General features: G+C 70.6%; 208 protein-coding genes, 2 tRNA genes, 3 pseudogenes and 2 riboswitches (2 of these 215 only partly in view). Of the genes and pseudogenes, 89 read left to right on the top strand and 124 right to left on the bottom strand.

Annotated elements, in window-relative coordinates; genetic code table 11:
- Positions 1 to 320: the start of an ATP-binding protein gene (locus VQH23_RS20110; protein WP_099095834.1), read on the bottom strand. Its footprint begins 901 nt before the window's first position; only the first 320 of its 1,221 coding nucleotides appear in the window; it begins with the start codon at positions 318 to 320; its stop codon lies beyond the left edge, outside the window.
- Between the two features lie 255 nt (positions 321 to 575).
- Between VQH23_RS20110 and VQH23_RS20105 the strand changes: the two genes are divergently transcribed.
- From VQH23_RS20105 to VQH23_RS20075, 7 genes are all read left to right on the top strand, one after another.
- A complete protein-coding gene (locus VQH23_RS20105) occupies positions 576 to 1,544 on the top strand; it encodes an ArdC family protein (RefSeq protein ID WP_099095833.1) in 969 nt (322 codons plus the stop codon).
- A gap of 160 nt (positions 1,545 to 1,704) precedes the next feature.
- On the top strand, positions 1,705 to 3,849 hold the full coding sequence (locus VQH23_RS20100; RefSeq protein ID WP_099095832.1) for a ParB/RepB/Spo0J family partition protein: 2,145 nt from the start codon (positions 1,705 to 1,707) through the stop codon (positions 3,847 to 3,849).
- Positions 3,850 to 3,954: 105 nt separating this feature from the next.
- Positions 3,955 to 4,371, top strand: coding sequence for a hypothetical protein (locus VQH23_RS20095; protein WP_099095831.1), 417 nt, complete (start codon positions 3,955 to 3,957; stop codon positions 4,369 to 4,371).
- On the top strand, positions 4,364 to 5,008 hold the full coding sequence (locus tag VQH23_RS20090) for an antitoxin of toxin-antitoxin stability system (protein WP_099095830.1): 645 nt from the start codon (positions 4,364 to 4,366) through the stop codon (positions 5,006 to 5,008). The genes VQH23_RS20095 and VQH23_RS20090 overlap by 8 nt, the downstream gene beginning before the upstream one ends.
- A gap of 187 nt (positions 5,009 to 5,195) precedes the next feature.
- The gene (locus VQH23_RS20085) at positions 5,196 to 9,461 is read left to right on the top strand and encodes a strawberry notch-like NTP hydrolase domain-containing protein (protein WP_338662462.1); all 4,266 of its coding nucleotides are present in this window, start codon (positions 5,196 to 5,198) and stop codon (positions 9,459 to 9,461) included.
- Complete coding sequence (locus VQH23_RS20080; RefSeq protein ID WP_099095828.1) at positions 9,461 to 10,522, top strand: toprim domain-containing protein; 1,062 nt, start codon at positions 9,461 to 9,463, stop codon at positions 10,520 to 10,522. Before VQH23_RS20085 ends, VQH23_RS20080 begins: the two co-directional genes overlap by 1 nt.
- A 354-nt stretch (positions 10,523 to 10,876) precedes the next feature.
- The gene (locus tag VQH23_RS20075; protein ID WP_099095864.1) at positions 10,877 to 11,806 is read left to right on the top strand and encodes a DUF2493 domain-containing protein; all 930 of its coding nucleotides are present in this window, start codon (positions 10,877 to 10,879) and stop codon (positions 11,804 to 11,806) included.
- Between the two features lie 15 nt (positions 11,807 to 11,821).
- Here the strand turns inward: VQH23_RS20075 and VQH23_RS20070 are convergent, their stop codons facing one another.
- Positions 11,822 to 12,490 (bottom strand): plasmid pRiA4b ORF-3 family protein, encoded by a 669-nt coding sequence (locus tag VQH23_RS20070; protein ID WP_338662461.1) that lies wholly within the window; start codon positions 12,488 to 12,490, stop codon positions 11,822 to 11,824.
- 256 nt (positions 12,491 to 12,746) lie between these two features.
- Here VQH23_RS20070 and VQH23_RS20065 point away from each other — a divergent pair, with 256 nt between their 5' ends.
- From VQH23_RS20065 to VQH23_RS19980, 18 genes and pseudogenes are all read left to right on the top strand, one after another.
- A complete protein-coding gene (locus tag VQH23_RS20065) occupies positions 12,747 to 12,911 on the top strand; it encodes a hypothetical protein (RefSeq protein WP_011579877.1) in 165 nt (54 codons plus the stop codon).
- A 141-nt stretch (positions 12,912 to 13,052) separates the two neighbouring features.
- Positions 13,053 to 13,493, top strand: a complete 441-nt coding sequence (locus VQH23_RS20060) for a hypothetical protein (RefSeq protein ID WP_099095826.1) — start codon at positions 13,053 to 13,055, stop codon at positions 13,491 to 13,493.
- 610 nt (positions 13,494 to 14,103) lie between these two features.
- On the top strand, positions 14,104 to 14,430 hold the full coding sequence (locus tag VQH23_RS20055) for a DUF736 domain-containing protein (RefSeq protein WP_011579875.1): 327 nt from the start codon (positions 14,104 to 14,106) through the stop codon (positions 14,428 to 14,430).
- Between the two features lie 189 nt (positions 14,431 to 14,619).
- Positions 14,620 to 14,883, top strand: a complete 264-nt coding sequence (locus VQH23_RS20050) for a helix-turn-helix transcriptional regulator (protein ID WP_011579874.1) — start codon at positions 14,620 to 14,622, stop codon at positions 14,881 to 14,883.
- Between the two features lie 120 nt (positions 14,884 to 15,003).
- Complete coding sequence (locus VQH23_RS20045) at positions 15,004 to 15,270, top strand: DNA -binding domain-containing protein (RefSeq protein WP_073135215.1); 267 nt, start codon at positions 15,004 to 15,006, stop codon at positions 15,268 to 15,270.
- 10 nt (positions 15,271 to 15,280) lie between these two features.
- Positions 15,281 to 15,571: pseudogene (locus VQH23_RS20040) on the top strand (transcriptional regulator domain-containing protein); the annotation flags it as partial.
- Between the two features lie 13 nt (positions 15,572 to 15,584).
- Positions 15,585 to 16,160, top strand: coding sequence for a DUF2285 domain-containing protein (locus tag VQH23_RS20035; RefSeq protein WP_338662460.1), 576 nt, complete (start codon positions 15,585 to 15,587; stop codon positions 16,158 to 16,160).
- Positions 16,161 to 16,285: 125 nt separating this feature from the next.
- Entirely contained in the window at positions 16,286 to 16,567 is a 282-nt protein-coding gene (locus tag VQH23_RS20030) for an AlpA family transcriptional regulator (protein WP_011579870.1), read from the top strand.
- A gap of 10 nt (positions 16,568 to 16,577) precedes the next feature.
- Positions 16,578 to 17,639 (top strand): replication initiator protein A, encoded by a 1,062-nt coding sequence (locus VQH23_RS20025; RefSeq protein WP_099095825.1) that lies wholly within the window; start codon positions 16,578 to 16,580, stop codon positions 17,637 to 17,639.
- Positions 17,636 to 18,274 carry a ParA family partition ATPase gene (gene parA, locus VQH23_RS20020; RefSeq protein WP_099095824.1) on the top strand — a complete coding sequence of 213 codons (639 nt, stop codon included), beginning with the start codon at positions 17,636 to 17,638 and terminating at the stop codon, positions 18,272 to 18,274. Before VQH23_RS20025 ends, parA begins: the two co-directional genes overlap by 4 nt.
- Positions 18,271 to 18,510, top strand: coding sequence for a hypothetical protein (locus tag VQH23_RS20015; protein WP_099095823.1), 240 nt, complete (start codon positions 18,271 to 18,273; stop codon positions 18,508 to 18,510). Before parA ends, VQH23_RS20015 begins: the two co-directional genes overlap by 4 nt.
- Positions 18,507 to 19,022: a DUF2840 domain-containing protein gene (locus VQH23_RS20010; RefSeq protein WP_099095822.1), complete on the top strand. Its 516-nt coding sequence runs from the start codon at positions 18,507 to 18,509 to the stop codon at positions 19,020 to 19,022. The genes VQH23_RS20015 and VQH23_RS20010 overlap by 4 nt, the downstream gene beginning before the upstream one ends.
- A complete protein-coding gene (locus tag VQH23_RS20005) occupies positions 19,019 to 19,564 on the top strand; it encodes a S26 family signal peptidase (protein WP_099095821.1) in 546 nt (181 codons plus the stop codon). The genes VQH23_RS20010 and VQH23_RS20005 overlap by 4 nt, the downstream gene beginning before the upstream one ends.
- A 45-nt stretch (positions 19,565 to 19,609) precedes the next feature.
- Positions 19,610 to 19,948: a DUF736 domain-containing protein gene (locus VQH23_RS20000; protein WP_099095820.1), complete on the top strand. Its 339-nt coding sequence runs from the start codon at positions 19,610 to 19,612 to the stop codon at positions 19,946 to 19,948.
- A 3-nt stretch (positions 19,949 to 19,951) separates the two neighbouring features.
- Complete coding sequence (locus tag VQH23_RS19995; protein ID WP_099095819.1) at positions 19,952 to 20,716, top strand: lytic transglycosylase domain-containing protein; 765 nt, start codon at positions 19,952 to 19,954, stop codon at positions 20,714 to 20,716.
- 247 nt (positions 20,717 to 20,963) lie between these two features.
- Complete coding sequence (locus tag VQH23_RS19990; RefSeq protein ID WP_099095818.1) at positions 20,964 to 22,727, top strand: DUF3363 domain-containing protein; 1,764 nt, start codon at positions 20,964 to 20,966, stop codon at positions 22,725 to 22,727.
- Positions 22,728 to 22,754: 27 nt separating this feature from the next.
- On the top strand, positions 22,755 to 24,743 hold the full coding sequence (locus VQH23_RS19985) for a conjugal transfer protein TraG (RefSeq protein ID WP_099095817.1): 1,989 nt from the start codon (positions 22,755 to 22,757) through the stop codon (positions 24,741 to 24,743).
- Between the two features lie 7 nt (positions 24,744 to 24,750).
- Complete coding sequence (locus VQH23_RS19980) at positions 24,751 to 25,173, top strand: CopG family transcriptional regulator (protein WP_099095816.1); 423 nt, start codon at positions 24,751 to 24,753, stop codon at positions 25,171 to 25,173.
- 42 nt (positions 25,174 to 25,215) lie between these two features.
- Here VQH23_RS19980 and VQH23_RS19975 read toward each other — a convergent pair whose 3' ends face one another.
- From VQH23_RS19975 to VQH23_RS19965, 3 genes are read right to left on the bottom strand one after another with little or no spacing between them, the layout of a single operon-like run.
- Positions 25,216 to 25,911 (bottom strand): hypothetical protein, encoded by a 696-nt coding sequence (locus tag VQH23_RS19975; protein WP_099095815.1) that lies wholly within the window; start codon positions 25,909 to 25,911, stop codon positions 25,216 to 25,218.
- Between the two features lie 40 nt (positions 25,912 to 25,951).
- A complete protein-coding gene (locus VQH23_RS19970) occupies positions 25,952 to 27,220 on the bottom strand; it encodes a type II toxin-antitoxin system HipA family toxin (RefSeq protein ID WP_099095814.1) in 1,269 nt (422 codons plus the stop codon).
- Entirely contained in the window at positions 27,217 to 27,501 is a 285-nt protein-coding gene (locus VQH23_RS19965; protein WP_338662458.1) for a helix-turn-helix transcriptional regulator, read from the bottom strand. The genes VQH23_RS19970 and VQH23_RS19965 overlap by 4 nt, the downstream gene beginning before the upstream one ends.
- Before the next feature lie 323 nt (positions 27,502 to 27,824).
- Here VQH23_RS19965 and trbB point away from each other — a divergent pair, with 323 nt between their 5' ends.
- The 11 genes from trbB to VQH23_RS19910 are packed head-to-tail and all read left to right on the top strand — an operon-like array spanning position 27,825 to position 37,340.
- Positions 27,825 to 28,766: a P-type conjugative transfer ATPase TrbB gene (gene trbB / locus VQH23_RS19960; protein ID WP_218014889.1), complete on the top strand. Its 942-nt coding sequence runs from the start codon at positions 27,825 to 27,827 to the stop codon at positions 28,764 to 28,766.
- Positions 28,763 to 29,095 (top strand): TrbC/VirB2 family protein, encoded by a 333-nt coding sequence (locus VQH23_RS19955; RefSeq protein WP_035599872.1) that lies wholly within the window; start codon positions 28,763 to 28,765, stop codon positions 29,093 to 29,095. The genes trbB and VQH23_RS19955 overlap by 4 nt, the downstream gene beginning before the upstream one ends.
- Positions 29,095 to 29,376 (top strand): VirB3 family type IV secretion system protein, encoded by a 282-nt coding sequence (locus VQH23_RS19950; RefSeq protein WP_099095811.1) that lies wholly within the window; start codon positions 29,095 to 29,097, stop codon positions 29,374 to 29,376. The genes VQH23_RS19955 and VQH23_RS19950 overlap by 1 nt, the downstream gene beginning before the upstream one ends.
- A gap of 9 nt (positions 29,377 to 29,385) precedes the next feature.
- Positions 29,386 to 31,824 (top strand): conjugal transfer protein TrbE, encoded by a 2,439-nt coding sequence (gene trbE / locus VQH23_RS19945; protein WP_099095810.1) that lies wholly within the window; start codon positions 29,386 to 29,388, stop codon positions 31,822 to 31,824.
- Positions 31,821 to 32,582 carry a P-type conjugative transfer protein TrbJ gene (trbJ, locus tag VQH23_RS19940; RefSeq protein ID WP_099095809.1) on the top strand — a complete coding sequence of 254 codons (762 nt, stop codon included), beginning with the start codon at positions 31,821 to 31,823 and terminating at the stop codon, positions 32,580 to 32,582. The genes trbE and trbJ overlap by 4 nt, the downstream gene beginning before the upstream one ends.
- 10 nt (positions 32,583 to 32,592) lie before the next feature.
- Positions 32,593 to 32,874 carry a putative entry exclusion protein TrbK-alt gene (trbK-alt, locus tag VQH23_RS19935; protein ID WP_099095808.1) on the top strand — a complete coding sequence of 94 codons (282 nt, stop codon included), beginning with the start codon at positions 32,593 to 32,595 and terminating at the stop codon, positions 32,872 to 32,874.
- 3 nt (positions 32,875 to 32,877) lie between these two features.
- On the top strand, positions 32,878 to 34,227 hold the full coding sequence (trbL, locus tag VQH23_RS19930; protein WP_099095807.1) for a P-type conjugative transfer protein TrbL: 1,350 nt from the start codon (positions 32,878 to 32,880) through the stop codon (positions 34,225 to 34,227).
- On the top strand, positions 34,224 to 34,913 hold the full coding sequence (trbF, locus tag VQH23_RS19925; RefSeq protein ID WP_066662412.1) for a conjugal transfer protein TrbF: 690 nt from the start codon (positions 34,224 to 34,226) through the stop codon (positions 34,911 to 34,913). The genes trbL and trbF overlap by 4 nt, the downstream gene beginning before the upstream one ends.
- Positions 34,910 to 35,890 (top strand): P-type conjugative transfer protein TrbG, encoded by a 981-nt coding sequence (gene trbG, locus VQH23_RS19920; protein WP_099095806.1) that lies wholly within the window; start codon positions 34,910 to 34,912, stop codon positions 35,888 to 35,890. Before trbF ends, trbG begins: the two co-directional genes overlap by 4 nt.
- Positions 35,887 to 37,086, top strand: a complete 1,200-nt coding sequence (locus tag VQH23_RS19915; protein ID WP_099095805.1) for a TrbI/VirB10 family protein — start codon at positions 35,887 to 35,889, stop codon at positions 37,084 to 37,086. Before trbG ends, VQH23_RS19915 begins: the two co-directional genes overlap by 4 nt.
- Positions 37,086 to 37,340: a DUF2274 domain-containing protein gene (locus VQH23_RS19910; RefSeq protein WP_011579845.1), complete on the top strand. Its 255-nt coding sequence runs from the start codon at positions 37,086 to 37,088 to the stop codon at positions 37,338 to 37,340. Before VQH23_RS19915 ends, VQH23_RS19910 begins: the two co-directional genes overlap by 1 nt.
- On the opposite strand, the gene VQH23_RS19905 is transcribed toward VQH23_RS19910, so the two are convergent.
- Positions 37,258 to 38,256, bottom strand: coding sequence for a LysR family transcriptional regulator (locus tag VQH23_RS19905; protein ID WP_099095804.1), 999 nt, complete (start codon positions 38,254 to 38,256; stop codon positions 37,258 to 37,260). The genes VQH23_RS19910 and VQH23_RS19905 overlap by 83 nt on opposite strands.
- 412 nt (positions 38,257 to 38,668) lie before the next feature.
- Between VQH23_RS19905 and VQH23_RS19900 the strand changes: the two genes are divergently transcribed.
- Positions 38,669 to 38,944 (top strand): AlpA family transcriptional regulator, encoded by a 276-nt coding sequence (locus VQH23_RS19900; protein ID WP_099095803.1) that lies wholly within the window; start codon positions 38,669 to 38,671, stop codon positions 38,942 to 38,944.
- A 104-nt stretch (positions 38,945 to 39,048) separates the two neighbouring features.
- Here the strand turns inward: VQH23_RS19900 and VQH23_RS19895 are convergent, their stop codons facing one another.
- The 11 genes from VQH23_RS19895 to VQH23_RS19845 form a co-directional block, all read right to left on the bottom strand.
- A complete protein-coding gene (locus VQH23_RS19895) occupies positions 39,049 to 39,201 on the bottom strand; it encodes a hypothetical protein (protein ID WP_218014888.1) in 153 nt (50 codons plus the stop codon).
- On the bottom strand, positions 39,198 to 41,735 hold the full coding sequence (locus VQH23_RS19890; protein ID WP_099095802.1) for a heavy metal translocating P-type ATPase: 2,538 nt from the start codon (positions 41,733 to 41,735) through the stop codon (positions 39,198 to 39,200). Before VQH23_RS19890 ends, VQH23_RS19895 begins: the two co-directional genes overlap by 4 nt.
- Before the next feature lie 217 nt (positions 41,736 to 41,952).
- Positions 41,953 to 42,099 (bottom strand): hypothetical protein, encoded by a 147-nt coding sequence (locus VQH23_RS19885; RefSeq protein WP_245870310.1) that lies wholly within the window; start codon positions 42,097 to 42,099, stop codon positions 41,953 to 41,955.
- Positions 42,096 to 42,635: a transporter gene (locus VQH23_RS19880; protein ID WP_245870308.1), complete on the bottom strand. Its 540-nt coding sequence runs from the start codon at positions 42,633 to 42,635 to the stop codon at positions 42,096 to 42,098. The genes VQH23_RS19885 and VQH23_RS19880 overlap by 4 nt, the downstream gene beginning before the upstream one ends.
- Before the next feature lie 358 nt (positions 42,636 to 42,993).
- Positions 42,994 to 44,250 (bottom strand): site-specific integrase, encoded by a 1,257-nt coding sequence (locus VQH23_RS19875; RefSeq protein ID WP_099095801.1) that lies wholly within the window; start codon positions 44,248 to 44,250, stop codon positions 42,994 to 42,996.
- Positions 44,251 to 44,544: 294 nt separating this feature from the next.
- Positions 44,545 to 46,140, bottom strand: coding sequence for a glutamine-hydrolyzing GMP synthase (gene guaA / locus VQH23_RS19870; RefSeq protein ID WP_338662457.1), 1,596 nt, complete (start codon positions 46,138 to 46,140; stop codon positions 44,545 to 44,547).
- Between the two features lie 30 nt (positions 46,141 to 46,170).
- Positions 46,171 to 46,737, bottom strand: a complete 567-nt coding sequence (locus VQH23_RS19865) for a GNAT family N-acetyltransferase (protein ID WP_338662456.1) — start codon at positions 46,735 to 46,737, stop codon at positions 46,171 to 46,173.
- 11 nt (positions 46,738 to 46,748) lie between these two features.
- The gene (locus VQH23_RS19860; protein WP_338662455.1) at positions 46,749 to 48,056 is read right to left on the bottom strand and encodes an RsmB/NOP family class I SAM-dependent RNA methyltransferase; all 1,308 of its coding nucleotides are present in this window, start codon (positions 48,054 to 48,056) and stop codon (positions 46,749 to 46,751) included.
- 61 nt (positions 48,057 to 48,117) lie between these two features.
- The gene (gene guaB, locus VQH23_RS19855; protein ID WP_338662454.1) at positions 48,118 to 49,614 is read right to left on the bottom strand and encodes an IMP dehydrogenase; all 1,497 of its coding nucleotides are present in this window, start codon (positions 49,612 to 49,614) and stop codon (positions 48,118 to 48,120) included.
- 144 nt (positions 49,615 to 49,758) lie between these two features.
- Entirely contained in the window at positions 49,759 to 50,463 is a 705-nt protein-coding gene (locus VQH23_RS19850) for an RlmE family RNA methyltransferase (RefSeq protein WP_338662453.1), read from the bottom strand.
- Between the two features lie 22 nt (positions 50,464 to 50,485).
- The gene (locus VQH23_RS19845) at positions 50,486 to 51,565 is read right to left on the bottom strand and encodes a Ppx/GppA phosphatase family protein (protein WP_338662452.1); all 1,080 of its coding nucleotides are present in this window, start codon (positions 51,563 to 51,565) and stop codon (positions 50,486 to 50,488) included.
- Between the two features lie 122 nt (positions 51,566 to 51,687).
- On the opposite strand from VQH23_RS19845, the gene VQH23_RS19840 reads away from it, so the two are divergent.
- Positions 51,688 to 51,761: transfer RNA gene (locus VQH23_RS19840), tRNA-Gln, on the top strand.
- A 296-nt stretch (positions 51,762 to 52,057) separates the two neighbouring features.
- Entirely contained in the window at positions 52,058 to 53,977 is a 1,920-nt protein-coding gene (locus VQH23_RS19835) for a tyrosine-type recombinase/integrase (protein ID WP_338662451.1), read from the top strand.
- A gap of 187 nt (positions 53,978 to 54,164) precedes the next feature.
- Here the strand turns inward: VQH23_RS19835 and VQH23_RS19830 are convergent, their stop codons facing one another.
- The 7 genes from VQH23_RS19830 to VQH23_RS19800 form a co-directional block, all read right to left on the bottom strand.
- Positions 54,165 to 54,851, bottom strand: coding sequence for a cupin domain-containing protein (locus VQH23_RS19830; protein WP_338662450.1), 687 nt, complete (start codon positions 54,849 to 54,851; stop codon positions 54,165 to 54,167).
- Positions 54,835 to 55,878 (bottom strand): alcohol dehydrogenase, encoded by a 1,044-nt coding sequence (locus tag VQH23_RS19825; protein ID WP_338662449.1) that lies wholly within the window; start codon positions 55,876 to 55,878, stop codon positions 54,835 to 54,837. Before VQH23_RS19825 ends, VQH23_RS19830 begins: the two co-directional genes overlap by 17 nt.
- A 61-nt stretch (positions 55,879 to 55,939) precedes the next feature.
- On the bottom strand, positions 55,940 to 57,124 hold the full coding sequence (locus VQH23_RS19820; protein WP_338662448.1) for a MalY/PatB family protein: 1,185 nt from the start codon (positions 57,122 to 57,124) through the stop codon (positions 55,940 to 55,942).
- 179 nt (positions 57,125 to 57,303) lie between these two features.
- Complete coding sequence (locus VQH23_RS19815) at positions 57,304 to 58,311, bottom strand: tripartite tricarboxylate transporter substrate binding protein (protein ID WP_338662447.1); 1,008 nt, start codon at positions 58,309 to 58,311, stop codon at positions 57,304 to 57,306.
- Between the two features lie 139 nt (positions 58,312 to 58,450).
- The gene (locus VQH23_RS19810) at positions 58,451 to 59,593 is read right to left on the bottom strand and encodes an FAD-dependent oxidoreductase (protein WP_338662446.1); all 1,143 of its coding nucleotides are present in this window, start codon (positions 59,591 to 59,593) and stop codon (positions 58,451 to 58,453) included.
- A 56-nt stretch (positions 59,594 to 59,649) separates the two neighbouring features.
- Positions 59,650 to 60,876: an MFS transporter gene (locus tag VQH23_RS19805; RefSeq protein ID WP_338662445.1), complete on the bottom strand. Its 1,227-nt coding sequence runs from the start codon at positions 60,874 to 60,876 to the stop codon at positions 59,650 to 59,652.
- 8 nt (positions 60,877 to 60,884) lie between these two features.
- The gene (locus VQH23_RS19800; protein WP_338662444.1) at positions 60,885 to 62,204 is read right to left on the bottom strand and encodes a tetratricopeptide repeat protein; all 1,320 of its coding nucleotides are present in this window, start codon (positions 62,202 to 62,204) and stop codon (positions 60,885 to 60,887) included.
- Positions 62,205 to 62,377: 173 nt separating this feature from the next.
- On the opposite strand from VQH23_RS19800, the gene VQH23_RS19795 reads away from it, so the two are divergent.
- Both VQH23_RS19795 and VQH23_RS19790 read left to right on the top strand, forming a co-directional pair.
- Positions 62,378 to 63,205, top strand: a complete 828-nt coding sequence (locus tag VQH23_RS19795; protein WP_338662443.1) for a helix-turn-helix transcriptional regulator — start codon at positions 62,378 to 62,380, stop codon at positions 63,203 to 63,205.
- 226 nt (positions 63,206 to 63,431) lie between these two features.
- Entirely contained in the window at positions 63,432 to 64,397 is a 966-nt protein-coding gene (locus tag VQH23_RS19790; protein ID WP_338662442.1) for a tripartite tricarboxylate transporter substrate binding protein, read from the top strand.
- Here VQH23_RS19790 and VQH23_RS19785 read toward each other — a convergent pair.
- The 7 genes from VQH23_RS19785 to VQH23_RS19755 all read right to left on the bottom strand — a co-directional run bounded on the left by VQH23_RS19785 (position 64,372) and on the right by VQH23_RS19755 (position 75,384).
- Complete coding sequence (locus tag VQH23_RS19785) at positions 64,372 to 65,340, bottom strand: GntR family transcriptional regulator (protein WP_338662441.1); 969 nt, start codon at positions 65,338 to 65,340, stop codon at positions 64,372 to 64,374. The genes VQH23_RS19790 and VQH23_RS19785 overlap by 26 nt on opposite strands.
- 35 nt (positions 65,341 to 65,375) lie before the next feature.
- Positions 65,376 to 66,560 carry a M20 family metallopeptidase gene (locus VQH23_RS19780; protein WP_338662440.1) on the bottom strand — a complete coding sequence of 395 codons (1,185 nt, stop codon included), beginning with the start codon at positions 66,558 to 66,560 and terminating at the stop codon, positions 65,376 to 65,378.
- Between the two features lie 61 nt (positions 66,561 to 66,621).
- On the bottom strand, positions 66,622 to 67,704 hold the full coding sequence (locus VQH23_RS19775) for a lactonase family protein (protein WP_338662439.1): 1,083 nt from the start codon (positions 67,702 to 67,704) through the stop codon (positions 66,622 to 66,624).
- A 31-nt stretch (positions 67,705 to 67,735) separates the two neighbouring features.
- Positions 67,736 to 68,728 (bottom strand): tripartite tricarboxylate transporter substrate binding protein, encoded by a 993-nt coding sequence (locus VQH23_RS19770; protein ID WP_338662438.1) that lies wholly within the window; start codon positions 68,726 to 68,728, stop codon positions 67,736 to 67,738.
- Between the two features lie 67 nt (positions 68,729 to 68,795).
- The gene (gene acnA, locus VQH23_RS19765; protein ID WP_338662437.1) at positions 68,796 to 71,450 is read right to left on the bottom strand and encodes an aconitate hydratase AcnA; all 2,655 of its coding nucleotides are present in this window, start codon (positions 71,448 to 71,450) and stop codon (positions 68,796 to 68,798) included.
- A 389-nt stretch (positions 71,451 to 71,839) separates the two neighbouring features.
- On the bottom strand, positions 71,840 to 75,181 hold the full coding sequence (locus tag VQH23_RS19760; RefSeq protein WP_338662436.1) for a PAS domain-containing protein: 3,342 nt from the start codon (positions 75,179 to 75,181) through the stop codon (positions 71,840 to 71,842).
- Positions 75,182 to 75,186: 5 nt separating this feature from the next.
- Entirely contained in the window at positions 75,187 to 75,384 is a 198-nt protein-coding gene (locus VQH23_RS19755; RefSeq protein WP_338662435.1) for a type II toxin-antitoxin system ParD family antitoxin, read from the bottom strand.
- A gap of 157 nt (positions 75,385 to 75,541) precedes the next feature.
- Here VQH23_RS19755 and VQH23_RS19750 point away from each other — a divergent pair, with 157 nt between their 5' ends.
- From VQH23_RS19750 to VQH23_RS19735, 4 genes are all read left to right on the top strand, one after another.
- Positions 75,542 to 75,994, top strand: a complete 453-nt coding sequence (locus VQH23_RS19750) for a DoxX family protein (RefSeq protein ID WP_338662434.1) — start codon at positions 75,542 to 75,544, stop codon at positions 75,992 to 75,994.
- A gap of 155 nt (positions 75,995 to 76,149) precedes the next feature.
- Positions 76,150 to 77,202, top strand: a complete 1,053-nt coding sequence (locus VQH23_RS19745; protein WP_338662433.1) for an AraC family transcriptional regulator — start codon at positions 76,150 to 76,152, stop codon at positions 77,200 to 77,202.
- Between the two features lie 72 nt (positions 77,203 to 77,274).
- The gene (locus VQH23_RS19740) at positions 77,275 to 78,783 is read left to right on the top strand and encodes an alpha/beta hydrolase fold domain-containing protein (RefSeq protein WP_338662432.1); all 1,509 of its coding nucleotides are present in this window, start codon (positions 77,275 to 77,277) and stop codon (positions 78,781 to 78,783) included.
- A 459-nt stretch (positions 78,784 to 79,242) separates the two neighbouring features.
- On the top strand, positions 79,243 to 79,524 hold the full coding sequence (locus VQH23_RS19735) for a hypothetical protein (protein ID WP_338662431.1): 282 nt from the start codon (positions 79,243 to 79,245) through the stop codon (positions 79,522 to 79,524).
- Between the two features lie 196 nt (positions 79,525 to 79,720).
- On the opposite strand, the gene VQH23_RS19730 is transcribed toward VQH23_RS19735, so the two are convergent.
- The gene (locus VQH23_RS19730) at positions 79,721 to 80,638 is read right to left on the bottom strand and encodes a LysR family transcriptional regulator (protein ID WP_338662430.1); all 918 of its coding nucleotides are present in this window, start codon (positions 80,636 to 80,638) and stop codon (positions 79,721 to 79,723) included.
- 131 nt (positions 80,639 to 80,769) lie between these two features.
- On the opposite strand from VQH23_RS19730, the gene VQH23_RS19725 reads away from it, so the two are divergent.
- Positions 80,770 to 81,744: a tripartite tricarboxylate transporter substrate binding protein gene (locus VQH23_RS19725; RefSeq protein WP_338662429.1), complete on the top strand. Its 975-nt coding sequence runs from the start codon at positions 80,770 to 80,772 to the stop codon at positions 81,742 to 81,744.
- A gap of 29 nt (positions 81,745 to 81,773) precedes the next feature.
- Positions 81,774 to 82,691 carry a dihydrodipicolinate synthase family protein gene (locus VQH23_RS19720; RefSeq protein WP_338662428.1) on the top strand — a complete coding sequence of 306 codons (918 nt, stop codon included), beginning with the start codon at positions 81,774 to 81,776 and terminating at the stop codon, positions 82,689 to 82,691.
- Between the two features lie 968 nt (positions 82,692 to 83,659).
- On the opposite strand, the gene VQH23_RS19715 is transcribed toward VQH23_RS19720, so the two are convergent.
- Both VQH23_RS19715 and VQH23_RS19710 read right to left on the bottom strand, forming a co-directional pair.
- Entirely contained in the window at positions 83,660 to 84,163 is a 504-nt protein-coding gene (locus tag VQH23_RS19715) for an antitoxin Xre/MbcA/ParS toxin-binding domain-containing protein (protein ID WP_338662427.1), read from the bottom strand.
- A 65-nt stretch (positions 84,164 to 84,228) separates the two neighbouring features.
- Positions 84,229 to 84,681, bottom strand: coding sequence for a very short patch repair endonuclease (locus VQH23_RS19710; protein WP_338662426.1), 453 nt, complete (start codon positions 84,679 to 84,681; stop codon positions 84,229 to 84,231).
- A 102-nt stretch (positions 84,682 to 84,783) separates the two neighbouring features.
- Between VQH23_RS19710 and VQH23_RS19705 the strand changes: the two genes are divergently transcribed.
- The 3 genes from VQH23_RS19705 to VQH23_RS19695 all read left to right on the top strand — a co-directional run bounded on the left by VQH23_RS19705 (position 84,784) and on the right by VQH23_RS19695 (position 86,868).
- Positions 84,784 to 85,083, top strand: coding sequence for a helix-turn-helix domain-containing protein (locus tag VQH23_RS19705; protein ID WP_338662425.1), 300 nt, complete (start codon positions 84,784 to 84,786; stop codon positions 85,081 to 85,083).
- Between the two features lie 308 nt (positions 85,084 to 85,391).
- Positions 85,392 to 85,886 (top strand): hypothetical protein, encoded by a 495-nt coding sequence (locus VQH23_RS19700; RefSeq protein WP_338662424.1) that lies wholly within the window; start codon positions 85,392 to 85,394, stop codon positions 85,884 to 85,886.
- Positions 85,887 to 85,941: 55 nt separating this feature from the next.
- Entirely contained in the window at positions 85,942 to 86,868 is a 927-nt protein-coding gene (locus tag VQH23_RS19695) for a DNA-primase RepB domain-containing protein (RefSeq protein ID WP_338662423.1), read from the top strand.
- 957 nt (positions 86,869 to 87,825) lie between these two features.
- Here VQH23_RS19695 and VQH23_RS19690 read toward each other — a convergent pair.
- Positions 87,826 to 88,521 (bottom strand): hypothetical protein, encoded by a 696-nt coding sequence (locus VQH23_RS19690; RefSeq protein WP_338662422.1) that lies wholly within the window; start codon positions 88,519 to 88,521, stop codon positions 87,826 to 87,828.
- A 732-nt stretch (positions 88,522 to 89,253) separates the two neighbouring features.
- On the opposite strand from VQH23_RS19690, the gene VQH23_RS19685 reads away from it, so the two are divergent.
- Positions 89,254 to 92,418 carry a MobA/MobL family protein gene (locus VQH23_RS19685; protein WP_338662421.1) on the top strand — a complete coding sequence of 1,055 codons (3,165 nt, stop codon included), beginning with the start codon at positions 89,254 to 89,256 and terminating at the stop codon, positions 92,416 to 92,418.
- Positions 92,419 to 92,445: 27 nt separating this feature from the next.
- On the opposite strand, the gene VQH23_RS19680 is transcribed toward VQH23_RS19685, so the two are convergent.
- The 6 genes and pseudogenes from VQH23_RS19680 to VQH23_RS19655 all read right to left on the bottom strand — a co-directional run.
- The gene (locus VQH23_RS19680; RefSeq protein WP_338662420.1) at positions 92,446 to 93,258 is read right to left on the bottom strand and encodes a hypothetical protein; all 813 of its coding nucleotides are present in this window, start codon (positions 93,256 to 93,258) and stop codon (positions 92,446 to 92,448) included.
- A 604-nt stretch (positions 93,259 to 93,862) separates the two neighbouring features.
- Entirely contained in the window at positions 93,863 to 95,116 is a 1,254-nt protein-coding gene (locus VQH23_RS19675) for an ATP-binding protein (protein ID WP_338662419.1), read from the bottom strand.
- Between the two features lie 900 nt (positions 95,117 to 96,016).
- Positions 96,017 to 96,298 (bottom strand): annotated as a pseudogene (locus VQH23_RS19670) (CHC2 zinc finger domain-containing protein); the annotation flags it as partial.
- Positions 96,299 to 96,768: 470 nt separating this feature from the next.
- Positions 96,769 to 97,722 carry an amino acid ABC transporter substrate-binding protein gene (locus VQH23_RS19665; protein ID WP_338662418.1) on the bottom strand — a complete coding sequence of 318 codons (954 nt, stop codon included), beginning with the start codon at positions 97,720 to 97,722 and terminating at the stop codon, positions 96,769 to 96,771.
- Positions 97,723 to 97,935: 213 nt separating this feature from the next.
- On the bottom strand, positions 97,936 to 98,502 hold the full coding sequence (locus VQH23_RS19660) for a LysR substrate-binding domain-containing protein (protein ID WP_338662417.1): 567 nt from the start codon (positions 98,500 to 98,502) through the stop codon (positions 97,936 to 97,938).
- Positions 98,503 to 98,692: 190 nt separating this feature from the next.
- Positions 98,693 to 98,788 (bottom strand): annotated as a pseudogene (locus tag VQH23_RS19655) (LysR family transcriptional regulator); the annotation flags it as partial.
- Positions 98,789 to 98,966: 178 nt separating this feature from the next.
- Here VQH23_RS19655 and VQH23_RS19650 point away from each other — a divergent pair.
- Together VQH23_RS19650 and VQH23_RS19645 are read left to right on the top strand one after the other, a co-directional pair.
- Positions 98,967 to 99,365 (top strand): cupin domain-containing protein, encoded by a 399-nt coding sequence (locus tag VQH23_RS19650; RefSeq protein ID WP_338662416.1) that lies wholly within the window; start codon positions 98,967 to 98,969, stop codon positions 99,363 to 99,365.
- Positions 99,366 to 99,379: 14 nt separating this feature from the next.
- Positions 99,380 to 99,634 (top strand): tautomerase family protein, encoded by a 255-nt coding sequence (locus tag VQH23_RS19645; protein WP_338662415.1) that lies wholly within the window; start codon positions 99,380 to 99,382, stop codon positions 99,632 to 99,634.
- Positions 99,635 to 99,803: 169 nt separating this feature from the next.
- On the opposite strand, the gene VQH23_RS19640 is transcribed toward VQH23_RS19645, so the two are convergent.
- From VQH23_RS19640 to VQH23_RS19620, 5 genes are all read right to left on the bottom strand, one after another.
- The gene (locus VQH23_RS19640; protein ID WP_338662414.1) at positions 99,804 to 100,334 is read right to left on the bottom strand and encodes a gamma carbonic anhydrase family protein; all 531 of its coding nucleotides are present in this window, start codon (positions 100,332 to 100,334) and stop codon (positions 99,804 to 99,806) included.
- Between the two features lie 27 nt (positions 100,335 to 100,361).
- A complete protein-coding gene (locus tag VQH23_RS19635) occupies positions 100,362 to 101,345 on the bottom strand; it encodes a tripartite tricarboxylate transporter substrate-binding protein (protein WP_338662413.1) in 984 nt (327 codons plus the stop codon).
- A 56-nt stretch (positions 101,346 to 101,401) separates the two neighbouring features.
- On the bottom strand, positions 101,402 to 103,594 hold the full coding sequence (locus VQH23_RS19630; RefSeq protein WP_338662412.1) for a hydroxymethylglutaryl-CoA lyase: 2,193 nt from the start codon (positions 103,592 to 103,594) through the stop codon (positions 101,402 to 101,404).
- Positions 103,595 to 103,656: 62 nt separating this feature from the next.
- Positions 103,657 to 104,610, bottom strand: coding sequence for a LysR substrate-binding domain-containing protein (locus VQH23_RS19625; RefSeq protein ID WP_338662411.1), 954 nt, complete (start codon positions 104,608 to 104,610; stop codon positions 103,657 to 103,659).
- A 76-nt stretch (positions 104,611 to 104,686) separates the two neighbouring features.
- A complete protein-coding gene (locus VQH23_RS19620) occupies positions 104,687 to 105,595 on the bottom strand; it encodes a LysR substrate-binding domain-containing protein (protein ID WP_338662410.1) in 909 nt (302 codons plus the stop codon).
- A gap of 310 nt (positions 105,596 to 105,905) precedes the next feature.
- Here VQH23_RS19620 and VQH23_RS19615 point away from each other — a divergent pair, with 310 nt between their 5' ends.
- From VQH23_RS19615 to VQH23_RS19600, 4 genes are all read left to right on the top strand, one after another.
- Positions 105,906 to 106,424, top strand: coding sequence for a DUF2721 domain-containing protein (locus VQH23_RS19615; RefSeq protein ID WP_338662409.1), 519 nt, complete (start codon positions 105,906 to 105,908; stop codon positions 106,422 to 106,424).
- Positions 106,425 to 106,587: 163 nt separating this feature from the next.
- Positions 106,588 to 107,340, top strand: a complete 753-nt coding sequence (locus VQH23_RS19610; protein ID WP_338662408.1) for an SDR family oxidoreductase — start codon at positions 106,588 to 106,590, stop codon at positions 107,338 to 107,340.
- Between the two features lie 43 nt (positions 107,341 to 107,383).
- Positions 107,384 to 108,079 carry a type 1 glutamine amidotransferase domain-containing protein gene (locus tag VQH23_RS19605; protein WP_338662407.1) on the top strand — a complete coding sequence of 232 codons (696 nt, stop codon included), beginning with the start codon at positions 107,384 to 107,386 and terminating at the stop codon, positions 108,077 to 108,079.
- Between the two features lie 88 nt (positions 108,080 to 108,167).
- Entirely contained in the window at positions 108,168 to 109,196 is a 1,029-nt protein-coding gene (locus VQH23_RS19600; RefSeq protein WP_338662406.1) for an MBL fold metallo-hydrolase, read from the top strand.
- 79 nt (positions 109,197 to 109,275) lie between these two features.
- Here VQH23_RS19600 and VQH23_RS19595 read toward each other — a convergent pair whose 3' ends face one another.
- From VQH23_RS19595 to VQH23_RS19580, 4 genes are read right to left on the bottom strand one after another with little or no spacing between them, the layout of a single operon-like run.
- Positions 109,276 to 110,145, bottom strand: a complete 870-nt coding sequence (locus tag VQH23_RS19595; RefSeq protein WP_338662405.1) for an iron chelate uptake ABC transporter family permease subunit — start codon at positions 110,143 to 110,145, stop codon at positions 109,276 to 109,278.
- On the bottom strand, positions 110,142 to 111,008 hold the full coding sequence (locus VQH23_RS19590) for a metal ABC transporter permease (RefSeq protein WP_338662404.1): 867 nt from the start codon (positions 111,006 to 111,008) through the stop codon (positions 110,142 to 110,144). Before VQH23_RS19590 ends, VQH23_RS19595 begins: the two co-directional genes overlap by 4 nt.
- 10 nt (positions 111,009 to 111,018) lie before the next feature.
- A complete protein-coding gene (locus VQH23_RS19585; protein ID WP_338662403.1) occupies positions 111,019 to 111,996 on the bottom strand; it encodes a metal ABC transporter ATP-binding protein in 978 nt (325 codons plus the stop codon).
- Positions 111,997 to 112,006: 10 nt separating this feature from the next.
- Entirely contained in the window at positions 112,007 to 112,936 is a 930-nt protein-coding gene (locus tag VQH23_RS19580; protein WP_338662402.1) for a metal ABC transporter substrate-binding protein, read from the bottom strand.
- A 178-nt stretch (positions 112,937 to 113,114) separates the two neighbouring features.
- Between VQH23_RS19580 and mntR the strand changes: the two genes are divergently transcribed.
- Positions 113,115 to 113,600 (top strand): manganese-binding transcriptional regulator MntR, encoded by a 486-nt coding sequence (gene mntR, locus VQH23_RS19575; RefSeq protein WP_338662401.1) that lies wholly within the window; start codon positions 113,115 to 113,117, stop codon positions 113,598 to 113,600.
- A gap of 153 nt (positions 113,601 to 113,753) precedes the next feature.
- On the opposite strand, the gene VQH23_RS19570 is transcribed toward mntR, so the two are convergent.
- Complete coding sequence (locus tag VQH23_RS19570; RefSeq protein ID WP_338662400.1) at positions 113,754 to 114,227, bottom strand: copper chaperone PCu(A)C; 474 nt, start codon at positions 114,225 to 114,227, stop codon at positions 113,754 to 113,756.
- Positions 114,228 to 114,576: 349 nt separating this feature from the next.
- A riboswitch (cobalamin riboswitch) is annotated at positions 114,577 to 114,755 on the top strand.
- Between the two features lie 67 nt (positions 114,756 to 114,822).
- On the opposite strand from VQH23_RS19570, the gene VQH23_RS19565 reads away from it, so the two are divergent.
- Positions 114,823 to 115,956, top strand: a complete 1,134-nt coding sequence (locus VQH23_RS19565; protein ID WP_338662399.1) for a 5-methyltetrahydropteroyltriglutamate--homocysteine S-methyltransferase — start codon at positions 114,823 to 114,825, stop codon at positions 115,954 to 115,956.
- Between the two features lie 54 nt (positions 115,957 to 116,010).
- Here VQH23_RS19565 and VQH23_RS19560 read toward each other — a convergent pair whose 3' ends face one another.
- The 7 genes from VQH23_RS19560 to metE form a co-directional block, all read right to left on the bottom strand.
- On the bottom strand, positions 116,011 to 116,721 hold the full coding sequence (locus tag VQH23_RS19560) for an ABC transporter ATP-binding protein (protein WP_338662398.1): 711 nt from the start codon (positions 116,719 to 116,721) through the stop codon (positions 116,011 to 116,013).
- Positions 116,714 to 117,478, bottom strand: a complete 765-nt coding sequence (locus VQH23_RS19555) for an ABC transporter ATP-binding protein (RefSeq protein WP_338662397.1) — start codon at positions 117,476 to 117,478, stop codon at positions 116,714 to 116,716. The genes VQH23_RS19560 and VQH23_RS19555 overlap by 8 nt, the downstream gene beginning before the upstream one ends.
- Positions 117,475 to 118,467, bottom strand: coding sequence for a branched-chain amino acid ABC transporter permease (locus VQH23_RS19550; protein WP_338662396.1), 993 nt, complete (start codon positions 118,465 to 118,467; stop codon positions 117,475 to 117,477). Before VQH23_RS19550 ends, VQH23_RS19555 begins: the two co-directional genes overlap by 4 nt.
- Positions 118,464 to 119,324, bottom strand: coding sequence for a branched-chain amino acid ABC transporter permease (locus VQH23_RS19545; RefSeq protein WP_338662395.1), 861 nt, complete (start codon positions 119,322 to 119,324; stop codon positions 118,464 to 118,466). The genes VQH23_RS19550 and VQH23_RS19545 overlap by 4 nt, the downstream gene beginning before the upstream one ends.
- A 10-nt stretch (positions 119,325 to 119,334) precedes the next feature.
- Entirely contained in the window at positions 119,335 to 120,510 is a 1,176-nt protein-coding gene (locus VQH23_RS19540) for an ABC transporter substrate-binding protein (protein ID WP_338662394.1), read from the bottom strand.
- A 122-nt stretch (positions 120,511 to 120,632) separates the two neighbouring features.
- Entirely contained in the window at positions 120,633 to 121,598 is a 966-nt protein-coding gene (gene metF / locus VQH23_RS19535; protein ID WP_338662393.1) for a methylenetetrahydrofolate reductase [NAD(P)H], read from the bottom strand.
- An 88-nt stretch (positions 121,599 to 121,686) separates the two neighbouring features.
- Entirely contained in the window at positions 121,687 to 124,017 is a 2,331-nt protein-coding gene (gene metE / locus VQH23_RS19530) for a 5-methyltetrahydropteroyltriglutamate--homocysteine S-methyltransferase (RefSeq protein ID WP_338662392.1), read from the bottom strand.
- A gap of 117 nt (positions 124,018 to 124,134) precedes the next feature.
- Positions 124,135 to 124,366, bottom strand: a riboswitch (cobalamin riboswitch).
- Positions 124,367 to 124,509: 143 nt separating this feature from the next.
- Between metE and VQH23_RS19525 the strand changes: the two genes are divergently transcribed.
- Entirely contained in the window at positions 124,510 to 124,851 is a 342-nt protein-coding gene (locus VQH23_RS19525; protein WP_338662391.1) for a hypothetical protein, read from the top strand.
- A 62-nt stretch (positions 124,852 to 124,913) separates the two neighbouring features.
- Entirely contained in the window at positions 124,914 to 125,969 is a 1,056-nt protein-coding gene (locus VQH23_RS19520; RefSeq protein WP_338662390.1) for an LLM class flavin-dependent oxidoreductase, read from the top strand.
- 12 nt (positions 125,970 to 125,981) lie between these two features.
- On the opposite strand, the gene VQH23_RS19515 is transcribed toward VQH23_RS19520, so the two are convergent.
- From VQH23_RS19515 to msrA, 6 genes are all read right to left on the bottom strand, one after another.
- Positions 125,982 to 126,623, bottom strand: coding sequence for a hypothetical protein (locus VQH23_RS19515; protein WP_338662389.1), 642 nt, complete (start codon positions 126,621 to 126,623; stop codon positions 125,982 to 125,984).
- A gap of 41 nt (positions 126,624 to 126,664) precedes the next feature.
- Entirely contained in the window at positions 126,665 to 127,654 is a 990-nt protein-coding gene (locus tag VQH23_RS19510; RefSeq protein ID WP_338662388.1) for a sterol desaturase family protein, read from the bottom strand.
- Entirely contained in the window at positions 127,654 to 128,442 is a 789-nt protein-coding gene (locus VQH23_RS19505; RefSeq protein ID WP_338662387.1) for a polysaccharide deacetylase family protein, read from the bottom strand. Before VQH23_RS19505 ends, VQH23_RS19510 begins: the two co-directional genes overlap by 1 nt.
- 2 nt (positions 128,443 to 128,444) lie before the next feature.
- Positions 128,445 to 129,437 carry a beta-propeller fold lactonase family protein gene (locus VQH23_RS19500; protein WP_338662386.1) on the bottom strand — a complete coding sequence of 331 codons (993 nt, stop codon included), beginning with the start codon at positions 129,435 to 129,437 and terminating at the stop codon, positions 128,445 to 128,447.
- 231 nt (positions 129,438 to 129,668) lie between these two features.
- Positions 129,669 to 130,088 carry a peptide-methionine (R)-S-oxide reductase MsrB gene (gene msrB, locus VQH23_RS19495; RefSeq protein ID WP_338662385.1) on the bottom strand — a complete coding sequence of 140 codons (420 nt, stop codon included), beginning with the start codon at positions 130,086 to 130,088 and terminating at the stop codon, positions 129,669 to 129,671.
- Entirely contained in the window at positions 130,085 to 130,657 is a 573-nt protein-coding gene (msrA, locus tag VQH23_RS19490; RefSeq protein ID WP_338662384.1) for a peptide-methionine (S)-S-oxide reductase MsrA, read from the bottom strand. Before msrA ends, msrB begins: the two co-directional genes overlap by 4 nt.
- 98 nt (positions 130,658 to 130,755) lie before the next feature.
- Here msrA and VQH23_RS19485 point away from each other — a divergent pair, with 98 nt between their 5' ends.
- Together VQH23_RS19485 and VQH23_RS19480 are read left to right on the top strand one after the other, a co-directional pair.
- Positions 130,756 to 131,856 carry a serine hydrolase gene (locus VQH23_RS19485; protein ID WP_338662383.1) on the top strand — a complete coding sequence of 367 codons (1,101 nt, stop codon included), beginning with the start codon at positions 130,756 to 130,758 and terminating at the stop codon, positions 131,854 to 131,856.
- A gap of 13 nt (positions 131,857 to 131,869) precedes the next feature.
- A complete protein-coding gene (locus VQH23_RS19480; RefSeq protein WP_338662382.1) occupies positions 131,870 to 132,886 on the top strand; it encodes a dipeptidase in 1,017 nt (338 codons plus the stop codon).
- A 78-nt stretch (positions 132,887 to 132,964) separates the two neighbouring features.
- On the opposite strand, the gene VQH23_RS19475 is transcribed toward VQH23_RS19480, so the two are convergent.
- From VQH23_RS19475 to VQH23_RS19465, 3 genes are all read right to left on the bottom strand, one after another.
- Positions 132,965 to 135,556, bottom strand: coding sequence for an ATP-binding protein (locus tag VQH23_RS19475; protein WP_338662381.1), 2,592 nt, complete (start codon positions 135,554 to 135,556; stop codon positions 132,965 to 132,967).
- Between the two features lie 13 nt (positions 135,557 to 135,569).
- Positions 135,570 to 136,691, bottom strand: coding sequence for a TRAP transporter substrate-binding protein (locus tag VQH23_RS19470; protein ID WP_338662380.1), 1,122 nt, complete (start codon positions 136,689 to 136,691; stop codon positions 135,570 to 135,572).
- A gap of 166 nt (positions 136,692 to 136,857) precedes the next feature.
- Positions 136,858 to 138,000, bottom strand: a complete 1,143-nt coding sequence (locus VQH23_RS19465) for an endo-1,4-beta-xylanase (RefSeq protein WP_338662379.1) — start codon at positions 137,998 to 138,000, stop codon at positions 136,858 to 136,860.
- Here VQH23_RS19465 and VQH23_RS19460 point away from each other — a divergent pair.
- A complete protein-coding gene (locus VQH23_RS19460) occupies positions 137,999 to 139,291 on the top strand; it encodes a hypothetical protein (RefSeq protein WP_338662378.1) in 1,293 nt (430 codons plus the stop codon). The two genes, VQH23_RS19465 and VQH23_RS19460, sit on opposite strands and share 2 nt — an antisense overlap.
- On the opposite strand, the gene VQH23_RS19455 is transcribed toward VQH23_RS19460, so the two are convergent.
- From VQH23_RS19455 to VQH23_RS19435, 5 genes are all read right to left on the bottom strand, one after another.
- Positions 139,278 to 140,177, bottom strand: a complete 900-nt coding sequence (locus tag VQH23_RS19455; protein ID WP_338662377.1) for an FkbM family methyltransferase — start codon at positions 140,175 to 140,177, stop codon at positions 139,278 to 139,280. The two genes, VQH23_RS19460 and VQH23_RS19455, sit on opposite strands and share 14 nt — an antisense overlap.
- A 51-nt stretch (positions 140,178 to 140,228) precedes the next feature.
- Positions 140,229 to 141,335: a hypothetical protein gene (locus VQH23_RS19450; RefSeq protein WP_338662376.1), complete on the bottom strand. Its 1,107-nt coding sequence runs from the start codon at positions 141,333 to 141,335 to the stop codon at positions 140,229 to 140,231.
- Positions 141,336 to 141,496: 161 nt separating this feature from the next.
- A complete protein-coding gene (locus VQH23_RS19445) occupies positions 141,497 to 142,243 on the bottom strand; it encodes a WecB/TagA/CpsF family glycosyltransferase (RefSeq protein ID WP_338662375.1) in 747 nt (248 codons plus the stop codon).
- 16 nt (positions 142,244 to 142,259) lie between these two features.
- Positions 142,260 to 142,991, bottom strand: a complete 732-nt coding sequence (locus tag VQH23_RS19440; RefSeq protein ID WP_338662374.1) for a polysaccharide biosynthesis/export family protein — start codon at positions 142,989 to 142,991, stop codon at positions 142,260 to 142,262.
- Entirely contained in the window at positions 142,991 to 145,153 is a 2,163-nt protein-coding gene (locus tag VQH23_RS19435) for a hypothetical protein (protein WP_338662373.1), read from the bottom strand. The genes VQH23_RS19440 and VQH23_RS19435 overlap by 1 nt, the downstream gene beginning before the upstream one ends.
- Before the next feature lie 205 nt (positions 145,154 to 145,358).
- On the opposite strand from VQH23_RS19435, the gene VQH23_RS19430 reads away from it, so the two are divergent.
- Positions 145,359 to 146,330 (top strand): NAD-dependent epimerase/dehydratase family protein, encoded by a 972-nt coding sequence (locus tag VQH23_RS19430; protein ID WP_338662372.1) that lies wholly within the window; start codon positions 145,359 to 145,361, stop codon positions 146,328 to 146,330.
- A gap of 3 nt (positions 146,331 to 146,333) precedes the next feature.
- On the opposite strand, the gene VQH23_RS19425 is transcribed toward VQH23_RS19430, so the two are convergent.
- Positions 146,334 to 148,007 carry a GMC family oxidoreductase gene (locus VQH23_RS19425; protein WP_338662371.1) on the bottom strand — a complete coding sequence of 558 codons (1,674 nt, stop codon included), beginning with the start codon at positions 148,005 to 148,007 and terminating at the stop codon, positions 146,334 to 146,336.
- A gap of 230 nt (positions 148,008 to 148,237) precedes the next feature.
- Between VQH23_RS19425 and VQH23_RS19420 the strand changes: the two genes are divergently transcribed.
- A complete protein-coding gene (locus VQH23_RS19420; protein WP_338662370.1) occupies positions 148,238 to 149,203 on the top strand; it encodes a hypothetical protein in 966 nt (321 codons plus the stop codon).
- A gap of 40 nt (positions 149,204 to 149,243) precedes the next feature.
- Complete coding sequence (locus tag VQH23_RS19415) at positions 149,244 to 150,722, top strand: exopolysaccharide biosynthesis polyprenyl glycosylphosphotransferase (protein WP_338662369.1); 1,479 nt, start codon at positions 149,244 to 149,246, stop codon at positions 150,720 to 150,722.
- A gap of 16 nt (positions 150,723 to 150,738) precedes the next feature.
- Here VQH23_RS19415 and VQH23_RS19410 read toward each other — a convergent pair whose 3' ends face one another.
- The 5 genes from VQH23_RS19410 to kdpF all read right to left on the bottom strand — a co-directional run bounded on the left by VQH23_RS19410 (position 150,739) and on the right by kdpF (position 156,386).
- Entirely contained in the window at positions 150,739 to 151,707 is a 969-nt protein-coding gene (locus tag VQH23_RS19410; protein WP_338662368.1) for a LysR substrate-binding domain-containing protein, read from the bottom strand.
- 221 nt (positions 151,708 to 151,928) lie between these two features.
- Positions 151,929 to 152,513, bottom strand: coding sequence for a potassium-transporting ATPase subunit KdpC (kdpC, locus tag VQH23_RS19405; RefSeq protein WP_338662367.1), 585 nt, complete (start codon positions 152,511 to 152,513; stop codon positions 151,929 to 151,931).
- A 3-nt stretch (positions 152,514 to 152,516) separates the two neighbouring features.
- The gene (gene kdpB, locus VQH23_RS19400; RefSeq protein WP_408904230.1) at positions 152,517 to 154,577 is read right to left on the bottom strand and encodes a potassium-transporting ATPase subunit KdpB; all 2,061 of its coding nucleotides are present in this window, start codon (positions 154,575 to 154,577) and stop codon (positions 152,517 to 152,519) included.
- A gap of 8 nt (positions 154,578 to 154,585) precedes the next feature.
- On the bottom strand, positions 154,586 to 156,283 hold the full coding sequence (gene kdpA, locus VQH23_RS19395; protein WP_338662366.1) for a potassium-transporting ATPase subunit KdpA: 1,698 nt from the start codon (positions 156,281 to 156,283) through the stop codon (positions 154,586 to 154,588).
- Between the two features lie 16 nt (positions 156,284 to 156,299).
- The gene (kdpF, locus tag VQH23_RS26640) at positions 156,300 to 156,386 is read right to left on the bottom strand and encodes a K(+)-transporting ATPase subunit F (protein WP_209372964.1); all 87 of its coding nucleotides are present in this window, start codon (positions 156,384 to 156,386) and stop codon (positions 156,300 to 156,302) included.
- Between the two features lie 312 nt (positions 156,387 to 156,698).
- Between kdpF and VQH23_RS19390 the strand changes: the two genes are divergently transcribed.
- The 3 genes from VQH23_RS19390 to VQH23_RS19380 are packed head-to-tail and all read left to right on the top strand — an operon-like array spanning position 156,699 to position 160,438.
- Positions 156,699 to 156,974: a hypothetical protein gene (locus tag VQH23_RS19390; RefSeq protein WP_338662365.1), complete on the top strand. Its 276-nt coding sequence runs from the start codon at positions 156,699 to 156,701 to the stop codon at positions 156,972 to 156,974.
- 48 nt (positions 156,975 to 157,022) lie between these two features.
- The gene (locus VQH23_RS19385; protein ID WP_338662364.1) at positions 157,023 to 159,737 is read left to right on the top strand and encodes a sensor histidine kinase KdpD; all 2,715 of its coding nucleotides are present in this window, start codon (positions 157,023 to 157,025) and stop codon (positions 159,735 to 159,737) included.
- On the top strand, positions 159,734 to 160,438 hold the full coding sequence (locus VQH23_RS19380) for a response regulator (RefSeq protein WP_338662363.1): 705 nt from the start codon (positions 159,734 to 159,736) through the stop codon (positions 160,436 to 160,438). Before VQH23_RS19385 ends, VQH23_RS19380 begins: the two co-directional genes overlap by 4 nt.
- A gap of 114 nt (positions 160,439 to 160,552) precedes the next feature.
- Here VQH23_RS19380 and VQH23_RS19375 read toward each other — a convergent pair.
- From VQH23_RS19375 to VQH23_RS19350, 6 genes are all read right to left on the bottom strand, one after another.
- A tRNA-Lys gene (locus tag VQH23_RS19375) sits at positions 160,553 to 160,628 on the bottom strand.
- A gap of 133 nt (positions 160,629 to 160,761) precedes the next feature.
- Positions 160,762 to 161,925, bottom strand: coding sequence for a rod shape-determining protein RodA (gene rodA / locus VQH23_RS19370; protein WP_338662362.1), 1,164 nt, complete (start codon positions 161,923 to 161,925; stop codon positions 160,762 to 160,764).
- A 16-nt stretch (positions 161,926 to 161,941) separates the two neighbouring features.
- Positions 161,942 to 163,762, bottom strand: a complete 1,821-nt coding sequence (mrdA, locus tag VQH23_RS19365) for a penicillin-binding protein 2 (RefSeq protein ID WP_408904348.1) — start codon at positions 163,760 to 163,762, stop codon at positions 161,942 to 161,944.
- Positions 163,763 to 163,818: 56 nt separating this feature from the next.
- Entirely contained in the window at positions 163,819 to 164,358 is a 540-nt protein-coding gene (gene mreD / locus VQH23_RS19360) for a rod shape-determining protein MreD (protein WP_338662360.1), read from the bottom strand.
- Between the two features lie 18 nt (positions 164,359 to 164,376).
- Positions 164,377 to 165,246, bottom strand: coding sequence for a rod shape-determining protein MreC (mreC, locus tag VQH23_RS19355; protein ID WP_338662359.1), 870 nt, complete (start codon positions 165,244 to 165,246; stop codon positions 164,377 to 164,379).
- 139 nt (positions 165,247 to 165,385) lie between these two features.
- Positions 165,386 to 166,429: a rod shape-determining protein gene (locus VQH23_RS19350; RefSeq protein ID WP_338662358.1), complete on the bottom strand. Its 1,044-nt coding sequence runs from the start codon at positions 166,427 to 166,429 to the stop codon at positions 165,386 to 165,388.
- A 219-nt stretch (positions 166,430 to 166,648) separates the two neighbouring features.
- On the opposite strand from VQH23_RS19350, the gene VQH23_RS19345 reads away from it, so the two are divergent.
- From VQH23_RS19345 to VQH23_RS19335, 3 genes are all read left to right on the top strand, one after another.
- Complete coding sequence (locus VQH23_RS19345; protein ID WP_338662357.1) at positions 166,649 to 166,891, top strand: hypothetical protein; 243 nt, start codon at positions 166,649 to 166,651, stop codon at positions 166,889 to 166,891.
- A gap of 169 nt (positions 166,892 to 167,060) precedes the next feature.
- On the top strand, positions 167,061 to 168,146 hold the full coding sequence (locus VQH23_RS19340) for an amidohydrolase family protein (protein WP_338662356.1): 1,086 nt from the start codon (positions 167,061 to 167,063) through the stop codon (positions 168,144 to 168,146).
- A gap of 104 nt (positions 168,147 to 168,250) precedes the next feature.
- Positions 168,251 to 169,078 (top strand): nucleotidyltransferase domain-containing protein, encoded by an 828-nt coding sequence (locus VQH23_RS19335; protein ID WP_338662355.1) that lies wholly within the window; start codon positions 168,251 to 168,253, stop codon positions 169,076 to 169,078.
- A gap of 37 nt (positions 169,079 to 169,115) precedes the next feature.
- Here VQH23_RS19335 and VQH23_RS19330 read toward each other — a convergent pair whose 3' ends face one another.
- Complete coding sequence (locus tag VQH23_RS19330; RefSeq protein ID WP_338662354.1) at positions 169,116 to 170,702, bottom strand: 2-isopropylmalate synthase; 1,587 nt, start codon at positions 170,700 to 170,702, stop codon at positions 169,116 to 169,118.
- Between the two features lie 341 nt (positions 170,703 to 171,043).
- Between VQH23_RS19330 and VQH23_RS19325 the strand changes: the two genes are divergently transcribed.
- Positions 171,044 to 172,021 (top strand): CHAD domain-containing protein, encoded by a 978-nt coding sequence (locus VQH23_RS19325; protein WP_338662353.1) that lies wholly within the window; start codon positions 171,044 to 171,046, stop codon positions 172,019 to 172,021.
- A 41-nt stretch (positions 172,022 to 172,062) separates the two neighbouring features.
- Here VQH23_RS19325 and ilvC read toward each other — a convergent pair whose 3' ends face one another.
- The 4 genes from ilvC to miaA are packed head-to-tail and all read right to left on the bottom strand — an operon-like array spanning position 172,063 to position 176,486.
- Complete coding sequence (ilvC, locus tag VQH23_RS19320; RefSeq protein ID WP_209372311.1) at positions 172,063 to 173,079, bottom strand: ketol-acid reductoisomerase; 1,017 nt, start codon at positions 173,077 to 173,079, stop codon at positions 172,063 to 172,065.
- Positions 173,080 to 173,139: 60 nt separating this feature from the next.
- Positions 173,140 to 173,667 (bottom strand): acetolactate synthase small subunit, encoded by a 528-nt coding sequence (gene ilvN / locus VQH23_RS19315; protein WP_338662352.1) that lies wholly within the window; start codon positions 173,665 to 173,667, stop codon positions 173,140 to 173,142.
- A 2-nt stretch (positions 173,668 to 173,669) separates the two neighbouring features.
- A complete protein-coding gene (locus VQH23_RS19310; protein WP_338662351.1) occupies positions 173,670 to 175,463 on the bottom strand; it encodes an acetolactate synthase 3 large subunit in 1,794 nt (597 codons plus the stop codon).
- 60 nt (positions 175,464 to 175,523) lie between these two features.
- Positions 175,524 to 176,486: a tRNA (adenosine(37)-N6)-dimethylallyltransferase MiaA gene (miaA, locus tag VQH23_RS19305; protein WP_338662350.1), complete on the bottom strand. Its 963-nt coding sequence runs from the start codon at positions 176,484 to 176,486 to the stop codon at positions 175,524 to 175,526.
- A 28-nt stretch (positions 176,487 to 176,514) separates the two neighbouring features.
- Between miaA and serB the strand changes: the two genes are divergently transcribed.
- The gene (gene serB / locus VQH23_RS19300) at positions 176,515 to 177,408 is read left to right on the top strand and encodes a phosphoserine phosphatase SerB (protein ID WP_338662349.1); all 894 of its coding nucleotides are present in this window, start codon (positions 176,515 to 176,517) and stop codon (positions 177,406 to 177,408) included.
- Here the strand turns inward: serB and VQH23_RS19295 are convergent.
- Positions 177,378 to 178,097: a helix-turn-helix transcriptional regulator gene (locus VQH23_RS19295; protein WP_338662348.1), complete on the bottom strand. Its 720-nt coding sequence runs from the start codon at positions 178,095 to 178,097 to the stop codon at positions 177,378 to 177,380. The genes serB and VQH23_RS19295 overlap by 31 nt on opposite strands.
- Positions 178,098 to 178,219: 122 nt before the next feature.
- Between VQH23_RS19295 and VQH23_RS19290 the strand changes: the two genes are divergently transcribed.
- Positions 178,220 to 178,963 (top strand): sulfite exporter TauE/SafE family protein, encoded by a 744-nt coding sequence (locus tag VQH23_RS19290; protein ID WP_338662347.1) that lies wholly within the window; start codon positions 178,220 to 178,222, stop codon positions 178,961 to 178,963.
- 4 nt (positions 178,964 to 178,967) lie between these two features.
- Here VQH23_RS19290 and VQH23_RS19285 read toward each other — a convergent pair whose 3' ends face one another.
- The 5 genes from VQH23_RS19285 to VQH23_RS19265 form a co-directional block, all read right to left on the bottom strand.
- The gene (locus tag VQH23_RS19285) at positions 178,968 to 180,116 is read right to left on the bottom strand and encodes a DegT/DnrJ/EryC1/StrS family aminotransferase (RefSeq protein WP_338662346.1); all 1,149 of its coding nucleotides are present in this window, start codon (positions 180,114 to 180,116) and stop codon (positions 178,968 to 178,970) included.
- A 10-nt stretch (positions 180,117 to 180,126) separates the two neighbouring features.
- The gene (locus VQH23_RS19280; RefSeq protein ID WP_338662345.1) at positions 180,127 to 181,128 is read right to left on the bottom strand and encodes an NAD-dependent epimerase/dehydratase family protein; all 1,002 of its coding nucleotides are present in this window, start codon (positions 181,126 to 181,128) and stop codon (positions 180,127 to 180,129) included.
- 99 nt (positions 181,129 to 181,227) lie between these two features.
- On the bottom strand, positions 181,228 to 182,172 hold the full coding sequence (locus VQH23_RS19275) for a potassium channel family protein (RefSeq protein ID WP_338662344.1): 945 nt from the start codon (positions 182,170 to 182,172) through the stop codon (positions 181,228 to 181,230).
- A 24-nt stretch (positions 182,173 to 182,196) separates the two neighbouring features.
- Entirely contained in the window at positions 182,197 to 182,547 is a 351-nt protein-coding gene (locus VQH23_RS19270) for a RidA family protein (protein ID WP_338662343.1), read from the bottom strand.
- A 42-nt stretch (positions 182,548 to 182,589) separates the two neighbouring features.
- On the bottom strand, positions 182,590 to 182,808 hold the full coding sequence (locus VQH23_RS19265) for a hypothetical protein (protein ID WP_338662342.1): 219 nt from the start codon (positions 182,806 to 182,808) through the stop codon (positions 182,590 to 182,592).
- 110 nt (positions 182,809 to 182,918) lie between these two features.
- On the opposite strand from VQH23_RS19265, the gene VQH23_RS19260 reads away from it, so the two are divergent.
- Positions 182,919 to 183,515: a YqhA family protein gene (locus VQH23_RS19260; protein ID WP_338662341.1), complete on the top strand. Its 597-nt coding sequence runs from the start codon at positions 182,919 to 182,921 to the stop codon at positions 183,513 to 183,515.
- Between the two features lie 7 nt (positions 183,516 to 183,522).
- On the opposite strand, the gene VQH23_RS19255 is transcribed toward VQH23_RS19260, so the two are convergent.
- The 3 genes from VQH23_RS19255 to VQH23_RS19245 are packed head-to-tail and all read right to left on the bottom strand — an operon-like array spanning position 183,523 to position 185,247.
- Complete coding sequence (locus VQH23_RS19255; RefSeq protein ID WP_338662340.1) at positions 183,523 to 184,392, bottom strand: metal ABC transporter permease; 870 nt, start codon at positions 184,390 to 184,392, stop codon at positions 183,523 to 183,525.
- Positions 184,393 to 184,396: 4 nt separating this feature from the next.
- On the bottom strand, positions 184,397 to 185,125 hold the full coding sequence (locus VQH23_RS19250) for an ABC transporter ATP-binding protein (protein WP_338662339.1): 729 nt from the start codon (positions 185,123 to 185,125) through the stop codon (positions 184,397 to 184,399).
- Positions 185,122 to 185,247, bottom strand: coding sequence for a hypothetical protein (locus VQH23_RS19245; protein ID WP_338662338.1), 126 nt, complete (start codon positions 185,245 to 185,247; stop codon positions 185,122 to 185,124). The genes VQH23_RS19250 and VQH23_RS19245 overlap by 4 nt, the downstream gene beginning before the upstream one ends.
- Before the next feature lie 92 nt (positions 185,248 to 185,339).
- On the opposite strand from VQH23_RS19245, the gene VQH23_RS19240 reads away from it, so the two are divergent.
- On the top strand, positions 185,340 to 186,638 hold the full coding sequence (locus tag VQH23_RS19240) for a DUF445 domain-containing protein (RefSeq protein WP_338662337.1): 1,299 nt from the start codon (positions 185,340 to 185,342) through the stop codon (positions 186,636 to 186,638).
- A 16-nt stretch (positions 186,639 to 186,654) separates the two neighbouring features.
- Here VQH23_RS19240 and mscL read toward each other — a convergent pair whose 3' ends face one another.
- Together mscL and VQH23_RS19230 are read right to left on the bottom strand one after the other, a co-directional pair.
- Positions 186,655 to 187,119, bottom strand: coding sequence for a large conductance mechanosensitive channel protein MscL (mscL, locus tag VQH23_RS19235; RefSeq protein WP_338662336.1), 465 nt, complete (start codon positions 187,117 to 187,119; stop codon positions 186,655 to 186,657).
- A 3-nt stretch (positions 187,120 to 187,122) separates the two neighbouring features.
- Positions 187,123 to 188,394, bottom strand: coding sequence for a TAXI family TRAP transporter solute-binding subunit (locus VQH23_RS19230; RefSeq protein WP_338662335.1), 1,272 nt, complete (start codon positions 188,392 to 188,394; stop codon positions 187,123 to 187,125).
- Positions 188,395 to 188,538: 144 nt separating this feature from the next.
- Between VQH23_RS19230 and VQH23_RS19225 the strand changes: the two genes are divergently transcribed.
- Complete coding sequence (locus VQH23_RS19225; RefSeq protein ID WP_338662334.1) at positions 188,539 to 188,910, top strand: hypothetical protein; 372 nt, start codon at positions 188,539 to 188,541, stop codon at positions 188,908 to 188,910.
- A gap of 40 nt (positions 188,911 to 188,950) precedes the next feature.
- On the opposite strand, the gene VQH23_RS19220 is transcribed toward VQH23_RS19225, so the two are convergent.
- From VQH23_RS19220 to VQH23_RS19200, 5 genes are all read right to left on the bottom strand, one after another.
- Positions 188,951 to 190,252, bottom strand: coding sequence for a TRAP transporter large permease subunit (locus VQH23_RS19220; RefSeq protein ID WP_338662333.1), 1,302 nt, complete (start codon positions 190,250 to 190,252; stop codon positions 188,951 to 188,953).
- Between the two features lie 4 nt (positions 190,253 to 190,256).
- Entirely contained in the window at positions 190,257 to 190,793 is a 537-nt protein-coding gene (locus VQH23_RS19215) for a TRAP transporter small permease (protein WP_338662332.1), read from the bottom strand.
- A gap of 10 nt (positions 190,794 to 190,803) precedes the next feature.
- On the bottom strand, positions 190,804 to 191,787 hold the full coding sequence (locus VQH23_RS19210; RefSeq protein ID WP_338662331.1) for a TRAP transporter substrate-binding protein: 984 nt from the start codon (positions 191,785 to 191,787) through the stop codon (positions 190,804 to 190,806).
- Between the two features lie 129 nt (positions 191,788 to 191,916).
- Positions 191,917 to 192,834 carry a glycosyltransferase family 9 protein gene (locus tag VQH23_RS19205; protein WP_338662330.1) on the bottom strand — a complete coding sequence of 306 codons (918 nt, stop codon included), beginning with the start codon at positions 192,832 to 192,834 and terminating at the stop codon, positions 191,917 to 191,919.
- Positions 192,831 to 193,958, bottom strand: coding sequence for a glycosyltransferase family 4 protein (locus tag VQH23_RS19200; RefSeq protein WP_338662329.1), 1,128 nt, complete (start codon positions 193,956 to 193,958; stop codon positions 192,831 to 192,833). The genes VQH23_RS19205 and VQH23_RS19200 overlap by 4 nt, the downstream gene beginning before the upstream one ends.
- A 125-nt stretch (positions 193,959 to 194,083) precedes the next feature.
- On the opposite strand from VQH23_RS19200, the gene VQH23_RS19195 reads away from it, so the two are divergent.
- Positions 194,084 to 194,833, top strand: coding sequence for an alpha/beta hydrolase (locus VQH23_RS19195; protein ID WP_338662328.1), 750 nt, complete (start codon positions 194,084 to 194,086; stop codon positions 194,831 to 194,833).
- 16 nt (positions 194,834 to 194,849) lie between these two features.
- Here the strand turns inward: VQH23_RS19195 and VQH23_RS19190 are convergent, their stop codons facing one another.
- The 3 genes from VQH23_RS19190 to VQH23_RS19180 all read right to left on the bottom strand — a co-directional run bounded on the left by VQH23_RS19190 (position 194,850) and on the right by VQH23_RS19180 (position 197,372).
- On the bottom strand, positions 194,850 to 195,845 hold the full coding sequence (locus VQH23_RS19190) for an SDR family oxidoreductase (protein WP_338662327.1): 996 nt from the start codon (positions 195,843 to 195,845) through the stop codon (positions 194,850 to 194,852).
- A gap of 70 nt (positions 195,846 to 195,915) precedes the next feature.
- A complete protein-coding gene (locus VQH23_RS19185) occupies positions 195,916 to 196,650 on the bottom strand; it encodes an aspartate/glutamate racemase family protein (RefSeq protein ID WP_338662326.1) in 735 nt (244 codons plus the stop codon).
- A 5-nt stretch (positions 196,651 to 196,655) separates the two neighbouring features.
- Positions 196,656 to 197,372, bottom strand: a complete 717-nt coding sequence (locus tag VQH23_RS19180; protein ID WP_338662325.1) for a hypothetical protein — start codon at positions 197,370 to 197,372, stop codon at positions 196,656 to 196,658.
- Between the two features lie 124 nt (positions 197,373 to 197,496).
- Between VQH23_RS19180 and VQH23_RS19175 the strand changes: the two genes are divergently transcribed.
- From VQH23_RS19175 to VQH23_RS19165, 3 genes are all read left to right on the top strand, one after another.
- Positions 197,497 to 198,672 (top strand): M20/M25/M40 family metallo-hydrolase, encoded by a 1,176-nt coding sequence (locus tag VQH23_RS19175; protein ID WP_338662324.1) that lies wholly within the window; start codon positions 197,497 to 197,499, stop codon positions 198,670 to 198,672.
- 47 nt (positions 198,673 to 198,719) lie between these two features.
- On the top strand, positions 198,720 to 199,019 hold the full coding sequence (locus VQH23_RS19170) for a hypothetical protein (RefSeq protein WP_338662323.1): 300 nt from the start codon (positions 198,720 to 198,722) through the stop codon (positions 199,017 to 199,019).
- 89 nt (positions 199,020 to 199,108) lie between these two features.
- Positions 199,109 to 199,354: a hypothetical protein gene (locus VQH23_RS19165; RefSeq protein WP_338662322.1), complete on the top strand. Its 246-nt coding sequence runs from the start codon at positions 199,109 to 199,111 to the stop codon at positions 199,352 to 199,354.
- 6 nt (positions 199,355 to 199,360) lie between these two features.
- Here the strand turns inward: VQH23_RS19165 and VQH23_RS19160 are convergent, their stop codons facing one another.
- From VQH23_RS19160 to VQH23_RS19150, 3 genes are read right to left on the bottom strand one after another with little or no spacing between them, the layout of a single operon-like run.
- The gene (locus VQH23_RS19160; RefSeq protein ID WP_338662321.1) at positions 199,361 to 199,870 is read right to left on the bottom strand and encodes a 2'-5' RNA ligase family protein; all 510 of its coding nucleotides are present in this window, start codon (positions 199,868 to 199,870) and stop codon (positions 199,361 to 199,363) included.
- Positions 199,870 to 202,068: a glucans biosynthesis glucosyltransferase MdoH gene (mdoH, locus tag VQH23_RS19155; RefSeq protein WP_338662320.1), complete on the bottom strand. Its 2,199-nt coding sequence runs from the start codon at positions 202,066 to 202,068 to the stop codon at positions 199,870 to 199,872. Before mdoH ends, VQH23_RS19160 begins: the two co-directional genes overlap by 1 nt.
- Positions 202,044 to 203,594 carry a glucan biosynthesis protein G gene (locus VQH23_RS19150; protein WP_338662319.1) on the bottom strand — a complete coding sequence of 517 codons (1,551 nt, stop codon included), beginning with the start codon at positions 203,592 to 203,594 and terminating at the stop codon, positions 202,044 to 202,046. The genes mdoH and VQH23_RS19150 overlap by 25 nt, the downstream gene beginning before the upstream one ends.
- 181 nt (positions 203,595 to 203,775) lie before the next feature.
- Between VQH23_RS19150 and VQH23_RS19145 the strand changes: the two genes are divergently transcribed.
- Positions 203,776 to 205,179 carry a hypothetical protein gene (locus VQH23_RS19145; RefSeq protein ID WP_338662318.1) on the top strand — a complete coding sequence of 468 codons (1,404 nt, stop codon included), beginning with the start codon at positions 203,776 to 203,778 and terminating at the stop codon, positions 205,177 to 205,179.
- A 9-nt stretch (positions 205,180 to 205,188) separates the two neighbouring features.
- Positions 205,189 to 205,833, top strand: coding sequence for a DNA-3-methyladenine glycosylase 2 family protein (locus VQH23_RS19140; RefSeq protein ID WP_338662317.1), 645 nt, complete (start codon positions 205,189 to 205,191; stop codon positions 205,831 to 205,833).
- Between the two features lie 13 nt (positions 205,834 to 205,846).
- On the opposite strand, the gene VQH23_RS19135 is transcribed toward VQH23_RS19140, so the two are convergent.
- Genes VQH23_RS19135 through VQH23_RS19125 form a run of 3 tightly spaced genes read right to left on the bottom strand, consistent with a single transcriptional unit; the run spans position 205,847 to position 208,497 of the window.
- On the bottom strand, positions 205,847 to 206,602 hold the full coding sequence (locus tag VQH23_RS19135) for an alpha/beta fold hydrolase (protein ID WP_338662316.1): 756 nt from the start codon (positions 206,600 to 206,602) through the stop codon (positions 205,847 to 205,849).
- Between the two features lie 10 nt (positions 206,603 to 206,612).
- Positions 206,613 to 207,473: a DMT family transporter gene (locus VQH23_RS19130; RefSeq protein ID WP_338662315.1), complete on the bottom strand. Its 861-nt coding sequence runs from the start codon at positions 207,471 to 207,473 to the stop codon at positions 206,613 to 206,615.
- A 19-nt stretch (positions 207,474 to 207,492) separates the two neighbouring features.
- The gene (locus VQH23_RS19125; protein WP_338662314.1) at positions 207,493 to 208,497 is read right to left on the bottom strand and encodes an NAD(P)H-quinone oxidoreductase; all 1,005 of its coding nucleotides are present in this window, start codon (positions 208,495 to 208,497) and stop codon (positions 207,493 to 207,495) included.
- 168 nt (positions 208,498 to 208,665) lie between these two features.
- Here VQH23_RS19125 and VQH23_RS19120 point away from each other — a divergent pair, with 168 nt between their 5' ends.
- Complete coding sequence (locus VQH23_RS19120; protein ID WP_338662313.1) at positions 208,666 to 209,964, top strand: ABC transporter substrate-binding protein; 1,299 nt, start codon at positions 208,666 to 208,668, stop codon at positions 209,962 to 209,964.
- Positions 209,961 to 211,391 carry a M20 family metallopeptidase gene (locus VQH23_RS19115; protein ID WP_338662312.1) on the top strand — a complete coding sequence of 477 codons (1,431 nt, stop codon included), beginning with the start codon at positions 209,961 to 209,963 and terminating at the stop codon, positions 211,389 to 211,391. The genes VQH23_RS19120 and VQH23_RS19115 overlap by 4 nt, the downstream gene beginning before the upstream one ends.
- A 41-nt stretch (positions 211,392 to 211,432) precedes the next feature.
- Here the strand turns inward: VQH23_RS19115 and VQH23_RS19110 are convergent, their stop codons facing one another.
- From VQH23_RS19110 to VQH23_RS19075, 8 genes are all read right to left on the bottom strand, one after another.
- A complete protein-coding gene (locus VQH23_RS19110) occupies positions 211,433 to 212,422 on the bottom strand; it encodes a tripartite tricarboxylate transporter substrate binding protein (protein WP_338662311.1) in 990 nt (329 codons plus the stop codon).
- Complete coding sequence (locus VQH23_RS19105; RefSeq protein WP_338662310.1) at positions 212,419 to 213,645, bottom strand: diaminopropionate ammonia-lyase; 1,227 nt, start codon at positions 213,643 to 213,645, stop codon at positions 212,419 to 212,421. Before VQH23_RS19105 ends, VQH23_RS19110 begins: the two co-directional genes overlap by 4 nt.
- A 4-nt stretch (positions 213,646 to 213,649) precedes the next feature.
- Entirely contained in the window at positions 213,650 to 213,949 is a 300-nt protein-coding gene (locus tag VQH23_RS19100) for a hypothetical protein (RefSeq protein WP_338662309.1), read from the bottom strand.
- Positions 213,950 to 214,031: 82 nt separating this feature from the next.
- Positions 214,032 to 215,222 (bottom strand): M20 family metallopeptidase, encoded by a 1,191-nt coding sequence (locus VQH23_RS19095; protein ID WP_338662308.1) that lies wholly within the window; start codon positions 215,220 to 215,222, stop codon positions 214,032 to 214,034.
- A 105-nt stretch (positions 215,223 to 215,327) separates the two neighbouring features.
- The gene (locus tag VQH23_RS19090) at positions 215,328 to 216,728 is read right to left on the bottom strand and encodes an amidase family protein (RefSeq protein WP_338662307.1); all 1,401 of its coding nucleotides are present in this window, start codon (positions 216,726 to 216,728) and stop codon (positions 215,328 to 215,330) included.
- 67 nt (positions 216,729 to 216,795) lie between these two features.
- Complete coding sequence (locus VQH23_RS19085; protein WP_338662306.1) at positions 216,796 to 217,425, bottom strand: GPP34 family phosphoprotein; 630 nt, start codon at positions 217,423 to 217,425, stop codon at positions 216,796 to 216,798.
- Between the two features lie 36 nt (positions 217,426 to 217,461).
- Positions 217,462 to 218,436, bottom strand: a complete 975-nt coding sequence (locus VQH23_RS19080; RefSeq protein WP_338662305.1) for a tripartite tricarboxylate transporter substrate binding protein — start codon at positions 218,434 to 218,436, stop codon at positions 217,462 to 217,464.
- Between the two features lie 74 nt (positions 218,437 to 218,510).
- Positions 218,511 to 220,130 carry a gamma-glutamyltransferase gene (locus tag VQH23_RS19075; RefSeq protein WP_338662304.1) on the bottom strand — a complete coding sequence of 540 codons (1,620 nt, stop codon included), beginning with the start codon at positions 220,128 to 220,130 and terminating at the stop codon, positions 218,511 to 218,513.
- A 273-nt stretch (positions 220,131 to 220,403) separates the two neighbouring features.
- Here VQH23_RS19075 and VQH23_RS19070 point away from each other — a divergent pair, with 273 nt between their 5' ends.
- Both VQH23_RS19070 and VQH23_RS19065 read left to right on the top strand, forming a co-directional pair.
- Complete coding sequence (locus VQH23_RS19070) at positions 220,404 to 222,551, top strand: malate synthase G (protein ID WP_338662303.1); 2,148 nt, start codon at positions 220,404 to 220,406, stop codon at positions 222,549 to 222,551.
- Between the two features lie 358 nt (positions 222,552 to 222,909).
- Positions 222,910 to 223,998 carry an OmpA family protein gene (locus VQH23_RS19065; protein WP_338666131.1) on the top strand — a complete coding sequence of 363 codons (1,089 nt, stop codon included), beginning with the start codon at positions 222,910 to 222,912 and terminating at the stop codon, positions 223,996 to 223,998.
- A 97-nt stretch (positions 223,999 to 224,095) separates the two neighbouring features.
- On the opposite strand, the gene cysE is transcribed toward VQH23_RS19065, so the two are convergent.
- Both cysE and VQH23_RS19055 read right to left on the bottom strand, forming a co-directional pair.
- A complete protein-coding gene (cysE, locus tag VQH23_RS19060; RefSeq protein WP_338662302.1) occupies positions 224,096 to 224,731 on the bottom strand; it encodes a serine O-acetyltransferase in 636 nt (211 codons plus the stop codon).
- Between the two features lie 10 nt (positions 224,732 to 224,741).
- Positions 224,742 to 225,031, bottom strand: partial view of a cysteine synthase A gene (locus tag VQH23_RS19055; protein WP_338662301.1) — the 3' portion only. It continues 706 nt past the right edge of the window; the window shows 290 of its 996 coding nt (coding positions 707–996); its start codon lies off the right edge, out of view; it ends in the stop codon at positions 224,742 to 224,744.

Genomic DNA, 225,031 nt, shown 5'->3' with positions numbered 1-225,031 from the left:
AGCACATTGGCCGAGCCGGTCAGCAGGAAACGGCCCGGGCGATAATCTTCGTCGACCGTCTTCTTGATCGCCAGCAACAGATTGGGCGCGCGCTGGATCTCGTCGATGATGGCGCGATCCAGACCTCGGATGAACCCGGCCGGGTCGGACTGGGCGGCCTCGAGGACGGTCTGGTCGTCGAGTGTGCTATAGGTCCAGCCGGTTTCTCCCATCTTTCGCACCAGCGTCGTCTTGCCGGCCCGGCGCGGTCCGACGATGAGGACGACCGGCGTGTCTGCAAGCGCCTCCTCCGCCCTCCGCTCAACGAATCGCTGGAACATGACATCTCCGACTACCGGCTGATTGGCATCATCAGCCTCGGCAGATTTGTAGTCAATGGTCCGCTGATTGGTATCGTGAGCATTCCCAGGATCTGAGGGGAAAGCCTTCCCCTGCGGCTGAACTTTGTCTCTGCCGACCCGTGTCTAGCGGGGAGCCCCCGCAACGCCCCCCGAGAGTGAGAGTGCAGGCCGGCTGTGCCGTGACGGGTTGAAGGCTGGGAGAGAGGCTTCCGGCACCCGTCGCGGAGACCCGCGATGTCGAAACTTGATCCACGCGGCCGGCCGAGCGCCGACCGGAAGAGCCTGTATGACGAAATCACCGGCAAGATTCTGGCCGAACTGGAGGCCGGACGGTTGCCCTGGGTCCAGCCCTGGGGGACGGCCGCGGCCAAGGCGCCGCTCGCCATGCCGACCAACGCCGCAACCGGGCGCGGCTACTCGGGGGTCAATGTGCTGATCCTCTGGGGCGCGGTGATCTCGCACGGCTTCCCGAGCCAAGGCTGGCTGACCTTCCGCCAGGCCCTGTCGCTTGGCGGCAATGTCCGCAAGGGCGAGCGCGGCACCACCGTCGTCTATGCCGACCGCTTCGTGCCGGACGATGAACGCCGTCGTGCGCGAGAGACCGGCGACGAGGCACAGGCGATCCCGTTCCTGAAGCGCTTCACGGTCTTCAACGTCGCTCAGTGTGACGGCCTGCCCGAGGACCTCGTGGCCGCTGTGCCGGCGCCCGAACCCGGGCTGATCGAGCCCACGGTCGACGCGCTGATCCGGGCGAGCGGAATCGACTTTCGCATCGGCGGCGACCGGGCTTACTACGCGCCGGCACCTGACTATGTGATGGTGCCGCCGCCCCAGGCCTTCTTCGAGCCCATCAACTGGCATCGCACGGCGCTGCATGAATGCGCCCATGCCAGCGGCGCAGCCCATCGGCTCGGACGCGATCTCACAGGATCGTTCGGCTCCAAGAAATACGCGTTCGAGGAACTGGTGGCCGAAATCGCCTCGGCCTTCTGCTGCGCCGCCCTCGGCATCGCCCCGACCGTCCGCCACGCCGACTACATCGGATCCTGGGCCGAGGTCCTGCGCGAGGACAATCGCGCCATCGTCCGTGCAGCCAGTCAGGCGAGCAAGGCAGCGGACTGGTTGCTGGCCTTCGCCCCACATGCGGGCGAACCGGGTCAGGCAATTGCCACCACTCCCGAGGCCGAACGCCAGGCAGCCTGACCCACTCGCTTCCACTCCAAGCATCGGCGCAGTCCCGTCTTTCCGGCTCTACGGCGTTCCGGCTTTCCGGAAGCAATGAGAGGAAGAGGGCTGCGCCGATTTTCGTGACGGGTTGGAGGTCGGGAGAGAGGCTCCCGGCCGCCCGTCGCGGAGACCTGTCATGGCCACTGCCATTCAGAAGATCATCCTCTCGCCATCGCGCGACATCCCCTTCAACAAGCTCACGCTCTCGCAGGCGAACGTCCGGCGCATCAAAGCCGGCATTTCGATCGAGGAACTCGCCGAGGACATCGCCCGCCGCGGTCTCCTGCAGAGCCTCAACGTCCGTCCTATCATCGATGCCGATGGCGCAGAGACCGGCCTGTACGAGATCCCGGCCGGTGGGCGTCGCTACCGGGCGCTCGAGCGTCTGGTGAAGCAGAAGCGCCTCGCCAAGACAGCCGCAGTGCCGTGCGTGGTGCGCGATCCCGCCACGCCGATTCTGGCCGAAGACGACTCCCTGGCAGAGAACCTTCAGCGTGCCCCGCTCCACCCGCTCGATCAGTTCCGGGCGTTCCAGGCGCTGCGCGACAAGGGCCAGTCCGAGGAAGAAATTGCCGCGGCCTTCTTCACCTCCGCTCATGTGGTGAAGCAGCGTCTGCGTCTTGCCGGCGTCTCGCCGAAGCTTCTCGACATCTATGCCGAGGACGGCATGACGCTGGAGCAGCTGATGGCCTTCACGGTCAGCGCCGACCATCCGAGGCAGGAACAGGTCTGGGAGACGATCGCAAGCTCCTGGTCCAAGGAGCCCTATCAGATCCGCCGCATGCTGACCGAGAAGACGGTGCGCGCGTCGGACCGCCGCGCCATGTTCGTCGGGCTCGATGCCTATGAAGCCGCTGGCGGCACGGTCCTGCGCGATCTCTTCCAACAGGACGATGGCGGCTGGCTCGCCGATGTCGCCCTGCTCGATACCCTGGTTGCCGCCAAGCTGAAGACAGAGGCTGAGGCCATCGCGGCCGAAGGTTGGAAGTGGATCGAGGTCGCTGCCGACTTCCCCTACGGTCACACCCACGGTCTGCGCCAGATCGACGGTGTCGCCGCCGAACGATCGGCTGACGAACAGGCGACGATCGACGCGCTCAACGCTGAGTATCAGCGGCTCGAAGCAGAGTGTGAAGGTGCGGACGAATTGCCAGACGAGGTCGATGCGCGGCTCGGCGAAATCGAGGCCCAGCTGGATGAGCTCGACACCCGGTCGGTGATCTTTGATCCCTGTGATATCACGCGTGCTGGCGTCTTCGTGAGCATCGGCGCGGACGGCAGGCTCGTGGCCGACCGCGGCTATGTTCGCCCGGACGACGAGGCGCCCCTCGTTCTGCCCGACGACGAGACCGGTGGCGCTACGGCGGCGACCGGCGCTCAAGCCGGCGAACCCGGACCGAGCGGCACGTCCCGCACCGTCATCACGGTCGGCGGGCAGCCGATCGAAAGCGAGGACGACGAGGACGACGTTATCAAGCCGTTGCCCGAGCGCCTGGTGATCGAACTGACCGCCCATCGCACGCTCGCGCTGCGCGACGCCGTGGCGAGTAACCCACAGATCGCGCTGACGGCGCTGCTGCACAAGCTCGTCATCGACACATTCCAGCGCACCAGCACCGGCGGCGGATGCCTCGAAGCGTCCGTGCGACACGTCTTCTTCCCCGCGCAGGCCGCCGACCTCAAGGACAGCCCCTCCGCATGCGCGATCGCGGAGCGTCAGGACGCCTGGAAGGCCGATCTTCCGCAGGACGATGAGGCGCTCTGGGACTGGCTGTCGGCACTCGACGATGCGAGCCGACTCGCGCTGCTCGCTCATTGCGTGAGCTTCGGCGTCAACGCGCTTTACGAGAAGCCGAACCCCTACGGCGGGAACGGCGTGTCCCAGGACGGGCTCGAACGCCGTCTCACCCAGGCCGACCGGCTCGCGCGGGCGACTGGTCTCGACATGGTGGAGGCCGGATGGCGTCCTTCGGTCGACAATTATCTCGGCCGGGTGCCGAAGCGACGCATCGTCGAGGCCGTGCGTGAGGGCGCGGGAGATCGGGCGGCGCAGCTCATAGAGCATCTGAAGAAAGCTGAAATGGCCAAGGAAGCCGAACGACTTCTCGCCGACGCCCGGTGGCTGCCCGAGCCGCTGCGGCTCGCCGACACGGACACATCCTCCGAAACGGCCGAACCCGAAGCTGAGGCAAGCTCCGTGGATCTGCCGGCGTTCCTATCAGCCGACGAGGAAGCTTCGGACGAAGATACCGAGCCGCTCCCGGCCATCGCAGCCGAGTAGCCGATCCAGGCGGGACCGCTCCGGTGGTCCCGCATCTTTCCTCACACGCCCCTTCCATCAGCCCGGTCGCCACGCCGGGCCTTTTTATTTTCGTGGGAGACTGTCATGGCAGACTTTTTCACGCACTTCTCGTGCCTGCTCGACGTCGGCACACCTCAGAACGCCGCGCGCGCACTCGATCTCTACAATGCCCTGTCCGAAGCCGGCGCGTCGGAAGAACCGCCGTCGGAGGGCTTCCTTGTCTCCATCCAGCCGGAGCACGGCGGCTCGCAGCTCTGGCTACGGGATGACGTCTCCGGCGATCCAGAACGGCTGATCCAGTTCGTGAAACTCTGCGCGACGGAGTTTAGCCTCAAGGGCCGTTGGGGCTTCCAATACGCCAATACCTGCTCGCGGCCCCGGCTCAATGCGTTCGGTGGCGGTGCGCACGTCCTCGACCTCGGCACGGGTGAGACCCTCGGATGGATCGACACCGATGGCTGGCTCGCCGCCGCGGTGGATGGAGGTAATCCCGATGCCTGAGATCATCGAAACCATCGTCTATCGCCTCGACGAACTCTCCACTGCGGCGAAGGACGCCGCGCGCGGATGGTACCGCGAGGGTGGCTTCGATTATGACTGGTTCGAGTTCGTCTATGACGACTTCGAACGCATTTGCATGATCCTGGGCATCAGTCTCAGGAGGCGCCCTGTCCGACTGTTCGGCGGTAGCACCCGCTTGAAACCCTGCATCTGGTTTTCGGGCTTCTGGAGCCAGGGCGACGGAGCCTGCTTCGAGGGCGACTACCGACACGCGAGATCCGCCGCCGGCCGCATCCGGGCCTATGCACCGACGGATACCGCGCTTCACCGGATCGCCGATACCCTCCAGGCCGTTCAGCGGCGCAACTTCTACCAGCTCCGAGCCACGATGACTCAGCGGGGGCGCTACTATCACGAGCAGTGCATGGCCATCATGGTTGATCGCGACAGTCCCGTAGGTCAGGACATGACCGCCGATGCAGAAGATGCCGTATCGGAAGCGCTCCGTGATCTGGCCCGCTGGCTCTACCGCCAGCTCGAAAGGGAATACGAGCATCTGACCTCGGACGAGGAGGTCGACGAGGCGATTGCGGCGAACGGCTACACCTTCACCGAAGCGGGCCGGCGCTTCGGTTGATTCAGCCTGCCACTCGCACGTCGAGAGGCAGAGGGGGCCGTGACGGGTTTGAGCCCGGACGGTCGAGAGAGAGCGGCCGAGGGCTCGCCCTGTTCCCGCTCTCCTCGAGGTCTTCCCCATGCACGATCGTTCCGCGCCATGCGCGCAAGAACATAGGCCGGCGTCTCATCTGCCACGCGTCGACAGAATGGCGGCCCTGCTCGATGCCGCCCGATCCATCCTCGTCCATCTCGAAGCCGGCCGACGTGTCGACGCCACCCTGCTTCGTGACGCGATGGAAGCGAGCTTCAACGCGAGCGACGCTGCCGGAGCCTGGGACTGGAAGCTGGCCTACGACGCCTGCGAGGCAGCGACCGTTCTCTTCCTCCGCAAATACGGCAAAGCGCTTTTGCACAAAGCCGGCTCTCCGGCCGCTGCCCTGCCGCTGGTCGCCAGAGTCGCCGGTCTGCTTCCCACGCACACCCGCCGCTCCCTCGAAAGCGAGACGTTCCAGCAATTCTCGACGCCCATCCCGCTCGGCTTCATAGCGTCGCGCGCGGCCGCTATTACACCTGCCGACCGTGTGCTCGAACCGTCCGCCGGGACCGGTTTGCTCGCCATTCTGTCCGAGATTGCGGGCGCTACTTTGATCCTCAACGAACTGGCGGAAACCCGCGCCAGCCTCCTCTCCTCCCTCTTCCCGGCGGTCGCAGTCACGCGCTTCGACGCAGCGCAGATCGACGATCATCTGCACCCGGCTATGGTCCCGTCGGTCGTGCTGATGAACCCGCCATTCTCGGCGATGGCGAACGTCTCCGGTCGCATGGCCGACGCCGCTCTGAGACACATCGCATCCGCGCTCGCCCGCCTCGCCGAGGGCGGGCGCTTGGTGGCCATCACCGGCGCCAATGTCAGCCCGGAGCATCCAGCCTGGCGCGAGGCGTTCATCCGACTGCAGGAGCGCGGCCGCGTCGTATTCACCGCGAGCATCGAGGGCGCCGTCTACGCCAGGCACGGCACCACTATCGAGACGCGGCTCACCGTCTTCGACAAGCTGCCGGCAGACGATCCGGCCCGGTTTCCCGCATCACAGGGTCAAGCAGTCGACACGCAGACGCTTATGGGCTGGGTCACGGAACACGTTCCCCCACGGCTCACAGTGGCGGGTTCGGTCGCCCTGCCGGCGCCGTCGGCGATGGCGCTGAAGCAAGTTGCCTGTCCGATTGCGCGCGGCACCGCGAACGCGCCGCAGAGGTCATCACTCGAGGAGCCGTTTTACCTGGACCTCGCCTATGAGACCCTCGACTGGAAGCTGGCCGAACATGGTCGGCTGACCGACGCCATCTACGAGGAATACGGACTTCAGACGATCCGCATTCCTGGCTCTCAAGCCCATCCGACCAAGCTCGTGCAATCGGCGGCCATGGCGTCGGTCGCACCGCCCAAGCCGAGCTATCGTCCACGCCTGCCCGAACGGCTCATCACCGAGGGCGTACTGTCGGACGCGCAGCTCGAAACCGTGATCTATGCCGGCGAGGCCCATACGGGCTTCCTCAGCGGCGCCTGGACCATCGACGCGACGTTCGATGTCGTCTCTGCTGCACCTGACGACGCGGCATCCGCCGTCCGATTCCGGCGCGGTTTCATGCTCGGCGACGGCACGGGCGCGGGCAAGGGCCGCCAGTCCGCCGCCATCATCCTCGACAACTGGCTGCACGGTCGGCGCAAGGCCGTCTGGATCTCGAAGTCGGACAAGCTGATCGAGGATGCGCAGCGCGACTGGTCGGCCCTGGACATGGAACGCCTGCTGGTGACGCCGCTCTCCCGCTTCCCGCAGGGGCGGCCGATCACACTGCCGGAAGGCGTCCTATTCACCACCTATGCCACGCTGCGGTCCGATGAGAAGGCCGACAAGGTTTCGCGCGTCCGCCAGATCGTCGATTGGTTGGGCTCCGATTTCGACGGGGTGATCATCTTCGACGAGAGCCATGCAATGCAGAACGCCGGCGGCGGAAAGGGAGAACGAGGCGATGTCGCTCAGTCGCAGCAGGGCCGTGCCGGCTTGCGGCTCCAGCACGCCCTCCCCGGTGCCCGAATCGTCTACGTCTCGGCGACAGGCGCCACCACTGTCCACAATCTCGCCTATGCCCAGCGTCTCGGCCTGTGGGGCGGCGAGGATTTCCCGTTCGCCACTAGGGCCGAATTCGTCGCTGCCATCGAGGCCGGCGGTATCGCAGCGATGGAGGTGCTGGCCCGCGATCTTCGCGCCCTCGGCCTCTATACCGCCAGATCCCTGTCCTATGACGGGGTCGAGTACGAGCTGGTTGAGCACGCGCTCACCGACGAGCAACGCCGCATCTATGACGCCTATGCTGGCGCGTTCTCGATCATCCACAACAACCTCGATGCCGCGATGCGCGCCGCGAACATCACCAGCGAGACCGGCACGCTCAACCCGCGCGCCAAATCTGCCGCCCGTTCGGCCTTCGAAAGCACAAAGCAGCGCTTCTTCGGGCACCTGCTGACCTCGATGAAGACCCCAACGCTGATCCGCTCGATCCAGCGCGATCTCGATGACGGGCACGCGGCTGTCGTCCAGATCGTCTCCACCGGCGAGGCACTGATGGAGCGGCGACTGGCCGAGGTGCCGACCGAGGAATGGAACGACGTGCGCGTCGACATTACGCCGCGCGAGTATGTGCTGTCTTACCTTCAAAACTCCTTCCCGGTGCAGCTCTACGAGCCGTTCACCGACGCGGATGGCAATCTCTCTTCGCGACCTGTCACCCGCGACGGCCAGCCCGTCAAAAGCCGTGAAGCGCTCGCCCGGCGTGACCGGCTGATCGAGAAACTCGCAAGCCTGCCGCCGGTGCCTGGCGCGCTCGATCAGATCGTCCAGCGCTTCGGAACCGACCTGGTAGCCGAGGTGACCGGGCGATCGCGGCGCATCATCCGCAAAGGTGATCGGCTCATGGTCGAGAACCGTCCGGGCTCCGCCAACCTCGCCGAGACCGCCGCCTTCATGGATGATGCCAAGCGCATCCTCGTGTTCAGTGATGCTGGCGGCACCGGGCGCAGCTATCACGCTGACCTCGCGGCGCGGAACCAGCGCCTTCGTGTCCACTATCTCCTCGAACCGGGCTGGAAAGCCGACGCCGCCATTCAGGGCCTTGGTCGCACCAATCGCACCAACCAGGCGCAGCCGCCGCTTTTTCGTCCGATCGCAACCGACGTGAAAGCCGAGAAGCGCTTCCTGTCGACCATTGCCCGCCGGCTCGACACGCTCGGGGCAATCACCCGCGGCCAGCGCCAGACCGGCGGACAGGGCCTCTTCAGACCCGAGGACAATCTCGAAAGCCCCCACGCGCGCGACGCGCTCCGCCAACTTTACCTGCTGATCGTCCGCGGCAAGGTCGATGGCTGCCCGCTCCAAATCTTCGAGAGCGCCACCGGCCTCAGCCTGATGGACGACACAGGCATCCGCGACGAGCTACCGCCGATCACGACCTTTCTCAATCGCTTGCTGGCGCTGACGATCGACCTGCAGGGCATATTGTTCAGCGCCTTCGAGCAGCTTCTCAATGCCCGTATTGCCGGAGCACTGGCCAGCGGCACCTATGACATCGGGCTGGAAACGCTGAAAGCCGAAAGCTTCGTCGTCACCGACCGGCACACCATCTACACGCATCCCGCCACTGGCGCGGAAACCCGCTTGCTGACGATCACCCAGCGCGAGCGCAACAGGCCCCTGTCGCTCGAACAAGCCTTCGAGCTTCTCGCCGATCCACGTGCAGCTCTGCTGATCAACGACCGATCCGCCAGGGCGGCGGTTCAGGTGCCTGCCCCGAGCATCATGCTGGATGACGGCGAAATCGAACGCCGGGTGCGCTTGCTCCGCCCGATGGAACATCACCATGCATCGCTGGCGTGGATGGCGGAAAGCCATTGGCGGGTGGCCGATCGCGAGGTCTTCGCTGCGGCGTGGCAGCGCGAACTGGGGCAGATCCCCGAGTTCACCGACAGCACGATCCATGTCGTCGCCGGGCTCCTGCTCCCGATCTGGAAGCGTCTCCCGGATGAGTGCACACGTGTCTATCGCCTCCAGACGGACGACGGGGAACGCATCATCGGGCGACGCGTGTCTCCAGCCTGGGCGGCCAACGCGCTCGCGATCGGAGCGCCCACGCTGACGGCTGCCGATGCCTTTGCAGCCTTGGTGGCAGGCAGCACCGTCCTCGATCTCACTGAGGGCCTCCAGCTTCATCGCGCGCGGGTTATGGGCGTCCACCGCATCGAGCTATCGGGCTTCTCCGACACGATGCGCGATCTCCTCCGGTCCTACGGCCTGTTCCACGAGATCATCTCCTGGAAGCTCCGGATGTTCGTTCCCACCGACGCGACCGGCGTGGGCGTCCTTGCCAAGGTGATGGAGCGCTATCCAGTCACGCGGATCTCTGAACGGGAGGCAGCGTGATGGCCAGCCTTGACGCATCCGATCTCGCGGCCCGCCTCGCCGGCCAAGCCGAAGCCGTGTGCCGGCACTATCTGTCCAACGGCACAAGGCAGGGAGGCTACTGGCTGGTCGGCGACGTTCGCAACACGCCGGGCCGCTCAATGTTCGTGCGGCTCAAGGGGCCGCAGACCGGCAAGGGCGCCGCCGGCAAGTGGACCGACGCCGCGACTGGCGAGCATGGCGATCTGCTCGATGTCATTCGCGAAACCTGCGACCTTCCCGACTTCAAGCAGGTCGCCGAGGAAGCGCGGCGCTTCTTGAGCCTCCCGCATCCAGAACCCGCACGAGAGTCGAGGCGGGCTAGGACGTTCGCGGCGCCAATGGGCTCGCCAGACGCCGCGAGGCGTCTCTTCGCGATGGCACAGCCTATCAGCCGTACACTCGCCGAGACGTATCTGCGCGCACGCGGCATTACGTCTTTGCACGAAACCGGATCGCTGCGCTTCCATCCCCGCTGCTTCTTCCGCCCCGATGAGCATTCCCCGACCGAGATCTGGCCGGCGATCATCGCCGCCGTCACGGACCTCAATGGCGAGCTCACCGGCGCACACCGCACCTGGCTGGACCCCGACGGCTTCAACGAAGCGACCTTAGGCAAGGCGCCCGTCGAGACACCGAGACGGGCGATGGGCAATCTCCTCGGGTCTGCCGTGCGCTTCGGACTGCCGGGCTCGGTGATGGCGGCCGGCGAAGGCGTCGAGACCATGCTGTCGCTGCGCTGCGTCCTGCCAACCATGCCGATGGCGGCTGCGCTGTCGGCGGCACATCTGGCTGCCATCCAGTTCCCCGACACCCTGCACCGGCTGTATGTCGCGCGTGATGACGATCCCGCCGGCGATGCAGCGGTGAGGACCTTGATGACCCGCGCGGAGGAAGCGGGCATCGAGGCAGTCACCCTGTCTCCGACGCTTGGCGACTTCAATGAAGACCTCCGGCTGGTAGGGCTCGCGGCGCTCCGGGCGGCCATCCGGGTCCAGATCGCGCCCCAGGACGTCGCACGCTTCATGGAGCACGCAGCCTAACCGGGATGGAGGCAGGCGGCTGCCGGTCGAGCACTTCGATCAACGCTCGCATCCGGGATGACCGTTTCGCCAGAGGACCGCGCCCCGGCCTTCCAGAGGGCGATCGGCCATCAGACGGTCTATCCAGGCAACCTTGTGGCCGACTATTTTCCGGCGGCCCGCTCCACCCCACGCGGTCAAGCCGCGCGGGGACCCCGGCTCGGGCCTTTCCATCGCGAGACAAAATAGCCGGCCCCTGCGGTCCTTCGCTCACGCTGCGGCCCCTCGCTTCGCTCCGGGTGCCAGTCCAGCCCGTCCGACGGCTTCGTCGCCATGAAGGCCGCGGCGGTCGCGGTCCAGCGAACGGAGCTTCCCATGAGCGAGCACGACGAATTTGAGCCCGACCACATCTCTTCTCCCACCGACCACGTTCTGACCGAGCTTCAGCTCTACGGCTTCCATCCCCGCGACGATGAACCCGATCCTCGACCAATTCCGGAAGATCGCGTGATCGCCGGCGCCGTCGCCGACATCTTCGACGCGCTGATTGCGACCATGGCCGATACCGGCCTCGACGCAGATCTCGACGACCTGCTGTGGTCAACGGTCAACACCTTCCACCGCGCCGTCGAACGGGTCGAACGCACACTCGACGACAACGAGCTGGCGCAGAAGCAGGGGCAGCGCGAACAGGATGGCTCCGAGGTGAAGGCCGTGCAGCTCGAGGCGCTGATCGCCACCGGACAGCGGCTCATCGAACGCCGAGACGCCCTCGAACTCTTTCGTGACACCGGCGCCGACCTTTACCGGAAAACGACCGGCTCGAACTGGTCTCCCCGCCACGGCTCACGCGTCAACCATCGCCAGCTCACCTCTGCGATGATCGACAGCCGCGACTTCATCGCCGCGCGCAAACGCGCCGATCGCGAGGTGCTGCTGCCCGCCGGACCGAAGATCGCGCTGACCGGCGGGCTCGACTTCAACGACCATCAACTGATCTGGGCCAAGCTCGACCAGGTCCGCGCGAAGCATCCCGACATGGTGCTGATGCACGGCAAATCTCCAAAAGGCGCCGAGAAGATCGCGGCCCGCTGGGCCGACCACCGCGGCGTTACGCAGATCGGCTTTGCCCCCGATTGGACCAAACACGGCCGCTCCGCCCCGTTCAAACGCAACGATCAGATGCTGGACGTGCTGCCGATCGGGGTCATCGTGTTCCCCGGCACCGGCATCCAGGACAATCTCGCCGACAAGGCGAAGAAGCTCGGCATCCCGGTCTGGAAATTCGGCTCAGGTGGCGCCTAGGCGCCACCGATGCACTCAAGCCTTTCGCGGTTTCGGCTGGTGAAGACGCCGCTTCACATTGGGCTTCAGCGCATTGCTCACGTCCTTGTTGACAGTCGCGAGGTCGAACCAGTCAGGATCGAAATATCCTCCGCACCATTGCTTGGTTTCATCGTGTTCCAGGTCGCTCGGGTCCGCCAAGATTTCAAGAAACCGCTGATAGCCGGGTATCCCGCCGATATCTTCGGGAGGGCGAGCCCGTGCACCATCGATGCATTGAGCCTTCTTTGGTGCGACGTCGAGGGAAAGCCATTGTTCCAATTCAACGGTATGCGACCAGCCGTCGCCGAAATCGTACAGGTAGTTGAACCTCGCACCAGATCTCGTGAAGTCACGCAAGCGAACGTCCGTCTGCTCAAAGACCTTGGGATCATCCCTGCTGGAGCTTTCGTAAGCAGCAGCCGCATCGCTAAAGCGCAGTCCGCCAATCTGAAACTCATGCAGGTGGTAATTCCACCAGTTAAACGCCGCTTGGATCGTCAGGTGCAATTGCTCCAGATTCCAGTCGATCGGTACGATCAGACGCCTCCAAGCAGGAGGGTCAATATCGTCGATTGACACACGAATCTGAACTGCGTTGAAGGGTGCAAACATATCGGCAGCAAGCCTTCGCATGATGACTGCGTCAAGTTCTGTCGTCAGCATGAAGAGCTACGTCAGCACCAGCATCTTGGTCCGGCCATCGGTGTAGCTCCTATTCTGAAACTTCGCGACCCCCGCTTCAAATGCGCTGATCCTTGTTCCAACCGGGGGCCTGATGCCATCAACCCGTGAAGGGTCGGCTACGCCTTGGCGTGCCGCCGCTTCGTCTTCGCCTACGCGGTGATTGCGGCCCTCGGCCGGACACATCGGGCGCCTGTCAGCGGGGGATGGTCCTCCGCTCGGAACAGGAGCCGGACCGATGTCCCTCGACGCCGCTTATGCCTTCGCAAACAGCCTCGCTGGCACCCTGATGGTCGCCATCATCATCTTCCGGGCGGGCGACGGCACGCTGTCTGTCACTCCCTGCAACGAGTTCGACGGCGATGCCGAGGTCGTGGCCGAGATCGATCCGTTCGACGTCTGACGTCTGGCGGAACAGCTTCGCGGGCGGAGATCGGTTCGATTTCCGCTCCCGAAGCACGTCGAATTTCGCTATACTCTGCAATGCGCCTTGGTGGTGGTGGTTGGCGCACCCGTCAGACCTATTCTCACGGAGGCCACCACCATGATCGTCTTCGCCATTCTCGGTTCGCTCGTCGCCATCGGCGCACTTTGCTGGTTGTTGTTCACGCTCGCCGTCTTTGCGCTTCCAGCTTTCATCGGCGTCAGCGCGGGCATCTGGGCGCATGAGACCGGCGCCGGCCTGCTCTGTGCCATCGTCATCGGCGCCGTTGGTGCCGGTATCGCACTCGGCGTCGGCCAGCTTCTGCTCGCCCTCCTGCGGCCGGCCTGGCTGAAACTCCTCGTCGCCTTGGCATTCGTCGCGCCCGCAGGCATCGCGGGCTTTCACGCGACGCATGGCATCGTGAAGCACACCATGCCGTCGGAAGCCTGGCAGCTCGTGTTCTCGGTCATCGGGGCGATTGCCGTTGCGGTCACGACCTTCATCCGCGTGACGTCACTCACCCCGCCAGGATCGACCAGCCGGGGCGTTGCCAATGCCTGAGTGTCGAACTGACCGCAGAGCCGGACCAGAAAGCGGACGCGCACCACGCACCAACCATCGACCGACCTGATGTGGGATCGGGCGAAAGGGCGCGCACGTAAGCGCGCAACCTGTCATGGCGCAGGGCTCGCTGATCGTCTGATCCCAGGCTGCTCACTAGCCGACCGACCAAACGCAGGCTGACGGGCGTCACCGGTCAGGCGCCCCTCATCAGCAGGACGAGACGTGCCAGCTCCGCGCTCAGAAACGCCGATCGCGTAAGCCGCGCGTGCCAATTCGGCCGATGCCCTGCGCCGCCACGTCATCCCCTCGGGATCTAGCCAGATCGAGCGCACCCGAGCGGCCTCTTCAATGGCCTGATCTGGCCGAAGACCGGCTCACGCCTCGCTCGCCTATGGCGCAACAGCGGCGTCACAACTTTCTTCCCCTGCCGGCTGCGCCGTCATTCCTCGCGGGACAAGAAAGTTTCTCCTTTGCTGTCAGGCCCCAAGCCTACCCCAGCGAACTGGGGCCCCGAGGCTGGGGTGCGCCGTCGAGCGTCTCCGGCCCGTCGATCGCCATCGGGGCCGCAATGGTGCGGGCTCGAGACTTCAGATCGAGGAGAAATGACATGGCCACCATCGGCACCTTCAAGAAGACCGGCACGAACGAGTTCACCGGCGAGATCGTCACCCTGAGCGTTCAGGCCAAGAACGTCCGCATCGTCCCCGAGACCCGGGCCACCGGCGAGAACGCCCCCAGCCACCGCGTCCTGGTCGGTCGCGCCGAGATCGGCGCCGCCTGGTCCAAGCGCTCCAACGAGGGCCGCGACTATCTTGGTCTCAAGCTGGACGACCCGAGCTTCAACGCCCCGATCTACGCCAACCTGTTCGACGACGAGGACGGCGAAGCTTTCAGCCTCATCTGGTCCCGCCCCAGCCGCCGCAACGGCGACTGAGGCTCCGGCGACGCCCCGTCCGGTCGATCCGGACGGGGCCTTCGTCAGCCAAAGCATCCGAATCAGGTTGCGGCCTGAACTACTCGAGCGACCGCAATAGACGCTCTTCAGTCTGGTCCGAGAGGCCAAGAGCGACTATTATAGTCGTAGTTCTGGCGTGCGCTGAGGTCCGAGTGGAGGTGATCATGCATGATCACCGCCCGACTGTCGCGGGCCGCACGCGCGCTACTGGGTTGGACACAGGAGACGCTCGCTGACGAAGCCCGTGTATCACTGACCGCGCTCAAGCGCCTCGAGTCGGAGAGCGACTTGAAGGTCTACGAGAGTACGCGCGATCAGGTGCGCCGGGCATTCGAAGCGCATGGCATCGTCCTCTTGCAGTCCGACCAAGGTGAAGGGGTGATGCTCGTCCATGGCCGAAAAGCCGCCAGTGACATGCGGAAGAGAAACTAGCGCCGTTCCACGACGGCCAACCCGCGTTGCGAGCCAGCAGCCATACCAGTTGCCGTCGAAGTCGGGCTTGGTTAACGCCATGCCGACACGCAGGGGCTCTGTGATTCCAGGTGGGGCGTCGTGACCAAGGCAGACTTCCTCGAACGGCCGCCGGAGAGCGCGTCGATCACCGACTATGATCGGGCGCACATGACGCTCTACCTCCGTCTCCTTGATGCCGCGTCGGACGGCGCTGCTTGGGAAGAGGCCGTGTCAATCCTGTTCGGCATTGACCCGGCCGCCGAACCGGAGCGGGCCCGCCGCATCCATGACAGCCATCTCGATCGTGCCAAATGGATGACCCAGCACGGCTACCGCGAGCTCGCACACGAGCACCCGCGTCGTTGATGCGGGGGTGATGCCGCGGCGGCATCGCCCGTTTCCATTTCTCCGGCTTCCGCTGGCGCTTTCGTGGCGGAATCCTGCGCAGCGAAGCTGCTGCAGGTTTGCTGGCGGAGGATGCATGACCCCCGACATCTCGCACTGGCGATCATCCGAGCGCTACGAATACGTCGAAGGCCTCGTCTCGCCCGAACTCGCCTGGGAATGGCTGCGCCGGAACGGAGACTATCAGCGCGACTTCGAGGCCGCTCAGCTGGAACCGAACGCCGACACCGCAGCAACCGAGGCGACGAGGTCTCGATGGGGGCTGCGATTTCCTGTTGTCGCCGGCCCTCGACGCCAAAGAGGCCGCGCCCATCTGGGCACCCACCGTGAACACTGGCGTCGTACTACTGACCGCACCGCCCGCCATCCTGCCGAAGGACGACACGTCACAATCCATTGACGCGCAGGCGCCCGGCCAGTCAGACGCGCAAGGCTCCCACTTCGTCCACACCCTCACGAATGGCGAACGGCTTCAGATCCTGCGTCTCGGCGGATTAGGCGCAGACGAAGGCACGGCGGCCGTCATCCCGCTCGGCCCCGAAGGCTTCGATCGGCTCGAGGCCGTAGCCCGTCTCCTGAGTTCGCTCCATGGCCGCTCGATTCCTGCCGACACGCGGCTGACCAAGCAGCAGCGTCAACGTGCGCGACGGATGTTGCAGGCCGTCGACGGTCGTCTCAGCGGCGCCAGCTACCGCGAGATCGCGGCGGTACTGTTCGGCGCACGCGACCTCGCCGATGAACCCTGGAAAACATCCTCGCGCCGGTTCGCCACCATGGACCTCGTGCGCGGCGGCCTCGCCATGATCGCCGGCGGCTATCGACGCCTGCTGAGCCATCGCCGTCGACGCTAGCACGCCTGGTGTGGGGATTTGCTCCCGCCAGCTTCCCACTCCCTCCGCAACTTCGCGGTCCGCCAGGGTAGCCGCCAACCGCCGCTGTCCCCCTGCGGCTCTCGCGAACCCTCGGAGGCCCGATCATGTCACCCAATGGCGCCGGCGTGCCGCAACGCTTTCTCCGCACGCCTGAAGCGGCCCGCTTCCTCGGTCTCTCGGATCGCACGCTCGAGAAGCACCGGACCTACGGCACCGGTCCCGCCTATCGCAAGCTTGGCGGGCGCGTCGTCTACGCGCTCGAGGACCTGAAAGCGTGGGCTGACCGCGGCTTCGTCACCTCGACGTCCGATCCGCGCGGGAGTGTCCTTCCCGCCAAGCGCCATGCCGCCGTCACGCCTGCCTTCGGCGGCGGCCAAGCCCGCTGAGCCGTCCGACATGTCCCCGCGGCAGCGCCCCCTCTCCTTGAGCGAACGATCGCGGCTCGACCCGTTCGTCGTCGCCACCGGCGACGCCAGTCCGCGCGACCAGCGCGATCTGATGGAGCGGCCCTTCTTCTCGCTCGCCAAGGCCAAGCGTACCTCACCGATCCACTACCAAGCCGGCGACATCCGCGTCGAAGTCTTCGCGGTCCCCGAGCATGGCATGGCGACCATCTGGGATGCCGACATCCTGATCTGGGCCGCGAGCCAGATCGTCGAGGCCGCAAACCTCGGCTTCCAAACGTCACGCTTCCTGCGCTTCACGCCGTATCAACTCCTGACCGCCATCGGGCGCCAGACGGGATCGCGCGACTATCGGCTCCTCAAGGGCGCTCTGGCGCGCCTTCAGTCGACGGTCATCCGCACCACGATCCGCAACGGCGAGCATTGGCGGCGTCAGCAATTCTCCTGGATCAACGAGTGGGGGGAATGCACGACGCGCGACGGCCGCGTAGAGGGCATGGAGTTCGTCCTGCCCGACTGGCTCTATCGCGGTGTCATTGACCGCTCGCTCGTCCTCGCCATCGATCCCGCCTATTTCCGACTGACCGGCGGCATCGAGCGCTGGCTCTATCGGGTCGCCCGGAAGCATGCCGGCCGTCAGCCAGCGGGCTGGACCTTCGAAATCGCGCACCTGCACGCCAAATCGGGGAGCCAGGCGCGTGTTTCCGACTTCGCCATCGACATCCGCCGCATCGTCGCCCGCCAGCCGCTGCCCGGCTATCGCTTGGCTCTGGAGCGCACCGGTCGTCAGGAACGCCTGCACATCCGCCCCATCAACTTGTCCACAGGCCCTGTGGATGGTGTTGTGGATGCGATCGGGACTTCGGGCGCAAATGGTATCGGGATTTCGGGCGCAGCCGCCTCGGGACTTCGGGCGCGGAAATCGCAACTAACCCTCTGGCCTGAAACGGCGATTCCGAGCCTTAACTTAGAATCTAACAACGAATCTAACTTCTTGTTGGAGCGGGGCGACGGTGGAAAACCACCCCACGGCCGACGGAGCGCGCGGTCATGATCGTCGCGTTGCTCAATCAGAAAGGCGGCGTTGGCAAAACGACGCTCGCCCTTCATCTCGCCGGCGAATGGGCCAGCCGCGATCAACGCGTCATGCTCATCGACGCCGATCCGCAGGGTTCTTCACTCGACTGGTCCGAAGCCCGCGCCCGTGAAGGCCTGCCCCGCCGGTTCGCCGTCATCGGACTGGCGCGCGACACCTTGCACCGCGAAGCGCCCGAACTGGCGCGCAGCGCCGATCATGTGGTGATCGATGGGCCGCCGCGCGTCGCCGGCCTCATGCGCTCGGCCCTGCTTGCCGCCGATCTCATCCTGATCCCGGTTCAGCCGTCGCCCTTCGACGGATGGGCGTCGGCCGAGATGCTGGCGCTGCTCCGCGAAGCACGCCTGTTCCGCCCGTCGCTTGTCGCGCGTTTCGTGCTCAACCGCTGCGGCGCGCGCACCGTCATCGCACGCGAAACCGCCAAGTCGCTCGCTGAACACGATCCGCCGGTGCTGGCGAGCGCCATCGGCCAACGCGTCGGCTTCGCGGATGCAGCGCAATCGGGCCGCCTGATCTCCGAACTCGATGGCCAGCGCGCCGGTGCGCGCGAGATCGCAGCGCTCTGCGCCGAAGTTGGAAGGCTCGCACCATGACCAGGCGCAGCTTCGCCGCGCGGCCCGGCGACCCGGACGCCTGGATCAAGGCCGCCGACGATCCGCGCGGCCGCAGGGCTGACGCCATCGCCTACACAGCGCGCCTCACGATCGACGTCACACCGGACCTGCGCGGCCGGATCAAGGTCACCGCGTTCCAGCGCGGCCAAACCGTCGCGGACATGCTGCGCGAGCTCCTCGCGGGCGCGTTTCCTGCCGAAGGGGACGCGCCATGAGCGTACCGGCATTTCATAGCGCAGCGGGCGTTCGGCCGTCATCACCCCCCGGTCGGCTCACCGAGGTCGAATTGGTTTGGCGCGAGAAGGAGATCGAGCACTGGATCCGCTTCGGCCATGCGGTTCACGAACAGATCCTCGACCGACGGCGCCGCGTCCTCGGCTTCCCCGCCGGCGCTGTCTTCGCCTTCGTCCGCTGGGCGTCGAATGGCTTTGGCACCGTCGTCTCGCGCATCGACATCCTGCGCGCCGTCAGCGCGGGCGAAGGTTATCAGACGCTGCCCTCGGTGCGGCCCGGTGGTGAAATCCTGCTGCAAACGAGCGGCTGGCCGAGCGTCGAGCAGGTGCTGCTTCTGATCGACGCGATCGAAGCGCTCGACATCGATCCCGCCGAAGCTGCGCCTGACTATTGGCGCCATGTCCATAACCGGCTCGCCGCCGGGGACGCCCCGCGATCCTACTCCCGTCAGCAGCACCGCGCCTGGCGCTTGCGACAGAGGGCCGAGCCATGACGCGCGCCGGCTACCTGCTGACGGCCACGGGCGCCGCGCTCCTGCTGATCACGCTGGCGATGGTGCACGTTGCACCGCGGCTCGTCTGGAACGCATCGGCCAGCGTCCCGGTCGGCCTCTATGAGATCGGTTCGGCTACGCCGCTCGAGGTCACCGACCTTGTTGCGGTCAATGCGCCAGAGCCGCTTGCCGCCTTCCTCGAGGACCGGGGTTATCTCCCGCGCGGCGTGCCGCTCTTGAAGCGCGTTGCCGCAGTTCCCGGGCAGACGGTCTGCCGTTCGGGTGGCGACATTACCGTCGACGGAATCACCGTCGGCAATGCGCTCGACCGCGACCGTCTTGGACGCACGCTGCCTATCTGGAGCGGCTGCCACCGGATCGGCGCGAGCGAACTCTTCCTCATGAACATCGGCGTCCGGGACAGCCTGGACGGCCGCTACTTCGGGCCTCTCGCCGTCAACACCGTGATCGGCCGGGCCACGCCTCTCTACACCGACGAAGACGGCGACGGTCGCTTCGTCTGGCGCGCGCCGACGCGGTGACGGCGCAGCCATGACCCGTTCCACCGCATCGCCAAGGAGGTTGCCATGAGTCTGATCGGAGAATTCACCCGCACCAAAAGCGGCTATGGCGGCCGCATCCGCACGCTCGCCCTCGACGCCGCTCTGGTGCTGGTGCCGGCGGAGCACTCCGACGCCGAGAACGCGCCCGACTATCGCGTTCACCTCGGCGATGATGCCGATGGGCCGGAAGTGGGGGCGGGATGGAAGCGCACCGGCGAGAAGGCCGGCGAATATGTATCGTTGCAGTTCGACGATCCGACCTTCGCGCAGCCAATCCGAGCCAACCTGTTCCAGTCGGCCGACAACAAATCAGCATGGGGTCTCTACTGGAACCGGCCGACCAAGCGCAACGAGCGGGACTGATCGATGCGCGTCTCCCGTCGCCAGCCCGCTGCCGGAGCGAAAGGGGCCGCCCGCCGACTGCCCTTCCTTCTCCTTTCCGGCCTGGCCTTTGCCGGCGCGATGCCCGCGCCGTCTCTGGCGCAGGCCTCGGTCATCGAGCTACCCGCGGCAGGCTCGGCTTACACACGAGCGGTCGCCGAGGCAGCGCAGCGGTTCGGCATTCCCGAACGCTGGATCTGGGCAGTCATGCGCGTCGAGAGCGGCGGTCGTGTCCGCGCGGTCTCACCCAAAGGCGCGATGGGACTCATGCAGATCATGCCCGCGACCTGGGCGGATCTGCGGGCGCGCCACGGTCTGGGGGCCAATCCCTTTGACCCGCGCGATAACATCCTGGCTGGTGCAGCCTATCTGCGCGAAATGCACGACCGCTACGGCGCGCCGGGCTTCCTTGCGGCCTACAATGCCGGGCCCGGGCGCTACGATGACTATCTCTCGGCTGGCCGCGCGCTGCCCGCCGAGACCATCGCCTACGTGGCCGCGATCGCGCCGTTGATCGGCAGTGAGCCGCTCGCTGCCGGCGTCGCTGTCGCGACCGCCGACCCGCTCGCGTGGACTCGGTCTCCGTTGTTCGTCGCGCGCCCCAACGGCAGCGTTGCAGCAGAACGATCGCAGCCTGATCGTCAAAGGAATGGCAGCCGAACCGCGGATCCGCAGCAACCCCCAATCGCCGCTTCGACGCAAACGGCAGGCATCTTCGTGACCCGCGCAGATGATGGGGGGCGCCCATGACCAGAATCGCACTCCGGCGCGGTGTAGCGATCTCCCGAAAAGAGGCGGCGTCGGGCGGTTGGGGCGAGGCAGACACGACCAACAGACGGCGAGATAAAAGCGGCTCGCCACTCGCGTGCAAGCCATTGCTTTCGCATGGCTTTTCACGTGCCGGTCGGTCGGGGGCAGTGCCGGTTTCGGCTATTATACACGCTATTTCAAGGACATTGCCGGCACTGCCCCGCGTTTGGCCCGCCGGAGGCCGGCGATGAGCGACGGCGACAGCGACTTCCGGGTCCGGCCGGGCCGCATCGGTTCGACGCGGGCGCCGAAAGCCAAGAGCTTCATCAACCAAGTCCTGCGCGCCGCCAAGCGCTCGGGGCATGTCGGCACCGGCGGCGGTCCGGGGCGCAGGGCGTCCGGCTATGGCCGTTCGACCTTCGGGCGAGGACGGATTGCCTTCAGCCGCGCGCGGCTTTTCAGCTCGTCGCGCCGCGTCGTCGTCAAGGCGCGGATCGCCCGCCACCAGGGCCGGGCCTTCCGGTCCGCGCCGCTCCATGCCCACCTATCCTATCTCAAGCGCGACGGCGTCACGCGCGACGGCGAAAAGGCCGTGATGTTCGATGCCGACAGCGACCGCGCCGATGACGCTGGTTTCGCCGCGCGCTCGAAGGACGACCGGCACCATTTCCGCTTCATCATCTCGCCCGAGGACGCCGGCGAGATGACGGACCTGCGCGCCTTCACGCGCGACCTCGCGCGCCAAATGGAAGCCGACCTCGGGACCCGGCTCGACTGGGTCGCGGTCGATCACTGGAACACCGACAATCCCCACGTCCACCTGCTGGTGCGAGGCGTTGACGCCCAGGGCGCCGACCTCGTCATCTCACGCGACTACATCAGCCGCGGCTTGCGATCCCGGGCCGAGGATCTCGTGTCGATCGAACTCGGCCCGAAGCCGGAGCACGAGATCAAGACGGCGCTCGAGCGCGAAATCACGGCCGAGCGCTGGACGCGCCTCGATGTCGAGATTCGCATAGCCGCCGACGAGACCGGATTCATCGATCTTCGTCCCGAGCAATCCGGTGCCGGTGATCCCCAGACCCGCCGGCTCATGATCGGCCGGCTCCAGCACCTGGAGAAGATGGGCCTCGCGTCATCCGCCGCCCCCGGCGAGTGGATGGTCGGGCTCGACGCTGAACGCCACCTGCGCGACCTCGGGCTTCGCGGGGACATCATCAAGACCATGCACCGCGTCTTCGCCGAGCGCGGTGAGGATCGCGCCGTCGCTGACTATGTCATCGAAGGCGGCAGCGGACAGGCGCCGATCATCGGGCGGCTGGTCGATCGCGGCCTGCACGACGAGCTGACGGGCGAAGCCTATGCGGTGATCGACGGCACCGACGGTCGCGCCCACCATGTCCGGTTCCGCGGTGTCGAGGCCTTCGAGCATGCGCCTGCGATCGGCGGCATCGTGGAGGTTCGGCGCTTTGGCCGAGCCGATGAGCCGCGCCCGACGCTTGTTCTCGCGAGCCGGTCAGACCTCGAACTCGGCCAGCAGATCAAGGCGCCGGGGGCCACCTGGCTGGACCATCGGCTTGTGGAGGCGGACCCCATGCCGCTGTCGATGGGAGGCTTCGGGCGAGAGGTGCGCGAAGCCCTGCAGGCACGGGCCGAGCATCTCGCCGACCAAGGCCTCGGTCGACGCCAAGGCCAGCGGATCATCCTGCAACGCGACCTCCTCGCCACGCTGCGGCGGCGCGAACTGGATGCGGTCGGGGCGCGCCTCTCCGCCGAGACCGGTCTGGCGCACATGAAGCCGACCGCCGGTGATCAGGTCGCGGGCGTCTATCGCCAGCGTCTCGACCTCTCCTCCGGCCGGTTCGCGATGATCGACAACGGCCTCGGCTTCCAGCTTGTACCCTGGTCCGGCGAGATCGAACGCAAGCTCGGCCAGCATGTCGCTGGCGCCGTGAAGGATGGCGGCGGCATCGAATGGGGCCTCGGCCGCAAGCGCGGGCTCGCCCTCTAGCCAGCAAGGAAGAAAGCACCGCCACCGATGTCCGCGACGAAAATCCTCTGGGGCCAAATCACCACCGTGTTCCTCATCGTGCTGCTCACGACCTGGGGCGCGACCCAATGGACCGCCTGGCGGCTCGGCTTTCAGGCGCAGCTCGGCACGCCGTGGTTCGAGCTGGCGGGTTGGCCGGTCTACTATCCACCCGCCTTCTTCTGGTGGTGGTACTTCTACGACGCCTATGCCCCGCCGATCTTTGTTGAAGGCGCAATGATCGCCGCCTCAGGCGGCTTCATCTCCATCGCCGTCGCCATAGCGATGTCGGTATGGCGTGCCCGTGAGGCGAAGAATGTGGAGACCTATGGCTCGGCCCGCTGGGCTGAACTCCGGGAGGTGAAGGCAGCGGGCCTGCTCGGACCCGATGGAGTCGTCCTCGGCAAGCTCGGCGACGCCTATCTCCGGCACGATGGACCGGAGCATGTCCTGTGCTTCGCACCGACCCGATCGGGCAAGGGTGTCGGCCTCGTCGTTCCCACGCTCCTCACCTGGCCGGGCTCCGCCATCGTCCACGACATCAAGGGCGAGAACTGGCAGCTGACCGCCGGCTTCCGCGCGAGGCACGGCCGCGTCCTGCTGTTCGATCCCACCAACGCCAAGTCGGCCGCCTACAACCCGCTCCTGGAAGTGCGACGCGGCGAGTGGGAAGTCCGCGACGTGCAGAATGTCGCCGACGTTCTCGTCGACCCCGAGGGCTCGCTCGACAAGCGCAATCACTGGGAGAAGACGAGCCATTCTTTGCTCGTCGGCGCCATCCTGCATGTGCTGTACGCGGAAGAGGAGAAGACGCTCGCCGGTGTCGCCGCCTTCCTGTCGGATCCGCGCCGTCCGATCGAGGCGACGCTGAAGGCGATGATGACGACGCCGCATCTCGGCCCTGGCGGCCCTCATCCCGTGGTGGCGTCGACGGCGCGCGAACTCCTCAACAAGAGCGACAACGAGCGCTCAGGCGTCCTGTCCACCGCCATGTCCTTCTTGGGCCTCTATCGCGACCCGGTGGTGGCGGAAGTGACGCGCCGCTGCGACTGGCGGATCGCCGACCTCATCGCCGATGAGAAGCCAGCAACGCTCTACCTCGTGGTTCCGCCATCCGACATCTCCCGGACGAAGCCGTTGATCCGGCTCGTGCTCAACCAGATCGGCCGACGCCTGACTGAGGATCTGCATGCGCGAGACCGGCGGCATCGCGTGCTGATGATGCTCGACGAGTTCCCGGCGCTCGGCCGCCTCGACTTCTTCGAGAGCGCGCTCGCCTTCATGGCGGGTTACGGCCTGAAGTCGTTCCTCATCGCCCAGTCATTGAACCAGATCGAAAAGGCCTACGGCCCAAACAACGCGATCCTCGACAACTGCCATGTGCGCGTGAGCTTCGCCACCAATGACGAACGCACCGCCAAGCGCGTGAGCGACGCCCTCGGTACGGCGACCGAGATGAAGGCGATGCGGAACTATGCCGGGCATCGGCTCAGCCCCTGGCTCGGTCATCTGATGGTCTCGCGCTCGGAGACGGCGCGGCCGCTCCTCACACCCGGCGAGGTGATGCAGCTGCCGGCCACAGACGAGATCGTCATGGCCGCCGGTGTCCATCCCATCCGAGCCAAGAAGGCCCGTTACTTCGAGGATCGCCGCTTCAAGGAGCGCATCCTGCCGTCACCCGACCCGGCGAAATGCGGGCGTTCGGCCCGAAGGGACGCCTGGTCCGAGTTGAAGCCGCAGCGACCCGACGCATTGCTGGCGGCTGAGCTCGACAAGGCGGAGGACACAGCCAATGGCGGGCTGAGGCGCGAGCCGGAGCTGCCCGACCATGTCGCGATCGCCAAGGAAACAACCGGACCTGCCGCGGCCGACGAGTTTTCCATCATGCTGGACGATGAGCCGGAAGACGCGGCGCGGCAGCGTCAGGCGCTGCGCCAGCAGATGCGCGGCGTAGCGAGACAGGTCGCGCTCGATCCCAATGACGGCATCGATCTGTGAGGCAACCATGCGCGACCGGATGAACGTTTATTTCCCGCCCGAGATGCTCCGCCAGATCGCCGATCTCGCCGACCGCAAGAAGCTCTCCCGCTCCGCGATCGTCGAAGCGGCGGTTGCGTCATTCCTGTCACCTGATGGCGCGGACAAGCGCGAGGCCGCGTTCGCGCGCCGCCTCGATCGCCTGTCGCGCCAGGTCCAGCGCTTGGAGCGCGACCTCGGCGTCACCGCAGAGACACTGGCCCTCTTCGTCCGGTTCTGGCTGACGATCACGCCGCCCTTGCCGAACGATGCTCAAGCGTCAGCACAGGCCAAAGGGCGGGAGCGCTACGAAGGCTTTATCGAGACGCTGGGGCGGCGCCTGCAGAAGGGCCAGAGTTTCTTGAGAGAGATTCCCGAAGACGTCAGCGGCAAAGGCATTCCAGACGGCTAGGGCCAACTTTCGGAGCTGCACATTCGCCCCATTCCATAGGACCTAGAAGGTCGCAGCTACTGAATCCAGAATACGCATGACCAGATCAAACCGCGTGTTCGGCGATCCAACCGGCCTCGCCTTCAGCCAAGCACCCACCATGTGGAAGCGGTTCGGGCCGCGCTGGATACCGGTAGGGTATAAAGCGCCAGCCGCCAACGTGTTGTTCATCGCATCAAGCGATCGCTGACTGCGGTGAGCGATATGGTTACGAAGCGCAATTACGGAGTCGATCACTGCTTTTTGCTGTGCGGTCAGGCCACTAAACTTTGCGGCGTGGGCAGGAATAAGCCAAATGCCCGCCCGCCGCTCGAGCTCCGCGTAATTCGGAAACGTGATATTGTTGCCGACGTTGTCCGCTAAGGCCTGAACATCAGCCTTCTTGAGATGCTTTGGGAAGTCCAGCTTCCCAAATGAATCGAAAACACGACGCGGCTTAGCTGCCGTGTCAAGGTGATCATTAAACGATTGTGTCAGATGCTGCTTGAAGCGAGTTGCATCGCGGTTGATATATGCGATGAACATGTCGCTCACGAACCCCTCCCAACTGACCGCAGCAGCCAAGAGACTACGTTCGGTTTGGGTAGACTGGTCGGCCTCCGTGGTGAACGCGGCGAAACCGGTCTGATGAAATGCCGCGAGGTCCTGCAACTGCTGCCGAAAGTCATCCCTGACTGCTTCTGGGGAGATCTTTCTCATACTACCTCGCGATTATATTAACGCTGCTGAAAGGTACGCGTCACCGAGCAGTTCCCGCAAATGTCAAAGCGCAGCGCTCGGCGCGGTCGCGGACCATATCGGCAAACTGCTCAATAGCTGTTCTGTCTAACTCGGCACGCGAAAGCTCCGCCGCGACGCCTGTTGCCTTGTCGCGAACGCCTTTGCTGATCTCCGCGACCCGCCTGCGTATCAGCGGCAAGCCGAGGCCGGCGTCCGCCGCAAACGCTGCCCAGCCCTTGGCGTCCAGTTCCGCTAGCGTTCCTCGCTTTCCGATCTTCATGGCGAATTTCGGTGAGAGATCGGGATAGGCAACGGTCGCAAGCAAATCATACAGCGGGGCGATGCGTGGGCCTTCTGTGTCATATAGGATCGAGAAATTCTTGCCGTGTGCGTCGGCGTTCCCGGCGATCGCATTGAAGATCACCGCATCGAGAAGCTTCAGCACATCGACAGCGGGCCTGGCGGCGACGCGGCGAAGCAGCGCGAAGCAATCCTTGAAGGTCGGGCCGCCTTCGCTCGCGTATTTGGTCTCCGGTGGCACCCCGAGCGCCTGGCAGAAATCCTCCTGATGGATCCGGCGCACAAAGCCATCGTTGCCAATGACGCGGTCATAGCGCTGGACCAGCAGAAATGTTCGATCCTGAACGATGCGCGCTTCTACCGGCGCGACATCGAGACCGATTGCGGCAGCAAGGCGCATCACGAACGCCTCGTTCTCGGTCGTCGCCGCGAACCGCGATATCGGCGGTTTCAGAATATGCGTCGTGGGCTGGCCCGGCGCAGGCAACGCCACCGCGCCATCCACCAGAACCACCGGCACCTTGGATTGGGCGCCAGCGAGAGAGAGCCGCAAGCCTTCCTCGCCCGCGAGCAATGGGCGGACGGGCAGCGCGTCCAGCACCCGGATCAAGCCTGCATCTGCAAGCGGGGTTGGCCGTTGATCGGGGGCAGGAGCGGTCGGACCTTCGCCGGGCGGCAGAAGCTGGAGCGCACCTGCCACATCGCCGCCGAGGCGATCAAGAAGGGCGAAATCATTGGCGCGCGACACGCCGAGTGCCTGAGCCGCCGCGTCGCGCTGGCTTTCCTCTGGCAGGAGACCGCCGAAAAACGGTCTGCACTCGCGACGACTGAACGGCTCCGCCCGCTTTGGCAGCGAAGCGGACAACGGCTGCGCCGCCTCGTCGTCGAGCCAAGCCGGCGCATAGGCGAAGCCGAGTTCACCATGCTTGTCTTGCGTCAGCTGGCCCACCAGGCGCCCGTCCCACCAGATATCGAGGGTGCGCGTCATGGCTTCTGAGGATCTTTTGGCCGCGCTCCTTTGGTGTCGGGCGGCGGTGTGATATCGAGCGAGCAGCCCAACGCTGCCAGGACCTGAAGTGTCTTGCCTATCTGCGCGGTCGGCTTGCCCGCTTCGAGATCGACGATGAAGCGCAGGCCGACGCCAGCTGCGCCGGCAAGCTCGTCCTGCCGCAGGCCAGCGGCCTTGCGGGTGGTTCGCACGATGTCGCCGATCTCGGCGGTGGTGAGGTTGCGTCTGACCATGATATTTACCGAACGGGAAAGTATCATGGATTTCTGAAGAATGTCTATAAGAATTTCCCGCTCGGGAAATCCTGCGCCTCGGGGTAGCTCCCGGGCCTGAATTATTCCCGCTCGGGAAAACGAGCCGATCGGCAGCCTCAGACGCTGCCGTGGCTCGACGCCGGTCCGCCGATTACCTGTCTTTCTTCGCCACAGTACGACGACCCCCTGAGCGTTGTTGCAACGCCCCAATTCCTGCCTTTCTTACTCATCCCCGATCCAGGGCCGCGCGTCGCGCGGGCCCGCAAGCGAACGGGGACGACGTGGCGGTCAACCATCAGCGATCGGAAGCAGCTTCACGCGGCGCACGCATGCTGCGCACCGCGCTGGGTCCTGCTGTCGCCCGATTCCTGGAAGACCCCGCGATCGTCGAGGTCATGCTCAACCCCGATGGGCGGCTCTGGGTCGACCGGCACTCTGACGGCCTGTCCGATACGGGGGAACGGCTTTCGGCGGCCGATGGCGAACGCATCGTCCGCCTCGTCGCCCATCATGTCGGCGCCGAGGTGCATGACCGTCGCCCGCGCGTCTCGGCCGAGCTTCCCGAAACCGGCGAGCGCTTCGAAGGCCTGCTGCCGCCGGTCGTGACGGCTCCGGTCTTTGCGATTCGCAAGCCTGCCGTCGCCGTCTTCACGCTCGACGACTATGTCGCCGCGGGCATCATGACGGCCGACCAGGCTGCCATCCTCCGGCAGGCGGTCGCAGCGCGCGCCAACATCCTCGTCGCCGGCGGAACCAGCACCGGCAAGACCACGCTGACCAATGCCCTGCTGGCCGAGGTCGCGAAGACAACCGACCGCGTCATCGTCATCGAAGACACCCGCGAGCTGCAATGCCGGGCGCAGAACATCATCGCCATGCGCACCAAGGACGGCGTCGCGACCCTGTCCGACCTGGTGCGTTCCTCGCTGCGGCTGCGGCCGGATCGGATCCCGATCGGCGAGGTGCGTGGGGCTGAGGCGCTCGATCTCCTGAAGGCCTGGGGCACCGGCCATCCCGGCGGGATCGGCACGATCCACGCGGGCAGCGCGCTCGGCGCGCTGCGCCGCCTCGAGCAGCTCATCCAGGAAGCTGTCGTCACCGTCCCGCGGGCGCTGATCGCCGAGACCATCGATCTGGTGGCCGTGCTCTCCGGCCGCGGCGCTGCGCGGCGTCTCGCCGAACTCGCCCGCGTCGAAGGGCTCGGGACGGACACCGACTACCACCTTTCCCCCGCAACCCAGCCTCCCGACCCACAAGGAGAACCCGCATGATCCGACACATTGCGCGCGGCCATCAGCGCCTCGCAACCGCCGCCACGGCGCTGACCCTGAGCTTTCTTCTGGCGCCCGCCGCCCACGCATCCGGCTCCTCGATGCCCTGGGAAGCGCCGCTGCAGTCCATCCTCCAGTCGATCGAGGGGCCGGTCGCCAAGATCATCGCGGTGATCATCATCATCGTCACCGGCCTGACGCTGGCGTTCGGCGACACGAGCGGAGGATTTCGGCGCCTCATCCAGATCGTCTTCGGCCTGTCGATCGCCTTCGCGGCGTCCAGCTTCTTCCTGTCGTTCTTCTCGTTCGGCGGCGGGGCGCTCGTCTGATGACGGGCCTCCTGCATCATCCCGATGAGGTCGCGGGCTTCTCGGTTCCGGTCCACCGCGCGCTGACCGAGCATATTCTGCTGGGCGGCGCACCGCGCAGCATCGCCATCATGAACGGCACACTCGCCGGCGCTGTCGGTCTCGGATTGCGGCTATGGCTGGTCGGTCTCCTCATCTGGGCGATCGGCCATTTCGCCGCCGTTTGGGCAGCAAAGCGCGATCCGCTTTTTGTCGAAGTGGGCCGCCGGCATCTGCGCATTCCGGGCCATCTCTCGGTCTGAGGCGCGGCCATGATGAACCTCGCCGAATATCGCCGAACCGCGACCCGCCTTGCAGATTTCCTGCCCTGGGCGGCGCTGGTCGGCGAAGGGGTCGTGCTCAACAAGGATGGCAGCTTCCAGCGCACCGCGCGCTTTCGTGGTCCCGATCTCGACTCAGCTGTGGCCGCTGAACTGGTGGCCGTCGCCAGTCGCCTCAACAACGCCTTCCGGCGTCTGGGCTCGGGCTGGGCGATCTTCGTCGAAGCGCAGCGCCACGAAGCCGCCTCCTATCCGGCAAGCCGCTTCGCGGACGCCGCCTCCGCCCTCGTTGATGCGGAGCGCAAGGCCGACTTCGAGGAAGCGGACGCGCATTACGAGTCGAGCTACTTCTTGACCTTTCTCTATCTCCCGCCTGCCGAGGACGCCGCGCGGGCGGAAACCTGGCTCTACGAGGGTCGCCAACAGTCCGGCGTTGATCCCCATGAAGCCCTCGCGGCCTTCATTGACCGCACAAACCGCGTCCTCCAGCTCGTCGACGGGTTCATGCCGGAATGCCGGTGGCTCGATGACGGCGAGACCCTGACCTACCTGCACTCGACTGTCTCGACGAAGCGCCACCGCGTCCGCGTGCCCGAAACACCGATCTACCTCGATGCGCTGCTCGCCGATGAGCCGCTGACCGGCGGCCTCGAGCCGCGGCTCGGCGCCGCTCATCTGCGCGTGCTGACGATCAACGGCTTTCCAACCGCGACGACGCCAGGGATTCTCGACGATCTCAACCGGCTCGCCTTTCCCTACCGCTGGTCCACGCGGGCGATCCTCCTCGACAAGACGGACGCCACGAAGTTGCTGACGCGCATCCGGCGGCAGTGGTTCGCCAAGCGCAAGTCGATCGCCGCGATCCTGAAGGAGGTGATGACCAACGAGGCATCCGCGCTCGTCGATACTGACGCTGCGAACAAGGCCGCCGATGCCGATATGGCCCTGCAGGAGCTTGGGGCCGACTATGCCGGTCAGGCCTATGTGACCGCCACGGTCACCGTTTGGGATGCCGATCCGCGCACCGCCGACGAGAAGTTGCGCCTCGTGGAAAAGGTGATCCAGGGCCGCGACTTCACCGCGATGTCCGAGACCATCAATGCCGTCGATGCCTGGCTCGGTTCGCTGCCCGGCCATGTCTACGCCAACGTCCGCCAGCCACCGATCTCCACCCTGAACCTCGCCCACATGATTCCGCTCTCCGCAGTCTGGGCCGGGCCGGAAGGGGACGAGCATTTTGGTGCGCCGCCCCTGCTTTATGGCAAGACGGAGGGCAGCACGCCGTTTCGCTTTTCGCTGCATGTCGGCGACGTCGGCCACACACTGGTCGTCGGACCGACCGGCGCGGGCAAGTCCGTCCTGCTCGCGCTTATCGCGCTTCAGTTCCGGCGCTATCCGGGTGCCCAAGTCTTCGCCTTCGACTTTGGCGGCTCGATCCGCGCAGCCGCGCTCGCCATGGGAGGCGATTGGCACGACCTCGGCGGCAGCCTGACGGAAGGCGCCGCGTCGTCGGTCTCCCTCCAGCCACTCGCACGCGTTCACGAAACCCATGAGCGTGGCTGGGCAGCCGACTGGATTGCCGCCATCCTTGCCCGCGAGGGCGTCACGATCACGCCGGAGGTGAAAGAACATCTCTGGACGGCGCTGACCTCGCTGGCGTCCGCGCCGGTCCCTGAGCGCACGCTGACGGGCCTCGCCGTCCTCCTCCAGTCGAATGATCTCAAACAGGCGCTGCGACCCTTTTGCGTGGGCGGTGCATACGGACGGCTGCTGGACGCCGAAGGCGAGCAGCTAGGGGAAGCTGCGGTCCAGGCCTTTGAAACCGAGGGGCTGATCGGCGGCGGCGCGGCGCCGGCGGTCCTCGCCTATCTCTTCCATCGGATCGGCGACCGTCTGGATGGACGGCCCACGCTCCTGATCGTCGACGAAGGCTGGCTCGCGCTCGACGATGAAGGCTTCTCGGCGCAACTGCGCGAATGGCTGAAGACGCTGCGCAAGAAGAACGCGTCCGTCGTCTTCGCCACGCAATCGCTGGCTGACATCGATGGGAGCGCGATCGCTCCGGCCATCATCGAAAGCTGCCAGACGCGCCTTTTGCTGCCGAACGAACGCGCGATCGAACCGCAGATCACCGCCATCTACCGGCGCTTCGGCTTGAACGACCGCCAGATCGAGATCCTCAGCCGGGCCACACCCAAGCGCGACTATTACTGCCAGTCGCGGCGCGGCAACCGGCTGTTCGAGCTGGGGCTCTCCGAAGTCGCCCTCGCGCTCTGCGCGGCATCCTCGAAAACTGATCAGGCCGCCATCGAGGCGATCCTCGCCGAGCATGGCCGCGACGGCTTCCTGTCCGCCTGGCTGCGCGCCCGCGATGTCGGATGGGCCGCCGACCTCATTCCCGATCTCGCCAACCTGGAGCCCAAGCCATGATGATCCGACGCTCTCGCGCGGCGCTGTTCGCCGCAACCATCCTGTCGCTGCCCGTCGCCTTATCGCCCGTGTTCGTCACCCCGGCAGCGGCGCAGTGGGTCGTTTATGATCCGACCAACTACGTCCAGAATGTCCTATCGGCCGCGCGGGCGCTCGAGCAGATCAACAACCAGATCCAGAGCCTCCAGAACGAAGCGCAGATGCTGATCAACCAGGCCCGCAATCTCGCGAGCCTGCCCTACTCCTCGCTTCAGCAGCTCCAGCAATCGGTGCAGCGCACGCAAGCGCTTCTGGGTCAGGCACAGCGCATCGCCTTCGACGTGCAGCAGATCGACCAAGCCTTTCAGAGCCAGTACAGCAACATCTCGCTGTCCACTTCGGATCAGCGTCTCGTCTCCGATGCACGATCGCGCTGGCAGAACACGGTCGGCGGCCTTCAGGACGCGCTGCGCGTGCAGGCCGGTGTCGTCGGCAACATCGACACCAACCGCGCCGAGATGGCGGCTCTGGTCGGGCAGAGCCAGGGTGCGACCGGCGCGCTTCAGGCAACCCAGGCCGGCAACCAGTTGCTCGCATTGCAGGCGCAGCAACTCGCAGACCTGGTCGCTGTGGTCGCTGCGAACGGCCGAGCGCAGGCGCTTGTCGATGCCGAGCGCGCCGCAGCCGCCGAACAAGGCCGTGAACAGCGCCGCCGGTTCCTGACGCCCGGCTCCGGCTATCAGCCCGGCAACGCCCGGATGTTCCCGAACGGCAACTGAGGACAGCAGGATGGACGGCAAGACGCTGGCCCGCGTGGGCGCAATCATCTTCGTCTCCGTCGCAATCACGGCAACGGCGATCGAGATGACCCGGAAAGAGGAAAGGCCAGCGGCTCGGCCGACGCCCGTGCTTGAGGAGGCGCCGGACCCGCTGCGCGAGGGCCAGCGTCGGTGCCAGCAGATGGGGGAAGCCGCCGCAAGGGACGGCGAGTGTCTGCGCATCTGGGCCGAAACCCGCGACCGTTTCCTTGGCACCCGCACCGCGCCGCGACGCGCCGACGAAGGGCGGTGAGCCATGGGCGGCAGCGGCGTCATCGACAATTTCCTCGGGGTCTTCACCTCCTACATCGACAGCGGATTCGGCCTGCTCGGCGGCGAGGTGGCGTTCATCGCGACGACGCTGATCGTCATCGACGTCACGCTGGCCGCCCTGTTCTGGAGCTGGGGCGCGGACGACGACATCATCGCACGCCTTGTGAAGAAGACGCTGTTTGTGGGCGTCTTTGCCTACATCATCGGCAACTGGAACAACCTCGCGCGGATCGTCTTCGAAAGCTTCGCCGGCCTCGGACTTCAGGCGTCCGGCACCGGGTTTTCCATCCAGGACCTGATGCGCCCGGGCCGGGTCGCGCAGACGGGTCTCGATGCGGCGAGGCCGCTGCTCGAATCCATCTCAAACCTGATGGGCTGGATCGCCTTCTTCGAAAACTTCATCCAGATCGCCTGCCTGCTCTTCGCCTGGGCGCTGGTGCTGCTCGCCTTCTTCATCCTGGCCATCCAGCTCTTCATCACGCTGATCGAATTCAAGCTGACCACCCTGGCCGGCTTTGTCCTGATCCCGTTCGGCCTGTTCGGGAAGACCGCCTTCATGGCCGAGCGCGTGCTGGGAAACGTCATCTCGTCAGGGATCAAGGTACTGGTGCTCGCCGTCATCATCGGCATCGGCTCGACTCTGTTCAGTCAGTTCACGGCAGGATTCGGCGGTCAGCCACCGACCATCGACGACGCGATGGCCGTCGTGTTGGCGGCGCTGTCGCTTCTCGGTCTCGGCATCTTTGGTCCGGGTATCGCCAACGGCATCGTTTCCGGCGGCCCGCAACTCGGCGCAGGCTCCGCCATCGGCACCGGCCTCGTCGCGGGCGGCGCAGCCATGGCTGCCGGCGGCGCGGCCGGGCTCGCCTTGCGCGGTGGCGCGAGCGCCATTTCCGGCGGCGCCGCCGCCGTGCGCGGTGGAGCCACCGCGGCGGGAGCCGCCTCTGCTGCCTACAGTCTCGGTTCCCTCGGCCAGTCGGGCGCCGCCGGCGTCGCGTCGGGCCTCGGCGGCGTCGCACGAGCGGCCGGCGGCGCGGCAGCCTCTCCGCTGCGCCGGGCCGCGCAAAGCGTTCGCTCGAGCTTCGCCGACGGCGTCAAAAGCGGCTTCGGAGCCACCGGCGGTTCCTCGAGCATGGGAACGGTCGCGAATGATGCCGGTTCGGCCGCACCGGCGGCCACAGGCTCTGCCGCCAGCCCGCCGGCTTGGGCGCAGCGCATGCGACGTGGGCAGACCATGAGCCACGGCGTCACGCTCGCGGCACACGCGATCCGATCGGGCGACAGCCACGGCGGCGGCTCTTCCATCAATCTCTCCGGAGGCGACCGCACATGAGCTTCTTCAAGCGACCCGCAACCCACTATGGAAAGACGCCCGAGCCCGAGACGCCATATCAGCGCGCGGCGCAGATCTGGGATGATCGAATCGGCTCAGCGCGTGTCCAGGCCCGAAACTGGCGGCTCATGGCCTTCGGCTGCCTGATCCTCTCCGCCGGCTTCGCTGCCGCGCTGGTCTGGCAGTCGGCGCGCGGGACCATCGTCCCGTGGGTGGTGCAGGTCGACAATCTCGGCCAGGCGCAGGCGGTCGCGCCAGCGCAGGCCGACTACCGCCCCACCGACCCGCAGGTGGCCTGGCATCTGGCGCGGTTCATCGAGCAGGTCCGCTCGATCCCGGCCGACGCCATCGTCGTGCGGCAGAATTGGCTGCGCGCCTACGAGTTCACGACCGATCGCGGCGCGGCGGCCCTCAATGACTTCGCCCGCGCCAACGATCCGTTCACCCGCGTCGGGAAGCAGCAGGTGTCGGTCGAAGTGTCGAGCGTGATCCGCGCGTCGCCTGACAGCTTCCGCGTGGCCTGGACCGAACGCCAGTACGAGAACGGCCAGCTCTCCACGACACAGCGCTGGACAGCCATCTTGACCATCGTGATCCAACCCCCGCGCGACGCAGAGCGGCTGCGGGCCAATCCGCTTGGGATCTACGTCAACGCCATCAACTGGTCGCGGGAAATGGGGCAATGAGAAATCATCTCCGCCGACCCGCGAGCCGTGGCTTCCGCCTATCCGGCTCTGCGCTTTTGCTGATCTCGGGATTGGCGCTGGCCGGCTGCGCGACCAACCGACCGCCACAGATCAGCTATGACGCCGATGTGCCGCCACTTCCCCCTGTGCCGGCTGCCGTCACGGAGGCGCCACCTAGGCCGCTTCACACACCGCCCGCCTGGACACCCGCGCGCGGTGGCGCTGCCGCGGGGACGCCGGCGGGCCGCGTGGAGAATGCCAATGCCGCCGCGCGCGTCGAACCGCGCCGCGAGGGGTATTACAACTCGATACAGATCTATCCCTGGAGCGAGGGCGCGCTCTATCAAGTCTATGCCGCTCCCGGGCAGATCACCAACATCGCGTTGGAACCAGGCGAAAGCCTGACCGGCGCCGGCCCGATCGCTGCGGGCGATACGGCGCGCTGGATCATCGGCGACACAGAGAGCGGCTCGGGCATCACCCGGCGCGTCCATGTCCTCGTGAAGCCGACACGGCCAGACATCACGACCAATCTGGTCATCACCACCGACCGTCGCATCTACATGATCGAGCTGCGCTCGGGCGAACGCCCCTATATGCCGGCCGTCGCCTGGGCCTATCCGCAGCCGCCCGCCTCGCAGAGACAGGCAGTGCCCGCTACACCAGTGATCCCGGCCGTTGCGGCACGGAACTATCGCTACGGTCTTACAGGCAACACGCCGCCGTGGCGGCCAATCTCGGTCTACGACGACGGGCGCCGCGTCTATGTCGAGTTCCCGCGCGGGATCGTTCAGGGCGAGATGCCCCCGCTCTTCGTCATCGGCGCAGATGGCGAACCGCAAATCGCCAACAGCCGGATCCACCAGAACATCCTGATCGTCGACCGTTTGTTCGGCGCCGCCGAGCTCCGTCTCGGCAGTGGCGAGCGCCAGCAGACGGTCCGGATCGTTCGCACCGATGGGAGGCCCGCGTCATGAGCGAGCGCGACACGCCCAACGAAGCCGACGCACAGCTGGTCGGCACACAACCCGGCGACGCCGCTGCGCCAATGCGGCTGCGCGCCGAACCGCCCCGGGTCACCCGACTGTCGCGAAAGGTGCTGGGCGGCATCAGTCTCGTCGCCGCCCTCGGGGTTGGTGGCGCGCTCATCTATGCGCTTCAGACGCGCAGTATCGGCCCTGGCAGTGAGGAGCTTTACTCCACGCAAAATCGGCGAACTGCGGACGGGCTCGCCGGCCTGCCACGCGACTACACCGGTCCGGTGCTTGGGCCTCCGCTGCCCGGGGATCTGGGGCGCCCCATCCTCGATGCGCAGAACCGTGGCCAGCCCGTCACGCCGCCGATGGCAGCAGCGCCCACCGTCGATCCGGTCGAGCAACGCAGGCGCGCGGAAGAAGAAGCTGCCCGAACGAGCCGCGTCTTCTTCCAGACGGAGGCGCGCGTCGCAGCTCCGATTGCGACAGTTGGTGGACCAGGCAGCCCGAGCCTCTCTGGGCTAGGTCTTCCGGGCCAGCCAGGTGCAGCGACGGCGCAGGATCGCCAGCTCGCGTTCCTGAATGCGGGCGTGGACCGCCGCACGGTCTCGCCAGATCGCGTGATGGGTCCGGCATCGCCCTATGTGCTTCAGACCGGCGCCGTCATCGCCGCGGCCCTCATCACCGGCATCCGATCCGACTTGCCCGGCCAGATCACCGCGCAGGTCACGGAGCATGTCTACGACAGCCCGACCGGGCGCATCCTGCTCGTCCCGCAGGGCACGCGGCTGATCGGCGAGTACAGCAACGATGTCGGCTTCGGTCAGCGCCGGGTGCTGCTCGTCTGGAAGCGGCTCATCCTCCCGAATGGCCGTTCGATCGTCTTGGAACGTCAACCCGGAGCCGACGCGCAAGGCTATGCGGGTCTCCAGGATGGCGTCGACTATCACTGGTGGGATCTCGCCAAGGCTGCCGGCCTGTCGACACTGCTGTCGGTCGGCGCCGAACTCGCCGTTGACGATCAGGATCGGCTGCTCCGGGCGATCCGCAACGGCGGGCAGGACACCATCAACGACGCAGGGCAGCAGATCATCCGTCGGCAACTCAATGTCGCGCCGACCCTGACGATCAGACCGGGGTTCCCCGTGCGCGTCATCGTCACCCGCGACCTCGTGCTCGAACCTTATGGAGGGTTGTGATGACCAAGCTGAAGCTCGGCCCGATCATCGACGACAAGCCGGTCAAGGTGACGATTGAACTCCCTGCGCCGCTGCATCGGGACCTCGTCGCCTACGCCGCAGCACTCGGCCGCGAACAAGGCCAGACCATCGGCGACCCGACGAAGCTGATTGTGCCCATGCTCGAGCGCTTCATTGCAACCGATCGGGGGTTCGCCCGCGCGCGCCGCGATGGCAGTCAACGTGCGGCACGCGCCGATGCTCAGGGCGCATGAGCCGTTGCCGGGCGAACCAAGCGTCATCTCGCTCCGAGAAAGACTTTGCCAGCGCCAGCAGGCGCTCGAGGTTCCGATGGAGCGCCCCTCGCGGGTGGACAGCACCATAGCGGAGAACAGCATCCTCGATCAGGCGAAAAGCAATGCCTGGCAGACCGTGACGGACATGCGCGCTGCCTGCGATGGTGACGCCGTCCCCATGCGCGACGATCTGCATCAGAGATTCCCGAGTGACGGACAATTGCTCGATCTGGAGGTCTCCGGGCGAAGTCTGGAGGTTTCGCATCAGGTAACCCTTCGCGAAATCGCCGGTCGGTAAATCAGTCACCACAAAGTGCCGATCACGCAGGTCATCCCACCGGAGCGCCTTCTGATCGGCGAGTGGGTCGCCGTCCGGCAATGCCGCGTACACGGGCTCGGCCCACAAATGCGTCACGTCAAAGCCCTTCCCGGGCGATGCTTCGGCGACGACACCGACATCAAGCTGCCCCCGCCGCACGGCCGCGATAAGTTCGGGACAACTGCCCTCGCTGAACCGCAGCTTGACCCCCGGGCGGTCACCCCGAAAGGCCCCGAAGAGCTCAGACAGAAAGCCCATGGTCAGAGGCCCGAACACGCCGATCCGAAGATGCCGTCCTCTGTTCGCCACCGTTCTTGCGCCGTCGAGCGCCGATCCGATCTGGCGAGCCCCAGGGGCGGCCTGATTCAGGAATTGTTTGCCGATGTCCGTCAGGTCGACGCCGGCAGGATGACGGCGGAACAGCTGTGCGCCGATCTCATCCTCGACATCGCGGATGCGGCGGCTGATCGCCGACTGCTCGACGCCGAGATCTTGCGCCGCGCGCCGGAAGCTGCCGCTTTCCGCGGCAGCGATGATGTAGCGCACATGGCGCAGCTCGATCTTCGATCTCGGCACGATGGTTCCCCATGATGCAAAGGTCTTTGCAAACGTAGCCCCGTCAGCCCCCGAGAACTGTTCCGATCAGATTATGGGTCTTCTCCGTCTCCTCGCTACCGCCGCCCACGAAATCCTTAAGTGTCACACATTCGACTGTTGCTACGTCGCTAGCGGACTTCCGGATCGCATCTCGCCGGTGCAAGCAGTAAATGGTGCGTGATCTGAACAGCGCAATTACGGCGCGGAACGCGTGCGGCGAGTCGTGCAGATTCTGTGGGCTGACGGATGTCCGGCCGCGCTGTCAGGACTGAAAATGACCCGCCGATTTCTACGCCAGAGCCCGAAATTGCCGCACGCCACTCGGGAGGGACTTCCGGCATCGGCACCTATCGTTCTCAATCGCCAGCGACAGCCGCTAAGGAGATTGGGTATGGGTCAGAGCGAGCCTTTGGAGATCAGGAAGACCATCCGGCGGCACCAACTGCGCGAGATGGTGCCCCTGGCCGACAGCACAATCTACGAGATGGAGCAGCGCGGCGAATTTCCACGCCGCTTCGCGCTGTCACCGCGCTGCATCGTCTGGGATCTCGCCGAGGTCCACGCCTGGTTGCTGGCGCGGCGCGCGAAGCCGATCCATCGCGCGCAGCATCCCGACGTCACCAAGCGCAAGTCCCGCCCGGTCAAAGGGCAGGATCGAGCGCGATAGACGGCATGACTGTCGGCAGCAGCGTTGGAACATACTTCCGCCCCTCGACCCAGGCATCGACGGTGTCGGCCCATTCCTGCATCATATGACGACTCCGAAACGACTTAGCGGGCGAACTGCGGCCAGTTGCCACCCGAGATCACCGCGACATCGATCTCGGCCAGCAGGGATGCGAGCGTCGCCGCCATCTCGGCCGACACGGGCTGCTCGCTCTCACCCAGCGTCCCGTCGAGGTCAAATACGGTCAGCCATTTCACGCCGCGCCGGTCCGATCCTTGAAAGCGAGCAGGCGAAGCGCGTTGAAGACAACGAGCAGCGTCGAACCTTCGTGCATCGCCACCGCCGGGCCGATGCCGAGTCCGAGAATGGTGGCCGGCACGAGGAACGCCACGACGCCAAGGCTGACGAACACATTCTGCCGGATGATGCCGCGGGTGTGGCGGCTCAAGCCCACAGCGAACGGCAGATGCGCGAGATCGTCGGCCATCAACGCGACGTCTGCTGTCTCCAGGGCCACATCCGAGCCAGCGGCACCCATTGCAATACCGACCGTTGCCGACGCCATCGCAGGGGCGTCGTTGACGCCGTCGCCGACCATCGCGACCTTGTCCTCGCCGGCGAGTTTCTTGATCGCGGCGACCTTGTCTTCCGGCATCAGATCGCCCCATGCCTCGTCGAGACCGACCTCGCGGGCGATGGCGTCGGCGACCTTCTGGTTATCGCCGGAGATCATGATCATGCGAGTTATGCCCATGTCGCGCAGGCGCCTGAGGGCGACCTTGGCTGCCTCGCGGGGCGTGTCCATCAGGCCGATCGCGCCGATGTCGCGGTCGCCCTTGCGGACAACCATTGTCGTGCGGCCGCCTTCGCGAAGCTGGGCGATGGCATCGGTTGCGGCGGCGTTCAGCGACGGGATGCCCTCCACGCCGAACATCTCTGCCTTGCCGATCCACACCGTTTCGCCGTCGACAGTCGCGGTGACGCCGCGTCCGGTAAGGCTCTTGACGTCGATTGCGACAGGCAGTTCTCGTCCACCCAGGCGTTCGCGACCGTCCTTGACGATGGCCTGCGCCAGCGGGTGATCGCTCAGGGCTTCGACGGCGACGGCGAGCGTCAACAAATCCGCCTCGCTCGCGCCGTCGACCGGGACGACATCAGTGATGCGTGGACGCCCTTCCGTCAGCGTACCGGTCTTGTCGAACGCGATCGCCTTCAGAGAGCCAAGATTCTCGAGCGGCGCGCCGCCTTTGACCAGTACCCCGCCGCGTGCGGCCCGCGCGACCCCTGATAGAACCGCGCTGGGGGTGGCGATGGCCAGTGCACAAGGGCTGGCGGCAACCAGCACCGCCATCGCCCGGTAGAAGCTGTCGCGGAACGGCTCGTCGACGACGACCCAGGCAAACAGCAGGATAAACGACAGCGCCAGCACCACCGGCACGAAGATGCGCTCGAACCGATCGGTGAACCGCTGGGTCGGGGATTTCTGCGTCTCCGCTTCGCTCACCATCTTCACGACCTTGGCGAGCGCGCTTTCGTTGGAGCGCCGTGTCACTTCGATTTCAATCGCGCCGCCGCCGTTGATCGTCCCAGCAAAAATCCGTGACGCGGCGTCAACGGCATCGGGCTTCGCGCGCGCCGTCTCGACATCTGCGACGGGTTCCTTGTCGACCGGGATGCTCTCGCCGGTGACTGGGGCCTGGTTGATCGCGCTCGACCCCTTGATGAGGAAGCCGTCAGCGGGCAGGCGCTCGTTCGGTCGCACGATCACGACGTCGCCGACCACCAGCTCTTCGACGGGGATTTCCGAGGTCTGCCCTCCACGGCGCACCGTCGCCTTGTCGGGCGCGAGCTCGGCCAGCGCCTCGATCGCGCGCTTGGCGCGACCCATCGCATAATGCTCGAGCGCATGGCCGAGGCTGAACAGAAACAGCAGTAGCGCGCCTTCCGCAAAGGCGCCGAGCGCCGCGGCACCGGCGGCCGCGACGAGCATCAGCGTGTCGATCTCGAATTTCTTGAGCTTCAGATTGTCGATCGCCTCGCGCAGCGTGAAGAAGCCACCGAACACATAGGCACCCACATAGAAGGCGGTCGGCAGCCAGTCGGGGGCACCCGCAACCAGCTTTTCGATCGCGAAGCCGATCGCCAGCAGCGCGCCGCAGGCGAGCGCGAAGATCAGCTCCGTATTGGGGCCAAGGAAATTGGCATGGGCGTGATCGTGGCCATCGCCCAGTCCGTGCTTTTCCGCGCCTTCGGCATGGCCGCCAGGCCCGTGATCGTGGCCGGCATGGTCGCCGGCGCCGTGATCGTGTCCAGCATGACCACCGGCCTGATTGGAGCCCGTCCGCTTGCCCGGTTTGACCTTGAGCTTGCCCAGCGCCGCGACGATCGCTGCCTCGTCGACTAGTTCCTTGTCATATTCGACGCGAACGCTGCCCGAGGCGCTGGCATCGGCCTGCAGCACGCCGGGCATCTGGCACAGGGTCTCGCCGACGGTGCGGGCGCGGCGTTCGTGGCCGATTCCTTCGACCTGCCATGTCGCATGACCGTATCGCCCGCTAATCTCGGCGCCTGCCGCCCGCACCATGTCGCGCACGCGTGACAGCGGCAGCGCTTCGCCGTCGAAATGGATGCACAGCTTTGCCGGCGTATCGCCATCGGCGGCCAGAACGTGCGCGCGCTCAACGCCGGGCTTGGCGCTCAATGTCGAAACGAGGCGGCCGACACAGGCGTCGGCCGCGTCGGGAACCTCGGGCAGCAAGACGGGAATATCCAGTTCGAACTTGTCGGTCATCACGCTGTCTCCGCCCTAGAGGGCGTCGCGTTCTGATTGCACCAGAACGGACGCTCTATGTACTTGTCTTTCCGCATAGTTTTCGAGTCTGGTGGTTCCACCAGGTCGAAACATGCTCCGATCTTGGTTTCAGCCCGCGCATCGACCAAGACGCTGTTGCTGCCCGCGATCCGGAGCGTACGCCGCTCGGCGGCAACCTTTGCCTCCGGCTGAGCCGTCATGCCATGATTTCCTCAAGCAGGAGAATCGCCAGGAAGCCGACGAAGAACATCGCGGAGATAAGCGGCGAGTCCGGCTTCTCGTGCGCCTCGACCAGCAGTTCTTCGGTGACAAGGTAGAGCAACGCCATCAGGCCGAAGCTCAAGAACCCGGTGATCCATATGGCGGCAGTAATGCCACCGGCTGCGCGATCAGCGCACCCATCGGCACCAGCAGCGCCAACGCGCAAGTCAGGCCGATCGCCTTCGCCTTGGGATACCGGCCCGCCAGATCGATGGTAAGGGTCAGGGCCAGGAACAACACTTCCAAGGTCAGCGCGACGGCCAACAATATTCCCGCCCTCTCGCCGGCGATGAAGGCAAGGCCGAGGACCAGGCCGTCAATCGCCAGATCGAGACCGATCGCAGCAAGCAGCGCCACCGGACCCTGCCATCGGCTTTCCGCCGCCTTCAGGCCGAGCATCACTGCAACGCCCAGCGCCCCGCCGATCACCGTCGCCATCGGAGAACCGCCGTGCATCACTTGGGGCAGGATCTCCGTCGCAGCGGCAGCGAACACCACGCCCGCCGCCAGATGCTGCACGACCGCGACCTGTTTCTCGCCGGGCGTGCGCCACGCCGCGAGAAGCGCACCAATCATGATCGCAAACATGGGGATCAAGGAGAACTTGAGCGCGGCCACCGTCAGAGCCCTTTCATTCCGAGGCATTCGATCATCATTTCGCTTCCTTCCGGTACAGGAGCGGCGCCTTGACCGCCTCCCCGATTTTGATTTCGTCGATAGTGAAAGTCGCGCTCATCGCGTCGCCGACAAGTTACAGCCCAAGTGCGGGCGCCGCTTGGACAATCGGCACCGCCCTTCATAGCAGAGTCATCTATCAAATATAGAGCAGCGCGGCGAATTCCACGCCGCTTCGCGCTGTCACCGCGCTGCATCGTCTGGGATCTCGCCGAAGTCCACGCCTGGTTGCTGGCGCGGCGCGCGAAGCCGATCCATCGCGCACAGCATCCCGACGTCACCAAGCGCAAGCCCCACCCGGTCAAAGGGCAGGATCGAGCGCGATAGACGGCATGACTGTCGGCAGCAGCGTCGGAACATACTTCCGCCCCTCGACCCAGGCATCGACGGTGTCGGCCCATTCCTGCATCATGTGGCGACGCTGAACCTCGTATTCGGCCTTGTTGTAGACGCCGCGTGATGAACGCCCGTCCTCGTGCGCCAGGCACTTTTCGATCCAGTCGCGGTTGAAGCCCAACTCATTGAGCAGCGTCGAACCAGTGCGACGCAGGTCATGCACGGTGAACGGCTCCAGCGGCAGCCCCTCCTTCTTGGCCTGTTCGACGACCGCGTAGGTGACCCGGTTGAAGGTCGCCCGCGACATCGGCGCATCCGCATCGTAGCGGGACGGCAGCAGATACCGGGAATTACCGGCGCAGGTCTTGAGCGCGATCATGATGTCGAGGGTCTGCCGGCACAGGTAGACATTGTGCGGCTTCGATCGCTTCATGCGCTCCTTCGGGATCGTCCAGACGGCGTTTTCGAAATCGACCTCATCCCAGACCGCGTCCTGCAGTTCGCTCTTCCGGACCATGGTGAGGAGGTAGAGCTTCATGCCGAGGCGAATCGTCGGCAGCGTCGCGACATGCTCGAGCTGCTTGAGCATGATGCGGATCTCAGTCGGCGAAAGCGCCCGGTCCTTGGGCGTGAATGTGGCGATCGACGCCGGGCCGACGTCATCGGCCGGGTTTGCGACCTTCTCGCCGTGGAGAATGGCGAAGCCGTAGATCTGCTTCAGGATGTCCCGCACATGGATGGCCGTCGCGGGCGCGCCCCGTTCCACGATCTTGGCGCAGTGGGCGCGCAGGTCATCAGGCGTGATCTCGGTCAGCAAACGGTTCCGCCAGACGGGCATGAGTTCACGCTCGAATATGGCGCGGCGCATAGCGCGCGTGCTGTCCGCCATGGGCGCGCGCGTCAGCCACTTCTCGCCGAACTCGCCGAAGCTCTTGGCCTCCTTGATCCGGCGCTTCTCCCGCTGCTTCTCGATGGCGGGGGACCGCCCCTCGGCAATCATGCGTTTCGCGTCCAGGCACAATTCGCGAGCTCGGGCGAGCGAGATCCCATCTCGGGCGTACTTGCCAAGATGGACGGTCTCCCGCCTGCCGTTCAGCCGGTAGTCGAGCCTGAACGAGATGCCGCCTGTCGGCGCGACACGCACATACATGCCGTCACGATCGGTCACCTTGTACATTTTGGCTTTTGGTTTCAGGCACTTGAGTGCCGCATCCGTCAACATTCTGGGCCTCCTCGCGGAAAAGTACCGTCACGCGGTATTTGGAGGCTTTTGACGGGAATATCTGTTTATGGTCAGCGTGTTAGGCTGAAAAAAGTACCGTCATTAGCCTCAATCGCTATGACGGTACTTTCGATTTTCCCGATGATCAACGGGGGCAGGGTCCGTCAGCGGGCACGACAGACGCGTTTGATGCCCACCGATAGCTCTCGATAGGTCTCGGATGAAATACTTTTGTTTTTCAGGTGGTTACGTCGTATTCTGGCGTAGTTTCGGATAGCCTCGGATGGGCAAAAATTATTCCCACTCGATCGTGCCGGGCGGCTTGCTCGTCACGTCGTAGGCCACGCGGTTGATGCCCCGCACCTCGTTGACGATGCGGTTGCAGACGCGGGTGAGGAAGGCGATCTCGAAGGGGTACACGTCGGCCGTCATGCCGTCCGTGCTCGTCACGGCGCGGAGCGCGCAGGCTTGGTCGTAGGTGCGGCCATCGCCCATCACGCCCACGGTGCGCACGGGCAGCAGCACGGCGAAGGCCTGCCAGATGGCGTCGTAGAGGCCGGCCGCGCGGATCTCCTCCAGGAAGATGGCGTCGGCCTTCTGCAGGATCCCCACCTTCTCCCGCGTCACCTCGCCGGGGATGCGGATGGCCAGGCCCGGTCCCGGGAAGGGGTGGCGGCCGACGATCACCTCGGGCATGCCGAGCTCGCGGCCCAGAGCCCGGACCTCGTCCTTGAACAGCTCGCGCAGCGGCTCCACCAGGCGCATCCGCATGCCCTCGGGCAGGCCGCCCACATTGTGGTGGGACTTGATGGTGACGGAGGGGCCGCCGGTGGCGGAGACGCTCTCGATCACGTCCGGGTAGAGGGTGCCCTGGGCCAGGAAGTCGGCGCCGCCGATCTTCGCCTGCTCCTCCTCGAACACCTCGATGAACAGGCGCCCGATCGTCTTACGCTTCACCTCGGGGTCGGTCACGCCGGCGAGGGCGCCGAGGAAGAGGTCGCTCGCATCCCGGTGGACGAGCTTGATGTTGAAGCGGTCCCGGAAGGTGGAGAGGACCTGCTCCGTCTCACCGCCCCGCATCAGCCCGTGATCGACGTAGATGCAGGTCAGCTGGTCGCCGATCGCCTCGTGCAGCAGCACGGCGGCCACGGAGGAATCCACGCCGCCGGAGAGGCCGCAGATCACGCGGCCCTTCCCCACCTTGGCGCGGATGCGCTCGATCTCCTCGGCGCGGAAAGCGCCCATGGTCCAGTCGCCGGTCGCGCCGCAGATGCGCCGGACGAAGTTCTTCAGCAGGGCGTGGCCGTGCGGGGTGTGGACCACCTCCGGGTGGAACTGCACGCCGTAGAAGTGGCGGCTGTCATCCGCGATGGCGGCGAAAGGCGCCCCTTCGGAGACCGCGACGGCGCGGAATCCCGGCGGCAGGGCGGTCACGCGGTCGCCATGGCTCATCCAGACCTGCTCGCGGGAGCCCTTCTCCCAGACGCCATGGAACAGGTCGCAATCCTCGGCCACCTCCACATGCGCCCGGCCGAACTCGCGATGGTCGCTGCCCTCCACGCTGCCGCCGAGCTGGGCGCACATGGTCTGCTGGCCGTAACAGATTCCGAGGACCGGCAACCCCATCTCGAACACCGCCTGCGGGGCACGCGGGCTAGCGCCCTCCGTCACGCTCGCCGGGCCGCCGGAGAGGACGATGCCCATCGGATCGAACCCGCGGATCCGGGCCTCGTCGGCGGTGAAGGGCCAGACCTCGCAATAGACGCCCTCCTCGCGCAGGCGGCGCGCGATGAGCTGCGTGACCTGGCTGCCGAAGTCGAGGATCAGGATGCGCTGGTGGCGCTCGCTGCCCGGCTGGTTGGCGTAAGGAGCGGGATTCGTATCGGCCATGGCGGCCAACACCATAAAACGCGGGCGGCTTCAACCCTCGCCGCGCGCATCCCGCTCCCGCGTCGCGGCCGTGGCATCCAGCAGCAGGTCGATCGGGTCCCAGAGGAGGGCCGTCTGCTCCACGGCGCGCCCCCCGACGGGTATCCTCTCCTTCCCGACCGGACGGGCGCCGAGGCGGCGGTAGAACCAGCCCGCCGCGTTCTCCGACAGGACCCAGAGCATGGCCGAGCCGCAGCCGATGGCAGAGAGATGGGCGGCGGAGGCGCGCATGAGCCGGCGCCCAATCCCCTGTTCCCGCCAGTCCGGCAGGATGTAGAGGGTTTCCACCTCGCCCTCCGCGATGCCGGCCCGCCGGGCACGGCCGGCGGAGGCGAAGCCCACGGGCTGGCCATCCCCGGCGCAGGCCACGAAGACCGCCTCTCCTCCCCGCCTCGCCAGCATGGCGCGGAGATAGCCGGCGGCGATGCGGCGCTCATCAAGCCCGATCAGGTAGGCGTCGGGCAGGATGCCGGGATAGGCGTCCTGCCAGGCCTCGCGGTGGATGGCCCCGATGGCCGGGGCATCCTCCGGCCGGGCCCGCCTGACCTGCAGCACCATGCCGCCGGCCGTCAGGCGCGGCGTCGCAGCACGGCGGCGAAGAAGCCGTCCGTGCCGTGGCTGTGCGGGGCGAGGGCCATGTGCGCCCCCTCCCCCGGCGGCGGGGTCGTCATGCCGGCATCGGCCCAGGCCTCGGCCAGGGGCACGGCAGAGAAGTCAGAATGGTGGTCGAGGAAGTCGCGCACCTGCTCTTCATCCTCCCCAGGGAGCACGGAGCAGGTAGCGTAGACGAGCTTTCCGCCGGGGCGCACCAGCGACGCGGCGCGATCGAGGATGGCGCGCTGTTTCGTGATGAGCTCCGCGTAATCCTCTTCCGTGGTCCGCAGCCGCGCGTCCGGGTTGCGGCGCCAGGTCCCGGTCCCCGTGCAGGGCGCATCCACCAGGACCCGGTCGAAGGCGCCGGCACGGCGCTTCACCCAGCGGTCGCCGCTCTCCAGCAGGTGGGTTTCCGCGTTGTCCACCCCGGCGCGGCGCAGCCTCTTGGTCGCGCCGGCCAGGCGGGGGACGGAGACGTCCAGCGCCGCGATCCGCCCACGGTTGCCCATGGTGGCGGCCATAGCGAGGGTCTTCCCGGCGGCGCCGGCGCAGTAATCGGCCACTTTCATCCCCGGCCGGGCATCGGCGAGCAGGGCAATCAGCTGGCTGCCCTCGTCCTGGATCTCCACCAGCCCCTCCTCAAAGGCGCGGGTGGCCAGGATCGGGCGGCGGTCCGGCACGCGCAGACCCCAAGGAGAGAACCGGGTGGGTTCGGTCGGAATGCCCTCCGCGGCCAGGGCCGCCGCCGCGGCCTCGCGGGAGGTGCGGAGAAGGTTCACGCGCAGGTCGAGCGGCGCCGAGCCCTCCAGCCCGGCCGCGGCCGCTGGCAGCTCCTCCCCGAACCGGGCCTTCAGGCCGGGCAGGGCCCATTCCGGCAGGTTGAGGCGCGTCGCCTCGTCCATCTTCGGGTGCAGGAGGGGCTGGCCCTCCAGCTTGGCCAGGTAGCGCCGCTCCTCCGGGGTGAGCGGCCTCTCGGCGTACTGGGCGCCGTTGAAGGCCGCCTCCACCCCGGCCAGCCCGCCCCCCTCCACCAGCAGGAGGTAGGCGGCCATGAGGAGGCGGCCGGTCGGCGCGGCACCGGTGCGGTCCACGTGCCAGTCCAGCCGCGCCCTCTCCCGCACCACGCCCCAGGCGCGGTCCGCGATGGCACGGCGGTCCCCGCCGCCGATGAAGCGGCGGGCGCGGAAGAAGTCGTTGGCCACCGCGTCGGCGGGGCGGCGGGGGGCGGATTCCAGCGCGTCCAGCAGGGCGATGGCGGCGGAGATGCGGGCGAGCGGGGTCATGTCTGCACAGATAGGGGTGCGCCGCCGGAATTGCGGCGCACCGGTCCCTTGATGCCGGCCGTCAGCCTTCCTGGCGGTAGTTCGGGGCTTCCCGCGTGATCGCCACGTCGTGCACGTGGCTCTCCCGCAGGCCGGCGCCGGTGATGCGGCGGAAGCGGCAATTGGACTGCATCTCGCCGATCGTGGCGTTGCCCGTGTAGCCCATGGCGGATTTCAGCCCGCCGACGAGCTGGTGGATCACGGCGCCGACCGGGCCCTTGTAGCCGATCCGGCCCTCGATCCCCTCCGGCACCAGCTTCAGGCTGTCCTGAACGTCGGCCTGGAAGTAGCGGTCGGCCGAGCCGCGGGCCATGGCGCCGAGGCTGCCCATGCCGCGGTAGGACTTGTAGGAGCGTCCCTGGTAGAGGAACACCTCGCCCGGCGCCTCGTCGGTCCCGGCGAACAGGCTGCCCATCATCACGCAGTCGGCGCCCGCCGCAATCGCCTTGGCGATGTCGCCGGAGGTGCGGATGCCGCCATCGGCGATGGCCGGAACCCCCCGCTCCTTCGCCGCCGCGGCACACTCCATCACCGCCGTCAGCTGCGGCACGCCCACGCCCGCGACGATCCGGGTGGTGCAGATGGAGCCCGGGCCGATGCCGATCTTCACGCCATCCGCCCCGGCCTCGATCAGCGCCTCCACCGCCTCCGGCGTTGCCACGTTGCCGGCGATGATCTGCACGGAGTTGGAGAGGCGCTTGATCGTCTCCACGGATTTCAGCACGCCCGCGGAGTGGCCATGGGCGGTGTCCACCACGATGATGTCCGCCTCGGCGGCCACCAGCGCCTCGGCCCGGCGGCGGCCATCCTCGCCCGTGCCGGTGGCGGCGGCCACGCGCAGGCGGCCCATGGCATCCTTTACGGCGCTCGGGTTGGCCTGGGCCTTGTCCATGTCCTTCACGGTGATGAGGCCGACGCAGCGCCCCTTCTCGTCCACCACCAGCAGCTTCTCGATCCGGTGCTTGTGCAGCAGGGCGCGGGCGCGGTCCGGGGTGACCTCGTTGGGGACCGTGACGAGGTTCTCCCGCGTCATCAGCTCATAGACGCGCTGGCTCGGATCGGTGGCGAAGCGCACGTCGCGGGAGGTAACGATGCCGACCAGGCGCCCCGTCTCCGGCTCCACCACAGGGATGCCGGAAATCCGGTGCTGCTCCTGCAAGGCGCGGACATCGGCCAGGGTCTGGTCGGGGTGGATGGTGACGGGGTTCACCACCATGCCGCTCTCGAACTTCTTCACCCGGCGGACCTGGGCGGCCTGGTCCTCGATCGACAGGTTCTTGTGGATCACCCCGATCCCGCCGGCCTGGGCCATGGCGATGGCCATGGGCCCTTCCGTGACCGTGTCCATCGCCGCGGCGACGAGGGGGATGTTGAGGGCGATCTCCCGCGTGATGCGGGTGCGGGTATCGGCCTGGCCGGGGAGGACGGAGGAGTAGCCGGGGACGAGAAGGACGTCGTCGAAAGCGTAGGCCTCCTCGAAACGGGCGAGGAAGCGTGGCGGGGTGCTGTCGGGTGCCATGAGCGGGGGCCTCTCGGGACGGGGCGGCGCTGCCTTGGCGATCCCTCCTACGCTTCCCCGGCCCCGCGCCGCAAGGCTGGGCTCATGACGACTGCGAGACGCTGCCCCTCCCGCGCAGGGGGAAGTCAGCCGTCCCTTCCTGCCCTATTCCCTTTCGGGTTTGGCCGCAGCGCCGCTCGCCCGGAAGCCCTGGGCCACCACGTACATCTCCGCGCTGCCCTTGCGGCTGGCCGGGGGCTTGGCGTGGCGGACCGTGGCGTAGTCCCGCTTCAGCGCTGCCAGCAGCTCCCGCTCCGTCCCGCCCTGAAACGCCTTGGCTACGAAGGCGCCGCCCGGGGTGAGGACCCTGCGCGCGAAATCGGCCGCCAGTTCCACCAGGGCCAGGATGCGCAGGTGGTCGGTGGCGTTGTGGCCGGTGGTATTGGGCGCGATGTCAGAAATCACCAGGTCGGCGGTGCCGTCTAACGCGTCCAGCACGGCCTGCTCGGCAGATTCCTCGTTGAAGTCACCCTGCAGGACGATCGCGCCGGGAACCGGGTCCATGGGCAGGATGTCGAGGGCCACGACCTTGCCCCTCTCCCCCACCCGCTTCACGGCCACCTGGGTCCAGCCGCCCGGCGCGGCGCCGAGGTCCACCACCCGCTGTGCCGGGCGGAAGAGCTTGAACCGTTCATCCAGCTCGATGATCTTGAAGGCGGCGCGGGAGCGCCAGCCCGCGGCCTTGGCGGCCTTCACATAGGGGTCGTTCAGCTGCCGCTGGAGCCAGAGCTGGCTGGCGGTGCTGCGGCCCTTGGCGGTGCGCAGGCGGGTGGACAGGCTACGCTCGCCCGTCCCACGGGATTCGGTCACGGATGGGTCCTCGGATGGGCGTTCAGGCGCCGCGGCGGGGCTTGCGGCGTTCCCGCATCGCCCGCAGCAGCAACCCTTCGCGCAGGCCACGGTCGCAGACGGTGATGCCGGCGGCGGGCCAGACCTGGCGGATGGCAGCGTAGATGGCGCATCCCGGAAGGACGAAATCAACCCGTTCCGGCCCGATGCAGGGATGCGCGGCCAGGCCTTCACGGCCCATGCTCCGCAGCGCCTGCAGCGCGCGGTCGGCGCAGGCCATCCCCAGCTCGTGCCCGTCCACCGCCGCGCGGCTGTAGCGGGGCAGGTCCAGCGCGATCCCGGCGAGGGTGGTGACGGTGCCGGAGGTGCCCATCAGCCGCACCCCGCCGGCCCGCATCTCCTGCCGGATGCGGTGGACGGAATCGAAGGCCTCGAACTTCGCCGCCACCTCGTCCACCACCCGCTCGAACCCCGCCCCGCCGAAGCAGGCGGCACCGTCCCGCTCCACCAGCGTCACAACGCCGAGCGGGACGGAGATGGTGCCGATCAGCCGGGGGCTGGCGAGCTCGTCCGTGCGGATCCAGGCGATCTCAGTGGAGCCTCCGCCGATGTCGAAGAGAAGGGCGCGCCGGTCCTCCGGGCGGAAGAGGGGGGAGCAGGATTCCATCGCCAGCTCCGCCTCCTCCCGCGCGGGGATGACGCGAATGGGGGCGCCCAGCGCCCGCTCCGCCCGGCGCATGAAGCCAGGGCCGTTGGTGGCGCGGCGGCAGGCCTCCGTCGCCACCGCATGCACGGCCTGGACCGGGCGGCGGGCCAGCTTCTGCCCGCAGGCCTCCAGCGCCGCCTCCGCCCGGTCCATCGCGGCGTCCGAGAGGGCGCCGGTGGAGCTCAGCCCCTCGCCCAGGCGGATAATGCGGCTGAAGCTGTCCAGCACGCGGAAGCCGCCCGGGCCGGAGGGGCTGGCCACGAGCAGGCGGCAATTGTTGGTGCCGAGATCGAGCGCGGCGAAGAGGGGCGCCCCGTTGCCGGGGCGGACCGTCCCGCCGGGGGCGGGGATGGGCGGCGCCGGGGGTCCCTCCCCCCGCCTGCCACCCGGCGGCTGGGAAGCGTTCCGGATCTGCATGGCACTGATATTTCGATGATCCGCCTGCAGATGGGGTGGGGCAAGCCCTTATTCCACTCTCCGGGGCGATCACCGGCTTGCGGGGCCGGGCCGGCCGGGCTATAGGGCGCGCCGCCTGCCGTTGGGGAATAGTTTAACGGTAGAACTCCCGACTCTGACTCGGGCAGTCTTGGTTCGAATCCAGGTTCCCCAGCCAACCCTTCCGAGGGGTCTGGCAGATCAACGGCATAGCCCCGGATATCCAGCACCGTCGACGCCAACCGGGCCTTTTGGCCGGGTGTCGCACATGGGTGTCACACAAAGCTGTCACACCACGGTGCCCCCAGCCATCCGGTCCTGACTGGGGAACCGATGAGGCACGCCGCCCACCTCCGGCGGAGGGGCAACCTGTGGTACTGGCGTAGGCGCCTGCCGGGGGCAGGCCGCGGACGCTGCATCGACCTCTCCCTCGACGTGGAGGGCCGCGCGTCCGCGAGACGCCTGGGGGCTCTCATGGACGCCGCGTTCGAGCAGCTGACGAACCGGGAGACCGGGTCTACGACACCTCCGGTCAGCGAGGCGGCTGTGATGCGGGCCGTGCGGGACGAGGTCCTGCGCCGTTCCGCCGCAGCCCGGCGTCAGCGCGGGCCTGACCCAGTGCAGCCGGCTCGGGGCCCCATGCCGCAAGCTGACCTGCCGGACGCCGCTGCCGGGCCCCTCGCCGCCTTCCTGGCGGAAGTCGGCGACACCGACGAGCGAGTGCTGGTCCCGGCCGAGCTGGCCACGGCCATGCTGGCGGCCCTCCCTCCCCTCCCCGCACCCACCGCCCTCCCCTCCCGGACCGCCGCGGCCCGGGAACGCGCCTTCGCGACGCTGGGGCGTGCGGCTTTTCTTCGGGGCGAGCTGGCGTCCAACAACCTCGACACAGTCGAGCCGCTGCTCCGCACTGCGCTTGACAATGCCGGCTTTGCCTCTGGCAACGCATCAGACCCGCTGCTGCTCGAAATCGCGATGCGGGCGGCGATGGAGGGTTACCGCGCTGAGGCCAGCGGGATGATGGCTTCCAGGGCGGCTCCCGCCGCGGTCGTCCAAACAGCATCAGGTCCTACGACCTCTAGTCCACAGGTGGCACCTACGCCTGCGGTGCCGCGTGTGGAGACCCCGCTGCGGTCAGTGGCGGCAGCGGCAACTTTGCTCTCCCCCGACACGGCAATCTCCGTCGCCTTCACGGCGTTCCGGAAGGCCAAGAAGGTCGATCGGGCCTGGCAGGCCAGCGCCGAACGGGACGCCGAAACCACGATCCGGATGTTCACCGAGTTTTTCGGCGACCTTCCTCTCCGCGAGGTCACCCGCGAACTGCTTCGGCAGTTCCGGAGCAACCTGTCCGAGATCTGCTCCGATTGGGGGCAGGCCGCCGATTACGCAGATCCCAGCGACCCCAGAGGAAACCGCCGGGTCGCCGCCAGCGAAGTGCTTCGCGTCTCACGCGGGCGGCCGCCAACGGTCAAACGCCTCTCCACGAAGACCATCAACAAGAACACCAGCGCACTGAGCGGGCTGTGGAAGTGGGCCGAGGCCGAGGCGGGCTGCGAAGGCCTGCCCAACCCGACGCAGGGCATGCAGAAGAAGCTCAAGGGGGCGGACCGTCGGCGCGCCGCCAAGAATGCCCGGGAGGCCTTCCGGGTGTCCGAGATCCAGCAGGTCTTCACCTCGGTCGCATGGAACTCCTGGAGCCCGCTCCACGACGGGTCTGGATCCGCCCTTCGCCCGACAGGACAGGCGTCCCGGTACTTCGGCCTTCTCCTCGGCGCCTACATGGGCATGCGGGAGCGCGAGATCGTCCAGTTGCGAGTCGGGGATGTTGAGGTGCTCGATGACGGGCTCGTCCTCATCCACGTCCGCCCACTCGCCGACGCTGACTATGCCGCGGAGATCGGGATCAGCAGGCATCGCCGGGCCGAAACCGAAAACACGCTCAAGACCCTCGCTGCGGACCGCGTCGTGCCGGTCCACCCGGTCGTTCTCGGCCGGGGCTTCCTTCAATACCTGCGGCTTCGTGGCGGGGCTGGTGGTGACTTCCTTTTCCTCGACATCACCTCGACCGAGAAGGGCGCGCGCAATCTCTCGCGGTCGTTCCTCGAGCTTCGCCGGGAGTTGGGGATCGTTCGGCCGAAGCTGGACTTCCACTCTCTCCGGCACTCGGCCCGGACAATGCTCGCCGGCTTGCAGGCCAGCCGGGACGACCTCGACCTGATCTTCGGCCACGAGAACGCATCCGACCGCGAGCACGTGCGGGAGGTCTACCAGAAGGGCAACTGGCACCGTCCTCTGGCCGAGACGCTGGCGCGTCTCACCTATGGCGTTGCGCCGTTCGGGGAGGAGGTGGGTGTGGTCGAGCAGATGCGGCGGGATGGCTTTGTGCTCTGCCGCTGACGGTTATGAGGGTCTGACCTAGCGGGGTTGGTGGTTGGGCGCGCCCTGGGGGCGCGCTTCCTGATCACACGCCCCCGTGGTCGGCTGTGCCTGGGGAAAGGACGACCGCGAACTGGCTGGTTCGCGCCCAATCCGGCAGTTCGGTGGGCCGCAGTGACATCCCGAAAGCAGCCATTTCCCTGATCGCCTAGACGGGCATCGCTATCGCTATGACGTCCGGATGCAGCAAAGCGGCGCTCTTCAGCCACACCGTCGCGCCAGCCGGGCCGACCTCGGCCTGCAGGTCGGTTCCGGCCGGAAGCCTGCCCCAACCGAGGCTTCCCATGCTCTCGCCATTGCCGGTGAGCGCGCCCGAAACGACCAGGAACTCCAGGCCGCGCGGGTTTGCGACCGTGACCTGTTTTCCTACGCTCCACGCCTCGATCCGCACGTCCTCATGCCCGTCGTTGAACAGGACCTTCGCGGAGACGGCGCCAGGACGAGGGTCGACCGGCTGCCCCTGGCCTGGCTGGCGCACGACCTGCGTCTGGTCGCCCTGGCGGTACTGCCACAGCCGGACGAAGATCACGCAGCCATCCTTCGACGCAGGGATGTGCGATGTCCCGGGCGGGTTGCGGAAGTAGCTCCCTGCCGGATAGTCGCCGTGCTCGTCCTGGAAGGTGCCGTCCAGCACCAGGATCTCCTCCCCACCGGAGTGGGTGTGCCGGGGAAAGGCGCTGCCGGGAGCGTAGCGCACGATGGAGGTGGCGCGGGCGATCTCGCCGCCGACGCGGAACAGCATGCGCCGGTCCACCCCAGCCGCTGGACTGGGCACCCATGCTTGGTCCGCCGCGTGCACGATCACCGGCCGGGTCAGATCATCGTTGAGACGCATCGCCCAAACCTTCCATGGTGAGAACCATCCGGAACTTCACGTCGCCGGACTTCATCCGCTGATAGGCCTCGGAGACCCGCTCCAGCGGCATGGTCTCGATCTGCGGCCGCACGCCCGCCAGCACGCTGAAGTCCAGCGTCCTCTCGTTCTCGTAGGGCGTGCCGGTGATCGAGCCGAGCACGCTCCGCTCGCCGACGACGAGGTGCCCGGCTGACACGGGCAGCGGGTCCTTGCCCGCGCCCAGCAGGACCAGGCGGCCGCGCGGCGCGAGACCGGCCATCAACGAGGACACGGCCACCGCGTTGCCGATCGTGGTCAGGATGGCCTTGGCGCCGCCCAGGGACTTCAGCCTGGCCGCCGCGTCCTCCTGGCGTGTGTCGACATAGAGGTGGGCGCCCAGCCGCAGAGCATCCTCCGCGATGTCCGGCCCGCGCCCGACCGCCACCACCCGGAAGCCCATCCGCCGGGCGTATTGCAGGGCCATGTGGCCGAGGCCGCCGATGCCCAGCACCGCCACCAGGTCGCCCGCCTCGGCGCCGGACTTCTTCAGCGCGTTGAAGGTGGCGATCCCGGCGCACAGGATGGGCGCGGCCTCCTCCGACCGCAGCTCGTCAGGGATGGCGACGAGGCCGGTAGCGCGGGCCAGCATCATCTCCGCATAGCCGCCGTCGCAGGAGGCGCCCACGAAGGGCTGGTTCTCGCAGAGCTGGAACTGCCCCTGGCGGCACTGGCCGCACTCGTTGCAATGGCCCCCCAGACGTCCGACACCGACCCGCTGGCCGAGCTTCCAGATGGAAGGCGTTCCCTCGCCAAGCGCGACAAGACGGCCGACCACCTCGTGGCCGGGCACGCGTGGCGGCCGCAGCTCCGGGTTGGCCCTGTCGATGTCGGCAGCATCCGCGCCGCAGATGCCGCACGCCTCGACCTCGATCAGGACCTCGCCGGAGCCCGGCGTCGGCGTGGCGCGCTCCACCAGTTCGAGGGTGCCCGGCGTGGACACCTGCATGGCGCGAAATGTGGCTCTCAAGGGTCCGCTCCTTCGTTAGCGGGGCCAGCTGCGACAGGGACGAGCCGTCGCCTGGGCACTCTCATCGCGCGGCGACCGCCCGCTTGATGCGATGAACAGCCTCCTCGACCGTCGCCCGCGGGCAACCGAGGTTGGCGCGCATGTAGCCATGCCCCTCGAGGCCGAACTTCTGCCCCTTGTCGAGCCAGACGCGCGCCTCCGTCAGCATGAACCTGTCGAGCGCCGCCGCGTCCATGCCGAGTTGGCGGCAGTCCATCCAGGCCAGGTAGAGAGAGTCGGTCGGCAGCACTTCGATGTCGGTGTTGGAGCCCCCGAGGGCACCGGCGAAGTAGGCGTGATTGCCGCGAAGGTAGCCGAGGAGCGCCTCGAGCCAAGGCTCGCCGTGGGCGTAGGCCGCCTCGGCGGCGACCATGCCGAGGATGTTGACGTGGCCCGCGGCATTCCGCTCGTACTGGCACCTCAGCTCATCGCGCAGCCGGGAGTTCGGGACGAAGACGTTCGCGCACTGCAGGCCCGGCAGGTTGAACGTCTTGCTGGGCGCCGTGCAGGTGATGCTGTTCAGGGCGAAGTCATCACCGAGCGAGGCAAAGGGGATGTGCCTCCGGGCCGGGTTCATGATGAGGTCCTGGTGGATCTCGTCGGAGATGACGAGGATCCCGCGGCGGAGGCATATCTCGCCCATCGTCCGCAGTTCCTCCTCCGACCAGACATTGCCGGTCGGGTTGTGTGGATGGCTGAGGAGGAACAGCCTGGTGCTGGGGAGGATCGCCGCCTCGAAGACCTTCTCATCGAAGCGGTAGCGGCGCCCGGCACGAATCAGCGGCGCCAGAGCGAGGTGGCGGCCGTTCAGCAGGACGTCGCCATGGAAGTGACCGTAGACCGGGGGTTGGATCAGGACCGTGTCGCCCGGTGCGGAGAAGGCCTGGATGGCCGTCTTGAGGGTGGTGATGATGCCGGAGGTCGGCACGACCCAGTCCGGCGACACGTCCCACCCGAAGCGCTTCCCCTGCCAGCCGGTGACGGCGCCGAGGTAGGACTGCGTCGCTCCCCCGGGATAGCCGAAGACTCCTTGGCTGACGGTCGCCTGCAGCGCGTCGACGACCGGCTGAGGTGCCCTGAAATCCATATCCGCGACCCACATGGGCAACGGGTCGGCCGCGGCCTCGTCCGGCGCCAGCAGCCTGTGCGAGCAGGACCACTTCAGCGAGTTGGACGCCTTCCGGTCGAGCACCTCGTCGAAGGCCAAGGTGCCTGAAATGGGCACCTGAGGCGGGCAGTCGAGCATCATCCTGGATACCCCTCGATGACTGGGTGGTTGCTCTGGAATGGGCGGGAGGAGCTGAGGAGGGCGGGTCACCGAACGGGCCGCCGCGCCCAAGGCCGGGTCGGACACCGGCCCCTGAACTTCCCGGGACGCCGCGGCGCTCAGTCCAGCGTCGCGCCGGAGTCTTCGACGAGCCGCCTCCACAGCACGTCCTGCTCCCGCATGAAGGCGTTGAAGCCTTCCGGCCTCTCGTCCCAGGCCGGGGCGTAGCCCTGCGGCTCCATCCTCGTCCGGAAGTCGTCACTCCGTGCCACCTGCACCAGCGCGCCGTGCAGGCGCTCGATCACGGGCCTGGGCGTGCCCGCGGGAACGACCACCCCCATCCAGCTCTGCATGTCGATTCCGGCGTCCGGCAGCACCTCCCTCATGCCCGGTACGTCTTGCAGTCCCGGCACGTAGGCGATGCGCTCCGCGCTGCCCACGGCCATGGGACGGAACCGTCCCTCGCGCACGTAGGGCACCAGCTCCGGAATGGCGTCGAACATGATGTCGACGTTCCCGGCCAGCAGGTCCGAAATGGCCGGGGCGCCGCCGCGATACGGCACGTGGGTGATGTCCACCCCGGTCGCCCTGCCGATGGTCGAGACGGTGATGTGCCCCATCGTCCCCGCCCCGGACGATCCCATGGTCAGCTTGCCTGGCGCGCGCCGCGCCGCCTCGATCACGTCCCCGAAGGTCTTCCAGGGCTTGTTCGCGTTCACGACCATGAGCACGGTACCGGCGATCACGCGCGTCACGCCCGTCAGGTCGCGCAGCGGCACCAGCGGCATGGAGCGGCGGTAGAGGTGCCGGTTCGCCGCCATGAGCGAGTTCGGCCCCATCATCATTGTGTAGCCGTCCTTCTCGGACTGCGCGACGTACTCCGCGCCGACGTTGCCGCCCGCCCCGCTGCGGTTGTCCACCACCACGCTCTGCCCGAGGAGCGACTGCAGGCGCCCCGCCAGGATCCGCGCCGTCAGGTCCACCGCGCCGCCGGGCGGATAGGGCACCACGATCCGGAGCGGTCGGCTCGGCCAGTTGCCGGCCGCATTGCCTTGGGCGAGCGCCGGGAAGCCGAGAGCCGGCGAGAGGGCGGCGGTCCCCAGCAGGGCGCGACGGTTCAGGGACATGGGAACGTATCCTCCATTGGTGAGCGCCAGATCGCTCTTGCTTGTCCGGGACCGCTTGCAAATCCGGCTCGAAAATTCCGTTCTCAGGGGCAGGGGCCCCGTAATCTCTCCCGTTCGGCTGCTCCTGGGCGCCCGCGCCTCAACCTCTTTCGGCGGGCACCACGAGCCTCGCCATGACCTCGGAGACGGCCCGTTCGGCCGCGTCCACGGCACCGGCCAGGTAGCCCGGCGCGATCTCGCTCACCTCGCTTCCAGCGAGGGCGAGGCAGTCGCGCCATTGTCCGGTAATCCAGGACCGAGCCGTCGGCAGGGGATGCCCAGCGGGGCGCCGATCGTCGCCGGTTGCCGTCCAGCCGTCGGCAGCCCAGTCCTTGAGCAGGGTCCCGGAGGGCCTCCCCGCCTCCGGGCCGAAAAGCCGCGCGAGCTGGTCGAGGCAGGCCCGGGTCAGGGCGGTCACTCCGAGGACGTCGCGACGGTCCGCGGCGAGGCCGAGGAAGCCGAACAGGGCTGCCGCGCCCGACGCCGTTGTCGCGTCGTGGATCTCGGCCAGCGGTCCCGCCGTGCTCTGCACCGTGCCGGACAGCCCGGCATCGCGCCAGAACGGCCGATCGTAGAGCGCGAGGAACTTGGCGTGGGGAGCCATCCAGGTGGCCGCATCGCGCCAGCGCCGTACCACCTCCGGCGCAAGGGCCGGGGTGAATGCGACGGTCGCCTCGAGCAGGCGCGGCGGCACCGCGACAATCACCTGATCGGCCGTCAGTGCCTCCTCCCCGCCGTCACTCCGGACGACGCGCAGGGTGACCCCCGCATCGCCGAGTTCCAGGGCCGCGATTCGTGTCCCGAGCCGCAGGCTCGGCCGCGGAAGATCCCGTGCCAGGGCGCGCACGAGGGCGCCCATCCCGCCCGCGAGGCGCATGGACGCCGGGTCCTGGCGCATCCCGGGATAGCGGCGCGGCTGGCCTTGCGGATCCCGGTCGAGGAGGACGTCCCCCATGCTGTGCTGGGCGAAGCTGGGAAGGCCCAGTTCCCCGACCAGGCCCGCCAGCGCTGGCTGCATGTCCGGCCAGATCCAGGATGGACCGAGGTCGAACCCGTCCGCGGCCTCGCGGCCATCCACCCCCACCGACAGGATGCGCCCGCCCAGGCGGTCGCGGGCTTCGAGGAGCTGGAAGCCGACCCCGGCCCGGTGCAGGAGCCGTGCGGCGTGGAGCCCTGCGAGGCCGCCCCCGACGACGGCGACGGTCGCTCGCGCTCCCGGTCCCTGCCCGGGCTGGGGCGGCAAGGCAGAGGTGTCGCTGCCGCCGGGAGGCTGAGCATGAAGCATGGCCAGGACTCGCCTTACCCGGCCGCCCGGGCGGCCGGGGGCTTGGCGGTGGCGGCCAGGGCGATGAAGGCCACGGCCAGGGGGGCGAAGGAGAGCCAGAGGACCGTGTTCCACCCGTAGGAGGACAGCAGCCCGCCGGAGAGGAACGAGCCGAACGCCATGGTCCCGAAGACCGCGAAGTCGTTGAACGATTGCACCCGCGCCTTCTCCTCGGGCCGGTGGCAGTCCAGCACCATGGCCGAGGCGCCCACGAAGCCGAAGTTCCAGCCGACGCCGAGCAGCACCAGCGTCCCCCAGAAGTGCGCCACGTCCACGCCCGTGAGCCCGACCGCGGCGGAGGCGGCGGTCAGGATCAGTCCGGCCGTCACCACGCGAGGAGCCCCGAAGCGGGTGATCAACTGCCCGGTGAAGAAGCTCGGGCCGTACATGGCGATGACGTGCCACTGCAGGCCGAGGTTGGCCGCCTCCTGCGACAGACCACACATCCGCATCGCCAACGGCGCGGAGGTCATGAGGAAGTTCATGAGCAGGTAGGAGACCACCCCGCAGACCACGGCGGTGATGAAGCGCGGCTGGCGCACGATGGCGCCGAGCGGGCGGCCTCGGGCCGTCTCCGCCACGGTCGGCATGGGAAGCCGAACGCCGAGGAGGACAAGGGCGGAGATCGCGGCCACCGCGGCCTGAGCGACGAAGCTGGCCGCGAAGAGGTAGGGCAGCCACAGTTCCATGGTGTAGGTGACGAGCTGCGGGCCGATGACCCCGGCGAAGACGCCGCCCGCCATCACCGCCGACAGGGCTCGCGCGCGCCGCGCCGGCGGCGCGCAGTCTGCGGCGGCGAAGCGGAAAGAGAGCACCACGGCGGCGTAGGCCCCGCCGAAGAAGGTGCCCGCGCAGAACAGCGGGAAGGAGCCCAGCACGACGGCCAGCGCGGCGAGCAAGCCGGCGAGCACCCCGCATCCGGTTCCCGTCAGGAAGGCGGCGCGCCGACCATGCCGCTGCGCGATCATCCCCGACGGAAGGGTGCAGGCCGCCATGCCTACCACGAAGATGGAGATGGGCAGGGTGGCCAGGGCGGGGCTGGGCGCGAGCGTGTTCCCGACCACCGCGCCCGTCGCGTAGACGACCGTGGAGTTCGCGCCCGCGAGCGCCTGCGCGACCGCGAGCCGCAGGACGTTGCCCCGCTCCTGACTGGAGGCGGCCGCGGGTAGGGCGGAGGCGGTGGTGACGTTGGCTTGGGACATGGTCTCTCTCAGGCTGCCAGCAGGCCGTGCCAAGCCTTGTCGCGCGGCGATGGGCGGCGGTGGAGGCGGCGGTCCAGGAGCGCACCGGCCTTGGCGGCCTCGCCGCTCCGCATGAGGGCGAGCAGCAGCATGTCCTCCACGATCTCGCGCTGGGCGCCGCTGCCGCCGACCCGCACCACCTCGGCCGCGACCGGCTCCAGGATGCGGGCGCACCCCGCATAGTCTTCCTCCGCGAAGGCGAGTGCCGCGCGGCAGATGGCGGGCACCACGGGCCCTGCGGCCAGCGTCCCTGCCTCGATCATCTCGGTCAGCGCGGAGACGCGCCGATCAAGTCCGTCCCTGTCCCCCGTGGCCGCCGCCAGCAGCGCCATGTGGACGTCCGCGAAGGCGAATCCCGCGGCGGGGAAGGACGGCGCCGCATGGGCCGAGGCCGCCTGCCACAGCCCCTCCGGCACCGGGTGGCCGTAGGCCTGCAGCCGCCACAGGAAGGACGCGGTGTCGCTGACGACGTTCACGGCATTGCCGGTCGAGACCGAGGGCTGGACGTGCTCGCCGTAGATGGCCAGCGCCCGCTCCGCGTCCCCGTGCTCCAGCGCCGCCAGGGCGGCGTGCCAGGCGATGTGGCCGTGGAGGATGCCGGAGCGGTCGTAGGTCGGCAGCCAGGCCTGTATCAGCCGGTCGGCCTCGTCGTTCGCGCCGCCCTCGTACATGGCGTGGGAGAGTGCGTGCGCCGCGTTGGCATTCCGCGGGCGGAGGTCGAAGCCGCGCTGGGTGAGATCGCGGCCATGGGCCACGTTGCCGTTCTCCGCGTGCGACCAGCCGCGGTAGGTGAGGAACCACCAGTCGTCGGATGCGAAGTGGGCGGCATGGCGCTCGCACAGGTCCACGCGCGCCTGATCGTGGTCCGCCCGGCCGGAGAAGGCGAGCAGCCCAAAGGCCCCGAGCGGCAGCGAGAGGATGACGACGTCCCGCGGCCAAGCATCGGCGTGGGCGGACACCCGGTCGATGGCCTCCGCCGTGCGCCCGTTGATGACGAGGGAGAGGATCTCGACGTGGCTCTGCTCCCGCTCGGTGGCGCGGCGCGCCACGAGCTCGGCGGCCATCGCGATCCGGGCCTTGGCGAGAGCCCCCTCGGAGCGCATGGCGTGCGCGCGGGCACGCGCCGCATGAGCAAGGGCGAAGTCGGGGTCGGCCGCGATCGCCTCCTCCAGCACCTCGGCTGCCCCGGGCCAAGTGGAGAGCATCAGGTCGACGCCCTCCCTGTAGCGCTCGGCTGCGAGGTCGGAGGTCGTCGAGATCGGCAGTCCGCGGCTATCGAGGCGAGCCATGGTGGGTTCCTCCTCCTGAGATCGAGCGGACACCGGGTCCGGTGACGCCCCGTCGCTGTGGCCAACAAGGCCGATCAGGGCGCCATTGCACGAAGAGATATCGGATCCTGCGCTGTCCGTATCTTCACGGCCTGACAATCTGTATAGAACACCGGACAAAATGGAGCACGCCCATGCTGTGGGAAACGATCGCGGCGCCGCCCGGCTTGGCCGCTCCCCGGTCGATTACCGTCCGCGCGCAGTCCATCCCCGCGCGCCACTCCTTCCCGGAGCACGCCCATCACTGGCATCAGGTCGCCTACGCGGTCGCTGGGGTGCTGACGGTCGCCGTGGAGGGGCGCTCCTTCGTGATCTCGCCGGAGCAGGCGGTCTGGCTGCCGGCCGGTCTGTCGCACCGGGTCGGGTCGCTCCTCGGCGCGGAGTTTCGGAGCCTCTGGATTGCGGAGGAGGCCGGTGGGGGCCTGCCGGATGGTCCGACGGTGTTCAGCGTGTCGCCCTTGCTCCAGGCCCTCATCGTCGAGGCCGCTGCCGTCGAGGGACAGGACGACCCCGATGGCTATGCCGGCCGTGTGACCGATCTCATTCTCGATCAGCTCCGGCGCGCGAGGTCATTGCCAGGCGCGCTCCTTTGGCCGCGAGGAGGCCCGGCGCTGACCGTATGCGAGGCCATCTACGCGGATCCGGCCGATCCGCGCGGTCCGGATGATTGGGGAAAGGAACTGGGCATGTCCGGCCGGACCCTGGCCCGGCGCTTCGAGGCGGAGCTGGGCATGAGCCTGCGCTCCTGGCGGCGGCGCTTGCGGTTGTTCAAGGCAGTCGAGTTGCTGGGCGGCGGTCTGGGGGTGACGCAGACCGCGATGGACCTCGGCTACGGCTCGACTTCGGCCTTCATCTACGCCTTCCGGTCCGACATGGGCTGTGGCCCTCAGACCTACATGCGTGGGCGCCGACCAGACCATGGTGCTCTCTCGGTCCCTCGGGCTGGGGATGTTCAGCCCTGACCTGCACTCGATCGCCTACGACCGGCGCGGGTTGTCCCACCAGGGTCCGCTTTCCCACGTCTCATACCCGAGAGCAGCCGGGCAGCTTGCAGCCATCCACCGTTTTGATCGCCTTGTGCTCACCTCATCAGATGGCAACCAGCGGTGCTGGCATGAGATAAGTCTGCGCTGGACAACTAGACTTCTATAACAATAGAAGTCTGAAAACGTCCAGAAAGCAGCCTCGATGATCAGCCGCCGCGCCCTCCTCGCCTCCTCCCTCCTCCTTCCCGGCGGCGCGGCCCTGGCCGCCTCCCGCTTCTCCAGCCCGCCGGACCTGCGCCTCTTCATTCCGGCCGCGCCCGGTGGCGGCTGGGACGGCACGGGGCGAGCGGTCGAGAAGGTGCTCCGGGAAACGCGCGCGGCAGCCTCCATCCAGTTCGAGAACGTGCCCGGCGCGGGCGGCACGGTCGGCCTTCCCCGCTTCGTCGGGATGCGCGGGCGCCGCAACCTGCTGATGGTGAGCGGCCTGACGATGATCAGCTCCGCCACCACCAACAGGAGCCCGATCGCCGTCTCCCAGCTCACCCCCATCGCGCGCCTGATCGGGGAGGTGCATGTCCTCGTCGTCCCGGCCGAGAGCCCGATCTGCAGCCTGTCCGACTTCGTTGCGGCCTTCCGGGCGGACCCGAAGGGCATGTCGGTCGCCGGCGGCTCGGCGGGCGGGACGGACCACATGCTGCTCGGGATCCTCGCGGGCGCCCTGGGCATTCCGACGGGCCAGCTCTCCTACGTCGCCTTCTCCGGCGGCGGGCCCGCGGTCACCGCCATCATCGGCGGCCAGGTGAAGGCCGGCATCAGCAACTGGAGCGAGTTCGAGCCCCATGTGGCGAGCGGCAGGATGCGCGCCATCGCCCTCTCCGGGACGGAGCGCCTGCCGGAGGTGGAAGTGCCGACCATGCGGGAGGGTGGGCTGGATGCCGTGCTCTACAACTGGCGGGGCGTCTGGGCCCCGCCCGGCATCCCGGAGAGCCACCGCGAGGAGCTCGCCACCTTGGTCGAGGAGATGACGCGCTCCGAGGCGTGGAAGCGCGAGTGCGGGAACCGCGGCTGGCAGCAGCTCTACCTGCCGCCCGCGGAGTTCACCGCCTTCCTCAGCACGGAGACGGCCTCCATCGAGGGCGTCCTCAGGCAGCTCGGCCTTGTGGGCTGAGCGTCTGACCTTCCGGCACGGCGGAGGTCAGCCCCTCCAGCTTCAGCCGCGCATCCGCTAGCAGCCGCGCCTTGGAGGCGCGGCCCGCGTCGAGATGCTGCAACAGCAGCCCGGCGGCCCCTTCGCGGTCGGCGGCCTCCAGCCGGTCGAGGATCGCCAGGTGCTCGGCGGATTGTGCGGCCAAGCGCCCGTGGTCCAGGGCGATGACGTAGCCAACGACGCGCCGCAGCCGCGTGACGCGTAGCGCGGCATCGACAAAGAAGCGGTTGTTGGAGGCCTGGACGAGGGCGAGGTGAAAGCCCGAGTTCAGCTCGAACACCTCGCGCGGGCTCGCCACCTCGGCCCGCTTCAGCAGCTCCTGCTGCTCCCGCCGCAGCCGCGTGAGCGTCCCGGGGGGCAGGACGAAGGCAGGATCCAGCAGGGCCGCCGGCTCGATGGCGCGGCGGAAGCGGTAGGACTCGTCGTAGCTCCCCGGCCCGTCGATGAGGGACAGGAAGCGCCAGGTGCCGGAGGGGGCGCGCTCCATCCAGCCCTCGCCCATGGCCTGCAGCAGCGCGCGGTGGACCGGGCCGCGGGGCGTTTCGTAGCGGCGGACCAGGTCGGCCTCGCCCACGACGTCCGGCAGGGCCCCCGCGAGCCGGTCCGCGGCCAGGCGCCAGTAGACGCGCTCCGCCGCGTCCGCCTCGGGATCCGCGCCCCCAATCTCCACTCCCACCGCGGGCAGCTGGCGCAGGACCAGCCGTCCGTTCTCCAACCGGGACAGGACCTCCGCCTCCAGCAGGAGCTGGAGGGCGCCGCGCACGGGGGAGCGGGAGGTGCCGAGGCACCCGGCCAAGTCGTTCTCGCTCAGCAGATCGCCGGGATGGGCAGCCGAACTCCGTAGCTGGTCCACGATGGCGCGTGCAAGTTCACGGTGCAGGATGGCGGCGGGCGGGCGGGGCATGGTCAGGGCATCCTAGCCCAGGCCTTTCCGGTTGGTCAGGCCAGGATGTCGGCCACGGTACGCGCCAGGGCGCGGACGCCGTAACCGATGCAGCGCTCGTCCGGCTCGTAGTCGGAGCTGTGGACCTTGTCGCTACGACCGGGCTGAGAGGAGCCGACGAGCAGCCTGAAGGCCGGGACCATGGCGGCCATCAGCGCAAAGTCCTCGCCGCCAAGGCTCGGCTCGTACTCGTCCGCCACGTCACCGATCTGGGCATGGATGGCGTCCACCGTCCGCTGCAGCATCCCCTCCTCGTTCATCACCGGCGGCGTGCCGCGGCGGTAGACGAGGTCGCAGCGCACGCGCAGCCCGGCGGAAATACCTTCGCAGATCCGGCGTATCCCCTCCTCCGCCGCATCCCGCGCCTCGGGTTGCCGGGTCCGGACCGTACCCTTCAGCTCGCAGCGGTCGGGGATGACGTTGCGCGCTTCGCCCGCGTGGATGGAGCCGACAGTGACGACGCAGGAATCCAGCGCCCGCACCTCGCGCGAGACGATAGTCTGCAGTTGCCCCACGAGCTGCGCCGCGGCCACAATCGGGTCGACCGCCGCGTATGGGCGTGCACCATGGCCGGACTTTCCGTGCACCGTTATGTCGAACGAGTCACTGGCGGAATTCGCGGCGCCGTGAACGATGCCGAAGCGGCCCACCGGGATCTCCGGGCGGTTGTGCAGGCTCAGCGCCATGTCCACGCCGTCCATTGCGCCTTCGGCGATCATCTCCCGCGCGCCGCCGATCGCCTCCTCGGCCGGCTGGAAGATCAGGCGGACATCGCCGGAGAGGCGGTCGCGCATCCGGTGCAGGACGGCGCCGATGCCGAGGAGCGTCACGGTGTGAAGGTCGTGCCCACAGGCGTGCATCTTGCCTTCCTCCTTGCTGGCGAAGGGCAGGCCGGTGCGCTCCGTGATTGGCAGGGCGTCCATGTCAGCGCGGATGGCGACAGTCGGGCCCGGCCGCGCCCCACGGATGGTGCCCACCACGCCCGTGCGCCCCACCCCCGTGCGGTGCTCAATGCCTAACCGCGCGAGCTCCGCCGCCACTACGCCGGAGGTGCGGACCTCCTCGAAGGCCAGTTCCGGATGGGCATGGAGGTCCCGGCGGATCTCAATCAGCCGCGGCTCCATCTGCGCGACTGCCTCGTCGAGCCAGGACCGGATGTCGTTGTCGTGGGATGTGCTCATGTACCCGTTCTCCGCGTCGGGGAGGCAGATGGCTGGAGGCGCGGTGTTGCAACGGCGGACCTCAGCCTGTCTCGGCTTTCCGGAAGATGATGCAGACCGGGCTGCCGGTCCGCGCCACCTCTCCCGCAGGGGTGAGACGGCCGGTCGCGGGCGAGACCGAGAAGGCGGCGATGCTGTCGTCGTCCTCGCTGGCGGCGAAGAGAAAGCGCCCGGTGGGGTCCAGGGCGATGAAGCGCGGAGTGCGCCCAGTCGCCGCCCATTCCACGGGTGCGAGCCGACCGGTCGCCTCCTCTACGGCGAAAACGCCAACGGAGTCGTGGCCGCGGTTGGAGGCGTAGAGAAAGCGGCCATCCGCCGAGACGGCGATCTCCGCGGCGCGGCTGTTGCCCGTGAAGGTGTCGGGCAGCGAAGGGAGCAGCTGGTAGGGCTGCAGCGCCCCCGTAGCCGCCTCGTAGCGGTAGGCGGTGATGCTGGAATCCAGCTCATTCAGCACATAGGCGAGCCGCCCGGCGGGATGCATCGCCACGTGCCGGGGGCCCGCATTCTCTCGCGCCACCACCGATCCCTGCGCGCTCGGGCGCAGCCTGCCCGTCTCCGGGTCCAGCCGGAAGGAGAAGACGCGGTCCAGCCCCTTGTCGGGCACGATCACGAAGCGGCCGTCCCGGTCGAACTCGGTCTGGTGCGGCTTGGCGAAGGGCTGCTCGACCCGGTGCGGCCCGATCCCGCCCTCCAGCGTAACGAGGTCGGTGCGTTCGCCGAGAAACCCCGTCTCCGGATCGATCGGCAGGACCGCGATGGTGGAGGTCACGTGGTTCGGGACCACGATGAAGCGGTTAGTGGGATCGATGGCGAGGTGGACAGGATTGCGCCCGCCCGTCGAGACCTGGTTGAGGAGCGTCAGGCGCCCGCTCCCCGGCTCCACGCGGAAGGCACTGATCTCCTCCGTGTCACCGTGCACGGCGTAGAGGAAGCGCCCCGTGCGGTCGAGCGCGAGGAAGGAGGGATTGGTCAGCCCTTCCAGCAGCTGCACATGGGTCCAGCGCCCGGACGACGCCTCCATCCGGTAGACCTGGATGCCGTCGCCGCGCGCGTTGCGCTCGCGCGTGGTGCGGCACCCGACAAAGACGTGGTAGGCGTCGGTCACTGGGCGGTCCTGCTCTGGTGTTAGGTGCGGATCACAGCTCGCCCGTGATGCCGGCTTCCTCGATGATGCGGGTGAAGCGCCGTGTCTCCTCCGCCACGAAGGGGCGGAACTCGGCGGATGGCAGGGGGCGGGGAATGGCGCCCTGCTCCTCCAACTTCGTGCGCAGGCCCGGCTCCCGCAGTGCCGTCGCCACGGCCGCACCCAGGCGCTCCACCACCGGCTCCGGCGTGCGGGCCGGGGCGAAGAGGCCGAACCAGTTCAGCAGCTCGTAACCCGCCAGACCCGGTCCTTCCGAGAGCGAGGGGCAGTCCGGCAGCTGCGGCATCCGCTCCTTCGAGGTCACGCCGATGGCGCGCAGCTTGCCGTCGCGGATCAGCGGCAGGGCGGGGCCGAGGGAGGAGAAGTTCAGCGTCACCCGGCCGGAAGCCACGTCCGTCAGCGCGGGCGCCGCGCCGCGATAGGGCACGTGCAGGAGGTCCAGCCCGGCCATGCGGTTCAGCAGCTCCCCCGCCAGGTGCTGCGGGTTGCCGATGCCGGAGGAGGCGTAGCTCAGCTTGCCCGGATTGGCCTTGGCATAGGCGACCAGGGAGGCCGGGTCCCGCACCGGCACGCCCGGCGCCGCCACCAGTACGTTGGGCACCGTGGCGACGAGCGAGACCGGCAGCAGATCCCGTGCCGGATCGTAGGACATCCTGGCCTTGAGCAGGGCGGGGTTGGCCGCGATCTCGCCGGCGGCCGCCATCAGCAGCGTGTAGCCGTCCGCCGGCGCGCGTGCGACCGTCTGGGCACCGATCATGGCGCTGGCGCCCGGGCGGTTCTCCACGATCGGCACCTGCCCCAGCGCGCCCCGCATGGCCTCTCCGACCAGTCGCGCAACGATGTCGACGCCGCCGCCCGGCGCGTAGCCGACGACGAGCTTGATCGGGCGGTCGGGATAGGCTCCCTGCGCCCGGGCAGTCCGCGCCGCGAGGGGCGCGAAAGGGGCGGTCAGGGATATGCCCAGCAGCGCGCGCTTCTGGATCATCGGGAACACTCCTCCTCCGACCGTGCTTTCCGCCGGCCTTGTTGTCTGAACCTGGCCGGGCAGCGTCTCAGGCAGGCGCCGCGGCCCTCTCCCCCGTGGTCGCGAGGGCGCGGCGCAGGATCGTCGGGATCATGCCGCCGGCCTGGATCAACCGTACCTCGCGCGCCGTCTCCAGCAGCGCGGTGGCGGTCCCCTGGACCGTCGTGCCATCGGCCCGGCGCAGCGTGACCGGCACCGCGGCGCGCGGTGTCAGCGCGGCGGGGTCCCAGCCGATCTCGACAAGGTCGCCCGGGCGCAGCCCGAGCGCGTCGTAGCGCCACCCCTCCGGCAGCCGCAGCGGCAGCACGCCCATGCCGACGAGGTTGGAGCGATGGATCCGCTCGAAGGAATTGGCCAGCACCGCCCGCGCCCCGAGAAGCTGCGCGCCCTTGGCCGCCCAGTCGCGGGAGGAGCCGGTGCCGTAGCGCTCGCCAGCGACGATCACCACCGGCAGCCCGGCCTCCGCGTAGCGCGCCGCCGCGCGCCAGGCCGGCAGCACCTCGCCCGTGGGGGCAAAGACCGTCTGGCCGGCCGCGAAGCCGGGCGCGAGGTGGTTCACCGCCGCCTTGTTCGTGAACAGCCCGCGCAGCATCACCTCCCAGTTGCCGCGGCGGGAGGCGTAGACGTTGAGGTCGCGCGGGTTCTCGCCCCGCTCCACCAGCCAGGCCGCGGCGTCGCTGCGGGGCGGGATGGAGCCGGCGGGGGAGATGTGGTCGGTCGTGATGTCGTCGCCGAGCACCAGCAGCGGGTGGGCGGCCAGCACGCCCGCCGCCTGGCTCTCCGGCCCCAAATTCACGAAGGGCGGCGGGCGGAGATAGGTGGAGGCGGGATCCCAGGGAAAGAGCGGCGTGGCCGGCGCCTCCAGCGCGGCCCAGGCGGCGGAGCGGTCCGCCTCCTCGCCTGCCGCGGCGATGTCGGACGGGTCGCTCGCGGCCGCGACGGCCGCCTCGATCTCCGCCGCGCGCGGCCAGAGGTCGGTCAGGTGGACGGGCCTGCCGCCCGGCGCGATCCCCAGCGCCTCCCGCGTGATGTCCAGCCCCGCACGGCCCGCCACGGCATAGGCCACCACCATGGGCGGGGAGGCGAGCAGGGCGGATTCGATCTGCGCGTGGACCCGGCCCGGGAAGTTGCGGTTGCCCGAGAGCACCGCGACGGGCCTCAGCCCGGCCCCCTCCACCGCATCCGCCACCGCGGGCAGCAGCGGGCCGGAATTGCCGATGCAGGTGGCGCAACCATAGCCGGCGATGCCGAAGCCGAGCGCCTCCAGATCCTCCAGCAGCCCCGCCCGCCGCAGCCGCCGCTCCGCGCTCGGCGAGCCGGGCGTGAGGGAGGTCTTCACCCAGGGCGGCACGGAAAGGCTGAGCGCACGCGCCTTGCGCGCCACCAGCCCCGCCGCGACGAGAAGGCCGAGATCCGTGGTGTTGGTGCAGGAGGTGATGGCGGCGATCGCCACCGCGTCCGAGGGGATGCCGCCTCTCTCCCCCCCGGCGATGCGGGTGCCCGCCGCCTCCAGCGCGGCGGGCACCTCGGCGGGTGCCAGCCGGTCCTGGGGCCGGCGGGGCCCGGCGAGGGAGGGGCGGAGGGAGGAGAGGTCCAGCTCCAGCACATCCGTGTAGCGCGGCGCGTTGTCCGGGTCGTGCCAGAGGCCCTGGGCCTTGGCGTAGGCCTCCACCAGCGCGACCTGCGCCGCGTCGCGCCCCGTGGCGCGCAGGTAGTCCAGGGTCTGGCCGTCGATCGGGAACATGCCGGTGGTGGCGCCGTACTCGGGCGCCATGTTGGACACCACGGCGCGCTGCCCGGCGGTGAGGGTGCCGACGCCCGGCCCGAAGAACTCCACGAACTCGCCGGCGATGCCGTAGCGGCGCAGCATCTGCGTCACGGCCAGGGCGAGGTCCGTCGCGAAGGTTCCCTCCGGCAGGGCGCCCGCCAGTCGCACCCCGATCACCTCGGGCACGCGGAGCGAGACCGGCACGTCGAACATCACGCCCTCGGCCTCGATCCCGCCAACGCCCCAGCCCAGCACGCCGATGCCGTTCACCATGGGCGTGTGGCTGTCCGTGCCCACCAGCGTGTCCGGCACGGCCCAGAGCTCGCCGTCCCGTGTCTCCGTGGCCACCACGGTCGCGAGGCGCTCCAGGTTGATGGTGTGCATGATGCCGGTGCCCGGCGGGAACACGCGGAAGCCGCTGACGGAGCCGGCCGCCCACTTCATGAAGCGGTAGCGCTCGGCGTTGCGGGCCATCTCGTTGGCCATGTTGGTCCACAGCGCACCGGGCACCGCGGAGACGTCCACGGGAAGCGAATGGTCGGTGGAGGTGGCAACCGGGACCTCAGGGTTCAGCCGCGTGGGATCACCGCCGGCCCGTGCCAGCACGTCGCGCATGGCCGCGATGTCCACCAGGGCCGGGCCGCAGGTGGTGTCGTGCATCAGGATGCGGGTCGGCGCGAAGGGGATCTCCGCCTCCGAGCGTCCTGTCTCGAGCCATGCCAGAAGGGCGGCCCGCCCGGCCTCCCGCGCATCGGCTTCCGGTTGGCGAAGCACGTTCTCGAGCAGGATACGGTGGCACCAGGGCATGCGGGCCAGTGCTTGCGCACCTCCCGCCGCTGCGGGCAGCGCGACGATGCGGCGCTCGCCGAAGGCTCCGGACAGCCGCGCGCCTTGCGTGCCAGTGCTCTGCGACATTCCACTCACTCCAGACCAGGCCCGTTCAGCGAGTTTGTATTATATCTTGATAAAAAACTGCAAGTCTGAAGTGAAGCAGCGCGTCGCGCTTTTCCTTCACCTGCTTCGCCCCGCTCCAAGCAGCGTCCCCACAACTCGCCGCGGCTGGTGACGATAGATTTCAGCTGCAACTCGCTCGTGTGCCATGCGTGAGCGCTACGGAAACCATGAACCGAACGGGATATATGTCCGCTTCCTGTGCTCCGCATCCGGAAAGCGGCCATGCCGCTCTCGGCCAGTTTCGCCCGTCCGCTCAGCGCCCACATCGGCCATTGGTTAATGGCGCGACTCGCGCTCCGAAGCGGACATCAAGGCCAAACTTTCTTGAGCCGTGATGTCTCCATCGGAAGTTACATCGTCGGACCGCCAATTAGTTCCTTGATGCGGCTTGCCAACGCTTCCATGGCGAAGGGCTTAATCAAGACGTGCATGCCAGGGTCCAACTGGCCGTTTCGGAACACCGCGTTCTCGGCGTAGCCCGTGATGAACAGCACCTCCATGTCGGGCCGGGTGACGCGGGCGGCGTCCGCCATCTGACGACCGTTCATGCCGCCCGGCAGTCCAACATCGGTCACCAGGAGATCGATCCGGGCATCGGACTGCAGGACTGCCAAGCCCGAGGCACCGTCCCCGGCCTCTATGGCCCCGTAGCCGAGCTCCTCCAACACCTCCATGACGAGCATGCGGACGGTCGGCTCGTCATCCACGACCAGCACGGTCTGGCCCGCTTCCGCCCTCGGCGCCGCGGTCAGGCTCGGCACCTCCTCCACCGCCTCGGCCTTGCCGAGGTGCCGGGGCAGGTAGACCCGCATGGTCGTGCCCAGGCCGACCTGGGAGTGGATCCGCACCTGCCCGCCGGACTGCTTGGCAAAGCCGTAGATCATCGAGAGGCCGAGGCCCGTGCCCAGGCCGAGCGGCTTGGTCGTGAAGAAGGGATCGAAGGCGCGCGCGATCACGTCGGGCGGCATGCCCGTGCCCGTGTCCGTCACGCTGATCGCGACGTACTGCCCGGGCTCCATGTCCCGCGCCTTGCCGGTCCGCTGATCCAGCCGGGTGTTCGCCGTCTCGATCGTCAGGCGCCCACCGTCCGGCATGGCGTCGCGCGCATTGATGCAGAGATTCAGCAGCGCGTTCTCCAGCTGGTTCGGGTCCACCAGCGTCGGCCACAGGCCGTCTGCCGCGACAACCTCAACATCGATAGAGGGGCCCGTCGTGCGCCGGATCATGTCTTCCATCCCGGCCACCAGCCGGTTCACGTCCGTGGGCCGAGGGTCCAACGTCTGCTGGCGGGAGAAGGCGAGCAGGCGGTGGGTGAGCGCCGCCGCCCGCTTGGCCGCGCCCTGGGCCGCGACGACGTACTTGTCCACGTCCTTCAGGCGGCCCTGGCCGATGCGGGTGTTGAGCAGCTCCAGGGCGCCGATCACGCCAGTGAGCAGGTTGTTGAAGTCGTGCGCGATCCCGCCCGTGAGCTGACCGACGGCTTCCATCTTCTGGCTCTGGCGCAGCTGCTCCTCGGCCAGCAACAAGTCCGCGGTGCGCTCAGAGACCCGCTGCTCCAGTGTCTCTGTCAGGGCACGAAGTTCTGCCGTGACCCGGTCGCGCTCCGCCTCCACGGCACGGCGTTCCTGGACGTCGAGGACCACGCCCGGGAAGCTCAGCGGCGTGCCGTCCGGCCCGTGGTCCACGCGGCCGTTCGCCTCGATCCAATAGTACCGCCCATCGTGGCGCTGTACGCGGTATTGGTGGGCGTAGGCGCCCCCACGGGCGATCACCTCATTGATCGCGGCGGCCAGTCCGGCCTGGTCGTCGGGATGCACGGTCGCGACAATCCTGGCGAGCGGAATTCCCTCGCGGCCGAGGGCAGGGTCCAGCCCGAAGGTATGCGCGAAGGCCTCGTCCACCGTGAAGCGGTCGGTCGGCAGGTCCCAGTGCCAGGTCCCGACGATCGCGCCTGCTGCCAGGGCAAGCTGAACGCGCTGCACGTTCTCGCGCGCGATCGCCTCGCTGGCGCGCAGGCGCTCCTCCGCCTCCCGCCGGGCAGTGACGTCGTTGAAGATGATCGCGATCGTCCGCTCGGCGGGGTCGCCGACCCGGACCGCTCGCACGTCGAACCAGCGCTTGAACGCCTCCGCGTAGCTCTCAAAGTTCGCGCGCTCGCCGGTCTTGGCCACGTGCCCGTAGGTCTCGAACCAGAACTTCTCCAGGTCCGGGGCGAACTCGGTGACCCACTTGCCGCGCAGATCGACACCGGCTTGGCGCTCGAACCCGGCGTTGGCCTCGACGAAGCGGTAGTCCACCGGCTCGTCGTTCGTATCGAACTTGACCTGGACGATCGCGAAGGCGGCATCAACCGTCTCCAGGATAGACCTGAGGCGGTCCTCGCTCACGCGCAGGGCGGCTTCCACCCTCCGCATCCCCGTCATGTCGAGCATGGCGCCGATCATGCGGGTCGCCCGGCCCGCGCGGTCGCGGATGACGTAGCCCCGGTCCAGCACCTCTGCGTAGCTGCCGTCGGCCCGGCGGAAGCGGTACTCCTCGGTCCAGCCCGCTCCCGTGCCGTCGATGACGGCGTGTATGCTGCGGCCGATCCTGGCCCGGTCATCGGGATGGATCCTCGCGATCCACCAGTCCCCGGTCGGCTCCACCTGCTCGGGAGCCCAGCCGTAGGCCTCCCGGAGCGCCTCGTTCCAGCGGACGCTGTTGGTCTCCAGGTTCCAGTCCCAGATGGCGTCGCGCGTTGCCCTCTGCGCGAGACGGTGCCGCTCGTTCAGCTGCTCCAGGGCCTCGCCCGCCAGGTGCTGCTCCGTGCGGTCGCGCAGCATCTTCAGGTAGCCGATATGGGCACCCCCCTCGTCCCGGAGCGGCATCATCTCGCCCGAGGCCCAGAAGCGGGAGCCGTCCTCCCGCAGGTGCCAGCGCTCGTCGGTGGCCCGCCCATCCCGGGCTGCCCGCCGGGTCTCCAGCTCCGGAACGCCGGCTTCGCGGTCCTCCGGGGTGAAGATGAGGTCCGCGGGCTGGCCGAGGATCGCGGCCTCCGTCCAGCCGCAGATGTTCACCGCCCCGGTGTTCCAACCGGTGATCGTCCGGGACAGGTCCATGCTGACGATAGCGAAGTCTGTCGCGCTATCCAGGGTCTGGCGGCGGAGGGCGTCGGCCCGGTCCCGCTCGGCCGTGACCCTGTCCCGCTCGGTCAGGGCCCGGCGGAGCGCGATCTGGCTGCTGACCTGGGCGGCGAGTGCCTTCAGGGCAAAGCGCTGGCGCTCGTCCAGCCCACCCTCATGCGGCTCCGTGTCGATGACGCAGAGGGCGCCGATCGGCAGGCCCTCCGACATCAGGGGCACGCCCGCGTAGAAACGAATGCCGGGCCCGCCTGTGACCAGCGGGTTGGTCGCGAAGCGCGGGTCCTTGGCGGCATCCGGCACCACCAGCCCTTCTGGGTCCAGCATGGCGGTCGGGCAGAAGGCGGTGTCGCGCGGGATGTCGCGGGTGCCGAGGCCGAGTTCGGCCTTGCCCCACTGCCGGTCCTCGGCCACGAGGTGGACGGCGGCCATGGGCACGCCGACGAGGTCAGCGGCCAGACGTACCAGGTCGTCATAGGCCTGCTCGGGCGGGGTATCGAGGAGGCCGGTCCGGTGGAGCGCGGCGAGGCGCTCCTCCTCCGTCCAGGACGGCGAGGTTCCTTGCTCGGTCATGGTGGTCAGTCGTCCGGGAGGATCTCTGGCGTGGAAATGGGGGCTGCCGCGATCGCCCGAGGCGGATCGGCCTTGGTCAGGAGCCGCAGACCGGCTCGGACAACCTCGCTCGCGGTCTGGTAACGCCCGGAGGCGACCTGGGCCTCAATGAAGCGGCGGAGCTCGGGGGTGAGCGAGACGGTCAGGGGATCGCTGGAAGGCACAACATAGGCTAGCAGACCGCCATTGGGGGTGAAATCCTCACACCCTGTTCTGTCAGCTTATCGAAAGCTCAGGATCGCGGGGAACCATGGCGGCCTGCCAAGTGACTGGCGTCGCCCCATGTCTCCGCTCCGACCACCCGGTGGAGGGATAACTCACATGAGGCCTGCCACACGGCCCCGACCCACCCGAGGACGCGACATCTTCCGCCTCCTGCTGGCGGCCCTCTATTTTGCGGCCGGCATCTTCCACCTCGCCACCCCGGATCCCTTCCTCCTGATCACGCCGGAGTGGGTGCCCTTTCCGCGGCAGGTCATCCTGCTCACCGGCCTCTGTGAGATCGCCGGCGCGGTGGGCCTGATGAGCGGCCGGCTTCGACGTGCGGCGGCGATCGGGCTCGCTCTCTACGCCGTCCTGGTCTTCCCCGCGAACGTCAAGCACGCGATCGCCGGGCTCCCGTCGGGGGAGGTCCAGCTCGGCTGGTGGTACCATGTGCCACGCTTGGCACTGCAGCCCGTGATCGTGTGGTGGGCGCTCTTTGCGGGCGGCATCGTGGACTGGCCGTTCAGGCCACGGCGCGGCTGGGCGGGTGAGATCACGAAACATCCCTGAACTCCGCGCGGATCTCGGAGCGAGGGGGACCATCGATCGCGGCGGGGATCCGGACCCGGCGCCTTTGTGCCAGGACCGGCAGCCAGATCCAGCGTGCCGCGTTGCCTCGTCGCCGCGGCTGAGGATGGGTCTTCGCTGCAAACTGAGGCCAGGGCATGACAGCGACCAGCCACGACCGGCTCCTGACGGCGCTCGCCGTCCATCTCCACTCCACTTCGGTCTGCACCATCGGGCAGGGCTGGCGCCTCGCTTTCGCGCCCTTCGAGACCGTGACGGTCCACCACGTGCTATCCGGGTCCGGAACCGTGCAGGTCGGCAATGCCGCCCCGCTGCCCTACTCGCCGGGCAGCATCATCGTCGTGCCACCCCGGCAAGCCCATGTCGTCGGCGATGCCTGGCCCGGAGCGCGGGAGGCGAGTGCGGAGGACCACTGCGGCCCTTTCGCGGACGGGCTCGCGGCGTTCGTGGCCGGCGACAGCCCCGGAACGCTCCTCCTGTGCGGCTCCATCCCGGCCCCTGATAGACGTGCCCTCGGCCTCTTCGACCTGCTGACCGAAGCGGTGGTGGAGATGCCGCCCGATGAGGCGGGCCAGCGCATCTTTGACCTCATGCGGGCGGAGGTCGCGGCGCCCGGCCTTGGCACCGCGGCGATGACCGAGGCGCTGATGAAGGCCTGTCTCGTCGCCCTTCTACGGGGCCAACTCCGCCGCCGGGACCACGGCCTGCTCGCCTCGTCACTCCCTGGGGATCCTCGCCTCGCCCGTGCTGCCCTGACGGTGCTGGAGAACCCTGGCGTGCCCCATACGGTCGCGAGCCTCGCCGAGAAGGCCGGGATGAGCCGGGCCTCCTTCGCCGACCATTTCGCGCGGGCACTTGGTGGCGGGCCCATGGAGTTCGTCCAGTCGGTGCGGCTTCGTGCGGCCGCACGCCTTCTTCAAACCACCGACCTGCCGTTGAAGGCCGTTGCAGCGGCCGTCGGCTATGCCGATCCCTCGTCACTCTCGCGGGCCTTCCGCGCCAGCCATGGAGTGGACCCGGCCATCCTCCGCAGCCTGAGTGGTCAGACCTGGCCGAAGGCGCCGGATACCAGATCCACCCGGAGCGGCGAGGTCGTGACGAATCCTTCTGGCCGGCAGGGCGTCCAGAAACCCGGCGCAGCGTCCAGTTCACCTGCCACGAGCGGAACCCTCCACCCGGATGAGACTTAGGCGCGTCCGAGGAGGCCAGCGCCGATGCAGGACGCGGTGCCTCCCGACAGACCGCCGGAGAAGCTCACCCGCATGACCGCATTCACCGCCCGAGGCCTCCGGGCCGCCCTCCTTGCCGGCACCACGGCGGGCTGCCTTGCCCTGAGCGGGATGGGGCAGGCGCTCCATGCCCAGCCGGCCGCGTCCCCGACCATGGCGGCGCAGCCGGCGGCCGGGCCGGCCAGCCCGGCCCCGGACATGGCCGCGGTGCTCCAGACCCTGACCGCGCTCGGCGCCAAGCCCTTCGAGACGCTCTCGCCCACCGAGGCGCGCCGTCAGGCCACCCCGGCGGATGCCGTGAAGCGCGTGATGAGCGATCGCGGCATCCAGATGCCGCCGGCCGTCGCGGCGGTGCAGACCCGCGACCTGCAGGTGGACGGCGCGGCCGGTCAGCTGCCCGCGCGCCTCTACACGCCCGGCAACCGGCCGGCCGGCGCCGCGCCCTTGCCGCTGATCGTCTACTGGCACGGCGGCGGCTGGGTCGTCGCCGACCTCGACACCTACGACGCGACGCCGCGCGCCCTGGCCGCCATGACCGGCGCCGCGGTGCTGTCCGTGCACTACCGCCAGGGACCGGAGAACCGCTTCCCTGCGGCCCATGATGACGCTGTCGCGGCCTATCGCTGGGCGCTCGCCAATGCCCGTCAGCTCGGCGTCAATCCGGAGCGGCTCGCCGTCGCCGGCGAGAGCGCGGGCGGCAACCTCGCCATCAACGTCGCCATCGCGGCCCGGGACGGCAATCTGACCCGCCCGGACCACGTCCTCGCCGTCTACCCGGTGGCGGGCGCCGACATGAACACGCCCTCCTATCAGGAGAACGCCAACGCGCTGCCGCTCTCGCGGGGCTCGATGGAGTGGTTCGTCAAGAACGCCCTTGAGAGCCAGGCCCAGGCCCAGGACCCCCGGATCAACCTCGTCGGCCGCAACGACCTGCGCGGGCTGCCGCCGGTGACGATCGTCTCGGCCCAGATCGACCCTCTGCGGAGCGAGGGCGAGACCCTCACGACGCGCCTGCGCGAGGCGGGCGTGGACGTGCAGCAGCGCACCTTCCCCGGCACCACCCACGAGTTCTTCGGGATGGCGACGGTGGTGCAGGGTGCGCAGCAGGCGCAGGCCTTCGCGGTCGAGCGGCTACGCCCGGCCCTGGGCGGCCAGGCGCCGGCACCGGCCCAGCCCGTGGCCACGAATGCCCCGGCGAGCCCGGCCGCCGTGCCGTCGCTCAGCCGCGAGGAGGCGGGCCGGCTGATCGGCACCAACCTGGTCGGCGCGAACGACCAGAAGGCGGGCGAGATCGAAAACCTCGTCGTGGACGGAACCGGGCGCGTTCGTGGCGCCGTGGTCGAGTGGGGCGGCTTCCTCGGCATCGGCCAGCGCAGCGCGATCATCCCGATGGAGCGGATCCAGTTCGCCGCCGACGGCAAGGGGCACCTCAGCATGACGCGCGAGCAGCTGGAGGCCCTGCCCCGCTACGAGCGCGACAAGCTGGGCGACCTCGGCCGGCAGCAGGGCCTGGGCGACAATCTGCAGCTGCTCCGGAACTAGGCGGACTGACACGTGGACCCGCAGGACCAACCTGCGGGTCCACAGCGCTGCGCTCATCGAAACCAATTGCCTCCGGAAGGTAGCCGAAGCTGGTACCAGAGTGCGGAATATTTGAGCACGCCAATCTGGTTTGGTGCAGGCCGGGGAGCGAGTCTGAGACGCGGAACGCGCGCTCAACCCTTTGGAGAAGAGCCTCAAGGCGCGAACTGCCCATGTACTGACGGCCGGTTTTCACCAGCACCGTCCCGGAAGCGCCCATTCCGTTATCGGCCAAACCCCGACATGTCACCTGCGGGTCCGTTTGGTAATTGACGAGATCTGGGTCTCATTCGGTGTGGCCGGATAAGCTTTCCGTCGCGTCCAATCTTCTCAGGACTGCTTCTTATGCTGCTTGCTCCTCGCGGTCTGACTACACGCCCCGTAAATCACAAATCAAGTTGATGCCTTTTGGAGGGGAGCATGACTGATCCGGTATCGTGCCCCAGCACGACGCCTCGGCAGGCGGGCTTGTGGCAGACGGCCTCTGACGCCGGCCTTCTGAAGGGGCCGAAGCTCCGCGCTTTCGGTGGCGAATTTTCCAAGCCGCTCATTGATACCGCCATGAAGTTGACTGGCATCACTGATCCCGCGGAGCTGCTGACCTATGCCCTGGCGAAGGTGGTCCTTGAGGATGACGGCTTCGGCGAGCGCCTACTGGCCCGGAAGGGGTCGGCGCCGCGCGGGCTCTTGGGTTCAGACTAACAGGTCGCGCGCGTTTTCCTGACCGGTTCGGCCTGCAGGATCGGAAGAGAACGCTCATCTCGATAATGGAACGTCCAAACCGCCGGCGCGCCCTTGAGGCGCGCCCTGATCACACGCCGCTAAGCTCCGCTTGGGGGAAAGCAGGTCTGACCGCAGCCTTCGCCGCGGCTTCAGGTTGGCCGTGGCACCAGGGGCATCACCGCGCTGCATAGCCCCGGATAGCCTCTCGCAAAGCCTGTAGCGGCCGTGGATCCGCCCGCGTCCGCCGGCTCGCCAGCCCGATCGGCACTGCGGGCAGTTCGCCTTCAATCCGCACGACTCGCAGCCTCTTCTCCGCGAGATCCTCCCGCACCGTGGACTCGAAGGTGACTGCGAGGCCCAGCCCCGCCATTGCCATCCGCAGCATGGCCGGGATGTTGCTCGTCTCGATCGCAGGCTCCGGCGGCAGTACCCCCGCTTCCAGACAGCCGCGCTGGACAATTAGCCGCTGGGAGAAGGTCTGGGGCGGAAGGATCCAGTCCTCCTCCGCCAGCCGCGCCCAGGTCGCTTCATGATCGGCCAGCGGGTGCCCTGCCCCCGCGACGACGAGCGTCCGCTCCGCGTAGATCTGGTCGAGCACCAGCGCGTCCTGCTCCAGCACCTGCAGCGCCTCCGGCGTGAACAGCGTCAGGATCGCGTCGAGTTCCCCGTTCACCAGCTGGTCCGCCAGGGTGATGATCCGCCCCTCGATCAACTGGATCCGGGGCCGCTCCTCAACCCGCGCCAACCCTTGCAGTACGCCCGGCATGATGCGCCAGTTGATGAAGGGCGCCGCCCCCACCCGCAGCACCGGCCTCGCCTTTCCGCCCACGGTCTGGCCGCAGTCCCGCAGCTCCTCCAATCCCTGCAGCAATACCCGCGCGTGCCGCACGAAGTCGTGCCCGGCGGCCGTCGCCGCGATCCCGCGCGCCGTGCGCTCGAACAGCGGCCTGCCGACGATTGCCTCCACCTCGCGCAGGCTCTTGCTGAGCGCCGGCGGCGTCATGTTCATCGCCCGCGCCGCCGCCCGCACGCTCCCGGTCTCCAGCAGCAGCCGCACCATCTCGAGCTGGCGGAAGCGCAGGTGCTGGAGCATGGACGACCCCTGGTGTTTCCCGCTGGTTTACATGCGGGTCCAACAATCGAATAGACGCGCCGAGTTTCCGCTCCCTACCCTCCGGGCAACACAAGAGCGGCGGTTAAGGCCGGTTTACAGGGAGAGGGACGATGTCACCTTCAGGATGGGCCAGGCGCGCCTTCTTCGGCCTGCTCTGCTTCCAGGCCGCGTCCGCCGCGGCCGAGGCCCCCTATCCCAACCGCCCCGTCACCCTCGTCGTGCCCTTCGCCGCAGGGGGCAACAACGACGTCTCCGGCCGCATCGTCGCCCGCAAGCTCGGGGACATCCTCGGCCAGCCCGTGGTGGTGGAGAACCGCACCGGCGCCGGCGGCGCGATCGGCACCGCCGCCGTCGCCGCCGCCAGGCCCGACGGCTACACCCTCGGCTTCCTCAGCAGCGGCCCGCTCGCCGCCAACGTCAGCCTCACCCGCAGCCTGCCCTATGACCCTCGGCGGGACTTCACCCCCGTCGCCCGCGTCACCACCAGCCCCAGCGTCCTCGTCGTCGCGCCGAACTACCCGGCGCAAAGCCTGGACGCCTTCATCGCCCGCGTCCGCGAGAAGCCCGGCGCCGTGAACTACGGCACCGCGGGCCAGGGCTCCTCCCCCCACCTCGCCGGCACCCTGCTCGGGTCCATGGCGCGGGTGCGGATGGAGCCCGTCGCCTACCGCGGCGGCCTTCCGGCCCTGAACGACCTCGTCGCCGGCCAGGTACAGACCGTGATCAACCCCATCCTCGAGGTGATGCCCCTGATTGCCGCCGGCACCGTCCGGCCGCTCGGCGTCACCAGCCTCGGCCGCTCCGCCCTCCTCCCCGACGTGCCCGCGATCGCCGAGCGCCTGCCCGGCTACGAGGTGCTCACCTGGAACGGCGTGGTCGGCCCTGCTGGCCTGCCACAAGAGGTGGTGGCGACGCTGAACGAGGCCGTCCGCAAGGCCCTGGCCGACCCCGAGATCGCCTCCCGCCTGAACCAGCTCGGCCTGGAGGTCGCCTTCTCCTCCCCGGCCGAGTTCGCCCGCTACATCGACCAGCAGATCACCCACTTCGCCGAGCTCGCCCGCATCGCCGGCGTCGAGCCCAACTGATCCCCACCTCCCCACACCGGAGCCATCCCATGCCCAAGCTGTTCCACCCCGCCGAGATCACCGGCATCCTTCCCCCGCTCGTCACCCCGCTGGCCGAGGACGAGAGCATCGACGAGAAGGCGCTCCGCGCCGCCGCCCGCTTCATGCTGCGCCAGGGCGTCCACGGCCTCGTGGTCGGCGGCAGCTCCGGCGAGGGCTTCAACCTCTCCACCGACGAGCTGCGCCGCCTGACCGCGACCGTCGCCGAGGAGATGGACGACACCCGCCCCCTGATCGCCGGCGTCATCGCCAACAGCACGCGCGACGCCATCGAGAAGGCCCGCGCCGTCGCCGACCTCGGCGTCTCCGCCCTCCAGCTCACCCCGGTCCACTACATCTACAAGACCGACGAGGAGGAGATGATCCGCCACTTCCGCGAGGTGTACGACGCGGCCGGCGTGCCGATCATCGTCTACAACGTCATCCCCTGGAACTATCTCTCCCCCAAGCTCATCCTCCGAATGATGCGCGAGGAGCCGGGCGTGATCGGCGTGAAGCAGAGCGCCGGCGACCTGAAGATGCTGGCCGACCTCCTTCTCGAAGCCGGCCCGAACGACCGCATCTACGCCGCGATCGACGCGCTGCTCTACCCTTCCATGGCGCTCGGTGCGCACGGCGTCATTTCCATGCTGGCCTCCGCCGCCCCGCGTCAGTGCCTAGAGATGTGGAATGCCGTGAAGGCCGGGGACACTGCCCGCGCCCAGCTCCTGCACCGCAAGATGCTACGCCTCTGGAACGCGATCTTCGCCGACAACCGCATCGCCACGGCGAAGTACGCCCTCTCCCTCCAGGGCATGGAGGTCGGCACCTGCCGCCGGCCCACCAAGCCCGCGACCCCGGCCCAGCAAGCCGCGATCCGTGCCGCGGTCGAGGCCCTGCAGGATAAGACGGTCGAAGAAGCCGCCTGACACGCACGATGCTTCGCGACCGGATAGTACCCGGGGCGAGAAGCTGACTTAGAGACCGACCTGCCAAACCCAAAGGAATGATCGGGGGCCTGGCAGGTCGTCGAGAACCTAGGGCGCTTCGGCGCCCTCTTGCGCCACACATGTCGCTATTCGTTCGAGCAGCGCGATCTTCTCTGGCGTTCTCCGCCTCCCGCGGTTCCTCAACGCGGCGGGTGGGGGTAGGTGGTAGCCGGCAGCCACTTTCCTGCTCAGCTGGCCTAGCCGTTCGGTCGGGGTAGTCCGGCGCAATCCATCCCACGCACTGGCTTCAATGCGCCCGGCCTCATCCGTCAGCATCATCAGGTCAGCACCCGTCACTGCCATCGGCGTCGATACCGACTTGCGGGACTAACTGTGACAACTCCGTTCCCCCGCTCCGCGACGGAGCACCAGCGCCATGCATGGTGGAACGCATCCTCCGCGGCAGCGTGGGTCAGCGGCGGAGCGGCCTCCACCATGGCGAGGAGGCGGGCACCCGTCCCAGCCGCCCGGGCTTGTTTCCGGATCAGGGTATCGGATTGGTCCGGTGCTAGTGCCCACGAGGACGGCCACTTCACACACCCTGCGGCGCGGCCCAGTTCGGCGATCCAGCCAGCGTCCCTTCCATCCGCGCCAGTGTCTGTGACCACCACCCGGCTGCTGAGGACGAGGTCGAGTTTCCGGACAACATCCTCAGCCGGCAGCCCCTCCTGCACCAGCATCTCCCGGGAGAGGCCGTGTACTTGCTCCGCCTCAGGATCCCATCCTCCGTCTCCCGCGAGCCACGCCGGAGGGGTTCTGACCAGCGCACTCCAGAGGGTCACCTCCCACCCTCCCCCAATTGCCTGTCGGGGCACCGCGACTCCGACCTCGATAGGGTAGCCGGCAGGCCCGAGCCCGCTCGCCTCCACGTCGATGAATATCGGGGGCTCCAGCATCGGTCGCACCAACTACACCGTTCGGCCAGACAGGATCTGGCCGAGCACCCCCTCCACCACGAGGGCGCCCTCCTCCGTCATCGCGGTGGCGATCGGGGAGCGCCACTCCAGCCAGGGGTGCGGACGCAGAACCCACGCCCGTGATACCTTCAGATCGCGAAAGGTCTCCATCGCGGCCGCGATGACCCGCTCCAGCCGCGCCAGAACCACGGGGTGCGCGGCCAGTCCTTGGCGGAGCCCCTCGACAAATCCGAGCTCCATCTCGGCGATGCCCTCGTCAACCGATGCGGTGAGGCCTGGAAGGTCGTCGTTCGCGAACTTCGCGACAGCCGCTGCAAATTGGACGTCCGGCGTTCCCCACCCGATGAACGGCTCATCTTCATTCTCGGCCCGGGTAATCACGATGTGCCGGCCACTGACTCGCACATCTAACTCGCTGCCCTCATCCAGGCCGAGCGCCTCGGCCATCTCATGTGGGATGGGGACGCATGCTTCCTTATCTATCTTCCGCTTCACGGTGCCCTACTCCTTGTCGATGATCCTGATTGGTTCCGATCTGCCCAGGAGGCTGGCCACACCGATCAGGCAGCCTGCGGATGATCGACATGCGCAAGCACGCCGCGCCCTTCGACCTCCAGCGTCGGAGCCTTCCCGCCGAGGAAGGCCTTCACCGCCCCATCCAGATCGTTCTGCGGGAGGGCATCTGGGCCGAGGAGCGCGCATTCCCAAACCGTCAGCACGCGCCAGCCGGCCGTGACGAGGGCAGAGCGGGTGGCAGCGTCCCGGGCCCGGGTGCACTTGAATTTCTGCGCCCAAGGGTAGGCTGTGGCCGGAACGCGTCCGTGCTTGCACCCCTCGTGATGATGCCAGAAGCAGCCGTGGGCGAACCCGGCAGTGCGGAGCGCCGGAAGGACCACGTCCGGCTGGCCCGGCAGATGGGCCGCGTTGCATTCAAGATCGGCAATGCCAAGGCGGCCGAGGGCAGCGCGGAGCGCGCGCTCCGGCTTCGTGTCGCGGACAGGGATCCGCGCCATGCTTGGGGGCATGGATGGTCTCCGGATGGAGGATGTCGGGGAAAAAGGGGCGGGCCGCAGCCGATCGGGCGAACTGGGGCGCGCCGGGAATATGCACTATAGGTGCAGCGATCTGTCCGGATATCAAGAGGGCTCCGCGTGGCCGCGAGCGACAAACCGACGCCGGCCCATCTTCGCGCCGCGCGCGCCCTGCTTGGCTGGAGCCAGGCTGAACTCGCCGTCGCCTCCGGCGTGTCCCTAAGAACAATCAAGTCGGCCGAGCTTTCGCCGGACCATGCGCCTGTCCCTGGACGCCCCGCCACGATTAAACGTCTCGTGGCGGCCCTGTCGGGTGCTGGGGTCACGATGGTCCAGACGGGCAGCGTCATCGGCGTATCACTGAGACGATCTTTGGACACCTGACCGGGCGCCCGGCATCGATCGCGGATAGGGCAATCAAGAGAGGACCGAGAGCGGCGGGACCGCTGGTCCCGGGAAATCAAGTTCCGGTCCGGATGGCGCCGGCGGGGGTTGGCCGCTCGCGGCCGCCCCCCGCCTTCGCCCATCCGGGCCTGAATGGAGTTGGGGGTTCCTGCGGCCGGTTTGTCCGGAGACTCACCGTGATCCCATTTCCGCCGCGTAAGCCCCGCTCCTCGTCACCTTCCCCGCTGCTGCCAGGCTTCGAGCACATCCCGCTCCTTCATGCTGACCTCCTGCCTTTCGGCGATGCCGTGTCCCGCAGTCCCGCCGGCCTCTGGTGTCGCCACCGCGACGCCTCCGGCCGGGAGAGCGGGTCAGAGCTAATCAAGTCCGGCCGCACCGGCGGCCACGCCTTCACCCGCGGGGGAACAAGGTCGCTCTTCCGCACCCCTGGCCCATGCCGCCCCCGCCTCGTCCTGGTCGATGGACCGCTGCAGGCCATCGCTCTGGCGGCGCTCAAGCCGCACGCCCACCACAACACGACGTTCGCCGCGCCCGGCGGATCCTGGTCGCGCGCGGCTGATCAGGCGCTCACCGCTCTCGTCACCGCCGATCCACTGCGCGAGACCATCCTGGCCTTCGCATCGCTTCGGGACGGCAGCTGCCCTTCCCGCGGCCGCGTCCAGGCCCTCCTCCGCGACATCCTGCCAGCGGGTGCGTGCGATCCCCTCGTGCTGGAGCCGCCGAGCGGCGGCTGGGTCGCGGCTCTCTTTGAGGCCCGCACGACCGCCCGCCGCGCCGCCTGATCCCCCTGGCGGTCGGTCACCCACCGGCCGCCACCCTTTCTCGGAGTCATCTCCCATGCCCTCGAATACCAGCCCCGCGCGCCGCGGGGAGGATCGCACGCGCGACGCCGTCGATCGCTGGGCCCGCGCCCTACCTGCGGCCAGCTACGCCATCACCGTCGTTCCGGCCGATCCCGGTGCCGGCACGCCCCCTCACCGGCGCTGCTGGAGCCTTAACCAGTTGCTCCGCGCCATTCCGTGGCTTCGGCGCTTGAATTCAATTGGCCACCACATCGTCGGCCGGCCCGTCGATCCACGCCAGATCCTCATCGACGATCTCCACGCCGATGCCCTCACCGCGCTCCGCCGCCATCACCGCCCGGCCGCTGTCGTTGCGTCCTCCCCCGGATCCCTTCAGGCATGGGTCACAATATCCGAGACGTCGGTCGATCCCGCTTTGGCCGATGCGGCTGCCAAGTTGTTGGCCCGACGCTACGGCGGTGACCTCTGCGCCGCGCGGGCCTCGCAGCCCGGTCGCCTACCCGGCTTCACGAACCGAAAAACACGGCACCTCTCGAGAGAGACCGGACTGTACCCCTACGCCCTCTTGATTTACGCCGATGGACCGATCGTCGATCCAGGCGCCGCCGCGCTGCTGCAGGAGGCGAGCGCGATTCCGGCCGAGAGGCGGGATAATCCCAACCGACCCATCACCGGGTGCCCGGGCTCCTCGCTAGACCGTTCCCCCGCCGCGGAGCACGCGGACGGGATGAAACGTCTCATAAGTACCCTGCCATCGGGGGAGACGCTCGATCGCAGCCGCGCGGATTTCGCCATCGCGCGGCGGCTGGCTTCCAGGGGCGTATCCGTCGAGCAGATCGTGCCTGTCATCCTCGCCGGGGAGCGGGCGAGCGGTTTGGCGCCCGAAGCAGCACAGGAATACGCACGGCGCACCGCCCAGGTGGGCTGGAGGACGGGACGTAATGGTCCCCAGGAGCGATAGGAACCGATCCAGCGCCGCCCCGGACCTGGCGGGACCTCACCCCGGGTGCCAGTCGAAGCCATCGGTCCGGGGCGGGATCGGCCTCCAACAACAGTCCGACGACAAATCAGATTATGGAAACACCGCACCACGATGGCCGCCAGCGGCCGCGCACCGCCTCGACCGAACCCGCAGCATTCTCGCCCGCCGGGAGACGGATCTACTCCAGGCGGACCGGCTGTATCCCGACCTCACCGACGTCCTCGTCATCCTCGAACGTGTCGTCTGGCCGGGTGCGGCGAGATGGTGGACGTCCCCTGCCGTGGGACTTGCCGGCTCAGTCCCTCGCGCCCGTGCCCTGGAAGGAGGAATCAGCAGCGAGCGGGTCATCACCCTCCTGCTAAGGATCGCGGCGGGCAACCTAGCCTGATGCGGGATGGCGCCGATGTCGGCCCCATCCACAGGATTGTTCATGGTCCAGCTCGCTCAGATCGGACCAGGGCCTCGGCCCGGCCCGGCCCGACCATGAACAGGATTGTTCATGGTCGGGCGACGCTGACCTGGGCTGGACGGGGGGACGGCGACCTCTCATCGAGGCGGACATCCTGAACGAGGCCTTTGTCTCAACCGACCGCCCGAGGCAGGCCACTGGATTCGGCGGTTCCGACGAGTCTGCGATGATCTCCGGAAGCGCGGGAGCAACCTGCCTTGCCACCAATTCATCTTTTAACCTTGTCCGCGACCGGCATCTGGTGCGGCTCGTGCGGCGCACTTGGCAAGAAATTGCAAACCTGTTCCCCTGTACCGCAGAAGACCGACGGCGTTAGCCGAGGGGTCGCAGTGACCTTACGGCAGGCGCACCTGCCCTCATGCTCTGGTCGTCACGCCGCACCAGCCAGGCATCCGAATGCAAGTAAGGCTCGGCGAGTTCGCCGAGCCCTAGTTCGACTCTAGCTCAGTCACTCGGCAGAAGGTCGTTTACGCCGGCGGCGACCGCAGGGGCAGACCTGGCACGAGCCCTGGTCCAACACTCGGCGGCCGGCGTGGTGGTGAAGACGACACGCGGAGGGCCCCATTACGGATTTCGGCCGTCACGGCATCCCGTGCTCCCGAACGAACTGCCGCGGTCAGCGCTTCGACCGGCACCGCCGTCGGCACCTCGCGAACGGAATGCTGGATCCGGCTCAGATGCGTCCTCAACCCCTCTGCAATGGCCGTGAGAGTCGCAAGTTGTTCCCGACCGCTTAGCACTTCGGCCTTAAGTTCGGCGGCTTGCTCGCGCGCGGCGGCAAGTTCCGCCCGAAGAGCTTCGGCTTCTGCGCGATCGGCCGCGGCTCTCTCGAGCGCACGGGCCTCTTTCGCCTTCTCCCGCACCTCCTGGCGCTCGTGTTCATCCTGGAGGCGGTCGAGCTTGTGGTCCATCGTCCGAAGATGCCCGGCGAGCTGATACTCGAGCCGGCCAACCATTCGCGCGAGTTCCTGAAGCATCTGAGCTAAGTCGCCCACGAAAAGTTTCAGCAGAAAAGGTATAGAATCGCAAACGGTCGCCATCTGCTCGAGCGCCTCTCGTACCACGGTCATGTCCGCGAGCTTGCTGGCGGGACGCCCCGCACCTTTGCGGACCCCACCATGACCATTCGACCTCACCGATCCGTCGCTTTTCTTCGCTTTCATTATGCAATCTCCTCTCTGATCCCGCCCCGGCCTTCCGCCAACGTCGGCGGCCCGTCACGGCCAGAGAGTTGCCTACCGAGGTGCGCAGATTTTTTCATCGTCCCGGCGGTGCCGCATCTGCTCGGCCACGGGGTTGCCGGCGCTTGAGTTCGCCCGTGAACGGACCTCGTCGACTCCTTATGAAAATCAAGGCTTCCTGAAAGGCGGTGTGTCGAACGATCGGCGCACTTGGCAAGGAGATACAAGTAGTTGGCAGTGCGAGAAGCCTGGCACTCGCTGGTCCTCGACAGCGGCTCACGAGGGCGCGCAGAAATATTTTTATGAGAGGCACAGCTTGGGGAGCGGCGACGCTCAGTCTTTCATCGCCTGCACTACTCTCCACCCATGTCACGGCGTGGAAGCAAATCGACGGAAGGGGTGGTGCGTGGCGCGGCGATGCCGGCCGTCCCGCTGCTGCACCCCACACGTCACTCTAAGGACGGCCTTCAGCCCGTCCACCTCGCCATCAGGAATTACCCCCCGGGCAAGAACGGAATAGCGCGGGCTGCAGCTCACCAGAGCTACATTGAGCGCCGGGATGCCGTGGAGCAAATCTCGGCTCTCACCCTCGCCAACGCAAACCTACAACCGTCTGCGGTTCTGTTCATTGCGGAGCCCGTGGACGGTAGGCCCGTCGCAAGCTTCGGCACCCTGGCGTCGTCACGCCGGGCCCGGCGCGCCTTCTGGCGGAAGGTGGCCCGTCTCGAACGCAAGGGAGCCACGCTTCAGATCTCGATCATCGCTGAGCTGCCCCACGAGGTATCTTCCGCCGCCCGCCTGCGCATCCTCTCCCACTTCTGCATGTCCGAGCTGACCTCGCGCGGATATCCATATTGGGCCGTCGTTCACCAGCCCGGATTGCGGAACGACTCACGCAATTGGCACGTCCACATCATCGTCTACGGACGACCTGGCCGGCTTCTGCCGGGCGGCTGGAGCTTCGACGTCCTTACGCCCGATGAGGATCGGCGTCTGCTGGCGGGGGAGTTTCCCTGGGGAACAGGGGAGACGCCCTCGGAGCTGATGAAGCGCCTGCGGGGCCAGATCGAGCGATCACAGGACCGATCGGCCATCCTGGAATGGTCCGACAAACTCGAGAGGGCGTCCGCGGTCGAGGACCGCATCAGGGAACTGCGGCGCACCGGCCTCCGGGACGGGGCCGTCAACAAGAGCCGCCGCCGTTATCCGTGGGGTACTGAGAGCCCGGCGACACTTCGCGAGCGGCTTGAACATCAACTTCAGACGTCCCGCCGGGGCGCGCGTTACCATCAGCGGTGGTCGACGCAGTTGGCCGAGGTCAAGAACTGGGAAGCCGCCAACCCGGCCGATCGAGCACCGCCGACGCAAGCAGCCGACCTCAGGGCCCATGATCGAGGCTTCATCGTCGAGCTGCGCTCGTCCTGGTGTGCTGCCTGTAACCACGAGTTGGCGCTAGCGGGCGCTAAGAAGCGGTACTCGCCTTCCTCTTATGCTGCCCTCGGTATCGACGTCGTTCCAAGCCGGCATCTCGGGGCCAAGGAGTCGGCCAAGGAGATCGCCGGCCGTCCTACGGCCACCGCGTTCGAGAACGATCGGCGCGCGCGTGACGACCTTCGCCGGCTGGGCATGACGGACGAGCAGATCGAAACCGAGGCCCTTCGCGATACCCTCAGGCGCCACCTGCGGAATGCCGACAATGAGACCGCACTCGCGAGGACGGCGGGTTGGACGGATCGTCTGCGGCACTGGAAAGCGAAGGCCGACGGGATCGCGGCCCAGCTCGTCGGACTGCGAAGCATCGGGATCCAGGTGACTCCCCCGTGCGTAAGCTGGCCTGTCGGCAGCTCGGAACAGCAGAGGGACCGCCGAGCAATCATCCTCCCCTCTCCGCTTGACACAGGGTTTCCGCCGACACTGCCGGAATTGGCGTCCGACACCGACGGAACTCCGGCGTCGGCTCCATACTCCGAGCCGTCTGGTGCCGTCCCGGCCGGTGACTCGGTCAGGATCGAAATTGATGGCGAACGGATATCGGGACGAACGCCGGGTGCAGTCCGTGTGCCGCTTCCAGCGGGCCTGCGGACGGCGACACCGATCTGGTGTCGGCGGGCAAGCCGGACGGCCCCATTGACGGCACCCTCCACCCTTACCAGCGCTGCGGGGTTGCTCGAAGAGGTACACATGCAGCTGACGTCGGTAGGCGCCGCAAGCGTCGCCGCGCCGGCGCCGATCCAGACGACGGCCACGCCCGACGGCGACGCTCCCCTTACCACGCCAACCATGACGTCAGTGCCGGCGACAAGCATTCCGACAGCGTCCACGATCGTGCCGCCTGTCGCGAGCTCGGGCACGCTATCGAATCGGCTGCCCGGCCGTCCGATCGAGGACGCGCCCTCCTGGTACAGCAGCCTGATCACCGACCGCGCCATTGGCGCTCCTCCGGTCAGAAGCATCAGAGTATCGTGGGTCACTTGCATTCCGTCCAATCCCGCGGGACCGGAGGCCGACGCGTTGCGATGGCTGCTGTCGCGCGAGCCCACCAGCCAATTATACCAGCGGCTCCACGATACTGCCGCGGCCCTGGCGGGCTCCCTGGGAGGCGGGGATCGTGATCGGCATCAAGCCGGTCTCGAGATCGTTCAAGACGTGCTGGCCGCAACGGATGAGGCCAAGACCCCTGGCATCCAGCGTGCTCTTCACCTGGATCGGGTTCTACGCCCGGTACGGGCGGCAGCCCGGCACGTGATTATTGCCGCTAGCTATCTCGAGCCAATGCTGCCGGGCTTCCGGCGATCCGTCACTGACCACGCCCGGAAGCATGCCATTTCCGACGATGCGGCATCTCGCTCCGATGAGATGGAAATGCAGTTCATTGGCCAGTATGACGCGAGTACAGAGGCCAAGGCACAATGGTCCGTTCTGGACAGAGCCATTGAAGCGCTTGAGGGGGCCGTGCAGGTTGCCGCAGAGGGTGCCCGTCGGCTCCGCGGGTTTTCTCCGCCGTTTCGTCGTGAGATTAACGCCCTCGCCTCGACGGTCCGGGCAGCCACGTCGTGGATACCCCGGCATCGGTCCGCCTCGGCCAAGCCCGTAGATCGGATCGACAGAATACTCGATATCCGACGCATGCCGGCCGGATGGGAACTGATGGCCGGCGTCGCCGTTCTGCCGCCGGGACCCGCACTGGATCGCCAGTTAAAGGAGGTCGCCGCGACCAACGCCCAGGCTGACGCCGCCTACGAGCGGATGCGCCAACTGACCGGGCATCCGCCGATCGATCCGCTGATTCGTAAGGCTCGCCTGACGGAGGTAGTTGAGAGAATTACGACGCTCGCTGAAGCGGTCATCGAACGCGCCCAGGCGGCCGGAAAAGCGGCAGCTGCGTTCGGCAAAGGCCGCCAAGAACGCCATGTCTCCGCGCCGCCCTCGGGGGCCGAGCGAACCGCGTACCTTCGATCGCCTGAGGGCAGGGTTACCTATCGGGGCATCGTTGAAGCGGTCGGTCAGATCGAGACGTTCGCCACTCAAGCGGTGAAGGTGCTGGCTGCGATTGGCGGCCTTTCACAGTCGGCCCGGATGAAGATCAGCGATCTGTCCCGCCGCGCCGTCACGGCGACCTCCTGGTTGGCGTCTCGGGGTTCGGGAGAGAGATCTATCAGCGGGCGGATTGATCGGGCGCTCGACATTCGCCGGATGCCGGTCAGTCACGCTGTCTTCGCAGCTATGCGGACTGAGGCGATGAGCACGGCGTGGTCGCGCCAGCAGGAGATGCTCGGGGAGTCGGCGCAGGCCGAACTGGTCCACGAACCTTCTAGTCAATGGGAGGCGCCGCTTCTGCCTGCACCAAGTCGAGCGGGGTCGTTGCCTGCAGCTCGATGATGGTTGGACGACAGGTCCCGCCGGTGCTCAAAATGGCAGACCCGGCTGGTCAACCAGTTCAGACGGCGCGGGGGGCGGGTGCCGACCTACCCTCGACTTCCCCTGCTTCGACTCATCGGCGACGACCAGTTCCGCGGGATTATCGGCTTGCCGTAGCGGCTCGACGGCGCGAGCGATGATGAGCTCCATCAACATAGACGTGAAAGGCAGGATCCACATCTGAACAGCACCAGAGGCGAGTTCCGCAACTGCACAATCGTTGATAACCGCAAGATGGTCGCCAGCCACCTTCTTCGTCGCGCGGACGAGCACGAAGCTGTCGGCTGCAGCAGGAGACGCCTTTCCAACCTGCGGTCCGGGAGGACAGACCTGCGGGTTCATTCGCCGTACTCGGCGAACTGCCAAGCCCCCAACACCGCCATGGTCCTTCAGGTAGGACAAAGGCTCGTTAACTCCTGATTCGAGGATTTCGAGTGCCGCATACGCCACGCGGCCCAGGCGATCGGAGCCCATTTGGGCGCCCATGATCGCTCGAGCTATGTTCGTGTGGAAACTACGGCCGCGCGGCAGTGCCAGGCCGTGAGCTGCCAGGATAGTAGCTGCTCGGTTCGGTGATGGTGCGCTCCCCTCCATCGAGGCGCGCAGCACCTCATATACCAGGAGTGCCGAAGACGTGAGGAATGCGTCCGCCCGTGAGCGGGCCGTCGATCCGGCCTGACGTGCTTCCAACCCTTCCATTAGGTTGCGACGGATCCGGGCGCCAAGATTCTCGTTAGCACATGCAGTTTCGACAGCACTGATCACGAGCGAGCCCTCCTTGCCGGCACCATGCCGGGTCATGCGGGCGCGTTCTCGCGCGGTTGCCGTTCGTACCCCCCCGGACAGAAGTCCGGAGTTGCGTCAGCCTCACCAAGGTGCCAACGAGCGAAGAAATAGTCCAAGAATTTGGTGGCGGGTACGGCGCCCTCATCGCACAGTGCGACGAACCCGGACGGGACGGCTGTGCGCGGAGGGCTGGAGGGTTAGGGTTTTGATCTGGCGGGGGTAGTGGCGGGGCACGACCTTGGGGCGGGCATATTGATCACAGCCGGCATGATCGGCTTCGCGGGTGGAAGGACAAGACCACCACGGGTTCAGGGCGCTGCAACCACTGACTGCCCCAAATGCAAATACCGAAATTCGGAATGTGGCCGATAACTGCTTCAGCTGGCGGGTCGTGACCTGCGTGACGGCGGCGGCGCCAGGTACAGGCCGTCTGCGTGCCTATGGCCCACCGAGACCTGCTCGGCGTACCAGGACCCGACCCGGTCGGCCAATGCAATTGGAAATTCGCCGGATACGGTGGAGGGGACAGCGTCAAAAGGTACAGGGAAAATCTACAGGATAGTGCTTATCTACTACATGCAGGCGTGCTTCAAAGAAATTCCAACTTGGAACTGCACGGTCATCCGTACCCCTCCGTGCCGATCCGAACTCCCTCGTTCTCCGCCCGGAGCCTGACATAGCCGCGGACAATATTCTCGCGGAACTCGTACCAGCCCGCCCCCTTACCGAGGATGATCTCCCCGTGGCGGGAGGTCTTCAACTTGTTGAGGCGGTCGGAGAACTGGCGCTTGGTTAGTCGCTTCCGATGCCGCCGCTCGCCCATGATGCGAAGGTAGGACTTCTCATAGATGTCGGTTGTCTGGCGGCGCAGCAGGTGGTCGTCTGCAAGGGCCCAAAGCACCTCCTGGTAGTCGTCGGAGTATTTCTGGGTAGCGCGGTCATAGATGATCTTCAGGGTTGTCTCGGTTTCCTGGACGGCTTGGCGCACCCCGCTGGCGAAATGCTCCTGGGAGCAGATGCCGACCGGAACGGGATCGTCGTACATGCTCCACAGGATCTGCTCGGTCATGAGGTGAACGTAGGACGGGAACCCGTCGCTGATCTGCCCAATGCGGATTTGGTGCGGGCGGGAGATGGTTACCCCGATTGCCTGGGCGGCGTCCTCGACGATCTGCCACCTGGCGTCGTGGGTTAGCCGGTCGAGCTGTACCGGGGAGAGGTAGCGACCTGTCGAGAGGTGCACTCCGATCAGATCTTCCAGACTGGTCCCGATGCCGCAGAAGATAAAGCGCACTCCGACTGACCGGTCGGACACCGCCTTGATCAGCTCGGCGCAGACCTTGCGTTCGGCGTCATCCGCCAGCTGGTCGAACTCGTCGAAGATAATGACCGGTTCGCGGGAGAGCAGCTCGGAGACCACGCTCAGGAGCTGCACCGCGTCGTTCAGGGTCTCGAACGGCGGCAAGACGCCGCTGGTCAGGCTTCGGGTCATGTCGTAGCCGAAGCCGCCGATCCCCGCCTTCAGCTTGTGCTCCACCTTCTTCTGGAACACGGCGTCCCCGGCCGGAAGGCTCTGCTTCACCGCGTCCCGCACCGTGTCGAGAAACCGCGCCCCGCCGCAGCTCACCAGGAGCGGCCGGGCGTCGCTCGACTGCCGAAGGTAGGCGGCGGTCTGGGCCAGCGACGTCTTTCCTACTCCGCGGTCGCCGTAGATGAAGATGTGCTTGCCGTCTGAATTGAAGGCCCGCTCGATCTGGGTGAGCGTCTTGGCCCGCCCCTTCAAGTGCTGAGGGCTGGCGATCGCGCGCGCCGGCGTAAGGTACTGCCGCAGTTGCGACTTGAACGTCTCGGCGTCGAGCCGCTTAAAAGCCACCGAATCGCCCTTTGCGTGGTGATGGGGCGAAGTGTAAAGAACAAACCGGGAAAGAGAAGGCCCCGTTCCCCGGCGGCTCTACCGCGCCCGGCGGTGCTTCTCGATGGTATGCAGCACCCGCTCGACCGCCTCCCTGGCCTTCTCCGGCGTATCGCACTCGTCGGCGGTGATGCGCTCCAGCTTGGCACCCTCGTCGAGCAGGAACTTCAGCCGTGTATGGGCGGCCGCCGGCTTCTCGTTGTGGTACAGATCGCCATCGATCTCGACGATCATGATTTGCCCGTCCTTGAACAGGATGAAGTCGGGCTCAACGCGGCGGTACTGAACGCCCCCCTTCAGCACGACGGAGAGGGGCGCGAACGGGACGCCGGCGCGTTTCAGGGCGCGGTAGAACTCGATCTCGGGCGCTGAGCGGAAGAGCAGCCCCTCGAACTGCCGCGCCGCAATGTTATCGCTGCGAACGCGCCCCTGATTGGTGATCCCCGCGCCCGACAGGTGGTGCATCACTTTGGCGCGCCACTCCGAGTCTTCCTCCAGTGCCGTCACGATTTTTGCGATGAAGAAATCGCTGTCCGATAGCGACGCGACCGCCGTGGACAGCGCATGGCCGATGTCTTTCTCGATCGCCTCGCGCTGCGGCATTTCCAGGTACACGTCGGCAGGGACGAACAGCGTGAGCAGCCAGGTATCCTGGCCGCCGTCCCAGTTGTCGTGATGCTCCAGGGTCAAGCGGCCTGAGGTATTCGCCAGGACCGATACCGCGCTGATCTTGGCGTCCCGGATCAGCAGGCGGGCGGCAGTAGCAAGAAGCGCGTCCACCTGCGGCGCGGAGAACTCGGACCGGTTCTCGATGGCAGGGGACGGCGAGGCGCCCGTCGGAGGTGCGGCGTCGCTAGCGCCAGGCAGTGTCATTCCCGCCTCCCTGGCGAGTTTGACGACGGCCGGGGTGAAATCGAGCTTCTCCCGCTGCATGACGAAGCCGATGGCATCGCCATGGGCGCCACACCCAAAGCAGTGGTAGTGGTCGTCATAGACGTAGAAGCTTGGGGTTTTTTCATTATGGAAGGGGCAGCAGCCCTTCCACTGCCGGCCGTTCCTGGTCAGTTGGACATACCGGCCGATCAGAGATGGCATCGGGGTGCGCGTGCGGAGCTCGTCGAGGAACGCCGAGGGTAGGGTCATATGCGCGCCAACCGACACGAACCTTGCTTACGGAAGCGGCCAGTCTAGCAGTCCCCAGTACCGTGCGGAACTGCGGGCTAAGGAAGAGCGCCCACCGGAAGTCCTCCGGGAAGGAAGGAGCGATCGGCACGGACGTAGCTGCCGTCGCGGCATGCCGTCTCGGCAATCCATCCCCTCTCGTCCAGGATGACGGGAATGGTGCCCTGTCCGAGGTGCTTGGTCTTGCCTTCTGGACCTGTCACACCAGGGTGCTACACCAAGCCCGAAGCACAGCGCCGCGGGTGCTGGATTAGCGAGCCATGTCGTTGAACTGGTTGGGAGTCCAGGTTCCCCAGCCAACCCTCCCGAGGGGTATGGCAGATTAGCGGAATAGCTCCGGACATCCGGCACCTTCGGCAACAGCCCGGCCCTTCGGGCCGGGTGTCGCACAGCGGCCTCGCAGCGAGCAGCCGCTCCGGCCGAAGCTCCCGTCAGCGCATCGGCGGCGCGTACATGAGGCCGCCCTGCGAGGCGAGGCGGTTGGCACCGCGCTCGATACCCAGCGGCGCGAGGCTTCGTTCCCACATCTCCCCGTAATTACCGACCTGGCTGATCAGGTTGAACGCCCAGGCGTTGTCCACGCCCAGCGCCACGCCCAGGTCTCCCTGCGTACCGAGCAGGCGCTGCACCGACGGGTCGGCGGTGGAGCGCCTCTGCTCGGCGGCGTTCGCGCTCGTCACCCCGGCCTCCTCGGCCGCGACCAGCGCCGCCCCCGTCCATCGCACCAGATCGAACCAGCGATCATCGCCCTTGCGCACCATGGCTCCCACCGGTTCGGAGCTGATCCGCTCGGGTAGGATAACCAGCCCCTTGTCCGGCTGGGTGGCCCGGAAAGCCCCGAGGTAAGAGGCGTCGTTGGCCCAGGCGTCGCACCGCCCGGCCAGGAAGGCGGCCCCGGTCTCCGCCACCCCGCCGAACAGGACGGGCGTGAAGCGGAGGCCATTGGCCCGGAAATAGGCCGCGACGTCCAGCTCTGTCGTGGTGCCCTGCAGCAGGCAGACCGTGGCGCCGTCCAGGGCCTTCGCCGAGGTCACTCCGGCATCGCTCTTCACGACGAAGGCGGTACCGTCGTGGAAGTTGACCCAGGCCATCGTCAGGCCAAGCGAGGCTTCCCGGCTCAGCGTCCAGCTGGTGTTGCGCACCAGCAGGTCCACCTCGCCCGATTGCAGGGCCGTGAAGCGCGCCTGCGGCGACAGGGGGACAAAGCGCACCAGCCCCGCATCGCCCAGAGCGGCAGCGGCGACGGCGCGGCATGTGTCGGCGTCGAGCCCGCGCATCTCGCCGCGGCTGTCGGGCAGGGAGAAGCCCGGCGACTCGCCGGATACACCGCAGAGAAGCAGGCGCCGGGCACGCACGGCATCGAGCGTGGGCGACCTGCTTTCCACGGCGGCGGGTCCGGGCCGCGATTGCGCAGGGGCCGGAGCCGGGGCGAGAAGGCCGAGAAGAGCGGCCACGCCACCGCAGAGGTGGGGCAGGAAGTGCCGCAGGGAAATCATTACGGTCGCTCCGTTGCGTGCAGCATCAACGTCGCGGCGGCGATGATGGTTGAAGCGGATCGCCCGCCGTAGCCATCGGCAGCCGCCCTCGCCCCTGGCGCATCAGCCCTCGTGGCGGAGAGCCTCAACGAACAGGGAGAATGCCGGGGTCTGCTGCCGCCGGCTCGGGTAGTAGAGGTGGTGTCCCGGGAAGGGCTCGCACCAGTCCGCGAGCACACGAACGAGCCGCCCGTCCTGCAGGTGGGGCCGGACCTGCTGCTCCGTCAGGTAGCCCAGCCCCAACCCTGCCGTCGCCGCCGCGAGGATGAGCGCGGTGCTGTTGAAGACGAGCTGCCCTTCGACCCGGACCCGCAGCTGTCGCCTCGCCGTCCCGAACTCCCAGGCATAGAGGCCGCCACGGGTCGGCAGCCGCAGGTCGATGCAACTATGGGCGGTGAGGTCCTGCGGCTTCGCCGGCTTCTCCCGCCCGGCGAAATAGGCGGGAGAGCCGAAAACGGTCATCCGCAACGGCGCCCCGATGGGAACGGAGATCATGCCCTGCGCCACCGTCTCGCCGCGCCGGATGCCGGCGTCGAGCCTCTCGGCCACGATGTCGGTCAGGCCGTAGTCGATGACGATCTCCACCTTGATGTCCGGGAACTCCGGCAGCAGCCTCTGCAGGGCCGGCATCACGATGGCGGAGACGGCGTTCTCCGTCGCCGTGACACGGATGGTGCCGGACGGCTTCCCGCAGCGCGGCCAGCGACGCCAGATCCTCGTGGATCTCCTCCATCCGCCGTCCGACCGTGCCGATCAGGCGCTCGCCGGCATCGGTCGGGACGACGCTCCGCGTGGAGCGCGTCAGGAGCCGCAGCCCCATGCGGGCTTCAAGGTTGTGAACGGTGTGGCTGACGGCCGACTGCGAGACGCCCAGCTGGGCCGCGGCGCGGGTGAAGCTGCGCTCCCGGGCGACCATCAGGAAGGCGGCGATGTCGTCCAGGCTCGGCTGGCCCATTGAGACACTCCGCTCATGAGTCTTATCTCGGTCCGTCGCCTTATAGGGGACAACCCCGCCCATTACATTGGCCGCAGGAGCTGGTCCGCCCGGGAGAACCCCTGCGCGGACGGTCCGTTCAGCAGCAAGGGTCGAGGCAATGGAGATCAGGCGCGCGGGCTCCCAGCCCTCCGGCAAGGGGCCGGCCGAGTACTTCACCGGCACAGTCCGCATCGACCCGCTCTTCGCGCCGGACGAGCCGGCGCGCGTGGCCGGTGCCCTCGTCACCTTCGAGCCCGGGGCGCGGACGGCCTGGCACACCCACCCGCTCGGCCAGACCCTGATCGTCACCCAGGGCCTGGGCTGGGCGCAGCGCGAGGGCGGCCCGGTCGAGGAGATCCGCCCGGGCGACGTGGTGTGGTTCCCGCCCGGCGAGAGGCACTGGCACGGCGCGACGCCGACCACGGCCATGAGCCACATCGCAGTGCAGGAGAAGCTCGACGGCTCCCCCGTGGACTGGCTGGAGCACGTGACGGACGCGCAGTACCGGGCGCGCTGAAGGAGAGGACATCCATGCCCCACGTCATCGTCAAGCTCTTCACCGGCCGGTCGGAGGAGCAGAAGGCCAGGATCTCCGAGCTGGTGGCACGGGCCATCATGGAAGGCGCCGGCAGTGACGAGGCCTCCGTCTCGGTCGGGATCGAGGAGGTCGAGCCCTCCCGGTGGACGGAGGCGGTGTACGGGCCGGACATCCAGGGGCGGCAGGACACGCTCTACAGGATGCCCGGCTACGGCCCGCTGGCCGGAACGCCCCTCTCCCGGCGCTGAGCAGCGCGACCGCGGCGCGGATCTGCCGACTGGGAGTGGTGGACCGGACGGAACGCGGCGCCCTCGCGGCCGCCGCGATGCTCTCCCGGAAACGGCCCTGGATCGACCACCACGGCGCCGCGCGGCGAGGATGGGGCGGCCCGCCCTGCCTCGCCGCCGTGCCGCCGGTTCAGTCCAGCCGCCGCAGCCCGGCCGAGAAGCGGCGCCAGTTGGCGACGTAGCGCGCCGCCGAGTCGAGGAGCGTGCCCTCCACCGCCGGATCCAGCGCGCGCACGACCTTGGCCGGCGCGCCGACGATGAGGGAGAAGTCCGGGAACTCCTTGCCCTCCGTCACCAGGGCATTGGCGCCGACGATGCAGCAGCGCCCGATCCGCGCCTTGTTCAGCACGGTGGCGCCCATACCGATCAGCGAGCGGTCCCCCACCGTGCAGCCATGCAGGATGGCGTGGTGGCCGACCGTGACGTCGGCGCCGATGGTGAGGGGGGCGCCCGGGTCGGAGTGCAGCATCGCGCCCTCCTGGATGTTGGTGCGCGCGCCGATCGCGATGCGGGTGTTGTCCCCGCGCGCCACGGCGCCGAACCAGAAGCTCACATCCTCCTCCAGGGCGACGTCGCCGATGACCTGCGCGTCCGGCGCGATCCAGAAACGCCCCGCCTCCGGCAGCGACGGTGCCGTTCCGCCCAGCGCGTAGAGTGCCATGCCAACCCTCCCCTGATCTGCTCTCGCCTACTCGATCACGATCTTCCCACGCTCCGCGACCCTCTTCCACTTGGACTGCTCCGCCCTCAGGAAGGCGGCGAACCCAGCCGGCCCCTCGGCGAGCGGCGTGGTGGCCTGCTCCTCGAAGCGGGCGCGGATGGCCGGGTCCCGCATTGCCTCCCCGAAGGCCTCGTGGAGGGTCTCGATCACCGCCGGCGGGGTGGATGCCGGCGCCACGATCCCGCCGGAGCCGAGGGTGGTGACGTCCGTCAGCCCCGTCGCCTCCTCCAGGGTCGGCACTTCCGGAAGCTGGGGCCGGCGCGCGGTGTCCGTCACCGCCAGCGCCCGCACCTGCCCGTCCCGGACCAGGGGAATGGCGGAAGCCGTGCTCTCCATGACGAAGCCGAGCGATCCCGCCATCAGGTCCGTCATCACGGGGCCGGAGCCGCGGTAGGGAATGTGCTGCGCCTGGGCGCCGATGCCCTGCAGGAACAGCTCGCTTCCCATGTGCTGGGTGGAGCCGGGGCCGCTGGACCCGTAGTTCATCCCGCCCGCGCGGAGCCTGCGGACGAGTTCCGCCACGTCGCGCGGACCATCCTTCGACACCAGCAGCAGCAGCGGCGCCTGGAAGACGCGGATGACGGGGGCGAAGTCCCGCTCCGCGTCGTAGGGCATGTTCCGCATGATGGCGGGGTTGATGGCGAGGCTCGCGAGGCTGCCGAAGCCGAGCGTGTAGCCGTCGGGCGCCGCGCGGGCGACGGCCTGCATGCCGATGGTGCCGCCCGCGCCCGGCCGGTTCTCCGTCACCACGCGGTTCGCGCGGAACCGGTTCTCGGAAGCCTTGTCGGCGAGCAGGCGGCAGAAGATGTCGTTCGCCTGCCCCGGCGGGAAGGGCACGACGATCCGCACCGGCCTGGAGGGCCAGGCCTGGGCGAAGGCGCGCGGCGCGGCGGCGATGCCGGCGGCGGCGAGGAGAAGCTTCGCCGCGCCGCGGCGGGACAGGGTGGTCATTCCGGTTGTTCCTCCGTTCAGTTTCTTCCAGCCCCCGGCGTCGAGGCCGGGCCGCGTCACTCGGCGGCCATGGCCGTCCGGCTCCCCGCGTGCAGCGTGCCGTCCGCCAGCAGGGCAGCGATCTCCGCCTCCTCCAGCCCGGCCTCCCGGGCAATTTCCACGGCGTGCTCGCCGGGGCTCGGCGGTTGGCGGCGCAGGCCGGTGCGCCCGCCGCGGAGCAGCACGGGCAGCGCCGGGATGCCGGCCACGGGCATGGCCAGGGCGGCGCCGGACCCGGCCGCCATCTCCACCGGCAGCAGCCCGCCAGAGGCGTTGAGGTGCGGGTCGCCGAACAGGTCGGCGGGCTTGGCGATGGGCGCGAAGGGCAGGCCCAGCCGCTCGAAGCGCGCCATCAGCTCGGCCTGGGGGATGCCCCGGAACACCCCGGCCACCTGCTCCAGGATCCGCGGGCGCCCGGCCGCAAGCTGCTGCATGGTGGCCAGCGAGGGGTCGTCCCGCAGCGCCTCCAGCCCGAACTCGGCGCAGAAGGCCTGCCACTGCGTCGTCGTCACCGTGCCGACGAAGACCTGGCGCCCGGGATCGGCGCTGTCGAACACGTCGTAGAGCGGCCACGGCTTGGGCAGCGCCTTGTCGCCGAAGGGCGGCGGGTTCTGGCCGGTGATGGCGGCGGCGGCCATGTGCTGCGCCACCAGCAGCATGTTCGTCTCGAACAGGCCGGACTGCACCAGCCCGCCCCGCCCGGTCGCTTCCCGTTCCCGCAGCGCCGCGAGGACGGCGACCGCGCCGAAGACGCCGCCCAGGATGTCGTTGACCGAGGTGCCGGCGCGCATCGGCTCGCCCGGCCGGCCGGTCATGTAGGCCAGCCCGCCCATCATCTGCACCACCTCGTCCAGCGCGGCGCGGTTCTCGTAGGGGCCGGGCAGGAAGCCCTTGCAGGAGAGGTAGATCAGGCGCGGGTTGAGTGCCGAGAGCGCCGCGTGGCCCAGGCCGAGCTTCTCCATGGCGCCCGGCCGGAAGTTCTCCAGCACCACGTCCGCCTCCGCCGCCAGCCGCTTCACCAGGGCGATGCCGGCCGGCCGCTTCATGTCCACGCAGAGGCTGCGCTTGTTCCGATTGAAGGTGCTGAAGAACCCGGCCGCCAGTCCTGTCAGGCGCCGCGTGTTGTCGCCGCCCGGCGCGGGCTCCACCTTGATCACGTCGGCGCCGAGATCCGCCAGCACCATGCCGCAGCTCGGGCCCATGACCATGTGGCTGAACTCGACGACGCGCAGGCCTTCCAGCGGCAGGCGCGTCCTTGCGGCGGGCGTAACCTCGCCCCCGGGCGCCGCCGCGCGAGCCGGGCGATAGGTGCGGGGAAGCCCGGCGGCGGCGACGCGGCCGTGCAGGGGCTCGTCCGGCAGCCCGGCCCGCAGCGCCTCCCGCGACGCGATCAGGGCCGGCAGGTCGATGCCGGTGTCAAAACCCTCGGACTCCAGCATGTGGACGAGGTCCTCGGTGCAGACATTGCCGACCGAGCCCGGGGCGTAGGGGCAGCCGCCGAGACCACCGAGCGCCGCGTCGAAGCCGCGCACCCCTTCCTCCAGCGCGGCCAGGGCGTTCGCCAGCGCGGTGCCGAGCGTGTCGTGCAGGTGCAGGTTACCGAAGCGCTCCGCCCCCACCTCCGCCCGCACGGCCCGGACCAGGCGGCGGACCTGCGACGGCGTGGCGTAGCCCAGCGTGTCCGCCAGGGCGACCACGTCCGCGCCGGCGCGGGCGAGCTCCGCCGCGAGGGCGACCACCTCCTCCTCCGGCACGCGGCCCTGGAGGGAGCAGCCGAAGGCGGTGGAGATCCCCGCCTCGATGCTGGGCGCCGCGGCGCCCAGCCCGCGCGCCCACTCCACCACCCGCGACACCTCGGCCACCTGCTCGGCGCGGGCGCGGCGGACATTGGCCCGGCTATGCGCCTCCGAGGCGGAGACGGGGAGGATGATGGCCTGCGCGCCGGCGGCGGCGGCGTTCTGCGCGCCGCGCAGGTTCGGGGCCAGGGCCACCACCCGCAGGGAAGGATGAGCGGCGCGGACCGCCCGCACCACCTCCGCCGCATCCGCCATCTGCGGAAGCGCGGCGGGAGGCACGAAGCTCGCCACCTCCATCTCCCTTACCCCGGCGGCGACCATCGCCGCGATCCAGCGCAGCTTGGCCGCCGTCGGCATCACCGGCTTCGCCATCTGGAGGCCGTCACGCGGCCCCACCTCCCGCACCGTGACCATGGACGTTCCTGCCGTTCTTCCCTGGTGCCCATTCTGTTTTCGCCGGGAGCGCCGCAGAAGCGCTATTTCGCGGCCGCCGCTTTCACCGGCGGTGAACGCTTCCCGCTGGGGCCGGGGTGCGGCTCCGCCTCCAGCAGGTGCTCCAGCAGCATCCGCGCGGGCTGGGCCAACCGGTCCGCCGGGCGGGCCACCAGCCGCAGCCGGCGCAGGGCCCAACCATCCGAGAGGGGCACGCCGGCCAAGCCGAGCGCGGCCTCGTAGGGCCGGGCCATGCCCTCCGGCATCACGGCGATGCCGTGGCCGGCGGCCACCAGCCGGCGGCAGGCATCCGTGCCGGCCACCCGGAAGCGGTAGCGCGGCCGGCGCCCCAGGCGCTGCGCCTGCTCCTCCAGGAGCAGGGTGAGCGCACCGCTCTCCACCGCGCTGATCAGAGGCTCGTCCAGCACCGTGCCGAACCCGACTTCCGCCTGGCCCGCCAGCGGATGGTCGTCGCGCATCACCGCCAGCAGCCGGTCCTCGCGCCAGGGATGCGCCTCCAGCCCGGCGGGCACGGCGCCGCCGATGGTGACGATCCCGATCTCCGCCTGCCCCTCCAGAAGGTTCTGCAGGATGACGAGGCTCGTCTCCTCCTGCAGCTCCACATGGATGCGGGGACGCGCCCTGGCGAAGCCCGCCAGCGCCTCCGACAGGCCGTGGCCGGCAATGCAGGAGGTGGTGGCGTGCAGCCGCACGCTGCCCAGCCCGCCGGCCGCCAGGGCGCGCAGGTCGTCGCCCAGCCGCGCCAGCCCGTCCTGGGCGGCGCGGGCGTGGCGGATGAGCAGCTCGCCCGCGGGCGTCGGCCGCACGCCGCGCGGACCGCGCTCCAGCAGCGCCATGCCGCAGGCCGCCTCCAGCTGCTGCAGGCGCTTCGCCGCGGCGGAGGTGACCATGCCGCAGCGCGCGGCGGCGCGGGTCAGGCTGCCCAGCTCCGCGGCCGCCAGGAGGATGCGAAGCGTGACCCAATCGGGGGTAATCATCCTGCCCTCACCGTCCTGCTTCCCCCCCTGCCGCCGCGCCATCATGCGCCGGTGCGGCAGCGGTGTCCGAAGATCATCACCGTTCCAGCCGCTGCGCCGCTGCGCGGGAGGAAATGAGTTCGTCGAGCCGCTCCAGGAAGCTGTCCAGCACGGGCGAGGGATTGTCGGCCCGGTAGCCGGCCGCGACCTCGATGACGGGGGCATTCCCTTTTAGCGGCCTGCTCACCACCGAGCCGGGCAGCAGCGGCACGACATAGGCCGGGAGAAGCGTGACGCCCCGCGTCGAGGCGACGAGCGAGATGCCCGTCGCGAAGCCGTCCAGGAAATGGCTCGGCGACACGACGACGCCCCGGTCCCGGAAGTACCGCTCGACGATCGCCCGCAGGACGTGCGGCGTGTCCGAGTACCCGATGAACGCCTCCGGATCGAGCTCGCGCGCGTCGATCTCGGCCTTGGCGGCCAGGGGGTGATCGCCCGGCAGGATCACGAGGATCGGCTCGTGCGCGATGACCTTGTAGCTGACATCCGGCTGCGGCTCGACCCGCGAGAAGCCAAGATCGATCTCCCCGCGCTGGACCGCCTCGGCGATGTCCGGCGAGAAGTCGCTCGAGACCCTGAAGTCGATGTCCTTAAGCTGGTTGCGGAGCACGGCTGTCACGTGCGGCAGCCACTCCACTTCCTGCCCCGTGAGGAAGCCGACCGAGAAGCTCGCCTTGGGCGGGCGGACCGCGCGCCGCGCCGCGGCGACGGCTTCCGCCGCCTGGCCGAGCGCGAGCCGGGCATGATCGAGGAAGGCCCGCCCCGCGAGCGTCAGCTCCACCCCGCGCGAGCTGCGGGTGAATAGCTGGGCGCCGACTTCGGTCTCCAAGTCCCGCAACTGGCGGCTCAGCGACGGCTGCGCGGTGTGGAGCCGCTTCTCCGCCGCGACGCTGAGGCTTCCCTCCTCGGCCACGGCCACGAAGTACCGCAGGTGCCGCAACTCCATGCTTGTCCATGCCTCCCGGGTATGGCGACCCCATACACGAAGTCATTCAACGCCGTGGAGAACAGCCCATCATGCAGCCCGACGACGAGGGGTGGCTGCCGGAGAGGCATGGGCTGTTCCATGCCGCGGAAGGGAACACGATGGCTCGCGCCTCCAGGTGAGCGATCGACGGCCGGACGCGTACCGGACCGGCGGACCAGGGCGGGTCGGCTCCAAGGACGGTGACGATCCCCAGCGCCGGTCGCCACGGTCCAAGCCAGCGAGCCACCCACGCCATCATCACGTAGCGCCCGGGAAGGTAATCCCCGTCATGCTTGAAGACCCTTTATCGCCGCTTTCCTTCACCGCCGGCACGGCAATCCTGACGAATGCCTGCGCCATCATGCAGAACGGCGCGACAACCCGCTACAGCCTCGCCATCACGCAGTGGCGCGAGTTCCACGCCTCGCTCTCCGCGGGCGACGGCAGGCTGGCGCAGCAGTATCTCGACGCGGACGCGGCCCTCGCGCTCGCGGAGCGGAGAGTGCGCCTGCAGCTGAAGGGTCTCGGCCTGCTCGGCGCCGCGTCGGCCCTCTTCGCGGCCACCACGGTCGCCTGCCTGAGCGGCGCCTTCCTGGTGCGGGTGAGCGGGTTTCCGGCCACGCCCTTCGGCTTTGCCGTGATGGCGGCGGGAGGCGTCGCACTTCTCCTGCTTCTCGCATCGACCGTGGCCTTCTTCCGGGAGACCTCGTGCGGGCGGGCGCTGCTCGTTCTTCACCGCCACCTCGGCGATCCCGCCGGTACCGGAGGCAGGGCGCCGGGAGCTGGGCTCCGCCCTTCCCTGCCCTGAAGCAGCCGAGATCGCGGACCGGCGCCGCCGACCATCCCGGCGGCTTGGCCCGCCTCCTCCTCGTCCTGGCCGCCGCCCGCTGTCCCGGAACGGTGAGGATCGGCCGGGAGAGCGGGGCGGTCCGCGAAACCGATCTTCGTCTCAGCAGCACTCTGGAGGTTCTATGGCCACCACTTCGCTCGTGACCGGCGGCAGCCGCGGCCTCGGCCGCAACACCGCCATCAGCATCGCCCGCCACGGCGGCGACGTCATCTTCACCTATCGCAGCGGCGCCGATGACGCGCGCGCCGTCGCGGCGGAGATCGAGGCGCTCGGCCGCAGGGCGGTCGCGCTCCAGCTCGAGGTCGGCGACATCCCGGCCATCGGCGCCTTCGTCGAACAGGTCCGCTCGGCGCTTCAGACAATGGGCCGCGACAGCCTGGACCACCTCGTGAACAATGCCGGGCACGGCGAGATGGCGGCCTTCGCCGAGACGACCGAGGCGCAGTTCGACCGGCTCTTCAACGTCCACGTGAAGGGGGTCTTCTTCCTGACCCAGGCGCTGCTGCCGCTGCTCGCCGATGGCGGCCGCATCGTGAACTTCTCCACGGGCCTGACCCGCGTCTCCGCCCCGGGCTTCTCCGCCTACTCGGCGGCCAAGGGCGCCGTCGAGATCATGACGCTCTACATGGCCAAGGAACTGGGCGTGCGCGGCATCACCGCCAACACGATCGCGCCGGGCGCGATCGAGACCGACTTCCTCGGCGGGGCCGTGCGCGACACGCCGGAGTACAACGAGGCCTTCGCGAGGATAATCGCGCTCGGCCGCGTTGGCGTCCCTGACGATGTCGGCCCGGCGATCGCGAGCCTGCTCAGCCCCGACAACCGCTGGATCACCGCGCAGCGGATCGAGGTCTCGGGCGGCCAGAACATCTGACCGGCCGGGCCCGCCGGAACAGCCGAAAGAGCAGGAGAACAGGATGACCAAGGTTCTGATCGTGCTATCCGCCGCGGACAGGTGGACGCGCGCCGACGGCTCCCTCTACCCGTCCGGGGTCTGGGCGCAGGAGTTCGTCGACCTGGACGAGGCCTTTCTCGAGGCGGGGCTGGAAGTCGAGCTCGCCAGCCCGGGCGGCACCGCGCCGACCATCGACGGGCGCAGCCTCGATCCCAAGATCGTGGGCGAGGAGATCGCCGCGAAGATGGAGAGCTACCTCGGGCGGAACGGGGCGCGGCTGCAGAAGCCCCTCACCCTCGCCAGTATCGATGCCGCCGATTACGACGCCGTCGTCATCCCCGGCGGCCACGGCCCGGTGGAGGACCTCTACAAGGATCCCGACATGGGGCGGGTGCTGGTCGAGGCGGACCGGCAGGCCAAGGTGATCGCCGCGGTGTGCCACGGCCCGGCCGCGCTGCTGGCGGCGCGCGACGGGAACGGCAACTGGCCCTTCGCCGGGCGCAGGATGACGTCCTTCACCGATGAGGAGGAGGTGGAGTTCGGGACGGCGGACAACGCGCCCTGGCTGCTCGCGGACACGCTTCGCAAGTCCGGTGCCGTGTTCGAGCAGAGGGCGAACTGGGCCGTCTTCACCGTGCGGGACGGCAACCTGCTGACCGGCCAGAATCCCGGTTCCAGCACGCAACTGGCCCGGGATGTGATCGCCGCGCTGGCCTGAGGCGGCCGATGCCGGTGGCGGCACCGCGACGGCGCGGGTCGCCGCCGGGCACGGCCGCGCGCAACAGGATCTGAAGGAGGAACCGGCCATGGTGAAGCCCGATCACAACCCCGGGAAAGCAGGCCAGGCCGGACCCGGCCAGCCGGGCCGACGGGGCCTTCTGGCCGCGGGCAGCCTCGCAGGTCTCGGCGCGGCGCCCGCGAAGGGCGCCGCCCCGTTCCACCGCACCGCCGCGCCGGCCTGGTACCGCTTCGGGCATAGCCGCTTCGAGATGACCGTGGTGTCGGACGGGCCGCTCTCGGTGGGCACGCCCGAGCGCTACGTGCTCGGCGCGGCGAAAGGGGAGATCGCCCGGATGCTGCAGGCTGCCTATCTGCCGACGGACATGGCCGTCATCGGGCAGAACGCGCTGGTGGTGAACACGGGGCGCCACCTCGTGCTCTTCGACACCGGCATGGGCGAGAGCATGGGATCCTGGAGCCGCATGTTCGGTCCGGGAACAGGGCGCCTGCTGGCCAACCTTCACGCCGCGGGCATCGATCCCGGCGCGATCGACCTCGTCGCCCTGACGCACCCGCATTCCGATCACTGCTGGGCGCTGACGGATGCGGAGGGCCGGCCGAACTTCCCGAACGCGCAGGTGGCGCTGAGCGAGGCGGACCTCGCCTTCTGGACCGACGACGGCAACAAGCGGGGACCGGAGGTCATGGCCGCCCGGATCGAAGGCGCGAAGCGAAACCTCGGCGCCTACCGCGACCGGCTGGTCATGGTCCGCGATGGGCAGGAGGTCGTCCCCGGCGTCACGCCGATCGCCGCCCCCGGGCACACGGTCGGCCACACGATGTACGCGATCGAGTCCGAGGGGAAGCTGCTCGTCAACACGGGCGACCTGGCGAACCATCACGTCCTGCTGCTTCGCAGGCCGCGCTGGGAGGTGGCGGCGGACACGGACCGGGGTCTCGCGGCCCGCACGCGCGAGCGGATGCTCGACCGGCTCGCGACCGATCGCACGGCCATCCTCGCCTGGCACTTCCCCTGGCCCGGCCACGGGCACATCGCGCGGCTCGGCGACGGGTACGAGTACGTCCCGCTTCCCCGGGAGGTTTCGGGCCTCTAGACGCCGGCACCCCGCACGGACCTGCGGCTGGAGCGCGCGCGGCAACGGTCCCGGCGTTTGGGCCGCGACCCTCAGGCCTTCAGGGCGCGGCGGACCGGGGCGCTGCCGCCAGCCGGCGCGCACGGCGGCTGGCAAGGAGCCCGTGCCCGGGCGCGAGGACCAGGGCCAGAGCGAAGAGAGCCGAGAGCACCACGACGATGCTGCCGGAGGGCGAGACGTTGAGGTGAAAGCTCAGCAGGATGCCGAGAAGGTTGGAGCCGATGGCGGCGGCCGTGGCGATCGCGGACATGCGCCCGAACCGGTCCGAGAGCAGGTAGCCGATGCACCCGGGCGTGATCAGCAGCGCCACCACCATGAGGACGCCCACCGCCTGAACCCCCGCCACCACGGCGGCCGAGAGCAGCGCGAGGAAGAGGGTGCGCAGCACCTCGACGTTCAGCCCGATTCCCTGCGCATGGGCCGGGTCGAAGCAGAACAGCTTCAGGTCCCGCCCCTTCAGCACCAGCACGCCGAGGGTGGCGCCGCTGACGGCCAGGGTCTGCCACAGATCCTCCGGCTCGATGCCGAGGATGTTGCCGAACAGGATGTGGGTGACGTGCGCCTCCGTGGTCAGGAAGGCGAGCATCACCAAGCCGGCGGCGAACATGCCGGTGAAGACCACGCCCAGCGCCGCATCCTCCTTCACCCGGCTGTGACTCCCCACGAAACCCGCGCCGAGCGCGCAGGCCATGCCGGCGAGGAAGGCGCCGAGCGCCAGCGGCAGCCCGGCGGCGGAGGCCAGCACCACGCCCGGCAGCACGGCGTGGGAGATGGCGTCCCCCAGCAGGGACCAGCCCTTCAGCACGATGTAGCAGGAGAGCAGCGCGCAGGCGGCCGCCACCAGCGACCCGACGCCCATCGCTTCCAGCATGAAGGGGTAGCGGAAAGGGGCGAGGAAGGCCTCGATCATGCCGGCTGCCCGCCCCCGGCCGCCTGCCGCCTTGACCGCCGCCCGGCCAGGAGCCCGTGCCGCGGCGCCAGCACGAGGACGGCCGTGAAGATCAGCGCCTGCAGCGAGACGATCACGCCGCCCGTGGAGCCGTCCAGGAAAAAGCTGAGCCAGGCGCCGGTGAAGGCCGTTCCCGCGCCGATCGCGGTCGCGCCCGCCATCATCCGCCCGAAGCGGTCCGTCAGCAGGTAGGCCGTGGCGCCGGGCGCCACGAGCATGGCGATGACCAGCACCGCGCCCACCGCCATCATGGCCGCCACCGCCACCGCGGCGACGCAGCCCAGCAGCAGCACCTGCAGCAGCCGCGTGTCCAGCCCGATCGCGCGGGCGTGGCCAGCGTCGAAGGCCCAGAGGATCATGTCGCGCCCCCGCAGGGCCATCGCCAGCAGCACCCCCGCGGCGACGAGCATCATCTGGACGGCATCCTCCGGCGCGATGCCCAGCACGTTGCCGAAGATGATCGTCTGCAGGCGGATGTTGCTGGGATAGAGGGTCAGCAGCACTAGGCCCAGGCCGAAGAAGGCGGTGAAGACCACGCCGATCGCCGCGTCCTCCCGGATGCGGCTGTTGCGCCGGACGAAGCCCATGAACCAGGCCGCGAGCATGCCGGATGCGAAGGCGCCCAGCGCGAAGGGAAGGCCGAGGATCCAGGCCAGCGCCACGCCGGGCACCACGGCGTGTGACAGCGCGTCCCCCAGCAGCGACCAGCCCTTCAGCGCCACGAAGCAGGACAGCAGGCCGCAGACGCCGCCTATGACGGTGCTGACGAGCATGGCGTTGCGCATGTACTCGTACTCGAAGGGGATCAGCAGGCCTTCCGTCACGGCCGCTCCCTCACGCTTCCGGCCGCAGCCGGCCGAGCACGCTTCCGTCGGCGCCGACGACCAGCCGCTCGCCCCCCGTGCCCTCGACCAGCGTCACCACCTCGCCCGCCCGGCCGGCCGGGTGGCCGCCGGCGGATCCGCCGAAGGCGTGGGCGAGCCCGGCGGGGGTGAAGACCTCCTCCGTCGGGCCGGAGGCCAGCACCGTGCCCTTCACCAGCGCCACCCGGTCGCAGAACTGCGGCACGCTCGCGAGGTCATGGGTGGAGACGAGGATGATCCGCCCCTCCGCGCGCAGGTCGCGCAGCAGCTCCATGATCGCTTCCTGTGTCGTCACATCCACGCCGCCGAAGGGCTCGTCCAGCAGGATCAGGCGCCCGTCCTGGGCCAGGGCGCGGGCCAGGAACACGCGCTTCTTCTGGCCGCCGGAGAGCTGGCCGATTTGCCGGTCGGCGAAGCCCTCCATGCCCACGCGGCGCAGCCCCTCCTCCACCGCCGCCCGGTCCGCCGCCGACGGGATGCGGACGGTGTTCATGTAGCCGTAGCGGCCCATCATCACGACGTCCCGCACGCTGACCGGAAAGGCCCAGTCCACCTCCTCGTTCTGCGGCACATAGGCGACGAGGTTGCGCCGCTGCGCCGCGGAGACCGGCAGGCCCGCGATCCGGACGCTGCCGGATGCCGGCCGCACCATGCCCATCACCGCCTTGAACAGCGTGGACTTCCCGGCGCCGTTGACGCCGAGCAGCCCGCAAACCGTCGGGCCGTCCAGCCGCAAGGTGGCGTCCCGCAGCGCCACCTGGCCGTTCGGGTAGGCCACGGTCACCCCTTCCACCCGCAGGTCCAGCCCGGCCGGCTCCCGCGCGCCGGCCTCCCCCACGCGCGGCGCGGCGGCGTCCCGGGTGAAGAGGCGGCGGCCCAGACCCAGGAAGCCCAAGGCGGGAACGTCCCGCCGCGGCAGGGCCGCGGCACGGGCGGAAGACATGATCATCGGCGGTTCCCTAGCGCGCTGCCTGCGCCTGGAACGCGCGAAGGATCGTGTTGGCGTTGTATTCCAGCAGCTTCAGGTAGCTCGGCGCGTCGCCGCCCCCCTCCGTCAGGCTGTCCACGTACAGCACGCCGCCGAACGTGGCGCCCGCCTCCCGCGCCACCTGGCGCATGGCGCGGTCGCTCACCGTGCTCTCGCAGAAGGCGACGGGGATGCGGTTGCGGCGCACCGTGTCCACCACGCGGCGGATCTGCCGAGGCGTGCCCTCCTCCTCCGCGTTGATCGGCCAGAGGTAGAGCTCCTGCATCCCATAGTTCCGCGTGAGGTAGGAGAAGGCGCCCTCGCAGCTCACCAGCCAGCGGCGGTCGTCGGGGATGCGCGACAACCGCTCGCGGATCGGGGCGTCGAGCGCCCGGATCTCCGCGGTGTAGCGCGCGGCATTGGCGTTGTAGGTCTCCGCGTTGCGGGGATCGGCCGCGGCCAGGGCGCGGCGGATGTTCTCCACGTAGACCACCGCGTTGGCCGGGGACATCCAGCCATGCGGGTTGGGGCGCCCGGCATAGGGCCCCTCGGCAATGTTGATGCCCGTGATGCCCTCGGTCAGCACGGCGGAGGGAACGTCGCGCACGCGCTGGAAGAAGCGCTCGAACCAGCGCTCCAGCCCCATGCCGTTCCACAGCACCAAGTCGGCCGACTGGGCCTTCACCACGTCCTGCGGGGTCGGCTCGTAGTCGTGGATCTCGGCGCCCGGGCGGGTGATCGATTCCACCACCGCCGCCTCGCCCGCCACGTTCCGGGCCATGTCCTGCAGGATGGTGAAGGTGGTCACCACGCGCAGCGGGCGGGTCCGCGCCTCCTGCGCGGCCGCCTTCCCGCCACCGGCCAGCAGGGCGAGGCCGAGCACCGCCATGCCGGCCAGCCGCCTGGTCACCCCGAAATGCATCCTCGTCTCCCCTGTTTTCGCAGCCATCCGGCGGCGCCCGGCGAACGGCACCAGCCGGCAGCATCCGGCGGGTAGCGCCGCGCCGCGATGATGTAGCCCCGGCTACAACTCTTGCAGTGTTCCACCATCTGGACACGGTTGCAACACCGTCGCCATCACAGGTAGTTTGGTGCCCTCCATGACCGCCCAGGACATCAAGCGCGGGCCGCGCGGCCGGAAGCCGCCCGCCGCGGAGGACCTACCTGCCGAGATGCCGGAAGAGGGCGCCCAGGCGGCCCGGCACGCCTCCGCGCGCGCGGGCCGCGCCTCTGCCGTGCTGGAGGACTACGTCGAGCTGATCGACGACCTTCTGGAGACGGAGGGCGAGGCCCGGCCGACCGACCTGGCCCGCCGCCTCGGCGTCTCCCACGCCACCGCTATCAAGAGCATCTCCCGCCTCAAGGCGCTTGGGCTGGCCCAGTCCAAGCCCTACCGGAGCGTGTTCCTGACCCCGGACGGGCACGCCCTGGCCCGCAAGGTCCGGGTCCGGCACCGGGTGGTAGTGGACCTGCTGAAGGCCGTGGGGGTCCCGCCCGAGGTCGCGGAGAGCGACGCGGAAGGCCTGGAGCACCACGTTAGCGACGCGACACTGGAAGCGTTCGCGGCCTTCCTCCGCCAGCACTGACCGCCCAGGAAGTGCGCGCTGCCGGACCGCGTGGCCCGGGCTGTTGCGGCGAAGCGCCCGCTCATCGAGGGCACCTCGCCGCCTCGCCGCCTCGCCGCCTCTCAGCCCCGGCCCGGCCTGACCGTCAGGACGCGCCGGAGCACCGGCCTCGGCTCAGTGCCGGTGGCCCTGCCCCACCGGGCCGGACGCGCCGGCGGCCTGCACCGCCAGCTGCACGGACACCGCGCCGGCCCGCTCGAACTGAAGGGTCAGCGGCACCGTGGCGCCGGGCCGCGCGGCCTCCGCCAGGCCGATGAGCATGATGTGCATCCCGCCCGGCCGGAGCGTCACGCTGCCGCCCGCCGGCACCTCCACCGCCTGCACGGGCTGCATCCGCATCACGTCCCCGTCGCGCACCGTCGTGTGCAGCTCCACCGCGCGGGCGGCCGGGCTGCTGGCGGAGAGGAGGCGGTCCGGCCCCGTGCCGGCGTTGCGGAGGGTGAGGAAGGCGCCACCCGTGCCGCCCTGGATCGCCGCGCGCATCCAGGGCTGCTCGACGGCGACGCCGCCGGAGGAGGGCTGCTGCGCGGCGGCGAGGGCGGGCGCGAGGGCGATAGCTGCGATCGCGGCGCGACGGGTGAGGAACATGGTCGGGTCTCCTGCTAGGTCATGCTCCCGGCCGGGCCGGGCCGCCACGGGCGGCGGGCATCGGCACGGCAGCCGGGTCGGGAAGAGGTAATGGGTTGGTGGGCGGGGAGCACGGCAGGGTTCGGTCCGGCCCCATGATCCTGTCCCTGCCTACCGGCGGCCTGCGGCCCGATGGCGGGAAGGCGACCTCGCCCCGGCATCGGTCGCAGCCTAGCGAAGCGGCAGCGCTCCGTCACGGGCGGACGGGCCTGGGCGGACGATCCCGGGCAGACAAGCCTGGTCCGGAACCTTGCCGAGCGGCCAGCCGTGAAGGCCTCTCCACATCCATTTGACGCCCCCTGGCCCCGCCCCTTACACCGGCATCGCTGGTGCCCGGGAGGGCTTCAAGGGAACATGGCGAAAGACCATGGCTGCCCCCGCAGACCTCGGCGCGGAGCCGACCCCGACCTGCCGCCGGATCGCACCGGACCGGTGGCGCGGGGCGGCGAGGCGCGCGCGAGGAGACCTGCCAGCACGACCTTGGCGCGCTGCCCGGGAACGGGGTTCTTCCGGGGTTCGGCCGTGACGTTGACCTTCGACCTCAGGATGCCCAGCCATGTCCCATTCGGACACGATTGACCGGCCGCGCGCCGCCAGCTTCCCCAGCTTCCGCGCCGACCATGTCGGCAGCCTCCTGCGGCCGCAGGCGCTGCGCGAGGCCCGCGCCGCCCGTGCCGAGGGGCGCCTCGACGCCGCCGGGCTGCGCGCGGTGGAGGACGAGCAGATCGCCCGCGCCATCGCGAAGCAGGAGGAGGTCGGCCTGCGCGCCGCGACGGATGGCGAGTACCGCCGCGCCTACTGGCACTACGACTTCCTCGGCGGCCTCGAGGGCATCGAGATCTACGAGCCCGAGGACAAGGTGGCCTTCAAGGGCGCGACCCTCGGCCATAAGCTGCGGGTGAACGGCAAGATCGGCTGGAAGCCCAGCATGATCGAGGATTTCCGCTACACCGCCTCCCGCACGCGCACGGCGATCCCGAAGCAGACGATCCCCTCCCCCAGCGTCGTGCACTTCCGTGGCGGGCGTGAGGCGATCGACCGTTCCGTCTACCCGCACATGGACGAGTTCTTCGGCGACCTCGGCGCGACCTATGAGGAGGCGGTCGGCGCCTTCTACGCGGCCGGCTGCCGCTACCTGCAGCTGGACGAGGTGAACATCGCCTATCTTTGCGACCCCCAGCAGATCGAGGGGCTGAAGCGCCGCGGCGAGCACGTTGAGGGGCTGCTGCAGATCTACGCCGACATGATCAACCGCGCGACGCGCGCGCGGCCGAAGGACATGGCGATGTCCATGCATCTCTGCCGCGGCAACTTCCAGTCCACCTTCATCGCGACCGGCGGCTACGAGCCGGTGGCCGAGGTGCTGTTCAACGCGATCGACGTGGACGCCTACTTCATGGAGTTCGACGACGAGCGCTCCGGCGGCTTCGAACCGCTGCGCTTCGTGCCGCGCGGCAACAAGGTGGTGGTGCTGGGCATCATGACCAGCAAGACCGGCGAGTTGGAGAGCAAGGACGAGCTGAAGCGCCGCTTGGACGACGCCTCAAAGTTCCTGCCGATGGAACAGCTGGCCATCAGCCCGCAATGCGGCTTCGCCAGCACGCAGGAGGGCAACAAGCTCTCCGAGGAGCAGCAATGGGCGAAGCTGCGCCTGGTGGCGGAACTGTCCGAGGAACTCTGGGGCCGCTGAGTCCAGGTCGGGCCGGGGAGCACGCTCCCCGGCCCCCTTACCCTGCCCTGCCCCTTACCCTGCCCGGGACACGCCCAGGAAGCGCTCCAGCGCCGCAGCGTCCTCCCGCAGCGCCGCGCTCTCGGCCCGGTGCACCACGCGCCCGCGCTCCAGGATCACCGCCTCGTCCGTCACGCCCAGGATCTTGCGGGCGTGCTGCTCCACGACGAGGGCGGAAAGCCCCTCCTCCCGCATGATCCGGCGCAGCGCCGCCAGCACCTCTTCCACGATCACCGGCGCCAGCCCCTCGGTGGGTTCGTCCAGCAGCAGCAGGCGCGGGTTCAGCACCAGCGCCCGGCCGATCGCCAGCATCTGCTGCTCCCCGCCCGAGAGCTGGTCGCCCCCGTTGCGCCGCCTCTCCCGCAGCCGGGGGAACAGGGCATAGACCCGCTCCACGTCCCACGGCCCGGGGCGCGCGACGGCGGTCAGGTTCTCCTCCACGGTGAGGGACCGAAAGATGTTGCGCTCCTGCGGCACCCAGCCAATTCCGGCGCGCGCGCGCCGATCCGGCGGAAGGGCGGTGATGTCGCGCCCGGCCAGCGCCACGCTGCCGACGGTGCGGCGGGTCAGCCCGACGATGCTGTTCAGCAGCGTCGTCTTGCCCATGCCGTTGCGGCCGAGCACGGCCATCGACCGCCCTTCCGCCAGGGTCAGGTCGATCCCGTGCAGCACCGCGGCGCCGCCATAGCCGGCGGAGAGGCCATTGACGGCGAGCAGCTCAGCCATGCCCGCCCTCCCCGAGATAGACGGCGCGCACGCGGGGATCGGCGGCCACCTCGGCCGGCGTGCCCTCCATCAGCACGGCGCCCGCGACCAGCACGGTGATGCGCTCGGCGAAGCGGAAGACCAGGTCCATGTCGTGCTCGATCAGCAGCACCGCCACCTCGCGCGGAAGTGCCGCGACGGCGGCCAGGATGTCCTCCCGCTCCGCCTCCGGCACGCCCGCGGCGGGCTCGTCCAGCAGCAGCACGCGCGGCCGGGCGGCGATGGCCAGCGCCACCTCCAGCAGCCGCTGGCGGCCATAGGGCAGGTCGCCGACGCGGCGCCCCATGGCGTCGGCCAGCCCGAAGCGGCCGAGGATCTCCGCCGCCTCCTCCGCCACGTGCCCTGCCCCTGGGCCACCACGGCCCAGGCGGCGCCACCACCCGCCATCCAGCCCCATGCGGCGCGAGACGGCGATGGAGACGCTCTGCAGCGGCGTCATCTCCGGGAAGAGCTGGTTGATCTGGAAGGTGCGGGACAGGCCGCGCCGCACGCGCCGGTCCTGCGCCAGCCCCGTCACCTCCTCACCCCCCATCAGGATGCGGCCGGCACCGGGGCGCAGCACGCCCGTCAGCAGGTTGACCAGCGTGGTCTTCCCCGCGCCGTTCGGCCCGATCAGCGCGTGCCGTGCGCCTGGGAGCAGGGAGAGGCTCACCTTATCGGTCGCCAGGAAGGCGCCGAAACGGTGCGTCAGCCCGATCGTCTCCAGCGCGGGATTCACGGCGCGGCGCCCTCTGCCGGGCGGCGCAGCCGGGCTATCCAGGCGCGCGGCCTGTCCCGCCCCAGCAGCACCAGCACGACCAGCAGCGCGCCGATCCAGAACTGCCAGTACTGCGGCGTGAGGCTGGAGAGCAGGTCCTGCATCAGCTTGAACACCACCGCGCCGACCAGCCCGCCGTAGAGCCAGCCCACCCCGCCGATCAGGAGCACCAGCAGCCCATCCGCGGAGCGCTGGAAGGAGAGCACGTCGAGCGACACGAACCCCGTCACCTGCGCCAGCAGCGCCCCCGCCACACCGGCCAGCGCTGCACCGAGGGTGTAGGCCGCAACCAGGCGGCGCCGAACGGGGATGCCCAGCGCCGCCGCGCGCAGTGGGTTGGCGCGGATCGCCCGCAGCGCCCAGCCGAAGGGCGAGAGCGCGATCCGCCGCAGCAGCAGGAAGGCCAGGAACAGCACCGCCAGGGCGTAGGCGGCGCCCACATGCCCTTCGAGGTCGAACTCGAACCGGCCCAGCAGCGGGCCGACGATCATGCCCTGCAGCCCGTCCGCGCCGCCGGTCAGGCCAGTGAAGCGGTTGGCCAGCTCGAAGAGAACGGTGGCCAGGCCGAGCGTCACCATCAGCCGCGTCAGGTCGCCGCCGCGCAGCACAAGCGGCGCGGTGAGCAGCCCCAGCACCCCCGCCGTCCCGCCGCCCAGCAGCAGGCCGAGCGTCGGGTCCCCCAACCCGCGGGAGGCGGCGATCCCGGCGACGTAGGCGCCCCATCCGAAGAAGGCCGCGTGACCGAGGGTGAGGATGCCGGCATAGCCGAGCACGAGGTCCAGCGAGAGGGCGAAGAGGGCCACCACCGCCACCTCCGCGATCAGCGCCGCGCGCTGCGGAAACACGGCGTAGGCGGCCAGCACCAGCGCCCAGAAGGCGATCTCCGCCGGGCGCCAGCGCGCCAGCCCCGCCAGTTGCCGGCGGGCCGTCTCCTCCGGTGCGGCCGTCACCGCGCGCCCGCCCGCCCGAAGAGCCCCTGCGGCCGCCAGACCAGCACCGCGAGCATCACCCCGTATATGATGAAGGCACCCATCGAGGGCAGGTAGTACTTGCCCGCCACATCCGCGATCCCGAGCAGCAGCGAGGCGAGGAAGGCGCCGGGGATGGAGGCCGTGCCGCCCACCGTCACGACGATCAGAAAGTAGATCATGAACCGCAGCGGGAAACCCGGATCCAGCCCCAGGATGTCCGCCCCCAGCGCCCCGCCCAGCCCGGCAAGGCCGGAGCCGACGGCGAAGGTGACGGTGAAGATCAGCCCGACATCGATCCCCAGCCCCCGCGCCACGCGCGAATCATCCACCGCCGCGCGAAGCCGGCTGCCGAAGCGCGTACCGGCCAGGGCCAGGTGCAGCGCCAGCGCAACGGCCCCGCAGATGCCGATGACCAGCAGGCGGTAGATCCCCATGCCGATGCCCGCCACCTCGATCCGCCCGCGCAGCGCGTCCGGGATCCTCACGAATTGCTGGCTCGGTCCCGCGGCATAGTCCACCACCGCCACGGCCATGAAGATCAGCCCCACGGAGAACAGCACCTGGTCCAGGTGGCTGCGCGCGTAGACGTGCACGTAGAGCGTCCGCTCCATCAGCGCGCCCAGGGCGGCGGTGGCCAGGAACACCACCGGCAGCGCCGCCAGGAAGGGCACGCCCCAGGCGTTCACCAGCACTAGCGCCGCGTAGCCCCCGGCCATGGCGAAGGCGCCATGGGCCAGGTTCACCAGGTTCATCAGCCCCAGCGTGACGGCCAGGCCGCAGGCGAGGATGAACAGCACCATCCCGTAGGCGATGCCGTCGAACAGGACCGTCAGCATGGGGCGTGGATCAGCCGGCCGCCTTGGCCGGGTCCTTCACCGCGGGCACGGTGGCGATCTCCACGTTGTACAGCTCGCCCCCCTGCCGCTCGACGCGGCGGATGTAGACGTTCTGCACGATATCCCGCGTGGCCGCGTCGATGCTGACGGGCCCGCGCGGGCTCTCCCAGGAGAGGCCCTTCATCGCGTCGGCCAGGACCTGCCCGGCGGCGCCGGCGCCCGCCTTCTCGGCAGCCAGCCGCAGCAGGGTCATGCCGTCATAGCCGCCCGCCGCCATGAAGTTCGGCCGCATCCCCGCCGCCTCGCGGAAGGCGGCGACGAAGCGGCGATTGGCCTCGCTGTCATGCGCGGCGGAGTAGTGATGGGAGGAGACGACGCCCAGCGCCGGATCGCCCATGCCGTTCAGGATGTCGTCGTCCAGCACGTCGCCGAGCGCGATCAGCCGGATGCCCGCATCCTTCAGCCCGCGCTCCGCGAACTGCCTCATGAAGACCGAGCCGACGCCGGCGGGCACGAAGACGAAGACCGCCTCCGGGGTCGCATCCCGCGCGCGCTGCAGGAAGGGCGCGAAGTCCGGATTGGCCAGCGGCACGCGCAGCGCCTCCGCCACCGTGCCGCCCGCCGAGCCCAGGCGCTGGCCGAACCACTTCTCCGCGTCCAGCCCGGGGCCGTAGTCGGAGACGACGGTGACGGCCTTGCGGATGCCGTTTTCCGCCGCCCAGCCCGCCAGCGGCACCGTGACCTGCGGCGTGGTCTGGGAGGTCCGGAACACGAAGGGCGAGGCCTCCGTCACGGTCGCGGTGGCGGCGGACATCACCACCATCGGCACCCGCCCGCGCGCCGCGATCGGGGCGGCGGCCAGGGCATGCGGGGTGAGGACGAAGCCGGCAAGGGCCGAGACCCTCTCATTCACCACCAGCTCCTGCGCCAGGCGGCGGGTGGCGTCGGCCGCGCCCCCGTCGTCGCGCAGCAGGATCTCGACCGGGCGCCCCGCGAAGGCGGGGTTCTGGCGGGCGTAGAGCCGCACGGCCGCCTCGATCTGCTTGCCCGTCGAAGCGAAGGGGCCAGTCATGGAGAGGATCAGACCGACCCGGAAGGGCGCGTTCTGCGCGGTCGCCGGGCGGGCCAGCACGGCCGGTGCCAGCGGCAGCCCGGCCGCGCCGAGCAGGAGGGTGCGGCGGTTCATCGTTCTCTCCCCGGTGGTCCGAAGGGCTACCTCGAATCCGCCTTGTAATACAGCCTGCCGATTCGGATCGGCTCCTGCTCCCGCCGTTCCGCTCCCCGCAGGGATCGGCGCGGGCCGCCGCGTCAGGCGGCCCCGGCGGGGGTCGCCACCTCGGCCGGCCTGGGCCGCACGCCCAGGACATGGGCGATGGCGTAGGTCAGCTCGGGGCGGTTCAACGTGTAGAAGTGGAACTCGTCCACCCCGTTCGCCTGGAGGGTGCGGACCTGCTCCGAGGCCACCACGGTGGCGACGGTCCGGCGCATCTCCGGGTCGTCCTCGGTGCCCTCGAACATAGCGCCCAGCCAGGCCGGCACGGTGGTCCCGCACATGGCGGAGAACTTGGCGGCCTGGGCGTAGTTGGACACGGGCATGATCCCCGGCACGATCGGGGCGGTAATCCCGGCCTTCAGGCACCGCTCGAGGAAGCGCAGGTAGGTCGCGGTGTCGAAGAAGTACTGCGTGATCGCCCGGGTGGCGCCGGCGTCCAGCTTGCGCTTCAGGCTGTCCAGGTCGTCGTCGGGGCTCCGGGCAGAGGGATGGATCTCTGGATAGGCGGCGACCGAGATCTCGAAATCCGCGATCCGCCGCAGCCCGGCCACGAGGTCCGCCGCATAGGCGTAGCCGCCGGGATGGGGCGCGTACTCGGTGCCGGGAGGGGCATCGCCGCGAAGGGCCACGATGTGGCGCACCCCCGCCTCCCAGTAGCCCCGGGCCACCTCGTCCACCTCCTCCCGCGTCGCGCCCACGCAGGTCAGGTGGGCGGCCGGCACGAGGTCCGTCTCGGTTGCCAGGCGCGCGACGGTGGCGTGGGTGCGCGCATGGGTGCTGCCCCCGGCGCCATAGGTGACGGAGACGAAACGCGGCCGTAGCGGCGCCAGCCGCCGCACGCAGGCCCAGAGCTGCTGCTCCAGCACCTCCGTCTTCGGCGGGAAGAACTCGAAGGAGAGGAGCGGCGCGGGCTGGTCGGCGCCCCGCGCCGGCAGCGGCCCCACCCGGTCGCCCGACAGCCAGCGCTCCAGCGTCGGTGCCAGCTTCACGATCTCTCCCATCACCCGTTCCCTCTTAGCTATTCACGGCCGCGCATCCGGGCGGCCCTGCGGGGCCGGGGGCCGCGCGGCCCCCGGTCCTGTCCTCACGTCACGCCAGCTCCCGGACCCGCTTCGCCGCGGCCACCATGTTCACCAGGGCGGCGCGGGTCTCCGGCCACTTGCGGGTCTTGAGGCCGCAATCCGGATTTACCCAGAGCTGCTCCGGCGAGAGGCGGGAGCGCGCGGCCTGCAGCAGCCCCGTCATCTCCTCCACCGCCGGCACGCGGGGGGAGTGGATGTCGTACACCCCCGGCCCGATCTCCGCCGGGTAGCGGTAATCGGCGAAGGCGCCCAGCAGCTCCATCTTCGACCGCGCCGTCTCGATCGAGATCACGTCCGCATCCATGTCGCCGATCGCCGCGATGATGTCGTTGAACTCCGAGTAGCACATGTGGGTGTGGATTTGCGTGGCGTCCCCGACGCCCGAGGAGGTGATCCGGAAGCACTCCACCGCCCAGTCCAGGTAGTGCTGCCAGTCGCCGCGGCGCAGCGGCAGCCCCTCGCGCAGGGCCGCCTCGTCGATCTGGATGACCCTGGCGCCGGCCTTCTCCAGGTCCGTCACCTCGTCCCGGATGGCGAGCGCGATCTGGCGGCAGGCCCGTTCGCGCGACACGTCGTCGCGCACGAAGGACCAGTTGAGGATGGTCACGGGGCCCGTCAGCATCCCCTTCATCGGCCGCTCCGTCAGGCCCTGCGCGTAGTTCCACCACGCCACCGTCATCGGCTCCGGGCGGGACACGTCGCCGAACAGGACCGGCGGGCGCACGCAGCGGGAGCCGTAGGACTGCACCCAGCCGTGCTTCGTGAAGGCGAAGCCGGAGAGCCGCTCCCCGAAATACTGCACCATGTCGTTGCGCTCGAACTCGCCGTGCACCAGCACGTCCAACCCGATCTCCTCCTGCCAGCGGACGGTGCGCGCCGTCTCCTCGCGCAGGAAGGCCTCGTACTCGGCGTCCGTCATCGCGCCCTTCCCGTGGGCGGCGCGCGCCTTGCGCACCTCCTCGGTCTGCGGGAAGGAGCCGATGGTGGTGGTTGGGAAGGCCGGCAGCCCCAGCGCCTCGACCTGGAGCCGGCGCCGCTCGGCGAAGCCCATGCCGCGCCGCGCCATCGCCGCATCCACCGCCTTCAACCGCGCCGCGACGGCATCGTCGTGGATCTTGGGCGAGGTCTTGCGGGCCGCGGCCGCGGCGGAGGACGCGGCGAGCGCGCCCGCCACGCTCTCCCGCCCCCCGTTCAGGGCGCCGGCCAGGGTCGCCAGCTCCTCGAGCTTCTGCACGGCGAAGGCGAGCCAGCTCCGCACGTCCTCGTCCAGCGCCGTCTCCTGCGCCAGGTCAATCGGCGTGTGCAGAAGGGAGCAGGACGGGGCGAGCACGATGTCACGGCCCGCCGCCACGGGCGCCACCCGCGCCAGGATCGCCTCCAGATCCGCGCGCCACACGTTGCGGCCGTCCACCACGCCGAGCGAGAGCACCAGCCCCTCCGGCGCCTTCGCCAGCACCGCGTCCAGCTGATCCGGCGCGCGGATCAGGTCGATGTGCAGCCCGGCCACCGGCAGGTTCACCGCCTCGTCCAGGTTGTCGCCCAGCCCGCCGAAATAGGTGGTCAGCATCAGCCTTACCGTCGGCGCCGCCTTCGACAGCGCCTCATAGGCCATGGCCAGCAGGGCCCGGTCCTCATGGGTGAGGTCCAGCACGAGGCAGGGCTCGTCGATCTGCACCCAGTCGGCGCCCGCGGCGGAGAGGCGGCGCAGCACCGTGGCGTAGACGGGAAGCAGCGCGCGCAGCAACTCCTCCCGGTTCACCTCGCCCGCGTGGCTCTTGCCGAGGCGGAGGAAGGTCACGGGCCCGAGCAGCACGGGGCGCGTGTGCACGCCCTGCGCCCTCGCCTCCAGGAACTCGTCCACCACCTTCGTGGAGGAGAGGGCGAAGGCCTGGCCCGTGGAGAACTCGGGCACAAGGTAGTGGTAGTTCGTGTCGAACCACTTCGTCATCTCGGCGGCCGGCACGTCCACCGCCTTGTGGGTGCAGCCGTGCCCGCACTCGGCGTGCGCCTCGCCCCCCTCAGCCCCCTGCGCGCCCCGCGCCATGGCGAAGTAGGTGTCGAGGTCCACGGGCCCGCCCGTCCAGCCGTAGACCGCGGGGACGGCACCGACCATGGCGCTGGTGTCCAGCACGTGGTCGTAGAGGGAGAAGTCGTTGCTCGGCACATGGTCCACGCCGAGCTCCTTCTGCCGCGCCCAGGCCGTCGCCCGGAGCTCGGCCGCGGCCGCCAGCAGCGCGGTGCGGTCCGACTTGCCGGACCAGTAGCGCTCAAGCGCGGTCTTCAGCTCCCGGCGGGGGCCGATCCTGGGGAAACCGAGCGATGCGACAGTGACGGACATGAACCTCGCCTTCTCTGTTCTGGCGCGGTGGGCAGCCGCGAGCCGTCGCGCGGGCGCACCCCGCCGATGGCGGAATCCGTCCGTGAGAGACCTGCGACCTGACCGGGCACCCCGCCGGAGGACGTTATGTGCCGGGGCAGGTCTCCTGGCTCGCGGGTCAACGCCTCCGGCCCGGCCTTCCCGGCGCGGGGGCGTGAACCCCTTGCGCCAGTGACGCGTGATGGACCTCGGCTCGCCGCTCACAGTTGCGGGGGCAGCCCCGGATTCGGCGCTCTCGCGCCCGCACCGGGTTCCCTCTTAGCCCCGGCGCAGGGTCGCGCGCCGGGGAACCTCGACCCCGGCATCTGACCGAAGCCGGCCGCGGGTGTCAAGCGACATAAAGATATCCTTATGAGGAACATGTCGCCCTGAGCGCCCTGACCTGCGCCGCGTTGGTAAACCCTTCACCGAAACGACCGATAGTCGCCGCCCTATCCAGCTTTCGGCGGCGCCATGGAAATCAGCTACGACCCGGACGGCCGGCCCTACGTCTCGCGCTACGAGGTCGGCGACCTTGTCCGCCTCCGCGCCTCGGAGCGGGGCGAGATGGCCATGGGGCGGGTGGGCGACTGGGGCATGGTTGTCGCGGTCGGGCGCGGCTGGTCCGAGAACTTCGACGTGCAGATCGCCGGCTACTCGGAGGGGCGGACCTCGAGCCTGAAGCGCCTGACCGGCCTCACCCGCCGCGCCGTGGTGCCCTGCGACCGCAACGGCGTGCCGGTCTCCCTGCCGGAGCGGAGCGGGCTCCGGGCGGTGGATGCGGGCATGACCCGCAAGGTCGGCCGCGCGAGATAGGGGCCCGCCTCCCGGCTGGCCCCGTTTCTGCTACACCCCGGCCCGGCAGCCGGAGATCCCCTGTGGACATCGCCCTCTTCAACCTCATGTCCCAGAACCGCCCGGACGAGACGCCGGCGGAGATCCTCCGCACGACCGTGGAGAAGGTGATGCTGGCCGAGGCGCTGGGCTTCGACGGCGCCTGGTTCGCCGAGCACCACTTCACCAGCCACTCCGTCTGCCCCTCCCCGCTGATGATGGTGTCGCACCTCGCGGGGGTGACCACGCGGCTCCGCCTCGGCCCGGCCGTGGTGGTATTGCCGCTGCACCACCCCCTTCGCGTGGTGCAGGAGGTAGGGATGCTCCAGGCGCTCTCCGGCAATCGGCTGATGCTGGGCCTCGGCACCGGCCACCAGCCGCACGAGTTCCGCACCTACGGCATCCCCATGGCCGAGCGCACCGCCATGCTGGAGGAGGGCTGGGACATCATCACGCAGGGGCTGACGACCGGCCGGGTGGGATATGCGGGCCAGCATTACGCCGTGCCGGACGCGCCGATCGCCGCCTTCCCCGGCGCCGTGCCGCCCCTCTTCCTCGCGGGTGGTGAGCCGCGGCTGCTGCAGCGCGCGGCCCGCGCCGGCGGCTCCCTCTTCATCAGCCAGGGCCATCGCCGTGCGGCCGCCGCCCTGCCGATGCGGGACAAGCTCCTGGCCGCCCTCCGCGCCGGCGGCCTGCCCGATTCCGCCCTGAGGCTCGCGGTCCAGCGCTACGTCTTCGTCACCGAGGACCCGGCCGAGATGCGCCGCGCGGCCGAGGGCATGCTGCGCTTCATCCGCACCACCCTCTCCCTCCGCGAGGAGGAGCCGCAGCGCGACGGCGCCTTCATGCGATCGATCCCCTTCGAGGGGGAGCCGAGCATCGAGTGGCTGATGGAGAACGCGCCCATCGGCCCGGCCAGGCGCGTGGCGGAGCTGCTGGCGGAGGACTTCCACACCCTCTCGCCGAGCCACTGGAGCCTGTACATGGGCTTCACCGGCCTGCCCGCGCCGCGCGTCCTCGCCTCGCTCGAGGCTTTCGGGACGGAGGTGCTGCCGCTGCTCCGCCGGTTGAGCCCGGAGCCCGCGCGCCTGGCCTCCTGAGCCGCCCCGGGCTCAGCGCGCCTCGGGCTGCAGCGCGCAGGGCCCCTCAGGGTCCAGCGCGTCGCGGCCGAGCTTGAAGTAGACCTGCCGGTCCTCGTCCCGCCCGGCCTCTCGGGCGTGCTGGACATCGAAGCTGCAGCCTCGGATCCGGACCAGCGCCTGCAGCCGGGACCGCAGCCCCATGTACCGCAGCAGGGCGTACTCCGCGCCGATCCGCCCGCCCACGACGAAAGCCGTCTCGGGCGAGGCGCCGTCGCCCGAGGTCACCACCGCCCGGACGATCCGGTCCGTCTCGGCCTCGGCCGCGGGGCGGTCGGGCCGGGGCCTGACCCGGAAGACCACCTCCCGCGTCCCGCGGGTGGCCCGGTCCATGGCCGTGACGATCTCGACGCTGCCGTCCCCCTCCGGCATGGAGCGCTGGCGAACGAGGTTCAGCCCCAACCGGTCCAGCACGGCATAGGTCCAGAGAAGTCCGTCGACCGTGTAGGCCGTCTCGCGCCCCCGCCCGTCGCCCGAGGCGAGGACGCCGTCCACGACCGCCGCCGTGTCGCGGGCCGGTCCCTCCGCGGTCAGGCCCGACCGCGCCAGGGCGAGAAGCAGGAGGAGCACGGCCGCCCGCCCGGCCCCCTGCCGGCAAAGTCCCATGCGGCTCATCCCAAGACCTCCGGGCGCCGGCCCGGCGGCGCCCAGGGAGCTTAGGTCCGCGTCCCCGGCGCGTCGACCGCGCGCGCCACTCTCTTCCTGGTCCCGAAGAGCACGCCGAGAAGGCGGCGCGTCCCGTCCACCTGCTGCCGCCACCAGCCGCCATGGACGAGGCTCGCCGGCGCCTCCGGGTCGCCCGTGCGGGGGAACTGGTCGCGCCGGAAATCGCCGGTGCGGAAGATCATGTCCCAGACCGGGAACAGCACCGCGTAGTTCCGCCCTTCGTCCCCCGCCGAGAGCACGCCGTGGTGGAAGCGGTGGAAACGCGGCGAGACGAGCAGCCTCTCCCCGATCGCGCCGAAGGAGAGCCGGACATTGGCGTGGGACAGGCTCTCCGCCACGCGCATGACGAGGATGATCAGCGGGAACTGCCCGGGCGGCACCCCGATCAGCAGCGCGAGCCCGCCCACCCAGAGCGCCGCGATCACGTCGTCGATCACGTGGTTCCGGTCATCCGTCCAGAAGGTCATCTTCTCCTGGGCGTGGTGGATGGAGTGCAGCGCCCACCACCAGGGCAGGGTGTGCTGCAGCCGGTGCCGCCAGTACTCGCCGAAATCGATGATCAGGACGTAGAGGGCGAAGGCCAGGAGCGGCCGGGAATCCAGGCCGGGGATCAGCGTCTCCAGCGTCGGCGGCACCCAGCCCATGTCGGTCAGCCAGCCGTCGAACTGCGCCTGGAACCCGGCCAGCAGCACGAAGGCGATCAGCGGCAGCACGCCCAGCCGCGCCAGCAGCGTGTAGGTCACGTCCGTCCAGACCACGCGGCGGTCGTCCCAGCGCTCCACCGGGCGCCAGGCCTCCAGCGGGCGGCAGATGGCGACGACGACGAGAACCTGGATGACCCCGAAGACGATGAAGTCCATCCAGGCGAAGGCGTCCTCCTCCCACTCCATCATCCCGAAGGCGTAGAGCAGGGGCTGCACCCCGTTCTGAAACAGGAAGCTCGTGAAGGAGTCGTAGCCGCGGGAGATCGTGTCCAGCATCAACGCCGTCCCTCGGGGGGAAGGGTCTCGAAGCAGAAGCCGCGCGCCTGAAGCCCGGCGATCAGCGGCTCCAGGATGCCGGCGAAGGGCTCGCGCCGGCTGCGCACGCCCCAGTGCATGACCAGCACCTCACCGTCCCGGATGTTCGCCAGGTTCCGGTTCAGCAGCGCCGCGTTCGGGTGGGCGCCGGAATCCAGCTCGTCCCCCAGGAAGCCGTTGGCGGTCCAGCCCTGGTGCGCCAGCCCGCACTGCCGCGCCATGGACACCGCATTCGGCGTGGTCCGCCCGCCCGGCGCGCGCCAGAGCGGCAGGACCCGCGCATCCGGCACCGCCGCCTTCAGCGCCTGGATCGGCCGCTCCAGCTCCGCGCAGAGCGCCGCCGTGTCCAGCACCTCCGCCCCCTCCCCCGCGCGGCGGGAGGCGTAGCGGACCCGGCCGGGGCCGGAATCGCCGGTGAAGTACCAGTGCCGCCAGGTGTGGCTGGCGAAGATATGCCCCTCCGCCGCCCGCGCCCGCCAGAACTCCGCCCAGGAGGCGGACAGGGTGCGGTCCCCGCGGGCGCTGGGCTCGTCCGCGACGAAGAGTGTGGCGCGCACGCCGCGGCGGCGCAGGATCGCGGCGATCTCCTCCGCCTCCCGCGACCAGCCCGTGTCGATGGTCAGGTACAGCGTGCCACGGCAGGACGCCGCCGGGGCTGCCTGCCCTTGTGCCAGGGCGGGGAGCGCGGCGAGGGCGAGCAGCCCGGCCAGCGCCGCCCGGCGCATCCCCGGAAACCGGCCGGCCGCCACGGCTAGCGCTCCACCGGCGCGGCCGGCGCCTCGTTCCGGGCCTGCACCAGGCTCTTCGCCCGGAAGAAGATGCCGTGCGGGGAACGCCCCACCGGCGAGGTGGTGACCGCCCCCGTCTCCGGGTCCAGCAGCCCGAGCTGGCGGTTCCAGCGCAGTGTGGTCCAGAGCCGCCCGTGCTCGTCGAAGGAGATGCAGTCCGGCCCGCCCGGCACCTCGTAGGTGCGCATCACGTCCAGCGTCACCGGATCCAGCGCCGTGATCCGGCTGTCCACCCGGCTGGTGGCGTAGATCGGCCCGCCGCCCGGCGAGGGGAAGACCGCGTGCGCTCCGCGGCCCACCCTGATCTGGCGCTCCACCTTCCGCGCCTCCGGGTCCACCACGGCCACGTAGTCGGCGCCCATGACCCCCACCAGCAGCCTGCCGTTGTGCCAGATGATCCCGGCCGGCTCCCGCCCCACCTGGAGGGTCCAGGCCACCTGCCGGGTTTCCAGGTCGATCGCGGCGACCGCGCGGCTGCCCTGGACAGTGACGTAGGCCATCTTGCTGTCCGGGCGGTAGGCGATGTGGCTGGGCATGTCGCCGGGCTTCACGCGGCCGAGCAGGGTCAGCCCCATCGTCGGTCCGTCCCAGGCGTAGATGTCCACCTGGTCCCGCCGCAGCCCGGTGACGACGAGGGTCTTCCCGTCCGGGCTGAACTCCAGGTTGTAGGGGTTGGCGATCCGCTCCCGCTTTTTCACCTCGCCTGTCGCGGGGTCGAGGAAGAGGATCTCGTTCCCCCCGGAATCTCCGACCAGCAGCACGTCTCTCGCGGGGGAGAGAACGAGATGGTGCGGCTCCCTCAGCACGGGGATCTGCCGGATCTCCGCCCGCGTCTCGGTATCCACAACCTGCACGCCCGGGTCCATGGAGTTCACCACGAACACGACCTCGGCCGTGGCGGCGCCGGGCAGGAGGGAGGCCGCGAGAAGGGGCAGCGCGAGGGCGAGGCGACGCATGGTGACGGCTCCGGCTGCAGGTCGGGCGGCGCGGCCGTCGCGCCCGCAGGGTATCGAAGGATGGGCCGGGTGGGTTAACGAATCCCGCGGCCCGGCACCATCCCTACCGCGCCGCTCCTGCCCCATGCCAGCCACCCCGGTTGCGACGGGCCGGCGACCGGCCGGATCTCCGGCCCGGCCGCCTCGCCCTTCCAGCGGGTCCTGTAGCACGGGCCCGCCCGGCGCGCGGCATCACTCCAGCGCGTTGCCGTCCTCGTCCCGCGGGTGGAAGTCCAGCGCCACGCCGTTCATGCAGTAGCGCTCCCCGGTCGGGCGGGGGCCGTCCGGGAAGACGTGGCCGAGATGCCCGCCGCAGGCCGCGCAGCGCACCTCCGTCCGCACCATCCCGTGGGAACGGTCCGTCACCGTCGAGACCGCGCCCTCGATCGGCTTCCAGAAGGAGGGCCAGCCCGAACCGCTCTCGTACTTCGTGTCGCTGGCGAAGAGCGGGGACTGGCAGCCGGCGCAGTGATAGATGCCGTCCCGCTTCTCCACGTTAAGCGGGCTCGTGCCCGGCCGCTCCGTGCCGTGGCAGCGCAGCACGCGGTAGGCCTCGGGCGAGAGGTCCTCCTTCCACTGCTGGTCGCTGCGCTGGATGACCTCTTCGCTCATGCCGCGCGCTCCTTCAGGCGATGGGCAAAGCCCTTGCGGAACTTGGCCACCTTCGGCGCCACCACGGCGCGGCAGTAGCCGGACCAGGGATTGCGGGCGAAGTAGTCCTGGTGCTCGGGCTCCGCGGGGTAGAAGACCGGGGCGGGCAGCAGGTCCGTCACGATCGGGCCGGCGTAGAGCCCCTCCCGCTCGACCTCCGCCATCACCTCCCTCGCCACCGCGTCCTGGCTCGTGCTCTCGGAGAAGATCACGCTGCGGTACTGCGGGCCGACATCGGCGCCCTGGCGGTCGCGCGTGGTCGGGTCATGGATGGTGAAGAAGACGCGCAGGATGTCGGCGTAGGAGATCACGGCCGGATCGAAGACCACGCGCACCACCTCGATATGACCGGTGGTCTTGCTGCAGACCTGCTCGTAGGTCGGGTTCGGCATCTGGCCGCCGGCATAGCCGGAGACCACTTCGGAGACGCCGGCCAGGTTGCGGTACACGGCGTCCAGGCACCAGAAGCAGCCGCCGCCGAGCAGGGCCACCTCGGTGCCGGGTTGGGGGGTCTGGGAGGATTGCGTCATGGCCGTGATGTGGTGATTCCCGCCTGCAACACCAAGGCGGAGCGGCGGTTTCGACCCCCTCTTTGCCCTGAGGCGAAAGGGGTCCACCTTCCCCCGCCATGAGCTTACCGCCCCCCTTCCCTGCCCCCCTCCCCGAGGCCGCGCCCGAGGCGCTGGGCTTCGATCCCACCCGGCTGGCCGCGGCGGCCGCCTTCGCCCAGGGGCACGAGACCCCCTTCCCACGCGACCTCCTGGCCCATCTGGAGGGCGGCCACTTCGAGCCGGCGCCGGACAACGAGGTGCTCGGCCCGGTCGTCCCCCGCGGCGCCCCGAACGGGCTGGTCCTGCGGGACGGGGTGGTGGCGGCGCGATGGGGCGACACGCGCCGGGCGGACATGACCTTCTCCGTCGCCAAGTCCTGCCTCTCCATCCTCGCCGGCGTCGCGGTGAAGGACGGGCTGATCCCGGACCTGGACGCGCCCGTCTCTGCGAGCGTGACGGACCCGGCCTTCGCCGGCCCGCGCAACGGCGCCATCACCTGGCGGATGCTGCTGCAGCAGACCAGCGAGTGGGAGGGGACCCTCTTCGGCAAGGCGGACCGGATCGACCGCGGCCGCGACCTGGCGAGCGAGGGCAAGAAGCCCAAGGGCTGGCCCCGCCCCCTGGCCGAGCCGGGCGGCCACTGGGAGTACAACGACGTCCGCGTGAACGCCCTCGCCCTCGCCCTGCTGCACCGCTTCGGCCGCGCCCTGCCGGTGGTGTGGAAGGAGCGCGTGGCGGACCCGATCGGCTCCTCCCCGGACTGGCGCTGGGAAGGGTACCGCAACGCCGCGGTGGAGATCGGCGGCCGCCAGATCGTCTCCGTGCCCGGAGGCGGCCATTGGGGGGGCGGCATCGTCACCGACGCGGAGGACCAGGCCCGGATCGGCCTGCTAATGCTGAACGACGGCGTCTGGAACGGGCAGCGCATCCTGCCCGAGGGCTGGGTGGCGGAGTCCGGCCGCCCCGTGGCGCTGCACCCGGATTACGGGCTGCTCTGGTGGCTGAACCGGAGCGGCCGCTTCCCGGACGTGGACCGGGACAGCCTCCTCGCCGTCGGGGCGGGCGGGAACACGATCTGGATCGAGCCCGCGACGCGGATCGTGGCGGTGTTCCGCTGGCTCGACCCGCAGGCCCTGCCGGGGATGATCTCGCAGATCGCCGGCGCCCGCACGAATTAGCCCCCCAGGTGACATGATGCACGCCGAGATCCACGCCGAGACCCTCACCCTCGACACCCATGTCGACATCCCCTGGCCCGACCACACCGACCCGCGCGGCGAGACCGCGCGGAACGTGGATTTCGCCCGCATGCGGGCGGGCGGGCTGAAGGCGGTCGTCTTCATCGCCTACACGCCCCAGGGGCCGCGCACGCCGGAAGACCATGCTGAGGCCGGAGCCCGCGCCGAGGCCATGCTGCGCGCCATCCGCGACACCACCCACGGGGAGGGCCGCCGCCTCGTCACCCGCGTCGCGGAGCTGGAGGCCGCCCACGCCGCCCGCGCCACCGCCGTGCTGCTGGCGGTGGAGAACGGCAACGCCATGGGCCACGACCTCTCCCGCCTCGCCCTCTGGCGCGGGCTGGGGGCGATCTATCTCACCCTCACCCATGACGGGCACAACGACCTGGCGGACGCCGCCCGGCCGCGCCACGGCCGGCCGGAGCCCGTGGCGCTGCACGGCGGCCTCTCCGCCCTCGGGCGCCGGGCCGTGGAGGAGATGAACCGGCTGGGGATGCTGGTGGACGTCTCCCACGCCTCCCGCGATTCCATGATGCAGGCGGTGGAGGCCTCGCGGGCGCCGATCGTGGCCACCCACGCCTGCTGCGCCGCCCTGCGGCCCCATCCCCGCAACCTGGACGACGGGCAGCTGGACGCGCTGCGGGATTCCGGCGGGCTGGTCCAGATCACGGCCGTGCCCGCCTTCCTCCGGGCGCCCGGCCCGGATGGGCGCTACGCCGCGACGGTGGAGGACATGGCGGACCACGTGGACCACGCCGTGCGGCGGATCGGCCTGGCCCATGTCGGCCTCTCCTCCGACTTCGACGGCGGCGGCGGTGTGACGGGCTGGATGCACGCCGGCGAGACCGGTGGCCTGACGGAGGCCCTGCACCGCCGGGGCTACGACCGCGAGGCGATCGGCCTCCTCTGGGCCGGGAACTTCCTCCGCGTCTGGCGCCGGGCCGAGGAGGTGGCGGCGGAGGGGTTCTGACCCCGCCGGGATCGGTTCACCCCGCACGGCAGCCCTGATCCCGGAGGGCTGCCCCGGCGGGTGGACGGTGCGGCGCCGCTATCCTTCCGCGGACTCCGCCTGCGCCCGGGCGGGGCGGGCGGCGCAGGTCCGCTCCAGCTCCGCCGTCAGCGCCTCCCGCGTCACGGGCTTCGCCAGATAGCCGGACATCCCCGCCTCCCGGCAGGCCGCGTTGTCGCGGTCGAAGACGCCGGCTGTCAGCGCGACCACGGGCACGGAGCACGCCGCCGCGTCCGGCAGGGCGCGCAGGCGGCGGGTCGCCTCCAGCCCGTCCATGCCGGGCATCGCCAGATCCATCAGCACGAGATCAAAAGGCTTGCCGGCCCGCGCCGCAGCCGCCACGGCATCCACCGCCTCGGCCCCGCCGGAGGCCAGCTCCGCCTCATGCCCGGCCCGCTCCAGCAGGGCGCGGGCGACCAGCCGGTTCGTCGGCACGTCGTCCACCACCAGGACCCGCAGCCGCCTCATATCCGCGGAGGCGACGGGGGCGGCCAGGACGGGCGCGGGCAGATCCGCCCGCTCCAGGGGCAGCTCCACCCAGAAACGCGCGCCCGTCCGGCCCTCCGTCACCGCGTCCGGGTTGTCGTCCACGCCGATCCGCCCGCCCATCGCCTCCACGATGCCGGTGGAGATAGCGAGGCCCAGGCCGAAGCCGTCCGCCACGGGCGCGTCCGGGCCGGGGCGCTCCAGCCGCACGAAATCGCGGAAGATGTTGCCGCGCTGGTCCGGCGGAATGCCCGGGCCGGTGTCCAGCACCTCCAGGCGCAGCCTCTCGCCCCCCTCCTCCGCTTTCAGGCGGGACTGGAGCATCACCTGTCCCCTCGGGGGGGTGAACTTCACCGCGTTGGAGAGGAGGTTCAGCACGAGCTGCCGCATCCGCGTGGAATCCAGCAGCAGCCCGGGCGGCATCGCCGGGTCGTGCCGCACCCCGACGGTGATGTCCCGCGCGGCCGCCGCCGGGCGGATCAGGTCCACGCAGGTATCGAGCAGCGGCGCCAGAGCCGCGGGCGCGCGGCGCAGCGGCATGCGCCCGGCCTCCACATGGGCCAGGTCCAGCACGTCGTTGGCAACGCCCAGCAGGTGCCGCCCCGCCGCCTCCAGCATCGCGGCGCGGCCCCGCTGCTCCGGGGTGAGGTTCGGGTCGCTCGCCAGCGCCTGCGCCATGCCGAGCACGCCGTTCAGCGGCGTCCGCAGTTCGTGGCTCATCCGCGCGAGGAAGCGGCCCTTGGCAGCGCCGGCCGCGGCCGCCTGGTCGCGCGCCTCCGCCAGGTCGGCCGCGGCGCGCTTCTGCTGCGTGATGTCCGTCCGGATGCCGACGGAGCCGCCGCCCGGCACCCGCCGCTCCGTCACGAGGACCCAGCGCCCGTCTGGCAGCAGGCGTTCCACGGGCGCCATGTTCCAGGGATGGCGGTAATGCGCCATCGCCTCGGCCACGAAGGCCTCCTTGTCCGGTCCGGCCTGGGGATACTGCCCGTGCTCCGCGCCGTAGCGCATGATCTCCGTCAGGGTCGCGCCCGGGCGGATGGCCGGCGCGCTCTCGCGGTAGAAGTCGCGGTAGCGCTCGTTGCAGACGATCAGCCGGTCCTCCTCGTCCCACATGACGAAGCCGTCCGACATCGCCGCGATGGAGGACTCCAGCAGCTGGCGGCCCCGGGCGCGCTCCGCCTCCGCCGTGTCGCGCTGGCGCAGCATGGCCCAGAGCAGGGCGGCGATCGCGACCGTCAGCCCGGCCAGCCCGGCGGCGGCGTAGAGGATCCGGTTCTCGTTCGCCTCCCAGTCGCGCAGCGCCGGCCCGCTGTCCTGCACCGTCACGACATGGACGCCGGAGTAGAGGGTGCGCCGGACGGCGGTGAAGCGCCCGGGCTCCATCCCCTCCGAGAGGGGGCGCGCCACCGGACGGCCGATCCGCGCCTCATCGTGCGGGGCGCTGGCCAGCAGCACCCGGTCCTCACTGCGGATCAGCAGGATGCGAAGCCCCTCCGTCTCGCCCCGGGCGCCGTAGCCGGCCAGCCCGGCGGCCACCACCGGCACCGGCACCTCCGCCACCGCGAGGAGCGGCGGCATCCCCGCCAGTGTCACGGGCCGCGCCAGGAACAGCGCCCATTCCCCGGTCGCGGGGTTGGGCACGGGCCCTGCGATCGTCACGCCGCTGCGCCCCCCCGCCATGGCCTGGGGCGGGGCGAGCAGGGCCGAGTGCGGCAGCGGCGGCGGGCGGCGGCGGGAGCCGGGCACGGCGGCCGCCAGGGGAGGCCCGCCCGCGATCGGCAGCAGGATGAGGTCGCGGAAGCCGAGGCTGCTGTCGCTGAGGCCCATCAGGACCCGGGACAGCGCGGCGGAGCGGGCCGCCGGGGTCGTGTCCTGCGCCATGCCGGAGAGGGCGGGGGCGAGAAGGTTCGGCAGCCCGGCCAGGGCGCTGTCCACCGCCAGGAAGCTCCGGTTGATGGAGGCCGCCGCGCTCTCCGCCGCCTTGGCCACCGCCTCTCCGGCGCTCTGTGCCGCGGCGTCGCGCCCCTGCCGCAGGATCATCTGCCCCACCCCGGCATAGACCGCGAGGAGGACGATCGTGCCGAGCAGGACCGAGAGCCCGATGGAGCGGGACTGGACGGTGCGGATCAGGCGGCGCGCGGGCATGGCGTGCCGGGGCTTACCGCGGGGCCGTCACGGCGACGCCGAGCGCCTCGCCGGCCCGGTCGTTCCAGCCTTCCGCGCAGCCCGGCCCGCAATGATCGGCCCATCGCGGCAGGATAACCTCCCGCACCAGGCGGCGGCGCAGCGCGTCGTCCTCCAGGGTCACCTGGACCAGCGTCATGCGCCCCCTGGCGCGCGGCGAGACCGATCCGGGAGGGCCCGCCATCTGTTCCGGCTGGCAGGCCGGTTGCCCGGTGTTGCAGGCCAGGCCCATGCCGGTCTCGGCCTCGGAGGCGTCCCAGATTCTCGCCTCCAGGTCGCGCAGCTCGCGCCGCAAGGTGTCCCGCAGCGGCGCGGGCAGGCCTTCCCAGGCGGCGCGGTTCGCCCCGAACAGCGAGACGCCCCAGGTGAGGGACATGGCGTGCACGTGGCTCGTCACCTCGTTCAACCCGATCTGCCATCCCGAGAGAGTCCCGGTGATGGCGCATTCCACCACACCCGCCCGGATGGAGGGAACGATATCTGCGAAGGGGATGACGACGGGCACGGCCCCGAGCGCCGCGACCCATTCCGACTGCGCCGCGGAGGAGGTGCGGATCCGCCGGCCCCGCAGGTCCAGCAGGCTGGCGAAGGGCCGGGCGCAGAAGAAGACCTGGGCGGGATAGACGTAGACGGCCAACAGCTCCGTCTCGTGCCTCTCGCGCAGCATCTCCTCCAGCCAGGGGCGGTTGGAGGCGATGACGCGGCGGAGAGTCGCCATGTCCGGGGAGACGCCGGGCGTGTCGAGGGCCGAGAGCTCCGGCTCCTCCGCCGCCGCGAGGTTGAGGAGCGCGGTGCCGAAAGGCGTGACGCCCAGCCGCAGCAGCCGCAGCGATTCCTGCCCGCGGATGCCGCTGCGGTCGAAGGGGGCGACGTCCGCCGTCACCCGCCCCTGCGTGATCTCGGGCAGGCGCTTCGTCCAGAAAGGCTCCTCGAACCGCGTGTACTGGCTGACACCCGCCAGCCCGCCCACGACCTGCAGCCGGATGGGATCGCCCCCCTCGGCGCCGAGGGCCACGGCGGGCAGGAGCGCCGCCGCCACGGCGAGCCGCGCGCCGGTCGGCAACCAGGTGCGGAGGAGGTTCAGGAGGGCTCCCATCTCGTAGCTCCGACTCTGCGTGGTCCGTATCAGGCGACTATCCCGACGGCCCCGGCCCCGCATCTCTCATATCGCATCATATCTGGACCGGCTTCGCCTGCCACAACCTTAACGCGATATTTTGTTGGATCTCTCCCGCCCGAAGTGCGGGACGCGCGGCCGCCCCTCAGCGCGGGGGGGCCGCGCGGAAGGCGTCGGCGACAGCGTGCCAGGCCGGCTTCGGCCGGAAGTTCCCGTCGTACAGATGGGCCCGAACGGGCAGGCCGTCCTCCCGCCGGGCATGGGGGCTGTCGTTCATCCAGGTGTAGCGGTCGCTCAGCCCCCAGAGCACCACGAGCCGGAGCGCGGGCTCGGCCAGCGCCGCTTCGAGGAAGGTGCGGTAGCACCGGGCCACCGCCGCGTCCCGCGCGGGGATCTCCGGCGGCAGCCCGCGGTCGGTGACGTCGAGCTCGGTGACGTAGACCTCCAGCCCCAGCGCCGCCACCTCCCGGATGAACCCCCGCAGCAAGCCGGCGTCGAAGCCGCGCGCGGCGGCGGAGAGATGCGCCTGGATGCCCAGCGCGTGCACGGGGACGCCCCGCGCGCGCATGCCCCGCAGCAGCGCCAGCACCGCCGCGCGCCGGGCCGCGTTGTCCTCCGTCGGCATCTCCAGCCCGTACTCGTTCAGCACGAGCCGCGCCGCCGGGTCCGCCTCGTGCGCCAGGCGAAAGGCCAGGTCGATGTAGCCGGGGCCGAGCGCGCGCAGGAACGGCGTCTCCCGCAGGCCGTCCGCGCGGCGGTACCAGGGCTCCACCGGCTCGTTCACCACGTCCCAGGACTGCATCCGCCCGGCGTAGCGGCCGGCGACGGTGCGGATGTGCCGTTCCAGCAGGGCGCGCATCCCCGCGGCGTCCTGCGGCGCACTGGCAAACCAGGGCGGCAGGGCCTCGTGCCAGACCAGGGCATGGCCGCGCAGCGCCTTCCCCCTTTCCCCGGCGAAGCGGACCATGAAGTCGGCATCGCCGAAGTCGAAACCCTCCGGCGAGGGGCGGTGGCCGGACCATTTCAGCTCCAGCCCCGGCACGATCACGGCGGCGTCGGTCTCCGCGATGCGGCCGAGCCCGGGCGATCCCTCCAGCTCCATCCGCGTCAGGGCGGTGCCGAAAAGGACCCCCTTCCCCGCGGCCAGGGCACCGAGCCCGGCCGCCGGCCCGGCCCCGCCCAGCAGGGGCAGCAGCGGCGCGGCCAGCAGGGCGCGCCGGGGCAGGGCCGGCTTGCGGGATCCCGGCCGTTGGACCAGCTTCCGGGCGGTGAGATCAGGGACGGGCATGGCAGGCCTCCTAGCCCAGACGGCGCGGCCGGTCGAAGAGCGACCTGCGGAGGCGGCGGCCCGGCGCGCGGGCCCGGCCTGGCCGTGGTTCCTCCTCATGCCGATGTTCTTCCAGATCTTCAGCTACAAGGAGGAGGTCGGGCCGCTCTACGCGATCTCGAAGGGCTGGGCCTTTCTCGTCGCCCCGCTCACCCTGCTCGGCATCCTGATGCTGCGCCTGCCGGACGGGCCGCTCTACCTCGTCCTTCTCGCCTACACGCTCGGTCTCGTTCCCCTGCTCTCGATGATCGAGCTGCCGGTCGAGCTGCTGGACGCGCTGCTCGGCACGGTGAAGTCCTGGCCGCTGACCTACTACTTCTCCGTGGCCGCGGCGCTGATGCTGCTCCGCCCCTCCGAAACGGCGGTGAAGCGCGGGATGCTGGCCTTCGGCCTCTCCACCTTCGGGGTGATGGTCCTCCTCTGGATCACCGTTCCCGCGCCCTGGTACCAGCCGAACGTCCTCGGCGGGAACCTGTTCTCCTGGGACGAGGGGCGCGGCATGTACATCCGCATGCCCATGATGCTGGGCGAGGTGGCGATGTTCTGGATGGGGCGCCGGTTCCTTCGGGAATGGCGTACCTGGCAGCTCCTCCTCGTCGTCGCGGCGGTCGTCGCGATGGCGACGATGTACAAGGCGCGGCTGCCGATCGGCGTCACCGTTCTCATCCTCCTGATGAACCTCGCGCTCTGCCTTTCCCGCCGTTGGCTGCTCGGGCTCGGCGCGGCGGCGCTGCTGCCCGTGGCGGCGGCGGCGATGATCCTCGGCCCGGGCCTGCCGGAGCTGCTGGGGCGGGTCTTCGACGAATCGCTCTTCATCCGCCTGCGCTCCGCCGTCCTCGCCTGGGGCTGGGTGTCGGGAGACCTGTCCCGCTTCGTCTTCGGGAGCGGCTCCATCTCCTCCTTCTCGGAGCTGACCCTGGCGGACGTGTTCGGCAGCGCCGACTTCTGGCTCACCGACATCGGCTGGCTCGGCGTGCTGCTGGAGTACGGGCTGATCGGCACGGCGCTGATCGTGGCCCTGCACGCCCGCGCCTTCCTCACGGCCCGCGCGCTCGGGCATCGCAGCGCCTTCCGCGCCGCGCTCGGCGACTACGTGCTGTTCGAGATCCTGTGCTCGGCGGTCTATTCCGTGATGTTCGCGGTGGGGCCGGTGGTCACCGTGGCCGCGCTCGCCTGGTGGCTGCGGGCGCGGGACGAGGCGGGGCTGGCCGAGGACGAGCCGGGGCTGGGCGCCGCCGTCACACCGCGTTGACGGCCCTCAGGATCGCCTCGCCGGTCGCGTCCCGCCGCACGGCGAGGATGTCGTTGGCGAGCCTGCCGCCGGCATCCGGCCCGATGCGCCGCAGCCGCATTCGCCAGAGCACCTTCGGCATCTCCGCGAACCCGTAGCCGAGCGCGGCGAGCTGCCCGACCAGGGGCTGGTCGCGGAAGTCGCCCTCGTAGTCGTTCAGCTCGAAGAGGATGGCGTCCGGCGGGTTGCGGCGCAGAAAGGCCTCCGCCCCCGCGATCACCTCCGTCTCGTAGCCCTCCACGTCCATCTTGATCAGGCGGATGGGCCCGAGCCCCAGTGCCTCCAGCGCCGCGCCGGCATCCCGCTGGCGCACCCGGATCACCTCGTCCGTTCCCTCCGCCCGGCCGATGGAGGCGCGGCCCATGTTGTCGTGCGGGATGTGCAGGTCCACCTCCGCATCCCCGCGCCCCAGCGCGATCGCCTGCAGGTTGAAGTGGCGGTACCCGTTCAGCTCCGCGCTGCGGCGGGCGAGTGCGGCGAAGCGCGGCTGCGGCTCGAAGGCCTCCACCCTGCCCGTGGGGCCTACCGCGTCCGCCATCGCCATGGAGACGAGGCCGAGATTCGCCCCGATGTCGATCGCCGTGTCCCCGGGCCGCAGGATCCTCCGCGCCACCCAGGTCACCTTCGGGTCGAGGTCGCCGAAGGAGTGGACCGCGGCGCCGATGAAGTCGCCGACGGGGACGACGAGCCGGGCGCCCGTGTCCCGGATCCCGGCCACCGCCTCCTCCGGCCCCGTGGCCATCACGGCGCGCCAGGGCGCGAGGTTCGCGAAGGTGCCGCAACCGCTGTAGAGCGGGTAGTGCCGGCCGAGGAAACGCAGCGCCGATCGCGCAGCCCCCTGGATCATGCCCGCCACCGCTCCGATGCTGCCTCGTCCCGGCTCTTTAGCACCCGCGCCCTAACGGATGAAGGACGGCCCCTCCCCGCCCGCGCGCAGCCCGCGGGAGACGGCGCGCGCCAGCAGCGTCACCTGCACCAGCCCGCCGAGGATCGTGGCCACCAGCGCCCCGCGCGGCCCGAGGAGAAGGAGCATCGGCACCATCGCCGCCGCGCAGGCGACGGCCCCGCCGAGCTCCGCCAAGGCGAGCGAGCGCAGCCGCCCGAGCGTCTGCAGCCCGGCCAGCCCCGCCACCCAGCAGCAGCCGAGGCCGAAGACCGCGCCCCAGAGCAGGACCTCCGTCTCCAACCCCTCGTAGCGTCCGCCGTAGATCCAGCCCGAGACCAGGGGCCAGAGCGCGGCCACCACCCCGCTCCAGGCCAGGGTGACGGTCGTGGGGACGGCGGCGCCGAGGACCAGCAGCCGCCAGAACCCGCGCGCATCCCCGGCGTGCCGCCGCGCCGCCAGCGGCCCGCGCGCCCCGCTGCCGAAGGCGCCGGCCAGGAGCGTGGCCGGGCGCAGCATCGTGGACGCCGCCGCCAGCCCGGCCAGGGCGGGCGCGCCGAACAGGAGCGGCACGGTGAAGATCCCCAGCCGCGTGAACACCTCGTTGGAGGCGCCCGCCAGCAGCGACCAGCCCGAGCGCCGGGCCAGCACCCGCCAGCGCCGCCGGGCGGCCGGGCCGAAATCCGCCGCCCCCGGACCGGAGAGGCGCCGGATCACCGCGCCCCCGGCCAAGGCCTGGGCGAGCCCCATCAGCACCAAGAGCAGCGGCACGGACGGCCCGTGGCCGAGGGCCAGTTCCAGCGCCACCATGAGGAAGACCACGGCGAAGCTGAAGGCGGAGACGGCGGCGGAGAGCGCCATCGCCCCGCGGGAGGCCGCAAGAGAGCGCGCGCAGAGGCCGATCACCGAGCCCGCCACGAGCACCGCCGCTGCCCCTGTGCCGAGACCTGGCCCGAGCAGCGGGGCCACCGCCGCCACGAGCAACCCGGCCAGCCCCGCCAGGGCAAGGTTGGCGGAGAGGATGGCCCGTTCCGCCCCACGCCGCCCCGCGGGTTCCGGTGGCAGGCGGTAGAGGTGGACCGAGGTGAAGGAGGAGACGAGCGTGCCCGCCACCAGCACCACGTTCGCCCAGAAGACGTAGGCGCCGAGCTGATCCGCCGTGCCGCGCCGGATGAGCCAGAGGGTGAGGCCGAGGGAGATCAGCGCCGCCAGTCCCTGCTCGGCGAAGGCCAGCGCGTAGCGGAGGACACCCGGGCGCAGCAGCCGCCGGACCAGGACCCCGGTCAGGAGGGGCGCCCCCGCCGCGCGGCCAGGGCCAGCCGGGCGAGCGGCAGCATGTCACCGGCGTAGCGGCGCCCGAGCCGGCGCGGTTCCGTCAGCGCGCGGTGCAGCCATTCCAGGCCGTTCCGCCGCATCCAGGCCGGGGCGCGCGGCGTGAGGTCCACGGCGAAGAGGAGCCCGCTGCCGACCGCGATCCCCACTCCCGTCGCGCGGCCCCGCGCGGCCACCTCCTGCATCAGTCGCTCCGAGCGCGGCGCGCCGGTGGCGACGAAGGTGATGCGGGCCGGGTGGTCCTCGATGAAGCGGATCGCCGCCTCGCGCGCCTCCGGGCTGTCGATATAGCCCATCGGCGGCTCGTGCTGCGCCACCTGGCGCAGCCCGAAGCGCGCCTTCAGCGCCGGCACCAGAGACGGGCCGCCGCCGATGACGGTGACCGGGTCCCCGGGCCGCATCACGCCGTTCAGCAGCGCGACGCAGAGATCGCTGCCGGCGGCCACGGGCACCCTCTCGCGCAGCGCCCAGCGATGCAGCCGGGCGAGGATGCCGCTGTCGTTCAGGCGCAGCCAGGCGCCCTCATGCGCGGCGCGGAGGCCCGTGCGCAGGTCCTCGGCCAGCAGCAGGATCTGCGCATTGATCGTGACGACGTAGGCGAAAGGCTCCCCCGAATCGCGCGCCGCGATCGCCGCCACCGCCCCCTCCAGGTCCAGCGGCGCCACCGGCGCGCGGCCGAGAAGCGCGACCTCCTGCATCAGATGGGATCGCCCATCAGAACAGGTTCCCGGGCGTGTTCTTGTTGATCGCGTAGGAGAAGGAGCGGGAGAAGGGGATGATCCGGTTGATCGCCTGGTCCACCCAGAGCCCGACCTCCGAGAGCCGGTTGCGCGGCACGAAGACGATGTCCCCCGCCACCAGCGGCACGTCGCCCGTGGCGTCCGCGCCGGAGATGAAGCCCTGCAGGTTCACCACCCGCAGCATCGGCCGGTCCTCCGGCGAGCGGCGGATGAGGACCACCTGGTCCATCCGCGCCGCGTCCTCCAGCCCCCCGGCCTGGGCGATCACCTCCGCGATGCCGCGCCGCCCGGTAACGGGATAGGCGCCGGCCCGCCGCACCTGCCCGCCGACGAAGGCGACGGAGGAACCCGCCTCGTCCAGCCCCACCGTCACGATGGGGTTGTTCAGAGTCCGGCGGGAGGCGGAGGCGACCGTCCGCTCCAGCTCCGCCGTGGTGCGCCCGGCCGTCTCCACCCGCCCCGCGACGCGGAGCGAGATGGTGCCGTCCGGCGCAACCAGCGAGGTCTCGTTCACCTCCGGCGTGAGGAGGAACTGCACCTTCACCCGGTCCCCCGGGCCGAAGCGGTAGGGGGCGGGTGCGTCGGTCCAGGCGGCGAAGCCCTCGGGCATCCGCTCCTGCACCCGCACGGACTGGGTGGTGCCGAGGTTGTCGGTCCCCGAGGCGCAGCCCGCGAGGAGGAGAAGGGGCAGGAGGAAGGACCGCATCAGGACACCAGTTGCGCCAGCCGGCGGGGCAGCACCGGCCGTTCGCCGCTCATCACAAAGCCCACCAGCCGGCCGCCGGCCGAGAGCACGGAATCCCGCGCCGCGCGCACCACGGACTTGTCGGTCCGCTGCGCCCGCAGCGCGAGCACGTTCGCGTCCACCAGCGCGGTCAGGCGGCGCATGGCGTAGTCCTCCGCCTCGGTGGGCGCAACGATCACCACCACGTCCAGGTCCCGCCGTAACCGCGCCAGCAGCGCCACGGTGCGCTCGATCCCGGCATGCGCGTCGCCCAGGATGCTCTCCCGCGCGCCGTAGGCAACCCAGAGGTTCGGGATGGCGGTGTTGAAGGCCAGCAGGTTGTCGGGGTCGCCCGGCTCGTGCACGGGGTGGGACCCCATGGCGGCGAGGTAGGCGCGGCCATCGGTCTCCAGGTCCACCAGCAGCGTCCGCAATCCGCGGGAGCGCGCCATCTCCGCCGCGACCGTGAGGGCGATGGCGCTGCGCCCGTCCTCCGCGTCCGTCGCCACGAACTGGATGACGGCGAGCCTCTCCCCGCCCGAGCGTGCATCCAGCAGCATCGCCGTCAGGTCCGTGACCTGCGGCGTGGTGGAACCGCCGATCAGCTTCACGTTCGGCGGGATGGAGGCGAGACCGGGGAGCCCCAGACCGCGCGCCGCCTCGTCCGTGGTGGCGAAGCTGCGGCGGAACAGGGTGAGCAGCACGGCCGCGGAGACCGCCGCGAGGATGCCGCCGAGCACGCCTGCCACCACGAAGGCCGGGCGCAGGTCGCGCGGCTGCGCCGCCGCCACGGGCGCCTGGGCCACGGTGACGGAGGGGGAGCGGGAGCGGCGCGCATCCTCCGTGATGCGGGCTCCCGTCTCACGATTTGCGATCTGCCGGAAGGAGGCCTCCATCGCGTCCCGCCGGCGGCCGAGGTCGCGCAGCTGCGCCTCAACCCGCAGCAGCGAGTCCGCGCGTGCCCGCGCCTCGGCGCGCTGGCTCTCCAGCTCCGCCATCTGCTTGCCGGCCGCGTCCGCTTCCACCTCCAACGTCGCGATGCGGAGGGAGAGCTGCTCGACCGCGGGGTTCCGCACCTCCCGCACCGTCTCGAAGCGGGTGTTCCGATTGCCGGCAATGCTCTGCTGCAGCGTCGCGATGCGCTGGTCCAGCTCCCGCAGCGGCGGCCAGTCCGGCGCGTACTGCAACGCCATCCTCCGCCGCTCCAGCACCAACCGGGTCAGCTCGTTCCGGCTGTCGTCGTTGGGGGCGAGGTTCGTCGTCTCGGCCGCCGCCACGACGCGGGCGGGATAGGCGGCCAGGCGTGCCCGCGCCGCGTCGAGCTGCGCGTCGGTGGAGGCCTTGCGCTCCCGCAGCGCGTCGATCCGGGTGGTGGTGCTGTCCAGCCGCGTGTTCGCCAGGCCGATGTCCTGCGGCAGGTCCAGGATTCGCGCGCCGGACCGCACGCGGGCGATCTCGTCGTCCAGCGACCGCAGGTCGGAGGCCATCCGGTCCGTCTCGACGGAGAGCACCGCCGCGTCCGTCTGCGCGTAGATCTCCCGCCGCTGCGCGGCGTAGGCGTCGAACACCGCCCGCAGCGCCGCGACCGACCTCTCCCGCGTCGGCAGGGCGGCGGAGACGCGGATGAGGTTGGAGGTGGCGGAGGTGAGCGCCATCATGGACTGCCGCAGGCGCTGCGCAGCGCGCGGAATCGAATCCTCCGCCGGCGGCAGCAGGCCGAAGAGCCGCCGCTCCCCCGTGCCGGACAGGATGGAGCCGGGCGGGGCCGATTCGAGGGCGCGCCGCAGCACCACGTCGGAGAGGAGGATCTCCAGCTCGGACTGCACGACCTTCGGCATCTCCACGCTCACCACCGTGGGCCCGGTGCCCGTCAGGTCAGCGGCGCCCGCGCTCTCCCGGCTGACCTGGACCAGCAGCAGGCCCTCGGCCGGCCAGCGCGGCCGGATGACGAGCGCGGCCGCGAGCGAGAGGGCCACCGGCACAAGGAAGGCGAGCGCAATCCAGCGCTTGCGGAGGAAGATCGTGGTCAGGATGTCGCGCGGCGCAAGCGCGAAGCCGGGGGCGGGCGGCGGGGCCTGCGGCAGCGGCGCGCGCGGCAGGGCGGCCGGCGCAGCGCCACGCCCCGCGCTGGGGACGAGACTCACAACGGGGCGCCCCCGGTCCGGCGGGGCCGCGCCCCGTCCCGCGGGCCCTGGCGGCCCTCATCAATCCTCACCGTCGCCGATCCGATCTGCCGCGGAGAGGGGCGGAGCCCCAGTGCATGGCCCGGGATAACATGAGATTTGCGCCGGGCGATACGGGGCCCCGCCGAAGCTGGCCGCCCGGATGGACGAATGTTAAGCCTCGCCGATGCCAGCCTCCGCCACGGAACCCCTGCCGCAACCCGTCCTCGTCCTCGGGGCAGGCGGCTTCATCGGGCGGCACATGGTGGCCGGGCTCGCCGCCGCGGGCCTTCCCGTCCTCGCCGGGCTGCGCCGGCCGGCGGACCTGCCTGCCGGGGTAGAGGCGCGCCTGCTGGATGCCACCCGCCCCGACTCGCTGGCCGCTGCGCAGGAGGGCGTTGGCGCCGTGGTGAACTGCGTGGCGGGCGACCCCGCGGCGATGCTGGAGGGGGTGCGCGCCCTGGCGTCCTCGGCGGGGCCGCGGCGCATCGTCCACCTCAGCAGCATGGCCGTGTACGGGGCGGCCACAGGGCTGGTGGACGAGAGCGCGCCCCTGGCGCCGGACGGCGCCTACGGCGAGAGCAAGGCGGAGGCCGAGCGGCGGCTGCGCGAGCACGCGGCCGGCGGCGGGCAGGTGGTGATGCTGCGCCCGGGCTGCGTGCACGGCCCGGGATCGGAGGGCTGGACCGCCCGCCCGGCGCGGCTGCTGCGGGCCGGGCGGCTCGGCGATCTCGGGCCCGGCGGGGATGGCACCTGCAACCTCACCGCCGTCGCCGACCTCGTGGCCGCCGCCATCGCCGCGCTGCGCCGGCCGGAGGCGACCGGGGAGGCGTTCAATGTCTCCGATCCCGATCCGGGCGACTGGAACGCCTATTTCCTGTGCCTCGCCCGCGCCATCGGGGCCACGCCGCTGCGCCGGATCCCCGGCTGGCAGCTGAAGGCGGAGAAGCTTGCCGCCTACCCGTTGAAGGTGGCGGAGATCGGCGGCCGCCGGGCACGGATCCGGACCCCGGACCCGATGCCCCCTTCCCTGCTCCGCCTCTTCGGGCAGGAGATCACCCTGGACCACCGCCGGGCCGATGCGGGGCTGGGTTTCCCCCGGACCCCGCCCGACCGGGCGATCGCCGAGGCGGCCGCCTGGTTCCTCCGGGCGGCCTGAGCCCTACCCCGCCGCGACCGGGCCGGGCTCCATATCCCGCTTCAGCCGCGCGGCTAGCCGCAGGGCGAGCGCCACCACGGTCAGGGTCGGGTTCGCCTGGCCGGAGGTGGGGAAGACGGCGCTGCCGGCGACCCACAGGTTGGCGATGCCGTGGACCCGGCACTCCGCGTCCACCACGCCCGTCGCCGGGGTGAAGCCTATCCGGGCCGTGCCGATGTGGTGGCCGCCATAGGCGCCGTCCCGCAGCATGTCCGCCGCCACCTCCTCCGGGTCGTGCAGGAGGGTGCCGCGCCCCCAGCGCGCGAGATCCTCGGCCAGCAGCCGGTAGGCGACCTGCGCCGTGCGGATGTCCCCCGCCGTCGCCCGCCAGTCCACCCGCAGCCGCGGCATGCCGAGCGCGTCCGTGGCGTCCGAGAGGGTCACGCGGCTCTCCGGGTTCGGCTCCTGCTCCCCGTGGAAGTCGAGGGAGAAGACGTTGCCCGGCGGCCGCACGATGACGGAGGGGAACTTCCGCGCGGCCAGGCGGCGCTTCCGCAGCATCGTCCAGGCGAAGCCGGTGGCGCTGAACGGATCGGCCGCCACGTTCCGCAGGTGGCGCAGCACGGAGGGCCGCTCCCCCGGCGTCTCCAGGCGCTTTCGGTACTCATAAGGAAGCAGGTGCCGGGCGAGGTAAAGGCCGGAGAGCACGCCGCTGCCGTGGGACGGGTCGGGGATGCGCGGGAAGTGCAGGCGAAGCACGGCATTCGCCACCCCTTCCCGCTCCTGGGCCGCCTCCGTCAGGTGCAGGCGGCGGCGGATGTAGGTGCCGTCCTCCGCCACCTCGTAGCCGGCGTTCACGTAGTCCCGCGGCACGGCGAGGCGCAGCCGGCCGGAGGTGCCGGCGATGTGGCACATGTAGTAGCGGCCCACGAGGCCGCGCCCGTTGCCCAGCCCGGCCTCCGCCCCCGGCCCGCGGGAGGCGAGCAGAAGGCGCGGCGTCTCCAGCCCGCCCAGCGCGACCACCACCCGCGCCGCCCGGACCGTGGCCTCCCGCCCGGAAAGGGTGCGGAGGCGCAGCGCGGTCACGCGGTCGCCCTCCGGCGCCGTCTCCACCCCCGTGCAGTTGGCGCCCAGCAGCACGCGCACGGACTCGCTGGCGGCCAGACGGTGGCCGTAGCGCCCGGCGAAGTCGGTGGGGGTGGAGAAGCGCTCGATCCCGGCCTCGGAGAAGTCCTGGGGGGCGAAGCCCGCGATCATCGGCCGCATCCCGCCGGGGATGGCAGTCGCGGCCGCGTAGTCGAACTCCCCGGCCTCGCAGAGCGCGTTGGCGGCCGGGTACCAGGGCGCCAGTTCCTCTCCGCCGAAGGGCCAGCCGGAATGCGGCACCCAGGGGCGCGCCCGGAAGTCCACCGGGTCCAGCGGCACGCAGCGCCCGCCCCAGAGCGTGGTGGAGCCCCCGAAGCGCCGGGCGCGGTAGGTGTGGACGGGCGAGTGCAGCGCCGGGTCCGCGACCTCCCCCTCGTAGAGGGCCTGGCTCCCGGGGTGGGCGGCGCGCCGGCCCGACTCGACCAGGATCACCCGCCAGGGTCCGCGCAGGAACTGCAGGGCCAGGGTGATGCCGGCCGCGCCACCGCCGAGGATGCACAGGTCGGCCTCCAGCGCCGCGCCGTTCTCCAGCGCCTCGGCGTCCAGGATCAAAGGGGCCGGGCCCGGCAGCCGGGCCCTCCGGGGGTCGCTAGGCCCGCATGCATGAACTCGCCTCCACCGCTGACCCGCCCGCACACCCCGGCATGGTGGGCCGGAGCCCTTCCGAAAGCCTTAACCCGCCATCCCCGATCCTCGGGGGAACGACATCCCGGGCATCGCGGTTGGGCAATACCGCGAGAGCGGCACTGTCAATCTTTTTGATACTGGGATACGCCCCGGCCATGGAAGCCCGACGTGCCCTTGCCCAGTTCGTCCGGGAGCACCCGGCGCTCTGGGACCTGCTGCATCCCGGCTACGACTGGGTGCGGCAGCGCGTGCGCGACGCGCGGATCCGCTGGCTCCTCTCGGACCGCATGGCCCGCACCGACGCCGCCGGGCAGACCCTGTTGGCGGCCGCGATGGAGCGCGGCGGGCCGCTGGGCGTGGGCAAGGTGGGTGGGCTCGAGGGAGAGGCGGCGGGCTTCTACCTCGGCCCGCGGCAGCGCGGGGAGAGCTATCCCCGGCGGCTGCGGGACCAGCTCTTCCTCAATGTCGGCCTCTTCCCCGTGGACGATGCCTCGATCGACCGCTTCTGCGCCGCCCTGGTCGAGGCGGCGTCTCAGCTCGATATCATGGGGGTGATGGGCTATCCGGGGGAGCCGGAGGTGCTGCTGCACCACGCCACCCGCGCCCGGCTGATCTCACTGCGGGCGCTGGATCCCTGGTATTTCGACGACCCCTGGTCGCGCCACCTCGCCGGGCGCCGGGTGACGGTTGTCTCCCCCTTCGCCCGCACGGTGGAGCGGCAGTACGCCCGGCGGGCGGAGATCTGGCCGGGCCGGGACGTGCTGCCGGAGTTCAGCCTGCGGACGGTGCTGATGCCCCACTCCCCCGGCCTGTCCCCGCCGGAGGAGCCGGACTGGGAGGCGCGGCTGGCGCGGGTGACGGAGGCGGTGGAGGCCGAGCCCTACGACGTGCTGCTCGTCGGCGCCGGGGGGATCTCCATCCTGCTCGCGGCCCATGCCAGGCGGATGGGCCGGATCGGCTTCCACATGGGCGGTCCCACGCAGGTCCTGTTCGGCATTCGCGGGCGCCGCTGGGACAAGGAGCCGTTCTTCCAGGCCGCCATGACCCCGGCCTGGGTCCGGCCGAGCGGCGAGGAGGCGCCGCCCGCGGCCGGGAGCATCGAGAGGGGATGCTATTGGTAGGCGCGAGGGCCCTGGGCGCGCCGATGGAGTGGCCGGAACCATGAGGGACCTTCCCGGGCCCGTCGGGGTGGAGCCGCCCGCGCCGGCGACGGAGGGCGGTTCGACCCCCTCCTTCGTCCGCTGGACGCAGGGCATGATCAATCGGCTCGTCGGCGTCTCGGACCTCGTCCTGTTCCTGATCGCGGCCGCCATCCTGGCCAACCCGCCGGTGGCGTTGCTGGAGAGCGGCCTTCAGCTGCCGCAGATGGCGGTGATCTCGCTTGCGGAGCTGCTGGTCTACGTCTCCGTCCACGAGCGGCTCGGCGGCTACCGCGTGGAGCGCTACGCGGATCCCCTCGCCGCCTTCCTCTTCCTGCTCGCCGGCCTCGCGCCCGCCCTCCTCGTCTCCCTTGTCCTGCTCTGGACCTTCCTGCCCTCGGCCCTGTGGCAGGCGCAGTGGCTGCTGGGCTGGCACCTGCTGCTCCTCGCCCTGCTGATGCTGGGGCGGCTGCTGCAGCGCTGGCTGATCGGGGTGGCGGCGCGGCGGAGGCTGCTGCGGCGAAGGGTGGTCGTGGTCGGGACGGGGCCGGTGGCGGAGGCGGCGGTGCGGGCGCTGCGGGAGGACCCGGCAGCCTACGAGATCCGCGGCATCTACCGCCTGGAGGACGAGCCGCGGACGGAGGAGGTGGCCGGAATGCCCGTGCGGGGCGACCTGGCCGCGCTCGGCGAGTACGCCACCGCGCACACGATCGACATCGTCGTCCTGGCGCTGCCCCAGGTCTCCGAGGCGATCGGCCTGATGGAGGCCGTGAGCTGGATCGCGGCCGACGTGGTGATCCCCTTCGAGCGGCCGGAGACGAGCCCGAGCTTCGCCGCCATCATGCCCCTGGGACGGCTGCGGTCCCTGCAGGTGCTGAGCCGGCCCTTCAAGGGTACCCAGGGGCTGCTGAAGGTCATGGAGGACTACGTGGTGGCCTCCGTCGCCCTCATCGTGCTCAGCCCGCTCATGCTGCTGGCCGCGGTCGCCATCCGGCTCGAGGGACCGGGGCCGATCCTGTTCCGGCAGCGGCGGCCCGGCTTCGGCCGGCGGCCCTTCTCCATCTACAAGTTCCGCACGATGAAGGTGAACCCGCACGACGACGCCACGACCGGCACGACGGGCCCCTCGGACCCGCGCGTGACCCGGGTGGGGAGCGTGCTGCGGCGGCTGAGCATCGACGAGCTGCCGCAGCTGCTGAACGTGCTGAAGGGCGAGATGTCCATCGTCGGCCCGCGGCCCTACGTGGCGAACATGCTCGTCGGGAACGAGCGCTTCTCGGACCTCGTGAACCAGTACGCGGAACGGCACCGGATCAAGCCGGGGCTGACGGGCTACGCCCAGGCGCACGGGATGCGCAGCTACGCCCTGCGCTCGCCGGAGAACGCGCGGCGCAGCATTGAGATGGACCTGCACTACATGACGCACTGGTCCCTCTGGATGGACCTGAAGATCATGCTCCGCACGCTGCTGGTCGGGCTCGCCGGGCGGAACGTGTTCTGAGGCGGCTCCCGCGGGGCTAGCCGGCCCCGAGCGATCGCGTTCCCGGGTGGCCGTGGACCCGGATGGTGCCAAGCCCGGCCAGTGCGTCGCGGATCACGTCCCGCAGCAGACGCACCTCGCGGATCCGGCCGAAGCTCGGGCGGTGGAAGAGGGAGATGTCGCGCCCGGGCAGGGTGGGCGCGCGGATCAGGCGGTAGGCCACCATGTCGTCCAGCAGCGTGCCCACTTGCACGGCGAGCTGCGGCAGGAAGGAGAGGCCGATTCCCGCCCCGATCATCTGCCGCAGCGTCTCCAGGCTCGTGGCCTGCATGGCGCCGCCGCCCCCCGCCGCGCGCGCCCCGGCGGGAAACAGGGCGACCGTCTGCTCCCGCAGGCAGTGGCCGTCGCTGAGCAGGATCAGCTCGCCCGGGGGCACGTCCTCCAGCGTCACGCGCTCGATCACCGCGAGGCGGTGGTCGCGCGGGACGGCGAGGACAAAGCTCTCGTGGAAGACCGGCAGCTCGGACAGCTCAATCCCCCGGACGGGCGAGGAGGCGAGCATCGCGTCCAGCTCCCCTGCCTCCAGCGCGCGGACCAGCCCGCCCGCCGTCCCGTCCACCAGGTGCAGCCGGAGCTTCGGGAAGCGTTCCCGCAAGGGCGTCAGGATGATGGGGGCCACGTAGGGGGCCAGGGTGGAGATGACGCCCAGCCGGAACTGCCCGCCCAGCGGCTCGGTCCGGGACTGGGCCATTTCCAGAAGCCGGCGCCCCTCGGCCAGGACGGCGCGGCACTGGGCCAGCACCTCGGCGCCGCGGTCGGTGACCATGACGCTGCGGCTGGCCCGCTCGAAGACCTGGATGCCCAGGTAGTCCTCGAGCTTGCGGACCTGGGCGGAGAGAGTGGGCTGGCTGACGGCGCAGGCGGTGGCGGCCTTGCCGAAATGCAGGTGGTCGGCGACGGCGACGAGGTACTCGATGTCGCGGAAGCTCAGCCCGGCCAGGTTCATCGCATGGCGTCCCGCGCTGCCGGCGGACGGCGGCGGGCCGCGGCCCGGGACGGGCCACAAGAGGTCATGACCTCGACTTCCCGGCGGGCAGCCCTGCCGCCCGCACCGCGCACCCCGTCCATGCCTTCCTTTTCCACCGGGCCGCGGCCGGGGGCAAGCGGAGCGGTCCGGACCGGCCGGGGAAGGCCGGGCGAGGATCCCTCCCCGCCCGGCGGCACGGATCAGCGCGCCTCGTCGAGCGCCATGTTGAGCCGCAGGACGTTCACGCGCGGCACGCCCAGGAGGCCCAGCGCGGGCCCTTCGGTGTTGGCGGCCACCAGCGCGCGCAGCCGGTCCTCCGGCATGCCCCGCGCCCGCGCCACCCGCGCGACCTGGCGGGCCGCGTTCTCCGGGCTGATGTCGGGGTCGAGGCCGGAGCCGGAGGCAGTGACGGCATCGGCCGGCACAGGCGCCGGCCCGGCCTCCGCCACCCGCTCCCGCACCGCGTCCAGCAGCGCGCCGCTCGTCGGCCCGCGCTGGGAGGCGGCGCTGGCAGCGGCGTTGTAGGGCGAATCGACGGTCTTGCTGCTGTCCTGCGGGTCGGCCGCGCTGGTGGCCGAGGGGCGCGGGTGGAAGTAGCGGTCCGCCGTGAAGTTCTGGCCGATGAGCGCGGAGCCGACCACGCGCCCGTCGCGCTCGACGAGGGAGCCGCTAGCCTGATGCGGCATCAACGCGCCGGCGACCGTGGTCATCGCCGCCGGGACGGCGAGGCCGAGGAGAAGGGTGAAGCCGAGGACGACCGTGGCGGCGGGACGAAGGATGGACATGGCTCAGGCAATCCCGAGGAGCTGGAGGATGACGTCGATGACCTTGATGCCGATGAAGGGCGCGACGATGCCGCCCAGCCCGTAGATCAGCAGGTTCCGCCGCAGCAGCGCCGCCGCGCCCACGGGCGTGTAGCGCACGCCGCGCAGCGCCAGCGGGACCAGGGCCACGATGATCAGCGCGTTGAAGATTACGGCGGAGAGGATGGCGCTCTCGGGACTGGCCAGGCGCATCACGTTCAGCGCCTGCAGCTCCGGGTACTGCAGCACGAAGATGGCGGGCAGGATGGCGAAGTACTTCGCCACGTCGTTGGCGATGGAGAAGGTGGTCAGCGCCCCGCGGGTGATGAGGAGCTGCTTGCCGATCTCCACCACCTCGATGAGCTTCGTGGGGTCGCTGTCCAGGTCCACCATGTTCCCGGCCTCGCGCGCGGCCTGGGTGCCGGTCTGCATGGCCACGCCGACATCGGCCTGGGCGAGCGCCGGCGCGTCGTTCGTGCCGTCGCCGGCCATGGCGACAAGGCGGCCTTCCGCCTGGGCGTCCCGGATGTACTGCAGCTTGTCCTGCGGGGTCGCCTCCGCGATGAAGTCGTCCACCCCGGCCTCGGTCGCGATCGCGGCAGCGGTCAGGCGGTTGTCGCCCGTCACCATCACGGTGCGGATGCCCATCTTGCGCAGCGCCGCGAAGCGGTCGCGGATGCCGGGCTTGACGATGTCCTTCAGCTCGATCGCACCGAGGATCCGGCCATCCTTCGCGACCACCAGCGGCGTGCCGCCCACGCGGGCGATGCGGTCCACCGCCTCGCGCAGCGCGGCCGGGGCCTCGCCGCCCGAGCTGCGGATCAGCGCCTCTGCCGCACCCTTGCGGTAGCCCACGCCGCCCATGTCCAGGCCGGAGATGCGGGTCTGCGCGGTGAAGGGCACCACGGTGGCGTCCGCGGGAAGCGCCGGCGGGGTGATGCCGTGCCGGTCCCGCGCGAAGGCGAGGATGGAGCGGCCCTCCGGCGTCTCATCCGCCAGCGAGGAGAGCACGGCGGCCTCAGCAAGGTCGCGCTCCGCCACGCCCGGCACCGGCACGAAGGCGGCGGCCTGGCGGTTGCCGAGGGTGATGGTGCCGGTCTTGTCCAGCAGCAGCACGTCCACGTCACCCGCCGCCTCCACCGCGCGGCCGGAGGTGGCCATCACGTTGAAGCGCACCAGCCGGTCCATGCCGGCGATGCCGATGGCCGAGAGCAGCCCGCCGATGGTGGTGGGGATCAGCGTGACGAGCAGCGCCGCGAGCACGGGCACGGAAGGCGGTGTGCCGTTCCAGCTCGCCAGGCCCACGACGCTGGCGACGGCGATGAGGAAGATGATCGTCATCCCCGCCAGCAGGATGTCCAGGGCGATCTCGTTCGGCGTCTTCTGCCGCGCGGCACCCTCCACGAGGGAGATCATGCGGTCCAGGAAGGTGGAGCCTGGCGCGGCGGTAATCCGCACCACGATCCAGTCCGAGACGACGAGCGTGCCGCCCGTGACGGCGCTGCGGTCGCCGCCGCTCTCGCGGATCACGGGCGCGCTCTCGCCCGTCACCGCCGCCTCGTTCACGCTGGCGATGCCCTGCACCACCTCGCCGTCGGAGGGGATGAGGTCGCCGGGCTCCACCAGCACGAGGTCGCCGATATGCAGCTCCGTCGCGCCGCGCGGCTGCCAGAGGGATCGGTCCTCGGCGCGGATCAGCAGCTTGGCCTGCGTGTCCGTGCGCGCGCGGCGCAGGCTTTCCGCCCGCGCCCGGCCGCGCCCCTCCGCCACCGCCTCCGCGAAGGTGGCGAAGAGGACGGTGAACCAGAGCCAGAGGGCGATCCCGGCCTGGAAGCCCCAGGGCTCCCCGCGACCGGCGGCGCTGGCGGCCAGGACGGTGACGAGGACGGAGACGATTTCCGTGACGAAGATCACGGGATTCCGGAGCAGCGTCGCCGGGTTCAGCTTGCGGAAGGCATCCCCGACCGCCCGCGGCAGCAGCGCCGGGTCGAGCATCGGGGCGCGGGCGCGGGTGGGCGCGCCGGGGCCGGTGGTGGTGTCGAGCATGGTGTGCCTCAGAAGGACTTGCCGGCGAGCATCGTGAAGTGCTCCGCGATCGGCCCGAGGGTGAGGGAGGGCAGGAACTGCAGCCCGCCGAGGATGAGGATCACGCCCGCCAGCAGCCCGGCGAAGAGCGGACCGTGGGTGGGGAAGGTGCCCGAGCCCTCCGGCGCCTTGGCCTTGGCGGCGAGGGAGCCAGCGATGGCCATGACGGGCACCACGAAGGCGAAGCGCCCGAGCAGCATGGCGATGCCGAGGGTGGTGTTCAGCCAGGGCGTGTCGGAGGTCAGGCCGCCGAAGGCCGAGCCGTTGTTCCCCGCCGCGGAGGTGTAGGCGTAGAGCATTTCCGTCAGCCCGTGCGGCCCGGCATCCTGGATGGAGGAGGCGGCCAGTGGCAGCACGACCGAGACGGCGGTGAAGCCGAGGATCGCGGTGGGCAGGATCAGCACCGCCAGCATGGCCAGCTTGATCTCCCGCGCCTGCACCTTCTTGCCCAGGTATTCCGGCGTGCGCCCCACCATCAGCCCGGCGACGAACACCGCCAGCAGGGCGAAGACGAGCATGCCGTAGAGGCCCGATCCCACGCCGCCCGGCAGCACCTCGCCGAGCTGGATGAGAAACAGGGGGACCATCCCGCCCAGCGGCGTGAAGCTGTCCAGCATCGCGTTCACCGCGCCGCAGGAGGCGCCCGTGGTGGTGGCAGTGAAGAGCGCGACGAGCGGCAGGCCGAAGCGGAGGTCCTTGCCCTCCATGTTGCCGAGCGCCGGATCGACGCCCATGGCCGTCATCAACGGGTTGCCCGCGGCCTCGGCGGCGTAGATGGCGGCGGTGGCGGCCACGACGAAGCCGAGCATCACCGCCAGCAGCGCGCGGCCCTGGCGGATGTCGCCGACGATGCGCCCGAAGGCGAGGCAGAGCGCGAAGGGGATCACGGCCTGCGCCATGATCTGCAGCGCGGTCGCGATCGCGTCCGGCCCCTCGAAGGGGTGGAGCGAGTTCACGCCGAAGAAGCCGCCGCCATTGGTGCCGAGGTGCTTGATGGCGATCTGGAAAGCGGCCGGGCCGAGCGGGACCGTCTGCTCCGCCCCCTCCAGCGTGGTGGCGGTGACGTAGCCCGCGAAGGTCTGCGGCATGCCGAGCGCGACGAAGACGAGGCCCAGCACCACCGCCAGCGGCAGAAGGACATAGAGCGTGACGCGGGTGAGGTCCGCCCAGAAGTTCCCGAGCTCCCGCACCCCACCGCGCGCGAAGGCGCGTGAGACGGCGAGGGCAAGGGCCATGCCGGTCGCGGCCGAGAGGAAGTTCTGCACCGCCAGCCCGGCCATCTGGGACAGGTAGGAGGCCGCGACCTCGCCCGAATAGGCCTGCCAGTTCGTGTTGGTGACGAAGCTGACGGCCGTGTTGAAGGCGAGCCAGGAGGACATGCCGGAAACGCCCGCCGGGTTCAGCGGCAGCACGCCCTGCAGGCGCAGGATCGCGAAGAGCAGCACGAAGCCGGCGGCATTGGCGGCGAGCATGGCGAGGACGTAGCCGCGCCAGTCCTGCCCGCGCCCGGGATCAACCCCGCCGGCGCGGTAGAACAGGGCTTCCACCGGCCGCAGCCAGGTGACGCGGCCGTCGGCGACGGCGGCGATGTAGCGCCCGAGCGGTACGGCGGCCGCCACGGTGAGCGCGAGGACGAGCGCGATCTGCGCCCAGCCGAGGATGGTCATGGGTCAGAGATCCGGATCACAGGCTCTCGGGGCGCAGCAGCGCCCACAGGAGATAGGCCAGGAGGCCGGCGGAGACGGCACCGCCGAGGATGAGGTCGAGCACGGCGCGTCAGACCCGTTCGCAGGCGGCGGCATAGGCCGCGAGGAGCGCGAAGGCCCCGAGGCCGAGCGCGAGGAGGAGGATGTCGAGCATGGCGGTTCCCTGCCGGCACGGGCCGGCGACTGCACAGGGATTCAGTCCCGCGGGCGTAAAAACACCATTCGGGAAGGCGGGCAGCCCCGTAAAAAGCGCGTAAAGCCCGGAGGTAACCTCTCGTTTTTACGCGGCCTTTATGCCGGGCGCCCGTTCCCGGCATCGCGCCTTTACGTGCCCTTCGCCAGACTCCCGCGGGTTCGCGCCTCGGGGAGTGGGAGCATGTCGGCCGCCATCGCGCCTCTGCCGGGGCTGCACCGCTCATCCCTCGGCCCGGGCGGAAGCCTCACCTTCGCCAGGCGCATCCCGCCCGGCCGCACCGGGCTCTGCGCCTTCCTGGCCCTGCTGCTCTGGGGCCTCTTCGGATCGCTCGCCATGGGCCTACGCAGCCCGGCCACGGCCAATCCGGCCCACGCCATGCTGTGGCTGGCCGGGGCGGTGGTGATTGCCGCCGTCGCGCTCGTCTTGGGCTTCCTCGCCGGCCATGCGAAATCCTAGGGAGAGGGGGACCGCTCCCCCGCTCCCTCCTACTGCCTGACCGGGTCCATGCCGTCCTCCACACGACCTGCCGAGCCGCCCCGCCCGGATCCCGACGCCCTGCTCGATGCGGCGCGGCGGGAGGGGCGAGGCCGGCTGAAGGTGTTCCTCGGTGCCGCCCCGGGCGTGGGCAAGACCTTCGAGATGCTGACGGAGGCGCGCCGCCGCGCGCTGGGCGGCACGGATGTGGTGGTGGGCCTGGCCGAGACGCACGGGCGCGCGGAGACGGCCGCGCAGCTCGCGGGGCTGGAGGTGCTGCCCCGCGCCCGGCTGGACTACCGCGGCCAGGCGCTGGAGGAGTTCGACCTGGACGGGGCGCTGGCCCGCCGGCCGGCGATCCTCGTGCTGGACGAGCTGCCGCATACCAACGCGCCGGGCAGCCGCCACCCCAAGCGCTGGCAGGACGTGGAGGAGCTGCGCGCCGCCGGGATCGAGGTCTGGACGGCGATGAACGTGCAGCACCTGGAGAGCCTGTCCGACGCCGTTGCGCGCATCACCGGCGTGCGCGTGGCGGAGACGGTGCCGGACGGTGTGCTGGCGGGCGCCGACGCGGTGGAGCTGATCGACATCCCGCCCGCCGAGCTGCTGGAGCGGCTGCGCCAGGGCAAGGTGTATCGCGCGGACCAGGCGGAGCGCGCCCTCCGCGGCTTCTTCCGCGAGGGCAACCTCGCCGCGCTGCGGGAAATGGCGCTGCGCCGCACGGCGGAGCGGGTGGACGCGGACGTCACCGGCTACATGCGCGCCAACGCCATCTCCGGCCCCTGGCCGACCGGCGACCGCGTGATGGTGCTGGTGGGGGGCGATCCCGCCGCGGAGAACGTGGTGCGCCATGCGCAGCGCATCGCCGCCACGCTGCGCGCGCCCCTCGTGGCGCTGCACGTGGAACGGCCGGGCGCGGCGGGGGGCGATCCAGGCACTGCGCTGCGCTTCGCCGAGACGCTGGGGGCGGAGACGGAGACGGTGGTGGACACCGACGTACCCCGCGCCATCCTCGCCGCGGCGGCGGAGCGGAACGTCACCCATCTCGTGCTCGGCCGCGGGCGCCCCTCCCTCTGGCGGCGGCTGACCGGCCGCACCCTTTCCTCCACGCTGCTGCGGCGGGCGACGGACTTCGCCCTGCACCTCGTGCCCGATCCCGTTGGCACGGGGCGGCGCCCCTCCCCTCCCCCGCCCCGCTCCGTTCCGCCCTGGCTCGCACGCGCCTCCGTGCCGCTGCTGGTGCTGGCGGCCACCGGGATCGGCTTCGGGCTGGACGGGATCGTGGCGGAGGGCGCGCTGGGCATGGTGTACCTTGCGGCCACCGTCGCCTCCGCCGTCGCCTTCGGCCCCGCGCACGGCGTGGCGGCGGCCGTGCTCTCCTTCCTGGCCTGGAACTTCCTCTTCATCCCGCCGCGCTACACCCTCACCATCAGCGGCCCGCAGGAGGTGGTGGGGGCGGTCGTCTTCAGCCTCGTCGCGCTGCTGATGGCCGGCACGGCGGGGCGGCTCGGGCACTCCGTGCGGGCGGCGCGGGCGCGGGTCTTCGGGCTGCGCCGGCTGGTGGAGTTCAGCCGCCGCCTGGGCGCGCCGATGAGCCGCGGCGACCTCCTCACCCTCATCGCGGCGGAGGCGGAGCGGGTGGCGGGCTGCCCCTGCTGCGTGCTGATGCCCGTCACGGGCGTGGACCTGCCGGGGCTGGGGCTGGAGGCCTCTCTTTCCACCCACGAGGCCGACCTCGTCGTGCGCGCGGCCGCGCCCGCCGAGGCGGGGCCGGACGACGCTTCCATGGCCGCCGCGCGCTGGGCCTTCGCCCGCGGCGGCGCGGCGGGATGGGGCACGGACACGCTGCCGGCGGTGCCCTGGCAGTTCCAGCCCCTGACCACCGGGGCGGGCGTGGCCGGCCTCGTTGGCCTGCGCTTCGCGGAGCGGGCCGAACCGCTGGACGCGGAGCGCGCCCGGGCACTGGACGCGCTGCTGGACCAGGCCGCCGTCGCGCTGGAGCGGGCCGAGTTGATGGAGGAGCGCGCGCGCGGCGCCGCGCGGGCGGAGGCGGACGCGCTGCGGACGACGCTGCTCACCTCCCTCGGCCACGACCTCCGCACGCCGCTGACGGGCATCCGCGGATCGCTGGAGACGCTGCGGACCATGGGCGACGCGCTCTCGCCGGAGGCGCGGGCCGACCTGATCCTGGCCGCCGAGGAGGAGACGGCGCGGCTCGGGCGCTTTGCCGCCAACGTCCTGGACATGGTGCGGGTGGAGACCGGCGCGGTGCCCCTGCGGCGCGAGCCGGTGGACCTGCCCGCCGCCATCGAGGCCGCGGCGGAGCGCGCGGAGCACGCGGCCGGGCGCCCGCTGGAGCGGCGGCTCGGCGCCTGGCTGCCCACCCCGTCGCTCGACCCGGTGCTGCTCGATCAGGTGCTGGCCAATCTGCTGGACAACGCGATGAAGTTCTCGGGCCCGGGGGGCCGTGTCACGATCGCCGCGCGGCGCGAGGGGGCGAATGTGCTGGTGCAGGTAGAGGATGACGGGCCGGGGATCCCGCGGGAGGACCTGGTGCGGATCTTCGACCCCTTCTTCCGCGCCAGCCGCACGGACCGCATTGCCGCCGGCACCGGGCTGGGGCTCGCCATCGCCCGCGGCCTGACGCGCGCCATGGGGGGAGAGATCGCGGCCGAGAGTCCGGTGGGGGGCGGCAGGGGCACGCGCATGTCGCTGCGCTTCCCGATCGGGGGAGGCGGGGCGTGAGCGGCGCGGACCTCTCCCGGCCGCGCGTGCTGGTGGTGGATGACGAGGCGCAGATCCACCGCTTCCTCGGCCCCGCCCTCGCCGCCTCGGGCTATGAGCCGTTGCGGGCGGAGAATGCGGCGGAGGGGCTGCGCCTGGCCGCCTCCTTCGCCCCCGCAGCCATCCTGCTCGACCTCGGCCTGCCCGACCTGGACGGGCAGGCGGTGATCCCCCGGCTGCGCGGCTTCACGGAGGCGCCGATCATCGTCCTCTCCGCCCGGGACAGGGAGGAGGGCAAGGTGGCCGCCCTGGATGCCGGGGCGGACGACTACGTGGAGAAGCCCTTCGCGCTGGGAGAGCTGCTGGCGCGGCTCCGGGCCGCGCTGCGCCGGGCCGCGGCGCGCGGCGGGGGCGCGACGGAGGCGGTGATCCGGGTGGGGCCGCTGGAGGTGGACCTGGCCGGCCGCATGGCGAGGCTGAACGACGCGCACCTGCGGCTGACGCCGCGCGAGTGGGCCCTGCTGGCCGCCCTGGCGCGTGCGGGGGCCGGCCGGGTGGTGACGCAGCGCCAGCTTCTTCTCGCCGTTTGGGGGCCGGGGCACGCGGAGGATGCGCAGTACCTGCGCGTCTATATCGGGCACCTCCGCCAGAAGCTTGGCGAGGCGGCGGGGCTGATCCGGACGGAGCCGGGCGTGGGCTATAGGCTGGGATCGGCGGAGTAGGGGCTGGGCCGGGAACGCTTTCCGAGGCCCTCGCCGTGCTAGACCAAGCGCGAGAGCAGGCATCGAGCAACTGCCCGAAAACTGCGCCGACGTCGAAAGAGAGGTAAGATGCGATGGTGGGCGCACTAGGGCTCGAACCTAGGACCCGCTGATTAAGAGTCAGCTGCTCTACCAACTGAGCTATGCGCCCATCGCATCGTCGTCCCGGAGGGAAGCGCTGGGCGCCGCCGTCCGGGAGGCGCCTTCTACCGGATCGGGCGAGGAGGTCAACCCCTTTCGCACCGGCGAGACCGGTTGTTGCCCCTCCGGGACGAAGGCGCTGCCTAGTCTCGTGCCGCGGCGAACTCCACATCGCGGTGGACATAGGCGCTGCCAAGCAGCCCGAAGCCCAGCATCACCGTCAGCACGGCGGAGCCGCCATGGCTGATCAGCGGCAGAGGCACGCCGCCCACGGGGATGCTGCCCGTCACCATGGCGATGTTCACGAAGACGTAGAGGAAGAAGTTCGTCCCCAGCCCGAGGGCCAGCAGCCGCCCGAACTGGTGGCGGCAGCGCAGCGCCGTGAGCAGCGCGAAGATGATGACCAGCGCCAGCAGCCCCAGCGTGCCGAGCGCGCCGACAAGCCCGAACTCCTCCGCGATCATGGTGAAGATGAAGTCCGTCTGCTTCTCCGGCAGGAAGTTCAGGTGGCCCTGGGTGCCCTGCAGGAACCCCTTCCCCCACATGCCGCCGGAGCCCAGCGCAATCTTGGACTGGATAATGTTGTAGCCCGCGCCCAGCGGGTCGCTCTCCGGGTCCATGAAGGTCGTGATCCGGGCCTTCTGATAGTCGTGCAGCCGCTCATAGGCGATGGGGGCGGCGAAGCCGACGCCCGCGAAGAGGATGGCGAACTTCCACCACCGCACCCCGGCCGCCCAGAACATCGCGCCCCCGATCATGCAGGTGATGAGGGCCGTGCCGAGATTCGGCTGCTTCAGGATCAGCGCCACCGGCACCAGCACGGCCAGGGCCGGGGGGATAAGGAAGAGCGGGTTGCCCATCCGCTCCCAGCTCGCCCGGTGGAACCAGTGGGCCAGGGCGAGGCAAAGCATGATCTTCATCAGCTCGGAGGGCTGGAGCTGGATGGGGCCGACATCAATCCACCGCTGCGCCCCCTTCCCCACATTGCCGTGGACGAGCACGAGAACCAGCAGAGCCACGCCGACGGCGTAGCCCACCCAGGCGAAGCGGGCGATCACCCGGATGTCGACCAGGGAGAGGGACAGCATGATGACCAGCCCGAAGCCGAAGCGCAGCGCGTGCTTGCTGGCATAGGCGTCCGGCGTGCCACCGCCGGCGGAGTAGAGAGCGACGTAGCCGATCGCCGCCACCCCGCAGAGGACCAGGACGAAGAGCCAGGGGATCTGCCACAGCTTCTCAAGGATGCCGAAGCTGTGCTGCCTCATCAGCAGCCGGCGCTCATACACGGCCGGTTCGCGCAGCATCATGGCGGGGATGTCCCCTTCACGGGTTCCGGGGCGGCGCCGCCTCCGCCACCCGGGCGGGCGGGGCGTTCACCGGCTGGCGGAAGCGGTTGATGGTGTCGGCCATGATGTCGCGCGCGATCGGCGCCGCGGCGCCGGAGCCGGAGGAGCCGTGCTCCACGATGACCGTGACCACGTATTGCGGGTTATCGTAGGGCGCGTAGGCGACGAAGAGCGCATGGGGCCGCCACTCCCGCGGCATGGCTTCCACCCGGAAGCCGCGTTCCCGCTGCTCCCGGCTCACGCGGCGGACCTGGGTGCTGCCGGTCTTGCCGGCCATCTGCCCCATACCTCCCGGCAGCGCGGCGGCCTTGGCGGTGCCGCCGGTCTCGTTCACCACGGCCCACATCCCCTCCCGCACCACGCGCAGGTCGCGCTCGGGGATGCCGAGGGAGGGCCAGTCCTCCGGCCGTACACCCTTCACCGGGCGGCCGCCGATGCTGCGCGTCAGGTGCGGCTGCACCGCGCGCCCCGTGGCCAGCCGGGCTGTCATGGTGGCGAGAGAGAGCGGGGTGAGCTGGTAGAAGCCCTGGCCGATGCCGTGCACCACCGTGTCCCCAAGGTTCCAGGGCTTGCCCTGGGCCTGCCGCCAGGCGCGGGTGGGCACGTGGCCGCGCCGGGCGCCTGGTAGCTCAATCTCCAGGTCCACGCCGAGGCCGAAGCGATTCGCCATGGCCGCGATCCGGTCGATGCCCGTGCGCTTGGCCATCTCGTAGAAGTAGCAGTCGCAGGAGTTCTTGATGCCCCCCCGCATGTCCACGCTGCCATGGCCGTACTTGGACCAGCAATGGAAGCGCGTGTCGCCCAGGTCGTAGTAACCCGGGCAGGCCACACGGTCCCCCGGAGTGCAGACCTTCGCCTCCAGCGCCGCCAGCGCCACGATCATCTTGAAGGTGGAGCCGGGCGCGTAGAGGCCGTTGGTGCACTTGTTGATCAGCGGCGTCTGGCGCCTGCTCGTCCACTCCCGCCACTGGGCGGCGGAGACGCCGGCGTTGAACAGGTTGGGGTCGAAGGAGGGCTGGGTGGCCATGGCCAGCACCTCGCCGGTGCGGGCGTCCAGCACCACGGCGCTCGTCCCCTCCTCGCAGCGGGCGCGGACGGTGCGCTGCAGCTCCGAATCCACGCTGATCGCCACGTCCTGGCCGGGCTGGCCCTCGCGCCGGTCCAGCTCCCGGATCACCCGGCCCACGGCGTTCACCTCCAGCCGGATGGAGCCGGCGCGGCCGCGCAGGGTCTTGTCGTGGAACCGCTCGATCCCGGCGCGGCCGACGCGGATGCCCGGCAGCTCCAGCAGCGGGTCCTCGCCCATGTCCGCCTCGGCCGGGGGGGCGACGTAGCCCACGATATGGGCCAGGTGCTCCTTCTCCGGGTATTCCCGGGTGGTGCCGACATCGACCGAGATGCCCGGCAGGTCCGGCGCGTTCACCTCGATCCGCGCCATCTCCTCCCAGGAGAGGAACTCGCGCAGGGTCACCGGGATGAAGCGGCGGCGGCGGCGCACCTCCCGCTCGATCCGGGTGCGCTCCGCGTCCGTCAGGGGCACGATCTTGCTGAAGGTGTCCAGCACGGCCGGCACGTCGCGCGCGTCCTCGGCCACGATGAGGGCGCGCCAGTTCAGCTGGCTGCCCGCGATCACCTTCCCCTCCCGGTCCAGCACCCGGCCGCGCGGCGGGGCGACGAGCCGGGCGGAGATGCGGTTCTCCTCCGCGAGAGTCGCGTAGCGCTCCCCCTCCTCCACCTGCAGCTTGTTCAGCCGGTATCCCAGGAAGCCCAGCGCCCCGAGCTGGATGCCGCCGAGCATCAGGGCGCGGCGGGTGAAGACGCCCCGCCGCGCCTCCTCCTCCTTCCTGGCCGCGCTCACGCGAGCCCCTCCGCCCGCTGCATGCCCCGGTGCGCCAGGCTCATCGGCCAGGCGAGGATCGGGTAGAGGCCGACGGCCAGCCAGAACCCCGCGAAGGCGGGGGGCGTCGGGGGCAGGTGCCAGCCCAGCAGGGCCTGCAACAGGTAGCCGAGCCCGACCGCGAGGACCGCGAAGCCGCAATAGGCCAGCCACACCAGGGGAAAGGACTGCTTTGCCAGCGCCCGCCGCACCCGCAGTGCCGCGCCGTGGACGAGGAGCAGGGTCAGCACGCCGATGCCGAGCGGGCTGAAGCCCAGCAGGTCCTGCAGCAGCCCCAGGCCAAAGACCGCCGGGGCCGGCATGGAGGCCGGGCGGAACAGGCTCCAGAAGAACACCCCGGCCAGGGCCACCGCCGGCACCAGGGTCGGCAGCCCCACCGGCGCGGCGGCGAGGACCATCGCCGCCACGGTGGAGACGCTGGGCGCGGCCGCTCGGGCCAGCGCGTCCAGCCGTGCCAGCAGGCCGGGGGCCGAGGCGGGGCGGCCGCGGCGCGTCATCCACATGCCCTGGCGCCCCTAGTGCCGCGGCCGGACGGAGGGGTCCGGGCGCGTGACGGCCTCCGGCGGCAGGATGCCGGCGAGGCCGAACTCGAAGATCCGCAGCAGGTCCAGCCGGTCCAGCCGGGCATAGAGCTCGACCTCCGGCCAGCCCGTCTCGCCGAGATGGACGATGCCGACCGGCAGCCCGGCCGGGAAGGTGGCGGATTCGGCGGAGGTGACCACGCGATCCCCTTCCTGCGGCTGCATCCCCGAGGGCCAATGCTGCAGCCGCGGCCGGGCGCCGTTGGTGCCTACCATCATGGCCCGCGCCCGCGAGCCTTCCAGCACCACGGGAATGCGGCTGTTCATGTCCGTCACCAGCAGGATGCGGGCGGAGCGGGAACCCACCTCCGACACCCGCCCGGCCAGGCCGCGCTCGTCCAGCGCCACCTGCCCCTTCTGCACCTGGAGGAAGGGGCCGGTCGCGATCAGCACGGCCTTGGCATAGGTGCCGCCGGCGTCGGCCACCACGCGGGCGGTGTGGAACTGCGGGGCAGGGTCCGGCACGAAGGTGAGCTGCCGGCGCAGTAGGGCGTTCTCCGCCTCCAGCGCCAGGGCGGCGGCCTGCCAGCGGTGCAGACGGTCGTTCTCCTCGCGCAGCCGGGCCGTTTCCTGCCGCAGGTTCAGCAGGCCCTGGACCTCCGCGACGGTCCCCCGCACCGCCCCGATCGGCTCTGCGGCCACGGCGTAGAGGGGGGCGAGCAGGTCGGCCAGCGCCATGCGGGTGCGCTCCACCAGCAGGGTGTCGGCCTTGCCCAGCAGCATCGTCCCGAAGGCGGCCGCGATCAGCACGGGCACGGAGAGCCGGGCCAGGGCCTGGCGGAGCGGGACGCTCAGACGAATCATGCCGATCTCCCCCTCACACTACGCCCTCGGGAACCCCCGGCCCCCTCATCCCGTATACGACGAAACCGCCCTAAAAGGCTGTTCCTGAAGAAATTTAATGGAAGTCCGGGCCGGGCGACTCCCCGTCTTCCACCGCAGGTTAATACATGGAGGAGAGGACGTGGCGAAGTCGCTTCATCTCTTCCAACGCGCGACCCGTGCCGAGGGCTACGCAGGAAAGGGCTTCCTCGGCCACGCTCACCGGCAGCCCCGTCGCCTCGCGAAGAACGTTGTCGAGGCCGTAGAGAAGCGCCCCGCCCCCCGTCAGCACGATGCCCTTGTCCACGATGTCGGCGGCCAGCTCCGGCGGGGTGTTCTCCAGCGCCACCTTCACCGCCTCCACGATCTGGGAGACGGGCTCGGCCAGGCTCTCCGCGATCTGGCGCATGGAGACGTAGACTTCCCGCGGGACGCCGTTCATCAGGTCGCGGCCTTTCACCTCGGTGATCGGGCCCTCCTCCCCCTCCTCCGGGGCGGCGGCGGCGCCGATCTCCATCTTGATGCGCTCGGCCGTGCTCTCCCCGATCAGCAGGTTAAACTGCCGGCGGATGTAGGAGATGATGGCCTCGTCCATCTTGTCCCCGCCCACGCGGACGGAGCGGGCGTAGACGATCCCGCCCAGCGAGATCACCGCCACCTCGGTGGTTCCGCCGCCGATATCCACGATCATGGAGCCGGAGGGCTCCGTCACCGGCAGGCCGGCACCGATCGCGGCCGCCATGGGCTCCTCGATCAGCAGTACCTTCCGGGCGCCGGCGCTCTCCGCGCTCTCCTGGATCGCCCGGCGCTCCACCGCGGTGGAGCCGGAGGGGACGCAGACGATGATCATGGGGGAGGCGAAGGAGCGGCGGTTGTGCACCTTGCGGATGAAGTGCTTGATCATCTCCTCCGCCACCTCGAAGTCGGCGATTACCCCGTCCCGCAGGGGACGGATGGCGGCGATGTTGCCGGGGGTGCGGCCGAGCATCTGCTTCGCCTCCTCCCCCACCGCCAGCACCTGCTTGCGGCCGCGGATATCGGCGATGGCGACGACGGACGGCTCGTTCAGGACGATCCCGCGGCCCTTGACGTAGACCAGGGTATTCGCGGTGCCGAGGTCGATGGCCATGTCGGCGGAGAGGAAGCCGAACAGGCGGGAGAACATGCGGATCGGACCTCAGGGCTGGAACGGGGGCGTCCGGGCGGGACTGGAACGGCCCGGAGCCGGGCGCGGAGGTCACTAGCGGCAAGGAGGGGGCCGCTCAAGCGGGAAACGCCCGCCTCCCCCGTGCACGCCCCGCATGTCGGCGCACATGACAGCCGCGCAACCCGGCCGGGGTGGTCGCGTTCTGGTCGCACAGTTGAAACAACGGGAAAGCAGACCATGCGCAAGTCCACCCTCGCCCTCCTCGCCGTTGCAGGCCTCGGCCTCGGCGCCTGCGGCTACAGCACCGGCGACCGCGCGGTCTCCGGTGGCCTGCTCGGCGCCGGCGCCGGTGCCGGCGTCGCCGCGATCACCGGCGGCAATGCCGGCACGGGCGCCCTGATCGGCGGCGCGGCCGGTGCGGCCGGCGGCGCGCTGACCAGCGGCAACGACGTCAACCTCGGCCGTCCGATCTGGCGCTGAGGTCAGTTCCCGCCCCCTTCCCGGGGGCGTGGCAGGGAAGGGCGTCCCCTCGGGGGCGCCCTTTTTCGTTGCCCGCGCCCCTACGGCATTGCGTGGCGCTGCGGCGGAGGGGTTCCATTCCGCGGCGACTCCGCCGGAAAAGGCGGGCGCCGGGGACGGGAGCGGGACCATGCTGAACCTTCGCTGCGGGCCGGCAGGCCATCCGGATAGTGCCTGCGGCTGCGCCCTGCCCCGTCGGGGGCTGTTCCGCACCGCCCTCGCGGCCGGTGCCGCGAGTTTCATCCCGTCCGCTGCCCGGTCCCAGCCCTCCGCCCCTGCCCCTGCCCGGCGGCGCCGGATCGACGTGCATCACCACCTCACCCCGCCCGCCTACAAGGACGCGGTGCTCCGGCGCATGGACTTCTTCCCCCTCCAGCGGGACTGGACGCCGGAGCGGACGATCGAGGACATGGACGCGGCGGGGATCGACGTGGCGATCCTCTCCGTCACCACCCCCGGGCTGACCTTTGCGGAGGGGGAGGAGCGGCGCCGGCTGGCGCGGGCCTGCAACGAGTACGCGGCGGAGCTGATGCAGCGCCACCCCGGCCGCTTCGGCTCGTTCGCCGCCCTGCCCCTGCCGGACATGGAGGGAAGCCTGGCGGAAGCGGCCTACGCGCTGGACGTGCTGAAGGCCGACGGCGTGCTGCTCTTCACCAATTACGGCGGGAAATGGCTGGGCGACCCGCTGTTCCAGCCGCTCTACGAGGAGCTGAACCGGCGGCGGGCGGTGGCGGCTACCCACCCCATCTCCGCCCCCTGCTGCACCAACCTGCAGATGCCCCTCCTCCCCGACCCGCTGATCGAGTACGGCACGGACACCACGCGGACCATCGGCAGCCTGCTGTTCAGCGGCACGGCGAAGCGGTTCCCGGAAATCCGCTTCATCCTCTCCCATGCCGGGGGCACCGCGCCCTTCCTGATCGAGCGCTTCGAGTTCCAGGCCCGCATCCCCGCCTCCGGCGCGCAGCTGGCGGGCGGGGTGCGGCCAGCGCTCGGCCGCTTCCTCTACGACACGGCCCAGGCGGCCAACCCCGTGGCCATGGGCGGCCTGCTGCAGGTGGTGCCGGCAAGCCAGGTGGTGCTCGGGACGGACTTTCCCTACCGGACCTCCGCCGAGCAGGTGCAGGGCCTCGCCGGGTTGGGGCTGGACGAGGCGACGCTACGGGCGATCGAGAGCGGCAATGCCGAGGCGCTGATGCCTCGGCTGCGCGCGTAAGTACGGCGCGACCGGCGGCGCGGCGGCCACGACGGCATCTCTACTCGCCGGAAGGGCGCAGGCTTCGGCACGATGGGAACCCAGGAATCGAGAAGGAGCCGATCGTGCGGGATGCCGAGGGGAACCAGGCGACGCTGGACGCCGACCACCGGCGCTCGGTGAACGAGGCGTTGGCGATCATCGAGCGTGACGAGGACGTCAAGGTCGTCTTCGCCGTCGAGTCCGGCTCTCGGGCCTGGGGTTTCGCAAGCCCGGACAGCGACTGGGACGTCCGGTTCCTCTACGCCCGCCCGACACGATGGTTCGTGCAGCTCGAGGCCGGCCGCGACGTGATCGAGCGCGCCCTGCCGAACGATCTGGACCTGGCGGGCTGGGACATGCGGAAGGCCATCAACCTCGCCCTCAAGGGAAACCAGGCCCTGCGGGAATGGCTCTCCTCGCCGCTCGTCTATACCGAGGACGAGACCATGGCAGACCTGCTCCGGCGCCTGGTCCGAAGCATCCCCTCGCGCCCGGCCGCCATCCATCACTACGCCAGCCTCGCGCGGCAGGTGCATGAGCGCTGGCTCCGGCGGGATGAATTCCCCCGCAAGAAGTACCTCTACGCGATCCGTCCAGCCCTCACCCTCCGCTGGCTCCGGAGCCACGCCGGCGAGATTCCACCTATGGACCTGCCGTCGCTCCTGCGCGAGGTGAGCCTCTCGTCGTCGGAACGGGAAGCGATTGGCCAGCTCCTGCGGGAGAAGGCCGTCAACCCTGAGATGGGTCAGGGGCCGGCCGTCCCTCCCCTGCACGCCCTGATCGCACACGAACTCGAAGGGGTTCCCGCCATGGTAGCGGCGGAACCGAAGCAAGAGGTTCCGCCGCAGGTCCGGCAGGATGCCCAGCAGCTCCTCGTCCGGAGCGCGGCCCTGGCCGATCAGCGTCGCTGAACCGGCGTCGACCGGATGCGCCAGGAGGACTTCCCGGTCAGACCGCCGGGACCGCCATCTCCGCCGGCGCGGTGCGCTCGCGCTTCACCAGCAGCTTGTTCAGCGCGTGGACATAGGCGCGGGCGGAGGCGACGATGGTGTCGGTATCCGCCCCCTGCCCGTCCACCAGCTTGCCGCTCTCCTCGAAGCGCACGGTCACGCGCGCCTGCGCATCGGTGCCGCCGGTGACAGACTGCACGGCGTAGAGCTTCAGCTGGACGTCGTGCGGGAAAGCCGCGCGTATCGCGTTGAACGTCGCGTCCACCGCGCCGTCGCCGCCGGCGATGCCCTCCACCTCCTCGCCGTCGATCTCCAGCTTCAGGGAGGCCATTGGGCGGGAGTTGATGCCGGAGGTGACGGTCAGCGCCGTGATCTTCACCCGGTCGTTCTGGCGGATCACCTCGTCATCCACCAGCGCCGACACGTCCTCGTCGTAGACGACCTTCTTGCGGTCGGCGAGGTCCTTGAAGCGCCGGAAGGCGTCGTTCAGCGCATTGTCGCCCAGCTCGTAGCCCAGGGCCTTCAGCTTGTCCCGGAAGGCCGCGCGGCCGGAGTGCTTGCCGAGCACCAGGGAATTGGTGGCCCAGCCCACGCTCTCCGGCGTCATGATCTCATAGGTGGAGGCGTCCTTCAGCACGCCGTCCTGGTGGATGCCGGATTCATGGGCGAAGGCGTTGCGGCCGACGATCGCCTTGTTCGGCTGCACGTCGAAGCCCGTGATGGTCGCCAGCAGGCGCGAGGTGCGGAGGATGTTCGGCGTCCGGATGTTCGTGGTGCGGGAGATGGCGTTGCCGCGCGTGCGCAGCGCCATCGCCACCTCCTCCAGCGCGGCATTGCCCGCGCGCTCGCCGATGCCGTTGATGGTGCACTCCACCTGCCGGGCGCCGGCGCGGATGGCGGCGATGGTGTTCGCCACGGCCAGGCCCAGGTCGTTGTGGTTGTGGGTGGAGAAGATCACCCCATCCGCGCCCGGCACCCGCTCCCGCACGGTGGAGAAGATGCGGGTCATGTCCTCCGGCAGGGCGTAGCCGACCGTATCCGGAATGTTGATGGTGGTGGCGCCGGCCTTGATGGCGGCCTCCACGCAGCGGCACAGGAAATCCATGTCCGTGCGGCTGCCATCCTCGGCGGACCACTCCACGTCGTCCGTGTGGTTGCGGGCCAGGGTCACGCTGCGGGTCACGGCGGCCAGCACCTCCTCGTCCGACATGCGCAGCTTCACGCGCATGTGCAGCTCGGAGGTGGAGATGAAGGTGTGGATGCGGCCGCGGGCGGCGGGCTTGATCGCCTCGGCGGCGCGCAGGATGTCGGCATCGGCCGAGCGGGCCAGGCCGCAGACCACGGGGCCGTCCTTGCCGAAGCGCTGGGCGATGGAGCGCACGCTGTCGAAATCGCCGGGGCTGGCGATGGGGAAGCCGGCCTCCAGCACGTCCGCGCCGAGTTCCGCCAGGCTCTCCGCCATGCGCAGCTTCTCCTCCAGGTTCATGGAGAAGCCGGGGGATTGCTCGCCGTCGCGCAGCGTGGTGTCGAAGATGATGACGCGGTCGTCCGCGATGCTGCCGAAGCTCGGGTGGTTATGGGCCATCGGGGCCGTTCCTTCGTTCTGCCGTGTGGATGTCAGGCGGGCGCGCGGCCCGGGGAACCCCCTGAGCGATGCCGGCCTGTCAGCCGCGCGTCACGCCCAGGGGCGGCGAAGTCGAAGGAGGAGCGGGAGGAGGGCGAGGGCCGAGCGCGCGAGGGCGGCGGCCGGGCGGCCGGAGCGGAGAGGCGCGGTACGGGCGGGCATCGCCTGCATGGAAGGGACACTAGGCCGTGCGGAGGGGCCGGGCAAGCCGCCTCCCGCCTTGATGGCGAAGCTGTCAACACCAACATGGCCGTGCTTTCCGCAAGGGCCGCCAGGCCCCAGCCGAGAGGAGGCCAGCCACCATGCCCATCGACGGGCCGAAGACCGAAGCCGCGCCCACCGACACGCCCGAGGACGGGGCGGGCGGGGCGCCGCGGCCGGAGCTGCCCGACGCGGCGGACTGGCCGGCGGATGCCACCGCCGGCGAGGCCTTCCGCCACATGGTGCGGGCCACCCTCGCCGCGCTCGCCGCCCACCGCCCCGCCGCGGTCGCGGGAGAGGCCGAGGGCGTCCATCAGATGCGCGTGGCCGCCCGACGCCTGCGGGCCGTCATCGCCACCTTCCATCCCGGCCTGCCCGATGAGGCGGAGGAGCGCTTCAACGCCAGCCTCCGGCGGCTGGGCCAGGTTCTCGGGGAGGCGCGAGACTGGGACGTGTTCATCACCCAGATCCTGCCCGCGGCCGCCGTGGACGGCGTGCCGATCCACGAGCTCGCCAAGCTGGAGGAGGCGGCGCGGCGCGCCCGTGCCGCCGCGCAATCCTCGCTCCGCGCGGCGGTGAGCGGCCCGGCCTTCACCAATACGGTCGAGAGCCTCTCCGCCTGGGCCGAGGACGCGGCGGATCCCTCATCCCCGCAGGGGCACGGCAAACTGGCAAAGCCGGTCCGCAAGCTGGCGCCCCGGCTTCAGGCACGGCTGGCCCGCACGGTGCAGCGGCGCGGCCGCCATATCCGCGGGCGCTCGGAGGAGGAGCTGCACGAGCTGCGGAAGGCGCTGAAGAAGCTGCGCTACGGGGTGGAACTGCTGGCCCCGCTTCACGGGAGCGGCCGCAAGAGCTTCCGCCGTGCCTGCCAGAGCCTGCAGGAGGAGCTGGGCGCGCTGAACGACGCCGTGGTGGCCGCCGAGCTGACGCGGCGGCTGGAGGCCGAGGACCCCTCCGTCGCCCCGCAGGGGAAGATGCTGCGCGCCTGGGCCCGCAAGCGGCGGGAGCGCGCCATCGAGGAAACGCCCGCGGCCTGGCGGTCCTTCAAGGATGTGGAACTGCCGCGACTGGCGGCGTAGCGCGGATCGGGGGCGGCGGACGATCCGCCGCCCCCGATCCCTTAGTTCTTCGCCTGATCGACGAGCTGGTTCTTCTTGATCCAGGGCATCATGGCGCGCAGCCGCTCGCCAACCTGCTCGATCTCGTGCTCGGCGAGCTTGCGGCGGGTGGCCTTGAAGCTGGCCTGGTTCACCTTGTTCTCCAGCATCCAGTCGCGGGCGAACTTGCCGGTCTGGATATCCTCCAGCACCTTCTTCATCTCCGCCTTGGTCTGCGAGGTCACGATGCGCGGGCCCGTGACGTACTCGCCATACTCGGCGGTGTTCGAGATGGAGTAGTTCATATTGGCGATGCCGCCCTCATAGATGAGGTCGACGATCAGCTTCACCTCGTGCAGGCACTCGAAATAGGCCATCTCCGGCGCGTAGCCGGCCTCGACCAGCGTCTCGAAGCCCGCCTTGATCAGCTCCACGAGGCCGCCGCAGAGAACCGCCTGCTCGCCGAACAGATCGGTCTCGCACTCCTCCTTGAAGGTCGTCTCGATCACGCCGGACCGCCCGCCGCCGATGGCGGAGGCGTAGGAGAGCGCGATCTCCATGCCGTTGCCGGAGGGGTTCTGGTGGACGGCGACGAGACAGGGCACGCCGCCGCCCTTCTGGTACTCGCCGCGCACCGTGTGGCCGGGGCCCTTCGGCGCGATCATGAACACGTCGATGTCCGGGCGCGGGTCCAGCAGGTTGAAGTGCACGTTCAGCCCGTGCGCGAAGGCCAGGGCCGCGCCCTCCTTCAGGTTGGCGTGCAGGTGTTCGCGATACAGGTCGCCCTGGCCCTCGTCCGGGGTCAGCACCATCACCACGTCGGCCCAGGCCGCGGCCTCGGCCGGCGGCAGCACCTTGAAGCCGGCGGCCTCGGCCTTCTTCGCGGAAGCGCCGGGGCGCAGGCCGATCACCACGTCCTTCACGCCGGAATCGCGCATGTTCATCGCGTGGGCATGGCCCTGGCTGCCGAAGCCGATGACCGCGACCTTCTTGGCCTTGATCAGGTTCACGTCCGCATCGCGGTCATAGTAAACGCGCATTCCAGCTTTCCCCTCTGGGTCTCAGTGCAAGTGGGTCTCAGTGCAAACTAGGCGCCAGGGCTAGGCAGCCAGGCTGCGCGGCCCGCGCGCGATGGCGACAGCGCCCGTGCGGGACACCTCCGCCAAACCCAGCGGCCGCATCAGCGCCACGAAGGCGTCGATCTTCTCGGCGGTGCCGGTCATCTCGAAGGTCGCGCTCTCGTGGCTGGCGTCCACCACGCGGGCGCGGAAGGCGTCGCCCAGGCGCAGCGCCTCCATGCGGGCCTCGCCGCGACCGACCACCTTGATCAGCGCCAGCTCCCGCGTCAGGTGCGGCCCCTCCATGGTGAGGTCGGAGACCGTGTGCACGGGCACCAGCCGGTCGAGCTGTGCCTTGATCTGCTCGATGATCATGTCCGTGCCGGTGGTGACGACGGTGATGCGGGACAGGCGCCGCTCCTCGTCCACAGGGGCCACGGTCAGGCTCTCGATGTTGTAGCCCCGGCCGGAGAAGAGGCCGATAACGCGCGCGAGCACGCCCGCCTCGTTCTCCACCAGCACGGCGATGGTCGCCGTGCGCTGCCCCTCGTTCGACAACTTCTCCGACATGCTCAGACCAGCACCTTGCCTTCGTCCGTCACGCCGGCGACGCCGCCCGCCTGACCCGCGCCGAGGATCATCTCGTTGTGCGCCGCGCCGGAGGGGATCATCGGGAAGACGTTTTCCTTCTGGTCGACGGCGATGTCGGCGATGACAGGGCCGGGATGGGCGATCATCTCGCGGATCACGTCGTCCAGGTGGCTCGCATCGGTCGCGCGCAGGCCGCGCGCGTGGAAGCTCTCCGCCAGCTTCACGAAGTCCGGCAGCGCCTCCGAATAGCTTTCCGAGTAGCGGGAGCCGTGCAGCAGCTCCTGCCACTGGCGGACCATGCCCATGTACTCGTTGTTCAGGATGAAGACCTTCACCGGCAGCCGGTACTGCGCCAGCGTCCCCATCTCCTGGATGTTCATCAGGATGCTCGCCTCGCCGGCGATGTCGATCACCAGCGCGTCCGGATGGGCGATCTGCACGCCGGCGGCGGCCGGCAGCCCGTAGCCCATGGTGCCGAGCCCGCCCGAGGTCATCCAGCGGTTCGGCTTCTCGAAGCCGAAGTACTGGGCGGCCCACATCTGGTGCTGGCCCACCTCGGTGCTGATGAAGGTCTCGCGCCCGCTCTCGCGCGTCAGCTCGTACAGGCGCTTCACCGCGTGCTGCGGCTTGATGATGGAGCCGCTCTGCTCGTAGCGCAGGCAGTCCTTCGCGCGCCACTCGTCAATCCGCTTCCACCAGCCCGCCAGCGCCTCGCGGTCCTGCTCGGCGTCATCCGCCTTCCAGGCCTCGATGATCGCGCGCAGGACATGGGCGGCGTCGCCCACCACCGGCACGTCCACCTTGACGTTCTTGTTGATGTTGGACGGGTCGATATCGACGTGGATCTTCTTCGATTCCGGCGAGAAGGCATTCAGCCGCCCCGTCACCCGGTCGTCGAAGCGCGCGCCGACGTTGAACATCACGTCGCAGCCGTGCATGGCCAGGTTGGCCTCCACGGTGCCGTGCATCCCCAGCATGCCGATGAAGCGCGGGTCGCTGGCAGGGAAGACGCCCAGGCCCATCAGCGTGTTCGTGCAGGGCATGTTCGCCATCCGCACGAACTCCGTCAGCAGTTCGCTCGCCTCCGGCCCGGCGTTGATCACGCCGCCGCCGGCATAGACCACCGGGCGCTTGGCACCCTTCAGCAGGGCGACGGCCTTGCGGATGGACTCCGCGTCCGGCCGGGTCTGCGGGCGGTAGGAACGGTGCTCCTCGCGCGGCGCCTCCTCGTAGGTGCCCTGCGTCAGCAGGATGTCCTTCGGCAGGTCGATCACCACCGGGCCGGGGCGGCCGGAGCGGGCGACGTAGAAGGCGTCGTGCACCGTGCGCGCCAGATCGCCGATGCGCTTGACGAGGTAGTTGTGCTTCGTCGCCGGGCGCGTGATGCCCGTGGTGTCCGCCTCCTGGAAGGCGTCGTTGCCGATCAGGTGCGTGGGCACCTGCCCGGTCAGGCAGACGACGGGAATGGAGTCCAGCAGCGCGTCCACCAGCCCCGTGACGGCGTTGGTGGCGCCGGGGCCGGAGGTGACGAGCACGCAGCCGACCTTGCCGGTGGAGCGGGCGTAACCCTCCGCCGCGTGCACCGCCGCCTGCTCGTGCCGGACCAGGATGTGGCGGATGGCGTTCTGCTGGAACAGCGCGTCGTAAATCGGGAGCACCGCGCCGCCGGGGTAGCCGAAGATGACCTCTACGCCCTGCTCCTTCAGCGCGCGGAGGACGATCTCCGCGCCCGTGAGGGTGCGGGAATCGGTCGGGGCCGGAGCGGTGGCGGACATGCGGCATTTCCCCTGGGAAAGTTTCGCGGGTGGCTGATCTACGGGCGGCCAACCGGCACGTCAACCAACCATTTTCATGAATGATAAGATTCTACCCATTTGACTTTCCGAAAATTGCGCCTTACCCCCGATACGCGCATTGATGATATGCGTCCTGCTCGGGTCGGCCAGCGGCTGATGCCTGAACCAAGTCGCCTGCCGCTTCGTGTACTGCCCGATCGCGAGGGTCGCCCGCCCCCCGGCCTCCTCCGGGGAGAGCCGCCCGTCCAGGACCGCGGAGAGCTCCGGCACGCCGTGGGCGCGCATGGCCGGCAGCGCGGGGTCCAGCCCCAGCGCGCGCAGGGCGCGCACCTCCTCCATCGCGCCGGCGCGCAGCATGGCATCCCACCGCGCGCCGATCGCCGCGCGCAGCGCGTCGCGCGGCGGATCAATCAGGATGGCGCGGAAGGCGAAGGGCGCGGGGCCGGTCGCCGGCCCATCCGCCTGCCAGGCGGCGATGCCGCGCCCCGTCGCCCGCCACACCTCCCAAGCGCGGGCGAGGCGCTGGCTGTCAGTCGGCCGCAGCCGCGCGGCGCTCGCCGGATCGGCCGCCAGCAGGCGGGCGTGCAGCGCGGCCGGCCCCTCCTCCGCCAGCAGCCCCCGCGCTTCCTCCCGCACCGGATCCGGGATCGCCGGCATCTCCGAGAGCCCGACGGTCAGGGATCGGAAGTACAGCCCCGTGCCGCCGCAGAGGATCGGCAGCAGCCCCGCCCCCCGCGCCTTCGCCATCTCCGCCAGCGCCGCCGCCCGCCACCAGGCGACGGAGGCGGCCGAGGCCGCGGGATGGACGCCGTAGAGAGCGTGCGGCGCCCTCCCCTCCTCATCCGGCGTCGGCCGGGCGGTCAGCACGCGCAGCTCGCGATAGACCTGCATCGAGTCGGCGTTGATCACCGCCCCGCCCAGGCGGCGGGCCAGGGCCAGCGCCAGGGCGGACTTGCCGGAGGCGGTGGGTCCGGCGATCAGAAGGGCCTCAGGTTGCTCCATCTCGGGTCCGGGGGCATGAACCCGGTCCATGTCGCACGTCCTCACCCTCGTCGCACCCCCGGGGCAGCTCCCGGCCGAGGCGATCGCCCCCGTCCGCACCACCTTGCACGCCCTGGGCGCAGACCTGGGCGCGGCGGACTGGCTGTCCGAGGGCGAGGCGGCGGACCTGCCCTTCACCCGCCTTAACCCCGACCAGGCGACCGCCGCCGCCCGCACCGCGCTCGGCGACGCGCCGGTGGACGCGATCGCAGGGCCCGCCGAGGGCCGCCGCAAGCGGCTCCTCATCGCCGATATGGACAGCACCATCGTGACCAGCGAGACGCTGGACGAGCTGGCGGCGTTTGCCGGGCTGAAGGAGCAGGTGGCCGAGATCACCCGCCGCAGCATGAACGGGGAGCTGGACTTCGCCGCCGCCCTGCGGGAACGGGTGGCGATGCTGAAGGGCCTCTCCCTCGGCGCGCTGGAGGCGACCTGGAAGGAGACCCGGCTCATGCCCGGCGCAATGGCGCTGGTGCGGACCATGTCGGCCAATGGCGCCCACTGCGCCCTCGCCTCCGGCGGCTTCACCTACTTCACGGGCCGGGTTGCGGCGGAATGCGGTTTCCACAGCCACCATTCCAACGTGCTGGTGGATAATGGCCGCGTCCTGGCCGGCCGGGTGGAGGAGCCGGTGTTCGACAGGGAAGCAAAGCTGGCCACCCTGACGCGGCTGGCGGCCGAGAAGGGTCTGCCCATGGCCGCCACCCTGGCGGTGGGCGACGGCGCGAACGACCTGGCGATGATCGGCGCCGCGGGGCTGGGCATCGCCTACCACGCCAAGCCGATCGTGGCCGCCGCGGCCCGCGCAAGGGTGGACCACAACGACCTGCGCGCCCTTCTCTTCGTGCAGGGCTACCGGGCCGCGGAGATCGTGGAGGACTGATCCGCCCGGTCCAGCCCGAAGGCTTGCCGCAGCCCCAGCCGGCCGGCCGGGGTCACGTCGAGCGCGCGGGAGCCTGAGACCCGCCGCATCCAGCCCAGCTCCAGGCAGCGCCGACACAGCGCGGCGCCCAGCGCGCCGGCCAGGTGCGGGCGCCGCTCGCTCCAGTCCAGGCAGGGGCGGCAGAAGGGGCGGCCGCGCGCCTCCGGCACCGCCACTCCGAGGCCCTGCAGGAAGCCCGCCCCGGCATCCGTCAGCGCGCCGCCATCGGGGGAGAGCTGGATCTGCCCGCGCGCCACCATCGCGTCCGCCATGCCCACGGCCAGCCGCCCGGCCAGGTGGTCGTAGCAGGTGCGGGCTTCCCGCAGCGCCGCGTCGCGCGGGCCGGTCCTCGAGGGGCGGCGCGGCTCGGGGCGCGCGGCGGAGAGCGCCATCAGCCCCTCCAGCACCCGCGCCACCTCGGGCGAGGCCAAGCGGTGGTAGCGGTGCCGCCCCTGGCGCTCCACCGCCAGCAGCCCCGCCTCCAGCAGCCGGGAAAGGTGGCCGCTGGCGGTGGTGGGCGCCACCCCGGCCACGGCGGCCAGCTCCCCCGCGGTCAGCGCGCGGCCATCCATGAGGGCGCCGAGCATCGCTACCCGCGCGGGCTCGCCCAATGCGGCGGCGGTCTCGGCCAGCGCGGCAGTCGTGACCATGGCGCGTCCCCGATCGTTCCCCTCCCGGATACCTCCGCCGCCGCGCCCATGCTACGGCCGGTGCCGAAGCATCCCGCGGCGCCCCCGGCGCAGCCTGACGGGGCGCCACCGGGAGAGACGCCTTGGACATCACCTTCATCGCCCTCGCCGCGCTCACCTTCACCCTGGCGGGCTTCGTGAAGGGCGTGATCGGGCTGGGCCTGCCCACCGTCGCCATGGGGCTGCTCGGCTCCGCCATCCCGCCGGCGCAGGCGGCGGCGCTGCTGCTCTTCCCGACCATCGTGACGAACATCTGGCAGATGGCGAGCGGGCCTGGGCTGGGGGCGATGGTCCGGCGCCTCTGGCCGATGCTGCTCCTGGCGGGGACCTGCACCTGGCTGGCTTCCGGCCTGCTCACGAACGGCAACCCGCGCCTCGCGCTCGCGGGGCTGGGCGCGGCGCTGATCGCCAACGCGGCCATCGGCCTGCGCCCCCGCCCCTTCCCCCGCCTGCCGCCGCAGCACGAGGGCTGGGCCGGGCCGCTGGCCGGCGCCGCCACGGGGGTCGTCACCGGGGCCACAGGGGTGTCCGTGATTCCCCTGGCGCCCTATCTCGGCTCGCTCGGCCTGCCGCGGGACCAGATGGTGCAGGCGCTCGGCCTCTCCTTCACGGTCACCATGGTCGGCCTCGCCAGCGCCTTCGGGCAGGCCGGCGTCTACAGCGACGGCCTGGCCTGGGCCTCCGCCCTCTGTCTCATTCCCGCGATGGCGGGGATGGCGCTGGGCAACGCCGCACGCAAGCGGATCAGCCCGGAGACCTTCCGCCGCTGGTTCTACTTCGGGCTCCTCGCCCTCGGCGCCCAGCTCATCGCGCGCGGCTTCGGCTGACCGCTCAGAGGCTCCGCAGCGCCGCGCAGACCTTGTCCAGCTGCGCCCCCGTCATCTCCGGGAAGACCGGCAGGCTCATCACCTCCGCCGCGGCGCGGGAGGTCTCGGCGCAGCCCTTCGGGCCGGTGGCGATCCGCCCGGCATAGGCGCCCTGCTCGTGCACCGGCACGGGATAATGGACGGCGGTCGCTACGCCGGAGGCCCGCAACCGCGCCATGACCGCCTCGCGCTCCGGCACGCGCAGCACGTACTGGTGGAAGACGTGCTCCACACCCGGTGCGCGGTAGGGCGCGGCGTAGGGGCCGTCCCCCAGGGCCTCGTCATAGGCGGCCGCGATCGCCTGGCGGCGGGCGTTGTTCGCGTCCAGCCCCGGCAGCCGCACGCGCAGGATGGCGGCCTGCATCTCGTCGAGGCGGGAGTTCACGCCCGGCTCGTCCGAGATGTAGCGGGTGTGCCAGCCGTACTGCCGGAGGGCCGCCATGCGCCTCGCCAGCGCCGCGTCCGGCGTGGCGGTGATGCCGCCATCGCCGAGCGCGCCGAGGTTCTTGGTGGGATAGAGGCTGAAGGCCGCCGCGTCGCCGATCGTCCCGACCATCCGGCCGCCGAGGCGCGCGCCATGCGCCTGCGCGCAGTCCTCCACCACCGCGACGCCCGCGCTCCGGCAGGTCTCCAGCATGGCGTCCAGGTCGCAGGGATGGCCGTAGATGTGCACGGGGACCACGGCGCGGATCGGCGGCAGGCCGGGCGGCGGGCTCGCCAGCACGGCCTTCAGCTCCTCCATGTCCATGCAGAAGGTGCGGGGGTCGATGTCGATCAGGACCGGCGTCGCGCCCACCATCTCGATCGCGGCCACCGTCGCGACGGCGGTGTGGGACACGGTGGCGACCGCGCAGCCCGGCCCGATGCCGAGGCCGCGCAGGATCAGCGCGATCGCGTCCGTGCCGTTGGCGCAGCCCACCGCCTGCATGGCGGGCGCGCCCTGCCCGGCCGAGAGCCAGGCGGCGTACTCCGCCTCGAAGGCCTCGCCCTCCTGCCCCAGGATGTACCAGCCGCTGGAGAGCACCCGCGCCACCGCGGCATCGATCTCCCCCTTCTGCGCGCGGTAGGCGGCGCCGAGATCGGCCTGTGGAACGATGGTGTCCTGCGCGCTCATAGGGCGCTCCTCAGCTGGCTTCGGTGAGATAGTGGGGGAGGCGCGGCCGGAACCACTCCACGGTGCGGCGCAGCCCCTCGGGCAGCGGCACGCGCGGGGCCCAGCCCGTCAGCGCCCGGAAGGCGCGGTCGTCGGCGTGGTAGGAACCGATGTCGATGGAGGCCCGCTCGGCCGGGAACTCGCGCAGGGTGTAGCGCCCCGCCCCCGCCGCCTCCACCATGGCGTCGCCCAGCGCCTGCAGGCTGATCGGGGCGTCGCCCCCGATGTTGAAGGAGCGGCCGGAGGCCTCCTCCGGGCGGCTCTCGAGCGCCTCGGCCGCGGCCATGAAGGCGGCCACCACGTCGTCGGCGTAGGAGAAGTCGCGCAGCTGCGCGCCGCCCCAGACCTCGAAGGGCTCACCCTCCAGAACCCGGCGCACCCAGATGCCGAGGAAGGTCTGGCGCGCATCCATCACCCGCATGCGCGGGCCGTAGCAGTTCGTCAGCCGCAGCGCGGTCACGGGGCGGCCGTGCACGCGGGCCTCCAGCAGCCAGTACTGCTCGGCGGCGAATTTGGACACGCCGTTGGCGTCCGGCGGGACGATGGGGTGACTCTCCGGCACCGGCAGCACCTGCGGGCGGCCGTAGAACTGCCGGGTGGAGGCGTGGACCACCCGCGCGCGGGGCGATCCCCGCCGCAGCGCCGCGATCAGCCGCAGCTGCGCGTGCCCGTTGATCGCCAGGTCCGTGAAGGGATCGGCCATGCTGCCGGCGTGGCTGGTCTGGCCGGCCATGTTGAACAGCACGTCCAGCCCTTCGGTCAGCCCGTCCAGCTCGGCGTCGCGCAGGTCGCCCTCCACCAGCCGGGCGCCGCTGCCCTCCAGGTTGGCGCGCCGCGCGCCCGTGCCGGGCAGCAGCGCGTCCAGCGTCACCACCTCCGCGCCCGCCGCGCCCAGGGCGTGGCACAGCGCCGAGCCCAGGAAGCCCGCGCCGCCCGTGACGAGCACGCGCCTTCCGCGCCAGTTCCCTTCCATGATCGATCTCCGTCGCGCCGCACCGCCCACCCCCATAGAGCGGAGCGGCGGCGAAACGGGGACGCAAATGCGGCGGCGGGTGGGCGTCTGTCCAGCCCCCTAACCCTCCTTGCCCGCACCATTCTTGTCCTCCGCGCCCCCGTCGTCGGAGAGGCGATTGCGCGTGATCTCGTAGAAGCCGAACAGCAGCAGGACCTGCCCCGCCAGCACCTCCACGGCGGCCAGGATCCGCGCCCCGTCATCCGTGGGCCAGATGTCGCCGTAGCCCACGGTGGAGATGGTCACGAGGCTGAAGTGCAGCGCGTCCCGGAACCCAAGCCGGATCGGCCCGTCCGGCCCCGCGAAGAGGGGGTGGCGCGAGAGGCCGTCCGAGATCCGGAAGAAGCAGGCGAAGACGATGGTGATGAGGGAAAAGAGGGCGGCGTAGGCGGCGATGGGCACCACCAGGGCGGTGGCCCGGCCGCTCAGCGCGTCCAGCAGCTGCGCCATGTCCACCAGCAGCCGCACCAGTTCCCGCACCGCGCGAGCGGTGAGCCAGCCGATCACCGCGGCGCCGCCGATGATCGCCACATCCTGCCAGGCCGGGCCCAGCCGGTTCGCGGGCAGCGAGAGGCTGGCCACCCCGACAAGGGCCAGCAGCAGCAGCACCCGCCCGATCCGGCGCAGGTGCAGCTCGTCCGGCGTCTCGCCCTCCTCCACGATCCGGCGCAGCGAGCCCCGGCAGCGGATCACCGCCAGCAGGAAGGTGACGACCGGCAGCAGGAACGCCGCCCCGACGGCCGGACCCGAGGCGTCCGGAAGGGCGGAGCGGCCGATCACGGAGAACAGCGCGGCGTAGGTGGCAAAGCCGATTCCGGCGCCGAGGGCGAAGTCCAGGCCCCTCGGGAAGAGGCGGAACAGGACCCCGAAGCCCAGCGCCGCCGCCAGCAGCACGGTGAGGGAGAACCAGGCGCCGCCATCCCCCACCCCGGCCGCGACGAGCGCGCCCAGCCCCATGGTGGCGAGGAAGGGGCGTCGCCAGCCGCCCTCGGCCGCGATCCTCACGTTCGGAGCATCATGGCGCGGCCATCATGGAGCACGGGCGATCCCGGTGATTTCCACCTTCCAGGCCGGGTTCACCAGCGGGGCCTGGATCGTCATCCGCGCGGGCTTGGCGGAGCGGTCAAGCCAGGCGTCCCAGGCGCGGTTCATGGCCGGGGCGTCGGCGATGTCGGCCAGGACGATCTGCACCTGCAGCAGGGCGCGCTTGTCCGTGCCGGCCTCGGCCAGCAGGGCGTCGATCTGGGCCAGGATGTCGGCCGTCTGCCCCTCCGCGTCCAGCGTGGCGTCGTCCGCCACCTGCCCAGCCAGGAAGACGAAGCCGCCGGAGACGACGGCGCCGCTCAGGCGCTCCTCCTCGGCGAGCCGGCGGATGTCCATTCAGAGTCTCTCCCTCGAAAAGCGCCGCAAGGCGGCAGGGCGTCAGACCAGCGGCGAGTCCCCGACGTTGCTCTCGTCGCGATAGCCCACCCGCACGCCGTCGGCGGGCTGGCGGTCGATCTGCGGCGTCAGCCCGTGGCGAGCGCCGACCGTCCGCGCCGCCTCCACGACCTCGTCCTTGTCGCCCTCGCCGCAGAGGACCACGACCGTCCCCCGCGACTGCGCCGCCCGCTCCAGCCTCTCGTCCCACTTCGTCGCCATGGTCGCTCCCCGCGCGCAACACGGGGGGAACGCCGCGGAGCGCCCGGCGATGCCCCGCCATCGCTGCCTTGTTCATTGCGCGGCCGGGGCGGCCATGCCAGCACGCTGCCATGGGCGATCTGCTGAACCGAATTATCCTGGCGAGCCGGTACGTGCTGGCTGCCTTCTACATCGGCCTGATCGCCGCGCTCGCCGCCTATGCGGCGGCCTTCCTGAAGAAGGTGTGGGAGTTCGCCTCCAAGGTCTTCGTGTCCGAGGATCACGACAACCTCCTCGCGATCCTCTACCTGCTCGATTCCTCGCTGGTCGCGGCCCTGATCGTCACCGTCGCCCTCTCCTCCTGGGATACGCTTGTCTCGCGCCTGAAGCACGAGGCGGAGCAGGAGAACATGAGCTGGGTAGCGAAGGTCGATCCGGGGAACCTGAAGATCAAGCTCGCCACGGCGCTCGTCGCCATCTCCGGCATCAACCTTCTCCAGCTCTTTCTGGAGATCAAGCAGACGGAGGACCGCGTCCTCTGGTGGGCCTTGTCCATCCACGGCGCCTTCCTTCTGGGCGTGCTCGCCCTGGCGATCGCCGACCGGCTGGAGGGAACGCCAGAAGGCAAGCCGCGCGCCGAGGTGCCGACGGGCCAGAAGGACGGTGCCCTGCCCGGCAGGCCGCAGCGGACGGAGACGGGTCCGGACGAGGACGCCGCCAGGGCCTGAGAAACGGCTAGCCCGCCAGGTGCGGGCGCCGCAATAGCCGGGCCAGCACCCCGTCCACGGGACCCGCGACCACCGAGGCCGCCCAGGCCACCCCCGCCGAGAGCACCACTGCCGGCCCCGTCGGCACGTCCAGGTGGTAGGAGACGAGAATGCCTGCGCCGGAGGCCAGGATGGCGATGCCGGAGGACGCGTAGGCCATCCCGCCCACGCTCCGCGCCCAGTGGCGGGCGGCCACCGCCGGCAGCATCATCAGCCCCACCGCCATCATCGTGCCCAGCGCCTGGAAGGCGGCCAGCACGTTCAGCACCACGAGCGCCATGAAGAGCAGGTGCCAGGCCCCGCCGCGGGCCCCCTCGGCCGCGGCGAAGGAGGGGTCGAAGCACTCCAGCACCAGCGGGCGCCACGCCAGCGAGAGGGCCAGCAGGGTCAGCGTCGCGACGCCGGCCATCATGAACAGCGCCGGGTCGTCCACGCCGAGCACGCTGCCGAAGAGAAGGTGCGTCAGCTCCACGGAGCCCGCCGAGGCCGAGACCATGGTCACGCCGAGCGCCAGGGCGACGAGGTAGAGCGCGGCGAGGGCCGAATCCTCCCGCCCGCCCGTGGCGCGGGAGATGGCGCCGGCGCCGAGCGTGACCACCAGCCCCGCCACCAACCCGCCGACTGACATGGCGGTGACGGAGAGCCCGGCCAGGATGAAGCCCGCCGCGACGCCGGGCAGGATGCCGTGCGCCAGCACATCCGCCGTCAGGCTCATGCGCCGGAGGACGAGGAAGACGCCCAGAGGCGGCGCCGCGACCGAAAGGGCAAGGCAGCCCACCAGGGCACGCCGCAGGAAGCCGAACTCGGCGAACGGACCGATCAGCAGATCGTAGAGCAAGGGATCAGGCCGCGCGGTCGCAGGCCGCCGCCGCCTCGTCCCAGCCCTCGGACATCATCCGGGCGCGCAGGCGGTTGGAGGCGGCCAGCGCCTCCTCCGTGCCGCACCAGGCCACGGCATCGCGGGCCAGCAGAAGGGTCTGCGGGAACTCCCGCCGCACCAGGTCGAGGTCGTGCAGCACGGCCACCACCGTGCGGCCCTGGCCGTGCCATTCCCGCACCAGCCGCAGCAGGTCGGCAGCGGTGCGGGCGTCCACGGCGTTGAAGGGCTCGTCCAGCAGGATCACCGGCGCGTCCTGCACCAGCAGCCGCGCGAAGAGCAGGCGCTGGAACTGCCCGGCGGAGAGGCTTCCCACGGGCCGGCGCGCGAGGCCGCCCAGCCCCACGGCATCCAGCGCCGCCTCCGCCTGCGCCCGCGCGACGGGGGCGACGGCCCCGAAGGCGCCGCAGCGCCGCCAGTGGCCGAGCATCGCGACATCGAGGCAGGAGATCGGGAAGCTCCGGTCCAGCGCCGACATCTGGGGCAGCAGCGCGATGCGCCCGGGCCGATCGATCCGGCCCTCATCCACCGGGTGCAACCCGGCGATGGCGCGCAGCAGGGTCGTCTTGCCCGCCCCGTTCGGACCCACGATGGCGGTCAGGCTCCCCGGCGCGAACTCGCCGGAGACGTGGTGCACCGCCGGGTGCCGGTCATGCGACAGGGTGACGTCGCGGAGGCGGATCGCGCCGCTCACGCCAGGAGGGCCCAGAAGACCGCGCCCCAGAGAAACGCGGAGACGAGCGCCGCCCAGGCCAGCCGCGGCAGGGCGCCGGCCGAGAGGGCCAGGGGATCGGTGAGGGTGGGAAGGGAGGGCATGGTGTTACGACATAACATAGCGCCCGGCCACGCAGGCTTCAACGCCCGTGCCCTGGAGATGCCCGCCGGCAATCGCCACTCTCCCCGCCACGATGGACATGTCGCCCCCGCCTGCCCCGCCCCGCATCTTCTCCGACGAGGCCGAGCTCCGCGCCCGCCTCAGCCGCCACAAGACCCTCGCCACCGGCCTGCTGGCGGGAATGGCGGGCGTTACCCTCGGCTCCTACGCCCTGCCGCCGGGCTACTGGACGGACCTTCTCCAGGCTTCGGCCAAGGCCGGGCTGGTGGGCGGGCTGGCGGACTGGTTCGCCGTCACCGCCCTGTTCCGCCGCCCGCTGGGCCTGCCCATCCCGCACACGGCCATTATCCCCACCCAGAAGGCGCGGCTCGGCCAGGGGCTCGGCCGCTTCGTGGCGAACCACGTGCTGACGGAGGCGGAGGTGCGCCGGGTGTCCGGGCGGATCGACGCCCCCGCCCTGCTCCGCCGCTTCCTCTCCGACCCCGAGCGGGTGCGCCCGGCGGCCGAGGCGATCGCCGCCTCCCTCCCCCGCATCCTCCGCAGCCTGGAGGACGGGCGCGCGCGGCGGCTGCTGTTACGGCTGCTGCCCCGCATGGTCTCCGGCCCCGCCGCCGCCCGGCTGACGGCCCGCGCGCTGCGGCTGTTGGTGCAGGGCGGCCGCCACCAGGAGGTGTTCGGCCTCGCCCTCACCCATATCAAGACGCTGGTCGCGTCGAAGCAGGACAGCCTGAAGACCGCCGTGGCCGAGCGGGTTCGGGCCGAGGGCGGGGCGCTGGTGGGCTGGGTGGCGGGCGCCGCCGTGGCCCGCCGCGTCCTCGCCGCCCTTAACGCGGAGTTGGAGAAGATGGAGCCGGGCGACAGCGACCTGCGCGCCGCCTTCGACGCCTGGCTTGAGGCGGAGATCGACCGGCTGGAGAACGACCCCGCTCGCGCCGAGGCGATCGGCGCCGCCCTGCGCGGCGCCCTGGCCCACCCCGCCGTCGCCGCCTGGCTGATGGACGCCTGGGGCCGCCTGCGCGGCGCGCTGGAGGCGGATGCGGCCCGGCCGGAGGGGCGGACCGTCGCCCTCATCGCCGGCACCCTCTCCAACCTCGGCGACCTGCTGGAGGCCGACCCCGCCGCCCGCGCCCGGGTGGACGGCTTCATCGAGACGACGCTGCTGGCGGTGCTGCCCGCCGCCCAGGGCCGCATCTCCGGATTCATCGCGGAGGTGGTGGCGGGATGGGACACGGCCACGGTGGTGGACAAGATAGAACTGCGGGTGGGGCGCGACCTGCAGTACGTGCGGATCAACGGGACGGTCGTCGGGGCGCTGGCGGGCGGGACGATCTTCGCTCTGCTGCACGCGATCTTCGGCAGGGTGGCCTTCTGAGCCCCCCGCGGGCGGCTCAGGGCGCGTCCGGACCCCGGGGGCGCCCTTCCCGCGCCGCCCGCAGTTCGTCCCGGATCTCCTGCAGGAGCATCTGGTCCCGCGTCGGCCCCGTCTCCTTCTCGGGCGTCGCATAGAGGCGCTTCGCCAGGCGCACGAGCCAGAACACGGCGAAGGCGACGATGACGAACTTGATGACGGCATTGATGAATTGGCCGACCGCCAGCACCGCAGCGCCGGACTGGCGCGTCGCCGCGAGCGACGCCCCCCGCTCCCCGGAGATGACGACGAAGAGGTTGGAGAAGTCGATCCCGCCCACCAGCAGCCCGATGATCGGATTCAGCAGGTCCTCGACAAGGCTGTTGACGATCGTGGTGAAGGCCGCGCCGATCACCACGCCGACCGCGAGGTCGATCACGTTCCCCCGGGCGATGAAGGCCCGGAAGTCGTCGAGCCAGCCGGGCTTGCGGAGGGGCAGGTCCATCGTTCAGGCCGCCCGCCTCTCGCGCACGAAGGCGATGTGGCGGCGAAGTTCATAGATCTTGTCGGAGTAGCTGTCGGGCAGCTTCAGCTTCTCCGCCTCCTTGTCCAGCGCATCCAGCTTCGCCGCGGTCTGCATGGACAGGCCCTTCTCGCTCTGGTCCTCCACCTTCCGCACCTTCTCGTAGATGGCCCAGAGCTGCCGGTCCATCTGCCAGGTGTAGATGGAGGGCGCGATGCGGATCAGCGGCAGCAGCAGCGTCACCAGGGGGATCGCCAGCACCCAGAGCCGGTCCACCGTGACCGCCAGCCAGAAGGGCAGGTAGCTCTGCAGGAAGCTCGGGCCGCGCTCGTAGAAGCGCTCCGCATCCTCCTGCAGCGGCACCTCGTGGTTCAGCCCGGACGGAAAGCGGCCCTCGGCCGAGAAGAGGGTGCGCCGCTTGTGCGTGTCGCTCAGTATCTGCGTCATCAGCACGGCGATCTGCGGGTTGAGGTCGTCCCGCGCCAGCACGGAGGCGGCAGGGGCCATCATCACCACGTCGCCCCGAGGCAAGTCCTCCTGCAGGCTCAGCCCGCCATTCGGCAGGCGCGCAGGATTCAAATAGGGCAGGTTCGCGGCGTAGGCGTCCGCGCGGCTGGCGAAGTTCAGCAGGGTCACGCCCGGCGTCCGCATCAGCCTGTTGATCGCGTCGTTCGGCCGGGCCGAGACGAGGACCACGGCCTGCACCTGGCCGGAAGCGAGGGCCTCGGCCGCCTCGTTGCCCGCCAGCGGATCGGCCTGGATCGCGTCCGCGCCCAGCCCGTTCGCCGCGAGCAGCGCGAGGGCGAGGATGCGCGTGCCGCTGCCCTCCGGCCCGATGGCCACGCGCTGGCCGCGCAGCGCCTGCACCGGGCTGCCGCCGCCCTGCTGCGCGCGGATGAAGAACCAGGCCGGCTCGAAGAAGACCTGGCCGAGGGAGACCAGGCGATCCGCCCCGACCGCCGGCGCGACACCGCCCTGGACGAGGGCGAGGTCCACCTTCCCCTCCCGCAGCAGCCGGGCGTTGTCGGCGGAACCCTGAGTGGGCACCCGTTCCACCTTGAACTCCTCGGCCTCGAGCCGCCGCGCATAGGCCTCCATCGTCTCGGAGTAGACGCTCTGCGGATTGGCTGACACGGCGAGCCGCACAGTCTCCGGCGGCGCCGGCGAGACGAAGCGCCAGGCGATCGCCAGCCCCACCACGGTGATGACGATGACCAGCCCCCAGCTGCGGAGGAAGGCTTTGACCGGTTCCCACATGCCTGCCGCAACGACGCTTCCCTGCCGGGGTTGCCGCCCCGCCGCGCCCCGCGGAAACCCTGTGCCCGGAAGCCACGTTGCGTTGCCGATCCGCCACGGCGGCCAATCCGGCCGGAGGGTGGAGTCAGAGATCAGGAGACAGGCATGTCCCGCAAGTTCGCGCTTCTCGCCGCCGTCTGCGCCTTCGGCGCCGTCCTCGGCGCTGCCCCCGGCGCCTTCGCCCAGGCCCAGAGCGACATGATCCCGCCGGGCGCCCCGCTGCCGGGCGGCTCCACCCGCGCGCCGGCGATGTCGGACGGCTCGATGGCGCCGGCCGGCCGCACGGCGGTGGGCGGATCCGCCGCGGGCTCCTCCGCCCCGATGGCGCGCCAGAGCTACCGCGGCGAGCGCCGCTCCATGCGCCAGGCGCGCCGTGCCCGCGCCGCCTCCCGGGCCCAGGGCTCCGACGCGGCCTACATGGGCGGTGGCGCGGTGTACGAGCGCGGCGCCGACGGCTCCCTGCGCCCTGTCATGTGAGTGGGCGGGGCGCCGCTGGACCTCCACGGCGCCCCCTCCTCTAGCGGCTCAGCACGACATCCGGCAGCCATGTGACGGTCGCCGGCCAGACGGTGATGACGGCCACCGTCACCACCAGCATCAGGAAGAAGGGCAGCGAGGCCCTCGCCACCGCCGTCTGCTCCTTCCCCGTCATGGTCTGCATGACGAAAAGGTTGAAGCCCACCGGCGGCGTGATCTCCGCGATCTCCACCAGCAGCACGATGAAGATCCCGAACCACACCAGGTCGAAGCCGGCCGCCTGGATCATGGGGATGACGATGGAGGTGGTAAGGACGATCATCGAGGTCCCGTCCAGCGCCGCGCCGAGAATCACGTAGACCACCGTCAGCATCGCGATGATCCCGTAGGGGCCGAGGCCGAGGGAGGCCACCGCGGCCGCCAGTGCGGCGGGGATGCCCGTCAGCGCCATGGCCTTCGTCAGGTAGGCGGCGCCGGCCAGGATGAACATGATCATGCAGGAGAGGCGGGTGGCGCCCGTCAGGCTGTCCCGGAAGCTCTCCCAGGTCAGGCAGCGCGTCACGGCGGCCAGCAGCAGGCTGCCCAGCACGCCGAAGGCCGCCGCCTCCGTCGCCGTCGCCCAGCCGACGAACATGGAGCCGATCACGCCGATGATGAGCAGCGCGCAGGGAATGAGCTGCGCGGATTGCCGCATCTTTTCCGCGAAGGGGAGGCGCGGCTCCATCGGCGGCTGCTTTCGCGGGTTCAGCAGCGCCCAGACGGCGATGTAGAGGCTGAACAGCGCCATCACGATCAACCCGGGAATGCAGCCGGCGATGAAGACCCGGACGATCGAGACCTCCGCCGCCACGGCATAGACCACCATGATGATGGAGGGCGGGATCATGATCCCCAGCGTGCCGGAGGTGGCGAGGCTGCCGATCGCCACGTCCTCGTCGTAGCCGCGCCGCTTCAACTCCGGCAGCGCGATCTTCGAGACGGTGGCGCAGGTGGCGGCCGACGACCCGGAGACGGAGCCGAAGATGCCGCAGGCCAGGATGTTCACGTGCAGCAGCCGCCCGGGGATGCGCCGTACCCAGGGCGCGAGGCCGTTGAACAGCTCCTCCGACAGCTTCGTGCGGAACAGGATTTCGCCCATCCAGACGAACATCGGCAGCGCCGCCAGCGTCCAGGATCCCGTCGCCTCCCAGAAGGAGGTGGCGAGGTAGGTGCCGGGCTGCGGGTGCACGAAGGTCATGGCGACGAAGCCGACGAAGGCGAGGCTCATCCCGATCCAGAGACCGCCGGCCAGGAACAGGCCCAGCAGCAGAAGGAGCAGGCCGGCGAGCTCGATAAGGCCCATGTCGCTACACCTCGGCCGAGAAGTCGCCGCGCGCCGCCCGCTCCTCGGCCGCGATCACGTAGTGGGGTCGCCCGCCGCGCAGCACCGTCACCAGCTCGTCCAGCACGGCGATCAGCAGGATCGCCGCGCCGGCAGGCATGGCCATCTTGGGGATCCAGAGCGGCACGGCCAGCGCGCCCTGCGCCACGTCCTCGATCTCGAGCGAGAAGAGGACGTCGTCCAGCGTCCAGTAGAAGGCGTAGGCGCACCCGGTGGCGGCGAAGGCCAGCGCCCCGATCTCGAAGGCGCGGCGCGGGCCGGGGGAGAGCCGCTCGATCAGCAGCCCCACCCGGATCAGCTCCCCGCGCCGGAAAGTCAGCGCGAGGGCGAAGAAGGTGGTGGCCACGCAGAGATAGGCGCTGATGTCGTCAGCGCCGGGGAATTGCATGTTCACGAAGCGCAGCCCCACCTGCGCCATCATCACGACGAAGATGCCGAACAGGCACAGCGCCGCGAGGCCGGCGCTGGCCGCGTAGAGCGCGTCCAGCGCCCGCCTGATCATTCCCGTGTCCTCAGGCGCGATAGGACTCGATGAGCTTCCTGCCGTCCTCGCCGGTCCGGGCCACCCACTCGTCCGTGATGGTGCGGCTGATCGCGGCCAGCTGCTGCTTCAGCACGTCGCTCGGCTGCAGCACCTGCATGCCGCGGGCGCCGAGCGTGTCGGTCGTCTCCTTCTCCGCGTCCCGGGACATCTGCAGCCCCCGCGTCTGGGCCGTGGCTGCCGCCTCCCGGATAGCGGCCTGCTGGCCCGCGGGCAGCGCCTCGAAGGCGCGGCGGTTCACGAAGACGGCATTGTTCGTGTAGCTGAAGCCGACGGGCGTATAGACCTTGCAATAGTCCCAGGCCTGGGTGTCCACGCCAGTGGCCGCGCTGGTGACCATGCCCCGGATCACGCCCGTGGCGAAGGCCTGCGGCACCTCGGTGGCCTGCACCAGGGTGGGGTTCGCGCCCATCAGCGTGGCGAGCCGGTTGGTCATGGTGTTGAAGGTGCGGAAGCGCGTGCCCTTGAACACGTCCAGGTTCGTCACCGGCGCGTTGCTGTAGAAGCCGCCCGGCGGCCAGGGCACCGTGTAGAGCACCATCATGCCCTGGCGTTGGAAGCGCGCCTCCAGGTAGGGCCGCGCCAGCCGCGCCAGCTTCTGCACGTCGTCGTAGGTCGGCGCCAGCACGGGGATGCCGTCCACCTCGAAGAAGGCGTCCTCGTTGCCGTAGGCGGAGGTGAGGACCTCGCCCATCTGCACCTGGCCGCGCTGCACGCCCGCCTTGATCTGCGCCATCGGCAGCAGGGAGGCGTTGGTGTGCAGCTGGAACTGCACGGCGTTGTTGGTCGCCTTGGCCACGTCCTCCACGAAGGCCTTCACGTTCTTCGTGTGGAAGTTCGTGTCCTGGTAGGGGGTGGCGAACTGCCAGCGAGCCTGGGCGCGGGCACTGCCGGCCCCGGAGAGGGCGGCGGCACCGGCCGTGCCGGCCGCGAGGAGGTTCCGTCGGGTGAACATGGGCCTGCTCCGCCTGTGGGACGTTCGATACTGGACGTTCGATTCCGGCGCGCATCATCGGCACCGGGGGGAGTGGGACGCAAGGGAGCGTGCGAGGCCGATCCGGCCCCGCCGAACCGGGAGTGCCGCCTAAGACGGCAGGCGGAGAAGGCCCCGCACGGATTCTGCCACCCGATCGGGCGCCAAGGCCGAGAGGGGCTCCTGCCGCAGGAAGGTGGCGGCCGGGCCGCGCGGGGCGCAGCGGGCCGGGTCGCTCTCCTCCCCGAACAGGGCGAGGGTCGGGCAGCCTGCCGCCGCGGCCAGGTGGGTCGGGCCGGTGTCGTTCCCCACCGCCACGGCCGCCCGGCGCGCGATCGCCGCGAGCTCGAAAAGGCTCGTGCGGCCGGTCAGGTCCAGCGCGCCCGGCGCGGCGGCCTGGATCGCCTCAGCCAGGGCGCGCTCCCCGGAGCCGCCCGTCACCACGGTCGGCACGTCCAGCCGCAAGGCCAGTTCCGGGAAGTGCGGCCAGCGCTTGCCCGGCCGGGACGGGCTGGCACCGGGCACCAGCAGGGCGAAGCGCGGCGGCAGGTCGAAGGCGGAGAGGTCGGCGTCCAGCCACCCCAGTTCCAGGGCGGGGAAGTCCGGGATTCCCGCCATCTCCAGCTGCTCGCGCTGCCGGTCCACCGTGTGCATGGCATTGCGGTGCGGGTTGGCGTGCGGATGGCTCGCCCCGCGCGCCACGCCGGACCATTCGGCATCACGCCCCACGAACAGGCGGTAGCGCGAGGAGCGCGGGGAGGTCTGCAGGTCGTAGACCCGCCCGAAGCGCCCGGCCCGCAGCCTCCGGAACAGGCGGAACTGGGTGCGGAGGTCCGTGTAGCGCGGGCGGCCCTCCGTCCAGACCTCGTCGAACCAGGGGCTGCGCCGGGCCAGTTCCGCGAAGGGCGGCGTGGTCAGGAGGGTGATGCGCGCCCCGGGGTGGTGGGCGCGGATGGCCGCGAAGGGCCCGAAGGCCTGCACGAAGTCGCCGAGCGCCCCGAGCTTGATGACGAGAACCTGCCCGCTCATGCCAGTTCCCGGTACACGGCCAGGGTCGCGTCCTGCATGGCCCGGGTGGTGTAGCGCTCCAGCACGGCCGCCCGCGCCGCCCTGCCCACCCCGTCCCGCGCCTCGGTCGGCATGGATAGAACGCGCGACATGGCGGCGGCCAGCGCGGCCGGATCGCCGGGCGGCACACGCCAGCCCGTCACCCCTTCCTCCACCGTCTCCCGCGGGGCGCCGAGGTCGGAGGCGATGACCGGGCGGCGCATGGCCTGGGCCTCGATCACCGTGCGGCCGAAGGCCTCGGCGTCCGTGCTGGCGTGGATGACGATGTCGGCCAGGGCGAGCGCGGCGGGCATATCTGCGACCGGGCCGGGCAGGCGCACCGTCGCGCCGCTCTCCGCCGCCAGCCCCTCCAGCTCCGCCCGGTAGGCCGCCCGCCCCTGGTCGTCGCCCGCCAGCACGATGTGCGGGCGCGGCCCGTCCAGCATACGCACGGCGCACAGCAGGACGGCCTGGCCCTTCCAGCGCGTCAGCCGCGCCGGCATGAGGATCAGCGGGCGGCCTTCCGGCAGCCCCCACGCGCGCCGCAGCGCGGCGAGGCGGGCCGGCTCCACCGCCGAAGGATCGAAGCGCGCGGGGTCCACGCCCCGCGGGATCACCCGCAGCCGGTCCGGCCCCACACCGTGCCGCGCGCGGACGAGCCCGGCGATATAGTCGCTGATTGCGATCACCCGGTCCCCCCGCGCCATGACGGAGTTGTAGAGCCGCTTGCCGGGAAAGCCCTCGTTGTAGCTGCCGTGATAGGTGGTGACGTAGCGCGCCCCGGTGGCCCGCGCCGCCATCAGCGCGGACCAGGCCGGGAAGCGGCTGCGGGCGTGGACGATCCGCACGCGCTCCGCCCGGACCAGCCGCGCCAGGGCAACCGCCCCGGCAAGGAGGGCGACGGGATTCTTCCGGTTCAGCGGCAGGGCGAGGTGGCGCGCCCCGACCGCTTCCAGCTCCGCCACCATCGGCCCGCCGGCGGAGGCGACCAGGGCGCGCCCGCCGGCTTCCACGATCGCGCGGGCGATCTCCACCGTGCCCCTCTCCACCCCGCCCTGGCCCAGGGCGGGCAGCACCTGCAGGACGGTGGGCGGGGGGGCTGGCATGGCCCCGCCCCTTACCCCGCGGCGGCTGCCCCGTCACGCCAGCCCTGCTACGCCGGGCGCTTGCCGTGGGGCGCTTGCCGTGGGGCGCTTGCCGCCGGCCGCCCCTCGGCGCTAGGCCCGGGCGCATGAGCGAAGAACGCGGCACCCTCACCCGCCCGGACGGCACCCCCCTGGCCTGGGCCGCGCTGCCGGGCGAAGGGCCCACGGTGGTCTTCCTCGGCGGGTTCCGCTCGGACATGGAGGGCTCCAAGGCCCTGCACCTGCGCGACCATTGCGCCGCGCGGGGCCGCGCCTTCCTGCGGCTGGACTATTCCGGCCACGGCATCAGCGGCGGCGCCTTCGAGGACGGCACCATCGGCACCTGGGCGGAGGACGCGGCCCAGGTGATCGAGGCGCGGGCGCCCGGCCCGCTGGTCCTGGTCGGCTCCTCCATGGGCGGCTGGATCGCGCTGCTGCTGGCCCGGCGCCTGGGCCGGGAGCGCGTGCGCGGGGTGATCGGCCTCGCCGCGGCGCCGGACTTCACGGAGGCGCTGATGCCCGGCGAGTTCTCGGAGGCGGACCGGGCCGCGCTGGAGCGCGACGGCGTACTGCGCCGCCCCTCGCAGTACGGGGAGCCGATTCCCATCACGCGCTGCTTGCTGGAGGAGGGGCGGAACCACCTGCTCCTGCCCGGCCCCATCCCTTACGACGGCCCGGTACGCCTCCTCCAGGGCATGGCGGATCCGGACGTGCCCTGGCGTCACGCGCTGCGGATCGTCGAGGCCCTGCCGGGGCCGGACACGGTGCTCACCCTTATCAAGGACGGCAACCACCGCCTCTCCCGCCCGCAGGACCTCGCGCTGCTCTCGCGGGAGCTGGACGCGCTGCCCCTCTAACTAATCGGCCCTCTGATCAGCGGCGCAGGCGGCGGGCCAGGGCGCTCACGCCGACGGCCGCGGTCGCCAGCACCCCCAGCCAGAAGGCGTCGCGCTGACGGCTGGTGAAGACCTCCCAGCCGGCCGTGCGCGGCTGCCGGTCGTCGAAGCGGCCATGCGCGCCGTAGGGGCCGGGCACGGGCTCGAACAGGTTCGCCGGCGCGTCCGCCGCCCGCTTCTCCTCCGTCAACTGGCCCTTGTAGCCCGCGTCGGCGAGGTAGCGGTCCACCAACCCCGGCGCGATCCGGTCCGCCACGATCGTCGCGACGGTGGGCAGCCCCACCCAGACCTGCCGCCGCCGGTGCATGGCGGCGTAGAGGATGGCCCGCGCCGCCACCTCCGGCTGGTAGATCGGCTCCACCGGCTGCGCCTTTCGCCCCATCTTGTTCATGGACCAGTCGAACTGCGGCGTGTTGCAGGCCGGCAGGTCCACGGTGGTGACGTGGACCTTGCTGCCGTCATGGATCAGCTCGGACCGCAGCGAATCGATGAAGCCGCGCGTCGCGAACTTGGCGCCGCAATAGGCGGCCTGCAGCGGGATGGCGCGGTGCGCGAGCGCGGAGCCGACGCTGACGATCGTGCCACGGTCGCGCGCGCGCATGCGCCTCAGCGCCGACATGATCCCGTGGACCTGGCCGAGATAGGTCACCTGGGTGGCCCGCAGCACCTCCTCCGGCGTCAGCTCGGAAACCGGGGCGAAGACCGTCGCCATCGCCACGTTCACCCAGGCGTCGATCGGCCCCAACTCCGCCTCGGCGCGCTCCGCCGCCGCCTCCACGGCCGCGGCATCGGCCACGTCGGTCGGGACCGGCAGGGCGCGCACGCCGAAGGACCGCACCTCCTCCGCCGCGCTCTCCAGCCGCCCGGGATCCCGCGAGAGCAGGGCCACGTCCCAGCCCGCCCGCGCGAACTCCAGCGCGGTGGAGCGGCCGATGCCCGCCCCGGCCCCGGTGACGACGACGACCTTGCTCATGCGGCCTCCTCCGTGTGCGCGAGCGGAACGCGTCCCCGACTTCGGAGTTGGGCGCCGGAGTTGGAGCGCGCTACGCCCCGCGCAGCAGCGCGGCCAGCGCCGGGGAGAGGCCGAGGGAGTCCCGGCCCCGCACCGGCGCGAGCGGCCCCTGGCGCGGGCGAGCGGGCCGCATCGCCGCCAGCGCCTCGGCCATCCGCACCCCGCAGGCGATCCCGTCCAGCAGCGGCACGGGGGAACTGTCCCTCAGCGCCGGCTCCATCCCCGCCAGCGCCGCGCCGCCGAGCACCACGGCATCCGCGCCGCCCGCGGCGAGGCGCGAGACACCCTCACCCACGGCGCGGACTGCGCCCTCGGGATCCGTCAGCGCCCGCTGCGGCGTGAAGTCCACGCCGACGAGCCCGGCGCACCGCGCCGTCAGCCCGTGCGCGTCGATCAGGCGGCGGTAGGATTCCGTGCCCCCGAAGGTCACCAGCCCGAAGCGGTTGCCGAGCATGCACGCGGCGAAGCAGGCCGCCTCCGTCATCCCGACCACCGGGCAGGGCATGAGCTGCCGCGCCGCCTCCAGCGCCGTGTCGAGCGAGACGGCGAGAACCACGGCGTCCACCGCCCCCGCGTGCTCCGCCAGCAGGTCCAGCAGCCCGTGCGCCGCGATGGCGTTCTCCAGCCCGGAGGAGATCACGGCCGGCCCGAAGCGCGGCGTGCCCGGCACGATCTCCACGCCTGCCGAGGCGGCGGCGCGGGCCGCCTCCGCGCAGCGCGCGGTGATGGCCTCGGTGGTGTTCGCGTTGGCGACGAGGATTCGCATGCGGGCTAGCGGAGCCCGGCGAAGCCCGGGCTGTCCAGGCGGGAGGGTTCCTCCCGCGCCGCGGCCACGGCGGCGCCGGGAAGCCGGTCCACCCAGACGAGGAAGGGGTTGAAGGCCAGGATGTCCCCGCTCCGCAAGCTGAGGGACAGCGGCTCGCCCAGCGCCTCGCCGATGGCGGCGGGCACCCGGTCCTCCGGCAGGGCGGCATCGTCCCAGCGGGCGGCGAACACCCCGCCCTCGTAGGAGAAGACGGGCACGGCCGGCTCCCCGCGCGCCTCGTAGAGCGCGGCCAGCCCGGCGCGGTCCGCCCGGAGCAGGGTGTTGTGGATGCAGGCCGCGGAGCGCAGCCGCGCGACGGCGGGCTCCGCCACGCGCAGCAGCAGCGCGTCGCAGGCCTCGGTATGGCGGTTGCCCGTGGCGGGCGCGGGCGAGACGGCCTGGCCCAGCCGCGCGGCGATAGCCCGCGGCGCGGCCTCCGGATCGCCGGAGGCGGGGAGGCCGCGCAGCAGGGCGAAGCCCCGGCCGTGGTCCAGTCGGCCGCGCAGCTCCTGCGCCAGGGCATCCAGGCGCGGGGTCGCGCCCTCCGGTGCGGCCAGCTCGGCCGCGTGCTCCGCGCCCAGCGGGATCATCTGCTCGTTCGGCGCAAGCTCCGCGGCGGACCAGAGGATGGGGCCGGCCAGCGGCACCAGGCGCCGCGGGGCGATGTTCAGGGGATCACTCATCGCCCCCAGGGTAGCGCCCCCGGCGGCCCGCGCCAAAAACATGCCGCAAGCCCTTCCCTCCCCAGGCTTCACTCCGGTCCGCCGCGGGCGCAGGCTGCGCCCCTCTGACGGAAGGATGCACGCCTTGGACGCCCTGCCCTCCCACCCCGCCCTGGACCTGCCCTTCGACGCGGAGGCCATCCTCGGCCGGCTCCGCCCCTGGGTGGAGTGCGAGAGCCCGACCTTCGACGCGGCGGCGGTGGACCGCATGATGGACCTGGCCTCGCGGGACCTGGCGATGATGGGCGCGCGGATCGAGCGCATCCCCGGCCGGATGGGGTTCGGCGGCTGCGTCCGCGCCCGCTTCCCGCACCCGGCCGGGGACGTGCCGGGCATCCTCGTCCTCGCCCATCTCGACACGGTGCACCCGGTGGGCACGCTGGAGGCGCTGCCCTTCCGGCGCGAGGACGGGCGCTGCTACGGCCCGGGCATCTGCGACATGAAGGGCGGCACGCTGCTGGCGCTGGAGGCGATCCGGGAGCTGGCCCGGGCGGGGATCGCCACCTCCCGCCCGGTGACGGTGCTGCTGACCCCGGACGAGGAGGTGGGCACCCCTTCCACCCGCGACGTGATCGAGGCGGAGGCCGCGCGCCACGCCGTGGTGCTGGTGCCCGAGCCCGGGCGTCCGACGGACGAGGCGAGCCCCAAGGGCGGCAGCATGGGCGGCGTCGTCACCGGCCGCTACGCCATCGCCCGCTTCAACCTCCGCACCACCGGCCGCCCCAGCCACGCCGGGGCGAAGCTCTCGGACGGCCGCTCCGCCATCCGGGAGATGTGCCGGCAGGTCCTGGCGATCGAGGCGATGACGACGGAGGCGGCCACCTTCTCCGTCGGCGTGATCGGGGGCGGGCAATGGGTGAACTGCGTGGCCACCCATTGCGACGCCGAGGCGCTGAGCATGGCCAGGCGCCAGGCCGACCTGGACGAGGCGGTGGAGCGGATGCTCGCGCTGAAGCCGGGCGCGCCGGACGTGCTGGTGGAGGTGCGCCGCGGCGTCACCCGCCCCGTGTGGGAGCCGGACGGGGCCGTGATGGCGCTGCACGAGCGGGCGAAGGCCCTCGCCGCCCGCCTCGGCTACCCTCTGCCGCATGAGAGCGCGGGCGGCGGCTCCGACGGGAACTTCACGGGCGCCATGGGCATCCCGACCCTGGACGGGCTGGGCGTGCTCGGCGCCGGGTACCACACCCTGGGGGAGTACATCCGCGAGGACAGTCTCGTGCCACGCGCAAAGCTGCTCGCCGGTCTCCTGGCGAGCGTCTGACGGAACGGGCGGGGCCTCCCGGCGTTAGTCCGGGCATGACCCGCCCAATGCCCCGCCGCCTTGCCCTTCCCGCCGCACTCGCCGGCCTGCTCATGGCCGCGCCGGCCGCGCACGCCCAGTCCGTCTTCAGCACCAGCCGCGCCCCCGTGGGCGGTGCCACCGGCGCCGAGTCTTACGGGGATTGGTCGGTAGGCCAGGCGCCGACCTCCGACTTCGACCGCCAGGGCATGCCGGTCGGCCGCGACGGGCGCCCGCTGACCCGGACCGAGATTATCCGCCGCCGCTCGGCCGCTGCCATGGCCGCGGAGCGGAGCGCGGCCGCGGGAGCGCGCGACGACCGTTCCTGAAACACCGTCGCGGGAAAAGCCGGAACGGTGCTTGCGCGGCACGTTCCGTCGCGCAATCAATCCGCCGTCTCATAGGGAGAGGCATGTCGATGAAGAAGCGTATCGCCCTGGCCATCCTCGCGCTCGGCGGGGTTGCCGTCGCCGGCACGGCCATGGCGCAAGGGGCCACCGGCTCCATCTCGCGCCCGGGCTGGTCCCGCGGGCAGGCACCAAGTTCCGACTTCAACGCCCAGGGGGCGCCGCTCTCTCGGAATGAGGCGGTGCGCCAGCGTGCCGCCGCGGCGCGGGGGCAGGCCGTGGCGCCGGCCCAGCCGCGCCGCCGCGCGCGGCGCTAGGCGGGTCTAGCCCGCGAAGGGGAACTCCGCGGCGGCCTCCCAGGGTCCGCCGCGATAGTGCCAGAGCAGCAGCCCCTCGCCCCGCGCCTCCCAGGGCTGGAATCCCACGGCCATCTCCGCCTGCAGCGCCCGCGCCTCCTCCGGCGCCACCTTGTTCTGCACGGTGACATGCGGGCGGAAGCCGCCCGCATCCTGCGGCGTCAGCCATTCCCGCCAGTGCGAGGCGAGGAGACGGCGCAACGCCACCAGTGCCGGCGCCTCCACTCCCAGCGCCACGCCCCGGCCGAGGGAGCGCGGCCCGGTCACCCGCAGCGCCATGGGCGGCGTTCCGGCGCAGGCGACGCGCAGGTTCTCCGTGATCTCCGGCAGCGCCGCCCCGGGAAGGGCGTGGAACAGGGTGAGGTGCGCGGGAATGTGGTTCCGCTCCGGCGGGAAATGGGCACGGCGCATGGCGTCCAGCCGTGCGAAGGCGGCGTCGTCGAAGCGCAGCGTCAGGATCAGCGGCGCGGGCTCCATCAGCGCGAGGGCAGCGCCAGCAGTGCGTCCAGCCCATCCGGATCACCGAGAAGGGCGGCCTTCTCCGCGCGGGTCAGCGCCGCCAGCGCCTCCTCCGCGGAACCGGCGGCCGCCACGCGGGCACGGCCCATGACGAGGCTGGAGTCCAGCGCGTCCACCCGCGCCGGCGCCGGGGGCGGCAGCATGGCGCGATGCGCGGCCAGCAGGGCGGGATCGGCGCGCAGCCGCGCCAGGGCCTCGCCTTCCGGCGCCATCGCTTCCCACTCCGCGCGCAGGGCCAGGGTGTGGCGCAGGATCGGCGGGGGATCCCGCTCCTCGGGGATCAGCAGCAGCCCGGCGCGGCGGAGCCCCTGCCCGGCCGCGCGCCCCGCCGTCCAGGCCGCGAGCGGAATGGCGAGGGCGAGCCCGACCACCACGGGCGACATCCAGGCCGCGAGGTAGGGCGAGACGAGGAAGGCCGCGACGCCGAAGGCCAGCCCGAAGGCCGTGTGCCGCCAGTAGAGCCGCGCCACCTGCCCGATCGGCAGGCTGCCATCGTCCCGCGTCTGCGCCGACCAGCCGGAGTCCCGCCCGCGCAGGATGGAGAACACGTCCACGGACTGGGTCAGCATCGTCACCGGCGCCAGCAGGCCGGCCAGCACCGTCTCCACCAGCATGCTGACGAGGGCGCGCAGCCCGCCGCCATGGCCGCGCCGCCAGGGCCCGTCCAGCAGCATGGCGCCCCAGGCCAGCAGCTTCGGCACCAACAGCAGGCCCATCGTGGCGATGAAGACCCATTTCGCGCGGACCGGATCGACCACCGGCCAGTTCGGGAACAGCGCCGGCCCCTGCGGGAAGTAGACGGGCAGCACGAAGCGCGCCTGCAGCGACAGCAGCACGCCCGCGACCAGGAAGAGCAGCCAGAGCGGCGCGGTGATGTAGGAACCGATCCCGACAAGGAGGTGGGAGCGGGAGATTGGGTGAAGCCCGCGCGTGGGCAGCACCGCCATGTGCTGCAGGTTGCCCTGGCACCAGCGCCGGTCGCGGATGGCAAGGTCGGAGAGGGCCGGCGGGCTCTCCTCGTAGCTGCCGGACAGTGCGGGGACGAAGTGGATCGCCCAGCCCTGGCGCCGCATCAGCGCGGCCTCCACGAAGTCGTGGCTCATGATCGTGCCGCCGAAGGGCTTGCGGCCGGGCAGGTGCGGCAGCCCCGCCGCCTCCGCGAAGGCCACGGTGCGGATCATCGCGTTGTGGCCCCAGTAGTTCCCCTCCGCCCCGTGCCAGAAGGCGATGCCATGGGCGATGACCGGGCCGTAGAGCCGGCCGGCGAACTGCTGCATCCGCGCGAAGAGGGAGCGGCCGTTGACGATCACCGGCAGGCTCTGGATCAGCCCCACGCCGGGATGCGCCTCCATCGCGGCGGCGAGGCGGATCAGCGCCTCGGCCGACATCACGCTGTCGGCGTCCAGGATCAGGAATTGCGGGTAGGCGCCGCCGAAGCGCCGCACCCAGTCCGCGATGTTGCCGGCCTTGCGGTCCACGTTCTTCGCGCGGCGGCGGTAGAAGATGCGGGCACCCGCCCCGGCCCGCGAGCGCAGCGCGAGGAAAGCCTCCTCCTCCCGTGCCCAGGCGTCCGGATCGGTCGTGTCGCTGAGGATGAAGATGTCAAAGCCGTCCGCCGCGCCCGCCTCGCGCAGCGCTGCCTCCATCGCCTCAAGCCCCGCCAGAACGCGGCGTGGGTCCTCGTTGTACACGGGCATCAGCAGCGCGGTGCGGCCGAGAAGGGCGGGCAGCGGCGCGTTCGGGTCGATCCCCAGCCCCCTACCCCCGCCCAGCGCCACGCTCGCGGCGCCGCAGAGGCTGGAGACGAAGGAGAGCGCGATCCAGGCGAAGAGCGGCACGAAGAGCGCGAGGACGATCGCACCCGGCGTGAAGGGCGTGGTGACGTCCAGCACCAGCGCCATCTCCCGCGTGCCGAGCACGGTCAGCAGGAACGCGGCGCCGAAGACGAGGAGGCGGCGCCAGCCCATGCCGCGCGGCGCCGTCTCCGGCCGTCGCGCGGGTTGCGGCCGCGCGCGCAACTCCTGCACGGGCATGTCCAGCGGCGTCTCCGCCGGCAGGGCAGCGAACCCGCCGGGGAGCGCCGCCTCAGGAGGCGACCCATGGGGCGTCCCCTGGGGCGGGTCGGGGCGGGTCAGGGTGTCCAGCGGAACAGCCATGTCTCGGTCAGCGGCCCTGAGTCATTCTTCAGCAGGGCGCGGAGCTCGACGAGCTTCTCTCCGCCCGGCACCAGCTCGAAGGAGAGGCGCCAGCCCTCCGTCTCGGGGTTGCGCTGCACCACCGCGTTCTCGATCCGCCCGGCGCTGGCGGTCACGTCGAGGACAGGCATCGCCCCCTCCGGCAGCCCTGCCAGCCGCCCGCCGGCCGCCTCCAGCACGAAGAGCCGCGTGCCCTGGACGGAGGGCTTGGCGCCCTGCCGACCGCCGCTGAACTGCGCGGGCGCCGGGCGGTTGGGCGCGCCGAAGGCCGCGCCGCTCGTCCAGTGCAGGCGGTAGACGTAGCTGTACTCCTGCCCCGGCCGCAGCGGGGCCTTGGGGCGCCAGAAGGCGGCGATGTTGTCGTGGATCTCCTCCCGCGTCGGGATCTCCACGAGGTGCACCGCGCCCTCGCCCCAGTCGCCGATCGGCTCGACCCAGGCGCCGGGGCGGCGCTCGTACCGCGCCTCCAGGTCCAGGTAGTCGCGGAAGGCGCGGGCGCGCTGCATCAGGCCGAAGGCGCGCGGGTTCACGTCGCCGAAGACGCTCACCTGCAGTTCCCGCGGGTTGGCCAGCGGCCGCCAGAGCGCCTCCCCACGGCCGGTGGAGAGCATCAGCCCGTCCGAGTCGTGCACGGAGGGCCGGAAGTCGTCGGCGCCCTGGTAGTCCAGGGCGGAGTGCAGGAACATGCTCGTCAGCGGCGCCACGCCGACGGTGGGCATCTCCACCCGCGGATAGAGGCGGGACTCCACGTCGAAGACCGTCTCCTCGCCGGGGCGGATCGTGAAGCGGAAGGCGCCCGTGGTGCTCGGGCTGTCGAGCAGGGCGTGGACCACCGTGGAATTCACCCCGGCGCGCGGCCGCTCCAGCCAGAAGGCGCGGAACAGCGGGAACTCCTCCCCGGAGCGCTCCGCCGTCGCGATGGCCAGCCCGCGCGCGGAGAGGCCGTAGACATGCCCCTTGCCGATGGCGCGGAAGTAGGAGGCGCCGACGAAGGCGGCCACTTCGTCGAAATGGTCCGCCCGGTTCATCGGGTTGGTCAGGCGGAACCCCGCGAAGCCGAGGTCCGGCACCGGGGAGGGGACGGGCCCACCGAGCTCCGAGAGGGTGAAGGCGGTGGGGTCGTAGGGAATGGGCGTCGCCCGCCCGTTCGCCACCTCGAAGAGCGCGACCTTCGCCTTGAACAGGAAGCCCCGGTGGAAGGGCTGCATCTGGAAGGGCAGCCCCTCCGCCCGCCACGCCGCGCGCCCCGCGTTGAAGCGGATGGTGCGGTAGGCGTCGTAGCTCAGGTCGGCGAAGGGCGCGGGCAGGCGCTCATCCGGCGCGGCGTAGGGCTTGGCCGCCAGCTCCCGGGCCATGCTGCGGACGGTGGTGTCGTCGAAGGGCCGGGCCGGGTCGTCGGCCGCCTCCGCGCGCTCGTAGAGCGTGCCGGGGATCCGGGGCATGAGCCCGGCCATGGCTAATCCGGCGATGAGGGCGCGGCGGTGCAAGCTGATCTCCCGGCCGAAGCCTTAAAGGGGGACGCCTTAACGAAGGTTGGGCGTCGGGCGTAGAACGGGGTGGGCGGGGATGGTTTCCTGCCGCACTGCGATATGCTGGGGGCGTGATACGCGGGGCACGGCCCATCTGTCACGGGGCGGCCAGGGTGGCGGAGGGGCTTTACGCGGGCGCATGGACATCTTCCTCCAGGCCCTCCCCCTTCTCCTGCTGCTCGTGCTGCTGGGTTCCGGGCGGGTGGCGCCGGTGCCGGCCTGCCTCGCCGCCCTCGCCGCCTCCTTCCCCGCCGTCTCCGCCGCGCTGCCCTCCGGGCTGGCGCTGCCTCGCTTCCTGGCCTCCGAGAGCCTGCGCGCCCTGTTCCTCGGGCTGCTGCCGGTGGCCACCCTCTCGGGCGGGCTTCTCTTCAGCCTCGCCGCCGCGCCGCGCGCGACGGAGCCGGTGCCCCCCTCCCCCCGCCGCGCCTACCTCATGATCCTCGCCGGCTCCTTCGTGGAGAGCGTGACGGGCTTCGGCGTTGGCGCCATGTTCACCGTGGGCGCGCTGCGGGCCATGGGGATCGGGGGCGCGCCGGCGGGCGGCATGGCCGTGCTCTCCCTCTGGCTGGCGCCCTGGGGCGGGCTGGGACCGGGGCTGGCGCTCGGGGCGGCGCTCGCGCACCGGCCGCCGCACGAGGTCTCCTTCGTCACGGCCATGCCGCACGCCGCCTGGCTGCTGGCCACGCCGCCCGTGCTCTGGGCCCTCCTCGCGCGTGCCGGCCTGCCGGTGCCGAGGGGGGAGCGGCTGGCGCAGCTCGGGATGCAGGCGGCGGTCGCGGGCCTTGTGCTGCTGCTCGGCCGGCTCATGCCGCCGGAGACGGTGGGGTTCCTCTCCTCCGGCCTCGTGCTGCTGCCCGCCCTCTGGCACCTCGCCCCGCCGCGCGACGCGGCGTCGCGGGACCGGGCGCTGGCGGCGATCGGCCCCTGGGCGCTGCTCACCTTTGTGCTTCTGGTGGCCCGCGCCTGGCAGTCCGCGCCGGGCTGGCGGCCCTATGCCGACCTTCCGGCCTTCCAGCTGACCCACGTCGCGGTGGTGCTGTGGTGCGTCTCGCTCGGCTTCCTCCTGCTGCGCCAGGACGGCCCGACCCGCTTCCGGGAGGCGATGCTGCGGATGCGCCGCCCGGCGGCCGCCATGCTCCTCTACGTCCTCCTCGGGCGCTGGCTGGCGGGCTCGGGCGTGGCGACGGGGCTTGCGCACGGGATCGCGGCGGGGCTCGGCCCGCTGGCGCCCTTCGCCATCCCGGCGCTGGGCTTCGTCGGCGGGCTGCTGACCGGCAGCGGCGTCGGCGCCGCCTCCTCCATGATGAGCGTGCAGGCGGATCTGGGCCTCGCCGCCGGGCTGCCGCCCTGGCTGGCGCCGGGCATCCACAGCTTCGCCTCCGGCGCCGGCGCGGCCTACTCGTTCGCGATGACGGCGATGGTGTGCGGGCTGCTGGCGGACGGCACGCGGCCGCCCGCCATCTGGCGCGGCGTGTGGCCCCTGATCCTGATCGCCCTCCTCATCGGCTGGGCGGCCGTGGCGATCCTGCCCGCGCTGGCGTAATCCGTGGGGATGAGCGCCCGCGCCGCCCGCAAGCACCTCTCCGCCGATCCTGTCCTCGGCCCCGTCATCGCCCAGGTCGGGGCCATGGGGCTGAAGCCCGTCAAGGATCGGGAGCCCTACGAGGCGCTGGTGCGGGCCATCGCCCACCAGCAGGTGCATGGGCGCGCAGCGGAGGCGATGCTGAACCGCCTGATCGCGCTCACCCCCGACCACCCCTTCCCGCCGCCGGCGCGCGTCCTAGCGCTGGAGGAGGGGCAGCTGCGCGCCTGCGGCTTCTCCGGCGCCAAGCAGGCCGCCATCCTGGACATCGCGCACAAATCGGCCGCGGGCTGGGTGCCCACCCGCCGCGCCGCCGCACGCCTGTCCGACGAGGCGCTGATCGAGCGGCTGGTGGCGCTGCGCGGCGTCGGCCGCTGGACGGTGGAGATGCTGCTGATGTTCACTCTCGGCCGCCCGGACATCCTGCCCGTGGATGATTTCGGCGTGCGGGAGGGCTACCGCGTGGCCGCCGGGCTGGAGGCGCAGCCGAAGCCGAAGGAACTGGCCGCCATCGGCGCGCGCTGGGCACCGTTCCGGTCGGCCGCCGCCTGGTACCTCTGGCGGGCGGCGGACCTGAACAAGACGAACAGCTTCAAGGCGCCGAGCGCGATCTGAGGCGCCCCTTCCGTCAGACCGGCGCGAATCCCTCGACCACCGCCGCGAAGCCGTCCGGCTGGTCGGCATGGACCCAGTGCCCGGCGCCCTTCACCGTCAGGAAGCGCGCGCGGGGGAAGAGGGCGCGGATCCCCGGCCGGTCCTCCGCCCGGATGTAGGGCGAACGCTCCCCTGCCACGACGAGGGTCGGGCCGTCATAGGTGGCGCCGCCCGCATCCTCCCACCCCATGATGGCCGGCAGGGAGGCCGCGATCCCCTCCAGCCCGATGCGCCAGCCCGAGGCGTCCGGCCTGCGGTTGGCGACGATGAAGGCGCGCACCCCCGGATCCGGCTCCGCGGGCGCCAGGGCGGCGTCCACTTCGGCGCGCGCCGCGCCGGGCGGGACGGCCCGCATCGCCCCCACCAGCGGCACCCAGCGGGAGGGATAGGCGACGGGCGCGATGTCGGAGACCAGCAGGCGCGCCACCACCTCCGGCCGCGTCAGCGCGAGCATCATCGCGGCCTTGCCGCCCATGGAGTGGCCCATCACCGCCGCGCGCGCGATCCCTTTCGCCTCCAGCGTCTCCGCCACTGAGTCGGCCATGACGCGGTAGTCCATCGAGGGCGCGTGCGGGCTGGCCCCGTGGTTCGGCAGGTCGAGCGCGACCACGCGCCGCCCGTTCGCCGCCAGCCGCCGCTGCAGCGCCCCGAAATTGCGGGCCTGCCCGAACAGCCCGTGCAGCAGGACCAGCGGCGGCCCCTCCCCCGCCTCGACCGCGTTCAGGATCATCGCGCCCTCCTCATCCGCGCACCGCGAGGATGACGCTCAGGAACACCAGCCCGCCGCCGACCAGGATGTCCCACCCCACCGGCTCGCCCAGCCAGAGCGCGCCGAGCGTCACGCCCAGGACGGGCACCAGCATGAAGCCGACGGAGGCCACGGTGGAGGGCAGGCGCCGCCCGGCCTCGATCACGCTCCAGGTGCCCAGCGGCGCGGCGACCAGACCGATGAAGGCCGCGTGCGGCAGGGCGCCCCACCCGATCCCGCCGCCCGGCTCCCGCCAGGCCGCCAGCGCGAGAAGGAGCAGCGTCGCGAGGCCGAAGAAGAAGGGTAGGAGTTCCAGCATCGGCCGCTGCGGCGGAAAGCGGCGGGTGATCACGATGGCAATGCTCCAGAGCACCGAGGCGCCGACGAGCAGCGCGTTCCCCGCCAGAACAGCCGGGTCCGACCAGTCCACGGCCCAGGGCCCGACAAGAACCAGCGCCCCCGCCAGCCCCATCCCCGCCGCCGCCCAGCGCAGCGGCGACACGCGCTCCCCCAGCACCAGAACGGAGAGCGGGACGAGGGAGTAGATCGTCACGTTGGACAGCACGGCGATGCGCCCGGCCGGCAGCACGCCGAGTGCGATATGGGTCAGCGCGAAGAAGCCGCCGATCTGCAGCAGGCCGAGCGCGAGGACGGATGGCAAGTCCCGCCGCCCCGGCAGGTGCAGCCGCCCGAGGACCAGCAGCACCACGCCGGAGGCAAGCGCCGCCAGCCCCGCACGGCTGGCGCCGAACCAGACGGGCGTGGCGTCCCCCAGCGCGTCCTTCGCGATCGGCCAGACGCCGCCGAAGAGGACGACGGCGACGGCGAGCAGCCAGAGGTCGCGCGGGTTCAAGCCCCGGGTTCCGCCGGGATCAGCCGAGCGTCAGCACGATCTTGCCGATATGCGCGCTGCTCTCCATCAGCCGGTGCGCCTCCGCCGCCTCGCGCAACGGGAAGGTGGCGTGGATGCGCGGCCCGCAGCGCCCCGCGGAGAGCACGGGCCAGACCTTCGCTTCCAGCTCCTCGGCAATGGCGCCCTTCTCCGCCGCGGTGCGCGGGCGCATCGTGCTGCCCGTGACCACCAGGCGCTTGAGCATGATCGGCCGGATGTCGGCCTTCTCCACCTCGTGCCCGCCCATGAGGGCGATGATCACCAGCCGCCCGTCCTGCCCCAGCACGCGCAGGTTACGCTGGAAGTACTCCGCGCCGATCATGTCGAGCACGACGTCGGCGCCCTTCCCGTCCGTCACCCGCTTCATCTCGGCCGCGAAGTCCTGGGTCTTGTAGTCGAAGGCCTCCTCGGCCCCGAACTCCACGCAGGCCGCCACCTTCTCCGGGCTGCCGGCAGTGGCGAAGGGGCGCGCGCCGAACTCGCGGGCAAGCTGCAGGGCGGTGGAGCCGATGCCGGAGGTGCCGCCATGCACCAGCATCATCTCCCCCCGCCGCAACCGCCCATGGCCGAAGAGGTTGGCCCATACGGTGAAGAAGGTCTCCGGCAGGGCCGCCGCCCGCACGGCGTCGTAGCCCTCCGGCCAGGGCAGGCACTGGGTGGCGGGGGCCACGGCGTACTCGGCGTAGCCGCCGCCATTTGCCAGGGCGCAGACGCGATCCCCGGCGCGGAACCGCGTCACGCCCTCACCAACCGCAGCCACCTCGCCGGCCACCTCAAGGCCGACAACGGGGCTCGCGCCCTTCGGCGGCGGGTAGAGGCCCTTGCGCTGCTGCACGTCCGGCCGGTTCACCCCGGCGGCCATGACCCGGACCAGCACCTCGCCCGCCGCCGGACGGGGCACCGGCCCGGTCGTGACCACCAGCACCTCCGGCCCGCCCCCCGCGCCGTGGTCGATGAAGGTCATGCTCTCGGGCAGGTCGGGCATCGGGCGGTCTCCGGGCGGGGCCGGAAGGTCGGCGCGGGGACACGGCGCGTCAAGCGCGGGCGGCGGGCCACCGATGCGTGACCCGATCGAGCCGGCGGCGGCCTTGCGCCGGGCGGTTCGAGGCGCGACCATCGGGCCGTTCCACGGAATGCGAGGGAAAGAGGGACCATGCGTCCGGCCGCGCCGCGCCGCAGCCTCCTGGCCATGCTCGCCCTGCCGCTCGCGGCCGGAGCCGCACGCGCCCAGGCGCCGGCGCCGCAGGCCGCCCCGCAGGCCGCCCCCCCGGCCGGGGCGGAGTGGCGCGTGGGGGCAATCTACCCCCTCTCCGGCGCGCCCGGCCTGCTGGGCGACGAGTCCTTCCGCGGGCTGGAAATGGCGGTGGAGGAGCGCAACGCCGCCGGGGGTCTCCTGGGCCGCCCGGTCCGCCTGTTGCGCGCTGACGCCACGGACCAGGCCGCCGCGGTGGCGGAGGCGCGGCGGCTGATCGGGGCGGAGAAGGTCTCCCTTCTCGTCGGCAGCAGCGATTCAGCCGTCTCCCTCGCGGCCAGCCAGGCCAGCGACGCGCAGGGTATTCCCTACTTCGAGCTCGGCGCCGCGGCGGAGGGGCTCACGGAGCGCGGCTTCCGGAACTTCTGGCGCACCTGCCCGCGGGCGGCCGATTTCGCCGGCGTGGCGGCCGAGGCAGTCTCCTCCGTCCTGCCCTCTCTGCTGGGGCGCCCGCGAGAGGCGCTGCGGGTGGGGCTGCTGCACGAGGAGGGCCCGTATGGCAGCTCCATCGCGGAACTGCAGGCGATGCGGCTGGCCGAGGCCGGAACCCCGGTGGTGGAGCGCATCCCCTACCCCTCCCGCCCGGCCGACCTGGCCCCGGCCGTGCAGCGGCTGCGGGAGGCCTTCGTGGACGTGCTGCTGCACGCGGCCGGGCAGAACGACGTGATCCTGCTGTTCCGCAACCTGCGTGAGGCGGGTTGGCGGCCGCGCGCCATCATCGGGTCCGGCGGGGGCTACAGCCTCGCCGACACCGCCCGCGCCGTCGGCCCCGCCTTCGAGGGCGTGATGAACATCGGCTTCACCGGCTTCGCCATCGCGGACCGGACTGCGCCGGGGAATGCCGCCTTCGCGGAGGCCTACAAGCGCCGCTACGGCGCCGACCCGCGCTCCGGCCACTCGCTCGCGAACTTCTTCGGCGGCCGGATCGCGCTGGACGCGGTCACGCGCGCCGGGAGCGCGGAGAAGGACAGGCTGCGCGCCGCGATGCTCGCCACCGATGTCCCGGAGGGCACCACCCCGACCGGCTGGGGCGCTGCCTTCGACGAGCGCGGGCAGAACACGCGCGCCCGGCCCTGGCTGATGCAGTGGCAGGACGGGCGCCTCGTCACGGTCCATCCGGAAGCGGCAGCGGTGGCGATGCCCCGCGCCCGCCTGGGAACGGACCCGCCTGGGAACGGAGCAGAGAGGAGCGGTCCATGAGGAACGACGAATTCGTCTGGCGTGCCGTGGACGATCGGAAGGAGGATTATGCCGCCTTCTCCGACCGCGTCTGGGACATGCCGGAGATCGCCTATACCGAGACGCGCTCGGTGGCCGAGCACATCGAGATGCTGGAGAGGGAGGGCGCGCGCATAACGCGCGACCTGGCCGGCATCCCCACCGCCGTGATGGGGGAATGGGGCGAGGGCGGGCCTGTGATCGCCATTCTCGGCGAGTACGACGCCCTTCCCAACCTCTCCCAGGAGGCCGGCATCGCTGAGCACAAGGAGGTGGTGCCGAACGGGCCCGGCCATGGCTGCGGGCACAACCTGCTCGGCGCCGCCTCCCTCCTCGCCGCCGCCGCGGTGAAGGACTGGCTGAAGGAGAACGGGATCCCCGGCCGCGTGCGCTACTACGGCTGCCCGGCCGAGGAGGGCGGCGCGGCGAAGGGCTTCATGGCGCGGGACGGCGTCTTCGACGACGTGGACATCGCCATTTCCTGGCACCCCGCCTCCTTCTCCGGCGTGAACGACCCGGTGTCGCTCGCCAACACGCGCATCGACTTCACCTTCCACGGCAAGTCCGCCCACGCCGCCGCCGCGCCGGAGCTGGGCCGCTCCGCGCTCGACGCGGTGGAGCTGATGAACGTCGGCGTGAACTACATGCGCGAGCACATGCCCGACCACGCGCGCATCCACTACGCCATGCTGGATGGCGGCGGCATCGCGCCGAACGTCGTGCAGTCCCGTGCCAAGGTCCGCTACCTCATCCGCGCGCGCGACCTGCCGGAGCTGAACATGCTGGTGGGCCGCGTTCGCAAGATCGCGGACGGCGCCGCCCTGATGACGGAGACCCGGGTGGAGACCGCCGTGGTCTCCGCCGTTTCCAACCTCCTCGGCAACGCGCCGCTGGAGAAGGCGATGCACGACAACTTCCAGCGCCTCGGCCCGCCGCAATTCGACGACGCGGACCGGGTTTACGCGGCGCAGATCCAGGCGACGCTGACGGAGGATGACATCCTCAACGCCCATCGCCGCCACGGGCTGAGGGTGGAGCCGGGCAAGGTGCTCTGCGACCTCGTCGTGCCGCTGGAGAGCAAGGGCGATGGCGGTGGCGTTGGCTCAACCGATGTCGGCGACGTCTCCTGGGCGGTGCCGACCGTGCAGGCCCGCGGCGCGACCTGCGCCATCGGCACGCCCTTCCACTCCTGGCAGCTCACGGCGCAGGGGAAGTCGTCCTACGCGCACAAGGGCATGGTGCACGTGGCGAAAGTGATGGCGGGCACGGCGGTGGACGCGATCCGCGACCCCGCGCTGGTGGAGAAGGCGAAGGCAGAGTTCCGGGAGCGGACGGGCGGGAAGCCTTATGAGAGCCCGCTGCCGAAGGACCTGGCACCGCCGATCCGGGCAATGGGCCAGGGCGTGTAGGACTAAACGGGGCGGGAGGAACGCCTCCCGCCCCGCCCGGGTCAGTCCGCCTTGATCCCGGCGGCCTTGATGATCGGCTCCCACTTCGCGATCTCGGCGTCCAGGAACGCCTTGGCCGTCGCGGGCGTCGTGTCGGAACGGGTGGTGAGGGTGAGGTCGGAGAGGCGCTGCTTCACGCTCTCCATCGCCATCACCTTGTTCACCACCTCGTTGATCTGGCGCACCAGCGGCTCCGGCGTGCCGGAGGGCGCCATCACCATGTGCCAGGTATAGGCCTCGTAGCCCGGCACGCCCGCCTCCTGCACCGTGGGGAGGTCCGGCAGCTGCGGGATGCGCTGGGCGGAGGTGACGGCCAGCCCCTTCACCTCGCCGCGCGTCACGAAAGGCAGCGCGAAGTTGGCAATGCTGACCATCATGGCGATGGTGCCGTTCAGCAGGTCCGGCATCGCCGCCGCCTCGCCGCGATAGGGCACGTGGTTCACGCGCAGCCCGCCGGCCTGGCGCAGGAACAGTTCGCTCGCCAGGTGCAGCGCGGCGCCGTTGCCGGTGGAGCCGTAGTCGTACTTGCCGGGGTTCGCCTTCAGCAGCGCGATGAACTCCTGAAGGTTGTTCACCGACAGGTCCTTGTTCACCACCACGACCATCGGGATCACGCCCGTCAGCGCGACCGGCGTGAAGTCCGCGATCGGGTCGAAGGGCAGGCGCGGGAAGATGGAGCGCAAGGTGGAGTGCGCGATGGTGGTGTAGAGCAGCGTCTGCCCGTCCTTCGGCGCCTTCGCCACCACGTCGGAGCCGACGACGACGCCGGCGCCCGTGCGGTTCTCCACGATCACGCGCTGGGGCAGAGTCTTGGACAGCTCGTCCGCCAGGAGACGCGCCGGGATGTCCGTGGGGCCACCCGCGGCGAAGGGCACGACGAGGCGCACGGGGTTGTTGGGCCAGCCCGTGCCCTGGGCATGGACGGCCGGCGCGGCGAGCGGCGCAGCGGCCAGGCCGGCGGCCCCGGCCAAGATGTTGCGGCGCTGGATCATACGAGGCGTTTTCCCTGAACTGGATGCAATGGATCAGCCCCCAGAAGGGGAGACGCGCCCTTTATGTCAACTGCGGGCGCAGAGATGACCGATCGGTACAACCCCTCGTCGGTCGATCCTTCCGTGCTGAAAAGCAGCACGCGCGAGGCGTCATTGAGCCCGAGGGCCGTCCGGGCGGCACCGTCCCGGGCCGCGAGGACCAGGGCCGCCAACCCCGCCACCCCGCTCTCCCCGGACACCACCGGCTCCTCCCGCCAGGCCAGGTGGCGCATGGCCGGGGACACCACCGAATCCGGGACCGCCATGAAGGCGAAGGTGGCCCGCTCCAGCTCCTGCCAGGCGAGAAGGCTCGGCTCGCCGCAGGCCAGCCCGGCCATGACCGTGTCCAGGTCGCCCGGAACGTTCGTGACCGCACCGGCCTCCGCACTGGCGAGGAGGCAGGCCGCCCGCTCCGGCTCCACCACCACCAGCCGCGCCTCCGCGCGCCGGGCCCGCAGCGCGACTGAAACGGCCGCCGCGACCCCCCCGACCCCGCCCTGGATGAACACGTGGGTGGGGGGCGCGGGCATGGCGTCCTGCGCCTCCTCCGCCATCAGTCGGTAGCCCTGCATCACCTCCCGCGGCACCTCCGTATAGCCGGGCCAGGAGGTGTCGGAGACGACGTGCCAGCCGCTCTTCCTCGCGGTCGCATCGGCGGCGCGCACGCTGTCATCGTAGTTGCCCGGCACCTCCCTCACCTCGGCGCCGAAGGCTTCCATGGCCGCGCGGCGGCCGGCGGTGACACCGGGATGGACGAAGATGACGCAGCGCGCCCCGAAGCGCCGCGCGCCCCAGGCCACGCTGCGGCCGTGATTACCATCCGTCGCGCAGGTCACGGTGATGCCGGAAGTTGCCGCGGCGTGGCGGCCGGATTCCAGTTCGGCGGCGGTGGCCGCGTTGGCCACGCCCATCCGCGCCAGTTCCCGCGTCAGTACGCCCGCGACCGCATAGGCCCCGCCGAGCGCCTTGAAGGAACCGAGGCCGAAGCGCCCGGATTCATCTTTCAGCCAAACGGAATCCATTCGGAGCGCCGCCGCCACCTCCGGCAGCGCGCGCAGGGGCGTGGGCGCGTATCCCGGCCATGCGGTGATCGCCGCCCGCGCCCGGCGCCACCCGCCCTCCGGCAGCACGACGACGCCCGGCACGCCGTGACGGGAGTTCGCAAGGATGCGGAAGGGGTGCACGGCCTCAGCTCCAGCAGAGGATCAGCTCAATGAACAGCAGCAGGTATCCCAGCGCCGCGACCACGAGCCCGAGGAAGACGAGGACGATGCCGATCCCGTACTGCAGCGTCTGCAGCCCGTAGTGGATGAGCAGCCGCCCGAAGGCCACCGTCTCCCGCCCGCCCGCGCAGCTCCGGCGCGGCGGCTCCGGCCGGTCCTGCGCGAGCGGCGCACCGGTGGCGGCGCAGGCCGGGCCGGGGGCCGGCCCCAGGGCGGCCAGGGCCAGGATCGGCAGGACCAGGGCGTTGCGCCGGGTGCGGGTCATGCGGGTGGCGGCTCCGGCGGGACGAACCTGATTCTGCACGCCACGCACTGCCGGGGCGTGTCCCGCCGCGCCGGGAATGCGATTACAGCCCCGCCCGGTCCAGCCGCAGGACGGCGCGCGCCAGGGCCTGGGCGCGCGGCACCATGCTCGCCACCTCCAGATACTCCTCAGGGGAGTGCGCCTTGCCGCCCACCGGGCCCACGGCGCAGAGGGTGGGCGCGCCCATGGCGGCGGTGAAGCCGCTGTCAGCGCAGCCGCCGGAGAAGTCGCCGGTGATGGACAGGCCCGCTTCCGAGGCCGCCTCCCGGTACATCTCGAACACCCGGGCCGCGGCGGGGGTCTGGGTCAGGGGCAGAAATTCGCCGCGGATCGTCATCTCCGCCCGCGTGCCCGGCACGAAGGACTTCGCCACGATCTCGTGGATGCGGCCCATGATCTCGTCGCGGTCGCCGGGCTCCACGTAGCGCAGGTCGATCTGCAGCTGCGCGTGGGGGGCCACGGTGTTCACGCTCTGCCCGCCGCTGACGAGGCCGACATTCAGGGTGATGCCGCGCTTCAGGTCCGTCAGCGCGTGGATGGCGCGCACCTTCTCCGCCAGCTCGCCGATGGCGCTGATGCCCTGCTCGAAGTTGCCGCCGGAATGGGCGGCGCGGCCCTCGATCTCCACGGCCATGAAGACGCCGCCCTTGCGGCCCGTCACCACCCCGCCATTGGCGCGGCCGGGCTCGGAGTTGAAGACCACGCGGGCGCGGCGGGCCTCCGTCTCGATCACTGGGCGGCCCTCGGGCGACCCGATCTCCTCGTCGCCGGTGAACAGGGCGACCATCGGGCCGGGCGCGCCGCCCACGGCCTTGAAGGCGGCCATGACGAACATGTTCATCACCAGCCCGGCCTTCATGTCGGCCACGCCGGGGCCGGTGGCGATGCCGTTCTCCACTTTGAAGGGCCGGCGCTCCGGCTCGCCCTTGGGGAAGACCGTGTCGCGGTGGCCCATCAGCAGGATGTTGCGGCGGGCATTGCCCTCATTCGCCTCCGCGCCCTCCCCCGCATCCAGCGTGGCGCGGATGCAGTCGCCGAAGCGGCTCCCCGGCACTGTCTCCACGGGAATGCCGTGGGCGGAGAAGAAGGCGCGGACCTGCTCGCCCACCGCGTCCACACCGGCCTTGTCGTAGGAACCGCCATCGGTGTTCACCATGGCTTCCAGCGCGACAAGCATCTCGTCCTGCCGGCCGGCCAGCCAGTCCAGCACGCGGGCTTCGGTGGTGGCGCTCATCGTCTCACTCCAAGGCAGGCAGGTTTGGGGGCAGGCAGGTTTGGGGGCAGGCAGGTTTGGGGGCAGGCAGGTTGGGATGAACCCGGCGCGCGGGCCGCGCAAGGCTCAGGCGCCCAGCGGATCGGTCTCCGGCATCTCCAGCGCCCGCTCCAGCGCCCGTGCCCCACGCAGGCACAGGTCGTCCCGGCCCTGGGCGGCCACGACCTGCACGGCCCGCGGCATTCCGTGGTCGTCCAGCCCGGTCGTCACGGTGATCGCGGGCTGGCGGGTCAGGTTCTGGGCGAAGGTCCAGGGCGCCCAGTCCCGCCACAGCGCCTCGGTGGGGCGGATAGTCGGCCCGTCCGCGGCGAAGGCGGCGGTGGGGGTGGCCGCGGTGAGCACCAGATCATACTTCAGGTGGAACAGCGCCATGCGGTGCGCCGCCTCCACCCGCATGGCGTCGGCGAAGAGGAAATCGGTGGCGGGCAGCCCGCCCTCGCGCCGGGCCACCTCGTCCAGGCCGGAATCCAGCTCGCCCCGCTGCGCCTCCGGCACCATGGCGACGAGCCGCGCCAGCGCCACGCCCCACACGCGGCCGAAGGCGTGGCGCGTGTCGGGCAGGCCGGGATCGGCTTCCTCCACCAGCGCGCCCTCGGCCCGGAAGGTCTCGGCGGCGCGCTGCAGGGCGGCCTCGCCGTCCGCGTCCAGCGGCGGCTCGAAGCCCCAGCGGCGGACGAGGGCGATCCGCATGCCCCGCACCCCGTCCTCGATCCCCGCGCGCCACTCCCGCACCTCGTCGGGCAGGCAGAGCGGATCTCGCGCGTCGGCCCGGCCGATCGCATTCAGCATCAGCGCGGCATCCCGCACCGTGCGCGTCATCGGCCCGGCGCAGGAGACGGCGGAGAAGACGCCGTGCGGCCATTGCGGCACGCGCCCATAGCTCGGCTTGAAGCCGACCACGCCGCAGAAGGCCGCGGGGATGCGGATGGAGCCGCCCGCATCCGTGCCGACATGCAGCGCCCCGAACCCGGCCGAGGCCGCCGCCCCGGCGCCGGAGGAGGAGCCGCCCGTGGTGCGCCGGTTGTTCCAGGGGTTGCGGGTGATGCCGTGCAGCGGGCAGTCGCCCGGGGTCTTCCAGCCAAACTCCGTGGTGGTGGTCTTGCCGACGATCACGGCGCCGGCCGCCTTCAGCCCCAGCACGGCCGGCGCGTCCGCGGCCTGCGGGCGGGGATCGGTGGTGCGGCTGCCCCGGCGGGTGGGGAAGCCTGCCAGGTCCAGCACGTCCTTCACCGTGGCGGGCACGCCGTCCAGCAGCCCCAGCGGCCGACCGGCCGCCCAGCGCGCCTCGCTCTCCCCGGCCTGGCGCAGCGCGTTCGGGTTCATCGCGGCGAAGGCGTTGATGGCGGGGTTGTAGCGGGCGATCCGCTCCATCACGGCCTTCAGCACCTCCACAGGGCTCAGCGCGCGGCGGGCGTAGAGGGCGATCAGGGATTCCGCGTCCATCAGCGCGGGGTCGGTGGCGGTCATGCGGGGCCTGGAACCTGTGCTGGCCGGGGGTATGGACCCGCCCGCCGCCGGGCGGAACCCCTGCCCGTCAGTGCTCCGCCGCCAGCCGGTCCCGCGTCTCGGCCACGAGGGACCGGCTCATCTCTTCCAGCGCGGCCACGGCCGCGATCCGCCCCGCGGCCGCCCGCGCCTCCTCATCCGAGAGCAGGAGGGCCGTCAGGCCCGTCGCCCGGCAGAGCCCGGCCATCAGGCAGTCCCGCGGCTCCGGCATCTCGCCCGCCAGCAGCACGGCCCGCAGCCTCTCCCGCGCGCTGCCGGTCCCGGCCCCCTCCATCTTGGGGTAGCGATGGTCGGGCAGGATCCAGAGGCGCCGCGCCGCCACTTCCCGCAGCACGCCCCCATCCACCAGTCGCTTGAGCAGGGCGCGGCGCAGCGCCGGCCCCTCGGGCGCGAGATGGCCCATCCACCAGCGGCTGTCCTGCGCCTCCCGCGCGGCCGCGATCCGCGCGAGCACGGGGTCCAGCAGCGCGTCGCCGCAGGGGGTCGGATCGGCCACGAAGAGGCGGTCCGGGTCGCTGTCCAGCCGCCCGCGCAATGCCAGCTCCATCAGCAGCGCGCCGGAGAGCGCGAGCGAGAGCGCGGCCGCCGGAAGATCCAGCGGCCGACCTGTCGCGTCGTCGAGACTGAGGAGAAGGACCTCCTCCGGCACCGTCAGCATGGCAGATTCACCCCGGCGCGCGGCCGGACCGCGGCATCAGGAGGCGGTGATGCCCGCCCCCCTCGCCACCGCGCTCCAGCTCGCCGCGTAGCGCGCGATCATGGCGGCGTAGTCCGCGCCGACCAAGGGCCTCTCCGGCGGATAGGAGGCGAGGTCGGCCATCTTCGCGCGGACATCCGCCCCCGCCACCGCGGCCAGCACCGCTTCCTGGACCGCCGCCGCGACCGGCGCGGGAAGGCCCTTCGGCCCGGAGACGCCGATCCAGGCCGTGCAGGTCAGGGCGGGCAGGCCGAGCTCCGCGAAGGTGGGCACGTCGGGCGTGGCCGGCACCCGCCCGGCGGAGGAGACGGCCAGCGCCTTCACCGTGCCCTCCCGGATCATCGCCACGTTCGTCGTCAGCGGATCGAAGACGCTCTCGATGTGGCCGGCGAAGAGGTCCTGCATGGCCGGGGCGCTGCCGCGATAGGGCACGTGGTCCAGCTTCGGCACGCTCGCCTGCCGCATCAGCACCTCGCCCAGAAGGTGGGTGATGGACCCGATGCCGGAGGAGCCGTAGCGCGCCCCGTCCCGGCGCGCCTTGTCCAGGAAGGACTCCAGGGTGGGGGTGGCCGATCCCTTGTTCACCAGCAGCACGTTCGCCGTTTCGCAGAGCATGGCGATATGGGTGAAGTCGGCCACCGGGTCGTAGGGCAGGCTGGGATAGACGCCGGAGGCGATCCCGTGCGGCGAGGCGTGGCTGATGACGAGGGTATGGCCGTCCGGCGCCGCCTTGGCCGCGAGGTCGGCGCCGATGGTGCCGCCGGCGCCCGGGCGGTTCTCCACCACCACCGTGGCGCCGAGATTGGCGCCGATCACGGGCGCCACCAGCCGCGCCACCACGTCGGCCAGCCCGCCCGGCGGGAAGGTGGCGATCAGGCGGATGGGCTGGCGGGGCTTCCACGCGGGCTGGGCGACTGCAGGCAGGGCGATGCCGGCCGCGCCGGCGGCCAGGAGGGAGCGGCGATGGAGCATGGTCGGTCCTTCGTCACGGGGCGGGCCTGCCCCGTCACGTTGCGGACTTGCAATCCTCGTGCCGCCCCGCCCCGCTAAGCACCCGCCGCCAGCGCCGCCGACCAGGGCGACATGACGTCCGTGATGCCCTCTGCCGTCCCATCGCCATTCCGCGCGATGAAGTTCGGGCAGGCGAAGTTCACGGGCAGCACCGCGTGCTCCACCACCTCCAGTTCCCCGTCCTGGGCCAGCCCGTCCAGCACCTCCTCGCCCAGGTGCCGGTCCGCCGTGACGGAGTCCGGCCCGGAGACGTCGATGCGTGGCGTATGCGCCGCCGTCTCCGGCCCCATGCCGAAGTCGAGCTGGAAGGCGAGCATCTGCATCACGCTCGCCAGGATCCGCCGCCCGCCGGAGGCGCCGCCGGCCAGGATAGGGTTCGTGTCCTCCCCCGCGCGCGTCACGGTTACCGGACTCATGTTGCACAGCGGGCGGGCGCCCGGGCGGATGGCGTTGGCGCTGCCGGGGGTCGGGTCGAACCACATCATACCATTGTTCATCAGCACGCCCGTGCGCGGCAGCACCACGCGGCTGCCCATGGAGGAGAGGAGCGTGGTGGTAACGGAAACCATCATTCCCTCCCCGTCGCAGACCGTCAGGTGGGTGGTGCAGGTCTCCGCCGTCTCCTTCGCCGCCCCGGGCGCACCCTCCCCCGCGCCCAGCCCGGCCAGCCGGTCGGCGTAGCCGCCGCGCATGGCGCGCGCGAAGCCGCGGTACCACTCGGCGCCAAGCCCCGCCGAGACGGGCAGGCGCGCCATCTCCTTCACCACCGCCGCCATGGTGGGCGCGGCGGTCAGCCCGCCAGCGGTGTGGATCGTGTGGGTGCCGCGCCAGTCGATCGGCATGGCGTCCCGAACCACAGCGCGGCAGCCGGCCAGATCCGCGGCGCCGAGCACGCTTCCCATGGCCTGGAAGTCGGCTACGAGGTCGGCCGCCAGCGCGCCCTCGTAGAAGTCGCGCAGCCCGTTGTCGCGCAGCCGGGTGAGTGTCTCCGCGAGGGCGCCCTGCGGCAGGAAGCCGGGCTTGCCCTGGTAGGGCGGGTTGGGCGGCAGCCCGTCCGGCAGGTAGATCCGCGCGCTCTCCTCGTACAGCCGCAGCACCTTGGCCGAGGCCGAGACCTTCAGCGTGGTGTACCAGTCCTGTGCCAGCCCGCGCCGGGCGAGCGCGATCGCCGGCCCCAGCAGGGCGTCCAGCCGCATTCCCGTACCGAACTCCGTCCGCAGCAGGTCGTAGCCGGCGACGGAGGAGGGAATGAGGAAGGAGAGCGGGCCGTGAATGTTCACGTCCCCCACCACCTCGGGCCAGGCGAAGAGGTCCTGCTTCCACTTGCCGGTGAGCGGATAGGCGGCCGGGTCCACCCCGGCCGGCGCCACCGGTCCGAAATCCACCACCTTCGGCGCGGCACCGGGCCTGTGGACAATCGCGAAGCCGATCCCGCCCAGCCCGCTGTTCCACGGCTCCGCGGTGGCCAGGGCGAAGGCAGCGGCCACCGCCGCATCCGCCGCGTTGCCGCCCGCCTCCAGCACCGCCACACCGGCCTCCGCGGCCGCGCGGGACTGGGAGGCGACGATCCCGCCCCGGCCGGAGGCGCCGGGCTTCGCTAGGCTCCAGTGTTGGCTGGTGTGCGGCGGGGGAACATAGGCGGAGAGCTCGGGCATCGGGCACCTGCGGGAAAGGTGGGGAGCGTCGCGCCGGAACGGCGCGCGAGCAAGGCTGCCGGAACGGCGCGCGGGCAAGGCTGCCGGAACGGCGCGCGGGCAAGGCTGCCGGAACGGCGCGCGGGCAAGGCTGCCGGAACGGCGCGCGGGCAAGGCTGCTGGAACGGCGCGGCGACAGGCCCGTACCGGCAGGGCTACCGGGCCAGCAGCCCGGTTTGCCCGGCGCCCGGCGGCGGACTATTGGGCGAAGGGACAAACGAGGAGGGACACGGCATGGCTGGAACGGGTCAGGGCATGGAGGTCTCCCCGGTCCTCCGTCGCTTCATCGAGGATGAGGCCCTGCCGGGCACGGGCGTGGAGGCCGGCGCCTTCTGGGCCGCCATGGAAGCCACGCTGCGCGGCCTCGGCGCCCGCAACGCCGCCCTCCTCGCGGAGCGCGACGCGCTGCAGGCTCGGATCGACGCCTGGCACCGCGCCAACCCCGCCCGCCCCCTGGACCGCGCCGCCTACGAGGCCTTCCTGCGCGAGATCGGCTACCTGCTGGACCCGCCCGCCCCCTTCGCCGTGGAGACGGCGGATGTGGACGACGAGATCGCGCGCATGGCCGGGCCGCAGCTCGTCGTGCCCGTGAACAACGCCCGCTACGCGCTGAACGCGGCCAATGCGCGCTGGGGCAGCCTCTACGACGCGCTCTACGGCACGGACGCCATCCCGCAAGAAGGGCCGAAGACCCGGGGCTACGATCCCGCCCGCGGCGCGGCCGTGATCGCCCGCGCCCGCGCCGTGCTGGACGCCGCGGCGCCGCTGGAGAGCGGCAGCCACGCGGATGTCTCCGGCTACCGGATCGAGGCCGGCAAGCTGGCGGCCGTGACGGCCAGCGGCCGGACCACGGGGCTTAAGGACCCGGCGGGGTTCCGCGGCTACAACGGCACCGAGGCCGAGCCGACCGCCATTCTGCTGGCCCGCAACGGCCTGCACCTGGAGATCGTGATCGACCGCGGCCACCCGATCGGCCGCACGGACAAGGCGGGCGTCGCCGACCTGCTGCTGGAATCCGCGCTCTCCACCATCATGGACGCCGAGGATTCCGTCGCCGCCGTGGACGCGGACGACAAGGTGGTGGTCTACCGCAACTGGCTGGGCCTGATGCGCGGCGACCTCTCCGCCAGCTTCGACAAGGGCGGCGAGACGCTGGTGCGGCGGCTGAACCCGGACCGCACCTACAAGGCGGCGGACGGGAGCGAGATCGCGCTGCACGGCCGCTCCCTCATGCTGGTGCGCAACGTCGGCCACCACATGATGACGGACGCGGTGACGCTGGACGGCGCGGAGGTGCCGGAGACGGTGCTGGACGCCTACGTCACCAGCCTCATCGCCCTGCACGACCTGCGCGGCGGGCGGATGAACAGCCGCGCCGGCAGCGTGTACATCGTGAAGCCGAAAATGCACGGCCCGGCTGAGGTGGAGTGGGCCGTGGCGCTGTTCGGCGAGGTGGAGGCGGCACTCGGCCTTCCCGCGAACACGCTGAAGATGGGCATCATGGACGAGGAGCGGCGCACCACCGTCAACCTCGCCCGCTGCATCGAGGCGGCGAAATCCCGCGTGTTCTTCATCAACACCGGCTTCCTGGACCGCACGGGCGACGAGATCCACACCTCGATGGAGGCCGGCCCCGTCGTCCGCAAGAACGACATGCGCAAGGCCGCCTGGATCGGCGCCTACGAGGACAACAACGTCGATGTCGGCCTAGCCTGCGGGCTGCGCGGCCACGCCCAGATCGGCAAGGGCATGTGGGCGGCGCCGGACGCGATGGCGGCGATGCTGGAGCAGAAGGTGGGGCACCCGAAGTCGGGCGCCAGCACGGCCTGGGTCCCCTCCCCCACCGCCGCCACTCTGCACGCCCTGCACTACCACACGGTAGACGTGGCGGGGCGGCAGGCGGAGCTCGCTTCCGGCGGCGCCCGCGCGAAGCTCTCGGACCTGCTGACGGTCCCGCTGGCGGAGAACACGAATTTCGCGGACGCGGACATCCAGGCGGAGCTGGACAACAACGCCCAGGGTATCCTCGGCTACGTCGTCCGCTGGATCGACCAGGGGGTGGGCTGCTCCAAGGTGCCGGACATCCACGACGTGGGCCTGATGGAGGACCGCGCGACGCTCCGCATCTCCGCCCAGCACATCGCCAACTGGCTTCGCCACGGCATCGTCACGCGGGAGCGGGTGGAGGAGACCCTGCGCCGCATGGCGGCCGTGGTCGACGAGCAGAACGCCGGCGACCCGCTCTACACCCCGATGGCCCCGGGTTTCGGCGGCGTGGCTTTCCAAGCCGCCTGTGATCTCGTCTTCGAGGGGGCGGCCCAGCCTAACGGCTATACGGAGTTCGTGCTGCACCGCCGCCGCCGCGAGGCGAAGGCCGGCTAGGCACCGCCCCGCCTCATCGATTGCTGCAATGCGGAAGGCTTTCGGCCGTCATGGCCGGGAGCCCTCCGTCCTCTGACGCGCCCGCAGCGGGCCGCCGGGCCCGGGATAGATGGCGTAGATCAGGCGTAGCTTGATAGGAGAACCGCAGGCCCGGTCGGGCCGTATTTCGCTCAAAGGTTGCAGGGTGAGTACGCTGTCGCGATAAACTTGTGTTAACGGGCACTCAACGAGCACGCGGTTGTGTTTTTACGTCTAGATCACAACCTGTTTCACCTGATGGTGCAAATGAGACGTGGCGGCCGTTTATCCCGGCGGGTGCGCCGCGTCCCAGCAACCTTGGGAGACGCTCGTGAAAAGCATGCAGCCCGCCTTTCTTGCCGCGGCGGTCACCCTTCTGCCCGTGGTGGCCGGGGCTCAGCCCGTGTCGGGCCTCTACATCGCCGGCGGCGGCGGTGTGAACTGGACGCAGGAAAGCGATTTCCAGGCGAGCAACAGCGTCCCACGCGCCCAGTTCGGCAGCGGCTCCATCGACTTCGAGACGGGCTACGTCTTCGTTGGCAGCCTCGGCTGGGGCTTCGGGAATGGGCTGCGCGCCGAGATCGAGGGCAATGTCCGCCGCAATGACGTGGATAGCGGCCGCATGGGCTTCATCGCCCCGCCGAGGCGCACCACCGGCCACGTGCTGCAGTACGGCGTGATGGCGAACGTCTTCTACGACTTCGCCGCGCCGAGCTGGCCCGTGCAGCCCTATGTCGGGCTCGGTGCCGGCTATGGCTGGGTGAACTACCAGAACGTGCGGGTGCAGAGCGCGGCCGGGCCGCGCGTCGACGTCTTCGGCACGAGCGGCGATTTCGCCTACCAGGCCATCGGTGGCGTCGGCATCCCCATCCGGGCGGTGCCCGGGCTGAGCCTGACGGCGGAGTACCGCTTCTACGGCACGCTGGACCAGCAGGTGCCGTCCAACTACGTCCCGGCCGCCAATACCGTGGTGCGGCGGAAGACGGAGGTGGAGAACTACAACCACTCCATCATGCTCGGCCTGCGCTACGCCTTCAACCAGCCGCGCCCGGTCCCGGCCCCCGTGGCTGCGCCGGCCGCCGTGCAGCCCGCCGCCCCGTCCCGCACCTACCTCGTGTTCTTCGACTTCGATCGCGCCGATCTGACGGACCGCGCCCGCCAGATCATCGCGGACGCGGCCCAGGCCGCGTCCTCCACGGGCACGACCCGGATCGAGGTGGCCGGCCACGCCGACCGCTCCGGCACGCCGCAGTACAACCAGCGCCTCTCCATGCGCCGCGCCGAGGCCGTTGCCTCGGAGCTGAGCCGCCGGGGCATCCCGCGCTCCGCCATGTCCATCCAGGCCTTCGGCGAGAGCCGCCCCCTGGTGGCCACGGCCGACGGCGTGCGTGAGCCGCAGAACCGCCGCGTCGAGATCGTGCTGCGCTGAGCAGCCCGGTCGCTTCACGGGTGACAGGTTGGGGGCGGGACCGAAGGGTCCCGCCCCTTCTCTTATTCGGGCGGTGATGTCGAAGCCTCATCGGCGGTCAGGCCCGGAGCGAATCGCGTTCCCGCAACGCCGCGATCTCGGCGCGCAGCGCCGCCACCTCCTCCGCCACGGATTCCAGCGCGCCGGGCCCGATTCCGTAGCCTGTCGTCGCCTCCTCGCAGGGCTTTCCGGGCGGGCGGGCGGGGATACCCACCACCGTCACCCCGTCCGGCACGGGATCGACGCAGACCGCGTTCGCTCCCACCCGCGCGTTCCGCCCGATGCGGATCGGGCCCAGCACCTGCGCGCCGGCGCCGATCACCACGCCGCTCTCCAGCGTCGGGTGGCGCTTGCCCGGGCGCAGGGTCAGCCCGCCCAGCGTCACGCCGTGGTAGATCAGCACGTCGTCGCCGATCTCCGCCGTCTCGCCGATCACCACACCCATGCCGTGGTCGATGAAGAGCCGACGCCCGATCGTCGCGCCGGGATGGATCTCGATTCCCGTGAGGAAGCGGGAGAGGTGAGAGACGAGGCGGGCCGGAGCCCGGAAGCCCCCGCGCCAGAGGCGGTGCGCCATCCGGTGCCACAGCACCGCGTGCAGCCCGGCATAGCAGAGGAGCGACTCCGCGAAAGTCGGTCGCGCCGGATCGCGCGCCCGGATGGCCCGCGCGATCTCCAGCGCCTCCCCGATCACGAGAAGCCTCTCATGCCAGCCAGCCCGGCACGGGGAGCCCCTTCTCGCGAAGGAAGTCGGGGTTGAACAGTTTGGACTGGTAGCGCGCCCCGCCGTCGCAGAGCACGGTGACGACCGTGTGCCCCGGCCCGAGATCCTCGGCGACCCGGATCGCCGCCGCCACGTTCAGCCCCGCAGACCCGCCCACGCTCAGCCCCTCTTCGACGAGGAGGGAGAAGCACTGCTCCAGCGCCTCCGAGTCGGAGATCCGCACGGCGTCGTCGATCGGCGCGCCCTCCAGCACGGCGGGGACCTTGCTCG

Source organism: Pararoseomonas sp. SCSIO 73927, from assembly GCF_037040815.1.
Lineage (GTDB): Bacteria > Pseudomonadota > Alphaproteobacteria > Acetobacterales > Acetobacteraceae > Roseomonas.
This window is presented reverse-complemented; position numbering and strand designations above follow the sequence as displayed.

Coding starts and splice junctions, on each gene's coding strand:
- VQH23_RS20105 (WP_099095833.1), top strand. CDS start 576: ATGTCGAAACTTGATCCACGCGGCCGGCCGAGCGCCGACCGGAAGAGC.
- VQH23_RS20100 (WP_099095832.1), top strand. CDS start 1,705: ATGGCCACTGCCATTCAGAAGATCATCCTCTCGCCATCGCGCGACATC.
- VQH23_RS20095 (WP_099095831.1), top strand. CDS start 3,955: ATGGCAGACTTTTTCACGCACTTCTCGTGCCTGCTCGACGTCGGCACA.
- VQH23_RS20090 (WP_099095830.1), top strand. CDS start 4,364: ATGCCTGAGATCATCGAAACCATCGTCTATCGCCTCGACGAACTCTCC.
- VQH23_RS20085 (WP_338662462.1), top strand. CDS start 5,196: ATGGCGGCCCTGCTCGATGCCGCCCGATCCATCCTCGTCCATCTCGAA.
- VQH23_RS20080 (WP_099095828.1), top strand. CDS start 9,461: ATGGCCAGCCTTGACGCATCCGATCTCGCGGCCCGCCTCGCCGGCCAA.
- VQH23_RS20075 (WP_099095864.1), top strand. CDS start 10,877: ATGAGCGAGCACGACGAATTTGAGCCCGACCACATCTCTTCTCCCACC.
- VQH23_RS20070 (WP_338662461.1), bottom strand. CDS start 12,490: ATGCTGACGACAGAACTTGACGCAGTCATCATGCGAAGGCTTGCTGCC.
- VQH23_RS20065 (WP_011579877.1), top strand. CDS start 12,747: ATGTCCCTCGACGCCGCTTATGCCTTCGCAAACAGCCTCGCTGGCACC.
- VQH23_RS20060 (WP_099095826.1), top strand. CDS start 13,053: ATGATCGTCTTCGCCATTCTCGGTTCGCTCGTCGCCATCGGCGCACTT.
- VQH23_RS20055 (WP_011579875.1), top strand. CDS start 14,104: ATGGCCACCATCGGCACCTTCAAGAAGACCGGCACGAACGAGTTCACC.
- VQH23_RS20050 (WP_011579874.1), top strand. CDS start 14,620: ATGATCACCGCCCGACTGTCGCGGGCCGCACGCGCGCTACTGGGTTGG.
- VQH23_RS20030 (WP_011579870.1), top strand. CDS start 16,286: ATGTCACCCAATGGCGCCGGCGTGCCGCAACGCTTTCTCCGCACGCCT.
- VQH23_RS20025 (WP_099095825.1), top strand. CDS start 16,578: ATGTCCCCGCGGCAGCGCCCCCTCTCCTTGAGCGAACGATCGCGGCTC.
- parA (WP_099095824.1), top strand. CDS start 17,636: ATGATCGTCGCGTTGCTCAATCAGAAAGGCGGCGTTGGCAAAACGACG.
- VQH23_RS20015 (WP_099095823.1), top strand. CDS start 18,271: ATGACCAGGCGCAGCTTCGCCGCGCGGCCCGGCGACCCGGACGCCTGG.
- VQH23_RS20010 (WP_099095822.1), top strand. CDS start 18,507: ATGAGCGTACCGGCATTTCATAGCGCAGCGGGCGTTCGGCCGTCATCA.
- VQH23_RS20005 (WP_099095821.1), top strand. CDS start 19,019: ATGACGCGCGCCGGCTACCTGCTGACGGCCACGGGCGCCGCGCTCCTG.
- VQH23_RS20000 (WP_099095820.1), top strand. CDS start 19,610: ATGAGTCTGATCGGAGAATTCACCCGCACCAAAAGCGGCTATGGCGGC.
- VQH23_RS19995 (WP_099095819.1), top strand. CDS start 19,952: ATGCGCGTCTCCCGTCGCCAGCCCGCTGCCGGAGCGAAAGGGGCCGCC.
- VQH23_RS19990 (WP_099095818.1), top strand. CDS start 20,964: ATGAGCGACGGCGACAGCGACTTCCGGGTCCGGCCGGGCCGCATCGGT.
- VQH23_RS19985 (WP_099095817.1), top strand. CDS start 22,755: ATGTCCGCGACGAAAATCCTCTGGGGCCAAATCACCACCGTGTTCCTC.
- VQH23_RS19980 (WP_099095816.1), top strand. CDS start 24,751: ATGCGCGACCGGATGAACGTTTATTTCCCGCCCGAGATGCTCCGCCAG.
- VQH23_RS19975 (WP_099095815.1), bottom strand. CDS start 25,911: ATGAGAAAGATCTCCCCAGAAGCAGTCAGGGATGACTTTCGGCAGCAG.
- VQH23_RS19970 (WP_099095814.1), bottom strand. CDS start 27,220: ATGACGCGCACCCTCGATATCTGGTGGGACGGGCGCCTGGTGGGCCAG.
- VQH23_RS19965 (WP_338662458.1), bottom strand. CDS start 27,501: ATGATACTTTCCCGTTCGGTAAATATCATGGTCAGACGCAACCTCACC.
- trbB (WP_218014889.1), top strand. CDS start 27,825: ATGCTGCGCACCGCGCTGGGTCCTGCTGTCGCCCGATTCCTGGAAGAC.
- VQH23_RS19955 (WP_035599872.1), top strand. CDS start 28,763: ATGATCCGACACATTGCGCGCGGCCATCAGCGCCTCGCAACCGCCGCC.
- VQH23_RS19950 (WP_099095811.1), top strand. CDS start 29,095: ATGACGGGCCTCCTGCATCATCCCGATGAGGTCGCGGGCTTCTCGGTT.
- trbE (WP_099095810.1), top strand. CDS start 29,386: ATGATGAACCTCGCCGAATATCGCCGAACCGCGACCCGCCTTGCAGAT.
- trbJ (WP_099095809.1), top strand. CDS start 31,821: ATGATGATCCGACGCTCTCGCGCGGCGCTGTTCGCCGCAACCATCCTG.
- trbK-alt (WP_099095808.1), top strand. CDS start 32,593: ATGGACGGCAAGACGCTGGCCCGCGTGGGCGCAATCATCTTCGTCTCC.
- trbL (WP_099095807.1), top strand. CDS start 32,878: ATGGGCGGCAGCGGCGTCATCGACAATTTCCTCGGGGTCTTCACCTCC.
- trbF (WP_066662412.1), top strand. CDS start 34,224: ATGAGCTTCTTCAAGCGACCCGCAACCCACTATGGAAAGACGCCCGAG.
- trbG (WP_099095806.1), top strand. CDS start 34,910: ATGAGAAATCATCTCCGCCGACCCGCGAGCCGTGGCTTCCGCCTATCC.
- VQH23_RS19915 (WP_099095805.1), top strand. CDS start 35,887: ATGAGCGAGCGCGACACGCCCAACGAAGCCGACGCACAGCTGGTCGGC.
- VQH23_RS19910 (WP_011579845.1), top strand. CDS start 37,086: ATGACCAAGCTGAAGCTCGGCCCGATCATCGACGACAAGCCGGTCAAG.
- VQH23_RS19900 (WP_099095803.1), top strand. CDS start 38,669: ATGGGTCAGAGCGAGCCTTTGGAGATCAGGAAGACCATCCGGCGGCAC.
- VQH23_RS19890 (WP_099095802.1), bottom strand. CDS start 41,735: ATGACCGACAAGTTCGAACTGGATATTCCCGTCTTGCTGCCCGAGGTT.
- VQH23_RS19875 (WP_099095801.1), bottom strand. CDS start 44,250: ATGTTGACGGATGCGGCACTCAAGTGCCTGAAACCAAAAGCCAAAATG.
- guaA (WP_338662457.1), bottom strand. CDS start 46,140: ATGGCCGATACGAATCCCGCTCCTTACGCCAACCAGCCGGGCAGCGAG.
- VQH23_RS19865 (WP_338662456.1), bottom strand. CDS start 46,737: ATGGTGCTGCAGGTCAGGCGGGCCCGGCCGGAGGATGCCCCGGCCATC.
- VQH23_RS19860 (WP_338662455.1), bottom strand. CDS start 48,056: ATGACCCCGCTCGCCCGCATCTCCGCCGCCATCGCCCTGCTGGACGCG.
- guaB (WP_338662454.1), bottom strand. CDS start 49,614: ATGGCACCCGACAGCACCCCGCCACGCTTCCTCGCCCGTTTCGAGGAG.
- VQH23_RS19845 (WP_338662452.1), bottom strand. CDS start 51,565: ATGCAGATCCGGAACGCTTCCCAGCCGCCGGGTGGCAGGCGGGGGGAG.
- VQH23_RS19835 (WP_338662451.1), top strand. CDS start 52,058: ATGGACGCCGCGTTCGAGCAGCTGACGAACCGGGAGACCGGGTCTACG.
- VQH23_RS19830 (WP_338662450.1), bottom strand. CDS start 54,851: ATGCGTCTCAACGATGATCTGACCCGGCCGGTGATCGTGCACGCGGCG.
- VQH23_RS19815 (WP_338662447.1), bottom strand. CDS start 58,311: ATGTCCCTGAACCGTCGCGCCCTGCTGGGGACCGCCGCCCTCTCGCCG.
- VQH23_RS19805 (WP_338662445.1), bottom strand. CDS start 60,876: ATGTCCCAAGCCAACGTCACCACCGCCTCCGCCCTACCCGCGGCCGCC.
- VQH23_RS19800 (WP_338662444.1), bottom strand. CDS start 62,204: ATGGCTCGCCTCGATAGCCGCGGACTGCCGATCTCGACGACCTCCGAC.
- VQH23_RS19795 (WP_338662443.1), top strand. CDS start 62,378: ATGCTGTGGGAAACGATCGCGGCGCCGCCCGGCTTGGCCGCTCCCCGG.
- VQH23_RS19790 (WP_338662442.1), top strand. CDS start 63,432: ATGATCAGCCGCCGCGCCCTCCTCGCCTCCTCCCTCCTCCTTCCCGGC.
- VQH23_RS19785 (WP_338662441.1), bottom strand. CDS start 65,340: ATGCCCCGCCCGCCCGCCGCCATCCTGCACCGTGAACTTGCACGCGCC.
- VQH23_RS19780 (WP_338662440.1), bottom strand. CDS start 66,560: ATGAGCACATCCCACGACAACGACATCCGGTCCTGGCTCGACGAGGCA.
- VQH23_RS19770 (WP_338662438.1), bottom strand. CDS start 68,728: ATGATCCAGAAGCGCGCGCTGCTGGGCATATCCCTGACCGCCCCTTTC.
- acnA (WP_338662437.1), bottom strand. CDS start 71,450: ATGTCGCAGAGCACTGGCACGCAAGGCGCGCGGCTGTCCGGAGCCTTC.
- VQH23_RS19760 (WP_338662436.1), bottom strand. CDS start 75,181: ATGACCGAGCAAGGAACCTCGCCGTCCTGGACGGAGGAGGAGCGCCTC.
- VQH23_RS19750 (WP_338662434.1), top strand. CDS start 75,542: ATGAGGCCTGCCACACGGCCCCGACCCACCCGAGGACGCGACATCTTC.
- VQH23_RS19745 (WP_338662433.1), top strand. CDS start 76,150: ATGACAGCGACCAGCCACGACCGGCTCCTGACGGCGCTCGCCGTCCAT.
- VQH23_RS19740 (WP_338662432.1), top strand. CDS start 77,275: ATGACCGCATTCACCGCCCGAGGCCTCCGGGCCGCCCTCCTTGCCGGC.
- VQH23_RS19735 (WP_338662431.1), top strand. CDS start 79,243: ATGACTGATCCGGTATCGTGCCCCAGCACGACGCCTCGGCAGGCGGGC.
- VQH23_RS19730 (WP_338662430.1), bottom strand. CDS start 80,638: ATGCTCCAGCACCTGCGCTTCCGCCAGCTCGAGATGGTGCGGCTGCTG.
- VQH23_RS19725 (WP_338662429.1), top strand. CDS start 80,770: ATGTCACCTTCAGGATGGGCCAGGCGCGCCTTCTTCGGCCTGCTCTGC.
- VQH23_RS19720 (WP_338662428.1), top strand. CDS start 81,774: ATGCCCAAGCTGTTCCACCCCGCCGAGATCACCGGCATCCTTCCCCCG.
- VQH23_RS19710 (WP_338662426.1), bottom strand. CDS start 84,681: ATGGCGCGGATCCCTGTCCGCGACACGAAGCCGGAGCGCGCGCTCCGC.
- VQH23_RS19695 (WP_338662423.1), top strand. CDS start 85,942: ATGCCCTCGAATACCAGCCCCGCGCGCCGCGGGGAGGATCGCACGCGC.
- VQH23_RS19690 (WP_338662422.1), bottom strand. CDS start 88,521: ATGAAAGCGAAGAAAAGCGACGGATCGGTGAGGTCGAATGGTCATGGT.
- VQH23_RS19680 (WP_338662420.1), bottom strand. CDS start 93,258: ATGACCCGGCATGGTGCCGGCAAGGAGGGCTCGCTCGTGATCAGTGCT.
- VQH23_RS19660 (WP_338662417.1), bottom strand. CDS start 98,502: ATGCCGGCCCTGCAGAGGCTGCTGCCGGAGTTCCCGGACATCAAGGTG.
- VQH23_RS19650 (WP_338662416.1), top strand. CDS start 98,967: ATGGAGATCAGGCGCGCGGGCTCCCAGCCCTCCGGCAAGGGGCCGGCC.
- VQH23_RS19645 (WP_338662415.1), top strand. CDS start 99,380: ATGCCCCACGTCATCGTCAAGCTCTTCACCGGCCGGTCGGAGGAGCAG.
- VQH23_RS19640 (WP_338662414.1), bottom strand. CDS start 100,334: ATGGCACTCTACGCGCTGGGCGGAACGGCACCGTCGCTGCCGGAGGCG.
- VQH23_RS19635 (WP_338662413.1), bottom strand. CDS start 101,345: ATGACCACCCTGTCCCGCCGCGGCGCGGCGAAGCTTCTCCTCGCCGCC.
- VQH23_RS19630 (WP_338662412.1), bottom strand. CDS start 103,594: ATGGTCACGGTGCGGGAGGTGGGGCCGCGTGACGGCCTCCAGATGGCG.
- VQH23_RS19625 (WP_338662411.1), bottom strand. CDS start 104,610: ATGATTACCCCCGATTGGGTCACGCTTCGCATCCTCCTGGCGGCCGCG.
- VQH23_RS19620 (WP_338662410.1), bottom strand. CDS start 105,595: ATGGAGTTGCGGCACCTGCGGTACTTCGTGGCCGTGGCCGAGGAGGGA.
- VQH23_RS19615 (WP_338662409.1), top strand. CDS start 105,906: ATGCTTGAAGACCCTTTATCGCCGCTTTCCTTCACCGCCGGCACGGCA.
- VQH23_RS19610 (WP_338662408.1), top strand. CDS start 106,588: ATGGCCACCACTTCGCTCGTGACCGGCGGCAGCCGCGGCCTCGGCCGC.
- VQH23_RS19605 (WP_338662407.1), top strand. CDS start 107,384: ATGACCAAGGTTCTGATCGTGCTATCCGCCGCGGACAGGTGGACGCGC.
- VQH23_RS19600 (WP_338662406.1), top strand. CDS start 108,168: ATGGTGAAGCCCGATCACAACCCCGGGAAAGCAGGCCAGGCCGGACCC.
- VQH23_RS19595 (WP_338662405.1), bottom strand. CDS start 110,145: ATGATCGAGGCCTTCCTCGCCCCTTTCCGCTACCCCTTCATGCTGGAA.
- VQH23_RS19585 (WP_338662403.1), bottom strand. CDS start 111,996: ATGATCATGTCTTCCGCCCGTGCCGCGGCCCTGCCGCGGCGGGACGTT.
- VQH23_RS19580 (WP_338662402.1), bottom strand. CDS start 112,936: ATGCATTTCGGGGTGACCAGGCGGCTGGCCGGCATGGCGGTGCTCGGC.
- mntR (WP_338662401.1), top strand. CDS start 113,115: ATGACCGCCCAGGACATCAAGCGCGGGCCGCGCGGCCGGAAGCCGCCC.
- VQH23_RS19570 (WP_338662400.1), bottom strand. CDS start 114,227: ATGTTCCTCACCCGTCGCGCCGCGATCGCAGCTATCGCCCTCGCGCCC.
- VQH23_RS19565 (WP_338662399.1), top strand. CDS start 114,823: ATGTCCCATTCGGACACGATTGACCGGCCGCGCGCCGCCAGCTTCCCC.
- VQH23_RS19560 (WP_338662398.1), bottom strand. CDS start 116,721: ATGGCTGAGCTGCTCGCCGTCAATGGCCTCTCCGCCGGCTATGGCGGC.
- VQH23_RS19545 (WP_338662395.1), bottom strand. CDS start 119,324: ATGCTGACGGTCCTGTTCGACGGCATCGCCTACGGGATGGTGCTGTTC.
- VQH23_RS19540 (WP_338662394.1), bottom strand. CDS start 120,510: ATGAACCGCCGCACCCTCCTGCTCGGCGCGGCCGGGCTGCCGCTGGCA.
- metF (WP_338662393.1), bottom strand. CDS start 121,598: ATGGGAGAGATCGTGAAGCTGGCACCGACGCTGGAGCGCTGGCTGTCG.
- metE (WP_338662392.1), bottom strand. CDS start 124,017: ATGTCCGTCACTGTCGCATCGCTCGGTTTCCCCAGGATCGGCCCCCGC.
- VQH23_RS19525 (WP_338662391.1), top strand. CDS start 124,510: ATGGAAATCAGCTACGACCCGGACGGCCGGCCCTACGTCTCGCGCTAC.
- VQH23_RS19515 (WP_338662389.1), bottom strand. CDS start 126,623: ATGAGCCGCATGGGACTTTGCCGGCAGGGGGCCGGGCGGGCGGCCGTG.
- VQH23_RS19510 (WP_338662388.1), bottom strand. CDS start 127,654: ATGCTGGACACGATCTCCCGCGGCTACGACTCCTTCACGAGCTTCCTG.
- VQH23_RS19500 (WP_338662386.1), bottom strand. CDS start 129,437: ATGCGTCGCCTCGCCCTCGCGCTGCCCCTTCTCGCGGCCTCCCTCCTG.
- msrB (WP_338662385.1), bottom strand. CDS start 130,088: ATGAGCGAAGAGGTCATCCAGCGCAGCGACCAGCAGTGGAAGGAGGAC.
- msrA (WP_338662384.1), bottom strand. CDS start 130,657: ATGACGCAATCCTCCCAGACCCCCCAACCCGGCACCGAGGTGGCCCTG.
- VQH23_RS19485 (WP_338662383.1), top strand. CDS start 130,756: ATGAGCTTACCGCCCCCCTTCCCTGCCCCCCTCCCCGAGGCCGCGCCC.
- VQH23_RS19480 (WP_338662382.1), top strand. CDS start 131,870: ATGATGCACGCCGAGATCCACGCCGAGACCCTCACCCTCGACACCCAT.
- VQH23_RS19475 (WP_338662381.1), bottom strand. CDS start 135,556: ATGCCCGCGCGCCGCCTGATCCGCACCGTCCAGTCCCGCTCCATCGGG.
- VQH23_RS19470 (WP_338662380.1), bottom strand. CDS start 136,691: ATGGGAGCCCTCCTGAACCTCCTCCGCACCTGGTTGCCGACCGGCGCG.
- VQH23_RS19460 (WP_338662378.1), top strand. CDS start 137,999: ATGGCAGGCCTCCTAGCCCAGACGGCGCGGCCGGTCGAAGAGCGACCT.
- VQH23_RS19465 (WP_338662379.1), bottom strand. CDS start 138,000: ATGCCCGTCCCTGATCTCACCGCCCGGAAGCTGGTCCAACGGCCGGGA.
- VQH23_RS19455 (WP_338662377.1), bottom strand. CDS start 140,177: ATGATCCAGGGGGCTGCGCGATCGGCGCTGCGTTTCCTCGGCCGGCAC.
- VQH23_RS19445 (WP_338662375.1), bottom strand. CDS start 142,243: ATGCAGGAGGTCGCGCTTCTCGGCCGCGCGCCGGTGGCGCCGCTGGAC.
- VQH23_RS19440 (WP_338662374.1), bottom strand. CDS start 142,991: ATGCGGTCCTTCCTCCTGCCCCTTCTCCTCCTCGCGGGCTGCGCCTCG.
- VQH23_RS19430 (WP_338662372.1), top strand. CDS start 145,359: ATGCCAGCCTCCGCCACGGAACCCCTGCCGCAACCCGTCCTCGTCCTC.
- VQH23_RS19420 (WP_338662370.1), top strand. CDS start 148,238: ATGGAAGCCCGACGTGCCCTTGCCCAGTTCGTCCGGGAGCACCCGGCG.
- VQH23_RS19415 (WP_338662369.1), top strand. CDS start 149,244: ATGAGGGACCTTCCCGGGCCCGTCGGGGTGGAGCCGCCCGCGCCGGCG.
- VQH23_RS19410 (WP_338662368.1), bottom strand. CDS start 151,707: ATGAACCTGGCCGGGCTGAGCTTCCGCGACATCGAGTACCTCGTCGCC.
- kdpC (WP_338662367.1), bottom strand. CDS start 152,513: ATGTCCATCCTTCGTCCCGCCGCCACGGTCGTCCTCGGCTTCACCCTT.
- kdpB (WP_408904230.1), bottom strand. CDS start 154,577: ATGCTCGACACCACCACCGGCCCCGGCGCGCCCACCCGCGCCCGCGCC.
- kdpA (WP_338662366.1), bottom strand. CDS start 156,283: ATGACCATCCTCGGCTGGGCGCAGATCGCGCTCGTCCTCGCGCTCACC.
- VQH23_RS19390 (WP_338662365.1), top strand. CDS start 156,699: ATGTCGGCCGCCATCGCGCCTCTGCCGGGGCTGCACCGCTCATCCCTC.
- VQH23_RS19385 (WP_338662364.1), top strand. CDS start 157,023: ATGCCGTCCTCCACACGACCTGCCGAGCCGCCCCGCCCGGATCCCGAC.
- rodA (WP_338662362.1), bottom strand. CDS start 161,925: ATGATGCTGCGCGAACCGGCCGTGTATGAGCGCCGGCTGCTGATGAGG.
- mrdA (WP_408904348.1), bottom strand. CDS start 163,762: ATGCTCGGCGGCATCCAGCTCGGGGCGCTGGGCTTCCTGGGATACCGG.
- mreD (WP_338662360.1), bottom strand. CDS start 164,358: ATGACGCGCCGCGGCCGCCCCGCCTCGGCCCCCGGCCTGCTGGCACGG.
- mreC (WP_338662359.1), bottom strand. CDS start 165,246: ATGATTCGTCTGAGCGTCCCGCTCCGCCAGGCCCTGGCCCGGCTCTCC.
- VQH23_RS19350 (WP_338662358.1), bottom strand. CDS start 166,429: ATGTTCTCCCGCCTGTTCGGCTTCCTCTCCGCCGACATGGCCATCGAC.
- VQH23_RS19345 (WP_338662357.1), top strand. CDS start 166,649: ATGCGCAAGTCCACCCTCGCCCTCCTCGCCGTTGCAGGCCTCGGCCTC.
- VQH23_RS19340 (WP_338662356.1), top strand. CDS start 167,061: ATGCTGAACCTTCGCTGCGGGCCGGCAGGCCATCCGGATAGTGCCTGC.
- VQH23_RS19330 (WP_338662354.1), bottom strand. CDS start 170,702: ATGGCCCATAACCACCCGAGCTTCGGCAGCATCGCGGACGACCGCGTC.
- VQH23_RS19325 (WP_338662353.1), top strand. CDS start 171,044: ATGCCCATCGACGGGCCGAAGACCGAAGCCGCGCCCACCGACACGCCC.
- ilvC (WP_209372311.1), bottom strand. CDS start 173,079: ATGCGCGTTTACTATGACCGCGATGCGGACGTGAACCTGATCAAGGCC.
- ilvN (WP_338662352.1), bottom strand. CDS start 173,667: ATGTCGGAGAAGTTGTCGAACGAGGGGCAGCGCACGGCGACCATCGCC.
- VQH23_RS19310 (WP_338662351.1), bottom strand. CDS start 175,463: ATGTCCGCCACCGCTCCGGCCCCGACCGATTCCCGCACCCTCACGGGC.
- miaA (WP_338662350.1), bottom strand. CDS start 176,486: ATGGAGCAACCTGAGGCCCTTCTGATCGCCGGACCCACCGCCTCCGGC.
- serB (WP_338662349.1), top strand. CDS start 176,515: ATGTCGCACGTCCTCACCCTCGTCGCACCCCCGGGGCAGCTCCCGGCC.
- VQH23_RS19295 (WP_338662348.1), bottom strand. CDS start 178,097: ATGGTCACGACTGCCGCGCTGGCCGAGACCGCCGCCGCATTGGGCGAG.
- VQH23_RS19285 (WP_338662346.1), bottom strand. CDS start 180,116: ATGAGCGCGCAGGACACCATCGTTCCACAGGCCGATCTCGGCGCCGCC.
- VQH23_RS19280 (WP_338662345.1), bottom strand. CDS start 181,128: ATGGAAGGGAACTGGCGCGGAAGGCGCGTGCTCGTCACGGGCGGCGCG.
- VQH23_RS19270 (WP_338662343.1), bottom strand. CDS start 182,547: ATGGACATCCGCCGGCTCGCCGAGGAGGAGCGCCTGAGCGGCGCCGTC.
- VQH23_RS19265 (WP_338662342.1), bottom strand. CDS start 182,808: ATGGCGACGAAGTGGGACGAGAGGCTGGAGCGGGCGGCGCAGTCGCGG.
- VQH23_RS19260 (WP_338662341.1), top strand. CDS start 182,919: ATGGGCGATCTGCTGAACCGAATTATCCTGGCGAGCCGGTACGTGCTG.
- VQH23_RS19245 (WP_338662338.1), bottom strand. CDS start 185,247: ATGCCCTCCCTTCCCACCCTCACCGATCCCCTGGCCCTCTCGGCCGGC.
- VQH23_RS19240 (WP_338662337.1), top strand. CDS start 185,340: ATGGACATGTCGCCCCCGCCTGCCCCGCCCCGCATCTTCTCCGACGAG.
- mscL (WP_338662336.1), bottom strand. CDS start 187,119: ATGGACCTGCCCCTCCGCAAGCCCGGCTGGCTCGACGACTTCCGGGCC.
- VQH23_RS19230 (WP_338662335.1), bottom strand. CDS start 188,394: ATGTGGGAACCGGTCAAAGCCTTCCTCCGCAGCTGGGGGCTGGTCATC.
- VQH23_RS19225 (WP_338662334.1), top strand. CDS start 188,539: ATGTCCCGCAAGTTCGCGCTTCTCGCCGCCGTCTGCGCCTTCGGCGCC.
- VQH23_RS19220 (WP_338662333.1), bottom strand. CDS start 190,252: ATGGGCCTTATCGAGCTCGCCGGCCTGCTCCTTCTGCTGCTGGGCCTG.
- VQH23_RS19215 (WP_338662332.1), bottom strand. CDS start 190,793: ATGATCAGGCGGGCGCTGGACGCGCTCTACGCGGCCAGCGCCGGCCTC.
- VQH23_RS19210 (WP_338662331.1), bottom strand. CDS start 191,787: ATGTTCACCCGACGGAACCTCCTCGCGGCCGGCACGGCCGGTGCCGCC.
- VQH23_RS19205 (WP_338662330.1), bottom strand. CDS start 192,834: ATGAGCGGGCAGGTTCTCGTCATCAAGCTCGGGGCGCTCGGCGACTTC.
- VQH23_RS19200 (WP_338662329.1), bottom strand. CDS start 193,958: ATGCCAGCCCCCCCGCCCACCGTCCTGCAGGTGCTGCCCGCCCTGGGC.
- VQH23_RS19195 (WP_338662328.1), top strand. CDS start 194,084: ATGAGCGAAGAACGCGGCACCCTCACCCGCCCGGACGGCACCCCCCTG.
- VQH23_RS19190 (WP_338662327.1), bottom strand. CDS start 195,845: ATGAGCAAGGTCGTCGTCGTCACCGGGGCCGGGGCGGGCATCGGCCGC.
- VQH23_RS19185 (WP_338662326.1), bottom strand. CDS start 196,650: ATGCGAATCCTCGTCGCCAACGCGAACACCACCGAGGCCATCACCGCG.
- VQH23_RS19180 (WP_338662325.1), bottom strand. CDS start 197,372: ATGAGTGATCCCCTGAACATCGCCCCGCGGCGCCTGGTGCCGCTGGCC.
- VQH23_RS19170 (WP_338662323.1), top strand. CDS start 198,720: ATGCCCCGCCGCCTTGCCCTTCCCGCCGCACTCGCCGGCCTGCTCATG.
- VQH23_RS19165 (WP_338662322.1), top strand. CDS start 199,109: ATGAAGAAGCGTATCGCCCTGGCCATCCTCGCGCTCGGCGGGGTTGCC.
- VQH23_RS19160 (WP_338662321.1), bottom strand. CDS start 199,870: ATGGAGCCCGCGCCGCTGATCCTGACGCTGCGCTTCGACGACGCCGCC.
- mdoH (WP_338662320.1), bottom strand. CDS start 202,068: ATGGCTGTTCCGCTGGACACCCTGACCCGCCCCGACCCGCCCCAGGGG.
- VQH23_RS19145 (WP_338662318.1), top strand. CDS start 203,776: ATGGACATCTTCCTCCAGGCCCTCCCCCTTCTCCTGCTGCTCGTGCTG.
- VQH23_RS19140 (WP_338662317.1), top strand. CDS start 205,189: ATGAGCGCCCGCGCCGCCCGCAAGCACCTCTCCGCCGATCCTGTCCTC.
- VQH23_RS19135 (WP_338662316.1), bottom strand. CDS start 206,602: ATGATCCTGAACGCGGTCGAGGCGGGGGAGGGGCCGCCGCTGGTCCTG.
- VQH23_RS19125 (WP_338662314.1), bottom strand. CDS start 208,497: ATGCCCGACCTGCCCGAGAGCATGACCTTCATCGACCACGGCGCGGGG.
- VQH23_RS19120 (WP_338662313.1), top strand. CDS start 208,666: ATGCGTCCGGCCGCGCCGCGCCGCAGCCTCCTGGCCATGCTCGCCCTG.
- VQH23_RS19115 (WP_338662312.1), top strand. CDS start 209,961: ATGAGGAACGACGAATTCGTCTGGCGTGCCGTGGACGATCGGAAGGAG.
- VQH23_RS19110 (WP_338662311.1), bottom strand. CDS start 212,422: ATGATCCAGCGCCGCAACATCTTGGCCGGGGCCGCCGGCCTGGCCGCT.
- VQH23_RS19100 (WP_338662309.1), bottom strand. CDS start 213,949: ATGACCCGCACCCGGCGCAACGCCCTGGTCCTGCCGATCCTGGCCCTG.
- VQH23_RS19095 (WP_338662308.1), bottom strand. CDS start 215,222: ATGAGCGCCACCACCGAAGCCCGCGTGCTGGACTGGCTGGCCGGCCGG.
- VQH23_RS19090 (WP_338662307.1), bottom strand. CDS start 216,728: ATGACCGCCACCGACCCCGCGCTGATGGACGCGGAATCCCTGATCGCC.
- VQH23_RS19085 (WP_338662306.1), bottom strand. CDS start 217,425: ATGCTGACGGTGCCGGAGGAGGTCCTTCTCCTCAGTCTCGACGACGCG.
- VQH23_RS19080 (WP_338662305.1), bottom strand. CDS start 218,436: ATGCTCCATCGCCGCTCCCTCCTGGCCGCCGGCGCGGCCGGCATCGCC.
- VQH23_RS19075 (WP_338662304.1), bottom strand. CDS start 220,130: ATGCCCGAGCTCTCCGCCTATGTTCCCCCGCCGCACACCAGCCAACAC.
- VQH23_RS19070 (WP_338662303.1), top strand. CDS start 220,404: ATGGCTGGAACGGGTCAGGGCATGGAGGTCTCCCCGGTCCTCCGTCGC.
- VQH23_RS19065 (WP_338666131.1), top strand. CDS start 222,910: ATGCAGCCCGCCTTTCTTGCCGCGGCGGTCACCCTTCTGCCCGTGGTG.